This window comes from Caldicellulosiruptor sp. DIB 104C (assembly GCF_028198085.1).
Classification (GTDB): domain Bacteria; phylum Bacillota; class Thermoanaerobacteria; order Caldicellulosiruptorales; family Caldicellulosiruptoraceae; genus Caldicellulosiruptor; species Caldicellulosiruptor saccharolyticus.
This window is the reverse complement of record NZ_CP116337.1, coordinates 702,944-933,629: the sequence shown is the minus strand read 5'-3', so window position 1 is coordinate 933,629 and position 230,686 is coordinate 702,944. Positions and strand designations below refer to the sequence as shown.

Here is a 230,686-nt window from a genome sequence, read left to right as displayed (position 1 = left end):
AGGTTTATAGCAGAAGAAATTTGGCTATACTGTTCCTGTTCAGCTGTTGTTAATTTTAGCTTGTCATACTTTTGTCTTTCCTTTAAGAGTTCATTTAAAAGCTTTTGAGCAGCATCAGACCTATTTTTTAAGTCTGTTAAAACCTTCTTGTTTAGGCTATCCATGTACTTATTTAGCATCTTCTCTGCCTCATCAGAAGAATCGGCAACCGCTTTAACAACAATATAATTTACCCCACTCTTTGATGCCTTTGGCTCAACAAACACACCAAATCTCTCATCATCTCCATATTTGCTCGTTACATAATCTATAAAAGGTGGGTTTAATGCTACCATTTCTAAATATTCTTTATTCAAATCAATAGACGTAATATTGGAATACAGACCTTGTACAATGTTTGAAATAGACGGAGAAGACATATTAAAACTCAGCGGATTTAGAAGGTTATTATCAAGTCTGAGATTTATCTCAGCAGTCCAAAGAGTTCTTGTGAAAAACTGCACAACTACAAGCGACAATATCATGAAAATAAGTACAATTGCCACAATCTCTTTTATTCTCTTTTTAAAAATCTCAGTCATTCATCTTTTTCTCCTTTCTACCTTTCTGTTAAGACTTTTACATTTCCATCTGGTGAGATTATAACTGCAATATTACCATTGTCCATTGTTGTTAAAACCTTTATGCGATAATTTCTCAATCTCTTCAACGTGGAGTCATGAGGATGACCATATGGATTATCTTTCCCAACACTTATTACCGCAAGCTGGGGATTTACTTGCTTAAGAAAAATATTGCTTGTTGCAGCATAGCTTCCATGATGAGAAACTTTTAAAACATCAGCTCTAACATCTTCATTTGCTCTTATCATATCATATTCTACAACTTTTGAAATATCACCAGTGAGCAGGACTCTTCTTTTTGCAAACTCTACCATTGTCACAGCACTTGAGTCGTTCAAATCTTCGTAATCTTTTAACGGAGATAAAAATGTAAACAAAACACCGTTTATTGAGATTTTATCATATGGTCTTACAATATTTATCTTTAGACCTTTTTCTTTCAGAGCTTTTAGCATATCTTCAAATGTTTGAGTATTTGTGGTCTTATCTATGGTATAAAACTTTTTAACATCAAAGTTTGAAATTATTTTGTCCATGTTCCCAATATGATCTTCGTGTGGATGTGTGGCAATCACTATATCGAAGGTCTTTATGTTTAAGATATTAAAAATTTTTAAAATCCTCTCTTCAGCAGTATTTGGTCCTGAATCTACTAAAATAAATCTATTTTCTGGAGATTTTATTAATATGCTGTCGCCTTGCCCAACATCTAAAAAGAATAAGGTACAAACATCCTTAGCCAAAAATTCTTTCAGATTGTTTTGCCAAAAACTTTCTTGTGTATTTATCAAAGAATAATAAGCCGAAAACAATAAAATAAAAATCAATAATAAAACCAAAAGTGCCCTTTTTTTCATCGTATTCCTCCACTATTTCACTTGCTTTAACACTTTTCCAACCTCTCTTTAAACACTCTAATAAAAGACTTCATAGTTTGTGTTGCATCTGCTACAATTCCATAGTTTGCAATTTTAAATATCTCTGCATCTTTGTTTTTATTTACTGCAATCAAGAGCTTTGGCTTTCCAATTCCACAGATGTGGTGAGCAGCACCTGATATACCAAATGCAAAATAAACATCAGGAGAGATAATCTTGCCGCTCTGTCCAATCTGAAGCTCTTTGTCAGCCCATCCCAAATCAACAAGAGGTCGTGTAACACCAACTGCACCACCTAAAAGATCTGCAAGCTCAAAAGCATACTTTAGATTTTCTTTGTCTTTAATTCCTCTCCCGACACCAATAACTATTTTAGCACTTTCAAGTTTGTTATCAATAGTTTCAATCGCAATTTTTTCTATAAAGCTAATCTGACCAGCTTTATTTTCAATTTCTATTTGCTTTCTGGAAATTTCAACATTTTTTGGGCTCTTATATAAGCATTCAATACCACTTTTGGATTTTATGGTAACGAATGTAATAGGAGAGTCCTTTATAGAGATTTTAGCATTTATATTTGAACCATATGCAGGCTTTAAAAAGATAAACTTTTCAAATGATTCGTCAAACTGTATGTCAAAGCAATCAACTGCAAAGCCTGCTGAAAACCTTGCTGCAACCCTTGCCAAAACTGACTTCATAAACTCATCTGAAAGTGCTACCACCATCTGAGGTTTGAACTCTTCTATACTTTTTGTAACTGCCTCAATGTATGGACCTTCATAAAAACTAAAGTTACTATTTGGATATATAAAAACCTGACAGTCATCAAAAAGTTTAAGCTGATTTAACAAAACCTCATCCAAAAATGTATTTGTATATATCCCTACTATTATTTTCTTCTGTTTACTAACCTTGCTCTCAATAAGAGATAAAAGTGAATTGACCTTTTGAAGTTTATCCTCTTTGAAAATAACAGGTACAAATATTGTATATTCCATTTACTTCTTATAACCCCCTTGACGTATTGAATTTTACAAACATTAGATATATTTCAATACTGCATCAACTATACACTCAATCTCTTTGAAGCTACCCTGTTCAAAAATCTCACAACTAAAGTTTTCTATCTTTTCTTCTTCAAATTCATCCACAGCTGTTTTTGAACCGTCAAGTCCTATTCTTTTAACATCTACATTTTTTAAACTATCTAAGCTTAGAATCTTAGGCTCATATGAAAGTGCTCTTATCATGAAACTCAGTTTTGGAAATCTTACAGAATTACTATCTTTTTTAACCGAGAGCAATACAGGAAGTTTTACCTCAAACCTTGCCAAGGCATTTTCAATTTTCTTTACAACTTCAAGTGTATTTTGATCCTTAGGTTTTATATCAACTATAGATGTTAGATGACAGATTCCCAAATACTCAGCAAGTTGGGGTGGAACAATAGATGTCTCACCGTCAAGCGAATGCTCACCACAAAGTATCAAATCAAACCTTCCTAAACTCTCAATAGCACAAGAGAGTGCATAAGATGTAGCTGACGCGTCAGAACCTGCAAGCCTTTTGTCGCTCAAAAGAATTGCTTCATCAACGCCAAGCTCAACAAGTTCTTTAATTCTTTCCTTGCATTCTAAAGCACCCATGCTAAGTGTATACACTCGAGAATCAGGAAATGTATCTTTTATCCTCAAGGCAAACTCAAGTGCATTCAAATCAGCTGGATTGTTCATCAAATGCTGAGGATTTCTCTTTACTGTTTTCGTGGCGGGACTATATTCTATTTTATCCGGGTCTATTATCTGCTTAACACAAACAAGAATCTTCATACCTTTTTCCACCTCTTTTTATAATTCTTTTACAATCTCAGATGCAATAATATTTCTTTGAATCTGATTAGCACCTTCAAATATCTGAGTCACCTTTGCATCTCTCATCATCTTCTCAACAGGATAATCCTTTACGTACCCGTTTCCACCCATAATCTGCACAGCATCAATTGTGACCTTCATAGCTACATCTGATGCAAACACCTTACAGGCAGAAGACTCTTTTGTATAGTCTTTTGCACCACTGTCAATCATCCTACATGTAGAGTACAAAAGTGCTCTTGCCGCTTCAATGTTTATGTACATATCAGCAAGCATGTGCTGAACTGCCTGGAATGACGAAAGAGGCTGACCAAATTGTACCCTCTCTTTTGCATACTTTAATGCATGTTCATATGCCCCCTGTGCAATTCCAACAGCCATCGCAGCAACACCTGGCCTTGTTCTGTCAAATGTTTTCATTGCAATAATAAATCCCGTGCCTTCTCTTCCCAATAGGTTTTCTTTTGGTACTTTGCAATTTTCAAACACAAGTTCAGTAGTAGAAGATGCCCTAATTCCCATCTTGTCTTCTTTCTTGCCAAAATAAAAGCCCTCATATCCTTTTTCTACAATAAACGCTGAAATACCTCGTGGTCCTTTTGATTTATCTGTTACTGCAAACACAACATAGATATCAGCTTCACCACCGTTTGTTATCCAGTGTTTGTTTCCGTTTAAGATATAAAAATCCCCATTTTTTTCGGCCACTGTCTTAATATTGCTGACATCACTTCCTGCATCAGCCTCTGTCAAAGCAAATGCAGCAATTGCCTCACCTCTGGCAATCTTTGTGAGATACTTTTCCTTCTGCTCCTGTGTTCCATAAAGCATTATTGGATATGCACCCAAAGCAGAAGCTGCATATGACACAGCTATCCCTGCACAGTTTCTTGAAAGTTCTTCAACAACAAGACACATCTCCATCACACCGCCACCAAAGCCACCGTACTCTTTTGGAATGTAAACACCTGTTAGCTCAGTGTATGCTAATAAATCTAATACATCTCTTGGAAATATTCCTTCTTTATCGTATTTGCCTGCTACCTTTGATATGACCTCATCAGAAATCTTCTTTGCCAACCTTTTTATAACCTTCTGCTCTTCACTTAAGAAGTAATCCACTTAAACTTTCGCCCCCTATTTTTAAATAGCTTTTTTTGATAGTTTATCAGATGAAAATCTTTATTGTCAAACTCAAACCATTTTCTATATTTAAAATTATACTCTTAAAATCTTTCTTGTTTGTAAAAAATTTTTCTGATATTATCTTTTTAAGACTTTACCTCAAAGGAAAAGGAGTGTTTTTGCATAAATTGAAGGTTGCTGGAATAGTTGTGGAATACAATCCTTTTCATAACGGACATTTGTACCATTTACAAAAAACAAAAGAAATAACAAGGGCAGATGTTGTTGTTGCCGTGATGAGTGGAAACTTTATACAAAGAGGAGAACCTGCAATTGTCAATAAATGGGCACGAACTAAAATGGCACTTTTAAATGGTGTAGACGTGGTTTTTGAACTTCCATTCGCTTATGCATGTAATAGTGCTGAAGTCTTTGCGTACGGAGCAATCTCTATCTTAAACAGCTTAGGCGTAAACTGGGTAGTATTTGGCTCAGAAGCGGGAGATATAAGTCTTTTAAAAAAGATAGCAATGCATTTGGCTTTTGAAGAAGATGAATTTAAAAAGTATTTGAAAATTTATTTAAAAGAAGGACATTCATTCCCAAAAGCACGTGAACTTGCATTAAAAAGGGTAAGCAAAGAAGATATTGAATTTTTACCAAATAATATACTTGGTGTTGAGTATATTAAATGGATTTTGAGAACAAATTCAAAGATAGAACCACTGACAATAAAAAGAGTTGGGAGCCTTTATAATGACCCAAACTTAGGAAGTAGCAGTTTTTGCTCAGCAACAGCAATTAGGCAAAATATAAATAATTTAGAGCTCATCAAGGATAAAATGCCTCCATTTTCCTATCAAGTTTTGATGGAAGAGATCGAAAGTGGAAGAGGTCCTGTTAGCCTCAATGATTTTTTTGAGTTTTTTCTCTATCGAGCAATAGTTTATAAGGATTTTCTAAAAGAGCAGTTTGATGTAAAAGAAGGTCTTGAAAATAGGTTTTATAAACACATTTTTAGTTCAAGCAGTCTCGAAGACCTTCTTTCAAAAGTAAAGACAAAAAGATACACACTTACTCGACTTCAGAGAATATTCATTCACTGTCTTGTAGATAGCAAAGTAAATCAGAAAACGCTTCTTTCTACAAAGCCTTATATACGAGTTTTAGGATTCAACAGTAGAGGTAAAAGGTATTTAAATAGTATCAAGGAAAAAGTAAAGTACATTACAAAGCTTGACAGTTACATCATGAAAAATCCTGAGTGCAATAGCCTTCTTGAATTAGAGATAAGGGCCTCTCAAATTCACGCGTTAAAATACAAAGAGTTTCATAAATACCTCCAGTTGGAATTTAAGCAGCACCCAATATATATTCCCTCAAGAGAGTAGTTTTTTTATGTGATCAACTGCCTCTTTTGCTCTTTCCTTTCCTCTTTTGTATGCTTTATCTATGTCAACAAGTGTATAAGGATTAATATCGTCAAGATCAATCTTTATAAGATAGTCAATATAATTTTGTTTTAGCCTAAAAATTTCCTCACCCATGATGTCTATTGTTGTCATTATCATTTCAAAAATATTTTTTGGCTCTTTTTTGGTACTTTTGCCAGAAACGTCAACACCAATTATAAACCCATGTCCGTTTTCTTTCAAGACCTTTGCTGGCACCTTGTCCACGACCGCACCGTCTACTAAAACTATATCATTTAATTTAACAGGTGGAAGAATCCCTGGAATTGATATACTTGCCCTAACTGCGTCATACAGACTTCCTTCTTTGAAAACAACCTCTTCCCCTCGCAATAGGTCTGTTGCCACAACATAAAATGGATATTTCAAATCGCTAAACTTTTTATCCCTCAAAAAAATCTTCAATATCTCCTCTATATTTTTGCCAGAGATAAGAGCGTTTTTTTTGATTTTAAAGTCTATCAATATATCATTTCTCATCTCTCTTGCAATTTTATAAATCAACGTCAAATCATATCCTAAACAATAAAAAGCACCTATTACAGCGCCGATACTACAACCTGAGAATGCTTCAAACTCAAACTCCCTTTCCAAAACCTCTATTACTCCAATATGAGCAAATCCTCTCATTGCTCCAGATCCAAGGGCAACTGATACTTTTTTCATCTTTACCTCCAAAAAATAATAGAATTTTTAATAGACATTTATGAACTTCTGAGGTCGTTTGTTTTTGAAAACCATATATAACTTTACCATAATTATTTTATGTCTACTTTACTTTGTATGTATATTCTTAAATCCTCATGCAATCATTGAAACAACCAAAACATCCATACTCTTGTGGGCACAAAAGATTGTGACATCACTTTTCCCTTATTTTCTCATCATCAATGTGTTTGTAAATTCAAGAATAATAAGCTATGTTTCGTACATATTCTTACCTGTAGCAAAGAACATCTTTAAAATCTCTTCCCAAGGTTTCTTTGCTTTCATAATTGGGCTTCTGTCTGGATATCCAGTAGGCATTAAAACGGTATGCAGTTTATATAAAGAAAACCTCATAACTAAAAAAGAGGCAACTAAGCTTTTACACTATGTCAATAATTCAGGTCCACTTTTTATAATTGGTACTGTGGGAATTAACTTTTTAAATTCAAAAACCCAAGGATATATCCTTTTTTTTGCCCATACCTTGGCAAGCATAATCATTGCTCTATTTGTTTCTGTTTTTTCTAAAATAGAATGGGTTTCATATAAAAACTACAACGTCAATATAAACTTCGACCTTGGAAATCTTCTGTCACGGTCAGTAAAAGACTCCATTGAAGCAATATTGCTGATTGGTGGGTTTATAACACTGTTTTTCAATCTAAATTTTGTCTTTGAATATTTTAAGATATACCCGCTTTTTTGTAATACCTTACACAAACTTCTTGGAATAGATAAGAATTTCATACAAGGACTTTTATATGGATTTTTTGAGATTACAAGCGGCACAATTTTAATTAGCAAATCTCAAACCCTTTCAGCCTTTTATAAACTTTTAGCATGCGTACTTATTATTTCTTGGGGCGGAATGAGCGTCCATTTTCAAGCTATTTCGTTTTTGAAAGAAGCTGAGTTGCCTATTAAAACATATCTTATTGGAAAATGCATCCATGCAATACTGTCAGTTGTAATCCTTTTGATAATATTTGTAGTCATATAGTCTATGTATTTTTCTGTTTTATCTGGTCAATATTATCATTCAGTTCTTTTACTATGTTTTCAATAGTCTTCTTGGTTTGTTCTAAAAGCTCTATTGTATACGTCTGTGCCATAATCCTGTACTCTTTTGCATGTTCTTTAGCCTTTTGGATAATTTCCTCAGCTCTTTTTTCTGCCATCTTTACAATCTCAGTTTCATCAACTAATCCCTTAACTTTGTTCTCAGCATCGCTTATAATAGCCTCTGCCTCTTTTTGTGCCCTTTCTAAAATCTTCTTTCTCTCTTCCTTTGCCCACTTGACCTGCGACAGCTCCTGTGGAAGAAGAAGTCTTATCTCTTTGATAATCTCAAGGAGTTCATCTTTTTCTACCATCACCTTTGATGTAAATGGTATAGACTTACTACTTTCTAATATCTCTTCCATTCTTTCTAAAAGTTCTAAAATGCTGAGTTCACTCATTACTTATTTTCCTCCATTTCAGCATATTTCTTATTCAATTTTTTCATAACCTTTTTAGCAATCTTTTCAGGTACTAAGTCTTCAATACACCCGCCAAACCTTGCAACCTCTTTGACCATACTTGAGCTCAAATATGAATACTTGCTATTGGTCATCATGAAGATTGTCTCAATTGACGGCTCTAATTTTTTGTTCAAAAGTGCCATTTGAAATTCATACTCAAAGTCTGACACTGCTCTCAAGCCTTTGACTATAACCTTTGCATTCTCCTGTTTCATAAAATCAATCAGAAGACCTTTGAACGCTTTTACTTCAACATTTGGCAGATGTTCTGTTGTCTCTTTCAAAAGTTCTACTCTTTCATCTATATCAAAAACAGGCGTTTTGTTAGGATTCACCAACACTGCAACAATCAATTTGTCAAAAATCTTAGAAGCTCTTTCAATGATATCAAGATGACCATTTGTAACCGGGTCAAAACTCCCTGGATATACTCCTATCTTCAAAATTGTCTACCCCCAAAGCTAAATATTGTGATTTTTGTATCCCCATATTCTCTTTGTCTCAAGATGGTAAGCTTTGCACTTTCAAAATTAAAATCTAAATTTGATTCAACAACTATGAGTCCATTTTGAGAGATTTTATTATTTTTAAGTATCTCCTCTATACATTCTGCAGCATAGGTAGATTTATAAGGAGGGTCCAAAAATATAATGTCAAAAATGGGACAATGTTTTGATCTCAAAAATCTCAATACATCAGTTTTAAATACTTTTGCTCTTTCCGACAAACCTAAATCTTTGAGATTTTCCTTTATAAGATGCACACACCTTTCATCCTTTTCAACAAATACAACTTCTTTTACACCACGAGACAAAAACTCTATACCAACATTTCCTGTCCCAGCAAAAAAGTCAGCAACAACAACTTCTTCATTTAAAAAAGGAGATAGCATATTAAAAAGAGCTTCTTTTACCCTGTCAGAGGTTGGTCGCAAACCTTGAATATTCGCACTTTTTAGCCTTCTTCCTTTGTTTTGCCCACTAATTACTCTCATTTTAGATATTGCCTACAATTTGTTTATATATTGATTATATAAAAATCCCTCTAAAAAAACAACAACGAAGAGACCTCAAAAGTCCCTTCGTTGTTGTGTATCTTTAAAACCCCTGTCAGTTCTATTACTTGCCAGCAGCCCTGTTTTCATAGTCCTGAATCATTCTCTTTACCATATATCCACCAATTGAACCTGCTTGCTTTGCTGTCAAATCACCATTGTAACCAGGCTTGAGTTGAACACCAATTGAGCTTGCAACCTCTGTTTTTAACTGGTCCAATGCCTTTGTTGCTTCTGGAACTAATTTTCTGTTTCTTGCCATGACCTTTAAACCCCCCTTTTTTATCCGCTTTATTTTCTGTTTTCACTATTTAATATGTGCAGTTTTCAAACTATTATAACAAGAAATTTTTGAAAGGGTTTAAAGACCAATATTTTCAATATTACTGTAAAATTGTTTATTAATTCTTTCCATTAAAGTCTTATCAACAAGGTTTAATTTAATGGTCTCTTCAGCCGCCTTCCGTGCTTCTTTTAAAATTTCCATGTCACTTACTATATCTGCAATTTTAAAGTTCATAAGACCGTGTTGTTTGGTTCCAAACAAATCACCAGGTCCTCTCAGTTTCAAATCCATCTCGGCAATCTCAAATCCATTTTGACTTTTTGTTATTGCAATCATTCTTTTTTTGGATATCTCAGAATCACTTTGATTAAACAGTATACAGTATGACTGATGCTCTCCTCTGCCAACTCTACCACGAAGCTGGTGAAGTTGTGCAAGGCCGAATCTCTCTGCGTTTTCAATCACCATCACAGTCGCATTTGGAACGTTTATACCAACCTCAACCACTGTTGTTGACACTAATATATGAATCAAGCCTTCTTTAAACTCTTGCAATACCTTGTCTCTTTCTTTTGAAGAGAGTTTTCCATGCAGACAACCTATATTGTAATCTTTAAAAAACCCTTCTTTTAACGATTTTGCAAACTCCACAGCAGACTTTGCATTTAAAGTCTCAGATTCCTCAATCAAAGGACAAATCCAGTAAACTTGTCTTCCTTCGTCAAGCTGTTTTTTAATGAAGTTGTAAACGCGCTGGCGAAAACTCTCATCAACTGCATATGTCAAAATCTTCTTTCTCCCTGGTGGCATCTCATCTATTATAGATATATCAAGGTCGCCATATAATACAAGACTCAATGTTCTTGGAATAGGAGTTGCCGTCATAACAAGTATGTTTGGGGAATTTCCTTTTTTTGTAAGTTCTACTCTTTGTATTACACCAAATCTGTGCTGTTCATCAGTAATCGCAAGGCCCAAATTTTTGAATTTGACATCTTCTTGAATTAAGGCGTGAGTGCCTATCACCATAGGACAAAGCCCATATTCAATCTCTTTTAGAATTACCTCTTTTTCTTTTTTAGGTGTTGAGCCAATGAGAAGCCGTACATTTATTCCATTTTTAAAATACTTCTTACTCTCATTGTAGTGCTGGATAGCCAAAACCTCAGTTGGCGCCATTAGTGCAACCTGATAGCCACCTTTGATTGTTGCGTATGCAGCAGCTAAAGCAACAACCGTCTTTCCACAGCCAACATCACCTTGTATGAGCCTGTTCATCTGTTTTGAGCTTTCTAAATCATCTGCTATTTCATCCAAAACACGTTTTTGGGCATTTGTTAGCTCAAACGGCAAAAGCCTTTTAAACTCTTCTATATTTTCTTTTGCATTTTGTACCTTTACTCCCTCATTCTTTTCAATGTTCTCTTTAAGTAGTAAAAGAGAAAGCTGCAAAAGATAAAACTCTTCAAACACAAGCCTTCTTCGCGCAAGGCTAAGACTTAGCATGTTATCTGGAAAATGAATATTTCTCATCGCAAAGTTTATTTCACTCAAATGATATTTTTGTCTTATGTACGGCGGAATGACATCTTCAAGCTGTCCTTCAACCTGTTCTAATAGATTGTTTACAATGTTTCTCATCACCTTTTGAGATAGCCCTTCTGTTGAGTTATAAACAGGGACAATCCTTCCCGTGTGAAGAAGGTTTTGGTCATATTTTTCAAATTCAGGATTTTTCACTTCAATATAAAAACCTCTTCTCTCTATTTTGCCCGAAAAACAAAATACCTCTCCTTCTTTTAAAACACTCTTTATATAATCCTGGTTAAACCAAACGGTTGTAACAACACCTGTACCATCTTCAACAGGTATTTTTATTATCTTAACACTTTTTGTCTCTATCTCAGTTGGCTTTCCGCAAACAGTTCCCACAAATGACTCTATCTCGCCATCTGAAAGCTCTTTTATCTTCTTTAGTTTACTATAATCGAGGTATTTTCTTGGAATGTGCCAGAGCAAATCTTCAACTTTTTTAATACCAAGCTTTCTAAAAAGCTTTTCTCTACTTTCTCCGACTCCTTTTAGGTACCTTATCTCCTTTTCAAGTAACTTCATTTTTCCCTCACATCTCAGCAACAATTATAAAGTGATAAATGTCATTCCCACTTTCATAGCTTTCTATGTCAATTTGAGGATATTCAGCTTTGAGTTCATCTACCAATTTTTGAACATCATCAGAATTAACATTTTTACCATAGTAGATGCTCAAAATTTGAGTGCTGTCATCAACAATCTTCTTTACACAAGATATTGCAACCTCTATAAGGTCTTTGCCAGATTGTATTATCTCTTTTTTAGATATTCCTATGAAATCACCTTCTTTTATCTCAAAACCATTAATCTTTGTATCTCTTACAGCCTGAGTAACCTCAGCAACTTTTATAGAATTTATCGCTTCTTGCATGCGCTTGATATTTGTTTCAACATCTGAGTTTATGTCAAACCGTATGAGTGCTGCAATGCATTCTGGAATGTTATTAGTTTTTACTACTTTTATGTTCTTTTTTGTATTGATTAGCTGAAGAGACAGTTCAGCTGACATTATAACGTTTTTGTTGTTTGGAAACACAAATATATTTTTAGCCGGGACATTTTTTATGGCACTTATAAAATCATCTGCGCTGGGGTTCATTGTCTGTCCGCCTTCTATAATATAGTCAACACCCAAACCTTTTAAGATCTCGTTAAAGCCTTCACCCTGAGATACAGCAACAAACCCATATTCCTTGGTAATTATTTCATCCTCAATATTCTCATTATTTCTTTGTTCTGTCTCAGCCTTCACAAACTCTTGGTGCTGATATTTCATATTATCAATCTTTATATTTATAAGCTCCCCATATTTTAAAGCCCTTTCTATTACCTTGCCAGGTGAGTTTGTGTGAACATGGGTTTTTAAAATCTCACCATCTTGGATTACTATAATTGAATCACCTACAGTCTGAAGATATTCTTTAAACTCATCCTCTATATCTTTTTTCAGTCCTGTTATAAAAAACTCTGTACAATAAGTAAATTTTATATCATCAGTTTTAACAGAAGCTATTTCATAAGCATCTTCCTCTTGCACATCCTCAAAACTAATCCCTTCTTTCAAAAATTTATACATCCCTTCAAAAATTACAACAAGCCCCATACCACCACTGTCAACAACATTTGCTTCTTTTAAGATAGGTAACATCTCAGGAGTTTTGTTGAGCCATTTTCTTCCACTTAATACGCATACCTCAAGAAGGTCTTCTATTTCACTTATTGAATTTGACAAAGCTTCCTTTTCAACATCCTCGGCTATTCCTCTGGCAACGGTAAGCATTGTACCTTCTGTGGGTTTCATTACTGCTCTATAAGCACTTGCAGATGCTGATTTAAGACAGGCAACAAACGTTGGAATATCAAGTACTTCTTTTCCTTTTAGTTCCTTTGCGAAGCCTCTTAAAAGCTGTGAAAGTATAACCCCAGAGTTTCCTCTAGCACCTTTTAGGCTGCCAAAAGCAACAGTATTCATAAGCTCATCAACAGTTTCAAATACTTTGCCATTAATCTCTTTAATGCTACTATCAAGTGTTGCAGACATGTTTGTGCCTGTATCTCCATCTGGTACAGGAAAGACATTCAGAGCATTAATTTTTTTTATGTTCAATTTTAAATAGTTATTAGCTGCCTTTAGCATATCTTTTAATACATCTGCTGTTAAAAATTTCATACTACATCCTCCTCAGCTTCTTACAAGCGAATACCATCCACATAAATATTGATGTTACCTGGTTTTAAACCAGTGTACTTTTCAATTGCATACGAAACCCTTTCCTTTATATTTTCAGCAACTACAGGAATTCTTGTTCCATATTCAACAACTATATGGATATCAGCATTGACAACACCATTCTCTGCTGTAACCTTTATTCCCTTTTGTAGATTTTCTCTCCCAAGCAGGTTTACAATTCCATCTGTTATGCTTTTTGATGCCATCCCAACAACGCCATAGCTTTCCATACTGCTCAGCCCTATAATTGTTGCAATACAATCATTTGTTATCTCTATCTTACCAAACTCATTTTCAAAATACACACCCATATCTTTCCATCCCCTATCTTTTTACAATCTTTGAAAGTCGTTTATAAAGAGCAAACGTAATAATGGAAATTATAGTACCTTTTATAAGATTAAACGGAATAATTGAGAACAATATCAAGGTAAATTTGTCAGTAATAAGACTATTGAACTTTGCAGCAAGTTTTACTATTTCTGTTATAGGAAATTTCAACGCCTTTTCATACAAAGGAAGAAAAACAAAATAGTTTAAAATTCCCGCCCAGATTGAAAAAACTAAGGTAGATAGTGCTAAAGCTAATATAGCTCCCTTTTTTGTTCTATTCTTATTGTATATGTATCCAGCAACAAATACGAAACAACCACCTATCATAAAGTTTGCAAGCTCACCTATTCCAGCTGTTTTTGTAACAAAAAGATGAAGTACATTTTTCAAGAATTCAACTGCAACTCCTGACAAAGGCCCTAATGCAAATGACAAAATAAGTGCTATTGAGTCACTGAAATCAAGTTTCAAAAAATCTGGAAATATCCCCAGGGGAAACTCAATAAGCATTACAACAAAAGCAAGTGCACCAAATATAGAAATCTTAATAAGGTTTTTTGTTCCTGTCTGGCTCATTCTTTTTGATCTCCTCCTTTTACCAAACGCTTGTTACTCAAACACTAAAAAAGCATCAAGCTCATCTAACACCTTATAGTCGCCAGGGTTCAAATTTTCATCTAACTTTAACTTACCTATTCTGATACGTTTTAAATACACAACCTTATTCCCAATCGATTCAAACATTCTCTTTATTTGATGGTATTTTCCTTCATAAATTCTAAGGCTAACTGTGAAATCGTCTAATATAGTATATTTTGCTGGCAAGGTTTTATAACCATCATCTAAAACAACACCATCTTCAAATATCTTTATTTTTTCTCTATTAAGCTCCTTTTCAAGCTTAACAATGTATTCCTTTTCTATGTGTTTTTTTGGTGATATAACTTTGTGCGTATACTCTCCATTGTTTGTAATTATCAAAAGACCCTCAGCGTCTTTATCAAGTCTACCAACCGTGTGCAAATTTCTATATTTTAGGTTTTCCGGAATAAGCGAGAAAATAGTAGGTGAAAATGGGTCATCATTTGAACAAACATACCCTTGAGGTTTGTTCATCATAATGTAAACCCACTTTTGAAGCTCTACTATTTCCTCTCCCACCTGTACAACATCTTTTTCTTCATCAACTTTCAAATCTGGGCTGTTAACTTTTCTGCCATTTACTTTTACAAGGCCCTTCTTTATCAACCTTTTTACCTCGCTCCTTGTTCCAAAACCACTGTGTGCTAAAAATTTGTCAAGTCTCATATTACTCTAATCTCCACCCTCTTGGAAAATAGTTTTTTATTATATGCCCTTCTGCCTTACCCCAGCCAAGTGTAAAACCATCTACACACACAGCAACAAATCCTTTTAAATTTTCAACATTCTCAATAGTCTCACCCTTGAGATACCTAATTAGCCTTTCATCATTTACAGAAAAGTTGATTGCTTTTTTTAAATTCTCGAATTTAAGACTTGAGATAAGGTGCGCTGAAGGATAAAACCTCCCTTTGTAAACCTCTCCAAGCAAAAGCCCATTTCTTATAGGAGTAATTTTGTCAAACGGCCCTTCATATCCTAAATAAAGCTTGTCAGCCTTTTTATAAAATACCCTGTTTTCAAACATTTTAAAATCTATATCAAAGTGCTTTTGGCAAAATTTTTCAAAAATCTCTAAATCACTTTTGTCAACTTGATATCTTTTCGGTTCAAAAACCCATTCATTGCCACTTTCTTTTACCTTCTTCAGCTTACATACAAAATGCCCTTCACCTTTAACTTTGTGGGGATAGATTCTAACAGTTTTTTTAAGCTCTAGATTTCCATTTATTTCAAGCCCATCAGAAAATCCTGGGTATTTTTTTATCTCAACTACCTCGTAGTTTTTATGTTTTTTCAAAAACCAATCAATTATCCCTTCATTTTCTTCAGGCTCAAATGTACAAGTAGAGTAGACTATCTCACCACCTACTTTTAAAAGCTCATCTACTTCTGTCATAATACTTCTTTGCAAATTAACATATTTTTGTGGATGATTTGAAGTCCACTTTTTGGCAGAAGTCGGGTCTTTGCGAAACATCCCTTCACCTGAACAAGGTGCATCAACCAAAATTTTGTCAAAGTATGCACCATAGCTTTCAGCTATTTCTTTTGGCTTGTTATTCAAAATTACAACATTTGTAAGTCCAAGATTTTCTACATTCTTAACAAGTGCCTTTATCCTTGTTGGTTTGACATCATTTGAAACAAGCATACCATTTGGTCCAATCTTGGCTGCAATCTGGATTGTCTTGCCGCCTGGTGCTGCACACAAATCTAAAACCTTTTCACCTTCTTTTACATCCAAAGCCTCAACAGGAAACATTGCCGATGGCTCTTGGATGTAGATAAGTCCAGCAAAATAGTAAGGGTGTTTACTCAGTCTAATTTCATCGTTGATATAAAACCCATCTTCACACCATGGAACTTTTTCAAACTCTATACCAATCCGCTTCATGAATTCTTCAACCGAAACCTTTGCTGTATTCACCCTAAATCCTTTGTAACTATCAAAATCATACACCTTTACAAAATCCTCAAATTCCCCTTTCAAAATCCCTTTCATCTTTGACAAAAATTCTTCTGGCAAGTTCAACTTCTGAATTTACCTCCTCTTCAAGCTCTATAAAACTTGGAATATAAAGCACTTTAGGTATAGTGATTCTTCATAATTTATAAGATACGGATGGTCTTTTGCCTGTGTTCTATACTCAATCATTCTCAAGGTCTTTTTGGCATCTTTCGCTGCATCTTTTATTACCTCAAAGAACAAATCTGGCTTCATATAGTGTGAACATGAACATGTGACTAAAATACCACCTTTTTTGAGTATTTTCATAGCTCTTAAGTTTATCTCTTTATATCCTCTTTTTGCATTCTCAATTGTATGAATGCTTTTAGCAAAAGCAGGCGGGTCTAAAATCACAACATCGTACTTTTCCTTTTTGTCATCAAGCTCATTCAAATAGTCAAAGACATTCGCAACCACAAACTCACATTTGCTTTCAACACCGTTCAGTTTCGCATTTTTCATTGCCTGCTCAATTGCTGTATCTGAAATGTCAACTCCAATGACTTTAGATGCCCCAAACTTTGCAGCATTTATTGTAAAACCGCCTGTATGACAAAAACAATCAAGAACAATCTTGTCACTTACAAAACTTCTGATTGCAACCCTGTTTTCTTTTTGGTCCAAAAAATACCCTGTCTTTTGTCCATTCTCTATGTCAACAATCATCTTTATACCATTTTCTTCTATTTCAACCTCTGTAGAAGATTTTCCATATAAAAATCCTTTCTTAAGCTCAAGCCCTTCAATTTCTCTTACCTTTGCATCATTTCTCTCATATATTGCTTTTGGATTTACCACATCAACTAATATATCTACCAGCTTATCCTTGTATCTGTCAACACCTCTTGAAAGTGTTTGCATAACCAGAACATCGCCGAATTTGTCAACAATAAGTCCCGGCAAGAAATCAGCTTCTGCAAAAATAAGTCTGCAATTATTAACATATCCTATACTCTTTCTATACTCCCACGCATCTTGAATTCTTTTTCTGAAAAAATCTATGTTAATCTCTTCGTTCTTCCTTGTAAGAATTCTTACTAAGATTTGTGATTTTGAGTTTATAAAACCTTTACCAACAAACTTATTTTTGAAATTATAAACTTCCACAATATCGCCATCTTCAAACTCCCCATCTATTCTTTCAACCTCATGTCTGAATACCCAAGGATGTCCATTTTCAACTCTCAAGCCTTTTCCTTTTGCCAGGAACACCTTTGCCATCTGAACAAAAACACCTCTTTATTTTATTCTCTTTTGTGTCAGGTACTCATATACAAGATAAGTAGAATGGTAGCGCAATCTTGCCCAGTCTTTCCAAAAACCGCTCTGCTGCTCAATAATATCGCAATAGTCTTTTATCCTTGGCACTTCAACAGGCAAAACTTCAGAAATCTCTCCATCAGTTTCTGCAAAGCTGTCTTTTTTGTAATCATCTATTAAGAAGACGAAAGAGAAAAACTTATATGATTTGTGTTTATAACAAAGATTGTACTCGATAACACCTATCAAAGAAAACTTTTGAACATCAATCCCGAGCTCCTCTTTTACTTCTCTTTTCAAGGCATCAACCACTTTTTCACCAATTCCAATCCCACCTGATGGTACTCTGTACAAACCTTGAGGGTACTCATCCTGCCTTACAAGCAAAATAAAATCACCATTTTTGACAGCAAATACAACCTCACCAATTCTGTCAACGTTTATCTTAGAGTTTACATATTCAAAAAATTCTTGAGTTTCAATCTCTATATCAATTTTTTTCTCTATCAAATCCCTTGATACATCTATCTCACTCAAATCAAACATGCTCGGCAAACGCACTTTTAAATTGCTCATTTGCCTCCTCCAAATCTTGTATAGTGTTTATATTCTTAAAGCTCATTAACATGCTATCAAATTGTAGTATTTCATTTAGCTCTATCTTTTTTATATTTGAATTTCTTAGTGCAAAGTTAAGCGATAATATCCCTTTGCTGACACACTCAAGTGCACTTTTTAAAAATGTTTTGCTATACACACAGCATAAAGGTTCAAAATAGCCATTGTAAAATGGCACAACTGCGTCATACCCTTCAAACTGTAGCATATATTTTACTAAATCTCTGTTGATAAATGGCATGTCACATGCACAAATAAAATTTTTATCGCTTTGAGAATATATCAAACTTGTAATAACTCCTGCCACAGGTGCATCAATTTTAAGTGCATCTTTTATCACTTTAAAATTTTTTAACTTTAAGACTTTTTCTTCTTTTACAACAATAAACTTTTGATCAAATAAATCTCCTATGTTTTGGTCTATTATCTCAACAACGTTCTTCCCACAAATAGTTATGTTTAGCTTGTCAAAGCCAAGTCGGCTTGATTTTCCACCTGCAAGTATAAATAGATTTTTCATGTTGCCACCTTTTTGACAAACACAAAATTAGAATTAAAAGCAGCCTGAGAGTCTTTTTCAGCTGTAAAACCAAAAAGACAAGAGTTTATTGTCTCAATCTTTTCATTTTGAAATCCCTCTTCAACAATTATAAATCCTCTGCCAACATTTTCGCTTATACAAGCCTCCAAAATAAAACCTCCACATCCATTGTATATTAAAATTCTATCCCTGTCTGAGATGTTTAACCTCTTTGCATCAAGAGGATTGATATAAGCAAGCTTTTTTCTTTCAAAAAACTCTTGAGAGTGCAGCGTCTTGTCAGAGTGAATCGTCACAAGCCTCAACTGATTTTTTAAAAGCTTTTGGCTGTCATCTGTACACGGAACAGCAACTCCTAAGATGTCATTTTTAAACTCAAATTTCTTACTCTTTGTCAAAAATACTCTGTCTTCCCATGGCACATCGATTGCACAGCCTCTTGTAAAATGGCCTTCAAGTTTTATATTCAGGTTTTTCTCAAGGTGCTGTTTTACAACATCTACCCACTCTTTTTCGGATTTTATAGGAAAATCAAGATTTAGCCTTTTTGCAAGCTCATTTATTATCTCAACCTCTGACTTGGCTTCACCTATCTTCTCAATAGCCTTTTCTGAAATACCTATATAGTCATGCCACATATTCGGGATGAATATATCTTCCTTTTCCAGAAAACTTGCTGCAGGCAAAACTAAGGTAGAGGCATAAGAAGTTGCTGTTAAGAACATATCTACATTGACAACAAACCTTTTTTGAAGTTCCCTGAACACCAAGTCAGAATCAGGACATTGCGAAACAGGATTTCCTGCTGAGATATAAACAAATTCAATTGGCGGATCTGATAAACTCTTGAGATACTCTCCAAGTTTTGCTCTATTATAAAAACGCTTTTTCACAGCCCTTTTGTCATCTTTGAAAACTGGCTCAAGGTTTTCCGTAAACCTGTGAGCAAAATTCGCACCGCCACCTTTTATGCCTACATTCCCAGAAATTGCAACAAGATAGTCAATTGTCCTGACTGTATTAACACCATTTGTATATCTCTGTGGTCCATAGCCAATAAAGGTTGAAACAGGCTTTTGCAAAAAAACCTGTGCAACTTGTTCAATTACTGCTTTCGATATCCCACACTTTTCTTCAACCTCTTTATATGAAAGACTTTCGGCAATTTTCTTTACTTCTTCAAACCCAATAGAATGATTATCAATAAAATTCCTATCCTCTTTGCCATTTTCAATTATACACTTAATTGCTCCATAAGCAAGATAAGAGTCAGAAGATGGTTTTATCACAATTCCTATATCAGCTATCTTAAAAGTAGGAGATTTGTATATATCAATCACCATTACCTTTTTGCCTTGTTTTTTAGCCTTTAAAACAAGATAATAAAGGTGTAGGTTTGTCCATAATGCATTCCTTCCCCACAGCACAATCCAGTTGGAATTGAACAAATCAAAAGGTGAATGACAAAGTGAATTTCCAAAGTCTGCCTTTTGTGCAAGCAAGCCAGCACCCCAACAAAGGCTACCTTCAGAATATGTAGCTCCACCCAAGTAATCAAAAAATAGCCTCTCTATATTTTTTAAATATCCTTCGTATCCATCGCCACTGTAGTACAAGATAGCACTTGAATTGTATCTTTTCAAAATTTCTTCTATTCTCTCTGCTATCAGATCAAGTGCAGTATTCCAGTCAACCTCGTGAAAATCGTTTTTCACTCTCAAGAGGGGTTTTTTTATTCTCTCCTCAGAGTAAACTTTGTCAAGTAGTCTATAGCCTTTTTTGCACAAAAAACCCTGAGTAATGGGATGGTCTTTGCTACCTGAAAGTTTTAAAGCTCTACCATCTTGTACTTCTGCCAAAATTGCACAGCTGTCAAAACAATCAAGCGGGCAGAAAACTTTTTTAATCATTATATAGCCCCCAAAAATTTTTTTCACATTTCTACAAAGTCAAGACTAATATCAAGACTTTTTACAGAATGAGTAATACTACCGACTGATATAATGTCAACCCCTGTTTTTGCAATCTCCTCGATATTCTCCAATGTTATATTGCCAGATGCCTCAATCAAAGCCTTCCCTGATGCTGCTTCTACAGCTTTTTTCATATCATCAAGCCCAAAGTGGTCAAGCATGATAATATCAGCACCTGCTTCAAGTGCTTCTTCAAATTCATTCATTGTCCTCACTTCAACCTCTATCTTCATTGTGTGAGGTATGTTTTCTCTTGCTCTTTTTATTGCCTCTTTTATACTTCCTACAGCTTTGATATGGTTGTCTTTTATCAAAACTGCATCAGACAAGGAATACCTATGGTTTTTCCCACCACCAACAAAAACTCCGTACTTGTCAAGCATCCGCAAAAGAGGAACAGTCTTTCTTGTGTCTGTCACAATTGCCCTGTAACCTTTTATCTTTTGAGAAAGTCTATTTGTAACAGTTGCAACCCCGCTCATCCTCTGAAGCAGATTCAGGGCTAACCTTTCACCTTTTAAAATTGCTCGAGTATTTCCTTTAATCTTTGCTAATATATCTCCCTTTTTAATAGGTTCTCCATCTGATTTTATCTTTTCAAATTCTATATTTTCATCCAGTATCTCAAATACCCTTTTCGCAACATCTATACCACATAAAATTCCATCTTCTTTCGCAATTAAAATGGCCGAAGATATACTGTCTTGAGGTATCAACAGGTCTGTTGTTATATCTCCATATGGCATATCTTCTATCAATGCTTCCTTGATAAGCTTATCGACTATTAAAAAATTCAACATCTATTCTAATACCTCCCATCCATTCAGAGAGAACACGAGATGCTTTTTCCAATTAACATCGTCCTGGTAAGGAAAATCCTCTCTGTAATGAGAACCTCTACTTTCTTTTCTCATCAAAGCAGCAGATGCAATTGTATACCCAATCATAAGCATATTATAGTACTCAATCTGCTTTATAGTTTGGAGTTTAACTTTTGTAAGGCTATATAACTTATCTAAAATATAGCTAATCAAACATTCAAGTCCTTCTTTGTTTCGAACAATTCCAGCAAACTCATTCATCTTTGACCTTAAAATCTCAATATCCACCATTACATCTCCTTCAAACTCCTTAACTTCTTTGCAGTTATAAAGTACATTCACCTCTTTTACCTCTCCAATGTTACTGCCATTGATATACTCTGCTATCCTTTTTCCAAAAACAAGCCCTTCTAAAAGCGAGTTAGATGCAAGCCTGTTTGCACCGTGTACGCGCGTCCCTGCCGCCTCACCACAGACAAATAAGTTCTCGACTGTAGTTTTTCCAAACTCATCAGCCAACACCCCACCCATGCTATAATGCTGGGCAGGCGCAACAGGAATCCTTTCCTTTGTTATATCCAAGCCAAGTTCTAAGCATGTTTTGTATATATTTGGAAACCTTTTTTTAATAAACTGGCTATTAAGATGAGTTATGTCAAGAAAAACATTGTGTGAGTTTGTTCTTTTCATCTCAAAATATATGGACCTTGAAACAATATCGCGCGGTGCAAGCTCTGCTTGAGGATGATACATTGGCATAAACCTTTCATTGTTTATATTATAAAGGATTCCACCTTCGCCTCTTACAGCCTCTGATATCAAAAAGCTCTTGTTCTTTTCATGATATAATACTGTTGGATGAAACTGCACAAGCTCCATATCAACTAACTTTGTACCACACCTCAGGGCTGCTGCGCAACCATCTCCAGTTGTTACTTCAGGGTTGGTAGTGTACTTGTATAAATACCCATAACCACCAGATGCAAGCACGATATATCTTGCAAATATTATCAGATTTTTATCTTTTCTTTTAAGTACAACTCCAATTGCTTTATCATCATCAGTCAATATATCAACAAGAAAGGTATTTTCAAATACCGTCACATTATTATATGATTTCAATTTCAGCCCAAGATGTTCTGAAATTATCCTTCCTGTTGCATCACCACTTGCATGGACAATTCTACGCCTGCTATGCGCACCTTCTTGACCTAATACAATCTCTCCTTCGTCGTCCAAATCAAACGGTATGTTCATCTTGAGCAAAATGTTTATATTCTCTATTGCTTCATCAACTAAGATTCTTACCATATGAGTATCACAAAGCCCTGCACCAGCTTTAATTGTATCCATGTAGTGAATGTCAGGACTGTCATCTTGGCTAAGTGGCGCGGCAATTCCACCTTGAGCCAAGGTTGTGTTGCTAATCTGAATACTCTCTTTTGTTATAAGAGCAATTTTTAATGACCTATCAAGATTAATTGTTGTATAAAGCCCTGCAACACCTGTTCCCACGATAACAACATCAAACTTTAACACATCATCACTTTTCGTATCAAAATCAACACAATATCTTTTAAACTCAACCAAATTAACCATCCCCAATTTCTATTTAGCTGAGCTCAAGCATTTTCAAAAGTGCCTTTCTTGCTCCTTCTACAACATTTTCTTCAATATTAATTTCATATCTATCATACAAAAGAGCATTTCTCACAGACTCTAAAGTATTTTTCTTCATATTAGGACATATCATTCCAGGATGGAGAATATAAAACTTTTTATCAGGATTTCGTTTTTTCAAACTGTATAATATTCCCATCTCAGTTCCGATTATGAACTCCTTTGCTTTTGATGAAGTTGCAAAGTCAATAATCTGTTTTGTGCTGCCAACAAAATCAGCAAGCTCAACAACTTCAGGTCTGCATTCAGGATGAACCAAAAGCAATGCCTCTGGATGAGCTTCTTTGGCCTTTAGCACATCCTCTTTTTTTATCTTGTAATGAGTAATACAAAAACCTTCCCACAAGATTATGTCTTTTTCAGGTACCTGTTTCTTTACAAAGCTGCCTAAATTTTTGTCTGGCAAAAAAATAATTTTATCATTCGGAAAATTTCTTACAATTTTTACCGCATTTGATGAGGTGCAAATGACATCAGACTTTGCTTTTACAGCTGCAGGTGAATTTATATAACATACAATCGAATAATCTGGATACTTTTCTTTCAAGCTATCAACATCTTCCTCAGTTATCATATCAGCAAGCGGACAGCCAGCATCTATCTCTGGCAAGAGTACTTTCTTTTGCGGAGACAAAATTTTGGCACTTTCTGCCATGAAATGAACACCACAAAACACTATTACATTTTCTGTGCGCTCTGCGCACACCTTGCTCAGATAAAATGAGTCACCCACAAAATCTGCTATCTCCTGAATCTCATCAATCTGATAGTTGTGAGCAACAATTATTGCATTTTTTTGCCTTTTTAACTCCTCTATTTCTCTTTTAATCTTTTCAATATCCAAGAAAATCACTCGCTTTTCTACTTAGGTTTTATTACTAATATAGCATTTAAAACTTAGAAAATCAACATTTCAAAGGTATTTTAAGAATTTATAAAGTCAAGATACCCTTGCAAGATATACACAGCCGAGAGCTTGTCAACCACCTTTTTCTTCTTTTTCCATGACATATTTTCTTCTGATAATACCCTCTCAACAGCTTTTGTAGAAAACCTCTCATCCCATTTGACAACTTCCACTTTATACCTTCTTTCAAGATCATTACAAATCTCGTCAATCCTTTTAAGATTCTCTGTTTTCTCATCTGGATGAAATTTACTTAAGGGATATCCTACTACTATTTTTGTTATTTGATATTTTTCAAATATTCCATCAAGTGTTAAATATAAATCTTCATTTTTTAGGTCAACTATACAAAGAGGCTGAGCGGTTATCTTAAGTGGGTCAGAGATAGCTACTCCAACCCTTCTACTTCCTATGTCAAGACATAAAATCCTCAAGTTCAAATCACCTGCACAAACTTTTTTAAATTATCTTGAGCGCAAATACACTACAGTATCTACTGCAATATCCACAGCATAAGCACTTTGTATAATCCACAATCACCTTTCCATCTTTTATTCTAAGCGCCTTTTGATGACAATGTTCAACACATCTTCCACATCCTTCACACCAGCTTTCCACGTGAAGCCTTTTTGTTTTTATATTCTCAAACAGCCTATCATCTAAATATACCTTCTTTTCTTCAAAACACCTTATATTGTAATCAATTTCAAACCTACTTTGCATTCCGATTGCAACTGAATGAAGATATGGAAAGCCAAATACAAACTCAAGAGCTTTTTTGAAATCTGAAAGAAGATTTCCCCCACCAAATATCTTCATTGCAAAGATTCCTTTGCCCCTTTGGTATGCTTCTTTTACTGCCTCAATCATCTGGTCAATTGTGCCATCAACAATTCCAACACCTTTGAAATTGAATATGGGATGTATTACCTCAATCTCAGGATACTTTAGAGAATCTTTCACTGCTTTTACATAGTGGGTTGATATTCCAAAATGCTTTATATATCCTTTCTCCTTTGCCTTTAAAAAATACTCTATCGCCTCGAAGTGTCCTTTGAATGTGTGCTCACCTTCTTGCTCATGTAGCATAAACAAATCTATATAATCTACATTTAGCTCTAACACGGCCTTTCTCAAAGAGGCCTCAGCAGTCTTTTTATCATAAGCATATGATTTTGTTGATATCACTGGTCTTTTCCCACTTATCTCAATAGACCTTTTGATGTATTTATATGTATCATACAGTTCTGCAGTATCGACAAAGTTAATTCCTCGCTGATAGCCATATGCTAAAAGCTCTGCCCCCTCTTCAATTGGAAGATTTTTCTGAAGAGGTCCAATTGTAAGTGTCCCAAAACAGAGCTTGCTCACAACAAGGGATGTATTGCCTAACTTAACGTATTCCATATTCATTCACCATCTTTGCATAGTATATTCCAAGGCCAAGAAAACCCATGAGTAATGCTATAATTATTGTGCCAGAGTCGTTGAGCAAATACGCAAATAGTCCAATCATAAAAAATACCACAAATTTGTCCTTATGACCTTCTACTGAAGGCAGTATATTAAATCTTTTTTGAACAATGCTCAAGAACAATATCACAAAAGCCAAAAGCACCAATATTGTTGCAGGGTACTGAAAAAGATAGGAAAGATTCATAAGCATTTTTCTTCTTGCAATAGAAACAAAAGTATCAAAACTTGCAAATGCTTTATATACATAGCTATTTTTCAAAATTAAAATCAAAGCAAGTGGCATAAAAACAAGTAGCATTGCTAATACTTTGATTTTATATCTTGTTTTGAAAAGCAAAAATATTATAATGCCAACTACAATAGATAAAAATCCTCCGAAATTCACACCATAATATGGAATTATCAAAACAAAGGTAGTCAAGAATAAAATTATAAATAGATTCCTGAGAGACATATTGCTAACAATTGATAATATAAATATGAAACCCATTAAATACGAAAAAAACTCATTTCCAATCCCATAGAATCTATTTGCAAACGAAGGATGATATCCTGCTGTTGATAAAAGCTGTAGAATATTGTCGAATAAAAACGCCTGACCCAAGATTGAAAATATTCCAAAAAGAGAACATATAAGCTGTGAAGTTTTTAAACTAAGAGAAGAAGTGATAAGTGTTATTAAAAAGAATACTGCTAAAAATAAAAAAATGTTGTTTATCTTCAAAATAAGCAAGGGGGAATAGATAACAAATATATACCCTACCATTACAGTTGTTGGTATAAATTTCAAAAAGAATTTATTGTATTTTTCATTTGGTTTTGAGAGAAAAATTATTGCACCCAGCACCGAAAAGATGATTATAATAGCAAATAAGGATATCAAAAAATTATTTAAATGTTGCAGCTGATAATTCAAAATCCAAAAATGTCGCCACAATTTTATAACAAAGCTTTTTGAAACAGGAACGTTGCCACTTTTTTTGTAGTCATCTTTTATTAGTTCTAAAAACTCTCTTTCTAATACAAGCCCTTTTCTCTTTGTATCAGCTGACTTTTCTGTCCAAAAGCCGTTTTTTAAATTGCTGTCAAAAACAAATGCAAGCCTGTCATCACCACTGTATAAAAAAAATAAACCTTTGTTTTGAGTGTAAATCGCCTCTTTATTGTTTTCCAAATTTATTCCGTTTTTCTCAAGATAATCTCTGACATTCAAAGAATCTTTTTGGTCTTTTAACACAACGATTACTGCAAATCCGCCTTTTTTGTTCTCCAGAGCTTTTTTTATATCCTCATAAAAATTTGTATCGCCAAAGACTCTGCTTTCAAACTTGAAAAAATTCATCGAAAAACAAGTACTATAAAAAGCGCTACTCAATATTATGGTCAATATAAAACTTAACAATCTCCTCCAATATCTCATCTCTTTCAATTCTCCTTATGATTGAACGAGCGTTCTTGTGGTTAGTAATATAGGTAGGGTCACCAGATATCAAATAACCAACAAGCTGAGCAATCGGATTGTAACCTTTTTCTTTCAAAGCACTGTAGACCTCACTTAAAATCTCTTTTACCTTTTTTTCCATAGCATCGTCAAACGAAAAATGTTGAGTTTTGTCATTCATCTTCAAACTACCACCTTTAATTAATTTTTAAGCCCTCATCCATCTTTAAAAATCTTGGATGAAGGCTTCAAAAGTTCTATTTCTTTCTAAGTTCATAAAGCACAATTGCAGCTGCCACTGCGCTATTGAGTGACTCTGCCTTCCCAGGCATAGAGATTTTAACCTTCTTTGTCGCATTTTCTAAAAAAGCTACATCAACACCTTTTGATTCGTTGCCAATTACTATTGCAAACCTATCATCAACAGAGAGTTTTGATATATCAACATCTCCATATGGAGTTGTCACATACAAAGCAAAGCCTCTTTTATTTAAAGCTTCCAGCACCTCTTCCTTCTTTCTTTCTCTAACAACGTCCACATGAAACATAGAACCCATTGCTGAGCGAACTACCTTTGGATTGTACACGTCTACTGTGCCATTCACAGTAATAACACATTCAAACCCAAACGCATCAGCACACCTTATAATTGTTCCCAAATTGCCAGGGTCTTGGACAGAATCAATAACAACAACTCTATTATGTTTTTTTAAAACATCTAACTCTTTGTCAAAGAAAGAGCACTCTGCCAATACCCCTTGCGGTGTTGTAGTTGTGCTGATATGTTCAAAAATCTTTTCTGGCACTTGTACAATCCTCTTTAGCTTACCAGAGTTCAAAAGGCTTATGCACCTGCTGAAAAACTCCTCATACTTTTTGGATGCTTCTTGTGAAAATATTAAAAGGTTTATGTCTTCTATTGCATAATCTAAGGCTTCTTTGACTGCTTTAACGCCTTCTACTAAAAAAACTTTGAACTCTTCTCTGTGTTTTTTATCATGAAGTTTTTTTAACCTCTTTACACATTCATTTTCTTTACTTTTGATAAGCTCAATTTTCCTATTCGTAGACATTTTTTCAACTTTTACACCTTTACTTTAAAGGTTATCTTAACCATTTATCTGCTTTTTAGCTATTTCAACAAGTTCAGCAAAAGCTTTCTGATCATTTACAGCCATGTCAGCCAATACCTTTCTGTTAAGGCTAATTCCCGCTTTTTTAAGACCATTTATAAATTTGCTGTATGAAAGCCCATTTTGTCTTGCAGCAGCATTGATTCTTGTTATCCATAGTCTTCTAAAGTCTCTCTTTTTGAGCCTCCTACCAATATATGCATATCTCAATGATCTCATCACAGCAATATGAGCTTGTTTAAATACCCTGCTCTTTGCACCCCAATAACCTTTTGCAAGTTTTAACCATTTTTTGTGTCTCTTTCTTGCCCAAACACCATTCTTTATTCTCATTTGCCGATTACCTCCCATTCACTTTGTGTAGTTTTTATAGATATGGCAAAAGCTTCTTTACAGCTTTTACGTTTGTTGAATCAACAATAACTGTCTTTTTCAAATTTCTCTTTCTCTTTCTTGACTTGCCACTCAAAAGATGGCTTTTACCTGCTTTTTTTCTAAGGTATTTCCCACTTCCGCTAATTTTTATTCTCTTAGCAAGACCTCTATGTGTTTTTAGTTTCGGCATTCTGTTTACTCCTCCCTACTTGAAAATTTTTATTGTTGTTTGGGCGCTATAACCGCTGTAAGGTTTTTACCATCAAGCTTTGGTTTTTTCTCAACAATTCCATAGTCTTTTACCATTTCAATGAACTTATTTATTATCTCTTCCCCAATCTCAGGATGCAAAACCTCTCTTCCCCTGAAACGAATAGAAACCTTTACCTTATCGCCATCCTGCAAAAACCTGATAGCATTTTTTACTTTAACGTTAAAGTCATGGTCTTCAATCGTGGTTGTAAGCCTTACCTCTTTTACATTGATAACCTTTTGATTCTTCTTTGCCTCTTTTTCTTTTTTGGCAAGTTCAAACTTGTACTTGCCATAATCCATTATCTTGCACACAGGCGGGTTTGCATGAGGAGCAATCTTAACTAAGTCAAGCTTTTTCTCCTCAGCAATCCTCAGTGCCTCTTTGACACTCATAATTCCGAGCTGGACCCCATTTTCATCAATAACCCTTACCTCTTTGTCTCTTATCTGCTCATTGATGAGCAAATCTTTATTATTTATATCAAAACACCTCCTGGGAAAATAAATAATACATTCTGATTTAAACAAAAAGTGGATAGAAGCATAGTCTATCCACTCCATAGGCATACTTTGAGCCTTCTTTTTTGGCTCAAACTCCCTATTGACCTTCCGACTCTTCTTTGTCGGATAGGTGAGAAGCGATAGACTTCTACTTCTTTTTTACCTTTATAAGAATATCATAAGTGGTAGGATGATGTCAATATGCCCTCACTTTTATAAAGCGCTCATTGCCTTAAGTATATGAGATATGTATACAAAACTGCTGGCACTTCTCGCAGAAAGCCATGGACTTCTTCATAAAGGTATTGACCAACATAAACTCCAGAAAAACTTGCTTCTATTCCAACTCTTTTTGCAATTATACTTGCTCTTTTTAAGTGAAATCTATTTGATACAATCACTGCACTTTTTAAAGAGTACTTATTCATAAGTTTTTTGGAAAATAACAAATTTTCATAAGTAGAGAAAGATTTATTTTCAATGAGAATAAACTCAGATGGCACTCCCCTTGCCACAAGGTATTCTTTGCCTGCCTCTGCCTCCGAAATATTCTCTCCCGGTCCTTTTCCACCAGAGACTATTATGTATCTGCCATATCCTTTATTGTAAAGTCTTAGAGCTTCATCTAGCCTTGCTCTAAAAAAAGGACTTGGGAAGCTTCCATACACAGCACAGCCTAACACAATAATAGCATCAGATTTTTTAGGTTTGCTATTTACACCAAAAGAGATAATTATTAACTCTAATATAATAAATGCGATAATTACACTTCCAATCAAAATCCCTAAGAGCTTAAAAATTCGTTTCATTCTCAACCTCTCCATCTGTATTGTTTGTCAAACGATAGAAACCTTGTTTTAAGAATTCTATTGATTATACAGCTAAAATTAAGCATTTCAGCTATATTATTCTATTTGCAAATTTTAAAAATCTATGCTATAATACATACTGCAAAAATTAAATAATGACTGGTGGGGATATAGCTCAGTTGGTTAGAGCGCTTGCTTGACATGCAAGAGGTCATAGGTTCGAGTCCTATTATCCCCACCATTTTATTTTTCGCTTTGTTTAAAAAAATGTTCAGTAAACAACATCCACAAGATAGAGTCCCCAAGGCGGAAGAGTTTTGCCAGCTTTGGTTCTGTCTTTGCTCTCTATTATAAGAGGAATGTCTGTTGGTTTGATTCTGCCAACCCCCACATCTAAGATTGTTCCTGCTATTATTCTTGCCATATTGTAAAGAAATCCATTCGCAGTGATGTATATTGCAATACAGCCATTTTCAAATGTTAAATAGCAGTCAAAAATACGACGTACCTTTGAATTTGTTTCACTGCCACTTGAACAAAAGCTGCTAAAGTCATACTCTCCAATGAAATACTCACAAGATTTTTGCATCGAAGCTATATCAAGCTTATATGGAAAGTGATAAACATAATTTCGTAAAATAGCAGGTCTTGTTTTGTGGTTGTAAATCAGATATTTGTACGTCTTTTGCTTGGCACTGTATCGTGCTGAAAAATCAAGTGAAACCTCAGCGGCATCTTTTATTGAGATATCATTTGGAAGGACTGAATTAAGAGCAAGTGGAAACTTTTCTGTTGGAATTTTGCTTTCTGTTTTGAAATTTGCCTTTTGACCCAAAGCATGTACTCCTGCATCTGTACGACCTGATCCAACAAGATTTACATCTTCCCCTGTAATTTTCTTTATTGCCTCTTCCATAACACCCTGAATTGTTTTTTTGTTTGGCTGCTTTTGCCAGCCAAAATAGTTTGTCCCGTCATACTCAATTGTGAGAAGAATGTTTCTCAAAAGAACTCACCTCACCATTATAGCCAAAGCTATTAAAATTGCTGCTATTAAAAAGGAAATATAGTCGTTTATTGAATATTGAAGTTTTTTTAGTTTTGTTCTGCCTTCTGATCCTCGATAGCATCGAGCTTCCATGGCAATTGCAAGTTCATCTGCTCTTTTAAATGCTGACATAAAAAGTGGAATCAAAAGTGGCAAAAGTGACCTTGCCTTTTTCATAAGTCCTCCACTTTCGAAATCAGCACCCCTTGACATTTGAGCTTTCATAATCTTGTCTGTCTCTTCATAGATTGTTGGGATAAATCTCAAAGCAATTGACATCATCATCGAAATCTCATGTACAGGAAATTTGAGTTTTTTCAAAGGTTTTAATAGCTCTTCTAAAGCATCTGTTATCTCAATTGGGGAGGTTGAAAGAGTAAGCAAGCTGGTAGAAAATATAAGTAGTAGAAGTCTTATTACTAAAAATAATGAGAGAATTATCCCTTTGTCTGTAATTGTCAAACCTAAAAACCTTGCCACTGGCCTTCCTTGGGTCAAAAAAAAGGTTAAAAATGACAGTTATTAGAATTAAAATAAACACAGGTTTTGTGCCACGTAAAAGTAATATTGGGTTTGTCTTTGAAAAGATTGTCCACAGAAATATCAAGGCAAATAGAAATATATACCCATAAAAATTATTCACTACGAATATAGAAATACAGAAAAATACCAAGACTATTATCTTTGTTCGAGGGTCAAGTCTGTGCACAAATGAATCTCTTTTGATGTACTGACCAATTACAAAGTCCACCATTATTCTTTCTCACCCTTTTTTGGAATATTTCCTGCTATATTTTGCACAATCATGTCAGCAACATCTTCCACCCTGTACTCAAACCTCTCAATTTGAAACCCCTTCATTTTGAGCCTGTGCTGAAGATACAATATATCTGGTGCAATCAAACCACTTTTTTCTAAAAGGTGAATATTTTCAAATATCTCATGTTTTGGTCCATCAAAGTAAATTTTTCCTTTATTCAGAACAATTACTCTTTCACACATTGATGCAACATCTTCTAAATTGTGTGAAATAAGAATTATAGTCTTTTTCACTTCACGATGAAGTCTTTCTATGATATTGAATATTCTTTTTCTTCCCCTCATATCAAGCCCAGCAGTAGGTTCATCTAAAATCAAACACTCAGGGTCCATTGCCAAAATTCCGGCAATTGCAACCCTTCGCTTTTGTCCGCCCGACAGCTCAAATGGTGACTTTTCTAGAATAGCATTAGGTATCTCTAAAAGTTCACATACCTCTTTTACTCTCTTGTCAATCTCCTCATCAGAAAACCCTAAATTCCTTGGACCAAATGCAATGTCTTTATACACTGTCTCTTCAAAAAGCTGATATTCAGGATATTGAAAAACAAGCCCAACTTTTCTTCGAATCTCTTTTACTTTCTTTTTCTCCTTGGTATTTATTCCATCAACAATGACGTCTCCCCGCTGAGGTACAAGGAGTCCGTTCATAAGCTGAACAAGGGTTGATTTCCCAGAACCTGTTTTGCCTATTATTCCAATAAACTCACCTTTCGAGATTGTTAGGTTCACCTCAGATAATGCCTTTTTTTCAAATGGTGTTTTATAGCCATATATAAACTCAGCATCTCTCATCTCAATGAACATAAAAATCTCTCCATTTCATCAACTGTCCAGATTTCCTCATCAATATTAATGCCTCTTTTTCTAAGTTCATAAGAAAGCTTTAAAATTTGAGGCATGTCAAATCCCATCTCATAAAACCAATCAAGCTTTAAAAGCTCTTTCGGAGTCCCTATATATTTTATCTTTCCATTTTCTAAAACCACCACTTTATTACTGTATATCATCTCGTCAATATTGTGAGTAACCAAAACTATTGTCTTTTTTTCTTCCCTGTTGAGTCTTAAGATGGTCGATATGACCTCTTTCCTCCCTTTTGGATCAAGCATAGAAGTTGGCTCATCTAAAATGATACATTCCGGCCTCATTGCCAAAATTCCGGCAATCGCAACCCTCTGTTTTTGCCCACCAGAAAGCTTGTATGTTGCGTGATTTCTATATTCAATCATCTCAACAGTTTCAAGTGCCTCATTTACAGCTCTTATTATCTCCTCACGTTCAAACCCTAAATTCTCTGGCCCAAAAGCAACATCTTCTTCAACGACCGAGGCAACCAATTGATTATCAGGATTTTGAAATATATATCCACACTTTCTTCTTATCTCCCAAATTTGACTTACATCTTTTGTGTTCATACCGTCAACCAGTACATCACCTTTTTCAGGTATTAAAAGCCCATTTATTAGCTTTGCTAAAGTGGACTTACCTGAACCGTTGAGCCCTAAGATTGACACGAATTCTCCTTTTTCTATTTCTAAGTTTATGTCAATCAACGCAGGAGTTTTTTTCCCGTCTGAACTTGTATACGAAAAGTTGACATTTATAAATTTTATAAAAGCACTCATCCTTCTTTTTTCTCCTTAAAAAGTGTTTTTATGTTCAATAAGCGGAATTACTCTTGCAATAAACTACCTTTTATTATAGCAAAGATTTTAAAGTTTAAATATACATGTATTTTTGAAGTATTCGTGGATACATTGAACATATTTATAATACACCGGGTATAATATATATTAGAAGGGGGGATTTAACATGTTTACTCCCAAGTGTGACATATACTTTGACACAAACTTAGTTAACTTAAAGGAGTTCAACATACCAATTGAAACAGAAAACCTGCTGTTAGAAGAGTTTTCAAAGATTGAAGAGATTTCAAAACTAAAAAGCCATATCACAGATGAACTAAAAGAACTTGATGAAAAGATAAAGGAAATTCAATGAAGTAGGATGGTAGGAAGGGAATATAAAAAGGGGGATGCCAAAAATCATCCCCCTAAAATAATTTAGGTGTGTTTTTCATCTGTAGACTTTTTTCGATATGTGTCCTTTATCATTTCATAATTCCCAAATGATGCCATGCAGATTAGTATAGAATTTATCATCAGTAGCGTAATATCTTTTAACGTGTTTTGGTGTGGAATAAAAACAAAGGATAGAACAAATGCTACAAAAAAGGTGTAGATTCTAATTACATAATCTTTGCACCATTTTTTGAATATGCCTTTTGTAAACTGAACAATAACATTTGTAGCAACTGTAATTCCTGCAAATGTACCAAGCTCCTGAGCTGAAAAATAGCTATCCAAAGTATTCTCACCCTACAAAATTTTATGTCTACTTCTATGTTATTCATGAAAACTTGAGTTTGTGAGAAAAATTTATTTGAGATTTTCTGGATTTAAATCTTCAAGCTCAGGTATGACAAATCTTCCATCTTTTCTAATAAGTCTTCCATCAAAGTAAATTTCTCCGCCGCCATATTCAGGGGTCTGAATCAACACTATATCCCAGTGCACAGCTGATCTGTTGCCATTGTCAGCATCCTCATAAGCACTGCCCGGTGTAAAGTGTATGCTTCCGGCTATCTTCTCATCAAATAGCGTGTCTTCCATAGGCTTTGTAATGTATGGATTTAGTCCAATTGAAAATTCACCTATATACCTTGCACCCTCGTCTGTGTCCAAAATCTTATTTAACTTTTCTGTGTTGTTTGCAGTAGCTTTTACAATCTTTCCATCTTTAAATTCAAACCTAATATTTTCAAACTTAAAACCTGCATAGTTTGAAGGGGTGTTATAGGTTATATACCCATTGACAGAGTCTTTAACAGGTGCAGTGTATACTTCACCATCAGGTATATTCATATGTCCATCACATTTTACAGCCTTCATACCTTTTATTGAAAATGTGAGGTCTGTGCCCTCACCTACTATTCTCACTTCATCTGTTTTTTCCATAAGTTCCACCAGCTTATCCATTGCCCTTGACATCTTTCTGTAGTCAAGGTTGCAAACATTGAAATAAAAATCTTCAAATGTCTCTTTGCTCATCCTTGCCTGCTGAGCCATTGAGTAATTGGGGTATCTTAAAATACACCATTTTGTCTTTGGCACTCTTACCTCACCGTGTACTTTGTGAAACCAGATTTTCTGATACAGCGCCATCTTATCATCTGGCACATCACTCAGTTCAAATGGATTTTGGCTTGATCTGATACCAATGTAAGCATCCATCTTTTCCATAAGTTGTCTTTCATTTTCAGCAATTATTTTTATTTGATCTTCAGTGGCATTTAAAAGAAGATCTCTTAATAGACTTTGATTCTTAATCCACAAAAACGGCATTGCGCCTTTTTGATATGAAAGCTTTATAAGCTCCTTTGCCAAATCAATTTCTTCCCCAATCAGTTCTATCAAAATCTTTTCACCATTTTTTAGATCAACAGAGTATTCTATAAGATTTTTTGCAAGTACTTTTACTCTTTCATCTGCCAATGTAACCGTCTCCTTTCTAAAACTCTTATTTTTCAAACACCTTGTTCACCATATTCTCATCTAAAAAAACAAACTCTCCTTCTTTTAGCTTGCCAAGTTTTAGCTTGCCTATTGCAACTCTTTTAAGTTTTAATACCCTGTGTCCAATTGCATCGCACATTTTTCTTACTTGTCTGTTCCTTCCTTCGTGTATTTTTATCTCAACAAGAGACTTTCCTTTAAAAACCTTTAAAATCCTAAACTTCGCAGGTGAAGTCAGTTTTCCGTCAATCAAAAGGCCTTTTTCAAACTGCTCAATCTCTCCTTTTGTTGGCACACCTTCAATGAGTGCAATATATGTTTTTTCAATATCATGTTTGGGATGTGTAACTTTATATGCAAACTCTCCATCATTTGTAAGAAGTATAAGCCCTATTGTGTCAAAGTCAAGTCTTCCTACAGGAAAAACTCTAACATCCACTTTGTCTTTTACAAGGTCTACAACAGTTTTTCTACCCTTCTCATCCCTTGCAGAAGATATCACACCAAATGGCTTGTTGAGCATTATATAAACTTTCTTTTGGACTGGTACAAGCTTTTTGCCATCAACCAAGACCTCATCCTTTTGAGGGTCAACTTTAAAGCCAAGCTCTGTAATGGTTCTACCATTTACCTTTACTCTTCCTTGGAGAATAATTTCTTCGCACTTTCGGCGTGACGCAACCCCACAGTCAGCCATAAACTTTTGAAGGCGAACTAAATCACCTATCTTCTATCACCATCCACTCAGTATTTGAAATGGCACTCTCTATCAATGATGATACATCCAATTTTTCCTCTTCTTTAATAACTTCTTCAAGTTTTGGCTTGGTCTTTGGATGTTTTGGAACAAATACTGTACAGCAATCTTCATATGGTAAGATTGAGATGTCATACGTGCCAATATTTTTTGCAATTCTTATTATCTCTTCTTTGTCCATGCCAATAAGAGGTCTTAGGACTGGCATTGATACAGCAGCGTTTGTACAAATGATACTTTCCATTGTTTGACTTGCAACCTGCCCAATACTCTCACCAGTCACAAGAGCTAAACCGCCGTTTTCTTTAGCAATCCTTTCTGCAATCTTCATCATAAATCTTCTCATAATAATTGTAAGATACCTCTTATTGCACTTTTCATAGATAGTAGTCTGAATTTCAGTAAAAGGTACAATGTAAAGTTTTAGTCTATCTGTAAACTGAGCTAAAACCCTGCAAAGGTCAATGACCTTCTCTTTTGCCTTCTCACCTGTATATGGAAAGCTGTAAAAATGGACCGCTTCTATTTCAACACCTCTTTTTGCTATCATAAACCCTGCAACAGGGCTGTCTATCCCGCCAGAGAGCAAAAGGTGTGCCTTGCCCCCTGTGCCAAGTGGCATACCACCAATACCTTTCTCTTCTGACGAATACACATATGCTTTGTCCCTTATCTCAATATTTACCTCAAAGTCTGGATTGTGCACGTCAACCTTAAGACCATATTTGTCAGCAAGATTTTTAAGAATATGTGCGCCAATAAGTCTTGAAAGCTCTGGCGACCTTAATTCAAATGTCTTATCAGCCCTCTTTGTTTCAACTTTAAAGGTTTTCTTACCTTTTTGAATCTCATTAAGGGCAATGTTCAAAGCTGCAGACTTGATAGCCTCTACTTGTTTTTCTGCAACTTCGCAAATAGTAAACCCAACAAGGCCAAAGACTTTTTTTAGTTTCTCAATTGCAAAATAAAAATCATTTTGAGAAAGGTTTTCAATAAATATTCTCCCTTGTTCTTTTGTAATTGAAATATTTTCTACATTTTTAAGATCTTTAAGTTTCCTTCTTATGTTCCTCACAAGCTTTTCTTCAAAAAAAGGACGGTTCAATCCTTTTAAGGCAAGTTCACCATACCTTATTAATATAGCCTTCATTCCATTCATCCTTTACCTTTTTATTTTCTGCAAAAACTTGAGCGATTTTTCCAATACTTCAAGTGTGTAATCAACTTCTTCAAGGTTATTCAAATAAGAAAAACTAAAACGTATATTACTTTGTGCAATTTCCATTGATTTTCCCATGCTATAAAGAACCTTGTTATATGTTCTGCCCCTTGATGAACAAGCAGAACCAGACGATGCGAATACATTATAGCTTTCAAGAGTATGGAGCAGAACCTCGGATTTAATCCCTAAAAATGACACATTTAAAATTGCGTCAGATGTATTGTCAAGTGGTGAATTTATCACAACATCATCAAAACTTCTTAGCCCCTCAATAAATCTTTGTTTTATCATTCTTAGCTTATTTGGCTGCTCATTTTGCAGCCTTTCATACACCTCAATTGCCTTATAAATCGAAAAAATACCTGGCATATTCTCTGTCCCAGGTCTTACTTCATTTTGCTGCTCCCCACCAAAAATTATTGGTTGAATGTTGATCCCCTTTTTGATATACAAGGCTCCAATCCCTTTTAATGCGTGAATCTTATGCCCACTTATTGACATCAAATCAACGTTTAGTTCTTTGGCATTGGTCTTTTCCTTCATAAACGCCTGAACCGCATCTGTGTGAACAATCACATTTGGATTTTTCCTCTTTGCCACTTCAGCTATCTTTTTTACATCAAAAATATGCCCTGTTTCGTTGTTTACAAGCATGACGCTTACTAAAATTGTCTCATCGTCCACTTCATTTTCGAGCTCTTCAAAGTCAATATTTCCGTTTTGATCAACCTTTAAAAAGCGCACTTCAAATCCACATCTTTTCAGGTGCTCAAGTGTATTTAATACTGATGGGTGCTCAACAGGGCTTGAGATTATTTTATTTCCTCTTTTCTGATTAGCAAAGGCAATTCCAATCAGTGCTAAATTGTTTGCCTCTGTACCCCCAGATGTAAAGTATATTTCTTCAGGATTTACATTTATCTTTTGAGCTATTTTCCATCTTGCCTCTTTTAACACCTTTTCAGCGCTGACTCCAAGCCTATGCAAGGATGATGGGTTACCATAATTTTGGGCCAAAAAATCTTTCAAACCTTCTATAACCTCATCGAATGGACGTGTTGTTGCTGCATTGTCAAAATATACAACCATCTTCTACCCTTCCTTTCACATCTCACCAAGAAGGTGCATGACAATAGAAATTACCGAAATAGCTGCAGTTTCACTCCTTAGAATGCGCTTTCCAAGTGAGACTATTCTGACTTTTTGCAAGTCTTTAAAAATCTCTATTTCCTCTTCTTCAAAACCACCCTCCGGTCCAATTAATATACCTACTCTATTTATGTTGGAATGAATATCCAAATAGGTTTTTTTGTTTTCCTTTTCGTATGGAATTATAAGAAGATCAAGTTCATCTAAAAAGTCTTTGACTCTACCTATTTCAATAGGTCTTTGGATCTGTGGCGAATATGGTCTTAGGCATTGCTTTTGGGACTCTTTAGCAATTTTCTGCCAACGCTGTATCTTTTTTTCTTCCTTTTCGCTGATATCAATAACAACTCTTTTTGAAATAACAGGAACTAAGGTTTTTACCCCAAGCTCTGTTGCCTTTTGAATTATGATATCCATCTTCTGATTTTTTATAATACACTGAAATAAAAAAACATCTTTTTGTGGCTCCCGCTGGTTGAGAACCTTTTCTTCTATCGCTACTTTTATTTTATCCTTTGAAATCTCCAAAATCTTAGCTTTGTAATCATATATTCCATCACAAAGATTTAAAACCTCTCCTTCTCTCTTGCGCAAAACTTTTACTACGTGGTTTAAATCATCTTTGTCTGTTATATATGCAATGTCATTGACAATGTTCTTGCTCTCAATAAAAAAAATAGGCAATGTCTATCACCCTATACTACTTTTACTTTCTTGCTACCACTAAGCACCAGTTATTAAGTTTTTTGATTTCAACTACTTCTAAAGAATTTTCTTTGAAGCTTTTTAATACATCATCAAGTCTTTCCTCAATAATTCCAGATGAGATAAAAAGTCCATCTTCTTTAAGAACGTTTTTAATATCATTTGCCAATTTTATTATTATATCAGCTATGATATTTGCAATTGCTATGTCAAACTTTTCTTCAATTCCAAAAACCAAGTCATTTTGCCTAATTTCAATTTCTACATTGTTCAAAGCAGCATTTTCTCTTGCAACCTTTACAGCAACATCATCTATATCAACTGCTAAAACTCTATTGGCTCCAAGCTTTTTTGCTGCAATTGCTAAAATTCCTGAACCTGTACCAATATCAATTACATCAAACCCTGCTTTTACATATCTTTGAATTGCCTCTAAACAAAGCATTGTTGACTCATGTGTACCTGTACCAAATGCCATACCAGGGTCAAGTTTTATAACTGTCTTGTCTTTTGTATTTGGGTAGTTTTCCCACGATGGTACAATGACAATATTCCCTATCTCAACAGGCTTGTAATACTTTTTCCACTCGTTTGCCCAGTCTTTCTCATCAACCTCAGAGATGTCAATCTCGCCCTCGCCAATATTAAGGTACTGTGAAGCATCTTTTAACCTCTCTTCAATGTTGAAAATAAGTTCTGAGATATTCACACTTTCAGGAAAATACGCACGAACAACTGCGAAATTTCGTTTAGGAAATTGATTTTCATCTATATAATCCCATGAATTTGGATATTTTAAAATTTCATTGTCTTCTATTACAACACCATTTGCCCCAAGATCATATAAGATATTTGAAATAGCATCCTCTGCTTCTTCTACAGTTTTAATCGCAACCTCAAACCATTTCATACCAATTCATTTCTCCTTTTTTCTTTAAAGAGTTTACGAAAAGGCTTCTCTTATCCTGTCCCAAAAATGTTTTCTCTTTTCATACCCTTCTTCAGACGAAAGCTCTTCAAACTTTCTCAAAAGCTCTTTTTGCTTTTCAGAAAGCTTCTTTGGTACTTCAATAACAAATTTCACAACCAAATCGCCTCTACCCCTACCTCTCAAATAAGGAACACCTTTGCCTTTAATTCTCACCTCATCTCCATTTTGTGTACCTGGTTCAACTCTTACCTTGGTCTTTCCATCCAATGTAGGTATTTCTATTTCTCCACCAAGTGCTGCATTGACAAATGTGATTGGTACCTCAACATAAAGGTCTTGCCCAACTCGTTTGAAAACAGGATGAGGTGCTATTTTGATTCTAATGTGCAAATCACCATTTGGCCCACCTTTTATGCCACTCTCACCCTCACCTCTTAAAGTTATTACCTGGCCATCGTCAATTCCAGCTGGAATGTTTATCTTCACCTTCCTCTGACGTCTAACAGTTCCAGTACCACCACATTCTCTGCAAGGGTCCGTGATGATAGTTCCAACTCCACCACATGCATCGCATGTTTTTATTGTAGTAAACTCACCAAAGAATGTTGCCTGTCTTGACCTAATTTGTCCTGTACCACCACATTTTTGACATCTGACAGGTGTGGCACCCGGTCTTACACCACTTCCGCCACAGACAGAACATTTCTCTGTTCTGTAAATAGGAATCTCTTTTTCACAGCCAAAGACCGACTCTTTTAAAGTCAGTTCTAAATCAACCTGTATATCAGCACCTTTTCTTGGTGCTTCTTTTCTTCTTCTTGATGAGCCAAAGATATCAAACCCTTCAAACAAGTCTTCAAATATGTCCCCAAAACTTCCAAAGTCAAAATCTGCAAAACCACCTGTAAAGCCACCAGAAAATCCTCCGCCCTGAGCACCATATGTTGGGTCAAATGCTGCATGGCCAAACTGGTCGTACTTTCTTCTCTTTTCAGGGTCACTTAAAACTTCATATGCTTCATTTATCTCTTTAAATTTTTCTTCTGCTTCTTTGTTTCCTGGGTTGGCATCAGGGTGATACTGCTTTGCAAGTCTTCTATATGCTCTTTTTATCTCTTCTTGTGTTGCGTTTCGTGGAACACCTAAAATTTCATAGTAATCTTTTTTTTGTGCCATTTTTTATCACCCACTTAGCTTACTGAATATTATTATATACCAACGCAAAACTTTTAACAAATCATTAAAAAGGACCAAAGCCATTTTTAAAGTGTTATGACTTTGGTCCCTTTTTCTAAAGAATCTAAATTTGTTAATATACCTTATAATCAGTGTTGACATTACCATCAGTTCCGCCTTGACCACCAGGGTTTGTGCCTCCCTGTGGTCCAGTTTGAGTATAACCTTGCTGATACAGCCTTGTTGAAACATCGTAGAATGATTTTGTCAGCTCATCAATTGCTCTTTCAATTCTCTCTTTATCCTCACCATTCATAACATCTTTGAGGGCTTTGAGTTTTGCTTCGATTTGTTCTTTTTCAGTTGCTGTCATCTTGTCACCAAGGTCACGCAAGAGCTTCTCTGTCTGGTAGATGATAGAGTCTGCTTTGTTCCTTGTCTCAATGAGCTCTTTTCTCTTCCTGTCCTGCTCTGCATACATCTCTGCCTCTTTTATTGCTCTTTGAATCTCCTCTTCGCTAAGGTGTGTCTGGGATGTTATGGTTATCTTCTGTTCTCTACCTGTGCCAAGGTCTTTTGCAGAAACGTGTACTATTCCGTTTGCGTCTATGTCAAATGTAACCTCAATCTGTGGAACACCACGTGGAGCAGGTGGAATTCCGTCCAAGATGAACCTACCAAGTGTCTTGTTGTCCTTTGCAAGTGGTCTTTCACCTTGCAAAACGTGAATCTCTACCTGAGTCTGACCATCTGCAGCAGTGGTAAATATCTGGCTCTTTCTTGTTGGAATTGTTGTATTTCTCTCAATTATTTTTGTGAACACGCCACCTAAGGTCTCAATACCAAGGGAAAGTGGTGTTACGTCTAACAGCAAGATGTCTTTTACCTGTCCTCCCAATACACCTGCCTGGATTGCTGCACCAATTGCAACACATTCGTCAGGATTTATACCTTTGAATGGTTCTTTTCCTGTGAGTTTTTTGACAAACTCCTGAACATAAGGTATTCTTGTTGAACCGCCAACCAAAATGACCTTATCAATCTGCTCTGGTGTGAGCTTTGCATCTGAAAGTGCTGTCTCAACAGGCTCTCTTGTCTTTTCTACAAGGTCTTTTATAAGCTCCTCGAATTTAGCTCTTGTCAATACCATGTCAATGTGCTTTGGACCGTTTGCATCTGCTGTTATAAATGGCAAGTTAATTGTTGTCTGAAGTGCAGACGAGAGCTCAATCTTTGCTCTTTCTGCTGCATCTTTTAATCTCTGGAGTGCAACCTTGTCCTTTCTCAGGTCAATCCCATGTTCTTTCATAAACTCATCTGCTATATAGTCAATAATTCTCTGGTCAAAGTCATCACCACCAAGTCTGTTGTTACCAGATGTTGCTAAAACCTCAATAACACCCTCGCCAATCTCCAAAATTGAAACGTCGAATGTTCCACCACCAAGGTCATATACCATTATCTTCTGATGTCCTTCCTTGTCAAGGCCATAAGCCAAAGCTGCAGCAGTTGGCTCGTTGATAATTCTCAAAACCTCAAGTCCCGCAATTCTACCTGCGTTTTTTGTTGCTTGTCTTTGTGAGTCTGTAAAGTATGCAGGAACTGTGATAACAGCTTGTGTAATCTTTTCACCAAGATATGCCTCAGCATCAGCTTTTAGTTTCATCAAAATCATTGCAGATATCTCTTCTGGTGAATATTCCTTGTCATCTATCTTTATTCTTCTGTTTGTACCCATATCTCTCTTTATTGATATAATAGTCCTTTCTGGGTTTGTGATAGCCTGTCTTTTTGCAGCATGACCAACAAGCCTCTCACCTGTCTTGGTAAATGCAACAACTGATGGAGTTGTTCTAAAGCCTTCTGCATTTGGAATGACAACAGGCTGCCCACCTTCAATTACTGCCATACAAGAGTTTGTTGTACCTAAGTCTATACCTAAAATATGAGCCATTGTTATCAACCTCCTTTTTTATTTTCGATTTGATTATTAATTAATTTGCATTAGCAACCTTAACAAGGCTGTATCTTATAACTCTGTCTTTTATCTTATAACCTTTTTGGAACTCTTCAATCACAATGTTCTTACCATACCTTTCATCCTCCACATGCATAATAGCATTGTGGAGGTATGGGTCAAACTCCTTATTTAAAGCTTCAATAGGCTCAACACCAAGTTTTGAGAAGATATCATCAATTTGCTTTTTTATCATCTCAAGTCCTTTTAAAAACTCTTCATTTGTATTTTCCGACTCTTTAGCAGAGCTGATTGCTCTTTCAAAATTATCAACAATAGGAAGAAGCTTTCCTATAACATCTGCAACAACTTCATAGTACATATTTTCCTTGTCCTTTGCGATTCGCTTTCTGTAGTTATCAAAGTCAGCGGCAATTTGCTGGCACAAGCTTTTGTACTCCTCAACTTCCCTTTCTTTCTCTTCAAGCTGTTTTTTTAACGCCTCAATTGGGTCTTCTTGCTCTTGACTCTGGGTATCCTGCTGAACATTTTCAGCTTGATTATTTTCATTTTGTGCCTCGATTTTTTGCTCTGAAGAAACCTCTTTTTCTACCGCCTCTTCAGTAGCTGGAGGACTTTCAGAAATGTTTGTCTCTTCACTCTTTAACTCTTTGTTTTCCATCTCGCACATCTTCAAAGATCACCTCTTTATTTATTCTGTGAAAAGTCTTGTCAAAATATCAGACAACGTATCGCAAATATAATCGATCAAAGAAACTGTCTGTGAATACTTGAGCCTCTTTGGCCCGATTATACCAATTGAACCGGCAATACTGTCGCCTATTCGGTAAGTGGAAAGAATAATGCTACACTCCTTTAAATCTTCAATTGGGTTTTCTGTACCTATGCGTATGGTTATATGGTCGTGCATTGAAGAGTTTATAATCTTTCGTAGCATGTCTTTTTGCTCAAATATATGCAAGAATATCTTTGCTTTTAGAACATCATTGAATTCCGGAAAGTCAAACATGTTTTTGATACCACTTAGGACCACTTCTGTACTGTCCGCTGCACTGATTGTTCTTAACACATTGTCAATGATTGGTGAAAGGATTGTCCTGTTCTTGCCCAAGCTATTTTCAATGTCCAAAACTGTATTTTCATCAATGTCTTCTAATTTAAGTCCACTTAGCTTTTGGTTAAGTACGTTAGTGATATATATAAAATCTTTGCTATCAATATTTTCCGGCTTATCTAAAAGAATATCTTTTACAAGTCCTGTATTTGTAACCAAAATTAATATATATTTTTTGCTATCAACCGGCAAAAGCTGTAGATGCTTGATATAGCTTTTCTTTACATTTGGAGTTGAGAGCACAGCAGTATAGTTTGTAAGATTCGAGATAATCTTTGCTATGTTCTCCATGTACTCATTTATTTCGCTGAACTTCACATCAAGCTGTGACCTTATAAACTCAACCTCTTGCGGTGAAAGCCTTGTAACCTTCATTAATTCATCAACATAGTATCTGTACCCTTTATCAGACGGAACTCTTCCTGCTGAAGTATGTGGCTGTTCTAAATACCCCATCTCTTCTAAATCAGACATCTCATTACGAATAGTTGCAGAAGAAATACCAAAGATGTACTTTTTTGCAATAGTGCGTGAACCAACTGGCTCCCCTGTATTTATATAATCGTCTATGACTGCTTGAAGTATCCTTTTTTTTCTTTCATCCAGCATTTTCCTCACCTTACTGTTAGCACTCTCATTTGATGAGTGCTAATTCTAAGATATAAGATATCACTTCAGTAGATAATTGTCAAGTAGATTTTTTGACTTTCTTTGACCTTTTTAAATAAACTCTTGCCACACTATATTTGCAAGGTCCATTCCTTTTTTTGTAAGTCTAAAATGCGAATTTATCTCTACAAGTCCATACTTTTTTAGTTTTTCTATCTGGGTTTTGTACTTCTTCATAAAGTCTATATTAAATCTTCTCTCAAGCTTCAAAAGATCAATGCCCTCAATTTTTCTAAGTCCTAAGATAATGTACTCTTTTTCCATTTCTTCATCATCTATATACTCCTTTGTATCAACTGCAAGATACCCATTCTTTATACTATTGATATATTCCTTAATGTCACTTACATTAGAATATCTATATCCTTCAAAAAAAGAATGGCTACTTGAGCCAATTCCAATATATTCTTCACAGTCCCAGTATTTAAGATTGTGCTTACATTCAGAATTCTTTTTTGCAAAGTTTGATATCTCATATTGATATATACCAAAATCGTAAAGTCTTTCTACTGCAAGCCAGTACATACCTCTCTCTTCTTCCTCAGAAGGAAAATAACTTTTTAAAGATTCATATGCATCATAAAAATATGTGCCCTCTTCAATCTTCAAAGAATATACAGAGACATGAGGAGGTCCGAAACTAATTACTGTTTCCAAAGTCCTAGAAAAGCTTTCTATATTTTGGTATGGAAGTCCAATCATTAAATCAACATTGAAGTTTTCGAAGTATCTTGCTGCAAGCTCTAATATTTCCAGAGCTCTTTTCGATGTATGAATCCTTCCAAGCACTTTTAATTCAGTGTCATTCAAAGATTGAACCCCAATGCTCAGCCTATTTATATTTAAGAGCTTATAAATCTTTAGCTTCTCTTCATTTAAACTCTCTGGATTTGCTTCAATTGTTGTCTCACAGTTCTCTTTTACTTTGAAATTTGAATATATAAATTCAATCAATCTTTCTATGTGCTTAGGATCTACTGCCGACGGTGTACCTCCCCCAATATAAATTGTTTCTATCTCAATGTCATAGTTTTCTTTGTAAAAAATAAGTTCTCTCTGAAGAGAATTAAAATATTCAGATACAAGACTATTTTCAACATTCTCATATGATACAAAATCGCAGTAAAGACACTTTTTCTTACAAAATGGAATGTGGATATAAAGCCCAATCTTCTTTCCCAACCTTTTTGCACTTCCTTTTACTCTTCTAACTTCAAAACAGCCATAAATGCCTCCTGCGGTATTTCAACCTCTCCTATCTGTTTCATTCTCTTTTTACCTTCTTTTTGCTTCTCCAAAAGTTTCTTCTTCCTTGTCACATCCCCGCCATAACATTTGGCAAGCACATCTTTTCTCAGTGCCTTTACAGTTTCTCTTGCAATCACCTTGCTACCAATACATGCCTGAATAGGTATCTCAAATAGATGTCTTGGAATTTCTTCTTTCAATTTCTCTACAATTTTTCTTGCTCTCTGATAAGCCTTGTCCCTGTGCACAATGAACGAAAGTGCATCAACCACCTCGCCTTTAATCATTATATCAAGCTTTACTAAATTGGACTCTGCATATCCTATGAATTCATAGTCAAATGAAGCATAACCTTTAGAGCGTGACTTTAGCGCATCAAAAAAGTCATAGACAATCTCCATCAGCGGCATTTCATAGGTAAGTATAACACGAGTTGTTTCTATATAAGACATATCTTTAAATATTCCTCTTCTCTCCTGACAAAGCTCCATTATTGCTCCAACATATTCATTTGGTACCATTATAGTTGCCTTTACCATTGGTTCTTCCATCTTGTCTATTTCATTGGGTGGTGGAAGTTTTGTGGGATTGTCTATATACAAAACCTCTCCATTTGTCTTTGTAACCCTGTAAACAACTGATGGTGCTGTTGTAATAATGTTCAAATCATACTCCCTCTCCAGCCTCTCCTGAACAATTTCCATGTGCAAAAGGCCTAAAAAGCCACATCTAAAACCAAAACCAAGCGCAGCAGAGCTCTCTGGCTCAAAAAACAGTGCTGCGTCATTGAGTTGCAACTTTTCAAGTGCTTCCTTGAGCTCTTCATATTTTGTATCACCAGTTGGGTAGATTCCACAGAACACCATCGGGTTTAACTTTCTAAAACCAGGCAGAGGCTCATCAGCTGGATTGTTTGCATCAGTGATAGTATCACCAACTCTTGTGTCTCTGACAGTTTTTATCGATGCTGCAATGTATCCAACATCACCTGCCCTTAGCTCTTCACAAGGAATTAACATGCCGGGTTTGAAGTAGCCAACCTCCGTGACTGTAAACTGTGCACCAGTTGACATCATCTTTATTGTCATATTGGGTTTTACTACTCCATCAAATACCCTAACATATGCCAAAACACCTTTGTAGTTGTCATAAAGAGAGTCAAATATTAAAGCCTTCAAAGGCTTTGTATCATCACCTTTGGGGGGTGGAATATCTCTTGCAATCCTTTCCAAAACCTCTTCAATGTTAATTCCCTGTTTTGCTGAAATAAGAGGGGCATCTGATGCGTCAAGTCCAATAACATCCTCTATCTCTTTTTTAACCTCATCTGGTCTTGCACTTGGAAGGTCGATTTTGTTTATAACTGGTATTATTTCTAAGTTATGTTCAAGCGCAAGATAAACATTCGCAAGAGTTTGAGCTTCAATACCTTGAGTTGCATCCACAACCAAGATTGCGCCTTCACAAGCAGCAAGGCTTCTTGAAACTTCATAGGTAAAGTCTACATGTCCTGGTGTGTCAATGAGGTGAAATATATACTCTTTACCGTCTTTTGCTTTATAATTTAGCCTCACTGCCTGCGCTTTTATAGTAATACCCCTTTCTCTCTCTATCTCCATTGTGTCAAGAACCTGGTCTTGCATCTCCCGTTCGCTCAAAGCACCTGTCAGCTCAATTATTCTATCAGCAAGAGTTGATTTTCCATGGTCAATATGAGCAATTATGCAAAAGTTCCTAATTCTGTCCTGTCTTCTCTCCACCTCAAGTAATCCCCCTACAAAATCAAATTATTGTAGATTTTGAAGTTGACTTTGCACCTCATCTAAAAGCTTTTTGGCATACCGAATATAAGATTGTCTTACATCACTCCTGTTTAGAATATCCTTTGCTTTCAGAAGCATAAAATCATAGTAATTGCCATTTATTCTTGTCTTTCTGAAAATATATATAGGCTCTACTAAAATCTTTTTTGTAAGTTTATTATCCTTTTTGGTAAGCTCAATTCTTACAGTCAACCCAAACCTATTGTATGGGAAAATAACTGTCTGGTCACAAAGGAAATTTCCTAAGGAATAAAACACTATACCCTCTCTTTTGCCAGAAGTTCCATCTTCAACTTGTATCTTTTCAAATGGCTGAATGGTATGCGTATGTGTTCCAATTACAATGTCAGCTCCGTATTTTATGAGCTCTTTTGCAAACTCCTTTTGCTCTGAGGTTGGGTTTATTGAATTTTCATATCCCCAGTTTGCATATGCTATTATAATGTCACAATTGAGTCCTTTCAAGTACTCAAGCCGGTTTCGAATTGTATCTTTGTCCAAAATATCAACATAATCTTTATATGAAGAGTTGCTCCCAAGATACACATTTGGAAGTTCTTTTGTAAATGCAGCAACACCCACTCTAATATTGTTTATGTCAAACACCTTTGAGGTATGTTCATCTGGAGAGAGCCTTACCCCAACAGAGCTAATTCCTGCCTCTTTTAGATTTTTAATTGTATCTTCTAAACCTTGCCTTTTGCCATCAAAAATATGTAAAGAAGATAATACTGCAACATTAAAACCAGCAGACTTCAGCAACCCTAAAGTTTCTTTTGGAGCATTGTATTTGCCATATGTTGAAACTGGTAAATTAGAGGTTAAAGTACTATCAAACTTGAAAATACTTAAGTCTGCGTAGGTTATGTCTTTAACATTTTCCATTATATTTCCAAATGAATATGATTGAGTTTGTCTGTTATAATACGATTTTAAAAGATACCCATTGAAGAACACATCGCCAACAAGCGAGATTGTTGCTTTGTATTCTTTTGGCTGGTTTTTTAGCTGAACAGAAGAAGATTTAGTAGTATCTGCCGCAGTTTTTTCCCTTGCAGGTGTGGATGTATTTTGTTTCTTTGTAGTATCATAAACCTCCTGGGAAACCGGGATATAATTTTTTACATACATGTTCTCATAATAAAATATTGCATTTATTCCAATAAGAAGGACTATAATAAATGAACCCAGAACATACAAAATCTTTTTCATAACTCAAGCCCTCTTTCTTTATAAACATTTATTTTACTTAAATTTTCAATGTGAATAGGAAATTCAACAATATCCTTGACAATCTTCTTGCCATCTAAGTATCTTAAAATTCCTTTTCTACCTATGTCAAATTTAAGGTAATAAGCACAAAGACACTGAATACTTGCATTATACTTCTTATTTAGCGCCCAGTCACCATATTTACTATCACCCAAAATGCAAAGCCCAACATGTGCAAGCTGGGACCTAATTTGATGTGTTTTCCCTGTTTCTATTTCAACATCAACAAGCAGCAAGTCGTCTTTGCCTCGTATTATTTTATACCTAGTGACAATCTCTGAATAACCCTCAGCCGGTAAATCTGAAATGTAAACCTTGCTTTTTTTAGAGTCCTTTTTTAGATAGTGCACGAGTACTCCACTTTTTGGCAAATCCACCCTTTTTGTTATGCATAAATACTTCTTTTTAATAGCCCTTCTACTCATATATTTTAACATCTCGTTTAAAACTTGTCTATTTTTTGCAATAATCATAAGACCTGAAGTGTTCCTGTCAAGCCTGTGACAAAGTGCAGGCAACTGATTGCCAGAATAATTATCTTCAATCCAATTTACAACAGAATACTCGTTATTTGTATCGGGGTGCGAAGGAATACCATATGGTTTGTCAATGACAATTATATTGTCATCTTCATATACTTTTGAAATTTCAACTTTTTTCTGATCTAAGTACTTCTCTTCTATGTCAAAGCTAATTAAATCTCCAAATTGTAATATCTGACCCTTCTGAGCAACCTCAAAGTTAACTCTTATTCTGCCCTTTCTCAGAAGTTTAAATATTACACTCATTGGGATTGTCGGATATTTCTTTTTTATAGCCTTTTCAAGTTTCATACCTGCAAAATTTTTCTCAATCAACATTTCTATTGTCATTTACATATACCTCACTTTTTAACACGTTGAATAATATTATCATATAATAAAATTGACCAAATTGAAAATGAAAAAAACATGAAAATTGGCATTGATGGTAGAGCAGCTAAATGGTATAGAGGTTCTGGTATTGGAACTTACACTTATCAACTTTTAAATTATATCAAAAAACTTGACAAACAAAACGAATACCTTATCATATGGCCCGACAAATCTGAAATAGAGTTTGTTTCAGCAGAAAATATTAACATAAATCTTTTGCCTCAACAACTAGACAAATTCTGGGAAGAGATAATGATAAAGGAGATAATAATCCAAAATGATATTGAGATTTACCACGTTCCTCAAAACGGAATAGGCATTCCTTTTTCTAAAAAGTGTAGTTATATTATAACCCTTCACGATATAATCCCATTTAGGTTGCCTGAGACAGTGGGACCGGGCTATTTAAAAATCTTTAGAGAAAATGTTCCGAAGATTTTGAAGATTGTAGATAGCGTGATAACTGTTTCTGAATTCTCTAAAAAAGATATATGTGAGTACTTTGACTATGATCCATCAAAGGTGTTTGTAACACACTTAGCACCAGAAGATATCTACAAGCCCCTTTCAAAACAAGAGGTTGAAAACATGCTTAAGCAAAGATTCAATATAGACTTTCCGTATATCCTGTATGTAGGTGGTTTTTCACCTCGGAAAAATCTCATAAGGTTGATTAAAGCTTACAATATGATAAGAGATCAAATTGATGGTATTCATCTTGTAATTCCTGGAAAATTTAGTAGGAGTTTTGAAGAGGTGAAAGGTCTTGTTGCAGAACTTGGGCTTTGTGAGCGTGTACATTTTGTTTCATACGTTGAGGTAGAACTAATGCCTTATTTATATAATGGTGCCATTTTATTTGTCTATCCATCCTTATATGAAGGATTTGGCCTTCCGCCACTTGAAGCAATGGCTTGTAAAATTCCTACAATTGCCAGCAACACGACTTCTCTGCCAGAAGTGTTAAAAGACGCAGCTATCTTTGTCAATCCTTATTTTGAGGAAGACATCGCAGAAAAGATTTTGCTTGTACTCGAAAGTGAAAAGCTTCGAAAAGAGCTTTCTGAAAAAGGTTATAGCTTAGCTAAGAAGTATAGCTGGGAGAAAACTATAAGCTCTACTATAGCTATCTATCAACAAATTTTTGCCTTGAAATCTTAGAGAAGTTAGAATATAATGTATTTGTAGAACAAAAATAATAAAGGTCGGGGCGTAGCTCAGTTTGGTTAGAGCGCTAGCTTGGGGTGCTAGAGGTTCGCTGGTTCAAGTCCAGTCGCCCCGACCATTTATTTTTGGGCTCTTTACATCTCTAATCTTAAAAGCATCTTAAAGATGTCAAATATATTCCTCTTTTCAACATCTTCACTTGCAACAAGGTTATAAATTGCAAGAGTCTTACCGTCCTTTATAAGTTCTATTCTACCCACTACTTGACCAAGCTTCACAGGTGCTGGTATTTCTTTTGGTAAGATAGTTTTGGTTTCAATAGAGTTTTCATCTCCTTTTTTAACAAGGAGTTTTACATCCCTTTCTAAAACTGCACTTACCTCTTTTTTTAGCCCATTTCTAACCCTAACCTTGCCAAAACTAAAATCTTTTGCATATGGGGCATACATCGCAAAATTTGCAAATCCCCAGTCAAGAAGTCGTACAGCCTCGTTAAATCTTGTTTTACTATCTGGTGCAGCCATTATAACTGCAATAAGATGAAGAGCATTTCTCTGGGCTGATGCTGAGATACAAAACTTTGCTTTGTCAGTTGAACCTGTCTTTACACCTGTACAACCTCTATAAAATCTCACAAGTTTGTTTGTGTTTGTAAGCCCAAACTTACCGTCTCTTACAGTGTCAACCCATGTTGTAAGATAGTTTCTTACGAGTTTGTGTTTTAATAGTTCTCTTGACATAACAGCAACATCATATGCAGAGGTATAATGTCCTTCTGCATCAAGTCCATATGGATTTACAAAGTTTGTATCGAGCATACCAAGCTCTTTTGCCTTTTGGTTCATCATATAAACAAACCCTTGAACACTTCCAGCCAAATGCTCGGCCAAGGCAACACAGGCATCATTTGCAGATGCAATTGCAATGGATTTTAAAAGTTCTTCTACTGTCATCTCTTCATTTTCTTTTAGGTATACCTGGGAGCCACCAAGACTTGCAGCGTTCTGACTTGCAATTACCTTGTCAGAGAGCTTAAGTTTACCTTTTTCAATTGCCTCACATATCAAAATCATTGTCATTATCTTTGTAATTGAAGCTGGGGGAAGTTTTTCATGAGAGTTTTTCTCAAAAAGTACTCTGCCTGTGTCAAAGTCAACAAGTATTGCAGACATTGCAGAAAGTTCAGGACTATTTGTGAGTTCATTATTTTGCGTTTGACAAAAAGCTCTTATAAAATTTAAACTCGAAAGAAAGAAAGATAAAATTAAAAGTGTTAAAATTCTTTTCACAACCTTTCACCCCAATTCCTTTTATTTTCCTATAATTAAATTATCTACACAACCTCGGCTTGTTATTCACAATACATATTCTCAAAAATCAAGAGACATACTATTTTTAAAAAGCTATTTAAATTTTTGAAGTTACATGAGGTGAAAGGAATGAGGTATATAAAGGTCTTATTGGCATGTGCTCTTTTGATTGCTACTCTTTATACACTTTCTCATTATGAACAGATAAAATTCAGATATGTAGTGAACCCCATTGTTTTATCTTACTATGGTTCAACTGGAAGTGAGGTTATAGAAATTCAAAGAAGACTTAAACAATGGGGATATTATGATGGACCAATCGATGGAATATACGGGTACAAAACATATATGGCTGTGAGATATTTTCAAGCCAAAAACGGTCTAAAAGTTGATGGAATTGCGGGAAGTGAGACCTTAAGAGCACTTGGAATTGTAACCACAACTTCACGCTCATCTTACAATTCTAATCTGAACCTTCTTGCCCACTTAATCAGTGCAGAGGCACGGGGTGAGCCCTATGTTGGACAGGTTGCAGTTGGAGCTGTTGTGCTAAATAGAGTAAGGCATCCAAGCTTTCCAAACTCCATTGCAGGTGTCATATACCAACCCGGGGCATTTGAGTCTGTTTCAAACGGGCAGATTAATCTACCGCCAACAGCCTCTGCGATAAATGCAGCACGAGATGCTCTAAACGGCTGGGACCCAACAGGGGGAGCTCTCTACTTTTTCAACCCGGCAAAGACAACAAATAAATGGATTTGGAGCAGGCCAATTGTTGCTGTTATAGGCAATCATGTGTTTGCAAAGTGAGGTGAAAAAATTTTAAAATGGACCTGCCATTTAAGCTATACCCTCAAGAACCTATCTCTGGTGATAAGCTGATGATAATTTATAACAGAGGCATCTTACTTGATGGACTAAAGAAGGATATTTACCTTCAATTTGGGTTTGGAAGAGATGATTTGATAGAAAAAATTTATGAGTGCAAAATGATCAGAAAAAACTCAGAATATCTAATGGTAATCCCAACTTTGATAAATGGATTTTTATACTTAGCATTTAAAGATAGCTTTGGAAACAAAGATGACAACAACGGCAGTTTCTATAAGGTTCTTATAAAATCAAAGGAATGAGAGGCTTTTCTCTCATTCCTTTTTACACTCTTTGCAGATGCCATAGAATTTTACCATATGATTTATCACCTTAAATCCCTTTTTCTTTTCAATCTGCTCTTCTAAAGCCTCTAAAAGGTCGTCTTCTGCTTCTTCTACCCTACCACATTTGATACAAATCAAATGGTGATGGTTATGCGAATCTTCACTATTTGAAAGTTCAAACCGTGAACATCCATCGTCAAGGTCAATTTTATTGAGCACTTTTAAATCACTTAAAAGCATTATTGTTCTATACACTGTTGCCAGTCCTATTTCTGGCATCTTTTCTTTAACTATCCTATAAATTTCTTCTATACTCAGATGCTTATCTTGATTGTCCAAGATAGAATCAAGAATTATCCTCCTCTGTGTTGTTAGCTTATATCCCTTTTGTTTAAGTTGTTCTTTTATCTCCTCTAATTGATTTTTGCTCATTGATTTTCTCCAACTCCATTTAGTTAAAATTATAACTTCTCTATTTTATGATATACATTTTATTCTCAACCAAACTGACATGTCAATATCTTATAGAGCACTTTTGCTTACAACCTTTACAATTACCTCTGCATTTTAAAGAATCCAAAAGCGAAGAGTTGCATCTTGGACATTTTTTGTTTGTAATGTCAGCTTCATAACCACATACAGGACACTTTGTCTTCATTTTGAAGTTGCACCTCTTTTTCGAGAATTTTTAAACAATCATAATATGTGCTAAAAGTCCTCCCACCAAAATGGCTATTACAGCCGAAGAAACCCAAATAAAAAGTGAATACTTTAGCCCGTTTTCTTTTGTCATCATGGCAAAGGATGTTATACAAGGAACAAACAGAGTAGTTGTTACAAGTGCCACAAACATCTGTCTTTTTGTGGTAGGAATTGTGACAAGCCCTGCTGCACCATAGTCTCGTCTTATAATGCTCAGAATAAACACCTCTGTCATTCTCTTTGGAAGTTTCAAAAAACCTGTAACAATGGGCTGTGCTATATTTTCAATAATTTTAAGAAAACCTGTTGCGTCCAAAAATCCAAGTATAAGTGTTGCCAAAACAAATATAGGCAGTGCTTCAATCAGGAAGTTTTTAGACTTGTAATATGTCTTTTTAATAACGTTTAATATAAGCGGAATTCTTAAAGTAGGAAGGTCTATAAATAGCGACGTTGAGCTGCCTTGTATAACCTTGTTCAATATCCTTCCTACAATCCCAAATACTAAACCAATAATGAGTATATATATAACAAGATACCAATAACCAAGTCTTGCTATCAGTCCACTTATAATTCCAAGCTGAGCAGAACACGGAATTGCAAGCCCAAGTAAAAACATAGTGATAACCCTCTCTCTTTTTGAGCCCAAAATCCTTGTTGTCATTGTAGCCATTGTGACACATCCAAACCCCAATATAATCGGGATTATAGCTCTGCCATTAAGACCAATCTTGTTAAATACTTTGTCAACAAGTGCTGCAATTCTTGGAAGATACCCACTGTCTTCTAATATACTCATAAAAAGGTGAAAGGCAACCACAAGAGGAAATAGAAGACCTAAAAAAACTACTGGAAACATAGAAAGCAGGCCGTAGTTACCAATTAAAATTTTTTGTATATAGATATTTTTTACAAATGGAGTGAGTAAGCCTTTCACAAATCCAAGATAATACTCACCCATTACCTTATTCATTGTAAAATCAACAACTCTCTGAGCAACAAGCACACCCATAAAGTAGTACATTATATAAAGAGTTGCTGCTAAAATGGGAATACCAGTTATAGGATTTACAAGTATTTCACTTATTCTATTTTTAATTTCAAGCTTTTTTGTGTCAAATCTTACTGCTTTTTCAAATATCTTATCAACATGAGATCTTCTTAAACTGTAAATCTTCTCTTGCAACTCTGAAATCGAAGGGTTGAAGATATTTTCAGCTGTAGCAAGGCCATCTTTAGAAAATTCCATACCTGCCTCCTGTAAAAGTTTTTGAAGCTGTGGTGTAGGATTGCCTTTTCTAAAAAGGTTTTTATCAATCGCCTCTTGGAGCTTTTCTATGCCTTCTGCTTTGGTTGCTGAAGTGACAATTACCTCAACACCTAAGGTCTTTTTTAAGGCATCTATGTCAATCTTCATGTCATTTTTTTTAACCTCATCAAACATGTTTAAAACAACAATTATGTCCTTTTGATAGTCTATGAGCTGTTGGGTTAAAAATAAATCTCTGTCAAGGTGAAGAGCATCAACAACGTTTATCACTTTGTCAACGCTCAGAACAATATCTCTTGTAACTATCTCCTCGTCATTAAAAGAAGAGATGCCATAAACACCGGGGGTGTCAATTACTACATAGTTTTTGTAAAATCCATAGTTTATATCAACTGTTGTTCCAGGAAAATTTGAAACTTCAACATATTTACCAGTGAGTTTGCTAAAAACTACTGACTTTCCAACATTAGGATTACCGACAAGAGCTATGACTTCTTTGTCTTGAGGAAGTTTGAGTAGTTCAAATGACTGGCAGTGACAATGCATTTTCTTTTCAAACCCCTTTCATATCATTGTTCAATCTCTATCTGTTTTGCAAGTTCTCTCCCTATCGCAACCTCTTGATGGTTTTTGCGTAAAATAACAGGCCCATTGTTTATTTTAGCAATGCACTTGACTCTACTTCCTTCATTTATCCCAAATCTCAGTGCATATATCCTTGCATTTTTGCTCTTTATACTCTTTATCACAACTTCCTGCCCTTTTGATACCATGTCCAATGTCATAAATCCTCACCTCTTTTTTTACAATCTTCAATGCTCAAGTTTGTCTTTGAAAACGTGTTGTAATTGATAGTTTATTTTAATTGAGAATTATTCTCAATTAAATGATATCAAATTTTTTCTAACAAGTCAAGCAAAATCTCAGAAGGTTTTCAGAATAAAGCTAAAAATCAAAGCTGTGAAAGAAAAGAGTAATTTTTCTCAATTTTTTAGCCATTTGACGCAAAATTTCGCAAATTTTGACCTTTTTTGACCTTGACAAAGTCTATATTTGTAATTATTTTTATAATTGGAAGAGTATATAATCCTCCTTTAATCAAAAAAAGGGGGGTGAAAAAAAGTGAACAAAACAAGCAGTGAAGTACAAGCCACAGTAGATGCTGTAAAGCTCAAAGACCTGTCAAAGTCTGCACCAGAGCTGTTTGGAGTAAAAACTGGAGTGGATGGCATAGATAAGCTTTTTTACAAGGCTGAATTTTCAAAAGAAACTGGCAAGCCTGTTGTAAAACCACTTGGTGGAATTCCCGCGTATTCTGTTATAAACCTAAGTGGTGTTGCTGACACTGGGAAAAGTCTATTTGCTGAGCAGTTTGCTGTTACTCAAGCAAATGAAGGAAATAGCGTTCTTTATATCACAGTTGAAACACCTGCGGAGTTTCTGTACTCTTCACTTCTTTCACGTGCTGCTGCCATGAATATTGACAAGTCAAAAGTTGAAGAAAATGTGTACATGCTTGACATTACCAAAGACTTTAATATCCGCGGTAACATAAATAACTTCATTAAGACAATAGAAAATGCAGCCACAAGATTTAATATAAAAAACGTGGTAATTGACTCTGTTACAGGATTATTTGAATCAAAAGAGATTTACGCAAGAGAAATTGTGAGAACTATCTATAATTTTCTAAAATCAAAGAGACTCACAACCTTGATGATTTCACAAAAGCGAAGTGGACAGGAACATCTCTCTGCTGAGGCTGCAGGCGGATATGCAGTAAGTCATATTGTTGATGGCACAATTGTATTTTCAAAACAAGTTATTATGAACAGGTTTGACAGCAGTACATTCAAAAGACCAATTGGTGATGTTATTCGTCTTTTGAGAGTTGATGGATGTAGAATGTGTGGCCATGATTCAAAAACATATGTATTTGAGATTGAGCAAAACGGACTCATAAAGGTTCTGTACCCGCTCGGATATATAGCAGGCCAGCAAAAAGAAGACAAAGAATAAATAAAGTAAATAAAATATACAAAAAAGGGGTGCAGGCCATGAAAAGGATTGATTTGGTGCAGCAAAATATCGATGAGGTTATAAAACAAATTTTCTCAATTGCTATTGACATCTTGGGTGGACCAAGAAAGCTTGTTGAGTACAAAAGACTTACATGGCTTGCATCACTGATGGAAGCTATTTTTGTCATTTACCTTCACAGTGAAGAAAACCAATCAGCAGATGAGATTGCTGAATTTTTGGGAATTAGCACTCAAACAACAAAAGCAATTTTGCAGAGCAAGCCTGAGTATGCAAAGAGCAAGCTCGAAAGTGGTGATAGTGTCGAAAAAACTCATATTGCAGGTGGTATTGCAAAACTTGCATACAAGACATGGAAGGAAAGCCAAAGTGGAAAATAAAAAACGGCTCTATGCAGAGACTGCGTAGAGCCGGAATTTTTTACACATTCACATTGAACAAATCTGTTGATAAATACCTCTCACCTGTGTCAGGAAGAAGAACAACAATCATCTTCTTCTTATTCTCACTCTTTTTTGCAACCTCAACGGCGCCATAAAGTGCTGCACCTGATGAGATTCCAACCAAAATCCCTTCTTCTCTTGCTAAGTACCTTGACATCTCAAACGCATCATCAGATTTTACTTTTATTATCTGGTCATAAATCTTTGTGTTCAAAACCTTTGGTACAAACCCAGCACCGATTCCTTGTATCTTGTGAGGCCGTGGCATCTCACCTGACAACACTGCAGACTCAAAAGGTTCAACCGCAACAATTTTCACACTTGGTTTTTTCTCTTTTAACACTTCTCCAACACCTGTAATTGTACCACCTGTGCCAACACCTGCAACAAATATGTCAACCTGACCGTTTGTATCATTCCAAATCTCAAGCGCAGTTGTTCTTCTGTGAATTTCTGGGTTTGCTAAATTTTCAAACTGCTGAGGCATAAAAGCGTTAGGAGTTGAGTTGTAAATCTCAAAAGCTTTTTCAATTGCACCTTTCATTCCCTTCTCACCAGGTGTCAAAACAATCTCTGCACCATATGCCCGAAGCAGCTTTCTTCTTTCAATGCTCATTGTCTCTGGCATGGTCAAAATGAGCTTGTAGCCTTTTACAGCACATACCATTGCAAGAGCAATACCTGTATTGCCACTTGTTGGCTCAATGATCACTGTGTCTTTGTTAATTAGTCCCCTTTTCTCAGCATCCTCAATCATTGCAAGACCTATCCTGTCTTTAACACTTCCGCCAGGATTGAAATACTCTATCTTTGCAATGATTTCTGCATCAAGTTCTTTTGAAAGCTTATTTAGCCTCACAAGCGGTGTCTTTCCAATTAACTCAGTTATATTGTTGTAAATCATTTATATACCCCCAAATCCAATCGAAATAGTCGGTTTTTATTTTATTATATAACTTTCTCATCAATATGTCAAAAAAAATTAAAAAAAGTAGTTTTATTTATTGATTTTGAGACTTTGAAATTTCCTCTCTTACAATCTCTCTTATTCTTTCTTCTGTCAAAACCTCAGACTTTGTTGCAAGATTCATCTTCTTCAATATACTTTCAACCTGTTTTGATATATACTCGTTTAGCTCTTTTTTCTGTTCTTCACCTTTTTCCATTATCTTTTGAATTACCTCTTGTACTTCATTCTTGCTAATCTCACCTTTCTCAGCAAGTTCGTTCACAACCCTTTCTACCTTTTCTTTAGATAGCGCAAATACACCAAGCCCAATGTTGATAACCTTTTCTAAAAGGTCTTTCATTTTTTTACACCTCCATAATTTTATTTTTCTTTTCTTATAATCATCAAAAGCATGACAATAATAAGGCTAATCAATATTAATATACCCAATCTTAAAGCCCATAAATACCAAGTAGATAAAATTGTTTTATATAATGCAGGGGACAAAAGCCCCCCAACTGTCATCCCTGCAATTATTATACTCACAGACAGAAGTATAATCGAAAGTGAAAATTTATTTGCAAGCCTCTCAATTCTCTGCAGTACCTTGTCTAAATTCTTTAGCTCAATGTTTAAGATAAACTCATCATCTTCAAGCTTGTCAAGGATTGTTTCAACTTTTTTGGGCAGAAATTCAAATAGATTAAAATATGAAAATAGCACATTTAGGATATTTGTCAGTCTCAGCTTTGACAATCTACTCTTCAAAATTAGCCTGTTTACATAAGGCAAAATTGCTTCTAAGATGTTCAAATCAACCTTCAAAATTGCTATGCTATTTTCAAGAAGGCTCAGAGTCCTCCCAAGTAAAACAAGCTGCTCAGGAATTTTTAGCTTATACTTAAATGTGAGTTTGAACACGTCATTGAATATCTCCGCAATTTTAATTGAAGCAATAGGCTGGTTGATATAATGATTAACTATATTCTCAACTTCCTTGTAAAACTTGTTGGCATCAACACCCCTGCTAATAATCCCAAGCTCTTTAAACGCCTTTATTGCCATTTTCTTGTCATTTAGAACTATTCCAAGTAACAAAGTTGAAAGGCTTTCTTTGTCTTGGCTACTGAGTCTTCCTATCATACCAAAATCTACAAACGCAATGCCATGGTCATTTGTAATTAGAATATTACCAGGGTGAGGGTCTGCGTGGAATATTCCAAGTTCAAATATTTGTGATAGGTAAAGATTTATAAGCTTTTTCCCAAGTTTTACTCTCTCATTTTGAGGAAGAGAGTCAACATCAATAGCATTTAATGTTTTTGCTTCAATAAAGCTTGTAACCAAAACTTTATCTGATGAAAGTTCATCATAGACATCTGGAATGATAACTTCTTTGTTTGATAGAGCTTTTTTGAGTTTTTTCATATTGCTCTGTTCAAACCTAAAATCAATCTCATGCAAAAGGACATTTGCAAGCTCATTTACAATCTCAGAAAAGCTTATAATACTTTTAACTGGTGAGTACCTGTCTAAAATAGATGCAAGCTTTCTCAATATCTCTATATCAGTTTTTACTTCATTGTCAATATTTGGTCTTCTTACTTTAATGGCCACTTTTTGACCATTTACATATCCGATGTGAACCTGCCCAATTGACGCTGTTGCAATTGGCTCTTTTTCAATGTATTCGAACTTTTCAAGCAAATTTTCCTCTTTTAATACATTTTTTACTTCTTCAAAAGAAAAGGGCTTTACATTTTCTTGTAATTTTTTTAGCTCAACAATAATGTCTTCAGGAACTAAATCCGGTCTGTTTGCAAGTAGCTGACCCATCTTGATAAATGTTGTGCCAAGCTCCTCTAAAGCTTTTTTTAGCCTTACACCTCTGTTTATCCTATTTTCGGAAAATCTTCTAAATCGCACAAGTGGGGTGCTGCTAAACACATACCCAAATCCATGTTTTATAAACACATTGGTGATATACCTCAGCCTATTGATTCTTCTTTTTCTTGCGTTTGCCAACAAACTCACTCCATTAAAATCTTTTCAACCTCTTCGCGTGACTTTGCAGAAATTAGCTTTTCAAAATCTTGCTCATACAAAATCTTTACATTTAGCTCTTGGGCTTTTGTAAGTTTGCTGCCAGGGTCCTCACCAACAATCACAGCAGTAGTCTTTTTAGAGACACTTTCGCTCACTCTTGCCCCCAAAGTCTCTAAAATCTCTTTTGCTTGGCTTCTTGAGTACTTTGAAAGAGCACCTGTCAGCACAAATGTATATCCTTTTAAGAGGTCTGACTTTGCTTTTTTCTCAGAGACTGTATTAACCCCTGCTTTTTTTAGCCTTTCAATCAGGTGCTTTGTTTGCTCCTGACGGAAAAAGGTTACAACACTTTTTGCCATTTTCTCACCAAAGTCAGGAAGCTTTAAAAGTTCCTCCTCGGTAATGGTAAAAAGGTCGTCAATTGAGGATATATGCTCTGCCAATGTCTTTGCAGCTTTTTGTCCAATGTGTCTTATACCCAAGGCAAATATTAGTCTGTCAAGAGGTCGTTTTTTAGACGCTTCTATAGCCTTTAATAAGTTGTTTGTAGATTTGACGCCAAACCTCTCAAGGTTTACTAAATCATCAAACTTCAGATCATAAATATCAGCAGGTGTCTTGATTAAACCCCTTTCAAATAGATTTTTTACTATCATCTCGCCCATGCCTGCAATATCCATTGCATCACGCGACACAAAGTGCAAAATTAGCCTGTAGCTTTTTGCAGGACATTCAACACCTGTGCATCTGTATGCAACCTCATCCTCAAACTTTATAACATCTGCTCCGCACACAGGACATTTTTTTGGCATCTCAAAAATCCTCTCATTTCCTGTGCGCTTTGAAAACACAACCTCAACAACCTCTGGTATTATCTCCGCTGCTTTTTGAACTACTACTGTGTCACCAATTCTGATATCCTTTTGCCTTATATAGTCCATATTGTGAAGAGTTGCACGTGACACAACCGAACCTGAGATTCTTACAGGTTCAAGCACTGCAGTTGGAGTAAGAATACCTGTTCTGCCAACATTTACTTCAATATCTATGAGCTTTGTCTCTTTTTTCTCTGGCGGGAATTTATAAGCAACTGCCCATCTTGGCGACTTTGCAGTTGAACCTGCCACATCACGCAGGGCTAATTGATTTAGTTTCACAACAGCACCGTCTATTTCAAAAGGAAGCATGCCCCTTTTTTCTTCTATCTTTTTAATAGCTTCATATGCCTCTTTTATATTGCTGCAAACAACATAGTCAGGTGAAACTTTAAATCCTAAATGTTTTAGGTACCTTAGCGCCTCATCGTGAGTTTTGAGTTCTTTTTCACACCACTGAACATTGAAAACAAATATATCAAGCTTTCTCTGTGCTGTTATTCTGGGGTCAAGCTGGCGAAGCGACCCTGCTGCTGCGTTTCTTGGATTTGCAAAAAGCGGCTCTTCATTTTCTTCTCTTTCTTGGTTTAGCTTTATGAATTCATCTTTTGGCATGAACACCTCGCCACGGACAACTATGTTTATATCTTCTTTGAGCTTCAGCGGAATTGACCTGATTGTCTTTAAATTTTCAGTAACGTCTTCACCCACATTACCATCTCCGCGTGTTGCACCTCTTACAAAAAGACCATTTTCATATTCAAGCGCAACAGAAAGCCCGTCAATTTTATACTCCACAACATAATTAAAATCGTCAGTGCCAAGAAGTTCTTTCAGTCTTCTGTCAAAATCATAAAGCTCCCCTTCACTGAACACATTCGAAAGTGATAAAAGCGGTACCCTGTGAACAACCTCTTTAAACCCTTCTTTTACCTTGCCACCAACCCTTTGTGTGGGTGAGTCAGGGAAGATGTATTCTGGATACTGTTTTTCAAGTTCAACAAGCTCTCTGTAGAGCATATCATACTCGTAGTCGCTTATTTCTGGATTGTCTTCAACATAGTACTTATAATCATGATAATTGATAAGGTCAACAAGCTCTCGAATCCTCTTTCTAATAAACTCACTCATACATTTCCCACCCTTTTTTTGGTTTAATTCTACTTTAGTAAACCTTAGTATAACTTGTATCCACCTGTGATTTGTATATTTTAAGCCTGTCTTTTTTATCAAATTTGTCAAAGAGATCAAAAACTACATCTACAAAAACTTTTTCACTTTCATAGTGTCCAAGTTCAATTATACTAACTCCAAGCGATCTTGCTAAAAGTATTCCATGATGCCCTATCTCACCAGAAATGAGACAGTCAGCACCTTTAAAATAAGCATCTTTTATAAAGTCCTTGCCAGAACCACTTACAATTGCAATCTTCTTAAACTGGTTTTTTACAAGACTTGCTTTTACAAATGAGAGATTAAGTTTTTCTTTCAGTTCTTTTATAAGATTTTCAGCTTCAATATTCTTCCCACCAATGACACCTATATACTCATATGAAATCTCATTTTCAAGTCTGTATATATCGTATGCAACCTCTTCATACGGATGGGCTTTTAGCATGGCTTTTATCACATTTTTGAGTCTGTCCTCTGGAACAATGCTCTCAAGCCTTACCTCGTTTACACTCTCAAGCTCGCCAATTTTCCCTATAAAAGGATTTGCACCTTCCTGTGGCTTAAAACAGCCTTGCCCTTCAACTGCAAAAAAGCAGTGACTATATTTTCCAATAAACCCGGCACCCTCTTGCGCCATGGCTTCTAACACTTTTTCTTTGTAATCTGAGGGAACATATACAACAATCTTAAAATACCCATTTTTTTGTTTTACACTCAAACCTTCAACATTTTCAAGATTTAAAAGTTTTGCAAGATAAAAATTTATACCATGCTTTGAGACATCTGCATTTGTGTGAAAAGATAAAATAGCTATATCATTTTTTATAGTATCTATTATTAATCTTCCCTCAGGTGTGTCATCTTTAATTGATTTTAACCCCTGAAAGATTAAAGGATGATGTGAGATAATGAGCTTCACACCAAGTTTTTTTGCCTCATTTAAAACATCTTCTGTGACATCAACACAAATCAATATTGAGTCTACCTTTGCTGAAAAACTACCTACCTGAAGCCCTACATTGTCCCAATCATATGAGAGTTTCTTGGAAAAGTAATTTTCCAAAAACGTTGCAATCTCTTGGATGCTTACCATTCATTTAAAACCTCCTCAATCATCTCTAAGACCTTTTTTTCTTCCGAAAAATCTTTTTTATTTTCTTTCTTCATCTCTGCTATTTTTCTCAGTTTCTCTTTTTTTCTCAAAAGGTATTCTAATGATTCCTTGCTCTTATTGCGAACGTGTCTTCCTACATATACGTCAATCTCCGAATATTCAATATTAAATGACTTTTCTGTTTTCATTATTACGTAGAATCTTTCTTTATCATTTACAACAAATTCCTCTTTTATATCAAATCCATTTTCAAAAAGCCATCTTCTTAAAAGTTCTATATCCTTCATGGGCTGCAAAATGAGCTTTGTGTTTTTAACCTTGTCTTTAGCAGAAGACAAAATATTTGAGATTGTCTCTCCACCCATTCCAGCAATAACAGCTTGGTCAACTGGCTCTCTAATCGGTTCAAATCCGTTTCCCACGAAAAACTCTATTTTATTAAAAACTCCTTCTTTTTTTGAAAGTTCTATTGCTTTTTGAAGAGGTTTTTGATTTATATCAACTGCAAATACCCTCAATGCAAGCCCTCTTTTTATTGCCTCAACAGCAACATAGCCATGGTCACAGCCAATGTCAGCAAGCGTGGTGCACTTTTCTAAAATTTTCAAAATTGCTTCTATTCGCTTTGAATACACCTGTGCTCTTTCCTTCTTTTCATGTTTTAAAAATTTTTCTAATAACAATTATAGTTTTTGTAAATAATAATATCAAACTTTTGTTAGAAAAGAAGATGACTAAAAAATGAAAAAACTTAAGGATTTTGAAAGCGAAAGAGAAACATTCCAGAATTTTCTTCATGTAAACAAAGGAAGTTTGCAAGATGAACTTACAACCACCATTGAAAAACAAAACCAGCCAATTTTTAAAAAATCAGAAGAAAAAAAGAGGTTGTGAAGTTTTACACAACCTCTTTGTTCTTCTCTTCACTTTTTATCAAATCTTCAATATAAAGTCTTGCTAAAAGGTAACAAATTGTTGACTCTGCACCTTGGTTTTGATTTATTCCATCTTCTTCAATTCCATCTCTACACCCGCCAGTTTTTTCATCGTACAAAGGCTGTTTGTGAACATTTTCGCCCAAAAACCATCTAAACGCTTTTAGAGCTTTTTCTTTGTACTCTTTATCTTCAGTAATCTTATACGCCTCTGTATACGCAAGTACACAGTCACATGCATCTATTGGCTGCTCATCAAAGTATGAACGCTCTTTCCCCTTTTCATACCAGCCTCTGTTACCAATCACACGCAAAATTCCATTTTCAAATAAAATGGTTGTAAGAAAATCAAGTGACTCTTTTGCAACCTTTAGATACTTTTCTTTTTCGGTTACCGCAAATGCCCTGAAAAGTGCATAAGGAATGATCGCGTTTGCATATGTGAGTTTGTCAGAAAACCATTTCCAATTTTCATCGGAATGTTTTCTGTAAAGGTTAAGAAGTTTTTCAGAGAGGACTTCTAAGTACATCTTTGCCTCATTTGAAAATTCTTTAATGTCATGCAGCATAGACAAAGCTATGATTGCATATGCCATACTGATAGGATGCTTTAATTCAAGGACATTTCTGAGCGAGCGCTTTAACATTACATATGAGAGCTCTTTTATGCTGCTGTCAAGTACATCAGAGGAATAGACATAAGAGAGGGCTATGAGTGACCTTGCAAAACAGTCCTCTGTTCCCTTTTCGTCAATAAACACCCTTGAGTAGTTCATAAAGTTTCTGAAATATCCATCGTCAGTATAGCTATTATACAAAAATGCCATGTATCTGTAAACCAAATCCAAGTAAGCTTTGTCACCTGTCTTTTCAAAAAGCCTGAGTGCAACAATTAAAGCTCGTGCGTTGTCATCTGTTGTATATCCTTCTTTGTAGTTTGGAACAGAGAATTTTGCATGCTGCAAAATACCAGTTGAATCTGTCATTCTAAACAGGTGCTTTGTGTTTAACGAAGGTAGGACAAGGCGTTTCATACCTTTCTTCATGCTATCACCCCAACCTTCTTATTAAGCTGTACTACATCGTAGAATATATCAATCATCCTTTTTGCAACATTGTGCCAGTACATCTCTTTTCCAATCTCCAACGTCTTTTTCTCAATCTCTTTCCTGAGGTTTTCATCCCTCAAGAGGGTTATGATAGCATCTGCAATAGAGTGAGCATCTTCAAATTCAACCAGCATTCCTCTTCCGTCAGAGAGCATCTCTTGTGCGTAAGTGTATGGTGTTGATACTATTGCCTTGCCGCTGCCAATTGCATATGCCAGTGTCCCTGATACCGCCTGCTCCCTCCCTATGTAAGGAGTGAGGTAGATATCGGATAGGCGCAGGTATTCCATTATCTCTCTTTTTGTAAGATACTTGTCAACAAATATCACATTGTTTTCTAATTTTAATTCTCTTACCAAATTTACAAGCTTGTCTCTGTACTCTTCACCTTTGAGCCTCTTTATATTTGGATGTGTCTGACCCAAAATCAAATACACTGTATCCGGAAATTCCCTTCTTACTTTGTCCATAGCTTGTATAGCATACTCCAAACCCTTGCCGGGACTAATTAATCCAAATGTGCTTATAACCCTTTTCCCACCAAGATTGTATTTTCTTTTTAAGGTTTCTTTATCTTCTAAGTCCATATATGGTACTCCATGGTGAACTATCTCTATCTTCTCCTCTTCAATGTCGTATACATCCGTCAATATCTCTTTTGTTGTCTTTGCCATAGTTATTACCTTGTAGCTTGCATCAGCAAGTTTTTTGAGTATCTCAAATTGTTTTGCTGTTGGATTTTTCAAAACTGTGTGGAATGTTGTAATGATTGGCTTTTTGATAAGCTTTACAAATGGAACTATATAGTCCCCATCCTCCCCACCAAATATACCATACTCATGCTCAATTATAACAACATCAATATCTGACACATTAATTAAATTAGCAGCTTTTACATAATTAGAAAATTTATCTTGATTTATATCATACAAAACTCTATTGTCATAAAGATGTTTGTCCTTGCTAAGTGCAATTACATAACAATGTCTTACATCATTATATTTTTCAATTGCATTTACCAAATCTTGTGTAAATGTGGCAATACCACATTCTCTTGGGGGATAAGTGCTTACAAAAACTGGTTTGATAGACACTTTAATCCCTCCCTTTTCAATAATTTTAATTACTAAAAGGACATAATTATTTTTCCCTATTTATCTTGCACTATACCTTTTTATTCTGCCTTCTGGAAAACCGCGAACGACATGGAGTTTAGACTTTATACCCTGACTTGTTTTACTTTGACCTTCCTTGATTTTCATTATAAATATCTGCGAATTTTTGTCAAGTTGATATTAACTCGATTTTTTGCAATTTTTAGCTTTTAGCAATTATTTAATAAGATTTTCAGCCGTAATACTAATTATAGCTTTAATTTTCTTCAAAATTCTTATTTATGTATTTTTGTATCAATAATACCATTTATTTTCTTATAAATTTCTGTTGACAAAATAATGAAAGTGGGTATAATAAATAAGTGATAGGGGTATATGGTATACGGAGGGTTGAAAAATGGATGAGCTTTATAAAGAAAAAGAAAATCTGCTTTTGAGACTTCGCAAAATTGAAGGACAAATAAAGGGTATCCAGAAGATGATTGAAAATGACAAGTCGTGTAATGAGGTTTTAACTCAAATAGCAGCTGTCAAGGCTGCTCTTAATAAGGTGGGTGCAATTATTCTTGAAAAGTATTCAAAGTCATGTATTGCTGAGTACAAAAATACCGAGAATGAAAAAAGTATTGATGAGCTGATAGAAACCTTACTAAGGTTTATCAAATAAATAAAAATGGGTATATATAAAAATTGAAAGGAGCTGTGATAAAGATGGCAAACAACATTGTAACTTTAACAAGCGAAAACTTTGAAAGGGAAGTATTACAATCGGATATCCCTGTAGTTGTTGATTTTTGGGCTGCATGGTGTGGACCATGCAGAATGGTTGCGCCTGTTATTGAAGAGCTCGCTCAAGAGTATGCTGGCAAAGTCAAGTTCGCAAAATTAAATGTTGATGACTATGGCGATATTGCATATGCATTTAGAATTATGAGTATACCAACTATCATGCTCTTTAAAAATGGTCAAGCTGTTGACAAGATAATTGGTGCAAGACCAAAGAGTGATTTTGTAAACTTCATAAACAGAAACTTATAAAGACTTCAAAAATGGCAGCACTATTAAAGTGCTGCCATTTGTTTTTTGTTTTTGTTTTGAAAAAATTTTAGTAAGTAAGCGTAACTTCTGCTTTTATTTCTATTGTTCCTGCTTGTACTTGTGAAGATGACGCTGAAAGTGCCATCTCCTGAGTCTTGTATACAATTAGTGGTGCGTTTACATAGATATTTTCATTCACAATCCTTGGTTTTCCTAAGCTAATCCCAAGCCCTTTTGCCAGAACATTTGCTTTTTCTTTTGCATTTTCAAGTGCTTTTGCAAGGGCTTGATTATAGTATGGTGCTACGTTTGAAATGTCAAATCGCAGATCAGAAAAAGTATTTGCGCCGTTTTTAAATGCAATGTCAACAACTTTCCCTACCTGGGATATATTTCTCACTGTGACTGTCAGGTCTGTTGATGCATAAAAACCAATTATCTTTGATGCGTTGTCGTCCTTGTTATATGAGTATTTTGGGTAAACGCTAATTCTAAGTGTTTTGATATCCTTTGAATCAATGCCAAGTTTTCTTATTGCATCTATTATTTTGTTTATCTTTGAAGATGTTTTGGAATAAGCAGCATCTGCACTAATATCTTCACTCAAAACACCAAACGTCACAACTGCAATGTCAGGCTCTGCAAAAACTGAAGCTATTCCTTTAACATTTATCTCTGTCTTTGATTGAGATGCTGGAGCTGACGAGGCTTCAGCTCTCCATAGAGAAAATATAAAGGCGTTTACAAACAATAGACCAATTACTATTAGCATTACCTTTAATCTTTTTGTTTTCACTAAAATCCCTCCTAAATAAAAATAATAAAATTCTTTTCACACTGTTTTCTAAACATTATAACGCCTCCACTTTGGTAAATGTTGCGTTTACTTTTTAAAATCTATCCAAAAAGCCTTTTAAACTGCAAAGGGGTAATACCCTCTAATTTCTTGAACATATAGCAAAAATAGCTTGGATTTTTAAAACCAACTTCATAGCAAACCTCTTTTATTTGAATTGAGCTTTGCCTCATCAAAAGTTCTTTTGCCTTTTGAATTCTAACCCTTATTAAGTACTCATAAGGAGTTGTTTGAAATGTTTTTTTAAATACTGTGCACAGATGCTGTGGCGAAAGATTTACTATGCTTGATATCTCATCAAGGGAAATAGTTTTTTTATAGTTTTCTTCAATGTACTGAAGTACTGGTAAAAGCTTTAAATAGTTATTTTCAAAGTTTTTTTCAATCTTATTTTGAAGGTTTAAAAACATGTGAAGAATAAAGCTGTAGATAAGCTGAGAGCATTCAATTGACACAATGTAATTATAGACACTTGCTTTGTTCGATATTGCTTCTAACATTCCTTCCAAGTACTTTTTGTTTGTGAGCTTGAATATTTCAAAAGGTCTTATTCCCATTGTTTTGAGAATTGTTTCTGATGCAGGTCCATTAAAAGTAAGCCAAATGGTCGACCACTTAGATGTTGCTGCAAAATACTCATGGGCAATGCCTGGATACAAGAAAAAGGCTGTATTCTCATCAACTAAGTACTTTTGCCCATCAACAATCAAATATCCATTTCCTTCTAATGTATGCAAATAATGATAATCAGGATGCCCATTTTTTCTTATAACATGTTCTTGGTATTCATTAGAACCAACGCTTTTGAGATAGATTGGAAGCCCTTTTTCAAGTGATGTATTGACAATAAAACAGGTTTTCATAGCAAAAGTCTATCACCTTTCTTGTCAAATAAAATCTCTATATCATATTATATCAGCCAAGAGCAACAAAAATAGACCCGATAGCGATAAGCAAAACTCCTAAGCCTGTATAAAACGAAATCTTCTCACCAAGAAAAATTGCAGCAAGCACTATTGCAAACACAACAGAAAGCCTGTCAATTGGTGCAACCTGCTGAACCTTTCCATTCTTGAGAGCCAAAAAGTAAAATAGCCATGACAGTGCCCCCGCAACACCACTTAAAACGATAAACAAAATAGCCTTTTTGCTCGCCAATATTTCTCCTATTTTGTTTAGCCTACCTTGAAATATGATTACTAAAACCAGAAATAAGGCCATAATGACCGCTCTTATTGCTGTTGCCACGTTTGTGTCAAGATTTTTAAGACCAATCTTGCCAAAGATTGCAACAAGAGAGGCAAACAGAGCTGATAAAAGTCCAAATATGAGCCACAAATAGTTCATAATCTTTTCCCTCCAATATCAAAGATGTATAACTAATTACATTTTAGACAATAATCAAAATGATATCAATTACAACTTAAAGAAAGGGTTGATAAAAATTGAAACAGACAGTTGATGTTTTATCTCAAATAGCTCAACTGAAAGAAGTTGATTACAAAAATACTCTGATGATAACATCACTAATAGAAGTGCTTGTCGACAAGGGTATTATCGCCAGGAAAGAGGTGTTTGAAAAGTCAATATTCTTAGATAGGCTTGTTGAAAGTGAAGCCAAGAGAAGAAATGAAAAGGGCACTTAAAAATGTGCTCTTTTTTTTATTTCAAGTTTTAATTTTTTATTATACATTGATGACAAAACACAATATTTTTGTGGTATTATTAAAATATATCGCACATCTTTAGAAAGGGGAAATGGAGCATTGAAAGGTACAGTAGTTCTAACATGGCTTGAAACAATTGGAAATATATGGGGAGACGATGTAAAAAGATATGCTGAGAAGGGAATAGGTTTAGATGATTCAACCATAATTTCTCCGACAGATGACATTGATGATAGTTTAGTTCACAAGATGATCGAAAATGCATGTGAAAAGGCAAACATTTCGCCTCAGCAGATGTGGAGAGAGATTGGAAAAAACAATATAAAAACGTTTAGCAAATGGTTTCCGTCATATTTCCAGAGACTCTCTTTAAAAGGCTTTTTAGAGTATATGGACGATGTACACTCTCAGCTCACTCGCATGATAAAAGGAGCAAATCCCCCACGCATTTTGTTTGAAGAAATCTCACCAAATGAAGCATACATAACATATGTCTCAAAGCGTGGTTTTTATGACTACTTTTTGGGACTTTTAGAAGGAAGTGCTGAGTTTTTTAATGAAAAATTGGATTTTGAAGAAATTGAGCGTTTCAAGGACGAAGAAGGTTTTTATCATTTAAAAATAAGAATCAGATTTGAAAAGACAAACCGAAAGGTTAAAAAAGCACTATTTAATATAATTGCAGGGTTAGGATTTATAAGGTCATTAGAGTTTAAGATTTCCATCTTTTCTACAATAGCTGTAATTATCTTAAGTTTTCTCTTTGATCCCAACAAAGAAGAATACGCAAATCATCTTCTTATGGCTGGACTTACCTTCATTACAACATTCATTGCCGCATTCTTCATCCTACGACCTCTAAAGCCTATAAAAGATGAGCTCAGCTCTCTTAAAAACCTTGATTTTAGTGGCTCACTTTTCATAAAGACAAATGACAAGCTTGAAGACTTTTCAAAGATTGTCGTAATAACAAAGTCTTCTATTAAAAAGGATTTGCTTTTGCTAAAAGGTGGAAGTGATGAGATTTATAACTTTTCAAAAAACATCAAAGAGATTGCTGATAAGATGAAAAATCTTTCAGACTCTGTTTCTGGAATTGTAAATGACGTGGCCCAAGGTGCTGTTCATCAGGCAGAGGAAATTGAAAAGGCTGTTACCATTTTAAATGAAAATATAGAAAATTTAAAGTCAATTGTATCTCAACAAACTCAAACAAAAGATGTCCTTGCTGATGTAAACCAGACGCTTAACAACTCAGGCAAAGATATTTTAAGTGCTGCAAAAGATATCAATCTTCTTTCTACAGAGTTTTCTGAGATAGTTCAAAAAGGTTCAAAGCTATCTGAAGAAGCTAATGAGGTTATGAAGATTACATCAACTGTTGCTGAGATTTCAAATCAGATAAATATGCTTGCGCTAAATGCATCAATTGAGGCAGCAAGGGCAGGAAATGTTGGTGTTGGGTTTGCGGTTGTGGCAGACGAAATCAGAAAACTTGCAGACAGTACAATGTCTTTTGCTAAGACAATCAACAAGAGTTTAAAGACATTTGTAGAAGAGGTTGAAATGCTTTCTACTACTTTAACACAGCAGTTTGAAAAGCTTGTTAAAAGCGAATCCACTTTGAATGAGGTTGTGAATAAGAACAGCCAAAATATCGAAAGAATATCTAACGTGGTTGAGACTTTAATTTCTCAGATAGAAACCTTGTCTTCTGAGGCAGAAAGGATTTCTTCTGTCTTTGAAACAATTACCTCACTTTCTGCAATCTCACAAGAAAACTCGGCATCAGCTCAGGAGATGGCAGCTTCAATCTCTATGTACGCAGAGAGCATCAAAGACCTTTTGACAAAAGTAGCCGACCTTGAGAATCTTTCAAATGTATTTAAAGAAGAGCTTTCAAAATACCGATTATAAATTTAAAGGGAGGGATTTTAAAAATGTGCCAAACTTACATTGTCGCAATTTTGGTTGACAACAGACTTCATGATGCTCCAAAACTGCAAGAAATTTTGACAAAACATGGGTGTTTAATAAAAACAAGACTTGGTATACATGAAGCTGGCAGCGACAGCTGTTCAAATCAAGGACTTATCATCCTTCACATGCAGGCAAAAGAAGAGGAGATAAAAGCTTTTGAAAGTGACATTAAAACTTTAGAACATGTAAAACTTCAGATGATGAAATTAGAATGTTAAAAGAAATTTTGGATATAGGTGAAAGAGAAAGATGAATATTCCAAACGTAAATGAGATAATAGCCCAAAAGTTTGAAGAGATTGCTGTGAGGATTGCAAACAATAATAATCTGCCACAGAGTTTTAAAACCATTTTCCAAAATAGTTTTACAGCTTCTATAAATAAAGATGTAGCAATTACCACCTACCAGCAGCTATCAAACGTTGAAAGTACAAAGGCCTTGCAAAACCAAAGCTTTGCAAATAAAATCTATGAACTTGAAAAGTCAAGTTATACACCTTATAATCTATCTACAAATCTTAGCAAAAGTGAAATCATAAATATTGCAACAAAAAAGGCAAAAGAGTATGGACTTGCGCCGAGCTTAGTTTTGAGTGTAATCGAAGCAGAGTCTGGTTTTAGACAAGATGCAATATCAAAAGCTGGGGCAATTGGACTTATGCAGCTCATGCCAGAAACTGCAAAAGCGCTTGGTGTCAACCCCTATGACCCAATTGAAAATTTAGATGGTGGAATAAGATATCTAAAAGAAAAGCTTGAACAATTCGGAGGTAATATTGAACTTGCACTTGCAGCATATAATGCAGGACCTGCAAATGTCATAAAGTATGGCGGTATCCCGCCTTTTGATGAAACTGTAGAGTATGTTCAAAAAGTGCTTTTGTTATCCCAGAAATATAGAGTGTATGATGTATAAAACCCCTCTTGTTTTGAGCATATTAATTGTAAGAGGGGTGTGATGAGTAATATGAGAACAAGAAAGCTTTATAATAGGCATAAAGAGATGTATAACATGCTAAAGCGCAAGAAAAATATGCTAAAAATGCTTGGAATGTATCTAACTGGACTTTGCAAAGGTATGATGTTAGGAATACTCATTGGAAAGAAGTTAAAAAGGGACTAAAAAAAGTGGGAATTAGGTAGGCTGTTTTGCTTTGGTTATTTGAGCAAAGCAGCCTTTTTATTTTACCAAGAATTTATTTTTTACATAGATTGATTTTCCTTTTGATTTGTTCTATACTCTTTACTTGTAAATAAATTCTTTTACACAAAAGTTTTTATAGGAGGCAAAAAACTAAGATGCGACTTGGAATTGTTGGACTTCCGAATGTGGGCAAAAGCACCCTTTTTAATGCAATTACAAAAGCTGGTGCAGAGGCAGCAAACTATCCATTCTGTACAATTGAGCCAAATGTTGGAGTTGTGGCTGTACCTGATGAGAGACTTGAAGTTTTGGCAAAGATATATAATCCCGAAAAGGTAACACCTGCATTTATTGAGTTTGTCGACATTGCAGGGCTTGTAAAAGGCGCAAGCAAGGGCGAAGGTCTTGGCAACAAGTTTTTGTCTCATATAAGAGAGGTTGATGCAATAGTTCATGTGGTAAGATGTTTTGATGACTCTGAGATAGTACATGTTGAAGGAAGTGTTGATCCAAAAAGAGATATCGAGACAATTAATTTAGAGCTAATCTTTGCCGACTTGGAGGTCTTAGAAAGACGCCTTGAAAAAACTCGGAAACTTGCAAAAAACAGCAAAGAAGCAGCCCATGAGCTTGAAATCTTAGAGAAGATATATTCTACTTTGGAAAGCGGCAGAATGGCACGTACTTTGAAGTTTGATGATGAGGAAGATTTAAAGTTTGTAAACTCTTTAAACCTCCTTACATTCAAGCCCACAATATATGCTGCGAATATATCTGAAAAAGACATTGGAAAGGAAAATGAATATGTAAAAGTTGTAAAAGAAATTGCCGCACAAGAAGGCTCAGAGGTAATTGTTATCTGTGCAAAGTTAGAAGAAGAGATTGCAGCTCTGCCAGATGAAGAAAAGAAGGAATTCTTAAAAGAGCTGGGAATTGAAAAATCAGGACTTGACAATTTAATCCAGGCAGGGTATAGACTTTTAGGGCTCATTTCTTTCCTAACAGCTGGTGAAAAGGAAGTAAGGGCTTGGACAATCAAAAAAGGCACAAAAGCACCACAGGCAGCAGGAAAGATCCATAGCGATTTTGAAAGAGGGTTTATCAGGGCTGAGGTTGTTCCGTTTGACGTATTAGTTGAATGCGGCGGATTTGCTCAGGCAAAGGAAAAGGGACTTGTACGCTCAGAGGGCAAGGATTATGTTATGCAGGACGGCGATGTTGTAATTTTCAGATTCAATGTGTAAATGAAAGAAAACATATTTAAAGGGGCTGGCGATTATTTACCCAAGTTGTCGGCAATCGCCAGCCCTTTTTTGAAACTTTATTCTGTCAATTTTTTGATGTCTTCAAACTCTAATTTTAGCCTTTTTATGTCTTTATACGAGCTAATTTTTAACCTAAGTGGCACTTCTTTCATATTTTCTTGTTTTCTTTCCATCTCTATGCGCTTTAGCTCAACATATCGAACACCTATCGTGGAAGTCCATCTGAATACTGCATCTACTACATCTTCAAAACTTTCACTTTTCACAATTACCCCAAGCTTATATGCAGGTCTTCCCTTTTTCATATAAATAGGAGTAAAATACACATCTAATGCACCGGCTTGCATTATCTTCTCAAGAGCAAGCGACAGCTCCTCACCCGTCATATCATCAACGTTAGCAAATATCTCAAAGTATTTGCTACTCAAGTTTAGTTTTTTTTTCCTATGATTGCTCTTACTACATTAGGAATGGGAAGATCTTTTGTTCCACTGCCATACCCAATTTTCTCTATCTGCATTCTCGGCATGTTCACAAAACCGTTTGAAATTGCTGCTGCAATCCCTATACCAGTCGGAGTTATCAGCTCAGTACCAATATCTATAGTTGCAATTGGAATACCATTTTGTCTTGCTATCTCCAAAACAGCAGGTGCCGGCACAGGGATTATTCCATGCATTGATTTTGTAAACCCTCTTCCATCAGATAGTGGTGAGAACAAAACCTCTTGAGGCTTTAAATACTCAATACAAAGTGAAAATGCAACAATATCCACAATTGAATCGTCAGCGCCTACCTCATGAAATGCAATCTCTTCAATGTCCATACCGTGAACAGTTGCTTCGGCCTTTGCAATCTTTTCAAAAATTCTGATTGACAAATCTTTTACAGCTTCTGGCAGCTTGCTTTCTTGTAAAAGCTTTTTGATATCTTTAAAGGTTCTATGATGATGGTGAGCATAATCATCGTGATGATGCTGCAAAACATTTACAACAAAATTTTTGGCTTTAATACCGTTCACCATTTTTTCTTTAAGGTCTATTTCAACATCAAGCCCAAGCAAAGCTATATTTGACTTTATATACTCAAAATCAACTCCCGCATCAATCAAAGAGCCAACCAGCATATCACCAGCAATTCCAGATGGTGCATCAAAATAGATAACCATAGTTTTCTCAAATCCCCTCTTTCAAAATTTTACAAATTTCCGTTTGCCAAAGAGTTTATCATATGCGCAACAACTGCCGCACCAAACCCGTTGTCAATGTTGACAACCGCAACACCATTCGCACACGAGTTTAGCATGGTAAGAAGTGCTGACAGTCCTTTAAAGTTAGCGCCATATCCAACAGATGTTGGCACAGCAATCACAGGCCTTGACACAAGCCCAGCAACAACAGATGCAAGCGCACCTTCCATTCCAGCAACTGCAATAATCACGTTTGCCGACTGAATCTCATTAAGATGAGAAAATAGCCTGTGAATTCCTGCAACACCAACATCATATACTCTTTTTACATTATTCCCCAAAATCTCTAAAATAATCGCCGCCTCTTCAGCCACTTTAAGGTCGGCAGTCCCAGCAGATACTACTGCTACATGGCCTTTGGGGTTCTTCTTTACCTCAACCCTTTTTGCACAGACAATCCTTGCAACTTCATAATAGACTATATCCTCTTTTAGGTTTTCTTTTAGATATTCATAAAGTTCCTTGCTCGCACGCGTACCGATAATATTTACCTCTCCCTTTTCAATCATCCTTTCAAAAATCTTCAAAACTTGCTGCTCAGTTTTCCCTTCACAAAAAACCACTTCAGACATCCCTTGGCGAATCTTTCTGTGATGGTCTATCTTTGCAAAGTCTATATCTTCAAATGGAAGTCTGGAAAGTATCTTGAGAGCTTCGTCAATAGATAGTTTATCTTCTTTTACATCTTCTAATATCTTTCTTATATCCATAGCCTTCTCTCCATTTTAATCTTTTTATTTCTGGTTCATACTTCCCATCCTATAACCAGACAGGTCAAGTGTGACAAACTTAAATCCAAGATCTTTGATTTTGTTTGAAATATCTTTTATCAGCTCTAAATCAAAAAATCTTGGAAGCTCCTCAAAATCAACTTCAATTCTGGCAATATCGCCATGGTGCCTAACTCTTACTTGTTTGAAGCCTTTTTCAAGCAAAACTTCTTCTGCCTTTTCAATCATCTCAAGTTTTTGCAAGGTCACTTGGCTACCATAGGGTATACGGGTAACTAAACACGCCATTGATGGCTTATCAAAAGTAGGAAGACCAAATTCTTTTGACAAAAACCTTATCTCATCCTTGGTAAATCCAACCTCCAATAAAGGACTTTTTATGTTCTCTTCTTCTAAGGCTTTTCTTCCGGGCCGAAAATCTTTTAAGTCATCTATGTTTGAGCCTTCAACTATTTGGTTTATCTTCAGATCTTCTTTTAACTCTTTCAGTTTTTTTATCAAGTCCTTTTTACAATAATAGCACCTGAACATGTCATTTTTTAAAAAATCCTCATTATCAAATATATCCCTCTCAAGTACAATTAGTTTTGCTCCTATAGAACCAGCAAGTTTTTCTGCTTCTTGTTTTTCTCTTTTGGGACTTAAGGCAGAGCTTGAAAAAACAGCAACGCAATTTTCACCCAAAACATCACGGCATACTTTTAACAAAAATGTAGAATCAACTCCCCCTGAAAACGCAACAAGTACGCTCTTGTATGATTGCAAAAGGTCTTTTAGTTTCTCAAGTTTCTCATAAGTAAGCTTTGAATCAACCATTATTTAAACCTTCCTTTTTATTCTTTATTCAATACAATTGCAAATGCTGCTTTAAAAATATCATTTGGTTTTAAGTAATAGTACTTGTTTTGAAGATATCCTTCGTGCTCTCCCATCCATGGTTCTATGCAAACAAAGTCGTAGTCTCTTAAAGACCACACTACAATGTTTTTAAAGCTTTTGTCTTTTACAAGCAAAAGCCTTTTGTCCTTGTCAAGAGTAAACTCAATGCTTTCGCTTCCAACATCAAAAAAATCAAGGTTGATCTCAGGTTTTGAAAAGTCAAGTTCTTTGAAATTTTCAAGGTCAACAAATTTCTTCTCAACATCATCAAAACATTTCTCGCAGTCAAGCTTAAGGGTAAACTCATCCTTGTTACACAGAAAATATGGATGAAACCCTGCATAAAATGGCAACTCTTCTCTGTCGTTGTTCTTTACAATCATCTCAACTCCAAAAATTTCATCGTTTATTGTGTACTTGATGAAAAGTTCAAAGTCATATGGATAAAATGTTTTTGTGAAGCCACTACTTGAAAGCTTTAATACTACCCCATTTAGAGAAAGCTCATCTATATAACCTACAACTTCCCAAGCAGTATCTCGTGCAAACCCGTGATTCTTCATTGGATATTCTTGACCTTTGAATGTAATTTTGCCGTCCACAACCCTTCCACATATAGGAAATAGAATAGGAATTCCGCCTCGGATATTCTTTGTTTTGTCAAACAGTGTCTCTTTGTTAAGATAAAGTATGTCCTTGCCACTTAAATTTAGTAAAACAACAATTGCACCCCGTTCGGGTGCAACTGTAAAATATGATTTTTTTGTCTTTGAGTATACCTTAATAAATTCCATACTGTTTTCTGCATAGCTTTCTACAAAATCCAAGCTTTCTTCCTCCCTTTTTCTACTCAACATGCAGTGAATAATTTGGTGCCTCTTTTGTAATATAAATATCGTGCGGATGGCTTTCTCTCACACCTGCTTGTGTAATTTTCACAAACTTTGCCTTCTCCTGAAGTTCTTTGATAGTCCTCGCACCACAGTAACCCATTCCTGCCTTAAGACCACCAACAAGCTGGAACACTGTATCCTCTAACGGCCCTTTATATGGCACTCTTCCTTCAACACCTTCTGGTACAAGCTTTGAAGCATCTTCTTGGAAGTATCTATCTTTGCTTCCTGCTTTCATTGCAGAAAGTGAGCCCATGCCACGGTAAACCTTAAACCTTCGGCCTTGATAAATCTCACACTCGCCAGGGCTTTCTTCACAGCCAGCAAATAGGCTTCCTATCATTACAACATCTGCACCAGCCGCCAAAGCCTTGGTAATATCACCTGAATATCTTATACCGCCATCTGCAATAACAGGAATCCCATATTCTTTTGCAACATCTGCACAGTCCATGATAGCTGTTATTTGCGGAACACCAATTCCAGCTACCACTCTTGTTGTACAGATTGACCCGGGACCAATTCCAACTTTTATGCAGTCAGCCCCTGCTTTGATAAGGTCATGCGCAGCCTCTGCTGTTGCAATATTACCAGCCACAACCTGAAGATTTGGATATTTTGCTTTAATCTTCTTGACTGTCTCGATAACACCTTTTGAATGTCCATGAGCTGTGTCAACAACTATTACGTCAACCTGAGCTTTTACAAGTGCTTCAACTCTTTGTTCTGTGTCCTTTGACACACCAACTGCTGCAGCACACAAAAGCCTTCCTCTGCTGTCTTTTGCTGCATTTGGATATTTTACAGCTTTTTCAATATCTTTTATTGTAATTAATCCTTTCAAGTTACCCTCATCATCGACGATTGGAAGCTTTTCAATCTTGTGTTTTTTCATAATCTCTTTTGCTTCTTCTAAGGTAATTCCTTCTTTTGCTGTGATGAGATTGCTTGATGTCATAACCTCTTTTATAGGCTTTGAATAGTCAGTTTCAAACCGGATATCTCTGTTTGTTATAATTCCAACAAGCTTTCCATTAACTGTAATTGGAACGCCTGAGATGCGGTATTTTGCCATCAGTTCCATAGCTTCATAGATCTTATTTTCTGGTGACAGGTAAAACGGATCAACTATAACCCCGTGCTCGGACCTTTTGACCTTGTCAACCTCGCTTGCCTGCTCTTCAATTGTCATGTTCTTGTGTATAACACCAATACCGCCCTCTCTGGCAATTGCAATTGCCATACGCGATTCTGTAACAGTGTCCATTCCGGCAGACATAAGAGGAATATTAAGTTTTATTGTTCTTGTTAGATAAGTAGAAACGTCAACATCTTTTGGCAGCACTTCACTGTACTGTGGCACAAGCAACACATCATCAAAAGTCAGTGCCTCTTTTATCACTTTGTCTTTAAAACCCATTTTTCTCAGTCTCCTTTTAGAAAAGTTTTGTTACCTGTAAACCTGGTAAGGCTTTTTCTGCAAAAATCTCTTAATTGCCTCGACAATCTCTTCATTTGGTTCAAACAAGATGCGCGTCTTTTTGCCATCGACGTTTGTAATTATAGCATAGACATTTTCTTCGCCTCTGTTAGATGTGCAATCAAACGACTGTACAATGCTTTTGTCATTCTTTTGAGCGTTGTACATACTGGTATCTTTTGAGGATATGAAATAGTCAATCTTTCGAATATCTAAGGATACAACTCTGCTTCGTTTCCTCTGGGCAATAATCTTGTCTATGTCAAGATAGTAGTTTGTTACAGCATATTCAAACTCAATATTGTAGTTTTTTGAAAGATAAACTGCTCCCCAGATTGCCAAGACCAAAAGAACTGGGCCTAAGGTGTTTAGAATTGGAATGAAAAAGGTAGCAAGTCCTAAAAGTATCCCACCTATGATTATCAAAACCTGTTTTGCCTTTTCGCTTGAGGTCTTTCTTCTGACTATCAGCTGTTCGTGAAACACATCATTCATATTTAAATATCAACCCTCCGCCTCAAATTTTACTTTTAGTTCTATTTTACAATCCCTATTCTGGAAAGAGGCCATATTCTAAATTCAACCTTGCCAATAATATCATCACGGGGAACATACTTGTGTTCCCAGAATCGGCTGTCGTGTGAGTCGTTCCTGTTATCACCCATCATGAAATAATGCCCAGGTGGCACTTTATACGGTCCAAAGCTCCCTACCATTGGCTCTTTTAGATAGTTTTCCTTGTACACTTTTCCGTTGATGTACAAAACACCATCTTTTATCTCTATTGTATCGCCCGGAAGTCCAATTACCCTTTTGACATACAGTGTTTTTCTGTCGTCAGGATACTTGAACACAACAATATCGCCTCGTTTTACATCTTGGATATGCAGAGCGTATCCAAGCTTGTACACAAACAACCTGTCATTGAGTTGAATTGTGTTTAGCATCGACCCTGTGGGAACAATTACAAGCGAAAAGACATATGTTCTTAAAATAAGGGCAACTAAAACTGCTCCGCCTATCCACAAAATCCATTCAATAACTTCTTTGAGTACCTTGTTTTGTAGTTTTAATGTTTGCTCTTCCATTTTCATGACCGTCTCCTTCTTTGCAAAAAATAGAATTAAAGGCTTAAATATAAGTTTAAATGAATTTATTTATCAAGTCAATAATTAGAAGTTAGTCTCTCAGCTCAACAATGGTAACCCCTTGCTCACCCTCACCGTATGTTCCGTCTCTGAAAGACTTTACAAGCGGATGGCGTTTTAAAAAGTTCCTGATTGCCTGGCGCAAAACCCCTGTCCCTTTTCCATGAATTATTGTCACCTGTCTCAGGCCGCTTGTATATGCATCATCTAAATACTTATCTACATCCAAAATTGCATCGTCACTGGTCTTTCCCCTGACATCAATAGATAAATCAACGCTTTTTTCTCTGAGCTTGACATTTTTTGAGGTCGTTTGATAAACTTTTTTTTCTCCCTCTTCCACTTCTTCAATATCAGAGATATTGACATTTAGCTTCATAATTCCTATCTGAACAGTCAAATTTCCTTTTGAGTCGGGCAGGCTCTCGACAAACCCCACAGCATCAAAGCTTCTGACATACACCTTTTGACCTAAGCGAATATTTTGCAGTGTTTTTTTGGTTTTGGACTCAGCTTCTTGTTTTTCCTGCTGCGATATGCTTTGAATCAACCTTTCATATTCTCTCTTTTTCTCTTCTAACTTCTTTAAAACTTCTTTTTCTTTTAAGTTTTCAGCAAGTTTTCGAAGGTCTTTAAAAAGATTTTCTATTTCATACTGTGCTCTTTCTACAATCTCTTTTGCCTCATTTATGGCCTTTTTGCGAATTCTCTCTCTTTCAGTCTCAAACCTTTTCTTTTCCTCTTCATACGCTGCCTTTAAAGCTTGTGCTTCAAGCTTCAATTTCTGAGCAAGTTCAAGGTTTTCCTCAGCTTCTTTTCTCTTTTGTTCCATTTCGTTTATTATTCTGTCAAGATCAATTGTCTTTTGAGACAAATACCCTCTTGCCATCTCAACAATACCTTTGTCAAGCCCAAGATTGGATGAAATTACAAGCGCATTGCTCCTTCCTGGAATTCCTATCAAAAGCCTGTATGTGGGCTTTAGGGTTTTTGCATCAAACTCACAAGAAGCGTTTTCAAACCGATCTTCTTGCTGAGCAAATATTTTTAGCTCACCATAGTGTGTTGTAGCTATCACCTTGCTGCCCTTCTCAGAAAGATATTTCAAGATTGCCTTCGCCAAAGCCGCACCTTCTTCGGGGTCTGTACCTGCTCCAATCTCATCTAATAGCACAAGAGTTTTATCATCTGCATTTTTTGTTATTTCAATGATGTTTTTCATATGTGCTGAAAATGTGGAAAGACTCTGGACTATACTTTGATCATCTCCAATATCAGCAAAAATCTTTTGAAATATGCAAAGCTGGGAGCCTTCATCTGCCGGGATGAATATTCCACTTTGGCAAAGAAGACAAAAAAGCCCAACCGTCTTTAGTGTTACAGTCTTTCCACCTGTGTTTGGGCCTGTTATTATAAGAACGTCGAAGTCTTTGCCTAAATGAATATCAATAGGAACAACCTTGTCTTTTTGTATTAATGGATGCCGAGCTTTTTTGAGATTTATAATGCCATCTGTAGTTATTATTGGTTTGCTTGCGTTCATTTCTTTTGCCCAAATAGCTTTCGTAAATACTATGTCAAGCTCAACAAGTGCATAAAAAGATGTTTCAATTTCATCACTGCAGCTTGCTATCAAAGAGGATATCTCTTGCAAAATTCTCTCTATTTCCTCTTTTTCTTGGCTTTTCAAGATTCTGATTTGATTTGATATCTCAACGCAAACAAAAGGCTCAACAAATAAAGTTGCACCTGTTGCTGACTGGTCATGGACAATTCCTTTCACTTCATTTCTAAACTCTGCTTTAACAGGAAGTAAGAGCTTTTCGCCTCTGATTGTTATAATTGGCTCTTGTAAAAACCTTTGGATCTTTGGGTCGCGAATCATGCTATTTAGTTCATCTCTTATTCTACTCTCAAGTTTTCTAATCCTATCTCTTATTTCCTTTAATCTTGGTGATGCAGTATCTAAGATTTCATCTGCTGTTAAAAATGTCTGGTCAATTCTTGAGATTACTTCTTTTAAATTTACAAGTCTTTTTTTCATACTTTCAAGAAAACTAAAGTCTTGTGTGTAAGAAAGATAAGTTCGCATCTCATAAGAAAGTTTCAACACTTTTCCAATTTGCAAAATCTCTTGTGGATTTAAAGTTGCCCCAAGCTTTGATTTCTTAAGGCTTGGCAGTATATTTTCAAACTCCAAAGTTGGTGGATTTCCATACTTTAGAACGTACCTGTAGCCTTCATCAACCTTATTAAGTTCATTTTCTATATCTGCAACATTGGTTGATGGAATAAGGTTTTCAAAATATTCCTTTGCTGGAGTTGACTTTGCCATGTTTTTTAAAATCTCAACTATCTTGTCATACTCCAAAGCTTTGAGTGTCTTTTGGTTCAACTTTCAAAACCCCTTCTTATATGAAATTTAAGTTCTCAAGTTTTAATTATACCACAAAACAAAAGCGGGCTGTCTTCATATTTCATGAAAACAGCCCCTTATTGAATATACTCATCCATACAATACAATCCCTTCGTTCTCTATATTTTTATAGTAAGGTAAGATTTCTTTATATTGCATATATCTCTGATAACTGATGTCTACTATAGAAATTAATTTAAAGCTTCTATATCCAATTTCACTTATTATTTCATCCAACTTATTTTCATAGTCTTTTAACGCTTGCTCGTCCTCATCAACTAATACCGCTATATCAATATCAGATTCTTCATTTTGAGTTCCTTTAGCATATGAACCATAGAGGACTATTTTTTTTAGTTTATCACCATATAATTCTTTTAACTCTTCAACCACTTTATTAATAATATCTTCGTAATTTTCCAGTTTGATATCACTCATAACAAATCAACTCCAATTTCTTCTATTCTCTTACCTGCCCGCTTCCATAGATAATGTATTTTATAGTTGTGAGCTCTTTTAGTCCCATAGGACCTCTTGCGTGAAGCTTTTGAGTAGAGATTCCAATCTCTGCGCCAAAGCCAAATTCAAATCCGTCTGTGAATCTTGTTGAGGCGTTTACATAGCAAGCTGCTGCATCAACATAGTCCAAAAACTTTTGGGCATTGAAATAATCTCTTGTAACAATTGCCTCTGAGTGTTTCGAACCGTACTTATTTATGTGTTCTATTGCCGCATCAATGCTATCAACAACCTTTACACCTATTATCAAATCCAAATACTCTGTGTACCAGTCATCTTCAGTTGCCTCTTTTACTTCTATACCGTTTTGCTTGCAGATTTCAACTGTCTTACTGCAACCTCTTATTTCAACACCTTTTGCCATCAGTTCTTTTACAATCATTGGCAAAAAGCTCTCTGCTATATTTTTGTGAACTAAAAGCTTTTCAGCTGCATTGCAAACACCGGGCCGCTGTGTTTTTGCGTTAACTACAATTCTTTTTGCCATCTCAAAATCAGCGCTTTCATCGACAAACACATGGCAGTTGCCAACACCTGTTTCAATTACAGGCACAGTTGCATTTTGAACAACTGTCTTTATCAAATTTGCTCCTCCGCGCGGAATCAAAAGGTCTAAATACTCATTTAGCTTCATCATTGCAACTGCTGTCTCTCTTGATGTATCTTCTACAATCTCTATGCTACCTTCATCAATCCCTGCTTCAATCAATCCCTCTTTCATTGTCTTGACAAGTGCGATATTAGAATTTATAGCTTCTGAGCCGCCTCGCAAAAGCACGCTATTTCCTGCTTTTAAACACAGCACAGCTGCATCAACTGTCACATTTGGACGTGCCTCATAGATTATACCAATTGCCCCAATTGGTACTCTTTTTTGTCCAATAATAAGCCCGTTTGGGCGCTTCCACATAGAAATAACCTCGCCAACTGGGTCTGGAAGCTTTATAACATCTTCTATCCCTTTGCAAATCTGTCTTATTCTATCTTCTGTTAGTTTTAGCCTGTCTAAAAGCGCACCCTTTATACCTTTGTTTTGTGCATTTTCCATATCTTTTTGGTTTTCAACAAGAATGTATTCCATGTTATCTAAAATCTTTTTGGATATGCAGCTCAAAGCAAGGTTTTTCTGGCTTTCAGAAAGATTCATAAGTTTTTTTGAAGCCTCTTTCACCTTTTGTGCCTTCTGAATTAAATCACTCATCCTCTTCTTCACTCCCTCTTTGATAATACTTCTTTGCAAATAAACAGTGTACCAACATCTTTCCCTGCTAAGATATCTCTCAAAACTGATGGATTTTCTCCATTTGCAATTACCATAGGAATTTTATTTTGCATTGCAATCTTTGCTGCCTCAATTTTGGTTTGCATACCACCAGTTGAGTTCAAAGACCCAGCTCCTCCTGCGATGCTCTCTATGTATGAGTCAATCTCAAAAACCTCTCTTATAAGTTCTGCATCCTTGTTCAGTCTAGGGTCACATGAGTAAAGTCCGTCTATGTCAGAAAGAATTATCAGAAGGTCTGCACCAATTATCGTTGCAACATAGGCAGAGAGCGTGTCATTGTCGCCAAATTCAAGCTCTTCGATGGCAACAACGTCGTTCTCATTTACAATTGGAATTGCACCAAACTTGAAAAGCTGCTCAAAAGTGTTTTTAACATTCAGCATCTTTTTTTCTTCATCAACAACATCTTTTGTCAAGAGTACCTGGGCAACAACAACTCCATACTCACCAAAAAGCTTTTCGTAAATCTGCATTAAAATTCCCTGACCAATAGCTGCAAGCGCCTGTTTTTCCTGGGTTGTTTTGTGATTTTTTGTAAGCCCAAGCCGCCCCAAACCTGAGGCAACAGCGCCAGATGTGACAAGCACAACGTCTCTTCCTTCATTTTTTATGTCAGAAAGAACTCTTGCAAGTTTCTCCAGTCGCGAAAGATTTAGTTTGCCGGTTGGATATGTAACAGTGCTTGTTCCAACCTTAACTACAATCTTCTTGACATCAGCAAAATTCCTCATTAGCCTGCCCCCAGTACCTATTCTTTTTCTATTTTAAAATCTTCAAGGGATTTGTTAAAATATACATGATACTTATTATCTTCTTCGACGATGTAAAAATCTGTCTGTGTAACTAAATCGATATTGATTCTTCTTAGAAGTTCTTCTTGGATAATTGTGGCAATGTTTGGTATATACTTTTTTATGTCATTTTCATCAAGGCTTTTTACATAGATTGGAAGCTTTCCTTTTTGCGGTTTGTATATCTCTACATTGATAATTCCTGGCGATACAGGTTTGTCTGTGGGATATAGAAGCTTTGTGTTATAAAGTGCTTCCATTGCCTCTTTCCCCCTGCTAAAATTTAAAAATAGACCTTCCTCCTTTTTAATTCTACCAAATTGTATGCGCGCATTCAAAGGTTTTTGAAAAAATGATGTAAAGAAAGGAGAAAAACCAAAATGAGAACCTTCATTGGAATTGATTTCCCAAGAAAGCTAAAAGAGCAAATAGTCGAAGCACAGAGCTATTTAAAATCAATCAGTAAAAAGGGAAGGTGGAAGTACATCGATAACTTTCATCTTACTTTAAAATTCTTAGGTGAGATAGAATATGACCATGTTGAGAAGATTAAAGAGGTGTTAACAAAGAATTTAGAAGGTTTTTCTTCTTTTTCACTTAAGATTTTCTCTTGTGGATATTTCAAAGGAAGCAAAAACGCTTTGCGTGTTGTATATTTAAAGCCAGATGGTGATTTAGATAAGTTAAATAATCTTTATCAAATAGTGGAAGACTCTCTTTATTCAATCGGTTTTGAAAAAGAAAAAAGAGACTATACTCCCCATATAACAATTGCTCAGGATGTTATTTTGGATGAGTCTTTTGACAAGTTCAAGCAGTACGTTGAAAATTACAAATTTGACCTAATTCCTGTTGAGAGTGTTATTTTATTTTTAAGCGAAGAGATTGACAGAAAAAGAGTCTACACACCACTTTTTGAGATAAAGCTAAAGTAAGTAAATTTAATAAAAAATTTTTAGAAAGGACTGAGGATTTTAATATGCAAAAGACACAGGGTAGCGTTAGATTTGCATTCTCAGCTATTTCACTTTTTATTTTGGCAAATGCATTTATGGGAATTGGTGGTGGGATTAATGACACCATATTCAATAACTATATTGCAGCAACTTTTAAAATCTCACCTGTGGCACGAGGTGTGCTTGAGTTTCCTCGCGAAACACCAGGGTTTTTGATAATCTTTTTAATAGGCTTTTTATACTTCCTTGGGGATTTGAGAGTAAGCATTATAGCGACATTTCTTTGCTCTGTATCTCTGGTTGGACTTGGCTATTTTGCGCCAAGCTTTGCTCTTTTGATTTTATGGACAGCTTTTTACAACACAGGCACACACCTTAACATGGTTTTGACATCAAGCATTGGAATGGAACTTTCAAAAGAAAACTCTTACGGCAAAACCTTAGGGCTCATTGGCTCTGTTTCAACCGCCGCTACAGTTATTGGTTATTTTATTGTCATGGTAGGGTTTAAATTTCTCAATTTTTCATTCAAAATAGCCTATCTTGTCGCTGCAATGATGTACGTTTTCGCTGCAATATTTTTGATGCCAATCAAAATGCCAAATGTAAGAAATCACAAAGGTCTAAAGTTTGTAATCAAAAAAGATTACTGGCTCTACTACGTTCTTTCTATCTTCTTTGGTGCAAGAAAGCAGATTTTTATCACATTTGCTCCTTGGGTGTTGATTAAAATATTTAGACAGCCTGTTTCAAATTTTGCTCTGGTTGGAATAATCTGCTCCATTTTAGGAATTGGATTTAGAAACATTATAGGCAGGCTTATTGACAAGCTTGGTGAAAAGAAGGTTTTGACATTTGATGCGATTGTTATTTTCTTAATCTGCATAGGATATGCTATGACCGAGAACATAAAGATAAAAAGCTTGGCTTTGGGCTTGGCATATGCGTGCTATATAATTGATAATCTAATGTTTGCAACATCAATGGCAAGGTCAACGTACATAAAGAAAATTATAAAACATCCTGATGATCTTACTCCAACTCTTTCAACAGGTACAAGCATGGACCATGCAGTTTCTATGAGCCTTCCTATGCTATCTGGCTTTTTGTGGAATAAGTTTGGGTATGAATATGTGTTCTTACTTGCAGCTCTCTTTGCGCTGGGGAATTTGTATTTTGTGAGGAAGATAGAAATTTGAAAGGAGGGGATTTTAAACATGATGGAATATTATCCTGAGGTTGTTCAGGTTATACCGACAGAAGACTATAAAGTTTATATTTACTTTGATGATGGCAGCATAAAACTCTTTGATGCTTCAAGTCTTCTTGAAAAGGGTGAATTTCAAAGACTTAAAGACAAAAAGTTTTTTATGGAAAGGTGCACAGTTTTAAATGGTACGCTTGCATGGGATGTGAGCGGCAACTATGATGAAACAACCTGTCTTGATTTAGACCCACTTGTTTTGTATCAGACCTGTCCTGATGTTGACGAACCAGAATGGTTGTTTAAACAAAGTGAGGACAAAAATACTAAATAGCAAAGAAAAAGGGTCCCTCTTCTTTGGTGGTTCTGATTTGTTAAAGTAAAGGGACCCTTTTATTCCTTTTTGTCAAATCCAGAGTGATAGTCTATTTGTTTATAAGATGTATAATCTTTTATAGCCTCTTTTTTGTATCTAAATGTTTTTATAGTCCTTTTTACCTCATCAAACTTTGCGCGAACAAGGATATTATTTTTTTCGTCAATGTCCTTTATCACTTTTAGCTTTTCCATAATAGATGAAGTCAAACTTTTGAGTAAAATCCCTGTCTCTTTGTCTATGTCAGTTATCTCATCAAAGCTTTTGATATTTTTTGCCTTTTTTATCCCCTCAAACTCCTTTATAAACTCATCGTCGAGGGTATTTATCCTTTCAATTAACTTCGCCTTCATATCAACAATTTTAGACAACTCATCAAAATTGTCATTTAAAATATAATCTTGTTGAAGATTTGTAAGCTCTAAAAACTTATCAACAAGCTTTTCCTTTTCTTCAAGAAGACTAATCAGTTTTTCATACATAAACCCCAACCCTTTTATTTATTTTTTTGCTGTCTTGCAATCTTAATTGCCTCTGCCCAAGTGTTTCGCATCTCTTCAACAATTTCAAGAGCTTCCTGTAGATATTTTTTGTCCTTCTTTAAATTTGCCTGAATAAGCCATCTGTAAATAAAATCATATAAACTCATAAGATTTTTTGATATCTCATATTGCATATCAAGGGTTGACATAAGCTCTGTGATGATATTTTCGGCTTTTATAATGTTCTCATTTGCCTTGTCAAGCTTTTTTTCATCAATTGCTTGCATTGCAGCTTTAATAAACCTGATACAACCATCATATAGCATTAAAGTTAGTTCTTCAGGTGGTTTTGTCATTATAACCTCTTCTTGATATCTTGCTGCAGCATCCATAAAATCTCTTCCCCCTCATATTTTTTAAACTTGAAGTTTTTGTTTCTCCTCTATGTTTCATTTAACACTTCTATTGTCCGAACTCTTGTCATCTTCATTACTTACCACTGAATTGTTGAGAAAGCCATGAGCTTTGTGTATTCATTTGAGCAATCAGTCGTTCAAGCTGAGTAAATTGTCTGTAGTATCTATCCTCTATTTGTTTTAATCTTTCTTGCTCAGCATTCATTTGATCTGCAATGCTTCTTAATTGTTTACCAATATAGCTGTTGGGATCATAATAATTTGTAAAGTAAGGCTTGCCTGCTGTGTCATAAATTTTCTTCAAAGTATCATTTGCCAGCTTGTAAAATCTTTGTAAAATTCCTTGATTTTCTATTGGTGTATCGGGATCTGAGTCGGTGTAAGTGAAAAGTTTTACAAATGCATCTAAATTATTAGATATTGCTTCTCTAAGTTTGCCTTCGTCTCTTATATAAAGCTTCCCTTCTTTGCTCTCAAAGTAACTAAATGTTTCAATCCCTGCTTCTGTAATAACATCCAAACTTGAAGGAAGACCAGGTACTGCTTTATAGAGGTAATACCTTATATTGTTCAGAAAACTGCTTAATATAGGGTCATTATTCAATAGTCCCTTTTTTGCTGCCTCTTCCCATTTTTTAATGTCCTCTTCTTTCATCTGAGCCTTTTGGTCTTCTGTGAGAGGTGGATAGTCTCTATTTCTTTTTTCTGTAATTTTGCTGTAAATCTTGCTAACTAGGTCATTATACTTATTTATAAAATCCTTTACATTATTTACAATCGCATCAATGTCTTTAGAGACAGTAAATCCCACTGTTGCCCCAGTCGTATCTTTATTCAACGTTATAACCATTCCTAAAAAATTAAATGAATTTCGGGAATATTTTAAATTTAAATAAGCAACATTTCTTGCCAAATCGTTGATAGACACTTCTGCATTAGTTCCTTGTGTCCTACTATCTACCGTCAGATCTGATAAGTTTGGGTCTCCACCAGTATCTAACTTAAGTTCTATTAAACCAGTTTGTTTTGTGGTAACAAGAAGCTTTCCCAATGTCGAATCATAATAAGCACTCACTGTGCCCGTAGAATTTAGTTTGGATACTAACTCTGCTGCAAAACTATTTGCATCAGAAAATTTTGTCACATCTATAGTAAGATAATCAGAGGTGGATGGTTGAGTAGTTGAAAGTTTTACTGTTACATAATCGAAGGTGTTTATATCGGCGTCTGTTTGAGTGCTAATATTGACATATAGTGTGCTGATATTATTAGATTTTAGCCTATCAAAAGTTGCAGAAATATTTGAAAGCACCATCGTAGAAGGTTTTGCGATACTATTTATTGTTATTTCATAATTACCCTCTAAAGCATTGGCCGTTCCAGTAACATTTATATAGCCGCCATCAATTGCCGGACCTGTTGCTTTGAACTTAACAAAGTTACTTGAAAGCTTAAGATTAAATATATAATCTCTAAAACTTGAGATTTCTTTTGCAATATTCATATAATCTTCTCTCTGCCACTGAAGAAGCTGCTGCTGTTGATACAGTTTGTTATACCTTGCTTTTTGAATGCTCATCAAGCCCTGAATTATAGAATCTGTATCAAGCCCGCTTGCAAGTCCACCAATTCTTGTGTAATATTTGTATACATCATAAGGATTTGTGTAACTTGTGGAGGTCGTTGAGTTTATATTCATTCCTTCATCACCACCTATCTTCTCTCATCAACAAATATTCCTGCAAGTTCCCAAAGCTTTGCAATTATATCTAATATCTTCTCTGGAGGTATTTCTCTTATAAGTTCATTTGTTTCTTTGTCATATACCTTTACAACTATTTCATGTGTTTCTTTGTGTATTGAAAATTCAAGCCTTGTGTATTTTGCTTCAAATGCTTTGTTTGCCTGATTTATCATTTTAATAAGTGTATCTTCATCAAGCTCTTTTCTGCTGTTCTTGTCTGCAAGCTTATCATTAACTTCTTCTTTGTTTATACCCTTTTCTTCCTGCAAGCTAACTTCGATATTTTCAAGTTTTGCTCTGCTGTCTTGAACTCTTGAGACTGTATTCGATATATCAACGGCTTTGACTCCAATGCCATCAACAACCATTTTCGCTTCCCTCTCTTTTTAGTCTTTTCTTATTATATTATCGGTTTTGAAAGGCTAAAAGTTTATTATTGGCTTATTTCTTTATAAAATAATTGAGAAAAATGTTGTTACTTTTGCCCAGTTTCTACGTCTTATATAATAGAAACAGAAATAAAGGAGGTACGTGTATTTGGATGAAAAATTCCTCAATTTTTTTAACAGATATTTTGACAACGCTTATAGATATGTGTTCTTCAAAGTGGGAAACAAATGGGATACAGATGACATAGTAAGTGAAGCATTTAAAAGAGTATATGAGAATTTTAGCAATATAAAAAGTTCGCCAAAAGTATATTTGTTCGTTACACTTCAACATGTTATAACTGATTACTACAGAAGAAAGAAAAATTTTTGCTTGGAAGATAGCTATAAAGACTTTTATTCATATGATCTTGAAGAGATTTTCGTTGAAAAAGAAGAATTAAATACTCTAAAAAAAGCACTTAAAACTCTTAATAAGGAAGAATTAGAATTAATTAACCTAAGATTTTTTTCGCAACTTAGTTTTAAAGAAATTAGCACTGTGCTAAATAAGAGTGAGGGAGCATTGAAAATGCAATGTAAAAGAATTATTGAAAAGCTGAGGGTACATATCAAAAAATATTCGGAAGGTGGTAAAATATGATAAATTATTATGTGAGTAAACAATTGAAAAACCTCAGAAATCAAATTCCAGTTAATACTGAATTGAAAGAAAATCTCAAAAATAACTTTCAAATTAATCAAAACAAAAAAAGTAACAGAATTTTAAGATTTGTCACAGTAAGCTTATTTCCCATTGTGATAGCCATCTCTTTTGCCTTGGTATTCTTTTATTTACCCCAGGTAAGTTTCCAGAAAACCCGCGCAGAAAATTTATACGTAACTGACCAAGTGTCTTTTATTGATATAGCAGAAGGAAACTTCTTAGACATTTGTGAATACAATGGTTCTATTTACTTTTCTATTGAGAGTAAGGGAATATTTAGATACAACAGTAATGGTACAAAAATGATTTCCAGCGAAAACGCCCAAACAATTAGCATTTCACCTGATGGCAAGTTTTTGGTAATTTCATATAACGGTAATATAAAGCTTTTAGACCTTTCTACAGGTAAAGTATTGGAAATCTTTACAAACAAGACTCCTTATGTATATTATAGTGATGCAAAATTTTTATCAAATGACAGCATTGTATTTGTTAAAGAAGTTATAAAACCCCGAAAAACACATGGATTTGATATAGTCGAGGCAGGAATATACAAGATTAATTTAAAAACAAAAAGAATGAGTTCAAAATTAGCAGATGGCTTTTCACCTTCCGGAGTTGATGATTACATTGTATTTGAGAGAAATGGGAAGATATTTTTGAAAGATATTAAGAAAAATAAAGAAACTTATGTTGACGAAGGTAAATTTCCCTCTATTTCACCTGATAAAAAATATATAGTGTATGTCAAACCCTCAACAGTTGACTACAAATTAGAAAATGAAATAACAGTCAAGGCAGTGTTAAGTAACATATGGATTGCTGATTTTGACTTAAAAACAAAAAAATGCATGACTAATAATTTACCTAAAAAATATATTAAAAACTCGACCGATACCACTTTTTCAGAGGAAGGAATGTATAGCTATTACAATCCGATTTTCAGTAAAAACTCTAAACAAATATATGCTATAAAAACATATAATACTGAAGGAATACCTTCTAGAATAATTAAAATCAGTGCTGATTATAATAGCTTATCCCCAAAAGAAACAGTTGAAATTTTTATCCAAGCATTAGTTCGCCGAGACGATGATTTTGCTAAAACTTTAATGGAAAATCCTCCTCAATTTCTTACATGGAGCAATCCACATGTTGTAGGGTATGACATTTTAAATGAAGGACAAAAAGACAAGTTTAAAACGGTGGATGCAGATATATTTTACTCTGATACAGCTAATGCATATTGGAGTATAAATAGAACAAGATTTTATTTAGAACCAAAAGATGGCAAATACAAAATTATTAAAATGGAACTTTTAGAAGAGATAGAGGTATTTTCGTCCTATTCGATTAATAACGGGAAAAGTTTAGTTTTAAGAAAAGACATGGGTAAAACTAAAACTTTACTTACCCTTGATGAGATTCCAAAATCATTTTTGCCACAAAACAATTTTAGGCTTTCATCGCTTGCATATTCACAAAAACATGACCTACTTATCTTTACAATTCAGGAAATGAATAAGGGATATGTATTATTATTTGCTTACAGACCTCAAACTAAAGAACTAAAATTCGTAGATAAAATTGACCACATCGACAATAAGTACGATATAACAATTGTCAATCTCTTCATTGATAATTTTGGCGACCATATTGCTTTGGATTTATCAGCAAATGCAAAAAACGAATTTTATAATTTCGTCGCTGTTTATGACCTAAAAACTAATAAAAAGGTGTATGTCAATGATTTATTTAAAAACAAGGATGTCACTAATTGTAGAACTCTTTATTGGAAAAATCATGCTTTAGTAATTGAAACAAATTTTGAAAAAACAAATTTACTTTATATTTATAATGCTGAAAAAAGCGTTATGCAAAATTATTGATTCTTTTATATTATGCAGGTAGGCAGAACTGCCTACCTGTAAACTGCTTTTTTTAATTGCTATTTATCAATTCGGACTTAAGAAGATTACCGTTCATCTTTTTAGCCGGATTTTCCCGATGAAAATCCTTTTGTATCATTCGCGTTAATTTTTGATTATTACTCTCCCCACTTTCATATACGTTTTTTACAAGTTAAGTATTTTCATCAAGCATCACTTACTTTTTTTTGAAAACTTTAATATAAATAAAAACCTGCGTCTATTTCGCAGGTTTCAAATACATTTTCATTTATATTATCCAACTTTTCTTGAAAAGTAAATTCAAACTTTGTAACCTCATTCAAATCTAAGTCTTTACCCATATTAATTCTTTCCAATAGCCAATTTTTCACACTCTTAAAAATTTCATATAACCAATCAATTATTTCATATGAATCGTTATTTTCCATCGCATCTTCTAAATAGAACATGTAATAATCAATAACAGCATCAAAATTTTCTACATGCTTTCCATACTTCTGAACAACTTCAATTAAATCATTTAAATATTGTTTCCCTTTTTCTTTAAACCACTCATCAAAAATCTCTTTTTCTTTAATGTCAATTTCCGGATTTTCAAAAATGAATAAAAGTGACTTGAGATATAAAGTTAAAAAAGAAACCAATTTTAAATATTTTCTATCTGTTTTTTCAAACAAAATTTCCATTTTATTTTTTATATATTCAACGCTAACATAATTTTTCATTATAATCACCTGCTTTGCTTCCACTTCAAGTATGGAAACTTATTGCTATTTAATTACATGCATAACGAAAAGCGTTAGTCAATAGTTACCTACTAAATATTCTCGAATAGGTGTAAAGATATTTACCACAGCGAAAAAATGTGCGAAAATACTAAGAAGAAGGTTATAAAAAGAATTGAGGCTGCCTCCATCCTGTTTGATATAATTAAAAAGTGTAATCTCCCATTCAAAAGAAACATTCAAAAACTACCAGGATGGGAGGGCAGCCTACTATGAATATTATATCATATCACGAAATAAGAAAAATATCTCCCGAAAAAGCAAGAGAATTAATTCGAAAAGTATTTGAAGCGAATAACAAAAACGTATCAAAAACTGCTAAAATATTAAGTGTATCAAGAGCTACTATAAGAAGAGCAATTTACGGTCCTCTTGAGGATAAATCAAGAAAACCTAAAACTTGCCCTAAAAAACTTTCTTCTGAACTTGAAAATCTCATTATCCAAGAGGCTAAAAGAACAGGATTTAGATACAGACGTCTTTCGCTTTACTTGTTCAGAAAATACGGGGTTAAAATAAGCGAAAACACGATAAAGTCAATTCTTAAAAGAAATGCTGTACTGAGAAAAACAAGAAAGACAAAAAAAGGAGAAAGAAGTTTGTATGACTACGAGACTCTTATTCCTTTTTCTGAATTTCAGCTTGATACAAAGCATCTTTTAGATAAAGACAGCCTTCCAAAAGAAGTATATGAACACATTAAAAAATACAACTTACCGTGTTATGAGTGGAACATGATAGATGTTGCAACAAGAACAAGATTTACGGCTTACTACTATGAACTGTCATCTGCTTTTGGCTTTATGTTTATATCCTTGGTTGCTTTGTGGCTAAGAACACATAATGTGAGAACCCCAATAAAAATCCGATTGGACAATGGAGAAGAATTTTGCGGAGGAAGTGAAAGAAAGTTGAAGGAGTGGAATGAGATGCTGTCACTTTTGGGAGTAGAATTAAAGCCTATTCCACCAAAAGCAAAACACCTGATGGGTATAATCGAAAATTCACATAGAGCAGATGATGAATATTTTTTGATGATTCATGCTGAAAGATGTAAAACAAAAGATGATTTTCTTCAGAGAGCCCAGAGATGGCAGGATACATGGAATTTCTTCAGACCTCATAGTGGTAAAGGAATGAATGGGAGGACACCATTTGAAAAGTTCATAGATTCGAAATCTCTGGTCTCTTCCCACGTTTTTCAGTTTCCTACGTTACTTCTTGAGGACATTCTGAAAAAGGTAGGTACTTTCTATTCTCTTTTCTGTAATAAATTCGGTGGTAAATATGTCTCCACCAAGTGCCTACCTACTAAATATTATCGAAAAGTGCATAATTAAATATTTTCCAGCCTTAATAATAATTTTTAAAACCTATGCTTAGTACAATATAAAAATTCTATCCATATGTATTATACCCCAGAAAATAACGTCTATACTATTCCTTACATCTATCCTATTCTATTCTTTTATATTCAAGTAATTTGATATTTTTTATGGCTGTAACTTCAATAAAATTATATAATTAATCGCCAAATTAAAACACTTCAGAAAATACAATAAGCAGAAAATATATTTTCTTCAAAACAGCCTCTATTTAGTCTTAACCTTAAATATTCTTTTCATCTGCAGCTCATAAGCTTGGTTGATAAGTTCTTCATTGCTAAAAAATGAACGTTGATTAGCCATTTTAGAAAAATGTGCAAAAATAAGACTCTCTTCTAATGCACGCTGATCTACTTTTACCCATTTCCCCATCAAATGATTGATAGCTATGTTGTGAAAGCTCAATAAGTATCGTCCGATTATAAGGGCTCTGTGACATTGTGCAGGATCAAATTCACTGCACATTAAAGCTATTGTTCCTTTTTCTGCAAGGTTAAGTAAAGTCTCTATGCCTTCTTTAAACTCCATTGACTGGATTATTACATTGTAATTCCAGTAACCCTCGGGAGTATAGAAAGAAGGATTTTCCAACTTTCCGCCAAGGAGATTCCCAAGAAAAATGTAGCCAATATTTGCCTGTTTTAAAGCTTTTTTTAAATTCTCTTTTCTATACTCTGGAACGAATCTTGAAAAAGGATTTGTTCTTATATCTACAAGTATTGAAATTCTGAAACTTTTAAGTACCTCTAAAAAATCGTCAAATTTTATAGATGAATATCGAATGGAATATATTGGCTTCACAAAATTACCCCCTATAATTTTCTAAAAATTGTAACTTGTGCATCAATTCTTATATAACCAATAAGTCATAATTAGATTTTTCCAACTTATCAAAATAAAATAAAAAACACATTTCAGCTTTCAACCATAACTGTACATATATTTCAACCTTAGATTTAACCACTGGCAATAGATACTTGGCACAACAAAAAATTTTTCTTTTGTATGTTTAATAAGATTAGTCAATGTCATCCTCCTTGTTGTGTGCTTCTGCGTTCTTACTATAATTTCACTTCAAAAAGGGTGGCTTTTTATCTGTTTTTACTTATTGCTTTTTGTTTGTTTATTTTATTCAACAAGTTTATTATTTATAAAGAAGAGTTACATATATTTAATAAATTCTCACGTCCAACACACTTTAAAAACTTTGAGCCTTCTATCCAGTTAAATTTTTCCATTTGCCTTTCTAACCTCTCCACACTTGCCATTGTAACACAAGCCACAATAGATTTTAGATTCACTTTCTGTAATTCAACTGCCAATAAACCCAAATACTTTATAACTTTTTCGTCAAACAAGTCAGGACCTACTTTAGTTTCGTAAAACTCACCAAACATACCATTCCAAGCTGCTATATCAACAGTCTTTCTCTCTTCAGTTGCAATTAGTCTCCCATTTATCTTAACACCACAACCTTGTAAAACTATGTAACCTGGCGCATTATATCTTTTATAAACAAAATGAAAAATGAGAAGTTCTAAAACTCTACCTCTCAAACGTGACAACTTTTTATGATCATCTTTACCTTCTTCATAAAGTCTCCTTAATTTCAAAATAAAATCATCAACAAACTCAGTCTTAAATATACTTTTCAATCTTTCTTGCCATTTTTCAAATGATGTAATATCCCCTTCTTTCCTACTATATTTTTCATAATTGTTGAAATGAAGGATACATTCACATAAGTAAGGAAGAAGGTGAGTGTTATTAACTACAGAAGTAACTATAGGCTCTACAATCCTATCAAACGAAGTATCAATTATATCATATCTTTCAAATTCAATAAAATTACTTATCTGACCTTTCATCCCTTTCTATCTCTCCACTATTTATATTTTTCTTTAAAGTGTTTAAAATATCAATTGTAGGTAAAGGTTGAGGTATCAAACCCATTTTGCTCATCACGTCGGAAACTACTTCCCTTAAGTATGGCCATAAAAATCTTACACTTTGAATTTCCAAAAATTTTTGAAAATCTTCTTTCGATATTGACGCATCATTATTAATACAGCTGCCTTTGTAGACCGCTTCAATTTCAAATATCTTTTCGTTTTCCTCTGTTACTCCTAATCGTAAAGCAACATACATATTACCATTTGCATTATCAATAGCTTCACTCCAACTTTTTACCTCAAGTAAAAATGGAATATTTCTGAATTTAAATGGTTCTATTTCCTTTTGCTTTTCTGTTCTTAATTTTATCAGTTCAGTCTTAACAAGCTGAATTGGATGAAAAATAATATTTTCCCAATTGAACATTTATTTCACTCCCATAAATTGTAATTACAATATAAATAAAAACCTGCGTCTGTACCGCAGGTTTTTACAATCTTATGGTCACTAATTTCTGCAAATCCCTCATAAGAGATGAAGTTTATTTCAGACTTTAAATTGAAATCAAATCTTTCTAAAAGCCTATCATTTAGACTCTTTAATATTCCATATAGCCAGTCAATTATTTCTACAATATCATTGTTCTCATATGCATCTTTTAAATAAAATATATAATAATCAACTACTGCTTCAAAATTAGGCAGAAATGCTCCATATGTTTCAACTAAATCTACTAAACTCAATAAGTAGTCCTTACCTTTTTCTTCAAACCATTCTCTAAACAGTTTCTTTTCTTCTTCTGATACCATAGGAGTTTTCTGAACAAAATAAATCATTTCAAAATAAATCTTCAAAAACTCAATTAACTTGGAAAATTTTTTATTATTACTTTTTTTAAGCTGCTCCAAACGATAAATTATATCATTAGAAAAATTAAAATTTGCTTCCATTACTTATCACCTTCTTAAATTGGTAAATAATCGCGTATATTAAACAAATACTATTCAATTATATGCATAAAGATAGCAAAACGTCAACTAAAATTTATTTTGGTTTGTTGAGAGGCATTTAGATATTATCCCTTTCCGTATTTTATTATACCCAAAAACTTCTTTTCTAATCATTCAATTAGAACTTATTTGTTCTTAAGCTTTAATATTTTCTTCATCTGCAGCTCATACACTTCATTGATATGATCGTCATTGTTAAAAAAATGAATGATGTTTGGTTGCTTTGAGGAAAATACTCAAATTTTGTAGCTATAACTATATCTTACATCTCATCTTTACTCTTAACTGTTGGTACTAGATTGATAAATCTTGCCAAGCACAATAATGTCATAAATAAGCCTGTAATATTTTCAAAAAATATTAGATTAGCTATATTTGAATTTGTTTTATTTACTATTTTCTCTATTTCATTGCTATTAAATGTTGCCACATTTAAAATATTTGATCTTATATAATCCCAAACAGTACTTTGTTGAGAGAAGTTTCCTTCAAGCTTTAAAATACAAATCATCATAGACGAATACCAAAACATTATTTCAGCAAAATTGTGAAGTAGTAATATAACCATTCTGGTTGCTGATTTTATAGAATAATCTTGATTTTTCTTCTGCGCCCTTATTCTATCAAAAAATAATACATTGAGCTGGTATATTATTATTTCGAAAACTCTCAAAATACCATAAGTTAAAATTATCCAAAATAAAAATTTAAAGCGGATATTTATGTAGTAGGTTAGTATAACAGCCAAAAATGATAGAAATAAATTTCCTAATACCCATGCATCAACAAAAAAATAACTTGTATTTTTTGTTACTTTTCTGAGCCAGTAGAATATTGAAACTCTGCTTAGATAAGAAAATATCTTTTCCCAGAGGTCTGCTACAAACGTTTCTATAGCATTTTTGCTCATATAAACCACCTCGCCAAAGTCAATTTTTAATTTTTGATATTTTCCTAATCAATTTTCCTGTCTATTACTTTTTTCAAACGGCTTTTGCCTTTTTGCTATATATTGACAAAGTTTAGAAAAAATTTTACGTATGTTCTAAGATGAGAAATAGAAAATTTTAAACTCTGAGTATTACATTTGATTCGCCTTGTGGTAAAATATTTTTAAACATACAATACGTATTAATCTCTAAAAACTAAATTTTCACAAACAAACCAAGGCTATGGTCCAATGACTATAAAGGAGGAAACTTTTCTATGGATACTTCACAAATGATATTCGATATAATCTTGAGTTTGTTTTTTTCTATTTCTACTGATACATGGTGCTTTTTTATAATTGTTGTAGCTATTGGGTTGTTTGTTGTTTCAAACTTTATTTTTACATACAAAGTGGAATCACACAAATGGATAAAAGTAAATTTCGTTTGTAAAAAACTAAAGGAAATTACTAACAAGATAACAGTTAATGCAAACAACGCAGAACTATCGTTAGATGACGTTGACAAAATAATAGATTCATGTAACGAGGACATAATAATTTCTCTCTGGAAAAAATATAGAGAAAATTCTAAATTCAATCCAGAAGAAAAGATTGATAAGCACTTTAACAAAGCAAATTTAATCGATGCTCTTACAAACAGAAGGTTAGCCGAAGCAACACCTGGATTGCTAACAGGTCTTGGTATCTTAGGAACATTTGTTGGACTTGGAAAAGGATTAAGTGATATTAACATTGCAACCGGTGAGGCTATGAAAAGCAGTATAGAAAATCTAATGATTGGTTTGAAACTAGCTTTTTATACATCAATTGTAGGCATATTTTTCTCTCTAGTCTGGACGTTAACAGATAGAATACTTTTAACCTCACGAGTCAGGATCATACACCAATTTCAGCAGGTAATCAAAGATATAGCGGGAGAAGAAAATAAGAATTACATAAAAGAAATACATGATTTGTTGGAAACTCAAACATCATTATTGAAAACGATAGCAACTGATATATCAACAGAACTTTCGAAGGTATTAACAGATAAGATAAACAATGAAATTCTACCTCAGCTTTTTTCTTACAATGATGAACTCTATAAATCAACCATTGAGCCTGCGATTAACAATATTGCAAGCGTGATTGAAAACTTCTCAAACGTGGCGTCTCAAACTCAAGTTGAGGGAATTTCCAAAATTGTTGATAAATTTGTAAATGAGATGTCTGGTGCTTTGAGTTATAAATTTCAAGAACTTGCCGCCACAATTGATAATATTTGCACCTGGCAGCTTACTCTAAAACAGTCTTTAGATGACTTCATAAAGTCTGTCATTGAAACAACACAAAATCAAGTAAAAATCAGCACAGTTTTTACAGATATTCTGAATAGTTTAACTTCGAATCTTAAGGTAATTGAAGAGGTAAACAACAAAGCCTCAGAAAATCTCGATTTTATAGTAAAAGTCCAAGATACTTTTGAAAAGCAACTAGAAATGCTCAGTATAGAATTAGAGAAGATCAAAGAAGAGTATTACAAACTTGTTGAAAAGATTGAAAATACAGATGAAGAAATCAGTATGAAAATATCAAACTTCCTGGACTCTGTAAACAAAGTAGAAAATACAATAAAAGACATAAGCGCCTCATTGACATATATAAGCGACGCAATAACCGCATCATCTCAAGATTTTATGCAAAGAGTAAATGACGGATTAAAAACGGGACTAAATTATATCGATTCGGAATTAGAAAATATTACAAATTATCTGTTTCGCCTATTAAGTTCTATGCATGATATGGTCGAGGATTTAGATAGGTCACTGAAAAACTTCTACGATAGTTTCAACAAGACGTTAGTAGCTATAGAAACACTTTCAAAAAAGAATTAACAAGAAAATCGGAGGGATAACAAATGCAGGATTTTGAAGACCATGAAAAACCTCATGATTATTGGATGTCATACTCAGATATGATGGCTGCCTTGATTTTGATGTTCATCCTGTTACTCATGCTCTTGATATTTTCCTATTCAGAAATACTGCAAGCCAAAATAAAAGAAAGGGAAAAATTAACTGAAAATCTCAAAAAAACAGAACAAAAATTAGAATCAATTGTGGGAATAAGAAAAAAAATTGTAGAGGATTTAATTAAGGAATTCAAAAATTCTAAACTCTCGCTAAAAATAGACCCTCAAACAGGCGCAATTACATTTTCCGAAAGTGTGCTATTTGAATATAACAGCTACAACCTTACACAAAATGGAAAGAAATTCTTGCAGCAGTTCATTCCCAAATATATTGGAATTTTATTATCACCACAAAATAAAGACAATATATCGCAAATTATAATTGAAGGTCACACAGATAACAGAGGTGATTACCTATATAACCTTGAATTATCGCAAAAAAGAGCTTTTGAAGTAGTGAAATACATTCTAAGTAACCAGTTTCCTGATTTTCCCCAGAAACAGTTGCTCAAAAAATACATAACATCAAATGGTCGTTCATTCAGTCAATTGATATATAAAAACGGCAAGGTCGATCAAGATGCTTCAAGACGTGTTGAGTTCAAATTCAGACTCAAAGAGGAAGAAATGGTCAGACAAATGGAACAAATCCTAAAGGGTGCATCAAAATGAAAAAAATAAATATACCAACACTTGACTTCTACCCTTTTAAATTAAGCATTGCAAGAAGAAATATGGAAGCAACCATAGAAAAAGTTTTGGGTGAAATAGAAAATCCAGCGATATTTGAATTTGATAAAAATTTTTCGTCAGAGGTGAATAATCTCATTGAAGCACTGAGTAAAATTACATCGGACTATGATCTGTTAGAATTTTCATATAAAATTAAACTCAGGCATGTTCGCCTTCTCTTATCTTACTTATCTTCGAATTATGACAAAATTGAACATACTGCAAGAATCAACATAATAAAGCTGACATGGCTTAACCCTAAGATATCGCTTTTTAAACAATTGTGGTCCACTTTCCAGACATTGTATAGTGAACCTGCTATAATTTATGCTTTAAAATTCTACTTTAAAAAATTTGACCACCTAAATAAGCTAATAGGGATAAGTGAACGTGAATTCTTTTTTATAAAACAGTGGATTGACAGCGGAGCCGAAATAAACAAATTTGTTGAATTTATAATAAAAGAAAATATTTCACTTGTTAGCATAAAAGAAAGATTTTATATCAAAGATGACAAGCCTTTATTTACAGACTTATGTTGGAATATTGCCATAACTGCAAAATCCACACACTTTTTTAGTGATACAAACAACATAAAATACATCTGTGACATGCTTGAGAAAACAAATTCGATAGAAAAATTAGCACAGTTTTACAATCATTACCTTACTGTCTTGGATATAGAACACTGCGACAGACAGATACTTGAAATCTTAGTTGATAGGTTTGGCGAACCTAACAAGCCCAAGGTGAACTTGTTTTGGAATTTGTTAGATGAAAATGTAAAGCAAAAACTGTTAATGTGGTTAAATGAACAAAAACTTTTGCTTTTCTTCAGTGATGACAACGAGAGATTTAGTTTTTGGAAACGATTTATTAAGTATATGGAATATGTATATCCTGATAGACAAAATTACAGAGTTTTTATGTACTTCAAAAACATCGTGGTAATAGAATTCGGTAACGTGGGAAATGCAATCTATGCATATTCTAAAGATTATTTCAAAAGCGCATATGAAGTATATATGAATTTAAATAGGTCTAACGATTTTTTTAAAGATAAAAACAACTGCTTATTCAGAATTATTCACCGAACAAATTGGAAATATAATACATTTTTGTGCTTACGACAATATGAAAACATCGGATAAAGGTGATGAAAATTATGTTTTTCTCAAGTTTTTTCAAAAAATCAATATCAGTAGGATTAGAATATTGTAAAGACGGAATTCTTGTAAATATCTTTTTAAACCTAACAAACAAAAAAAGTGTAAATATATCATTGCCTTTCGAGAAAAACTTTATTTTAAAAAAATATCTGAAAAGATTAACAAGTGATTCTCATCAGAAATTGATAGTTCTGCAACAATTATGGAATGACGAAATAATTCAGCCATATAAAGAAAATACATATATCATTTCATATGACAGTTTATATAAAATAGACAATCAGGATAGAATACAAATCAATCTTCCTAAAGACATCAATGATTTAAAAATAAAGATATGGTCTGAAGGCATTTTCACTTCTGCTGATTTTAGGCTTAAATATGATTTATATCTTCGTAGTGGCAAAAAAATCAACAAATATCATATTATAGAAAATGTTTTGTTTTTCGATAACAAGGCATATCTAATAGAAAAATATATATTTGATTTGATTCCTATTGTAAATAAAATCAATCAAGAAAAATCAAAGGAAAAGTTGGCAGAATATATAAGTCTACTGCAGTCCAAAGCAAAGTCTGAAAATGTTATTCTCGAAGATTACTTAAAAAACGAGGAATACTTGTATGTAGATGAAGTTGATTATGTAATCAAAACACCGAACAAAGACGAAATTGCAATTGAACCTGTTATTATTCACCAAAGTGAAAAAACACAAGAAATTAATCAAATTTTCCATAGCAAAGATGAATATCTTGAAAAAGTCAAAACAATTCCAATTGGGTATCGAAGAATTAGAATCTTTTCCAGTAATAATGCTGTGGAAAAGTTCAATACCATAAAAAGGCTTCCCAAATTCAAAGGACCCGAAATTCCAAAACTGATTGAAACCCCCAATTTGTTTTTGCCCGACTGGATAGATATAGACGAATTCAGTAAAAGGGTTAAAGAAATTGGTATAAAAGTTTATCATATAAAGCCAATTATAAAGCTAAATAAAGACACAAAAACAGGTTTATTTGACTTAGTAGGAGAAATTAAGTTTGAATCATCCGACAACCAATATTCCGAAGATGCCCAAATTGATGAAATCTTACCTATTTTAGAGTCATCAAATGATGAATACGTAAAAATAGGCGATAAATGGGTCAGAAATAATTACAATGATATTAAAAATTTCAAAACAAAGATTGAGGAAATAAAAAGCGCATATGAAGAAACAGGTTTTAAAATACCAGAAAGTGAAATTAAATTCGTATTAGAGATATTTGATAACATAACTCAGCTTGAGTACAGTGAAACAGCTATTAATTTTAAACTCCAATTCACAAAAGAAGAATTAGAATTCACCAGACCAAAATTCATCAGTGAAAATATTGAGATTAAAGAATTTCAAAAGGAAGGTATCAATTGGCTTAAAACACTGTACAAAAACTCAATTGGCGGGATACTTGCTGACGAAATGGGCTTAGGAAAAACATTTCAAGTCATTGCTTTTTTGGCATATTTAAAGGAAATTGAAGAATTGAAACCATCGCTAATCATTGTGCCCAATACATTAATAAAAAACTGGTCTGACGAAATAGAGAAATTTGCTCCGTTGCTGAAAAACAATCTTTACATTCACCACAATAATAATAGACTTAGAAAACCAGAAGAAATTGCAAAAAACGACATTGTTATAACAACATACGACACGCTTGTGAGAGACCAGATCATTCTTGGTAAGATAGATTGGAAAATTGTTGTGTGCGATGAAGCTCAATACATAAAAAATCCTGATGCTTACAGAACAAAAGCCGCAAAAGCACTCAAAGCAAAAACAAGAGTAGCTTTGACAGGCACACCACTTGAAAATGGACTAAGCGAGTTTTGGTGCATTATGGATTTCGTTCAACCAGGTTTATTGGACTGTTATCATAATTTCAAAGAAAGATTTGAAGATCCAATTGTTAATTCAGATAGTAATGATTCTGAAAAGTTAATAGAGGAACTTTTGTCAATAATTAAACCTTATTATCTCAGGCGAACAAAGGATAAAAATCTTCATGGACTTCCGAAAAAATTCGTAATTTCTCACCGTATCGAAATGACAGACTATCAAAAGCTGCTATACAGTAAAATTATAGCTGATTTCAAAAAATCCGAAAATAAAAAGCAGATTCTTCTTGATACTCTTTATAAGCTAATATACGTATGTGATTTTCCAGAAATATCAATCGACGATATACACAAGAAGAATATCAACAAAGTGGTCAAAGAGTGCGCAAAGGTGAAAAAACTAATTGAAATACTTGATGAAATAAAGCAAAAAGATGAAAAAGTTTTGATTTTCACAAAGTTCAAACCTGTCCAAGCAATGCTTTCATCTATAATCCAACAAAGATATGGTTTGTTTGTCAACATCTTGAACGGTGAGATACGGGACAGTTCTCGCCGCAAACAAATGATTGACAATTTTAACCAATCAGCAGGATTTAATGTTTTAATCCTCAACACACAGGTTGGCGGCATAGGGCTCAATATTACCTCTGCAAACCATGTGATACACTATACTCGAGAATGGAATCCTGCAAAGGAAGACCAAGCAACAGACAGAGTTTATAGAATTGGTCAGCAAAAAGATGTCTACGTTTACTACTTAATTACAACTGCTCCTGACTTGGTCAAAAAGACAATCGACGAGCACATACATGACCTACTTCAAGCTAAAAAAGAATTATTCAAAGAAGTAATTGTTCCAAACAAATTTGAAATATCACTTGAAGAATTAGAAGAGGTATTAGATTTGGATAGTTTCGTTGAGGCTAAGTGTTAACGTTAGGCATTGAGTTCGATTAGTTGTTCTGTTTTAATTATATAAATTCTTTTGGTTTACACCATTCAAAGAAAAGCTTTCGCAATTGAGCGTGAAATTTGTTGAACTACAAGAGTATGGCTTAATTTTGTTCTCTGTAATGGTCACCATTTGCTGACACAGAAACTTTTGTCTTACTTCCAATCTTTGGAAGGCTCTGGAATGAATTATTCTATCCTTAATTTATTAGTAGTATCTCTAACATTAAGCCATACAAGTTTACTCCATCCCACACATAAATAATTCTTCCTAAATTTTATTCCCAATAATTTTATCCATTAAATTCTCAACATTTATATTTACATAACCCTTATACTTAAAAGGAGTATGGAAATATTTAAACTCTGGTAAATTTTTGTCCTTTTCTGAAAGTATAGGATTATCAACTGGCCAAGGAATTCCTACACTATCCCATCTTATTCCAGTATCATGTTCTTTTGAATATACATTTGTAACATTATAAACTACTATTGCCTTTTCACTCAAAACACAGTAACCATGTGCTAATCCCTCGGGGATATATAAAATATTAGATTTTTCTGCGCTTAGATAAAAAATATCATACTTACCATAGGTTGGAGAACCCTCTCTTAAGTCTACAACAACATCCATTATCTCTCCCTCAACACAACATACAATTTTAGCTACTTCATAAGGTGGTAATTGAAAATGTAAACCCCTTATTACATTTTTGTGAGAAATAGTAAAGTAGCTTTCTTTTATACTTGTGTTAAGCAATATGCTACTATAAAAATCAGTATTATAAATTTTTACAAACATACCACGTTGGTCTTCTTTTATATCAGGGATAAATTCAAAACAACCAGGAATTATCGACTTATTTACTTCTTTGAACATCCAACATACCCTCCAGATAATATAATAAGTATTAAAGTTTTTGAAGCTCTTTACTAAAAAGAATTTTCAGCCCATCTCTTAACTTTACTCTTGGTTGCCAACCAGGCAAAATTTTGTAATTCATCCAAGGAGAAAAAAACTCCCTTTCTCTATATGGTAAAGCCCCCCATCTAACTTTTAATCTATCTCCTGTAATTTCATTTATTATTCCAACCACTTCTTGTAAAGTATAGTTTTCATTGGATACAACACCAAAGCACTCGTTTTTTAAATTTTGTTTATAAATAATTTCTGCAGCATGTAAATACGCCAATACAACATCATCAATATATACGAAGTTCATTACCTGTTTCCCTGGTGACATGTCCAAAACTTTACCACTTAAATATGCTTCTCTTAACAAATTTATAATTTTCTTCCTCCTGTCTCCTGGACCGTATGTATCCGTCAATTCCAATGTAATTACATTTAAATTATGGGTTTCTGTATAAAACTTCAAAATATCCTGAAAAGCCTTTTTAGTTGCTGCATACAAATTTACAGGATTATATTCTTCATTATTGTAATGCAGCCATGAAGTTCCTGTGTTAATTAAATACTTTACTTTATTTTTTACCATTGACTCTAAAATATACACTCCAAACTTTATATTACTATTAATCAAATCATCTATATCATCTGGGGTATGGTTGTGAAGAAATCGTGCTGCTAAATGAAAAATTATATCTGGTTTTTCAGTTGATAGAATTTCGTCAATTTCTTTAAACGAATCTCCAATTTGGTATAATTTAATCTTGTCTTCTATATCTCTAACATAATCCATATTACTTGTCTTCCTTTTTATTCCTATAACTCGGCATGCCATATTATTGATTATATACCTTGCTATATTAGAACCTATATATCCCGTTATTCCTGTAATAAGAACTTTTTTGTACCACACACAATATCACTCCAAATATTTTTTAGCATATTCTTCATATCTTTTTATTTGGGTCAGAGAATATTCAAACATATCTTCAGTTTCTTTGAAATAAAAAGCTTTGTACCATTCAATAGTTTCTTTAATGGATGTATATATATCATAAACAGGATACCAGTTCAGTTTTTCAATTGACTTACTGATATCTAATTTCAAAACATTTGCCTCTTGAAAACTATTTTCTTTTTCAATCTTCACTTCTAAATTATTCCAATATTTTTTTACTTCCTCCACAATATCTATAACTTTGAGTAACATAAAACTTAAAGGGCCAAAATTCCACGCTTCACTATACTTTTCTGGTTCTTTTTGCAACAGATGCGCCAATTTTAAATATCCAAGTAATGGCTCTAACACAAATTGCCAAGGTCTCGTTGCATTAGGGTTCCTTATCTGAAGAGGCTTATTATGCATTATCGCCCTAATGATGTCGGGCATAAGCCTGTCTTCAGCCCAGTCTCCTCCTCCTATAACATTGCCTGCTCTTACTGAAGCGACACCTACTTTATTTTTCCTAAAATAACTTGCTCGGTATGCTGAAACTATCAACTCTGCACATGCCTTGCTTGAACTATATGGATCTACTCCCCCCAATGAGTCAGTCTCTCTGTAAGCATAAACCCACTCTTTATTTTCGTAACATTTATCAGATGTTACTACAACTATAACTTTTACACTTTCTGTAAATCTTGAAGCTTCTAATATATTTACTGTCCCCATGATATTGGTCTCATAAGTATAAATAGGCTCCACATATGACCTTTTTACAAGTGGTTGGGCTGCTAAATGGAACACTATCTCTGGTTTATACTGCTTAAAAACATTATAAAGAGTTTCATAATCTCTTATATCACCCTCAATATTAATAATCTTGTCCCTTAATTGGCAAATTTCAAATAAACTTGGTGTCGTAGAAGGCTTCAACGAATAACCAACTATCTCTGCACCATATTTCAGTAACCACATAGTAAGCCAAGAACCTTTAAACCCAGTATGACCAGTAATTAATACTCTTTTTTTAGAGAAACTATTTAAAAAGTTCATTTTAAGTTCCCCCAACGAAAATACTTAATCCCACAACTTCCATGGAGCAATTCCGCTATTCCATAAATTTTCTAACTCAATTTTGTCTCTTAATGTATCCATTGCTTTCCAAAACCCATAATGTTTATACGCATTTAACTGATTTTCTTTGGCCAATCTTTCTAATGGTTCCCTTTCGAAAATTGTAGTGTCATCTTTAATATAATTAAAAATCTCTGGTTCTAAAACAAAAAATCCTCCATTAATCCACGCTCTATCCCCTGCCGGTTTTTCAATAAACTCAATCACATTGTTTTCATCGTCAATTATTAACGTTCCAAATCTCCCTGGAGGTCGAACTGCTGTAACTGTAGCTATTTTATTTGATTTTATGTGTGATTTATAAAGCTCATTGATATTTATATCTGCCACTGCATCTCCATAGGTCAACATGAAAGTTTCATTGTTTACATATTTTTGAATTCTCTTAATTCTTCCTCCAGTCATAGTATTTAGTCCTGTATCTACTAATGTAACTTTCCAATCTTGATTGAAATTATTGTGGTAGTAAATTTCCCCACTTTTTATATCAACTGTAATATCACAATTATGTAAATGATAGTTTACAAAGTATTCTTTTATCATATAACCTTTATAACCCAAACATATAATAAATTCATTGATTCCCCAATAAGAGTATATATTAAGTATATGCCATAAAATAGGCTTATCACCTATTTCAACCATGGGTTTAGGTTTACTAATGGTTTCTTCACTAAGCCTTGTTCCAAATCCCCCTGCCAAAATCACTGCTTTCATTTTCTCTTTTCACCCTTTCATGCTATTCAAATAACTTTTTCAACTGTTCTGCATAATCATCAAGTACATCTTCCTCATAAATTCCATACTTATATGTTTTACATTTTGAGCATACACTGCTTGCATTTTTAACTCCATTCAACATACTTCTTCTAAATGCTCTAAATTTTGAACTATTCCAAATATCTACGATCGATTCTTCTGTTGCATTACCCACAATAGTCGGATACGAGAAAGAACAGCAGGGAACCACATTACCATCTGGGTTAATTTGCATCATGTAAAAAGGTTGTGGACAAATGTTAGCTTCTAAAATAGGAGTCCCATTTTGGGTCATATCTAAAGATTTTTTACCTGCTAACTTAGCATAATCTATTCCTTCTACAGCAGGAGTTAAATGTTCAATAGCAATGAAATCACATATATCACCAAAAATTTCAAAAAACTTTCTTTCTTCTTCTCTACTTTCTAACGCACAATCAATAATCTTAATATAAACTTTTGTATTGCCCCTGTTTTTATAAAAAAACTTTAGATTTTTTATAAACAGATCAAAATCAATATCTATCCCTGATAGGCTTTTATATTTTTCTTTAGAAAGCCCTTGAACAGAAACTCTCAGTCTGTCAAGCCCTGCATCTATTAAAGACAAAGACAACTCCTGATTAAGCAGCAATCCATTTGTAACTATATCAACACTCTCAGCAATATTTTTCATCTTAGCATATCTAACCATTTCAACAATATCTTTGTGAAGCAATGGTTCTCCTATACCAGCGAATCTAAGCATTTTTAATTTATTAGGAAAATCTGCTATTTCATCTATGCATTTCTTATAAATATCCATATCCATGGCTATTTTACTTGAAATATAACCATGCTGACTCTTCGGAATGGAATAAATACAATAACTGCATCTAAGATTACAAGCATAAATCGAAAATATCTGAACTAAAAAAGGGGTATCAAGTGGCAATGATTTTGCTAAGACTGTCCTCTTTCCTCCCGGCGTAGTTCCTTCGAGTATCTTAGCCTTCAATAAAAGTCACCTTCTTTTATTTTTACATTCAAATATTTTTTGCATTTTATCATGTTTCTGTTTAAAACGGCTAATTTATTTATGTGTTTGACAATATTATTAGATTTATGATATTTTGGCATTTGTTGATCTATTCATACAACTTTTTTAATTGTTCTGCATAATCGTCAAGTACATCTTCTTTAAAAATTCTATATTTATAACTCTTACATTTCGAACATATATAGCTTGCATGCTGAACCCCTTCTAACATTCTTCTTCTGAACGTTGTAAATTTTGGGCCATTCCAAATATCAACAACTGACTCTTCTAATACGTTGCCTACACTAATTGGATATGGCACTGAACAACAAGGAAAAACATTACCATCTGGATTAATTTCCATCATGTAAAAAGGTTGAGGACATATTTTTACATCTAAAACAGATGTTCCATTCGCTGTCAGATTAAAAGGTTTTCCTTTTGATAGCTTGTTATAATCTATTTGTTCTACTATAGGGACTAAATGTTCAATGGCAATAAAATCGCATATATCACCAAATATTTCAAAAAAATTATTTTCTTCATTCTCATTTTCCAATGCACAATCAATTACCTTAATATAGACTTTGGTATTACCTCTGTTTTCATAGAAAAATCTCAAATTATCTAACAATAATTCAAAATCAATATCAACGCCTGCTATATTTTTGTATTTCTCTGCAGAAATTCCCTGAATAGAAACTCTTAGTTTGTCAAGCCCAGCCTCTATTAAAGAAATAGATAATTTCTTGTTAAGGAGCAAGCCATTCGTTATTATTTCAACATTTTCAGCAATATTTCTTTCTTTAGCATACCTTACCATTTCAGCAATGTTTCTATGTAACAATGGTTCTCCAAGACCTACAAATCTAAGCACTTTCAATCTATTATTAAAATGAGTTATATCATCTATAATTTTTTTATAAACATCCATATTCATAAAAACATTTTCAGAAATATACCCACGTTTATCTTTTGGAATTGCATGCATACAATAACTGCATTTAAAGTTACATGCATACACTGGAAAAATCTGAACCACAAAAGGCGTATTAAGCGGCAAAGATTTAGCTAAAATCTTTCGCTCCCCTCCTGGAGCAACCCCTTCAAGCAATTTAGCTTTCATTTAAAAATCACCTCCTACAATCAGAATCTGTTAATCTCTTCAATATATTCTCTGCTTCTGAATCCAACTCATCTTCAGGATGTGCAACATCATCTGGTGCACAACACTTAGCACATTTTTCGTTTCTATATCTCATTTTTTTCAATTGCATTAACCAGAATTCTTTCAATTTATTGCTGTTCCATATATCAAATAAAGTATCACTATGAACATTTCCCAATACAATAGGCTTATAGATAGAATCACATGGCACAACATCGCCATTGGGGAAAATCGCTAACATATAAAATGGTAACGGACACACATCTCTTCTTATGTGAGCTCTACCATAACGGTCGGTAGAACTATAAGCTTCTTCCGGGTATTCAACACCGTCATAAACTGGTTTACATTTTTCTATATACATCCTATCGCTTATTTTTGAAAATATATTATAAAACTTTTCACTTTCTCCTTCTTCTAATGCTATATCCATTATCTTTACAAAAACATTGCATTGTTTTTTGTTTTCGAAAAAATACCTTATATTATTAATAAACTCATCAAAGTTTAGTTGATAATTACATATATTTTTATACTTCTCAGCGGAAAGTCCTTGAATAGAAATCCTTATAGTATCTAAGCCAGCTTCTATTAAACTTTTAGCTACCTCTTTATTTAGTAATGAGCCGTTTGTTATTATTTCAATTCTCTCAGCAATATCATTTTTCTTTGCAATTTCGACCATCTTCGAAATGTTCCTGTTAATCAAAGGTTCTCCTTGCCCAGTGAGTGATAAAAGTTTCAATTTTTGCGGGAATTTTTTTACTTGTTCTACAATCAGATTAAATGTTTCTATGTCCATACTCTGAGCCTCAAAATTATACCTCTTTTTCATTTCTTCTAACCCTAAAGAATGTGCACAGTAAATGCATTTAAAATTACAAAAAGTTGTCGGAAAAACATACAAACTAAATGGAGTTTCCAATGGTATAACCGCAGATAGTTTAACTCTATCAAGACCACATATCGGCTTTATTTGTGCCCCCATGTAATTACATCTCCTTGGTAAAATTATTAAAGCGTTTTAAAAGTTCCCCAGCGATATCATCTAAATATTCGGTCCTATCTGATACAGTTGAAATACAAGATATACATTCAGAACAACCAGGAATTTTGTTTCTATTAAATTTTAGATGTTCCCTTATCAAATTGATACGTTTTTCTCCATTCCATATCCTATTTAAACTTTCTACATGTATATTTCCAATTATCAGTTCTTGTGGAAGACCACTCACAGGACATGGATACACATTTCCATCAACATCAATTTGTAACATGTAAAATATAACAGCACATACATGTCGATAACTTACCTCTTCATTATGCAGGTTGCGTGAATTGTCTGCTAACCCCTTATGGTCTCCCATAGGTGGTTGAAGAGTTATCAAATGTTCAATATATATTTGGTCGCATATATCTCCAAATAAATTATAAAATCTATTCTTGTCTTCTTCACTATCTAAAAGTGCATCTATTATTTTTATGAAAATTGTACAGTCACCTTTATGTTCATATAAATACTTTAAATTATCGTAGAACTTGCTAAAATCCAAATCTACCTTAGCTACTTCTTTATATTTTAAAGCATCAAGTCCTTGCAATGAAATCTGTATCCTTGTAACTCCAGCTTCAATAAGAGCATCAGCAATTTCTGGTGTAAGCAAAGAAGCGTTTGTTAAAATATCTAATCTGTCTGCAATGTTCAATTCTTTTGCTTTTGCAATCATCCTCGGAAGTTGAGGATTCATTAACGGTTCTCCTAACCCAGAAAATACTATCCTCTTAGGTCTTTTAGGAAATTCTTTAATATCATATAGTATTTTTTCATACATTTCAAACTGCATATGTTTTATCCTATACCCTAACTTCCTCCATGCCCCATTTTTATCATCTTTTGTACTATGAAGACAATAAAAACACTTAAAATTGCAATACCGAGTGGGTTCAATGAAAATAGTAAATGGTGCCGATAATGGAATAATATCAGCAAGTTTCTTGCGATTAGTATCGTAACTTGGTTTAATTTTAGCTTTCATAATTAACATCTTCCTCTCTCTTTATTAATGCAACTTATGAAATCTAAAAGAAAAAACTAACAAGTCGCATATAAGACTGTTTCCATTCCGTATAATCCATGAGTTCGCAAATAAAGTTTATAATCAGGATTAATCTTTTTTATTAAATAAGGAATTTCCCATATATGCTCAATTTTGTGATAAACACTTATAGCCAAATCAGGAGAATATTCTTTAATTATGTTTTCTGCACCTATGAGAGCTTCATATTCAGTTCCTTCAATATCCATCTTTATAAAGGTTGGCGCAAAATCTATTAATATATCATCTAATGCTACGCATTGGATGTAAACATTGCCATCTTCTGAAATTGCACTAATACTTTGCCTTCCCGCAGAAAATCTCACCAAAGCAGTTTCTCTCCAAACACCACAAGGAAATAGAAAATGTTCTTTGGCTATTGGATATTTTTTTATCTTATCTGACAATTTTTTAAAATTATCTATATCCGGTTCAAATAAAGCTATCTTGTCAAATTGCCCCACAACCTTATTTAACATATAAGCAGTATCACCATCATAAGCTCCGCAATCGACAAATCTTGAATAACCTTTTTTAAACATGATATTATTAACAAAATACTGAAGATCAGTATCCGGTTTAGAAAATTTCTTCCAATTTGAGCATAAAACTGCTTCAATAAAATTGTAAAATAATTCCTGACTTCTTTTATCACTCAAATAAGAAGCTACTTCAAATATTTTTTCTTGGTATAATTTTAAAACATCATTGATACCATTTAACTTATTTTCAGATAATTCCTTCGTAATAACATAATTGTAAATCTCATGATAGTAACAAATTTTCTTATAACCTAAATTGTTAAGCCATAAAATAACACTTTTTAATTCATCATAACTGCATCTAAAAGCAACAATAATAAAAGCTCTTTCCTTATTTATGCTCTCATCATCAACATTATAGACAGGTTTATTCATACATTTCTCTATAACAGATGCTTTCCTATCCATAAACCCCACTATGTCCAAATTTAATTTTTGCAATAATTCATATGTCATTCTCCCAGCATTTCCCGCTCCATAAATAAAAATATCAGAAGAAATAATTTCATTGAAAAATCTATTTCTGTATTCACTATTGTTATATGACATAATTAAATCTTTTATTTTACTTTGAAAGCTATTATTTTCAACAACTTTCATCGTTTTCTTCCCCCAATATTTTTGTCCACAAGGCAAGATAATCATCGTTTGGAAATTCTCTTTTATAATGGAATACTGAAGATTTATTTTTTTGTTTTAGCAGGGGACTCGTTGATTTAATTAATCTTTTTATTTCTTCAGTCTGATTATTTATTCCCGCTTCATAGCTAATTTTAAACGCTTCATAATCCTTTCCCAAGCAAGACATAAACCATTCAGCAGGAGTCTTCCCCAAATGCTTTCTGAAATTAACAAATTTCTTTGGCTCATTCATAGCTAATTCACAATTGTTAAAAAATGACTCTACAAAACCTCTGAATGTATATTTTTTTAAAACATATTCTCGAGCCCTTTCGCCCATTTCTTTTCTTTTATCTGGATTATCAAATAAATACCTTATTGCTTGTCCATATTCCTCTATACTATTAACTAAAATTCCTGTTTCACCATCTTTAACTATATACCTTTCTGTCAACTGATTAAGAAGAACAGGTGGAATTCCTGCCGCCATAGCTTCTATAATAGAATTTTCTGTAGTGCATGTATGGTATGGCATTAAAGGGCACCCTAAAACATCAATTTCTGAAAGCATCGGCTTTACATCATCTACATATCCAGTAAACACAAACTTATCTTTCAATCCTTTTTCTTCTGCCCTCTTTTCAATATACTCTTTCGCCGGTGCATCACCAACTAAAATAAACTTAGCCTTATCCAATTTAATAGCTGAACAAAACTCCACAAAATCAGGATGCAACTTAGAAAAATCAATCAAACCTATATAACCCACATTAAAACCCTCATGGCCTTTTCTTTTAACATTAACAAAATCCTCTAAACCCGGACATCCATATACAACACCTGTCTTTCTTTTTAAAATATCTGTAGGAATTCCTTCAAAAATTTTTGCTTCATAAGATGCTTCTGTAGAGAAAATAACCCTTGTTGCTTCTAATAGAAAGTTCGGATTTAAGGCTGGAACAGTCAAATTATTTATATGTGTCCATATAATTATGCGTAATGGAATTTCAGGTAAATTGTATAAAAATTTTGATGTTTTGGGATGATGCCACCAGTGAATAACAACTATATCACTTTCAGAAAGTAAATTTCCTATTTCCGAACTATCAGGGAATATTGATATTTTAGCCCCTGCTTCAATGGCTGAATTAATAAAATTCCATTTCTGAGGTTGTTCTAATACAATTATTTTATGTTGTATTTTGTAATCAGTCAAATTCACCAGCCCTGAAATAACTCTGCCAACTCCTCCGCCCATATGAGGAGTAACATGACATATTTTAAGCACTTTTATATCATCTCTCTTTAGATAACTATCAGAATTTATTCTTTAATAACCGACTATATTTCTGTAAAGCTTAGCGGCTTCATATACATTTGTTACACCAAACTTGCTTGCATCAATAATTAGCCCTCCGTTTTCCATAAACATTGGAACTAACGGCCTGTTAAAATAATTTTCATATCCGACAAAATATTTATTGTTCAAATAATTATCTTCATACCATTTAATCAAAGACTCGTCCCCATATCTTAAAATACACTCATATAAAATTGTTTTCTTTCCCTCCAGATTTTCATCATTGAAAAGATATTTTGTGCAGGCTTTAAAAAAGTTATTAACGTTTACTTCAAAATTATTATCACCTGCAAAAAATAACTCCTTTGCTTTTAGGGCAGCTATTAGAACTGATCCTTCCTCTCCAGCAAAGTATGGTATATTAAATTTCTCATAATTGAATCCGAATTCATATAACTTTTTGTTTTCAAATTCAACGTCATCATTTTTATCCACATTTTCAACTCCAAAGTTATTAGCTATAACTAATGAATTTACCCCACAACTTTTATGTGAGGAACCCCCAATTGTCATAGGCATATGCACATATATGTATTTCCTCTGCAGATAAGCAAATACAATTCCTGTATACACATCAGGAGGTGGACAATAAAATATTTTACCCACTTTCTTTTTTATTCTTTCAGCTAAGTCTCTTTTAATGACAGAATTATAGTAAAACATGGGTAATACACTGTATCTCATCTCAAAATTTAAAACAGCTTTCAAAACTGACTCATCATATATACTGTATTTTATGTTACTTTTTTGAGTTGGATATGGAATAAAAAGTCCATTTCTAATGCTGTTTATGGCAACATTAGGCCATCCATATGCCACAACGTCCCAACTAATTGATAGAGGATAATCAAATTGTTTGATTAAATTCGGCAAAATTTCCAAACAATGTAATAAAAGTCCGTCATCAGAACCTAAAATTATCATGTATTCTCCGTTTGCTTTTTCGTATGCAAATTCATAGTTTTCTATCATCGCCAAATTCCCGTTAGTTCTGTAATACTTTATTTTTTCACAGTTAAGCTCTTCAACAATTCTTCTTGTATCTTCATCTTCTGGTGAACTATTATCACTTACTATTATTTCATAATTGTCATAATTTTGTTCTATACATGTTTTTAAGGTGTATTCAACAATATCTGCTGAATTTCTTGTAGGTATTATTATACTTATAAATGGTTGATTGTAAAAATTGAAATAAATATTTTTTATTTCTTCTCTCCTGATTTGCCTTTTTAAAAATTTATAAATATAAGAATCATGATTAAACGAAAACAATAGGCTCCGTTCACTTTGAGTTACTGGTTCTTCTAATAAAGTTTTTAGGTAGATATGATAAATAACTTTGAGATTATCATCATCTAACTCTCCAATTAACTTTAGTGCTGTTTTTATATCATTTATACATATAGACCCTATCACAAATATTCCTTTGAGGTTATTAGTTTTTTGCAGATATAATATTTCTTCTTTCAACTCCTCTCTCACAAACGAAGAATTAAGTATAACATTCATTAAGTCTGCAATATTGTGATTTTGAATCAAAGCTTTCAAATACTGTCTTTCAGTATAGTTAGTCTTTTTTAAATTATAAACTTCTTTTGATGCTTCCTCAAATCTTTTCCCATCCTCTAAATTTAAATAAGCTGCTTTCATAGCTTGGAATATTGGCCACTTGTATTTTTGAACAACATTATCAAGCATTTCTTTTATGTGTTTTTCTAAGCTTTCCCTTTCTTCTTCCACTATAGCTTTATCAGCTATCCTGCAAAGTAATGCTGCTCTTGCATTCCACGAATTTTCAACGAGAAAATCCTCTATAACTTCTTCTTCACATTTTAAATAAAGACATTCTTTTATTGCCTTATTGAATTCCTCGGCTGTAGTAGCAAGAAAAGTATACGGCTTATCTATTGCCGTTTCGGGCATATACGTAGTAATTACAGGCAGCCCACAAGCTAAATATTCATACTGCTTTATTGGATCACAGCCAATAACTATACTTTCATCCTCCTTAAAAGGAATGATTCCTATTTGCATATATCTCAAATAATTTCTAAGCTCACTATGTTTTTTAGCACCTAAAAAGTAAAGATTATTAAATTTTTTATCTAAAATTTTCTCATCACCAAAACCTATAATTACAAAGGATTTGTCAGGATTAGCTTCAATGATGTTATAAAAAAGCTCTTTATCAAACCACTTATAAATCGCTCCCATATAAACAATTCTAGGTTCAGGAATATTTCTTAGGTCTTCTGGAATATCTTGGATGTTATCAATAAGAAAATCCTCTTCATTGACTGCATTTCGAGAAAGAAAAACATTTTTCCTTTTTTCTATTGCAACTCTTTCAAGATATAATGCAAGAGAAGTAGTAGTAATTCCATCTGCTAAATCCATTAATTCCTGTTCCCAAATGCTATCCTTTTTAGTCCCCCAGAATGCATTTTCTAAATCAGTATGGTCATCCACGCATTCATAAATATGAATGAAATGACCCTTTAAAGACTTTATGACATTGACTTGATAAGGCATATAGGTAATAACAACAGGCTCTGATTCAGTTCTTGACGAATCTATTAGTTTTTGGACTATCTCAACATAATTGTTGATCATTTCTTTCCCATTGTATTCAACCGATATAGGAACAAAAATATTTACTCCGTCAACAACAATTTTGTTATCAAACGTATATTTAACTAAATCATCCACAGTAAGATTTTTAGCAGAAACACGTGCTTTTATAGTTGGAGTAACATACATCACTTCCTGACCAAATTTTGCTAAAGAACGAGCTATGTGATGAGGACGTTGATAAATACCGCTCCAACCGCATGAAGACAGAATTATGTATCTTCTTCTTTTAGCTTGTTTAGCTACATCAAAGATATTTCTTAGAGTTTTATTGTTACTGTATAAATTTTCTAACTTATTTTTTAAATCTTCATCTTTAGCATATCTGCACGATAGTCCATAGTATATAGCTGCATCACTTTTAATGCCTTTTTTTTTTAAATATGTCGCATAATCGTAATACAAATATTGCAAGTCCCTATATACCTGCTCTCTTTCTTTATCATTTTTTGCATTATTTAAAGCCTTTTTATAATAATCCTCGGACAATTTATATTCGCATTTAATTTTATATAATAGCGCCATATAATAATTTAAACTAAAATCATTTTCATCTTTTCGAAGTCCTTCCTCTAAAATTCTTTCTGCTTCATCAAGATTTCCTCTTTTAATTGCAATTAATCCTTTTATGATATATTCATCTTTATCTTCAAGTGTATTTTTACTTTCTTCTGCCATTTTTTCAGCTTCCGTTATTTTACCTTCCTCAATTAATTTCATTACATCATTTTTAATTTTTTGGATAGAAGATTTAATCTCATTAATCAAATTCAATATTTGTTCATCTCTTTCTCCCACACTTTCTAAATATCTAAGTGCTAACCTCTTTTCACCTAATAAGCTTAAGAAATATCCTAAATTGTATAAAGTGTCAAGATGTTGACTATTGATGTCATATGAAGCTTTCAAAAAAGGAATAATATAATCATACAATCCCTCGTTAAAACAATAAACGGCTAAATCATTCAGTACTTTATCCTTGGCATTTATTTTTTCTGTTAGAACTATTTTAATTATCTCTTCCGCCCTTATAGAGAATTTCTTTATTAATTCAACTATATCTTTCAAAGAATTTACCACATTTATCTCTCTATCAATATTGAATAATAATTTCTTGACCTCTTTTATAATATCCATATATATTCCTCCATTTAAGCGATACTCAAAAAATACAGTTTAATAGCTGCCGTTGAACGACATTTCTTTCGTTAAACCAGATAAAATATAAACCTCAAATTATTCTTGTCATTTATATGTATTTGGAACTGTTTTCTATAAGCCAATTAAAATCTATTCCCGTATAGGTTTCACAAAATTTATCTATTATAAAATCTACTTTTTGAGTTAGAGAAAGAGCTGAATAAAGCTCATATAACAATATGTAAGTAGGAACATATGAAGAATTAATCGCTAATGCTGCTTCAGCCAAATTAATTGCTTCATGATATTCATGTGCTCTTTTAAGATGGTCTGCTAAAATATATAAGATTCTATAATCTAAATAACCTTCTCTTACAATGTGTATCATTAGTTCTATTGCCTTCAATTTGTCATAAGTTTCATATAAGTATAGAGCTGTTTCAGCTGTTACTTTTAAATCTTTGTAATATTTCAGATTATTAATGATGCTCTCTATTAAATCCCTTTGATTACATTTTTTTAATGCTGTAATTACATTTTTTATGGAATTACTCTCTAATCGATTGATAAACTTTTTGTTTATTAATGTATCTATCACAGAAATTGATTTATTATTTTTAAACATTTCACTAATACTTGAAATATTACCGAGTTTTAAAAAAGCAATATAATAGAAAAACTCAAATTCCTCATTTTCTGTGTTGCTATCATCTTTAATTCTACTTGCAGCAAGTTCTATTGCTTCATTCCATTTCTCTTTTCTCAGAAACAATATACATTTAAAATACTCCTTCAACTGATTATTGGATAAACTTTCAATAAGTTCTTCTATCTCATTATCTGTCCTATTTTCTAAATAGGTATGTATCAAAACAGCTTTATCAATGTCACTCAAATATTCCCTATCCAATAACCTTGAAATTTCATCATATTTATACAAGTTAACCAAAACTTGTGCTAAATTAGAAAACAAAAAATGAATATCAGATTGCTCTTTTGCAACCTCATAAAACAAATTAAGCACTTCTTTATATTTTTTTAGTCTTTCATAGCATTCAGCTTTTAAAATTTTAAATTCTTTTTCTCCTAAACCAATTACAGAATTAATGTTAAATATATGAATATCTTTGTCATTCTCCCCTCCTTTTTTAATTAATTGAATCAGTTCATCAATCTTTTTTATACAAATCAAAAACAAGTTCTGATAGTAATACCACAAAATTTCTAAAAAATAATAGTCAAAATTGCCTACATTTGCAAAAAACCTCTTTGCAGTTATAATGATATCATACGCTTCCTTATATTTACCTAACTGCAGATAAGTTAGTATTAAAAACTTTAAATATCTACTTGCACTTAAATTAAAAACCGAAAATTGTTCTTTAATACGTAGTAAATGGAACAATGCCTTTTCATAGTCTCCTAATCTGTAATACTCCACTGCAATATTTAAATTTTGAAAGAAGTTGTTTGGATCTTTTTCTAAATATCTTTCCAAAATTGTAATATTCCTTTTTGACTTTTGTCTCTTATTAGTAATAAAGTTTATATATCCTAAATGAATTATCCTTATATCACTTATAACTGAAACAGGCGGACGATTTTCTTCTATATTAAATAAATTTTCATGAATTGGATATACAAATCTTAAAGACTTTTTGTTTTTAAAAATTCTATAATTAGAATGAATCTCTCCTGTCACTGAGCAATATACATCTTGATAATTCAATATTTTTGTTAAAATAGCTTCTGTATTATCAGCACACTTTGAAATTGTTTCCAGCATTTTATTTTTATCCTCTGGATGAAGTCTCTCATCTGCATCTAAGAAAATAATCCAGTCTGTATTTACATAGTCTAATGCTAAATTTTTTACTTTTGAAAAATCATCCTCCCATACAGTTTCTATCACTTTGGCACCATATCTAAACGCAATTTCTTTTGTAGAATCGGTCGAACCTGTATCAACCAAAATAATTTCATCCACAACGTCAATAACACTTTCTATACATCCACCAATAAAATTTTCTTCATTTTTTGTAATCACACAAAGAGCAAGAGAAAAATCTTTATCTTTTTTAATCATTTCAAATTTCATTCTCCTTCTTTAAATTGAAAGAGGAAGAGAAAAATATTCTCTTCCTCCTCTTTCACGCCAAAACATACAATTTCTTTTTTGATTTATCGCAATAATTGTAATACTGCTTGAGGCAACTGATTAGCTTGTGCAAGCATTGCAGTTGCTGCCTGCATTAAAATATTATTCTTTGTAAATGCCATCATTTCTTTTGCCATATCAACGTCTCTGATTCTGCTTTCTGCTGCTGTCAAATTTTCAGAAGATACCCCTAAATTGTTGATTGTATGTTCTAACCTGTTTTGATAAGCACCAAGTTTTGCTCTTACCCCTGAAATATATTGGATAGCACTATCAATTGTAGAAATAGCTGCATTCGCTGATGCTTGTGTAGAAATACTAATTCCACTTAACCCCAATGCACTTGCTTGAGTATCAGATATTGTTAATGTTATATTTTGATTAATATTAGCACCTATATGGAATACCAGACCTGATGATGCAACTGTTCCATCCAATAATGCTTTCGTGTTAAATTGAGTTGTAGTTGCTATACGATTAATTTCTGCTACCAACTGATCAACTTCAGATTGGAGTGCTTGCCTATCTGCATCAGTATTTGTATCATTCGCTGCTTGAACTGCAAGCTCTCTCATTCTCTGTAAAATTGAATGTGTCTCATTTAAAGCACCCTCTGCTGTCTGAATCAAAGAAATACCATCCTGTGCATTTCGAATAGCTTGATTTAAACCCCTAATTTGTCCTCTCATCTTTTCTGAAATTGCCAAACCTGCTGCATCATCGCCAGCTCTGTTGATTCTCATACCAGATGAGAGTTTCTCAAGTGACTTTGCCAACGCATCATTATTAATAGTCAACCTATTATAAGTGTTTAAAGCTTGGACATTATTATTAATGCGCATCTTAAAACACCCTCCCTGAACTTAATTTTTTAGCTTCACGTCCCTGTGAAGCTTTATTTTGTTTTCAATAAGATTATCGGTAGGATGGTTTTATGAGTTTAGGGGGAAAAGAAAAATTTTTTTACTTTCTCCCAAACAAATACATAAACACAAACGCAGGAATCTTTATTATTGGAACCTTCGCAGTAAGCTCAAGCCTGCCATAATCTTCTGCTCTCTTTGTGATAAGCACTGCTGAGATTATATCTTTTTCTTTTTGGCAGATCTGCACAATTGCATCATTTTCGGCAGGTGTGCTATCCTCTCTAAATTTTACCTCAATCAGGCTCTTACCATTTGGAAACTGTGCAACTATATCAATTTCTTTTTGGTTATCAGTCGGTTTTCTAAAATAGCCTATCTTTACATTTTCTTCACTATAAAAGCTGTATATATGTTTAAAAACTGCTGTTTCAACTGTAATTCCAAGTTCTTTGCTATCGGTGAAGAGATTATCTATCATTAAAACTGCATTTCTAATAGCTGGGTCAGATATATATATTTTCGGTTTTGCTTTTAAAATCTTTTTGCCACCTAATTCGATTGGAAGACTCCTATAAATCAAGTTTGCATTTTCAAACAAGTGAATATAATTTTCTATTGTAGTTACTGATACATTCTCAATTTGTTTACTGATGGTTGAAATATTAATTACACTTGAAGAGTTAAAACACAAGTACAAGAAGACTTTTTCTAATACTGTCAGGTTTCTGACATTAAATAGCGAAGGAATATCTCTTTTGATGACCTTATCTACTACATCCTCTCTTAAAATTCTCTGAATTGAAAACCAATCTTCTGAAAATACAAATTCAGGGAATCCCCCAACCATCAAGTATCTGTTGAAATATTTCTGCAAAGGCATAAGCAAAAAAACAAGTTCAGAAATTTGATGGGCACTTAAATTTGAAAGCTCTTTCACGTACTTTTAATTTTATCCCAAAAATATAAAGTATACTTTAGATTTTTAAGCTAATTTTTTAAAGTATACTTTGTATTTTTGAGACTATATTTATTAGATTGTCATGCCAAAAATAAAAAGGCAGGTCTTCTGCCTGCCTTAAAACATTTAATTAAATCCCACAGTATTCTATAAACTTACTCACGATTAACTCTATATCAGCTAACTTGTTCTTGAATATATCATATACAATATGCAAATCTATTTTAGCATATTCATGAGCAATTATATTTCTAAACTGAATCATAGACCTAAAAATTTGCATCTCATTTTCATTTAATATCTTTGCACGTTTTAAAATAATAGGGATATCGCTATAAGATGAAGGTTCTCCTAAACTGTTATCTGAAATAACGTGATTTCCTATGTCAATAAGATTTTGGACAATCAAAAACAGATTGAAAACTACAACATCTTGAGCTATTCCATCTTCTAAAAATTGTTCTAATGTAAAATCTGAAAACAATCTAATTTTTTTTAAACTTGCTTTTATATTCTCAACCTTTTGAGTTACAATCTCCCTTTTTACCATCCATAAAATACTCCCTTTGATAAAGTGCACAAATTTCAAGATACTTTTTTTTGTCCATATATTCATAAAAGTTTTTTACTCTAACATCAACATATAAATCATGATCTTTGTCAATTATCAATATACCATCACTAAAAACCTCATGTTTCAAAAGAGGATCAGCATCATTCAAAATAACAAAATCTACTTCATTATCTAAAATATTCTCAAGATTTTTCTTTGTATCAAGTTGATATAACAGATCTTCAGTTGCATCTTTGCCTTTTTTGATGTATGCAGCAATATCGATATCACTTGATTTGTTAGCATTTCCTCTTGCGTATGAACCAAAAAGATATGCAAATATAACCTTATCATCTTTCTCAAAATATTCTCTTAAAACCTTTACAATCTCATCTTTCACCATCTTTGAAAAACCCTTTCAAATCCTTGATTCTAATAAGCCTCTCTTTACCCTGCAACGCTTCAACATTTTCGTTTTTGACCTCTTGAAGCAGCTCATATCGCAAAACCTTTACATTTTTGGGAGCATCTATCCCAAGTTTTACACAATCTTTTTCTATACTTATAACTTTTATTATTATATCATCTCCAATTAAAATCTGGTCACCTTCTTTTCGTGAAAGAACAAGCATCTTTTATATACCTCATTTCTGCACGTTTGAATTTGAATTTTCAAAAAGGTAATATCTTAGAGGATATCTTTCATCATCTAAAAGATACTGCATTCCCTTTCTTTTGTTCACATTTATGATAACTGGAGCTTTTAAGTTTACCCTTGTCTGCCTTACATCTTCTGGAATTACAACAATGCAAAAAACTGCAACGTCTCTTTCTGATTCTATCTCAAGCTTTTTCAAAACTTCCTCGCCTATGTCAAATTCATAGTCAGGTTTTATGTCAAATGGATTGATGATAACAAATGCGATATCTTTATCTTCAATTGACTGTAACCACAAAAAGGGACTGTCTTCTTCTTTGACAATTACAAATTTTTTTAAATTCTCAAATGCAGGAATACCTTCTTCAAAGGTTATTATATTCTCTTCATTTACTTCAAGCTGTCCAAATACTCTTGATTGGACTACTGACTTTTGAACTACCATTTTTTATTCTCCCTTTTCATATTTTAAATAATCCACAATTTCCTTTAGAACTTTCTTAATCTCATTTAAATCATTCTTCAAGATGTCATATACAACATTTAAATCTAATTGGGCATATTCATAAACAATTGCATTTCTCAAATCAATCATTTTCTTCATAAAGATGGAAGAATCATCCGAAATAACCTTCTCGTTAGCTAAAATTTCGGGAATATCTTCAAAATTCTCAGGTACTTCAAATTGTTTCTCAGCAATTATGCGATTACAGAGACTTATTAGATTTTGAACAATCAAAAGCAAATTGTAAGCAACTACATCTTGAATATTACTATTATCTATAAAATCTTCAAAAGTAATACTTTTAAATCTCTCTATTCTTTTCATTCTAAACATTATTTTGCTTATCTTATCTATTATAACCTCTCTTCCGTTCATACCCTCACATCAACCTTACCCATTTCAAAATCTATATAAACCTTGCCACCTTCAAAGTAAATCTCTGGGCGGCTTTTTGGCATTACATCAACACTGTAGTCATAGGTTGGGAAAGCTTCTTCAACACAGATGTCAATTATAGGATTTCCACCATCTTCAATTCTTGCAAGCCTGTTGCCGTCTTCTGCTGTCTTTTGTATATATCTTAAAACCTGTTCATATCCTTCTTTTGCAGCTTTTCTCACAAGGTAGTCTGTTGAGCCAAGGTTTACCTCTTCCCAGCACTTGTCTTGGTTTATTTTGACTTTTACATGTTCCTGGGAAAGTTTTACCTTTACAAACTCCTGGTGAATTTGAATCCTTGCAATTTGCATCTTTAGCACTTCCTCAAGCTTTTCTGTTAAAGACTATTTAAAACCTCAAGAAATCCAAAAGTGTTGGTGGCAAAATCTGTGCCCCTGTCTGAAGTGCTGCTCTGTACACATTTTCTGCAGTTTTGAGCTGCATTATAATCTCTGCCATGTCAACATCCTCGTTGTTTGATAGCAATGTAGTAAAGTTTACATTGTCATCATTTAATCTGTTTTTAATAAGTTCAAGCCTGTTTTGAAGTGCACCAACATCGCCACGCTGAGCAACAACATTGTCTATATGCCTGTCTATGTCGCTCAAAAGAGAGTTAACAGTATCGATATCACCATTGTTCAATGCATTAATTAAATTGTCTAATACTTTGAACATATTACCTTTATTCACATCTGTCTCTCCTTGAATGTAAAAGACCTGATTTGCTGTTTTGTTTATCTCAATAAAGTTTGCTTTCATAACCTCATACTTGATTATATTCTTGCCAGTTTTAAGGTCAACTGGATAACCACCAGCTTGTGAGAAATCACCTGTGTCTGAAAAAGACCCATCAGAGTTTAGCGGCGCTGTGTCTGTTTTAAATCCTGAAAAGATATACCTTCCTGCATAGCTCGTATTTCCAACCTGAATTATATGCTCTTTTATCTGAGCAACCTCTTTTGCAATCTGAGCCATATCTTCTTGTGTGTTTGTGCCATTTGCGCCACGAACAGCAAGCTCTCTAACTCTTTGCAGTGACTCTGTGATATCCGCAAGAGCACTTTCAGTCATGTCAACCCAAGAAGATGCATCATCAACATTTTTCTGAAGCTGCTCTATCTCAGAGATATCAGTTCGAAGTCTCAATGACCTTGCAGTTATCACTGGGTCATCAGATGGGTATCTAATTTTTTTGCCTGTTGCCATCTTATATTGCAATTCGTCAAGTCTTGCAAGGTTTTTATTAAGATTTATAAGGAAATTGTTTACCATCATATTACTTGTTATTCTCATTTTGCTCTCACCTCAAAGCTTCAAATTATCTTCCTACAAGTCCAAGCCTGTTTATAAGGACATCCAGCATTTCATCAAATGCATTTATCATTCTTGCTGATGCCTGAAACCCGTGCTGGTACTTTATGAGGTTTGTCATCTCTTCATCTATTGAAACTCCAGAAAGAGCCTGACGACGATTGTCAAGCTGGGTGACCATAACTTTCTGGTTTTCTGCAAAGTTCTTTGCACCTTGTGAATCAACACCAAGGTTTGAAATAAGCGATTTTAAAAAGTCTTCAAACTTGCCTTCTCTAAAGATTGATGTGTCATTTCTAAGCTGTAGCATCTTTACAACAAGGTCATTGCCACCCGGAAGATTATCAGGGTCAGTTGTTGTTGCTATGTTGTTCAGATCATTCATTATATCGTCTGATACTTTGATATACCTTGCAAAGAAGAAATTACCAGAATCAACCGGCGGTTCAAAAAAGTTAATACCTGTGTTCTGCCCGTTTAATGAATATCCTTGTGTATGAAGCTCATTAAACTTTTCAATTAGCTTTTTTGCAAACTCATTTAGCCTGTTTAGGTAATATGGTATCCCTGTAAAGTTATTTTTATTTGGTACATCAATATCCTGTCCATTTACAGTCAAATCTTCATCAATCCCACCAATACCATCTCTCATATCCAAAAGCCCCTTTAGCTCGCCAGACTTAACATTTAAAACCTGCCCTGTATCTTTCCACATTACAACAAAGAGTCCCGGAACATCATAGAGGTTTTGCTGCGAAAGTGCATTATCAGGGTCAAAGTTTGTTGGCTGGTCGTTTGAATCAAAACCACTTAACCTTTTTATCTTTGCCTTGTCAGTCTCAAGCTCATACACTGTAAAGTGGTTAACTAAGGTCTCCCCACTAATTTGGACTATGAATCTGCCCTCCGAATCTTCATAAGCTTGTGTGTCAACAATTTTTGAAAGCTTATCTACCAAAAGATTTCTCTGGTCGCGAAGATCGTTTGCCTTCTCGCCTCGAAGCTCTAATATGAAAATCTGTTTGTTCAGGTCTGCTATCTGATGGGCAATACTGTTTATATCAAGGATTCTATCGTAAATCTGGTCGTTTAGCTCACTTTGCAAGTCCTCAAGCTGTTTATACATCTTATGTATTGTATCTGTTAACGCAGATGCTCTCTGGCGCACAAGCGCACGAACTGTTAAGCTTTCTGGATTTTTTGAAAGCTCCTGCAAACTTGAGAAAAACTGGTCGATTACACTGGAAAGTCCTGTGTCGCTTGGCTCGTTAAAGATTGACTCTATGAAATTGAGGTTGTCTGCTTTTATTTCATACTCGCCCTGGCGGGAGTATTCATTTCTGTACTGCATATCTAAAAACATATCTCTAATCTGAACAAGGCTCTGAACATCTGCACCCATCCCCACCTGAAACTTCGGGTCATAAATCCCAACCCGATTTGAAGGTGGAATCGATTTTACATTTAAAACCTGCCTTGTATACCCTGGCGTTGAGGCATTTGCAACGTTGTGAGATGTAACCTCAAGTCCTTTTCTATTTACATAGATTCCTGTTCTTGCAATCTCAAGACCATAAAAAGACATTTCTTTCAGCTCCTTCGTTTCTTTAAAGCTTCACATCAAACAAATTCTTTTTTGTTATTTTATTCTGACCATCTTTTTGGTAAGTAGTGTCGTCGGTGAAATAGGAAGAGATTAAATTTGTCATAAAATCTATATACTCAAGTGAGCTCTGAATAAGCCTCAAATTTAGATCATTTACACGCTTTATTTCGCTGATAACCTTACTGATAGAATTTCTTATGTCAATTAGCTTTTGTTTCTGCTCACCTTCACAAAATTCTACCAAGTTATCAAGTGATGAGATTTCTGTACTCTTTTCCTTTGATATCTTAGCAATCAGGCACTGCCTTAAATCTTCTAACTTGTTTATCTCCTCTGCTTTTTGTCTTTCAATTGTTGACTGCTCTATGAGGGCTGATATGTTATTTTCAACTATGAATTTTGTCTTAGAGCTGTAGATTTCAAGTATTTCTTTTAAAATGTTGTGTTCTTTTTCTAAAATTTCAATTACACTATTTACATCTTGATTCATGAAAATCAACTCTTTCCTAACTAAATTTTATACAATAAATATAAAGGCTGCTAAAAATTCAAAAGCAGCCACCGACAAATTTTTTACCATGCGTTTTTCGCTTGCTTATATTCCCTTATTAGTTTTTCCACAACGTCCTTGGCACTTACATTATAAGTGCCTGACTCAATTTTACTTTTTATTTCATTTACCTTTTCCTCTCGAATGTCAGGTGTTGACTTTATAGCATTCAGGATTGCCTGAAAATCCCTTGCTTCACTTGAGATTTCAAGTTTATCTGCACTTTTTACATCTTGCTTCTTCTCCACTTTGTTTACTCTTATGCTGCTACTGTATATCTGTAATATCCTCATCCTATCTTCTATCCTCATAGCAAATCCCATCCCTTGCACTCAACATCCTCACTTAATATATCGTTAGAATTTGCAAAAAAGTTTAACAAAATTTTATTTTTCCTCGTTCTCTTTAAAATCTTTTGAAAGATATCTATAACCTCCTTCTTTTCTCTTAGCATACTCCTCGTTCTTCTTCATACTCTCTCGAAGCTTTTTATCGTCAAGATAACTCAAAAACCTTGTTCCAACCTCTCTTTTGCACTCATCACAAAGCCTACCTGTTTTTATAGCTTTTCCGCATCTTTCACACTCTAAGATGATATTGCTCTCACCCACAATTTCAAGTCTTTCCTCTTTTAAAAATCTTAAAATCTTCTCAGGTGACACACCTGTTGCATTAGACACCTCTGGCAATGTGGCACCTGGATGCTCATATAAATACTCTTTTACCTTTTTGAAATCCTCTTCTTCTTCTTTTCTACACTGAGGACAGATAGGAATTCCATCATATAGGTAAAGCTTCCCACACCTTCTACAATTTCTTACATCCATTAATCACAACCCCCTATTTTTATCCTCTTGATAGTTTTGTTATTGCTAAAACAGATACATACACCTTGTTCGCACCACTTTTTAACAACACCTTTGAGCATTCATCTGCTGTTGCTCCAGTTGTGAAAATATCATCAACAAGTAGAACTGTCTTTCCCTTCACAATATTTTCATACCCCTTTTTGAAGGCAATTCTATTTTTTATTTCCCTTCTTCTTTCCTCTCTTGAAAGGTTGTAAAAGGGCTTTGTAGTCTGCGTTCTTCTTAGAGCATCAACCAGAGGTACTTTCAACGTTTTTGATATATTCTTTGCTAAAAGGAAGGAGTGATTATATCCCCTTTTTAAGTACCTCTCATAACTTATTGGCACAGGTATTACAATATCTATGTGCACATTAGAGCTTATTATTTTGTTTGCCATCAGATTTGAAAATGTTAAAGCATTCTGGTAAAAACCCCTATACTTGAAAAGATGAACACCTTTTCTAACAACACTTTCATAATAAAAAACGGGAAAGACCTTTTCAAAGGAAAAACTTTCTTTTTGACAGTTTGGACAAAGACTGTAGACAAAGTCACCAATTGGAATTCCGCATTTTCCGCATGTTTTGCCTTGGATAAACCGTATAAACTTTTTGCACTCATCACATGGGTCATCTCCCACCTTACCACAAAATGAACAGCGGCGAGGAAAGAAAAATTGGATTAGTCTTTCCATTTCTCAAAGTTTAAAACTTAATTTATTTTATCTATATTAAATCACAAACAATTAAAAAATTCCAGATATAAAAAAATAAAAGACACGCATTTTTCCGACTGCGTGTCAAACTGAAATTTTATTATTTTCATAGAAACTCTCTCTTTATCCTTTCCAAGGCTTTTTTTTCAATCCTCGAAACATGCACTTGTGATATATTGAGTTCTTTTGCAATCTCAGACTGTGTTTTGTTTTTAAAGTAGCGCATAAATATTATGTAGCGTTCACGTCCTTTTAATTTTCTTAACCCTTCCTTCAAAGCCATTATGTCTAAAAGTCTGCTTGAGTAGTCCTCATCAGCTGCGATGTCCATAAGTGTGATAGGTTTTCCTTCTTCTTGGTTTATAACCTCATTTAAAGATGTGACATCAAGTGATGCATCTATGCAAAGCAAAATATCATCTTGGCTCAAACCTGTTGTCTCTGAAATCTCGCTAATTGTTGGCTCTCTGCCGTTTTGAAATAAAAACTCATCGCGAAATCTCTTGAGCTTGTTCTGGTTTTCCTTTATCTTTCGTGAAATCTTTATTTTACCATCATCTCGTAAATACCTTTTTATTTCTCCAATTATCATTGGCACAGCGTATGTTGAAAATCTGACATTGAAGCTTAGGTCAAACCTATCAACAGCTTTGATAAGTCCAATACACCCTATCTGGAACAAATCATCAGCTTCAATTCCTTTGACTACAAACTTTTTGACAATGCTCCACACAAGCGCAAGATTGTTTTCAATGAGTTCTTGCCGCGCCTTTTTATCACCGTTTTTTGCCTTACTTATCAATTCCTCCTGGGAAACTTTGCTCAATTTCCACTCCCTCGCTCTTTCGTTTTTTAATGGCTTTGAACATCCGCACACATGTACCCCTGCCAACCTCTGATGTAACCTCAACCTTATCCATAAACGTCTCCATCACAGTAAAACCCATACCAGACCGCTCTTCATCAGGCTTGGTCGTGAAAAGCGGCTGGCGTGCAAGCTCAACATCTTCAATTCCCTTGCCAAAGTCAATTACCTCAATCTCAACAACAAAATTTTCATAAATCTTTCCTTTTATTATTATTTCCCCAATTTTATCCTCATATGCATGAATTATTGAATTTGTTACAGCTTCAGATACAGCAGTCTTGATTTCTGTAACCTCATCCAATGTTGGGTCAAGCTGGGCAACAAATGCAGCAACAGCCACCCTTGCAAACGCTTCATTTTGCGATTTAGAAGGAATTTTAAGTTCCATATAGTTTAAAATTCTCATTGTATTTCCTTCACATCCTTTCATTTTACAAAAATTTAGCTCAAAGCCTCATCAATAGTTGTATATTTCTTTATCAGCTTTTCTATTCCACAAGTTGAAAGAAGTCTGTTGATATAGCTTGAGCTGCAAACCAAGACAAGTTCTTTTGCAAAAGTCCTTGCAGTTTTGAACCTTCCGACCAGAAAGCCAACACCTGATGAGTCCATAAAGGTAAGTTCTGAAATGTCAATTACCACTTTTTGTACCTCAGGACTTACTATTTTCATGTCAAATCTTAACCGAAATCTATCTGCATTATATTGATCAAGTTCACCTCTTATCTTTAAAATCAGCGTCCCTTCCATCATAATTGCTTCAAAATCCATTTTTTTGCACCTCGATTTGAAAGTTATATTACTTCTAATTCTATATTACCCCAAAAAATCCTTCAGTATTTTATGTAATATTTTGTCGAAATAGAATATTTTGCTTTATAAATGCAAAACAAAAAACCCTCAATGGTTCTTTAGCCATTGAGGGGTATGCTTTCTTTATCTGGAGCGGGTGATGGGAATCGAACCCACGCTACCAGCTTGGAAGGCTGGTGTTCTACCATTGAACTACACCCGCTCTTATTTGCTTGCCCTTTGCACAACAAATATTATAATATCTAAAACAATTGTTGTCAATAGCTATTCTCAAGTAAATTATTTGAGAGAGTAGTTCAAACCCCACGTAACACCAAATTTATCAGTCACCACTGCATGAAGAGCTCCCCAGAAAGTTTTTTGTAATTCAAACTTGACACTTCCTTGTTCTGCAAGGTTATTGTAAATTCTTTTTATCTCTTCTTCAGATTCACATTCAAGAACAAGGTGGATATTGCTAATATCAGGTTTATCATCAAATTTATCTGCTAAATAGACCACCAATTCTGGGGATAAAAAGAGCTCTGCATGAAGCACTTTCCCTTTGTATTGTTGAAATGCTGGAACGTTGTCAGTCATCTGGACATTCTTTACCTCTGCACTAAATACATTTTTGTAAAATTCCAAAGCTTGAGTGCAGTTTTTGAGATGGATTTCAGGAATAAGTTTTTTCATTTTTACACCTCACTTAAATTCTTTTCACTAACATTTTTTATACTCAGATTCATGCTTCCTGTTCTATAACCTTCTAAATCTAATGTTACATAAACAAATCCTATCTCTTTTAGTTTGTTCTTAACATTCTCAATTATTCTTTCATCTAAAAACCTGCCAAATTCCTCTTTGCCTATTTCAATCCGGGCAAGTTGATTGCCATGAAACCTGACTCTTACCTGTCTAAATCCAAGTTCAATTAAATAGTCTTCAGCCTTTTCTATCATTTCAAGCTTCTCTTTTGTAATTTCCTCACCATACGGAATTCTTGATGAAAGACAAGCATATGCCGGTTTTTGCCAAGTAGGAAGTCCTAAATATTTCGAAAGCTTTCTAATATCTTCTTTGGTTAGCTTTGCAACCTTAAGTGGACTTACCACATTCAGCTCACACGCCGCTTTCATGCCAGGCCTAAAATCATTCAAATCATCAAAGTTTGAACCATCCGCAACATGCTCAATTCCATGTGCCTTTGCTACTTTCCATATCTTTTCAAAAAGCTCTTTTTTGCAGTAATAGCATCTATCAATAGGATTTTTATTAAATCCCTCAATTTCAAGCTCTTCTGATTCTATAATAATATGTTTTGCTCCTATCTCTTTTATAAACTTTTTGGCATCCTCAAACTCTCTTTTGGGATAAGTAGATGATGTAGCTGTGACGGCTAAAGCCTTTTCACCTAAAACATCATAAGCAACTTTGACTAAAAATGTACTGTCAACACCACCTGAATAAGCAATAGCAACACTTCCTAAGCTTTTCAAAAAACTTTTGAGATTTTCATATTTTTCTTTTAATGCTTCATCTATTATTGTATCCATAATATGACCCTCCTGCATATTATTCAAATAAAAATTATTTCGATAGATTTTGTATGAATTTATTTTACACATAAACTTATTTTATATCAATATCATTTCGCAAAGCTGATAAAAAGCTACATCAAAGTTTCTTTACAAACTTTGCAAAACTTTCAGCAACCTCAGCAAACCTTTCTACATCACTTTCAGTATGTGCACTTGACAAAAACATTGCTTCAAACTGAGAAGATGGAATATAAATGCCATTTGTTATCATATATTCCGCAAACTTTTTAAACATACTTAAATTGCTCATTTTCGCCATCTCGAAATTTTCAACCTTCTCAACTCCAAAGAAGACTGTCAGCATTGAGCCAACTCTGTTGATGCAAAAAGTCAAATTGGAATTAGAAAAGACTTTTGCCAAGTTGCTTTCAAGTTTTTGTGCCAGTGATTCTAAATAGGTATAAATATCAGGATTTTCTTTAAGCTTCTTGATGGTAGCATAACCTGCACTCATCACAATTGGATTGCCCGACATAGTACCTGCCTGAAAGACATTTCCTTGTGGTGCTAAGCACTGCATTATCTCTTTTTTGCCACCAACTGCGCCGCAAGGAAGCCCTCCACCAATTATCTTTCCAAAAGTTATAAGGTCCGGCTCAACATTATATATAGCTCTTGCACCTTTCAGTGAAAGTCTAAAACCAGTTATTACTTCATCGAAAATCAGAAGACTGCCATGGAGGTTGCAAATTTCTCTTAGGGCTTGCAAAAACTCTTTTTTTGCAGGTACAACACCCATATTCCCTGCCACAGGCTCGATTATAACAGCTGCTATCTCATCTTTGTTTTCTTTAAAAGCTTTTTCTACTGAATCTAAATTGTTGTATTCAACCACAATTGTATTTTGTACAATGTCTTCATCAATTCCCTTTAATCTTAGCTCTGCTACTGCTGACCCTGCTTCTTTTAGAAAGATGTCATGATGACCATGATAACAGCCTGCAAATTTCACTATTTTTTTCTTCCCAGTATAGCCTTTTGCAAGCCTTACAGCAGTCATTGTAGCTTCTGTCCCTGAATTAACAAATCGAACCATATCAATTTGGGCTGTCTCACACACAAGCTTTGCCATCTTGTACTCTATTTCTGTTGGAGCACCAAATGCCATTTGATCTTCCACCACTTCTTTTATCCTATTTACAACATCAGGGTCACAATGTCCTAATATCATCGCACCCCAGGACAGAACAAAATCAATATATTCATTGCCATCAATATCAAATATACGGCAGCCTTTTCCTTTTGATATGACAGGCGGTGTAATACTCAAATTTTTAAATGCACGAACTGGACTGTTAACCCCGCCTGGTATATATCTTTTGGTGTTGTCAAATACTTCTTTACTTTTGTCAAGTTTCATTTTTAAAGCTCCTTTCCATTCAATATCTTTGCAGCCTCTAAAGCATGGTATGTTATAATTGCATCAGCACCTGCTCTCTTTATCGCAGTCAATATCTCAATCATAACCTCTTTTTCATTCAAAAAACCAAGCTTGCCAGCACTTTTTACCATAGCATACTCGCCACTAACATTATAAGCTATAATAGGAATATTAAATTTCTCCTTTGCAGCAGAAATTACATCAAGTGATGTCAAAGCAGGTTTTATAATTACTGCATCTGCACCTTCTGAAATGTCAGCTTCTATCTCTCGCAGAGCTTCTCTTTTGTTTTGGTATGGCATTTGATAACTTTTTCTGTCGCCAAAAGCAGGCCGTGAGTTTGCTATATCTCTAAATGGTGCATAAAGTGAGGATGCAAACTTTGCACTGTATGGTATGATGGGAGTATAAATAAATCCATGACTGTCAAGTTTTTTGCGGATAGCGGCAACTCTTCCGTCCATCATATCAGATGGACAAATTATATCTGCCCCTGCTTTTGCATAGGACAGTGCTATTTCACTTAAAACTTCTATTGTCTTATCATTGTCTATTTTATCGCCTTGCAAAATACCGCAATGTCCATGAGATGTGTACTCACAAAGGCACACATCTGCAAACACCAATATATCTTCGGAATATTCTTTTATTTTCCTTATTGCCTGCTGGACTGCCCCATCATCCTTGGTAGCATAACTGCCCATCTCATCTTTCTGTGAAGTCACACCAAATAAAATTACACCGCCAATGTCAGCTTTCTTGATTTCATCCAAAATTTCATGTAGCCTGTCAACAGATACCTTCACAATGCCATCTAATTGTGGCATTCTTTCAAACACGTTTTTACCATCATCGATAAACAGGGGAAAAATAAACTCTTTGCTGTAGAGTCTTGTCTCACAAAAAAGTTCTCTTAAAGCCTTTGTCTGTCTTAATCTTCTTAATCTTTTAAACTCCATTTTTGACAACCTCCAAAATCTTATTTACTATTCCCTCATCAGTTGCCTCATCACAAGTAATACTTTGAACACCAAAACTTTCTAATGTCTTTTTTGTGTGTTCACCGATTGAAATGACTATTTTATTAAAAAGTATCTCTTTCCCATAGCATTCTATAAAGTGTCTAAACATTCCTGAGCTTGTAAATACATATATATCCGAATCGTAAACTGCATCATTTGGGTTTTTAAAAAACTCCATTGAATATGCAAAGATGGTGTCAACCTCAAATCCCAAGCTTGTGAGGGCATTTTTAAGATAATCTCCTGCTATTTTAGACTGAACGGTTAGTATCTTTTTGCTTCTATCAACTTCATTTGCAAAAATCTTGATTAAACCATCTGATGAATGCTCATCTGGAATATATTTTACTCTAAATCCTCTCTTTTGGAGTGAAAGGGCAGTTTTTTTTCCTATTGCAGCAAAATCACCTCTTATGTTTCTCACATCTATATTTTTTTCAATCAAGTAGTCAAAAAAACTATCAACACCATTTACACTTGTAAACACTAATATATCATACTCTGGCAAAGAGTTTAAAATTTTATCAATCTCCTCCCTATGGAGAACCAGTTTTGAACAGCAACCATCAACAACGTCCGCACCAAGACTGAATAGCAAACTTTTTATATTCCTTGAGACACTTTTTGGACGTGTGATACAAATTCTCTTGCCAAATAAAGGCAAATTCTCATAAAAAGAAAGCTTATTTCTAAATTTTATAACCTCACCTATTACAAATACCATTGGTGATGCAATTTGATTTTTAAACTTTCCAGTTGCAAAGTCTTCTAAATACCCGCTAATCACTTTTTGCCGACCAGTTGTTGCATTAATTACTGCTGCAGCAAGGGTTTTAGGCTGTTTGCCATGTAAAATCAGTTTTTGTGAAACGCTTTCAATATTTTCGGCAGACATGAGAAATATTAAAGTTCCATCAAGTTTAGAAATTATGTTCCAATTCAGTTCTTCATCATCGCACGTGTGCCCAGTAAACACGTGAAATTCACGTGCAAGCTTTCTATACGTGATAGGAATACCCGCAAAGGTTAAAGCAGAGTAAAATGAACTAACACCAGGAATAATTTCAAAAGGTATGTCATTTTCAAATAGTTTTTCTGCCTCTTCTGCTCCCCTTCCAAATATATATGGGTCTCCACCTTTTAACCGAACAACATTAAAACCTTTTTTTGCATACTCTATCATTAAGTTTATAATTCTGTCTTGAGAAAGTACATGTTTTTTTGGCTCTTTCCCGCAGTAGATATAAATTGCATCATCTTTTGCAAGCTTCAACAAATTTTTGTTTATTAACCTATCGTAAATTATTACATCAGCAGTTTTTATAGCATTCAGACCCTTTACTGTTATCAAGTCCTCCATGTATGGACCAGCACCAACAATATATACTTTCCCAACTTTCAATATACACAACTCCTTCTTTGGAAATCTAATTTCACTAGGTATAAAAAGCTAACTTTTGAGCATATTACTTAGCTTATTTGCAAGAGACAAAAAGTCATCTTTGTTACCCTCAATACTTGCTTGTATTAATTTATCGCCTCTTAAAATGGAAGCAAATGCATAAATTTTGTCCTGGTCTGTTTTACAAAAAACACCAATCGATGAATGACATCCTCCTCCCAAAAACTTCAAAACAAGCCTTTCAAACTGGGTTTGGATATATGCATCAGTATCGTTTATTTTACTTAAGATGCTTTTATAGGGACTATCTTTAAGGCACTCAATGCATATTGCCCCTTGACCGGGGCAAGGTGTAATCTCATTTATATCGAAAATATAACTCACATGAGAATCTAAGTTTAATCGTTTTAATGCAGCATAAGCAAGCACAACTCCATCAAGCCCTTCTGACTCAATCTTTGAAAGTCGCGTTTCTATATTGCCTCTTATGTTAACAACCTGTATATCTTCTCTTAAATTTTTTAAATGTACCTCCCTTCTTAAACTGCTTGTTCCAATTTTTGCGTTTGGTTTTAGCTGGTAGAATCCCACACCATCTTTTGACACAAGCACATCTCTGGGGTCCTCCCTTTCAACAACTGCAACAATCTCAAAATTACTATCCATTTCACAAGGCAGGTCCTTTAAGCTGTGGACAGCTAAATCTATTTCTCTTGATAAAAGTGCAAGTTCAATCTCCTTTACAAATACACCAGGGCTTTTAAAATCTTTTAGGCTTTTTGTTTTATCAATATCTCCTTTTGTCTTTATAGGAACAAATTCACATTCAATACCTAAGGTTTGCTTGATTTTTCTTGCTACAATATCAACTTGAATTCTGCTAAGCTTGCTGTCCCTTGCACCAATCCTTAATTTTTTCACTTTTTTCACCTCAAAATTTTAAACATCTTCATAAAATAACTTTATAACTTTATTTGCATATCCTTTTTTGAAAAAATAATAAAAGTCATCTGAACAGACAAATTCCAATATTTGGTCTTTTTGCGGGTGATGCTTTAATTTTTCTCTCAAATCAGTTGCCCATTTGCAGAACATGGCAAAAGTCTGAAGAAAATTGAGAACTTTCGGTGTAAGATATTTTGAAAGTTTCGGATTTCCCCTATTTATTGACAAGCTAAAAACAAATTCATCAGTTCTTTCTTGAGCACCAAGCCTCAAGTTTCCAAGCTTATAATCTGAACACACCAGATATAGTTTATTCAGTCTTTTGCAGTGCCAAATAATTCTTTTTTCAAGTTTTTTGTTTGACACTCCAATCACAATTATGTGTTTATCATTTAAAAAACTTTTGTGAAACTTTCCCTTCTTAAGCTTAAGACATTCACATCTCAACCTTCTAAAGCCTATATCAAACCTTGGCGACAAAACTTCAACCTCGCAGCCAGCTTTTAGAAATGTTTTGGTTTTTATCAAAGAAGCTTTTCCTGCACCTATAACCCCCACCTTAATGTTATTTGCTACAAGTCCAATATGCATGAGATTTTCAAAGCCTGAATCTATTTCAAGAATATCCTCTCTATCAGGTTTGAGCAAATTTCACCACTTCCCTCTTTGTGTGCCTCTCTTAAAACCTCAATTGCCCTGTCAATATATAAATTTGCCATCCTTATCAAAAGCCTTTCAACCTCTTCTCTTTCTCTGCTATTAACATTCTTTATATACTTCACCTGTGCTTTGCACAGCTGCTCTGCGTGTCTTTTCATCTCCATAATCAAGTTTCTGTACTGTCTAAATTCAAGCCATTCAATGAATTCATCAATATATTTCTCAATTATATTATAATTTTCTTGCATTTTGGAAATTCTAATTTCTCTGGAGATAGCATCCATTTTATGGACTTGGTCTATATCAATCACTTTAACGTTCGGAAGTTTATACACCTCAACATCCACATCTCTTGGCACAGCAAGGTCAAATATGAGCAGATTTTTTCTCTCTGGTATATCATCTTTATGAACAACTGCATGTGGCGCAGATGTTGAGCATATCAGGCATTGTACTTCTGAGATTGTATCTTTTTTGTCGCTATACACAAATTTTTCAGGATATAGCCTGACAAATTGGTCAATTCTCTCGTTTTTGCGCCCAATTAAAAATACTTTGTCCACATCTGAGTTTTTAAAGTAGTTGCAAAATAAAAATCCAATATTTCCAAGTCCAATTATAGCAATTTTTCTGATATTTGATTCTTTCAAAACCTTTCCAACAACTGATGCGATGGTGATGGGATGCTCGTTTAACCTTGACTTTGTCCGAAATTCCTTTGAACATTTTAAGGCTACCTCAAAAAGCCTTTCAACGACTGGATTTTTACCGCCCACCTGCTTTGCAATTTCTTTTGCTTCTTTTACCTGAGCAACAATTTGTTCTTCACCAATTAAAAGCGAATCAAAGCCGCATACAACCTCAAATAGGTGTTTTATACAATCTTTGTCTTTGTATATATAAAATAAATGCATATATCTCTTATCCCAGTCAAGTTCAGTGAATATTTTTTCTATGTCCACATACTCTTCTGAAAAGAAGTAGATTTCTGTTCTATTGCAGGTACTGAGAATTATAACTTCATCTGCTATTTTTTTAAAGCTAATTAACTTTTCTTGTAGCTTGGTCTTTGTCAGAGAAAATTTTTGTCTGATATCAACTTCTACTTTGTGATTGATCCCAATGACCCAAAGCACAAAACATCATCTCCAAAGATTTTTGGAGTATACAAATGCTTATATTAAAAAAAAAGCCCTATACATGTTATTTGAATGTTAAATTGCCCTCAAGAGAAATTTTATCACGTTGCACATCTTAGTGCAATTCTCTTGAGGGACCAGCAATTGACTTTTGAGTTTTTTCAACTCTGCTGAGTTTCGAACTTTATGGGGAAAATCATCATAAGGTTCATTTCACCTCTTCGGATACTCGATGCCCAAATTAATATCAATTTTCTTCTTAGCCTCTCTTAAAAAAAGCTCACCTTCCCTTGTAAGCTCATAATATGTGTGATTTCGATGCTTAACACTTTTTCGTCGACGATGATAATATTTAACTATTCTCCTTTCCACTCGCTTGATGAATCCTCGCTCCTCAAGACTTTGAAGTCGTCTCCTGCTTTCTTCCAAGGACAAACCCAGACGTATCGCCAAAAGTTTTGCGTATTCTGGTCCAAGCTTTTTGAGGTAAGCAAGGATTGTTAGATCAAGGAGTTCATCTTGGTCATGCCTGACCGGCATATTTTCATCTCCTCATATATGGAGTTACTTCTTGCATAGGATTTAAATTCCAAAAACTTCTTCAGCATTGTATCTTGCGATTCGCTCAATAATTTCTGGGCAAGCTCGATTCAATTCTAAGCATCTTACTGTCTTGGGCACACTCAGTGGGTCATTGGGTCTGAGATTACTGTAGTCGCTATTAAGTACTCCTCGTTGGAAACGTTCCAGATGATTTAGCAACATTTGAGGAGTAAGACCATCTTGGCGAATTGTAAGACCGGGCACAGCACCAAATCCTCCAATCAGGTCAATAATATCTAAATTAGCATGGTCTATTATCACTTTTCGAGGTTCAATTCCTACCTTTGCAGCAATCTCAATTGTTTTATTGGTAATTTCAATCCTGTTTTCTGGCGGAGTATGAAGAATTACTGCAGCCCCATATTCCTTGGCAATTTTCAATTGCTCATAGAGGACTTCCTGCTCCCGCTGGTTTCCCTCATGAAGCCCAATCTCACCAAGCCCAACAATACCACTCATTTTAAGATAGTCTGGAAGAGCGTCGATCACTCTGGTCCAATCGTCCGGTATTCCCATTGGGTGAATTCCAATGGTAACGTAAAGTTTAATACCATTTTTAGCAGCAATACTCATAGAAAGAGTTAACATCTGATGGAAGTGATCAAAGAGCGTTTCGGCATGTTTTGCCCCAAAAAATAGCGAGCAGCCAATAACTTTCCTTACTCCTGCCAGGGACATATTTTCCCATCCTTCAAATGGAAGCAATGAAACATGTACATGAGAATCTACTATTTCTTTCATCACTCTTATTCACCTGCCTTATTTTTAGATTTAAGACAATGTAAATCAAGGCTTGATATAGGCATACCCTTCTGCCTGTTTCCTGACAATTTCTGTTATGCCAACTGGCACAACTGTCACAAAATCAGGAAGGCTATTTTCATCGATAGATTGGCCTTTCAGAGCATTTCGACATGCTACAAATTTTACACCTATTTTGGATAATTCCTCCATCTGCTCTAAAAGCGATAAATTAGATGATATACTGCACAAATTACCACTTTCTACTTGCTTACATTTATCTTTAAAAATAGAAACTGCCTCACCATTAATCACTACTTCAATGTGAGCATTGTCTTGCCCAACATCATTCAAAAGATTGGTGATATTTCCAAGCACTATCTGCCACCTGCTTAATTCGTTAATATGGAAGAGAACCTTCAAGCCATTCATCCAAACACCCACTTTCTGCAAAGTTTTAGCTATCTGACAAAATGTAAAAAATATTTTTTGCCCCGCTTTTATTTTACTTTATTTTAAAATATCATTTTCTCTAAAATACTCCGGTAACTGGTCCCCATTGATAACTACCATATCGCCGTTTTTATTATATACCCATACTCTATCTTTCAAAACAACAACATTGTAATCTGCTTCCTTATCCATAGCACATGCATTACCACAACCACTGATAGTTATATTTCCTTGTAAATTGCCTGAAGATACTATATGCTCGGCTATAGCATGGACATCACCAACACCATTTTTGCAATAGCGCGCACCCATGCATGTCTTTATTCCTTCACTATTCCATGCCAATGCTATTTTGAGGAATGGCAAAAGCCCCATGTGGTTAATAACTTCGGCCAATCGTTCGTTTTGCGCAACCTTAATATAGCTATTAACAATCCTTTTAACAGTGTCGATTAGATATTCTTCTTTTATAACCACATCTAACCGAGTACCTAACTGTGGCTGACGGCCTCCTTTGCCTCCAACGTAAATCCAATAGCCATCTTTGACTGCAATAATTCCTAAATCATTTAGTTGCGCCTCAACGCACGAATTAGGACAACCATTTACAGCAATCTTAAATTTTTTGGGCGTCGCAAGCCCTGCAAGGCACTGATTGATTTGCGCTGCCAGAGGTGTAACATCGCGAATTACACGTTTGCAATGTTCACAAGAACATACTTTAACATTTCGTACAACTGGCCCAATATCAGCCAAAGGCAAGCGAACTTTCTCTAACTCTTCAGCTATTTTGTCAAAATCCTCTGGCTTTATGCCAAAAATCATTATAGCCTGAGTAACTGTAAGCTTCGCACCTCCATATTGTTTGCTCAGTCTCCAGATAGTCTCCAGCTGTTCTGGGTCAAGATATCCATTTACAGGATGAATTATAACAGCGTAACTACCATCTAACTGTTGTATAAACCCTTTATTGATGTACTTTTTAACCATCAGTTACTCTCCTCCCTTAACACAAATATCAACATCTGGTTTACAGGTTTTAAATTAAAGTTAGATCTATATTCGGTTTCTGTCCACAAAACTCTTTGAGCTACCATAGCTTCTGGGTTTAGCTGAACATCTTTTCAATTCTTCAAATTTCTTATTCTCATTACTTTGTCAAATAATTAACTTTAACATTAAGTATAACACCTGTAAAAATACCAGTCCAATAAGAAATAGTTATAACATTAATAACAGTTTCTTATATATCTACAAATACCAGTTTTTACATGTCAATATAAAAAGCATGAGGTATAACTTACTTTTGTAAGAAAACAATAAAAACGTTTATTTTGCCTTTGTTATTAGTAAAATAATATGATACTATTATTCTTGATAACATTGAGGTTATATGAGGTGACAGATATGACCTTAAGAGATATAGAGATTTTTGTCACTGTTTGCGAGCTAAAAAGTATGTCTGCTGCCGCAAAAAAACTTTATATGTCACAACCTGCTGTAAGCCAGGCTATATCACAAATAGAAGAAGAATTTCAGATCAAACTCTTTGACAGAATAGGCAAAAGGCTTAGCCTCACATACCCAGGTGAGATACTTTATAGCTACGGAAGGCGTATACTCAATCTTGTCAAAGAAGCAGAAAATATCCTTTATGATGTGAGAAACATGAGGATGGGAAGACTGAATGTAGGAGCAAGTACCACAGTAGGAATTTATCTGCTTCCGAAAATAATTGGTGATTTCAGAGAAAAATATAGCGTAGATGTTTATTTTACAATTGACAACACAGCAGGAATAGAAAAGCTAATACTTGACAATGCTATAGACCTTGGTATTGTGGAAGGACCAGTGCATTCAAGGGACATTGTTGTAATACCTTATATAGACGATGAATTGTATCTTGTATCCTCAAAAAACCACAGGTGGGCAGAGAAAAGAAGTATCGCCCCTGAAGAGATTGAAAATGAGGATATAATCATGCGGGAAAAGGGAAGCGGAACAAGGGAAGTCTTTGAACAAACAATGGCAAGAAATAATGTAAGGTACAAAATAAAATATGTTCTTAACAGTACCGAGGCAATAAAAAAGGCTGTTGAAGCTAATATCGGTGTTTCGGTAATCTCAAGACTGGCTGTGGAAAAGGAAATAAAAAATGGTAGACTTGTGAAGATCAATATTGAAAACATGAGATTTGAAAGAAAGTTTAGTATTATTTATCATAAGGACAAGTTCAGGTCGAACTTATTTGAAGAATTTATAAAACATCTTTACAATTACATTGCAAAGTAGTTATGAAATTGTAAGAATATAATCTATCACCCCCTTTTCTCTTTAAAATGGATAAAATATGTTTAGACTGTAAATTTGAAACTTCTATTTGCAGATATATCATACCACTTGTTAGCAAACATGGCTAAATGAAAGTTATCGTTTTTTTGTAATTGAACTAATTCATTCTTAAAATCCTTAAATTCATCAATTGAGTTCACTTTCAAGTAAAATCCATCTGCTGTTATAATTGGAAGTTCACTGTAAATATACTGATCAATATCTACTAAGTCGCTTAATTGGCCTTTTCTAATTTTTGCAACAAGTTTACCATTTATGTCAATGACATCAAAACTTTCAGGGTAAGAATAAGTTTCCCCCTCAATAGGAACAGCATCTCCTACTTTAAACGTTCTTTTGTACTTAGGATGTTTTCTAATAAGACCTTCAGACAATGAATAATAATATTCATCAAAGCAATGAACTATCATCTCTTTGTCATCTTTTACAAATTTAGTTGCCTCTTCTTTTAGGTTAGCTAAGCCTGATATGATGCCACCGCCAGAGACATCATACTCGTCTACTAAAACAAACCTACCTGTTGTAGGATTTACTTTAAACTCGTCAAAGCAAATCTTTTCCCTAGTTTTTATAGTCACTTCTGCAACATCGTTTGTTCGAACCTCAAGAGCATTTTCTACTGTCTCAAGAGTTGTCGCATCTATAACTTTGTCTATAGAAACAATTTCACATTCTGTCTCTTGTGTAACAAGCTTTAGTTTATATGTTTTATTCTTCACAAGATTTCTTTTTCCAAGCCAAAACAGATTTGCCCTGAACGTATCTGAAACATATAAAGTATTATCGTTTTTGTGAACAATAACTTCTCCTCTTTTATTAAAGAACTCATCTTCAATAGTAATTCCAATAGACATTCCTGCCACTACTTCATCTTTTTTATTATTTTCTGGCCAAAACTCAATTGATTTTACTTTGCTAACCTTTCCTTCTGGCAGGATTTTAATTTCATCTCCCACTTTTAGCCTTCCAGACTCAAGTCTGCCAGCAATTATCCTCCTGTGGTCAAATTTATACACATCCTGTATAGGAAATCTTAAGGGTCTATCTTCCAATTCTTTGTCTTTCTCAAAAAGGTCCAAAGCCTGAAGCAGAGTCTCACCCTTGTACCATGGCATTTTATCAGACTTTCTTACTATATTCTCTCCCAAAAAACCTGATACTGGAATGTACTTTTGAGGATATACGTTGAGCTTGCTCAAAAAGGATGAAATTTCGTATTTGATTTCTTTGAACTTTTTTTCTGAAAATTCTATCATGTCCATTTTATTGACTATAACATATACCTTTTGGATACCCAAAAGTGATAAAATATATGCATGTCTTTTTGACTGTTCCTGTACACCTTCAGCAGCGTCAATAACAAGAAGTGCTGCCTCTGCATTTGCAGCACCTGAAACCATGTTTTTTAGAAATTCTTTGTGCCCCGGAGCATCTATAATTAAATAGTCTCTTTTTGGTGTTGAAAATTTTATCTGAGTGGTATCAATTGTAATTCCTTGTTTTTGTTCTTCTTCTAATGCATCTAAAAGATAAGCATATTCAAAAGGTCTGCCCTTTTCTTTACTTATTCTTTTTACTCTTTCTATTGCAGCTTCCGGAACAGATTTGGTATCATAAAGAAGTCTTCCTATGATTGTAGATTTACCATGATCAACATGACCTACTACTACAATCTTGAGCAATTCTCTTGCTGTCATAACTTCAAATACCTCCTTGTACATAGCATTACATGTATCCTTCTTTTCTCAATTTTTGCATTGCATAGGCATCTTCTTGGTCTTGAGCTCGTCCTGCTCTTTCGTTTACCTTGGTGTTTTTTAGCTCTTCAATTATCTCGTCAATTGTTGTTGCATTTGACTCAACAGGGAATGTGCACGGTGCACAACCAAGGCTTCTGTATCGTTTTCCATTTTTAGCAAAGTACAGGTCAATAACTGGGATGTTTTCACGTTTGATGTACATCCAAATATCAATTTCTGTCCAGCTAAGCAAAGGATGAACTCTCACATGGCTTCCTTTAGGAAAATCTGTATTAAACTGGTTCCAAAACTCAGGTGGCTGATTTGTATAGTCCCATTCTAAATCTTCGTTTCTTAAGCTAAAGAACCTCTCTTTTGACCTTGAACCTTCTTCGTCTCTTCTTATGCCAAGTATCAAAGCTTCAAATTTGTATTTATTAATCACCTGCTGAAGTGCGTCAGTCTTTAGTGCTTTGCAGCAAACAAGTCTTCCCTTCTCAGGCCCCATCCCTTGTTTTATGGCTTCTTCATTTATGTGGACAATTAAATCAAGGTTGTATTCCTTTGCCAATTTATCCCTGTACTTTATCATTTCTGGAATTTTGTAGGTTGTATCTATATGAATTAGCGGGAATGGGCAATGTCCGAAGAACGCTTTTTTAGCAAGCCACAAAAGCACTGTTGAGTCTTTTCCTATTGACCATAGCATTGCTATCTTGCTAAATTTGCTATAAGCCTCTCTCAAAATGTATATGCTTTCTGCTTCCAATCTATCTAAGTGATCCATTTTACTCTTCCCTCCCTAATACGTGGTGTTATCATTAGGATTTTGTACAATTACTTCTTTTTCGCCATTTGGCTTTTCAAAAAACCAATAAAGTAAATTATTTTCTTTTTTAACATACATAATAGTTCCTCTGCCACCAATATCTGCCCCTAAGAAGTATTGTATTGCTTGAAATGTACACTCTTTTACACACGCAGCACAGCCCCAGCAATCACGCGGGTCTCTGACAAATGCTTTCTTATCTTCATCTATCACAATTAAATTGCCTGGACAAATTTCAGCACATTTTCCACAGCCAATACATCTTTGTCTGTCAATCCTTATGCTCATATACCTCATCCTTTTTTACTAAGCTTCTAAAGATTATCTTGACTTGGCCATCTTCAAATCGGGAATTCACATACTTCAAAAAGTTCTCATCGTCCTTATAAGGATAATCAACAAATTCTTGGAATGCTCTCCATCTTGTTTCTTTCCTTGCTTCTAAATGATGTAGCAAAACTTTGCAAACATAGAGTCTGTCAATAAGCTCATAAATTTTCATAAGCTGGTAAGTATCTTCTGCTCTCAATCTCTGAGCAAGTGTGAAAAGTTCTTCTATTCTTTCTTTAGCAATTTGTAGCCCTTTTAGATTGTACGCATAACCTGTCGAAATCCCACCAGCATAAACATCCATTACTTTTTGCATAGCTTCTTCTAATTCTTCTGTGGTGTACAAAGGAGAAGTATTGGTGAAAAATCTCTGCACCTCATTGAGTTTTTGTTCTATTGAGGATATATCTAAGGTTTCAAACTCTTTGTCTTTTATATACTTTAGCGCAGAATTTGCAGCTATTTCAGCCTCTGCAAAACAGCCTGTTACATACTTGTGAGGACATCCTCCAACAACATCGCCTGCTGCAAACAAACCTTTCAAAGTTGTTTGTCTTTTTGTATCTACCCAATAACCACTTGCTGAATGACCACCAACGATGTATGGTTCTGAGCCTTCAATTTCGACATTCTCAACCGCCGGTCCTCTGCCACTGTCGATCCACTTAAGTGTCTGCGATGGTGCCATGTGAAGATATGCTTTTATTAGCCTCTGCTCGTCCTCTTTAGAAATCCCAACTGTTTTTAAATAACACGGACCTCGGCCTGCTTTCAATTCCTCAACCGTTGAAAATACTCTGTTGTATGTGGTAGGTCTTCCATATCTTTTTTCATAGTACTCACCTTTTGAATTGATAAACTCAGCTTTTACCTCTTGAGCTATTGTTCCCGTCGGCGCTAAAGTATCCTTGCAGCGAAGAGCTATAAATCTAACTTCGTAACTTGTCATCTCGCAACCTGCTCTGATTCCCATTGCATATCCTGAACCTACATTAAAAGGTGGATACCACATCTTGTGTCTTGAAAATTCAGGGTTGTTAGGCCTGTAGAGTCCTGCAGCACCACCTGTTGCACAAATCACTGCTTTGGCGATGATAATGTAGAAAACATTGCTAATTATAGAGAATCCATATGCCCCTATTACTTTACTGTCTTTGACGATGTAATCAATGATATTCACATGATTTAGCACTTTAACATTTTTTTTACTCTCAACTGCTTTTGCTAAAATTGGTTTTATATTTTCGCCGTTTATTTTTATGTTTCTTTTACCTCTTGCTAAATATTTTCCATTTGAATCTTTTAAGATGACAAGACCCATATCTTCAATCTTCTTTGTAACCTCATTTAATCTTAAGGCCATAGTGTATACCAAATCTTCTCTTACGATATTTTCGTAATCCTCCTTGACATACTGCAGGTACGTCTCGGGAGTTTCTCCTTCTGTGATATAGGCATTAAGAGCATTGACACCTGCAGCAAGGCATCCGCTTCGCTTAATGTTTGCCTTTTCTACAATTAAAACACTAACGTTTGGCGCTTTTTCAGCAATTGCTATGGCAGCAAAACACCCAGCTGTTCCACCACCAATTATGAGTATGTCGGTTTTGAGCATCTTCACTTCAAAGTTCATCTTACTTTATCACCCTTCTTTAGTTTTGGGAGGCATGCCATTTTAAATCTTTTCAAGTGCCTGGTAAAAATCTTCTATTATGTCTTCTACATCCTCAAGGCCAACACATATTCTTATCATATCTTCATAAACACCCATAGCTTCTTTTTCTTCAGCAGAAAAACCTACATATATAGTTGATGCGGGATGTACAACAAGTGTCCTTACATCTCCTATATTGGTTGAGTTTACGGCATACCTTAGTGAATCTATCACTTTAAACGCATTTTCCTTGGTTCCAACCCGTATTGTTAAAATTGCTCCATATTTGCCTCCAAACTGTTCTGTTGCAAGCTGATAATATATACTTTCCTCAAGCCCAGGATAATTTACTGAAACTACCTTTTTATTTTCCTTTAGGGCCCTGGCAAGACTAAGAGCATTTTCGCAAATCTTTTGCATACGAACACCAAGAGTTTCAAGCCCAATTGTATTTAAAAATGCATTAAAAGGCGATATACAGGCACCAAAATCTTTAAGCAAGTTATTTCGAAGTCGTGCAATGTACGCAAATTCACCATACTTTTTGTATTCCTTAATAAGCGGATACCTATCATAATCAATTTTCATGTTGCTGCTTGCAACTATTACTCCGCCAATACAGCTGCCGCTTCCATTTATAAACTTTGATGTAGAATGAACCACTACATCAGCACCAAGTTTTATGGGTTTTACAAGATACGGCGTTGTGACAGTGCTATCAACAACAAGTGCAATACCATGCTCATGTGCAAGATCAGCTATTTGCCTGATATTTGGAACATCAAGTTTTGGATTTCCTATCGTTTCTATAAAAATTACCTTAGTTTTATCTGTTATATACTTTTCAAAGCTTTCAACGCTACTGTCCTCTGCAAATCTTGTTTTGATACCAAAATTCTCAAATGATTTGAACAATGAATATGTGCCACCAAAAATGCCGCTTGCTGAGACCATTTCATCTCCACTTTTCACCAAATTCAATATTGCTAAGGCAATTGCTGCCATGCCAGACGATGTAGCAACAGCAGCAATGCCTTCCTCTAAAAATGCTATTCTCCTTTCAAATGCCTCAACTGTAGGATTATTAATCCTTGTATATACAAAACCTGGCTTTTTCCCAGAAAAAACCTCTTCCAGTTCGTGTGCAGTTTCGTATTGGAAAGAATTACACAGGTATATTGGAATATTTGTTGAACCCCTTTCTTCCTTTGGACCAATATTTCCGTGAATCAAAGAAGTATTAAATCTCATTCTTGTCCACCCTTTTTTACAAATACTGTATATGTTCCATCGTTGTTATTTATCACTTTTAAAATCTCATGACCTTCTTCTTTTAAACTTCTCGGGACATTTTGAATAGGCTCACCTTCGTTCATTCTTATCTCTATGATTTGTCCTACCTCCATGTCCTCCATTGTGGCTTTTGCCTTTACAAACGTCATTGGACACACAAGATTTGTAATATCCAAAAAAACATCAGCTTTGATGTCACTCATTAAAATCACTCCTTTTATTTTCTATTGCTTTTTCTAACTCTTTTTTGAATACATCCCATCCAACTCTCTCTATGGTATTTCTAAACCTTTCGCCTTGTTTGCCATATTTTTTGTAAAACTCAAGTGTAGCTTGAATGACCTTGTGAACATCCTCTTTTGAAAATAGGATCGGCAAAATCTGTTTTCCAAGCGCTATATTGTTTCCAAACATACCACCAAAATAGAGAAGATAGCCAGGCTTGCCTTTCCACGAATTAGTCGGGCACGACTTTACACACCTTCCACAATAGGTGCACTTGTCTCTATCTATGGTAATCTCTTTATTCTTCTCATCTATTTGTATTGCCTTTGTTGGACATACAGCCTGGCAAAGTCCGCAAAACGTGCAGCTGCTCTTTTCCCACTCAGGTTTTACTGCTCCTTTTATACCTAAATCATTTTCTTCAGCTTTAAGGCAATTATTACCACAACCTGTTATTCCGATTTTAAATTTGTGTGGAAGTTCCTGGGCATAATATCTCTTGTCGCACTCGTTTGCAAGCTCTGTTGTGTCTATAATTCCATTTGGGCAAATGTTACTGCCTTGGCAAGCAGTAATTGTCCTTACTCTTGGTCCGCATGCACCAGGCTCAATGCCCGCTTCTGATAGCTCTTTTTTAACTGCCTCTATATCCTCCAGTTTGATAAATGGTATTTCTACTCCCTGTCGTGCAGTCAGATGTACATATCCTCTACCATATTTGTTTGCAACCTCGTATATTTTTTTTAATTGTTCGGCACTTAGTCTCCCGCCAACTACTCTTAGCCTCATAGAAAAATAACCTTTTTGGACCTGTCGCATAAACCCCCCTTTTTTTAGCTCACTGTAATTTATCTCTTTCACCTCAGATTACCCCCTAATCTTTTTAAATGATGTGGATTTCTTCCTCTTCCACATAACTTTCATATATCCTAAATGATTTTAAAACAGGATTTTTTTCGTCCATGAGTGATAATATGAGATAGCTCAAACTCTTATCGAAAGCAAGTCTTTTGTCCTCTTCAGACGGCCTTGCGGGTGTGGTTGGATGGCTATGAAAATTACCAAGTAATACCCAGCCATTTTTTCTCATGTCTTTTACAGCTGCAAACTGTTCAAGTGGGTCCATTGAAAAATGCTCTGGACTTTGGTCTACATTGGTAAGCAAGTAAACTTTCTTGACAATTCTCTTTTCATCCTCAATAACTCCACCCAGAAGTCCACACGCCTCCATAGGTAAGGAGTTTAAACAATGATTTAACATCTCCTCATATAATGTTTTTGGCAATATTATCAATTCTAATTTATCCCTCCTGTTTTTTGGCATTCACTTTTGGAACTCTTATCCTTAGCCTTTTAAATCACACTGAGGCTGTTCATAGTCGATTAATTCTTTTATTGTTGGATTTTTACCGCATACCTCACAGCTTTCTCTCTTGTTTATCTTTACTTTTCTAAATTCCATCTTCAAAGCGTTGTAAATTAAGATATATCCTGTTAACAGGTCACCAATTCCAAGCAAATATTTAATTGCTTCTGTTGCCTGGATTGTGCCAATTATTCCACCCATCACACCTAAAACTCCTGCCTGTCTGCAAGTTGGAACTGCATCAGGTGGTGGTGGGTTTTGAAAAATACATCTAAAGCACGGCCCTTTCTCTGGCACATAAGTCATGGTTTGCCCATCAAATCTTATGATACCTGCATGTGAAAATGGTTTTTTTAGCATTACACAGGCATCGTTTATTAAAAATTTTGTTGGAAAGTTGTCTGTGCCGTCGATTATAAAATCATAATCTCTATCCTTGATGATGTCTATTATGTTCTTTGAGTTTACCATTTCACGATAAGTTACTACCTCCACATCAGGATTCATTTGGTTTATCTTTTCCTTTGCAGAAAACACCTTTGGCTTGCCTACATCAGGTGTAAAGTGTATTATTTGTCTTTGAAGATTGGAAAGCTCAACTGCGTCAAAATCAACAAGCCCGATTGTTCCAACACCGGCAGCTGCCAAAAACATTGCAGCAGGGGAACCAAGTCCCCCAGTACCAATGATCAAAACCTTAGATTCCAAAAGTTTTTGCTGTCCTTTTGCGCCAACCTCGTTCAGGATGATATGTCTTGAGTATCTTTCAAGTTGTGTATCTGTTAACTTCATAATAGTCCCCCTCCCATGAAATATAGAAACTCAACCTCATCACCATCTTTTACTGTAACCTTATCATATTCACTTCTGGGGATAATTTGACCGTTGAGCTGCACTGTTACGTATTCTTTCATTGAGACATTTAAAACATCTAACATCTCAAAGATTGTCATCTCTCTTTCAATTTGTACTTCATTACCATTTGCCTTAATTTTCATTCTTTTCTACCTCCCTCATAAATTTTTCATGTATTTTTAAGGCCCCATCTAAGTCTTATCTGATTTTCTAAAGGGCCAAATATTGCCTTTTCTACAACAAGTCCGAAAATAATTGTTACTATCATCACGCTAATGACCTGGCTCATATCTGCAAGGTCTCTCCCAACCATGAGTACTTGCCCTAAACCTTTTGTAGCAAAGAGCATCTCACCTGCCATCAGCGCCCTGAATGTAAATGACCAACCTTGTTTCATGCCTGAAATAATATACGGAAGGCTTGCGGGGATTATTACATTTAAGTAAAGTGTTATACCTTTTGCACCCATCGTTTTTGCTGCTTTTATATAAAGTGGATTTACATTTTTAATGCCTGACTCAACTGCAAGTGTTATAGAAAATAGAGAACCAATTGCAGTTACAAATATAATGGCTTTTTCTGAAAGACCATACCATAATATGGCAAATGGTAACCAGCAGACGCTTGGCAATGTCTGAAAACCAAGAATAAGTGGTCTTAAATTTCTATCTAAAAACCCGAACTTTACTATTGAAAGTCCAAGAATAATTCCCGCAATAAGGGAAATCAAATAACCTATAACCATTCTTTTAGTTGTCGCCCAGATTGCTATGAACAAAACATTGTTATCCAGAAGTCTTATAAAAGTTTCTGCTACTGATACAGGAGATGGAAACACATAAGGTTTCCATATCTTAAAAAGCTCAACAAAAATTCTATAGACCAATTCCCAAACTGCTATCAGAGCTATATAAAACAGTGTCCTTTTCAAAACTCCAATCGCTATCGTATTCTGCTTTTGCAATCTTTTCCACCTCATCTTTTAACTCTTTCATAATAGCAGATATCATATAGACTATGTCAGGATTATCAAGAAGTCGCGGCCTTGCAAGTCTTATTTCAAAAACCTTTTTGATTTTTCCCGGGTTTGAAGACATAACCACAACTTTGTCTGCTAAAAGAACCGCTTCTTCTATATTGTGTGTCACAAATATAATTGTCTTTTTAGTCTCCCACCAGATTCGCTGAAGTTCAAGCAGCAGGATATTTTTTGTCTGGCTGTCAAGTGCTGCAAAAGGTTCATCCATAAGAAGAACTTCAGAGTCAAGCGTCAATGCCCTTGCTAATGCAACTCTTTGTTTCATTCCACCTGATAATTGGTGAACATAAACGTCTTTAAACTTAGTTAAGTGAACCATCTTTAAGTATTTAAGCGCCCTTTCATTTCTCTCTTTTTTGGGCACACCTCGTATTTTCATACCAAATTCAACATTGTCAATTACTTTTAGCCATGGAAATAAAGCTGACTCTTGAAACATTACAACTCTATCTGGACCAGGTGACAAGACTTCTCTGCCGTTTAAAAAAACCTTTCCCTCAGTGGGTTTTTCAAGCCCAGCTATTATATTCAAAAGTGTAGATTTGCCACAGCCAGATGGACCGAGAATGCATATAAACTCTCCATTTTGTACTTCTAAATTTATTTTTTCTAACACATTTATTTCTTTGTTTTTTGATTGAAATCTCTTACTTACATTTTCAATCATCAATGCCAATTTTTAGTACACCTCTTTGTTTTTGATTCTATCTAAAATTTCTCTATTCACTAATTCTTCAATATTTGGTTTTCCTCTTAAGTATCCCAAGTCAAAATATGACTCAATGGCTTTCTCCAAAGGCTCTCTTTGTATTTCACTTGTAAGTTTGATATTTTTGAATGACTCATTTAAAACATCTTCGGGCAATTGCTTAGAAGTTATCTCAGAAATCTGTTTATTTATTATCTCGCATGATTTTTCAGGATTTTTTTCAATATAACTTGTTAGCTCTAAATGTGCCATGAGAAATTTTTCTACAATATCAGAATGCTCTTTTAAAAACTTTGAAGTTGTTATAATTACTGTTGTAGGAATATCTATGTATTGTGCTATTTGGCTACTGTCAAGCACAACATTGGCATTTACTTCTTTTTTCAACCTTGTCCCCCAAGGTTCAGGAACAAGTGCTACATCTATCTCATTTCTGTCAAGCAGAGTTTTAATATCTGGATTTTCAGCTTGAATAATCTCAACATTTCCACCTTTGGTAGTATCTTTAAGTCCAGCTTTGTTTAATAAAAACCTTAATACAATATCCTGGGTATTCCCAAATTGAGGAACTGCAATTTTCTTACCTTTTAAGTCACCTAATTTTTTTATATTCAAGCCCTGCCTTGAGACCAGCATCATTCCTCCATTTGCAGCTCCTGCAATAATCTTTATTTCCCCGTCTGTCTTTGCAAATCCGTTTATTGCAGGTATAGACCCAATATAACCTATGTCAACCTCATCAGCTAAAAACGCTTCTATCTCGGCCGGACCTGCATTGAAAACCTTATATTCAACCTTTACATCTTTGCCTATCCTTTTTTGGAAAATGCCAAGTTCTTTCCCTACCAACGCTTGGGCATGAGTTATATTCGGGAAAAATGCAATTCTTATCTTTAGATCTTTGTCTTCTTTTCTTGCATAACATCCTGAAAGGAGAAATAACAAAGTAATTGGCAGTATAATTAAGGCAGCCACTTTATAATATCTTTTTATTGCCATTTATGTGCCCCCCTAATATCAACTATTTTTATCGAAATACTCTGAATTAAAGTTATTTTTTTACCTCTGCCCACACCTGCTTTTGAGCAGAGGCAAATTGTTATTTTTTGTATTCTTAAATTTCTATCTAAATACTTGGTTATTAAAATTATAATATAGCATTATTTCCATGTCAATACCCATTCAAAAATTTATAATCCAAAGTTGCAACAACGATACTAAAGATTGTTAAGTACAGCTGTTATATAGGATTAAAAACATAGCTACCAAATAGCTCACGTATCAAACCAGAGACTAAATTCTACAAAATAGCCCCATCTTTATCGCTACTAAAAAGAAAACTATTTGCTATAATGAAGCATTCAAAAAACATGGCAGTAACACCCAGTTGGATTGAAAGCCAAACATGCTGCCTTACCCATCCTGCCTTCTCTTAAGATACTCTTTGTACCCTGCTTCCTCTAACTCTTTTGCCTTTTCTTCAACTTCATTTTTCATCCTCTCTTTGTACTCGGCTATTTTTTTTCTTATTTCAGGATACTTCACCCCTAAAATCTCAGCAGCCAAAATCCCGGCATTCTTAGCATTGTTGATTGCAACTGTTGCAACAGGAATACCTGCCGGCATCTGAACAATGGATAAAAGAGAATCAAGTCCATTTAAAGAAGATGTTTTTACAGGAACACCAATAACTGGCAAAGAAGAAATTGAAGCAACCATTCCTGGAAGATGGGCAGCTCCGCCAGCACCAGCAATAATTACCTCAATTCCCCTTTCCTCTGCCTCTTTTGCATATTTGACCATCCTCTCAGGTGTCCTGTGTGCAGACACAATTGTCATCTCATACTCAACTCCAAAATCTTCTAAGACTTTTGCTGCCTCTTTCATAACAGGCAAATCTGAGTCGCTTCCCATAATTATTCCAACAAGTGGTTTCTTCATTACATTTTACACCTCCGATTTTATTTTTAACACTTCCTTTACTTTCTTTGCCTTTTCTATAGCTCTTTCTAAATTATCGTCGAGTATTGTTATATGTCCCATTTTTCTAAAAGGTGCAGTTACTTTTTTGCCATAGAAGTGAAAAGAAACACCTTCTATTGAAAGTGCATCAATCAACCCCTCTATGACAGGCGTCCCTTTGTACCCATCTTCACCTAATAGATTTATCATCACAGCAGGAGACAAAAGCTTGGTAGAACCCAGTGGCAAATCACAAATGGCCCGAAGGTGCTGTTCAAACTGACTTGTAATGCAGGCTTCTATAGTATAGTGGCCTGAGTTGTGTGGTCTTGGAGCAATCTCGTTTATTAAAATTTTTCTGTCTTTTGTCAAAAAGAGCTCAACTCCAAAAACACCAACACCTTGGAGTGCTTCAACTGCCTTGATTGCTATCTTCTTTGCTTCATCCTCTATATCCTTTTCAACTCTTGCTGGTACAATGAGCATATCGAGAATGTTTGCAGTCTCATCGAAAACCATTTCTACAACAGGATATGAAACAACATCTCCTTTTTTATTTCTTGCAACAATAACAGCAAGTTCTTTCTCCACGTCTACAAATTCTTCTATATAAGATTCAGTTTTGAGAACTTTATTTATATCGTCTTTACTTTTTATAACCACAACTCCTCTACCATCATATCCGCCTTTTGTTGCTTTCTGAACAAGCGGAAAACCAAAGTTTTCAAAAAAAGATATATCAAAGCTCTCTACCCTTTCAAACCTCGGTACAGGAAGCCCTGCACTTTGTAACACCTGTTTTTGCTTCAGTTTGTCTTGAATTATCTCTAAGCAATATGGAGATGGCAGAATATTGTATCCCTTATCATAAAGTTCTTTTAGAACGCTTGTGTTGATATGCTCTATTTCATAGGTTGTAATGTCACTTTTTTCAACAAGTTCTTTTAATTTTTCTGGACTGTAAAAATCACTTACAATCAGCTCGTCTGAAACTGAAGCTGCAGGACACGCAGCACTTGGGTCTAAAGAGATAACATAAAACCCCATCTGCTTTGCCTTTTGAGAGAGCATCTTCCCAAGCTGTCCACCGCCAATTATGCCTATTTTCATAAGAGGATAGCCAAAAACTCTTTTGTCCATTCTTTTCCCCCATCTCTCCTTTTAAAAGTGTAGCTGTTTTTAAAACTTTCAAAAAATGACCTCCTCATAGAATTAAGAATATTTTATCTTCAATTCCATGAGGAGGTCAACAGCTTGAAAGTGTATTCTATTTATTTTTAGATATATTCTACTTTATCAACGAAACATAATCCTCTAAACTCCCGTCATCTAAGCAACATTCTATAATCTGTCTTCCAAGAGGATGCAAATCCAATGTTTTGAACTTGACAATCTCTTTCTTGAAGAAATCTATCAAAATCTTTGCACCTTCCATATATCCTTCTTCACCAACTTCTGGCTGAAGGTCAACTTGAAGTAAAAACTTCGGAATATATGTCCCTTCAACCTTCATGTACTCAAGAGCATACCCTAAAAGTGGAAGCTTTGCTGGCTTTAGCTGATCGGACCTTAGTCTCACATTTCCTCTTTTTGCTAAGTACTCTCTTGTAATCCATTGGGGCATAAAGCCTACTTTATATGCACCAATGTATTGATTTGGAATGAGAATATACTGAGTTCTTGTAAATTGTAATATTTGCTCTAAAAGAAGGTTTGCCTGTTTCACCATAAGGCCTGTTGCAAATGGCCAGTAAGAACCAACACCTTCAGAGCTCAAAGCCTCAGCCTGCGTTATGCTTGGGTTAGCATGGCCACGGGGGCTAACAAGCCTCCATAGCCATGCCAATGCAGGTGGTAGAAGGTGAAATATGCCTACTATTCCATATGTGGGTTTTGACTTTGTGCAAGGTGGTGTTCTTACCCCAAAACTTCGTATATCAACCTCAACAGGCTCATCTACAATATTAGGGATGAACCTGCGAGGTAAAATCACTCTCGGATTTGGACAGGGCTTGCCTGGTTCATCCATTGTATGGTCCCAAATAAGACAAGTTGAACCAGGCACACCTTCTAAGTTTAAGAAAATAAGAGGCTCTGGAGGATGAATGCAAAGCCTTTCTAATTGCGGGTCTGTGCCATAATGAGTGATATTGTCAAGCCTTACAAACCAGCCTTGTTCTGCATCCTTTACAATCATTTTAGAACCTGTTTGAAGGCTGGGATGAACAAGAGCGATATCATCTGTAACAGGATGGATTTCGCAAGACTCTTTTATCTCAAGGTATATTTTCTCTTTTGTAATAATGTTTTCGCCCAAAAGAACCCTGTTGTCTTTTTCTCTATGCATCTGCTGGCACATCTCGCTTTTGCCGCCACCGCTTGCACCTTCGTGCATAATTGTTATGACATTGTCATATGGTGTGACAATTCTGACAGTTGAGGCGTGCGCAGCTACCCAACCTTCCATCTCACCAATGTTTAAAAGTACACCATATACGCCTTTTTTAGCACTCGGTCCTGGATACAGATTATACGAAAATATCTCATGAACACCGTTTACCCTATTGTGTACAACCACTTGTTTGCCGTTAAAATGTGTGTGTCTGAATGGTGGAGCAACGTAAATTACCGCTTTCGGCTCAAAAAGCTCAATCTTTTCGAATTCACTTCTTGGAATAAACCCCTGAATATCAGCAAGTGCAAAACCAAAAAACGCAGCATTAAGCGGTGCTATCACAAGCGCAGGATAGCCGTGTTCTTCCCCACCGGCATAAAAACCATATACAATCAGTTCCTGTGTTTTTAACCATTCAAATGTTTCTTTTCTGACCTCTTCAAAATTATCTCCGTATACATCTTTATACCTTGGCTTATCTGTCTCACCTTCATCACCGATAATCAAACTATCAGGGTCTCTTCGTCTCATGTATACATCTGGATAATTGACAACAATGCCATTTTTGCACCTTGTGACAATTGCCTCAACTACTTCATCCTTGCCTTCAACCTCATATTTGACCTCAAAAATCATATTGTCTTTTCCACCAAGTGATAGGTCAATAAAGTCAGATCTTTTTTCAGGCATAGTTATTCCCTTGCAGCTATTTAAAATATCAAAAACTTCATCTTTTATTTTCAAGTTCAGTAATTTATTCATTGTAATAAATACCTCCTGTTCAAAATTTTAGTTACCCTCAATAAACTCTATTTTCTCACGCACAAGCCTCAAGATGTATCTGTAATCGTCTACAGTTTCCTTTGTTTTCTTGATATCGTCAGAATTATCCTTCAAAAATTCTACAACATAACCTTCTAAACACTGCACAACAATCTTTAAATCTTTGAGAAAGTTTTTGTCTCTGTTTGTGTAGAAGGTAAGTGTCTTTGTATTGAGGTGAAATACATCCAACAAGACAAGTGGCAATGCCCATATATCAACATAGCTCCCGTCCCAAAAGTATTTGTAAAAGAAGCTTGCTAAAAAAGGATTTGTTTCACAATAATCTTTAAAAAATTTCTCTATAAGTATAAAAAAACTCTTTCTTGTCAAAAGTTTTGAAGCCAAATCTTTTGTTCTGTGGAGGTTCACCTCATAAATCTCAGCAAACAATACAAATACCTCCTTAAGTTACATTTATAACCTTAACACAACAACAAAAAAGGCCAATATTTGCAAAGCTTTTTGCCTTGCAAATATTGGCCTACCTTGCAACTGGCCATTTTTCTGGCCCTTTGCCCGGTCTGCCAATTTTTTACTTTAGACGTTTTTCTAAATTTTCGTTTAGAGTTACTACTATCACCTTTTCTCCATTGATAGTATTGACATCAGAGTATATTCCTGCAATGTCAACATCTATAACCTCTTTTATGAGTTTTTCTAACACATCTTTTGCATTTTCAAATAAAGTCGCTCTTACCTTTTTGATAAGCTCAACTCCCTCTTTTGTCTGGGCAAGCTTTTTTTCTGTAGGGCTTAGAAACCCAATTAATCTTACAACTATTACATCTTCTGTGATTATTGTCTTTATTTGTTTTGGACCCCTGCCCATATACTCCATCTCAAACTTGCTGACTGCTTCACTGATTTTTGCTTCTATCTGTCCTTTTGTCATCCCTTTTTGTTTTTCGCTACAACATTAGTCTGGTTATTAGTATAGCAAAATGAAATTTGAATGTCAAGATTATTCAAAAATTTTTTGTAGTAAACTTTTAACAGATTGATATTAAAGCTATTTTGGACAATCAATCTGTAAATTCTGCAAGTTTACATTTTTATTTTTTCATCGTCAAACAAAAAAAATAGTGCCACCCAAGCTGTTGTCGGGCAGCACCACTTTAGATTTTCGTAAATCTCAAAAGAATATTATTTTTTATCTAAAATCTCATTTAAGTCATTTTCAGGATTTGATATTGGCTTTATGTTGAATTTTTCAACAAGAACTTGAAGAATATTTGGTGATACAAAAGCTGGCAATGATGGACCTAAATAGATGTTCTTTAAGCCTAAGGATAGCAGTGTCAATAAAATTGCAACAGCTTTTTGTTCAAACCATGAGAGAACTAAGGTAAGTGGTAAGTCATTTACATCACAATTGAATGCCTTTCCAAGCTCGATTGCAATGACAAGAGCTGAGTATGCATCATTGCACTGACCAATATCCAAAAGTCTTGGAAACTCGCCAATAGTACCAAAATCCTTTTTGTTAAATCTGTACTTGCCACATGCTAAGGTTAAAATCAACGTATCTTTTGGCGTCTTTTCTGCAAACTCTGTATAGTAGTTTCTGCCTGGTTTTGCACCATCACATCCACCAATTAAGAAGAAGTGTTTAATTTGGCCACTTTTAACTGCATCAATTATCTTGTTTGCAAGGCCAAGCACAGTGTGATGTCCAAAGCCAACAAGTATCTTTTTTTCCTCTTCATCCTCTTGCCAGCCACCAAGTTCAAGCGCTTTCTGGATTATTGGTGTAAAGTCCTTTTTGTCATCCACTTCCTCAATATGTGCAACTCCATCAAAGCCGACAACACCTGTTGTGAAAATTCTATCTTTGTAACTATCTTTTGGCTTTTGCAGACAGTTTGTTGTCATTAAGATACAACCTGGAATTCCGTCAAATTCTTTTTGCTGGTCTTGCCATGCTCCACCATAGTTTCCTACTAAATGTTTATATTTTTTGAGCTCTGGATAGCCATGTGCAGGTAACATCTCGCCATGGGTGTAGATATTAATACCTTTACCTTCTGTCTGCTCTAATAGATCTTTTAGGTCTTTTAAATCGTGTCCAGAGACAATTATAAATGGCCCCTTCTTCTTTGAAATCAAAACCTCTGTTGGCTGTGGATGACCAAAGGTTTGTGTGTGTGCTTCATCAAGTATCTGCATACACCTGAAGTTCATCTTACCAAGTTCCATGCATAGGTTAAACAGTTCATCTGCTGAGATGTTGTTGTCTAAGGTTCTTGCAAGCGCTGTAAAGAAGAAGTTGTTTACATTTTCATCTTGCTTTCCAAGCCTTGCTGCATGATGAGCGTATGCTGCCATCCCTTTTATTCCATATATTAGCAGTTCTCTGAGTGACCTTATATCCTCGTCAATCTCGTCCGCTAAAATCCCAACCTTTTTCCCATCTTCAATCATCTTTTCTACATCTTCTGGTGCTCTGTAATCTACTGCAGCAGGTACGTTTTGTAAGTTACCCACCTGATTTTTGAGATTTTCTTTTACTGTTTGTGCTTCAAGGATATACTTTACAAATCTTTTCTCATCAAAGTTTACGTTTGTAAGTGTTGAAAACAGGGCATCCATCATGAACCTTGTTGTGTACTGTTCAATTTTTCTTCCCTGTTTCAAAAGTTGGTCACCTAAGTAAGCAATACCTTTTAATTGGTACAAAAGTAGGTCTTGCAAGTTAGCAACTCTACTGTCTTTTCCACAAACACCAACCTTTGTGCAGCCTTTTCCACCTGCTGTCTGTTCACATTGAAAACAAAACATTTCTGTTTGAATCATTTCAAACAACACCTCCTAAAAGTTTTCAATAGTCTTTTACCCAAAATTTATTCTTTTATACCACCTTCGGTGGTAATCGTAACCTCAGAATACGGTACAATCTTTTGTGCCTGAAGCATAGCTTTTTTAACTATATTTGCAATACCAGTACAGCACGGCACTTCCATCTTGACAACTGTTATACTCTTGATTTCATGATTTTGGATTATCTCTAAAATCTTTTCATAGTAATATTCAATATCGTCAAGTTTGGGACACCCTATTATTGTAACCTTTCCTTTCATAAAGTCCTTGTGAAAAGACGCATAAGCATACGCAACACAGTCAGCTGCAATCAAAAGGTGGCTACCTTCAAAAAACTTAGCATATGGATTGACAAGAGCAAGTTGCACAGGCCAGTTAATAAGCTCAGACGAATCTTGCACCTCTTGCACTGAAGGTTTAGCTTCCGAAGGTGCAGCAGCTTCTTTTTTCTCAATAATCCTTTCTTGTGAACCTGGACACATACATGAAAATTCTCTCTTAGATTTAGTTTTTTCAATTCTCTCTTTTACAGCCTTTTCATTAAAAGGCTTCACATCTGCCTCAATTATCTCAATTGCCCCAGTTGGACAAACAGGAAGACAGTTCCCAAGTCCATCACAGTACTCTTCGCTCACAAGCTTTGCCTTGCCATCTACCAGCTCAATTGCACCCTCAACGCAGGCATTTACACAAAGACCACAACCATTGCATTTTTCTTCATCAATTTTGATTATTTTTCTCATCATATCCAATCATCCCTCTCTGTTTAGTTGCAATTATATTTTATATGGTTTAGAATATATTTGCGGTAACATATGTTACAGTTTTAAATTTTGAGAGGAGAAAATTTTTATGAACTATTCTAAGCTATCCAAAACAAAATTATTTAGAGGTATAGAAGAAAATAGTATTGAAAGGCTTTTGTGTGGCTGCAATATAGTTCAGAAGAGTTTTGAAAAAGATGAGATAATTGTGTTCGAAGGCGATGAATGCACTTCTATAGGAATAATACTTGAAGGAATGGTGGATATTAAAAAGGTCTCCACCTCTGGCAAGGAATATACAATAACAACTTTGCTCCCTGGAGATACATTTGGAGAAGCTGTAATATTTTCCTCATCTAATTCTTTCCCAGCAATGGTTGTTGCAAAGTCTAATACAACTATCTTGTTTATCCCAAAAGGCACTATTATAAATCTCAGTAAGAAAAGTGAAAAGTTTTTGCACAACTTTTTAAATATATTGTCAGATAGGATTCTACTTCTGAATTCAAAATTAAAAGAATCTACATTAACAACCTTGCGTCAAAAGATATGCAATTTTTTGCTTGAAGAGTACAAAAACCAAAAAAGTCTCAAGATAAAGCTTTCTTCTTCGAAGCAGGAACTTGCAGAAAAGTTCAATGTGCAAAGACCTTCTTTGTCAAGAGAGCTGATAAAGATGAGAGAAGAGGGACTTATAGATTTTTGGGGAAAGGAAATTTGGATTAAAAATCTGGAAAGAATTGAAGATTGTTTGTATGAAATGCACTAACTTAAAGGAATCAAACTAAAAAAGAGGCTGCCATTTTAGTAAATTTGTGACAGCCTCTTTTTTTATTCAAAAAGCGCATCAATAAATTCTTTTGGATTGAACTCTTGGAGGTCGTCTATCTTTTCACCAACTCCAATGAATTTCACAGGAATTTTTAGTTCATCACAGATAGAAACAACAATTCCACCTTTTGCTGTACCATCAAGCTTGGTAAGAACAATTCCTGAAATGTTTACTGCTTGGTTAAATTCTTTTGCTTGAATGAGCCCATTTTGACCAGTTGTTGCATCAATCACAAGCAATGTTTCTTTTTCAGCCTCTGGCATTTGCTGATTTATCACACGGTCAATCTTTTTAAGCTCTTCAATCAAGTTTTTCTTTGTATGAAGTCTTCCTGCTGTGTCTACAATTAAAACATCAGCCTTTCTCGCCCTCATTGCTTGAATGCCGTCAAACACAACTGCTGCAGGGTCAGCCCCCTCAACGTTTTTTATAATATCACATCCAACCCTCTTTGCCCAAATTTCAAGCTGGTCAATTGCAGCTGCCCTGAAAGTATCTGCTGCTGCAATGATAACCTTTTTCCCATTTGATTTTAAAAGGTTTGCAATTTTGCCAATTGAGGTTGTCTTTCCAACTCCATTGACACCAACCATGAGAATTATCAAAGGATACTTCTCTTTTAATTTGTTGGGTAGGTTTATGATATTAAACATCTCTTCTTTTAAAAGATCTTTAACAGCTTGGCTATCTGAAATCTTGTTCATTTTAACTTTTTCTTTGAGGTTTTCTATAATCTTTTTAGATGTTTTTACACCAACATCAGACAGTACTAAAACCTCTTCAAGCTCATCAAATAACTCATCATCCACCTGTTTGAATGCTTTTAACAAATTTTCAACCCTTTCAGTAAAGTTCTTTTTTGTTTTTGAAAGTCCTTCTTTTAATTTGTCAAAAAAACCCATTTCTCATCATCCTTTCTGTATTTTTTCTAATTTGAGTGACAGCACCTTTGACACACCTTGCTCTTCCATTGTAACACCATAGAGTACATCTGCAATCTCCATGGTAGGCTTTCTATGAGTGACAATTATAATCTGGCTTTGATTATTGAGATTTTTGAGAAACTGCGCAAATCTCTGAACATTTGCCTCATCTAAGCTTGAGTCAATCTCATCTAATATACACAAAAGAGAACCTTTGAACATTAAAAATGCGAACAGAAGAGCTATTGCAGTTAAAGCTTTTTCCCCTCCAGATAGAAGGTTTATATTCTGAAGCTTTTTGCCAGGTGGTTTTACATCAATGTCAACACCAAACTCCTCCCCATCTTGGATTAGTTTTAAGTCGCAGCTACCACCATTGAATAGTTCTTTAAAAATCTCTGAAAACAAGAGCTTTATTTTCTCAAAATTTTCTAAGAATATATTTTTCATATTTTTATCAAGCTCATTTATAAGGTTTTTTAGCTCCTTGCTTGTCTTTTCTAAATCTTCAATTTGCCTTTGCAAAAACTCTACTCTTTCATTCAGTCTCTTTTCTTGCTCTATTGAATAAAGGTTGACTGGTCCAAGCTGTCCAATAGCTGAAGAGATACTTTCAATCTCCTCTTCTTTTTTTTCTGACCACACAATTTCTCCATCTGGCAAATATATCTCTTCGTTAAAAAGATCAAAATATTTTTCTTTTATGGTCCCAATTTGATTTTCCAAGTTGTTTTTTTCAATTATGAGGGTATTTAGTTTTCGCTCTGCATTTTGAATATCCTCTGATATTTTATTTACAATTTCGACCTCTTTAGTAGACATAAAAGCCAAGTTTGAGTGTTCTTTTTCCATTTTCTCAATCTCATCTTTTAGTTTGTCAAGATGATCCTTTTGGACCTCAACCACATGTGAAACTTCACTAATTTGCCCCTCAAGCTCTTTTATCTCTTGATCACACTTTAACTTCTGTTCTTGTTTTTTTGCCTTTTGATCTTCTAAATTTTTTAAGGTTTGCTCTGCACTTTCAAGTTTATGCTTTAAAATAGAAATCTCTGCTTCAATCTGATTTTTTTCTTCTAAAAGTCTCCTGTACTCATTGTCAAACAAGTTGTGATCTTCTTTTAATTTTCTAAGCCTTGACTTTAAATTCGAGGTCACTCTTTCAATCTCTGCTTTTGAATCTTCTAAGATTTGTATGTTTTTTCTGGTAATCTCAATGTCGCTTTGTAGGTTAATTGTCTGATCATTTATAAGTTTTTTTTCATTTTCTAAAGACTGCCTTTTTTGAATAAGCTGCTCTTTTTTGTATTCACACATCTCAATCTCTTTTTGTATACCATCAATCTTAGCAACCAAATCCTTAATTTTACTATCTACTGATTCTTTTTCTTGATTCAAACTATATACTTCTTGATTCTTTTCTAAAATCTGCTTTTCCAGGCTATCGAGTTCAGATGCCAAATTTAAAACTTGGTTTTCCAACTCATCTTTTTCAACTTTTCTTTCAAGCAAAGAAAAGTCAGCTTTTTTTTCACCGCCAACGAAAATTCCACCAGGGTTTATAAGCTCACCAGAAAGAGTTACACATCGTGATCTATATGAAGTTTTTCTTTGATACTCTATAGCATTGTCAATAGTATCAAACACAAGCGTTCGTCCAACCAATAGCTCTATAACCTTCCTAAATTCCTCTTTTGCTTCTACAAATTCATCTGCAAACCCAAGGAAGCCTTCTGCTTTCACATCTTCTTTAGAAGACGAAATTACTACTGTCTCAATTGGAACAATTGTCACTTTCCCAAGCTTTTCATTTTTAGCAAGCTCAATAATACTCTTAGCGTCACTTTCATTTTTAACAACAAGATGCTGTATTGCATTGCCAAGAGCTGATTCAACAGCTTTTACATATTGCCTTTTTACAATGATTAAGCTTCCAACAGTTCCATATAAGTCTATTGGCAAGTTTTTTACCCTTTTGAATATTTCTTTTATGGTTTTACTATATCCTTCTAAATTCTCCTCCATTGCCTTTAATACATTTAGTTTCTCTTTTTTCTTTATCATCTCGCTTGAAAGTTCATGTACTTTGTTTTGTATATCTAAAAGTTGTTTTTCTCTTTCCTTTATATCTTGTTTTATGTTATCAAGCTCTTTTGCTAGTCTTTCTTTCTCAGCTTCCAACTTATTTTTTTGTAACTCTTTCTCTGTCTTTATCATATCCAGTCTTTGAAGTTCATTTAAAATCTCTTTTTCTTCCTCATCTATTCTGTTTTCTCTTTCAAGCAAAGCGTTCTTGAGATGCAAAAGGCCGTTTAACTTTTGATTATCCTTTTCAATCTGAGATATCTTCTCTATTAGCTCTGTTTCCTTGTTTTGAATCTCATTTTCAATCTGAAAAATTCCATCTTTTACATCTTCCAATTCTTCCAAAAGTTTGCTTTGTTTTTCGACAATCTGATTGTAAATATGATCTTTTTTAGAAAGCTTTTCTTTATAATCTGACAAAACTCTTACAATTTCCTGACCTTCTTCATCAATCTTTTTGAGGTCATTTGTTATATCCCCAAGGAGCTGAAATTTGCCTTCAAGCTGTTTTTTTAAAAATTTCAGTTTTGAAGTATTCTCAGCAAGTTCATCTTTCAGTCTACTGTAATTTTCTTTAGCACTTTCATGTTGCTGAGTCAATAAATCAAGTTGAAGCTTCTTTTCGCTCAATCTTTTCTCAATTTCCAGTTTGTTATTTGTAAGCTTTTCAAGATCTTCTTTTAAACTTTCAATTTGTGCTATTGTAGATTTGTAGTTCTCGTTTGCCAGTTTATAGCTAAAAAGATACTTTTCTCTTTTTAAATCTGACAGTTTTCTGTTCAGCTCTATGTATACCTTTGCTTTTTCAACTTCAGGGGCTATTTCTTCAAGCTGAGATTTTAACTCAAATATTACGTCCTGAAGTCTTAAGATGTTTTCGTGAGTATTTTTTAACTTCCTCTCAGCCTCTTCTTTTCTGTATTTGTACTTTGTAATACCACACGCCTCTTCAAATATCTTATATCTTTCAAATGGCCTTGCATTTATTATCTCATCAACTCTACCCTGTGAGATAATTGAATAACCATCTTTGCCAAGACCCGAATCAAGAAAAAGCTCGTAGATGTCTTTTAACCTGCAGGCTGTCTTGTTGATAAAAAATTCGCTCTCACCGCTTCTAAAAAGCCTTCTTGTAATTACAACCTCTTCAAAATCAATAGGTAGCTTTCCATCAGAGTTGTCAAAGTATATAGAAACCTCCGCAAACCCCTGTGACCTTCTCTTTTCTGTCCCGGCAAAAATTAAATCTTCAAGTTTACTTGCACGCAAAAGTTTAAGGCTCTGCTCGCCCAAAGCCCACCTTATTGCATCTGTAATATTGCTCTTTCCACATCCATTAGGTCCAACAATAGCTGTAATTCCTTTTTGAAATTCAATCCTTGTCTTTTCACAAAAAGATTTAAAACCATAGATTTCAAGCCATTTTATGTACATCTTTAGCTCTTCCCCCATAAAGATTAAAACAACAATTATTTTAGCAAAAATACAGGGACAATTCTATATTACTATTGCAACTGGCTCAGAATGATTATTTAAGAATACAAATTAAAAAGAGGCTGTCCATTTGTTTATTGAACAGCCCCTCATAATTTTTGGATTAAATATTACATTCTTGCAACTTTTATGGCTCATACCCGGGAAGATAATTAAAGTCTTCCGAAATTATTTTCCACTCTCCGTTTTCTTTTTCTAAACTATATTGGTAGCGCATACCATATTTTATTTTGTACTCACGTATTTTCTTAGGTAGTTTTTCAGTTTTCTCGACAAATCTTTTCTGTTCTTCAGGTGACATTTTATAACCTTTTGCATTGGTTATTTCATTCAATTCAGAAGCTGGTATTTTATCAGTATCCAAGGCAAGACCAATTGATTTGCTTTCACCAAATACATCCACAGTAGCTGTTGCTTTGTCTCCATCAATTTTTATTTCTAAAAATTTTATATCAGTCATTTTATCTTCAACAAATCTAAGATCGCTATACGCTGAACCAACAACAGCATTCTTGTAAACTTCCAGTCTATTATTAAGCCAACCAGATTTGTTACTAAAATACTTTTTACATGCTTGTTCAACCTCATTCAGTTTCTTATTTATAACTTCTTGAGGAATTTTAATGTCCGGTGCTTTTGCATATTCAGCAGGAAAGATACTTGCCTGGTCGTATATCTTTAAAGCACCTATTATTGTCTCTTTTATTTGTTTTTCATTATTTAATTGTTGATTACTTTTTACACTAATACCAATTATTATTGTACTGCTTACAACTAAAATTAAAGAAATAATTAAAACTATACTTTTCTTCTTTCTTTTCATTTTTTAACACCTCTCTATTTTTATTTTGGGCGAATTGCAACTATTGTTGTTGTAGTACGTTTTTGGTTATACGGACTTAAATGCCAAATTGCATGAAATCTATCATAAGTGTGTTGATCTTGAACATTGCCAGTTCTCCCATAAGTAGAATCGTACCCTAAACCTACAGAAACACCAGCATGATCAAATCTTCCATCTGAATTCCAATCATAAAATAGAATATCACCAGGTTGAAGTACATCATTATAATCGTTAAAGCCTATTTGCCCCTCATATTTCCATCTACCTAAAATCGTTCCCCTGGCTGAGTTTGATAGATATCTGTACAAATCATCAGCTACACTCCAAGCTGTTCCCCAATTCCACCACCAAAGAACTTTCTCGCAATACCAACCATTTTGTTTATCAAATGGCAAAGTTCCTCCCTCATGCATTGCTTGAGATGCAAAATTTGTGCAATCTGCGTCAAAACTAGGGTAGTTTGAATTTCTGCTTAGTGCCCAAATATCTGCATATGAAGCAGCCCCAAAGCTATTGTAAGCTGCTTCAACTTTTACGCAATTGAAACAGTTTATCAGAACAAAACAGATAAGCATTAAAGATATCGCAATGTTTCTTTTCATAGTCTATCCCCTCCATCCACACAAAATACCATGTTTGATTTTAGGCTCTTAAGTATTGCATTTTCAATTTGCTAATGTTGTACTCTTATGTTTCTTAATAATTTCAGCAGAAATATAAATAGTTATACAAAACGGAAATATATTATTTTAGTATACTAAAGTTTTAATGGAATAATATCACCTCTTTGGTAATTTATTTGTCTTTATAATAAAAAAAAAGAAAAAAATCAATGTGTACTTTTCACAAAATTCAGAGTTATATTTTATTATCTTTTACCATTTCCGCAACTGGCTTCAGTGATATGAAGACATTCTGAATTTAACAACAGAACAAAGATGTTAAAGAGAAGAGCATACCGAGTTTAGGAATTTGAAAAGTTCAAAAAGAGGATACTGGTAAGTCTTACAAATTAAGAAGGTAGCAAATGTAAATATTTAAAAATTCCCTTTTTAGTATGGAATGGAATTGGTCGATAAGCTTTCGCAATCAAATATTTATAATAGTCATAGCTATAATATTGTATTATTGTTGTAATTAAACACATGCTTAATTAAACTGAAAGGTGGGCATTCAGAACACCCACCCCAACTCTTGACAAAGAGTCAATGATTACACCCAGGTTTAAATTTTCCTGGTGGTCCATATAATTTAAATTAATTTCTGTATTCATAACTCTTTAGAAAGCAGGTACAACAGCACCTTTATACTTATTATTAATGAATTTCTTTACTTCTGGAGAATTCAACGCTTTGGCCAACTCTTTTAGTTCAGGTCTGGATTCATCACCTTTGCGAACTGCTAATACATTAACATATGGAGAATTAGCATTTTCAATAAACAACGCGTCTTTTGTTGGAACAAGTTTTGCCTCTAAAGCATAATTAGTGTTTATAACTGCTGCATCAACATCCGATAACACTCTTGGTAAAGTTGCAGCTTCAAGTTCAATGATTTTTATCTTTTTAGGATTTTTAATAATATCACTTACTTTGGCTTTAATACCGGCATTCGGTTTTAGTTTTATTAATCCCGCTGATTGTAAAAGCAGCAAAGCTCTACCACCATTTGTAGCATCATTTGGTATAGCAATTGTAGCCCCCTGTTTTAATTGGCTAAGTTTTTTTACTTTTCGAGAATATATTCCCATCGGCTCAATATGCACCTTAGCAATATATGTTAGATTAAGTCTATGTTGTTTTGAAAAATCCTCAAGATAAGGTATATGTTGGAAGAAATTAGCGTCTAACTCTTTGTCAGCCAGCTTGAGATTTGGCTGAACATAATCTGTGAACTCCACAATCACTAATCTGATTCCCTTTTTCTCAAGAATAGGTTTTACGACATTTAAAATTTCTGCATGAGGCACAGGTGTTGCACCAACTTTTATGGTTATTTTTTTCTTTACAGTAGTTTGTGTCTGTTTAGCAAAGGTATTTGCCTGCTTTGCGCCATACCCAACAAGTGAAACTATTAAAAGTCCAAATATTAAAAATGTAATCAAAATTCTTTTCTTAATAAGTCTTTTCATTATTAAACCCCTCCTTCTACAATAAATTTTAATGCTACCTATTTCTTGATAGCCGTCGAACAAAAAAATCTCCTATAAGCTGCGTCAACTGCACCATAGCAATCAAAATTGCTACAGTCCAAAGCATTATATCAATCATAAACCGCTGATATCCATACCTGACAGCCAAATCTCCTAATCCACCACCACCTATAACACCTGCCATAGCCGAATACCCTATCAGATTTATAGCTGTAATAGTAATTCCTGAAACTATCGAAGGCAAGGCTTCAGGAATTAACACTTTTATTACAATTTGAAATGGGGAAGCCCCCATAGCCTGTGCCGCTTCAATAACACCACGGTCTACCTCTCTTAAAGCTGTTTCTGTAAGCCTGCCCATAAAAGGAATAGCTGCAACTGACAAAGGTACAATAGCTGCGGTAGTTCCAATTGATGTTCCAACTATTAGTCGGGTAAAAGGCATAAGAACTATCAAAAGAATCACAAATGGTATTGAACGAAAGATATTTACAATGGTACTTAATATTCTATTTAAAGTACTATTTTGAAGTATTTGCCCTTTGTCAGTCACCATAAGGAGCACACCAAGTGGTATTCCCAGCACTGTTGCTATAAAGGTTGAAATAACCACCATGTATATAGTTTGCCATGTAGAAACTAATAACAGCTGCAAAGTTTCAGACATTATCTATCACCTCCACCTCAAGCCCCAACTCCCTCAGATATCTTAAAACACCTTCAATTTCGTTGTTACCTCTCAGTTCAACTATAAGAGTACCATAAGGTATACCTTGAATTTGATCAATATTCCCATAGAGCACATTGATATCCATGTCAAACTTTTTAATGATACTGCTCAAGATAGGCTCAGCAGTAACCTCACCAAAAAAGTCAATCTTGATAATTTTCCATTCCAAATGGCTACGGTGGAGGTTTCTAATTTTATCTTTTAATTCCTCTGGAAGTTCAGAAAAAGTCAAAGATCTTAAGAAATTTCGAGCAATTCTTGTCTTTGGATTTGCAAATATTTCTGTAAGCAATCCTTGTTCAACAATTTGACCTTTTTCCATCACTGCCACTTTGTTGCAAATTTGTTTAACAACATTCATCTCGTGCGTTACCACTACAATGGTAATTCCAAACTCTCTGTTAATTTCTTTAAGAAGATTCAAAATAGACAAAGTGGTCTCCGGATCTAACGCTGAGGTTGCCTCATCACACAAGAGTACTTTTGGATTGTTAGCTAGTGCTCTGGCTATGCCTACGCGCTGTTTTTGTCCACCTGACAGCTGCGAAGGATAGCTATCTGCTTTATTAGTAAGCCCAACCAATTCTAAAAGCTCTTTTACTCTGTTGTCTATTGTTTTTTTGTCCAGCCCTGCAATTTCTAAAGGAAACGCTACATTCCCTTTAACAGTTCGGGATGACAAAAGGTTAAAATGTTGAAATATTATGCCTACCTTTTTTCGCATTTCTTTCAACTCAGCAGGGGAAAGCTTTGTCATTTCAACACCATCTATTTCTATTGATCCATGGGTGGGTTTTTCTAACATATTTATACATCGTATAAGTGTACTTTTACCAGCACCACTTGGACCTATTACTCCAAAAATGTCACCTTTTTCTATGTCCAGATTAATATTATCTAATGCTTTGATGGCTATTCCATTTGAATAGTAGATTTTTGTAAGATTTCTAATTCGAATCAACAAAACTCCTCCCCTGAGAATGCTTACCACAACTTTTTTTTAATTTTATAAAACACTTTCTTACTATGAGCTCCCGTTAAGACCTATTTCTTCTGCAACACTTTGCATCCCTATAATTGTTTGCTCAATTATATAATCTAAGTCCATTTGAAGCATCTTGGCACCATCTTCTATCACTTGACGGTTAATCCCGCTTGCAAAAGACTTCTGTTTCCATTTCTTTTTTACAGAGCTTACTTTGAGATCAACCAAACTTCGACTTGGTCTTAATATAGCAACTGCTGTAATAAGTCCAGTTAATTCATCTATTGTATAAAGTACTTTTTCCATCTGGTGAATAGGCTTTACATCATTAACAATATTGTATCCATGGCTCTCAATAGCCCTTATATACTCTTCAGGATATCCATGATTTGTCAATATCTCTCGAACTTTTTTACAGTGTTGTTCGGGATACATCTCATAATCAAGGTCATGTAATAATCCAATTATACCCCATTTTGTTACTTCATCCTCAGCAAGACCAAACAATCTTGCAAAATGTTTCATAACTGCTTCCACTGCCAAAGCATGTTTAATAAGGCTCTCACTTTTTGTGTATCTTTTTAAAAGCTCAAATGCTGCCTCTCTGGTTATTTGAGTTTCACTCACTGTGCTGCACCCCGCTTTTTTGTCTATCCTTTAGGTGTTGAGATAAAGTTGCTGTGATGATTGTGTTAACAAACTATTATATTGACGCGTATTTAGTTGTCTTCATTTTAATATCTTGAAAAATGTTTGTCAATAGATTTTAAAATAAAAATCTTGATAATTTAAATCGAAATACTATGAATTTATTTTAAAACATTTTATCTTCCAAACTGAAAACAGCTCACAAAGAAACGTTACTTTGCTCAAAAGATTATTTACTAAAAACAAACAAAAAAAGCAGGTAGTTTTTTTCTACCTGCCTACTTTAAAAAGTCCCCTTTGTTATCTTGCTTGGACTATGAATTTTATTGCCGTTCTCTCTTCCCCATCGATATTAATTTCTGAAAACGCAGGAATTACAATCAAATCAATGCCATTTGGTGCCACTTTACCTCTTGCAATTGCAATGGCTTTAACAGCCTGATTTACAGCACCTGCTCCAACTGCCTGAAGTTCTGCGCACCTTTTTTCTTTAATCACAGCAGTCAGAGCCCCTGCCACCTTCTGTGGTTTTGATGTAGCAGCAACTTTTAGAACTTCCATCCTTTCCATACCTCCTGAATATGGTGTTATGACAGCTTGTTCAACTATTCAGTTATATAATTCTACATGATTTAAAAAATTCCTTCTTGGCAAGTAGAAAATTTTTTAAATATCAATGCCCCAAAATTTTATTGTATCTTCTTATTATCATGTTTGCACAGGTATTAATAATAAGGACAATGATAATCAACAGCGTTGCCGTAGCATAAGAGTTCACTTTTGAAAGACCTTCAGAAGAAAGGATATACAAGTGCACAGCCATTGTCCTTGCCGGGCTAAATATGCTTGTTGGAAGGTTCAAAGAACTTCCTGCTGTCAAAAGCACCGCAGCTGTCTCACCTATCGCCCTTCCAACACCTAAAATTACACCTGTCAAAATACCTGGCATTGCAGGAGGTATGACCACTTTTGCAATTGTCTGCCATTTTGTGGCACCAAGGGCAAGACTGCCTTCTCTAAAGGACATAGGAACTGTCTTTATTGCTTCTTCGGATGTCCTCACAATTGTTGGCAAAATCATTATTGACAAAGTAAGCGCACCAGACAAGATAGACCATCTAAAACCAAGAGCAATGACAAAAAAGGCAAAACCAAAAAGCCCATAGATAATTGAAGGGATTCCAGCTAATGTTTCAGTGCCAAATCTAATAAGCGACAATATCTTTCCTTTTTTTGCGTATTCTGTAAGATAGATTGCAGCCAAAACACCAATTGGCGCAGCAATAACCACTGCCAAAACTGTAATGTAAATGGTACCAACTATTACAGGGAAGATTCCCCCGCTTTTTCCCATTTCTTCAGGATAGTCAATAATAAATGACAATTTCAATCCTTGTATTCCATTTATTACAATGTGAAATAAGATCGCTAAAAGAATAGCTATTGTTATCAATGTAAATATTCCAATAATGGCAAACACGATACCCTGTATTATTTTATTTTTCTTTATCATCTTTCTTCACCAACTCTTCTTGCAATTACATTTGCAATTGTATTTAAAATCATAATAATTACAAAAAGTACAATACCAGTTGCAAAAAGTGCCTGGGCATGTTTTCCTGATGCATACCCCATCTCAATTGCAATATTTCCTGTGAGAGTTCTTACCTGGTCAAATATCCCTTTTGGAATCTTGGGACTGTTACCTGCAACCATAATTACTGCCATTGTCTCACCAATTGCTCTTCCCATCCCCAATATCACTGAGGCAATTATACCTGACCTTGCAGCTGGTAAAATTACTCCTTTTATTGTCTGCCAGTGGGTTGCACCAAGTGCCAATGAACCTTCCTTATACTCCTTTGGCACAGACCTAATCGAAACTTCTGATATGTTTATAATAGTTGGTAGAATCATAATTCCCAAGATTATTGATGAAGCTAAAACTGAAAAACCTGAACCGCCAAACATTTTTCTTATAAGTGGGACAATTACAACAAGCCCGTAAAAACCATACACAACAGAAGGAATACCAGCAAGAAGTTCAACAAAAGGTCGAACTGCCCTCGCAACTTTTTCGCTCACAAGTTCGCCCAAAAATATTGCAGTTGCAATACCAATAGGAACTCCTATTATAATTGCTCCCAATGTTACATACACAGAGCCAATTATCATTGGCAAAATACCAAACTTGCCACTCAAGGGTGCCCATTTTGTACCAAGAATAAAATTGAAAAGCCCGTATTCTTTGATTATTGAAAAGCCTTCTTTGAATATAAATATTGTTATCAACAAGACAGAGATGACAGAAACCACCGCAGCAAGGAGCAAAATTAACTCGATTAGGCGATTCTTTTTTGGCATCCCTTTCTTCTCCTCATTTTCAAAATTTTTGCAAAAATCTATCTTGAATTTAATATCCAAATCTTACTTAACTTTTATATAATGGTGCTTTTCTACTATAGCCTGACCCTCACTGCTGAGCGCAAAGTCAATAAAGTCTTTTACAAGTCCTGTTGGCTTGTCCTTTGTCAAGAATAGAAACGGCCTTTGTAGTTTGTACTTGCCGTTTTTGACATTTTCTTCTGTTGCCTCAACACCCTCAATACTTACAGCCTTGACAGTTGAGTCAACAACTCCCATCGAAATAAATCCAATTGCATTTGGATCTTGTGAAATTGACTGCTTTACAGCACCAGTTGATGGCTGTACAACTGCAGAGTCTGTTATGCTTTCACCTTTCATAACAAGCTCTTCGAATGCACCACGTGTACCTGAACCTTCTTCACGTGTTACAACAACAATTTGAGCATCTTTCCCGCCAACTTCCTTCCAATTTTTGATTTTGCCTGTATAAATATTTCTTATCTGCTGCAAGGTAAGATTTTTGATTGGGTTTGAAGGATGGACAACAACTGCTATTCCATCGACTGCAATCTTAAATTCATTCAAACCTTTTTCTTCAGGTTTTAGTTCACGAGAAGACATTCCGATGTCAGCAACACCGTCTCTTGCAGATTTTATTCCAACCGCAGACCCACCACCCTGAACTTCAATCTTTGTCTCAGGATGCTCTTGCATAAACGCTTTTGCCAAATCGTCTGCCAAAGGTTGAACAGAAGTAGAACCCGCAACTGTAATTGACTTTTTAGTAGATGGACCCTGAACATTTGCGCTTTTACAACCAAACAAGATAACACTTAACATACTTACTATCAAAAACAGAACAGCAATTTTTTTGTTCATCTTTTCACTCCTCAATAAAAATTTTGTTTACAAAATATTTTTACCCTTTGTATCGATTCTTATATTTTTAATTTTATAGTACCAATGTTAAATCAATTTAAAATGAACGTTAAATCTATGTTAAAAACACCTCACAGCCCTTTAATATCAATAATCACCTCTTTTTCATCAGCCAAAATTCTTATTGTATCTGGGTCTTCATATTCGTTTATGATCTTTATTGCATCTAAATTGTACATTTCTTTCAGACGCTCAATATTTCTTTTCTTCTGCCCTACGAGTCTTGAAAAGTTTTTTGGATGCACAAAAATCTCAAAATATTCTAAGTTTTTTTGTAACAACGCATTTTTTATTCTTCTAAATATTATTTCTGAATCAACAAGTTCACCAAATGAAGGATGAAATGGACCTGCAATCACCTTAGCGTTATAATTTATCTCTTCTGTTGGCTGAAGGCCTACTCTTATGACCTTCACACTATTGTCTATAAAAATTTCTTTTATTTGACTACTAATTAAAACTGCATCCTCCAAAGACAAAGGTTGATACTCACCTTTTCTATACATCTCAGCAAGATATGTGTCTTCTATAACCAAGGTAGGGTAGATTCTTGCAATGTTGGGTTGATAACTGCATAAAATTTCTGCACTTTTTATATCTTTCTTAGGGGTTGAGTTTGGAAGCCCTACCATAAGCTGCACACCTAACAAAAAATCAAATGATTTTATAAGTTCTATTGCCTTAACTGAATCTTTTGCAGTGTGCCCCCTCTTTGAGGCTTCTAAAACATCATCAAACATGCTCTGTATACCAAGCTCTATTGTTTTTACATTGTAATCTTTCAAAAATCCCAAAATTTCTTTATCTATACAATCTGGTCTTGTGGAAATTCGAATACTTTTTATATTTTCAAAGCTTTTTGCAAGCTCAAGAAGTTTTTGCTGCATTTTGATATCAATAGCCGTAAAATTCCCTCCATAATATGCAAGTTCTACATCTTCACCTTTATTTTTACTAAGTCCTTCTTCAATCTGACGTTTTATTCTCTGCACAGTCACATCCTCTTTTTCACCTGAGATTATCTTCTGGTTGCAGAATATACACTTAAAAGGGCAGCCGTATTGAGGAATAAAAATAGGAAGAATCCTGCTCTTCAATCTTCTATCACTCCCAGCTTTTTAAGTGCATTTAAAGCTGCCTCCTGCTGCGCTTCCTTCTTGCTATTTCCATACCCTTCTGAAATTTTATTTTTTCCAATGTAGAGCTCTGACTTAAACCTTGATAAATTATTTTCAAGGTTTTCATAATCTATATACTTAATCTCAATGTTTTTCTCTCTCTGAATAAATTCTTGAAGCTTTGTTTTGTAATCATAAAAGAGTTTTCCCTCAGCAGCCTTTTTAATAAACGGTTCTAAAAGATTTATGACTATTTTTTCAGCCATCTTGTATCCTGATTCCAGAAAAATACCACCAAATATTGCCTCAAGCACATCTGACCAAATTGATTTGTTATTCTCAAAACCTTCTTCTTTTTCATTCTTTCCAAATACAATATATCTTTTTAGATTCAGCGTTTCAGCAACCTTTGAGAGTGTCTCACTGCATACAATTGTTGCGCGAAGATTTGTAAGCTCACCTTCTGAAAGTTGCGGAAAATGCTCAAAAAGATATTTGCTCACAACAAGCTCTAATACAGCATCTCCTAAAAATTCAAGTCTTTCATAGCAATTTTTGTCATCATGGGTTGCTGATTTGTGAGTAAGTGCAAGCTTTAATAAATTCGGATTTTTAAATCTATAACCAAGTTTTTTCTCTATGTGTGTCATTTCTGTACTTCTCATTGTCGTATTTCTCCTACCTCATACAAAATATTCAAAATACTCAATAAATATAAAATGCCCCAACCACTAACACACTCAATTGGGGCATTTTAAATATCAACCTTCATATCTTTTTAAAACAAGAACTGCGTTGTGCCCACCAAATCCAAATGAATTTGTCATTGCATACTTGATACTTCTCTCTTTCCCTTGGTTTACTGTATAATCTAAATCACATTCCTCATCTTTTGTAGCATAGTTTATAGTTGGCGGAACAAACTGGTCATATACTGCTAAAGCTGTAATCAAAGTCTCAACAGCTCCTGCTGCACCAAGCCAGTGCCCTGTCATTGACTTTGTTGAGCTAATTGAAAGTTTATATGCATGATCTCCAAACACCTTTTTGATCGCTAGTGTTTCGAATTTGTCGTTGTATGGTGTGGATGTACCATGTGCGTTTATATAATCAATCTCCTGAGGTTCAATTCCCGCATCCCTTATTGCTTTTTGCATTGCAAGCATAGGCCCTTCGCCCTCTGGATCAGGTGCTGTTATATGATATGCATCATCTGATGCACCATATCCAACAACCTCAGCATAAATCTTAGCACCGCGCTTTTTGGCATGCTCAAGCTCTTCCAAAATCAGTATCGCTGAACCTTCGCCCATTACAAACCCATCTCTATCCTTGTCAAAAGGCCTGCAGGCAGTCTGCGGGTCAGGGTTTGTTGACATTGCCTTCATAGCACAAAATCCTGCAAACGAAAGCGGAGTTATTGCTGCTTCAGCTCCCCCTGTGATGATAATATCAGCATCTTCGCGCTGAATCATCTTAAACGCCTCACCAATTGCATGAGCAGATGATGCACATGCTGTGACAATTGTTTCATTAATTCCTTTTAAACCATAAGTTATGGCAATGTGCCCTGCTGCAATGTTTGCTATCATCATTGGAACAAAAAATGGACTTACCCTTGATGGTCCTTTTTCTCTCAATATGTTGGCCTGCTCTTCTAATGTTTCAATTCCACCAATTCCACTTCCAATCACAACCCCAACTTTTGTCTTGTCGATATCTTCCAAGTTCAATTTGCTATCCTCAATAGCAAGCTTTGTTGCTGCCAAAGCAAAGTGTGTGAATCTGTCCATTCTCCTTGCTTCTTTTTTATCTATGTAATTTGTTGGGTCAAAGTCAACAATCTCTGCTGCAACCTTTGTTGGGTAGTTTGAAACGTCAAACTTTTCCACAACTTTGATACCATTTTTCCCAGACTTTATCGCACTCCAGAAGGTATCTATATCAAACCCTAAGGAGGATATAACACCAAGGCCAGTTATAACAATTCTTCTTTTCAATGTAAGCAACCTCCTAAGTTTTAAAGTTGAATACTTTACCCCTGCTTTTTTAGGTATCTAAAGCAGGGGTAAGTACTTTCTTATTGATGCTCTTCAATATATTTCACTGCATCGGCAACTGTTCTAATCTTTTCTGCATCTTCATCTGGAATTTCAATGTTGAATTCCTCTTCAAGCTCCATGATAAGTTCAACAATGTCCAATGAGTCTGCTCCAAGGTCGTCTAAAAATGATGATTCAGGTGTGATTTTGTCCTCTTCAATGTCAAGTTTGTCAGCTATAATCTTCTTTACCTTTTCAAAGATTTCACTGTTCACAAAAAACACCTCCAAAAATTTTGGATTTTAAAATAATGCTCACTATAAGAATATTATTACATAACCATCCCACCGTCAACAACAATAACCTGCCCGGTAATATATGACGACAAACTTGATGCCAAAAACAGGGCTACATTTGCAACCTCCTCAGCCTCACCAAACCGACCAAGTGGGATGGAAGAAAGCATCATTTCTTTTACCTTGTCACTTAAAACCTCCGTCATGTCAGTTTTTATAAACCCTGGTGCAATAGCATTCACTCTGATATTTCGAGAAGCAAGCTCTTTTGCAAGCGACTTTGTAAGACCTATTATACCAGCTTTTGACGCAGCATAATTTGTTTGCCCTACATTTCCTATAATCCCAACAACAGATGAAATATTTATAATATTACCTTCTCTTTGCTTTACCATTATCTTTGATGCTGCTTTTGCGCACAAAAAGGCACCTTTTAGATTAATAGCAATCACCTTGTCAAAATCTTCCTTATTCATTCTAAGAATTAATCCATCCTTAGTAATCCCAGCATTGTTCACAAGAATGTCAAGTCTTCCGAACTCTTTTTCTATTTGTGAAAACATAGCATTTACTTCCTCTGAGTTTGAAACATCACACTTAATTGTAAGTGCTTTTACTCCCAATTTTTCTATTTCCTCTTTTAGAGTTTGGGCCTGAAACTCACTGGAAGAGTAGTTGATAACTACATTTGCACCATTTTGACCAAACTTTAAAGCTATTGCTCTTCCAATACCCCTTGAAGCGCCTGTTATCAGTGCTACTTTGTCTTTTAAAAGCTGCATATTCTAATTTCCTCCTATTTTAAAATCTACTTATCGCTATTACAGATTTTTAATATCTTCCACCTTATTTATATTGACAATCTTCAAATCTTTCTTTATTTTCTTAACAAGTCCGCTCAAAACATTTCCTGGACCTATTTCAACAAATGTGTCAAATCCCTCTTCAATCAGCTTATTTACACATCCTAAGAAATTAACTGTTGTATAAACCTGTTTTTCAAGAAGGTCTACAATAGTGTCTTTTGATAGATACTCTGCTGTAACATTTGACAGCACAGGAATTTGAGGCTCTTTAATATAAATCTCCAAAAGATGCTTTTTCAATTTTTCTCCTGCTCCTTTAATTAAGCTGCAATGAAACGGAGCTGAGACATTGAGCTCGACACACCTTTTTGCTCCCTTTTGTTTTGCTATCTCCATTGCAAAATGTACAGCTTCTTTGTGCCCAGAGATGACAGTCTGGTCAGGTGAGTTTATATTTGAAATCTCAACAGTGCCTTTGCTACTTGCTTCTTGGCAAACCTCTTTTACAGCATCTATTGAGAGCCCAATCACTGCCGCCATTGTGCCAATGCCCTCTGGTACTTCATTTTGCATGTACTCACCTCTTTTTGAAACAAGCAATACTGCACTTTTAAACTCAATGCTTCCTGCAGCAACCAATGCTGAATATTCGCCCAAGCTCTGACCAAAAGCAGCATCTGGTTTTATTTTGTCTTTCACAGCTTCATATATTGCAATTGAAGTTGTCAAAATTGCTGGCTGCGTTAACTTTGTAAGTTTTAGTTCTTCCTCTGGTCCATTAAATATGATGTGCTTCAAATCAAAGCCAAGCGCTTCATTTGCCAAATCAAAAATCCTCTTTGACTCGTCAAAGTTCTGGTAAAAGTCAAGGCCCATTCCAACAAACTGCGCACCTTGCCCAGGAAACATTACCGCAACCTTTCCCATTTGCCTTTTACACCTTTCCTTTCTATACCCATTTAATAACAGTGGATGCCCATGTCAAACCACCGCCAAATCCAACCAAAACAACCTTGTCTCCTTTTTTAATCTTTCCTTCTTCGACTGCTTCGTCAAGAGCAATAGGAATCGACGCAGCAGAAGTATTGCCATACTTGTGAAGGTTTACAAAAACCTTCTCCATAGGTATTTTTAATCTCTTTGCAGCACTTTCTATTATTCTTATATTTGCCTGATGAGGAATAAAAACATCTATATCAGATGAAGAAAGTCCCACCTTTTCTAAAACCTTTTCCACTGCATATGGCATAATCTTGACTGCAAATTTATAAACCTCATTACCCTCCATATAGATTTTTCTGAAGTTTGGATTTTCTTTTACCTGTGAATAAGTTACATCACTCAGTCCAAATGCATGACAGTAAAGCAAAAGCCCGTTTTCTCCATCCGAACCCAGCTCAAATCCCAAAATACCTTGCTCATCACCGCTACTCAAAATTGCTGCACCAGCTCCATCGCCAAACAAAACACATGTTGACCTGTCAGACCAGTTTGTTATTCTGGAGAGCGCCTCTGCTCCTATTACAAGTGCGTTTTTACAAAACCCGTTTTGAATAAAGTGGGTTGCAATTGCCATCGCATAGATAAAACCAGAACACGCAGCTGAAATGTCAAAAGCAAATGCATTTTTTAGTTTTAGCTCTTTTTGAACAAGGCAAGCTGTTGAAGGAAAAAACATCTCCGGTGTAACCGTTGCAACAATCACAAGGTCAATGTCATCTGGTAAAATACCTGCTTTGTCCATTGCATTTTTGGCAGCTCTCACTGCCAAATCAGTTGTGGAAGTTGTGCCATCAACAATCCTTCGCTCTTTTATACCTGTTCTTTGAGTTATCCATTCATCTGAAGTGTCAACCATCTTCTCTAAATCATAATTCGTAAGGACTCTGTCTGGAACATATCTTCCAGTTGAAAGAATCTTGACATTTTGAGCCATTTTTAGACCTCGCTTTCGGCTGTGATTTCTTCCTTAAGTAACTCTAATACATTATTTTCATAAAAAGTTTTAGCTTGATTTATGCCATTGAAAATGGCTTGGCCGTCAGAAGAACCATGGCATTTAATTATAATTCCATCTATACCTAAAAGAGGAGCTCCTCCTACTTCCTTGTAATCATACTTGCCTTTTAAGTTTTTTAAGTATGGTTTTAACAAAAGTGCACCTATTTTAGCTTTAACGCTCTGTTTTGCTATATCCTTTAATATATCAAAAAAGAGAAGTCCAAAACCTTCTGTGAGTTTCAAAACAATGTTTCCTACAAATCCATCACAAACAACTATATCAGGTGGTGAAAATGGCAAATCTCGTGCCTCCACATTCCCAACAAAGTTTATATTCTTTGCATTTTTCAGAATTTCATAAGACTGTTTAGAAAGGTCATTTCCTTTCGTTTCTTCTGTGCCTATATTCAAAAGTCCTACTGTAGGGTTGTTTTTACCAAGGACTTTGCTGGCATACACAGTTGCCATCTGGGCAAATTGCAGAATGTTAATAGGTCTGCAATCTGTGTTAGAACCCACATCAATTAAAAGATACTGGCCACTTTTGTAAGGAAGTTTTGTGGTAAGTGCAGGCCTGTCAATCCCCTTAATTCTTCCAACTATTAAAAGTCCGCCTGCCATTAGCGCGCCTGTGCTGCCAGCTGACACAAATGCGTCTATTTGCCTTTCTTTTAAGTATTTCAGACCAACAACAATTGATGAGTCTTTTTTTTGCCTTATAGCTTTTACTGGTTCATCGTCAAATTCTATCTTTTCTTTACAGTCAACTATCTCAACTCTTGAAAGGTCTTTTATCCTATCTACACACTCTTTCTCAATCACACTTTTATTCCCGAAAAGAACAACGTTGTCTTGAGTATTTTGAGTAAGATATATCGCAACTCCTTCAATAACCGAAGATGGTGCATTATCTCCACCCATTGCATCAATACCGATCTTCATAAGTCTTACACTCCTGTCTGGCCTGTTTCTTTGTTTTCATCATCTATTGCAACAAGAATAAACTTGCCTCTAAAGACCTCTTCATTGTTTCTTTTGATAAACACCCACACTATATACTTGTTATTTCTCTTTTTCTTAAGCTCAGCCCTGGCAACAAGCCTGTCATTTGCAAAGACAGGCGTTTTGTATTTGATATTCGCAATACCGATGAGTGCTGCTTTCGCGTCAATCACAGACATTGCAATGGACTCTGCAAACGCATAGATATGCTGCCCTTTTACCATCTGAGAATTTGAAAAGGTCATCCAAAGCTCTGGTTCAAAGGTAGCAATAGCATAGTTGCCAAGCTCTATGTCAATTATCTCACCAACAACATCCCGCGGTGAGATAGTTTTGAGTTTTCCAAGACTTTCTTTTGCCATCTCTTTTATTCTTTCTCTTACCTCTTTGATGTCCAATATAGCCCTGTCAAGCCTAATTGTCTGGACAGAACAACCAAACTCCTCTGCAAGTTCCTCATCTGTTATAAACGGATTTTCTTTTATTTTCTGCAGTAGCAACCTGTGTCTTTCCTTTCTGGATAACTTTGCCATATTTTTATCACCATGATTTAATATTTGATATTAATATCAGGTATTAAATTTTTATGCCAATATTATATAAAAATATGACTTAATTTTCAATAACAAAAAAGCCACTTTTTGAAAGTGGCCAGGAAAAAGGTCTTAAATCTTTTCTAATTGACTTAATTTTTCTTTATAATCTTTAGCATTTACAATTGTGACAAGATAGTTATAAAAATCTTTTCCGATATCTTCTCTTGAAAGTGCAATTTCAACTGTTGCCTGCAAGAACCCAAGTTTGTTTCCAACATCATATCTTTTTCCTTCAAACTCATAAGCGTACATAGCCTCTTTCTTTGAAAGCTCTCTTAAGGCATCAGTTAGTTGAATCTCTCCTCCAATTCCTTCTTTTGTGTGTTCCAATATGTTTAAAATCTCTGGTGTGATTATGTACCTTCCCAAAACAGCAATATTTGAAGGTGATTCTTCCTTCTTTGGCTTCTCAACAAGGTCTTTTACCTTGTAAATTCTATCTTCAATCTGCTTTCCTGCAACAATTCCGTATTTGCTAACATCTTCTTCTGGTACCTTTTGAACACCCAAAATTGTTGTCCTGTACTCTTCGTACACCTCAATTAGCTGTTTTAAACAAGGCTTGTCCGATATAATTATGTCATCACCTAAAAGTACAGCAAAAGGTTCATTGTCAATAAAAAGCCTTGCACAGTAAACAGCATCACCCAAACCCCTTGGCTCTTTTTGACGGATATAATGCACATTGTAGTCAGCAATCTTTCTTATCATCTGAAGGTTATCAAAGTCCTTTTTGTTCTCAAGAGCAACCTCAAGCTCAAACGACTTGTCAAAATGGTCTTCTATAGCTCTTTTGCCGCGTCCTGTGACTATTAAAATGCTCTCTATTCCCGATTCTAACGCCTCTTCAACTATATACTGTATTGTAGGCTTGTCAACAATAGGAAGCATCTCTTTGGGCTGGGCCTTTGTTGCAGGCAAAAATCTTGTCCCAAGTCCTGCTGCAGGAATGATTGCCTTTTTTATAAGCCTTTTCATTCTACTTGCCACCCTCTTCAAATTTTTTGTCAAGAATAAAATTTAACTTTATAGTTATTATTATACCATATTTTACAACAAAAAAATAAAGCACGACCATAAAAATTGGTCGTGCTTTATTTTCTCAATTATTCTTCGTCTTCTTCATCATACATGTCAAAGTCTTCATCATCAAAGCGGGACTGGAAAATTTCAAATACGTTTTCAAGCTCCTCCTCATCTTCTACACCAACATAGACCTCTTCTCCGTCTCTATCTTCAATTCGCAGTATGATGACCTCTGCCTCTTCGTCTTCCTTTTCAATCTCTTCTAAAGGAAGAAGGACTATATAGTCATTACCATTGTAATTGACCTTATCAAGCATTTCAAATGATATCTCTCTTCCTTCCTCGTCTACTAATGTTACAACATTGTCTGCAAACATATCCATATAATTTCACCTCTTTTCTAAATATAGATTATTGTAATACAAAAAATGGCACATGTCAACATGAAATTCATTTACAATATATTATCCCCACCAAATTTCATCATAACCATCATCCTCATCCTTTGGCCCTTCGTAAAAGTCTACAAAGCAGGTCTTACCAGTAGCCGTGTCAATCAATTTTAACCTGAACATAAAATCTGGATGTTCTATCTTATTAACTGCATCGTAATCATAGCTATTTTCTTTGGCAACCTCAAATCCGTACATTTTTAGGTCAGATATAACCTCTTCAATCTCCCTCTCAAAGTCAATGTCAACCTCAGGAATATTGCCTTCTTTCAAAAGCTTTGCAATCTCTTCAATCTCACCTGTTTGATATCTAAAGCCTCTTTTTATCATCTCAAAACTACCCCTTTTCTAAAGATGGTTTTGTTTTTATAACAATATAATGATACCCATATTCATCCTTTGCTAAACAGTTCTATTTTTAAAATATTCAATGGTTTTTGTAAGCCCTTCTTTTAACGAATATTTTGGACTCCACGAAAGCAGACTTTTTAGTAAACTGTTGTCAAGCGTGCTGTGTTGAATATCCCCTGGTCTTTTTTGCGTATATACAGCACTTTTTTGATATCCTGTCAAGCCTGAAATTATTTCAAATAGCTCATTTATAGAAACTCTTGTATTTGTACTCAAATTAAATGTACCTTTTATCGGATTTTGAAGTGCAAGATAATTTGCTTCAGCAACATCTTCTACAAATATAAAATCTCGAGTTTGATTGCCATCACCAAAAATCATAACATCTTTGCCATTTTGCATTCTCTCACAAAATATTGAAACAACTCCACCTTCTCCAAATGGATCTTGTCTTGGTCCATAGACATTTGAATATCTGAAGATAACGTACTCAAAGCCATAACTTTGTGCAAATCTCTCTATATACTTTTCTGCCGTGAGCTTAGATATCCCGTAAAATGACATCGGATTTTTTGGGTGACTTTCATCTATAGGAAGATACTGAGGCTCTCCATAGACTGCAGCTGATGAAGCATAGATAAACTTTTTTATCTCGTACTTTGCGCAAAAACTCAATAAATTCAGCGTACCAAAAATATTTACGCTACAGTCCAAAATTGGGTCTTCCATTGACTTTGTCACACTTACCTGTGCTGCCTGATGAATACAATATTCAATTTTGTTCTCCTTAAATATATCTTCTAAGTTATCTCGAATGTCAAGTTTATAAAATTTGGCTTTTGGATTTATATTTTTGAGATTCCCTGAACTCAGGTTATCGACAACACACACATCATAGTTCTTCTCAATCAGCCTGTCTACAATATGTGAGCCAATAAAGCCTGCACCACCTGTCACAAGTACAGCCAAAAACTTACACTCCTTTTTAAAAAAATCATAAAAAAAGTATATCTCTAATTTAACTTAATTGCAAACTCTGATATAATATTAGAGATGAGAAATTTCAAAGGAGGCTTTGTTAATAAATAAAATGAATACAAAAAAGGTCATTCTCTACGGTTTACATATTCTTAAAAACCATTTTTTAACAACAATCATCTTTATCGCATTTATGTACTTATATTTCTCGCTTTTTAGAGGAACTATTTCCCAATTAATTAGCGGAATTGTTATTTCTATATTGTATCTGTATGGAAACTTTTCAAGCGGAAGATATCATGCAAAGAAAAGAGATGCTCTGCCTTTAAGTGCTGCTACACTGTCAATTATCATCTCTACTATTCCAAGTATAGTTTTTGCTTACCTTGCCTCTAAAAATGTGTCTTTAAATGACAAAGGTCTTCTTAAAACACACTGGCTGAATGTAGTATACAGGCTCTGGAACTCACCATTTATTGGAATTTTCTCATATGCAGATGAGGTTGCCAAAAATATGCATTCAATATTTCCAATTGTGATTTCATACTGGATAGTAGCGGCTTTTTTGCCGGTAGCCTCATTCTTAGGCTATGTCATTGGAATCCTCGAGACAAAGGGAATAGTTAAACTTCCTGAATACTCTCTATTTCCCAAAAAGAAAGGCCAGAATAAAAAGCAAGGCAAAACCGGGAAATCCTATTAATGTACCAACTGCAAGGTTTACAATGTTAAACCCAATGTGAAGTCCGTATGGTTCAAATAAGAAATTAAAAAGCACAATAAAACAGCAAGTGAACAAAAATCTAATTAGAAAATCCAATATTTTCATCTTGCAATTTAATATCTTCCTTAAGAAATAGTTTCTTTAATCTATTTTATGTAAAACCAAAAATAAAAAGAACCCTCTTTTTTACTGAGGGTTCTTTTTTAGTAGTTTATACAAGTAGTTTAGCCACTTTTCAGCAAGTATCTGTTGATAGATGGCAATCTCAATCAAATCTTGGTCTGAAGAGTAGTTAAAAAGAGTATTTGCGCCTTCTAAAAGTCCTTTTACGTATCTGAGTAAGTACTCATAATCCTTTTCTTTTTGGTTTTTAATCTGCAAAAGCAACTCTACATCAGATACTTGGTTTGAGATAATGCTTAAAACTTCCATATTCATCTTTATAAACTGCCTAAAAAATATTTCTTTTATATATTATGCACCAATATTTGCTTTGATATAACACTAAATCTCTTTTCTTCCTTCAATTGCTTTGAGAATTGTTACCTCATCTGCGTATTCAATATCACCGCCAACCGGAATACCACGGGCAATTCTTGTCACTTTAATACCCATTGGCTTTATAAGTCTTGCCAAGTATGACGCTGTTGCCTCACCATCCACATCCGGGTTTGTAGCAATTATTACTTCTTTTACATTAGTATCAGCAAGTCTTTTTAGAAGAACATCAATTGTCAGCTGTTCAGGATATTTACCTTTGAGCGGTGATATTGCACCATGCAGTACATGGTAAAGTCCCTTGTATTCTTTTACCTTTTCAAGGGCTACAACATCCTGAGGCTCCTCAACAACACAAATTATGCTTCTGTCTCTTTTATCGTCACTGCATATATGACAAATATCACCTTCTGTAAAGTTGCAACATATTTTGCACAATTTTGTGCTATTTTTGGCACTTAAGATTGCCTCTGCCAATGCTTTTACATCTTCATTTTTCATATTAATTATATAAAAAGCAAGCCTCTGTGCAGTTTTTTGGCCTATGCCAGGCAGTTTTTCAAGCTGCTGGATAAGTTTTGAGATAGCATTTTCTTTTGCTTGCATATTATATCAACCTCATCTCAAAAAAGACCTGTAAACCCAAAACCTGCTACCTTTTGCATTTCTTCTTCTATCATTTTTTCAACCTTTCTAATTGCCTCATTTACACATGCAACTATCAGATCCTGAAGTGTTTCAATGTCATCTGGATCAACAACCTCTGGGGAAATCTCAATACTTTTAATCTCCTTTTTACCATTTATAACAACCTTTACAGCACCGCCACCTGCAGTAGCTTCAATTTCTCTTTGGTTTAACTCTTCTTGTAGCTTTTCTATCTCCTCTTGTATTTTTTTTGCCTGTTTTTGAAGCTGATTTATGTTAAAACCGCCACCAAGTCCTGGAAACCTGTTTTTTGCCATATTCTTGTTTACCTCCTCATTTTTAGCTTCAATATTTAAAAAATACTCATATATTATACAACAAAAATTTTAGACCCTTCTATATCTTTTTTTACAATTATCTTCTGGTCAAACGCATCCATCAAATCCTCAATATGGGTTATTACAAGTATTGTATCAAATTGGTCCTTGATTTGATTTAAACACTCTATTATGTGGTCTTTCCCTTCTTCATCCTGTGACCCAAAACCCTCGTCCAAGATTAACATTCTAATCGAAGCACCTGCTCTCTTTAAAAGTACCTTTGCAAGAGCTATCCGAATAGCAAAATTAATCCTGAAAAGTTCGCCCCCTGAAAAAAGTTCGTAGTTTCTTGTACCATTTTTATCTGAAATCTCTATTTGGAGTGTTTCTATTGTCTTACCAGAAGCCATTTCCTTTTGTGTTTTAAAATCAATTGAAAAAGCTCCATTTGTCAAAAGTTTTAAAAGCCGGTTTGCCTCATCCCTGACAAGTGGCAGGGTGTTTGCAATTATTTCATTTTTAATACCATCAGGACCAGTTATGTCAATGATGATATCATAAATTTCTATCTCTTTTTTTATTTCTTCTATCTCTTTTTCAAGTACAAGCAGTTTCTTTTTAGCTTCTTTGATTTGGCTGAGTTTCTGCTCAAAAATCCCTATTTCTTTTAAGATAGAGTTTAAATCTTCTTGAAGACGACTGATTTTTATCTCATAACTATTTATATCTGATTTAATCTTCGAAAGTTTTTCGGCTGATGATTGAGAAAGCATATCAGACAACTCTCTGTCTATCTCTTGAATCTTTTTTGAAAGTTCATCCTCTTCCTTTTGGTACTCAAGAATATGATTTCTCAGGTTCTCTGCCTTTACCTTGTTTATTTCTATTGTTTTCAGTAAGTTTTGATATACCTCAAGCTCTTTTACCTTTTGTAGAAGAATATTGTAATTTTCCTCATCAAAGTTTAACTTATTAAAATCATCCTTTAAATCTTTTAATCTCAGCTCAAGCTTTATTACTTCCTGCTCACAGGCCTTTATATTTTGTTCGTCGTTAAAAATTGAGTCTTGTAAGTTTTTAATATTTTGCTTTTTTTGCTCAACCTTTGCCTTTAAATTTTCGTATGCACCATGAAGCTTCTTCTCTTTGGTGCGCAAAACCTCTTCTTGTTTTACCTTTTCTTCAAGTTCTTGATATTGTTTTTTAAGGCTTGATAGCTTTAAATTTAACTTTTCCTTTTTTTCCTTGTACTCCCTCCCTTGAGATGCTATCTCTCTTTTAATATGCTCCTTTTCCTCATCGCCATCTATTCTCCGCAAACATACAGGACATTTCCCTTTATTTGACTCAATTAACTTATAGTTTGTTGCAAGTTCTTTAAGCTTACTATCAACTACTTCTAAAAACTTCTCAATTTTTGTAATCTCATCCCTTTTTTCTTCCAACTCTTGCTTCAGTCCCTTAATTTTCTCAAGCTCTTTCTCAACGTTGGAAATCTCAATTTCTGACTTTTTTAGCTCTTCTTCATACTTAGAAAGCTCTGAGTTTTCTCTGCTAAGCTTTTCAGTAGTCTCTTTCATAGATTTTTCAAATATTTTTTTCTGTTCTATCTTCCCACTTATCTCTTTTTCAATAAGTGCTATGTCATTTTTAAGCTTCACAAAAGTATTATAGTCTTTTTCAAGAGCTTCTAAATTGTTTTTAAGAATCTCATATTCCCTTGCTTTTAAAGTTATTTCAGACTCACTTTTTAGCTCATCTTCTATCTTTGTAAGCTCTTTTTTGCTATCTTCAATCTTCTGTTTTATACTTTCATGTTTTCTTCTAATTTCCTCCTTTTCTCTTTTTTTCTCTTCAATGGTTTTAAGATTCTGCTCTATTTCATACTTTTGAAATACAAGATTATTTAGCTCATTCTTAAGTGTATCTAATTCGCCTGTAATCTTTTTGGATTTCTCTTCAAGCTCTAAAATAGATGTTTTAATACTCTCTTCTTCTGAAGTAAGTTTTAACTTCTCTTCACTTTCCTTGATTTTGAGATCAAGCATCATCTTTTTTTCTTTTTTCTTTTCCTTTGCAAGCTCATTTATTCTGTCATATACGCCGAGGTTTAAAATCTTAGCTAAAATCTCACGCCTTTCCTCTGGTGATGATAACAAAAAGTCTTCTGTTCGTTTCTGAGAAAGGTATGCCGAGTGTAAAAACACATTAAAGTCTATCCCTAAAATCCTTTCCAGCCTGTTTTGTGTCTGGGTATAGTTTGCTTCACTAATTGGAATCAGCACATCATTTTTTTTGATAAAAAGAGAAAGATATTTTTTCCCTCTTCTATCAAGCCTTCTCACAACCCTGTACACAAACTTATCTATCTCAAACTCAAACTCAACCTGCATGTAATCTTTATGTGAGTTTATATATTCTGTTTCAGAGATTTTGCCACGCCTGCCAGTCTGAAGTCTCTCAAATTCACCAAAAAGTGCCCATGTAATTGCCTCTGCAATAGAAGATTTCCCATTTCCATTCTTACCTACAATACACGCAACCTTGATATTTTTAAAGTCAATCTCATTGAAATTTTCATCATAAGATTTAAAGTTTTCAATCTTTAAGTAAAGTGGTCTCAAAAATTGACCCCCCAACTTTTTTTAGTCACTTTGTACTTCTTCAAACAAGGATTTAAATGTCGCAACTACCTCATTTTTGTTTTTTATATCTTTATATTTTGGGCTTGCAGACAAAAACCTTTCAAATGCAAAAATAGGATCTGACTTTTCATCAACCTCGATAATCCTAAAATCTTTCTTGGCATCTGTGACCTCTATCTCAATCGGGGCTAAAATGAAACACATGTCTTTTAAATACTCTTCTACCTTGGTTAAATTAAGCCTTTCCTTTAGCAAACTTTGTGTCCTTATTATAAGCTTTATAACTGATGCTTTCACGTTTGCAGATGAGTTTTCTTCTAAGTTCTTTATTTTTCTGTCTATCTCTGAAATAAGTATTTTCTCTACATCACTATCTGCTTCATACAAATCAATTTCAAGTTGATAGAAAGGCCTGACAACAACAGGTTTAAACTCAAACCAAAAATTTTCTCTCTCTATTTCAAATACTACAAAACCTTTTTGGTCTTGTGCTTCTGAAAAGTCTATTCTGTCAGGCGAGCCACAGTACACAATTGCCGGGTCTTTGGAATTTAAAATCTGTGGTTTGTGGATATGGCCAAGGGCAACAAACCTAAGTTTTGGATGTAAAAGTACAGAAATTGGTACCTTTACATCTTTTCCTATCATAATCATTCTTTCACTGCCAACTTCAGCTTCATTGACTGTAAAGTGGCCTGCTAAGATGGTCGGTATATCATCTTCACATGAGTCTAAAATTTCTGCCAATCTTTCTTCAAAAAAATTTGCAATGTTTTGCTCAATCTGCTCAATCTTCTCAGGAATTGTTTTATCTATAAACCTTTCAAGGTAAAGATATGGTACAGCTATAACTCTGAGTCTTTCACCTTTTATATCAAACACTTTCGTTTCAAAAAGCTTATCCATTACAACAATATTTTCTTGTTCAAATATTTCAAAAACCTTGACTGAATGATGTTTTGCTTCAAATGGGTGCATGTCATGATTCCCAGGAACTATTACAACTAATACGCCTTCTTTTGCAATCTCAACAACCCTTTTGTAGAACATATTTCGCAAGGTAGAGTTTGGCTCTCTGTCTTTAAATATATCACCAGTGACGAGCAAAAGGTCTATATGGTTTTGTCTTATATACTCTAATATTCTATCAAATGTCCTGAAAAAATCATGAACACGCGATCCCAGTCCATCTGGAGTTTCTTTGCTGTATGTTGTCACACCAAAATGAAGATCTGCTGTGTGAACACCTCGTATTGACATTTATGTTCCACCCTTTATTAAAAAGAATTTCTAATACTCCATATCTTTCAGAAACTCTTCTGAGGCTTCAAGTACCTTCCGGTAATTGTCTTCAACATCAGTCTTTGGACTGAAAATCGAAACAAAATCGTAAAAGCTCTGGTCATACCCTCTTGTTTTTATTGCAATTGGCATTGGAACAGCATGGCCAATAACAAGCGCTTGCTGCTTTGAATCAAGAGACTCAATAATAGCTCTCAGTTGTTTACTATTTTTCATGCCAGCAAGTGCACTTGCAATGTCCGCTTCATCAGAAAGTGCTAAAATCACCCTTGTGCCTATTTGTGAAGCAATCTCACTGTCTATTTGTGAAGGACGCTGGTCTATGCACATAAGGCTTACCTTTGCTTTTCTCATCTCTCTTGCTATTGTGCCAAATATTGTCTGTTTTGCAACATCCGGTGATAAAAATCTGTGGGCTTCCTCTATTGCAATCACGAGCGGTCTTGGTGCTGGGTATTTTTTTCTGTTTGATATGTGTTTTTCATACATCTCCATGTATTTATTGTAAATTCGTCTTGATAACACGTTTGTGACAAATAAGTAGTGTAGGAGTTTGTCTCCTTTGCCAAAGGTTATGTCAACACTAATCCCTCTTTGAAGATAATCCAAGATTATATCAATAGAATTTGTTCCAGGACTTCTGTCGTACTTAAGATAAGGAAGCTCTTTTAACACAGAAAGTTTTCTTATAAGCGCTAAAAGTGAACTTCTGTTGACAATAGCCTCACTGTCTTTAAACTCCTCAGCAAGTTCCTCACCATTTACCAAGACTTCATGAAGCCAATGTCTTCCTTGTGCCTCTAACTTGTTTTTGAGAGCAATCATCACTTGTTCAGCTGTTTCATTTAAGTTTAGCTCTTCAGAGATTGACAAGATGTCCTCAACCTCAACATCTCTCACATCAATCTCAATTGGAAGCACTCCTGCTCTGTTTACTGAACTGCTTTCAATTGTCATTATCTGAACTTTGTTTCCAAAAAGACTTTTTAAACCTTTTACATGATAGTTTTCCTCATCAATGCTATCTGGACCGTGGTCTGAATGCGCATCAAATATCAGCAAAGAAGCTTTGTCAGAAAGAATAATCCCTGCCATTATAAGTCTTGCAATAAATGACTTCCCTGTACCTGTTCGACCGTAAATACCACTGCTTCTTTCAATGAACCTGTCTATGTCAATGCACACCTGGGTACTTTCATCCATGTCAAGAACGCTTCCGATTGGGAAAAAACGTTTGGGGTCTTTTTCAAAGCTTCCAAATACATCTTGGATATCATCATATGTTGCCCTTCTGACACTTGAAGCATGAAGAGGAATGTTTCTTATTGGCTGGTTTTTCCCCTCTTGCAGATCAAATGCAAGAACAGGCTGGGCCTTAAATATTGTGTAAATTGAAGTTCCTCTTGTAATTCTATTTAAAAGAGAAAACTCAGTGCCTCTTGGAAGCTCAGTTAAAGATTGCTTGTTCATGCCTTCTATGACCATATCAGTGAGCATGCAATAGTATTTTTTCTTCTCTGTTTGGCTAACTAAGATGCTACCTATTCTTGTATCTTCAATGATAGAATCATCTTCAACCTTTATTGCAAGCCCTTCTAAAAATGAGCCGCCTATGACCTTGCCAATCCTTTGACCAGTATAAAACTTTTCCGGCATCTTTTACTCACCCTTTTTTTTATAAGTGAGAAATCAAATTTTCCAGTCTTTCAATAATAGGTGTAAGAAGATTTAAGTCATATTTAAGATATGCGTTTAGCTCTTTCCCCATATGCTCTATGTACTCATAATCCTTTTTTCTTGCAACATAGGCAAAGTAGAGCATCCACGGAATTACCTCAACAACGTCAACATCCTTTGCTTTTATAACAGAGTTTAGAAACAAACTGCTTTGTGTTGCCAAAAGGATATCGTTTTTGTCTGCCAACTCAACCATTGTGTGAAGCCTTATACTTCTGTCCGGAAGGCAGTTTATGAACTTGCCATTTGATATAAAGCCAAGGATTATACACTTAAAATAACCTTTTAAAATCTGCTCAAGCTGTGGATAAAACCTTTTTAGCTCCTCTGGGGTTTTCCACAGGGCCCGCGGATATCCTTCTTGTGATATACTTCCTACGTCATACCTTGTAACACACCCCAAGACTTTGTAGTTATCAAGCTCAAATCTTATAAACTGACCGGCTGTAGGGATATTGTCAAGATCTTTTGCTTCACATGTAATTTGAGTAAAAGAAATATCAATTATCTCACCAACTGCCATCACCAGCACAACTCCTTTTTTATACTATCCTTTTGACCTTATTATTCTTCTTTGCAGAATATGGCAAAATCTCATCTCCAACCCCCAAAAGGATATTTTCTATGGCTGCTTTGTCCTGATGTGAGATAGTAGAAAACTCGTGAGCATGTGTGAGCGATATAGGATAACCAAATCCAACCTGGCACTGGTGATATATTGCACCGATACATTTTTTGAGCCACTTTTCATCTTTTGCAACATAAACAGGAATTTCTATTCGTGCAATCTCGTAGCCAGTTGCAAGATAAACAAAGGTAATATCTGTGTCTTCAAACTCGTCAAATGCTCTTCCTAAGGTGTAAAATACATTAGAGTGCTGTCCACTTTTTAGGTCCGAAAACAAAAATACATCTTTTATTCTCTCTATCTTTTCACAATTTCTCTTTTCTTCTCTGCTGCATTCTTTACAGTCAATCCGCATCTTTTCACAGTTATATATCCTATAAAGATTAGAGATAATAGAGTTCTTTGGCATTGAAATAAAACCACAAACTGCTACGTTTTTTTGTTTTGCCACATTAAAAATCTTTTCAAGCTCAAGATTTGCTCTTCTGCCAAAGCGTAAACCCTGCCTGTCTTGTGTCCAATCAATGAGATTTCCATCATAAAGAACAAGTCTCAGATCACTTTTTGGTAAACAGTTTTCAACATACTCTAAAATAGCCATGTACTCTTTTGTTTGTCTTTCTCTTGATATTTCAGATGAGCTTTTGATTGCCTGAGCTTCTTTTTTTGAATAAAGCTCTTCGTCAAGGTAAATGTAAGGATATGTTTGGTAATTAAAATTGCTGTTTTCATTGTTATAAGTAATTTCTACACAGGCAATGTTCAAAAGGTAGTAAGGCTGTGAGATATGCCTGTCAATCTCAGTATTGCTACCATCAACTGCAAATACTTCATAACTTGTCTGAACCTCACAGGGAAAACCCGTCATAAATTTATTAAAGTTACTATAATATGGAAGACAAAATAAGATTTCGTTTTTCTCATCTTTTCTTGGAATTTTAGAAAGCACCTTTTCTACCTTTTGCTCATCTAAAAAGCTTAAAAAATTAAAAACCTCTTGAATATTTTCTTCTATCTCTTTTTCTTTTTGCAATATCATATTTCTCTTTTCACTTATTTGCTGAGCTAAATTGTGTAAATCTAACATTCTCTCACATCCACTATATTTAATGTAATCGATCACTATCAATCACTTAAGATTATACCATTATAAATAAAATTTATCAAACATTTATTCGTGTAATAGAACAATAGCGTAAGCTGAAACTCCTTCTTCTCTTCCTTCAAATCCCAAACCTTCTGTCGTTTTCCCTTTTATGTTTACCTGAGTTTTTTCAATATCTAAAGCCTTTGCAATGTTTGTCTTCATCTCATCTGTATATGGAGAAATCTTTGGTTTTTGTGCAACTATTGTTGTATCTATGTTAATTATACTCATACCTTTATTTTTCAAAAGTTTCGAAACTTCCCTTAAAAGGACTATACTTGAGATATCCTTGTATTTCATATCAGTGTCAGGGAAGAGCTTTCCAATATCATTTTCGCCCATAGCACCAAGGATGGCATCAATTATTGCATGAATTAAAACATCTGCGTCAGAATGACCTAAAAGCCCTTTTTCAAATGGAATCTCAACACCACCTAAGATTAGTTTTCTTTTTTCGACAAATCTGTGAGCATCATATCCAATTCCCACTTTAAACATTTGCTTTAAACTCCCCTTTCAAATATTACAATTCCTTCTTTTAAGATTTTATTTTTGAATGTTTCGTTTTCTAATTTCTCAAGTTCAACTAAGTCAACCTTATAAAGCCCTGCAGCTTCATCCAAATCTAATTTAAAACCAGCTGTTGTTTCACCATCTACCACTATTGCAATGTCAATATCCGAATTTATTTTATAATCACCTCTTGCTCTTGAACCAAATAATATAGCCTTTTTTATTGTCCTTTCACTTCTGATGAGCTCCATAATTTTCTCAAATATGACATCTTCAATCCCAAATTTCATTTAATCAACTCCTCGATTTTTTTCTCAAGTTCCTCAAACAAAGGTAAGTAATCACTTTTTATTCTCTCAAATATTATTTTGGCAACACATTCATCATAGGTGTGGACAGTCAAGTTCCTATCTTCAATCATCCTTAGCCATTTTTCCTGATTTTCAATCAAACCCACTGAAAATGCTTCTTTGAAAACTGCTCTGGGTGAAGAAATACTTACTATGCCTTGATATTCCAAATACGCCTTCAATAATTTCCAGGCAAGCTCATATGTAAATTCAAATCTTTGAATAGCACCATCATACAAAAGAGGATTATCGCTCCTTTCTTCTATAGCTTCTTTCAATCTCAAAAGTGCTTTCTGAAAATTAGCAAACCTTTCTTTAATTTTTTCCAAATTATCCATCCTCCATTTTTAATTTTGTTTTTTTACGCGTTGGTATTTAAATTATATCACATGAAAATAAATTTTAGCTTTTCAAAAAGATTTGACATACAAAGAATTTTAATGGTATTATTAAATAAACACCACAAGTGAATAGCTCATAATATATTAATAGATAGAGGTCGCGTCTTTTAAGAGTAGGCAGGTGGATGTGAAAGAAGACACAGATGAAGCCTGCTGAAAGGAAAAGACGCCGAAGGGAGTTTCTTTCTTCTTGGAAACTTCCCTGGGTGCATGGAGAATATCCATGCAACTGTCACCAATTGAAAAATTGGTGGAGCGCTATCTGTTAATATATTGTATAATCCTTGTTATACAATATATTAACAGAAGCTGGCTGAAGACCAGCTTTTTTTAGTTTTATTTGATTTTGTATGCAGAAATAAAGTAAAATATTTTTAGAGGAGGCTAATTCAAAAATGGCAAGGAAAATCAAAATGGCAATAGTTGGCGCAACTGGTATGGTTGGTAGAACATTTTTGAAAGTGTTAGAAGAGAGAAATCTTCCTGTTGAAGAATATTACCTATTTGCATCAAGCAGATCAGCTGGTACAAAGGTTGAGTTTATGGGAAAGGAATACATTGTAGAAGAGCTAAAAGAAGATTCATTTGACAGAGGGATAGACATTGCACTTTTCTCAGCTGGTGCATCTACCTCTCTCCACTTTGCACCAATCGCAGCCTCCAAAGGTTGCATTGTAATTGACAACTCAAGCGCATGGCGTATGGAAAAAGACGTTCCTTTAGTTGTACCAGAGGTAAATCCAGAGGATATCAAGTGGCATAAGGGAATTATCGCAAATCCAAACTGCTCAACAATTCAGGCAGTTGTTGTTCTAAAGCCTTTGCATGATAAATACAAAATAAAGAGAATTGTGTACTCGACATATCAGGCTGTCTCAGGTGCTGGGTATCAAGGATATTTAGATTTGGAAGAAGGTTTAAAAGGTGCACCACCAAAGAAATTTCCATATCCAATTGCAGGAAATGTAATTCCTCATATTGACGTTTTCTTAGAAAATGGATATACAAAAGAAGAGATGAAGATGATAAATGAAACAAGGAAGATTTTGCATGATGACTCTATCAAAATTACAGCAACAACCGTAAGGGTACCTGTTTTCAATGGTCATAGTGAGTCCATTAACGTTGAATTTGAAAAACAATTTGATTTAGAAGAATTAAAAGAAACTTTAAGACAGGCACCAGGTGTTGTTGTTCAAGACGACCCAGAAAATCTTTTGTACCCAATGCCAATCTATGTATCTGGTAAGGATGAAGTGTATGTTGGAAGAATCAGAAGAGATGAATCTGTTGAAAGTGGTGTAAATCTTTGGGTTGTTGCTGACAATATCAGAAAAGGTGCTGCTACAAATGCTGTTCAGATAGCTGAGAAGGTAATTGAGTATTTCTTTAGTTAATATTTTCAGTTTGACCATAATTTAATGTTTTGAATAAATGGGAGGTTTTATTGCTATGCCAATTTTTAAAGGCTCAGGTGTTGCCTTGATAACACCTTTTAAGGACGAGGAAAGTGTGGACTTTGAAGTTCTTGGGAGGCTTGTTGATTTTCATCTTGAACACAAAACAGATGCTATCATCGTATGCGGTACAACCGGCGAGCCTTCGACAATGCCAGACGATGAACATTTAGAGGTAATTAGATTTGTCATTGATAGGGTAGCTGGCAGAAAACCTGTCATTGCGGGTGTTGGCAGCAACCATACAAAACATGCAGTATATCTTTCCAAAAAAGCCCAGGAGCTTGGTGCAGATGGTCTTTTGCATGTAACACCTTACTACAACAAGACAACCCAAAAAGGTCTGATTGAACACTTTAAAGAAATAAACGATGCTGTGTCAATCCCTATAATTGTCTACAATGTTCCATCAAGAACAGGGCTAAATATACTGCCCGAGACAATGAAGGAGCTCTCAAAACTTCCTAACATAAGAGCTATCAAAGAAGCAAGCGGAAATATCACACAGGTTGCAGAAATTGCTATGCTCTGCCCTGACATTGACATCTACTCTGGAAATGACGACCAGATTGTACCAGTACTCTCTGTTGGTGGAATTGGTGTGATCTCAGTTCTTGCTAACATTTTGCCTGATGAGACACATGATATTGTTGAGTACTTCTTAAACGGCCAAGTTGAAAAGGCAAAAGAGCTGCAGCTAAAGCTACTTCCAATTATCAAAGCATTATTTATTGAGGTAAATCCAATACCTGTAAAAGAAGCTATGAATATGATGGGATTCAATGTCGGAAGGCCAAGACTGCCGCTTACTACAATGACTGAGAAAAATAGAGAGATACTAAAAAAGGCTCTTATTGACTATGGAATAAACATAAAAGAGTAAAAAATACGTTTTTAAACATCTCTAAAAAACTAAGCATAGATGGATGTGATGCACAAATGCTAAAAGTTTTACTTAACGGTTGCAATGGCAAGATGGGTCAGGTTGTTAGCAAGGTTGCAAAAACATATGAAGATGTTACAATTGTTGCAGGTGTTGATTTGAACACTACAAGAAATTTTGACTATCCTGTTTACAGTAATCCTTCTCAAATTCAAGAAGAGTTTGATGTAATAATTGATTTTTCTCTGCCAGAGGCTACACTTGCAATTTTAGAATTTGCAAAGGCAAAGAAAAAACCAGTTGTAATTGCCACAACAGGCTTTACAAGTGAACAGAAAGAAAAGATTGTTGAGTCTTCAAAAGAGATACCAATTTTTTGGTCTGCCAACATGTCACTTGGTGTTAACCTTGTTGCAGATCTTGTACAAAAAGCATACAAGACGCTGGGAAGTAAGTTTGATATTGAAATTGTTGAAAAACATCACAACCAGAAGATTGACGCACCTTCTGGCACAGCTCTTATGCTTGCAGATGCTATCAACGAGGTTGCAAACAATGCGTATGAGTACATCTATGACAGGCACACAAGAAGAAAGAAAAGGGCTCAAAATGAGATAGGAATTTTTTCAGTGCGCGGAGGTACAATTGTTGGAGAGCACAGTGTTATCTTTGCTGGTCCAGATGAGATTATAGAGATAAAACACACAGCCCTTTCAAAAGAGGTTTTTGCAAACGGTAGTATCAGGGCTGCAATGTTTATAAAAGACAAAAAGCCGGGTATATATAACATGAGTGATCTGATTAATTCAATGTGAGGTGTTTTGAATTTGAAGCCTGTGACAAATTTAAATGTCACTCAAAACGTTGCCATGATAACATTGGATAATGTCCCAAACAAAATAGACCTGATTGCCTCAATCTTCAATGAAGTAGCAAGTCACGGAATAAACATTGACATGATTAGCCAGACAGCCCCGTACAAAGGAAATATAAATCTATCATTTAGTCTTGATGAAGAAAATGTACCAAAGGCAATTTCAGCGCTGAGCAAGTTCAAAAAAGAGATTCCACATTTAAGAATTGACATAATTTCTAACCTGACAAAGCTGAGTATCTACGGTGAAGCTATGAGAGATTTGCCGGGCGTTGCAGCATCCCTTTTCACCACTTTGGCAGAAGCAGGTGTTGAGCTTAAGATGGTGACAACAAGCGAGGTTGACATCTCATACTTGATTGATCAGAAAGATGAGGAAAAGGCCGTTGAGATTATAAAACAGAGATTTGAATTAGAGTAAACTTTGAAAAGCTGCCCCGATAGGAAAATTTTAAAGCGGGCAGCTTTTTTTAATATTGAATTTTTCCAAAACCCTTAGTATATTTGAAAATTAGAAAAACTAAAAGCCCTCAAAAAAGAATAAGGGGGAATTTTGCTTGGCAACAGGAGCAAAATATTATCATTCATGCATAAACTGTGGTGGTATTAACTCAGATACAAGAAATCAAAAAGGACTTCCATGTGAAAAGTGTCTACCATTTGAAAATAATATGAATATCCTTGAAAGCTTGAAAGAACATAATAGCCTAAAAGATTATGCCTACTTTTGGAATTTCAAAAATGAATATAAAGAGTTTGAAAAGTTTTTTGTATCAAAAGTTGGAAAACCGATGACAGGATATCAACGGCTCTGGGCAAGGCGACTTTTACTCTCAAAAAGTTTCACTTTAATTGCTCCCACAGGCCTTGGTAAGACAACATTTGGACTTGTTGCAACACTGTGGATGGCAAAAAATGGCAAGAAGGTAGCTTTAATCTTTCCTACTGTATCGCTGGTTGAACAAGCGCATCAGAGACTTCTTGAGTTTGCCAATAAAGAGCCAAAAGAAAGTGTTAAAATTCTATCTTATAAGTCATCAATGAAAAGAACCGAAAAGGACGAGTTTGAGAAAAACTTTGAAAACGGTGAATTTGACATCTTGATTGTTTCATCGCAATTTATATCAAAGCGAAAAGATGACCTAGCAAAAAAGGTATTCTCATTAGTGTTTATAGATGATGTTGATGCAATTTTGAAATCTTCAAAAAACATTGACACTCTTTTGCAGATGATTGGAATTGACCAAAAGACAATTGACCAGACATTTGAAAACCTCAAAAAAGGTATTAAGTATCCTGAACAAAAACAAAACGGCACATCTTCTACTTTATCTAAAGGCATTCTCATTGTATCTTCTGCTACTGCAAAGCCACAAGGACTAAAACCTCTTTTGTTTAGAGAGCTACTTGGTTTCGAAATAGGTAGATTCACATTCAGCATAAGAAATATTACAAATATTAGAATTGCTAAAAAATCGAAAGAAAAGCTGCTTGAGACAATCAAAATCCTCAATGATGGCATCCTCTTATTTGTTGAAAATGAAGAAGAAGGCAAAGATGTGATAAACTTTTTAGAAAACGAAGGAATATCTGTCGGTAAAACATGGGAAGATTTTGAAAAAAGTTTTGAGGAATTCAAAGATGGAAAGCTCAAAATTCTATGTGGCATATACTCATACTATGGAAAGCTTGTGAGAGGCATAGACCTACCCTTGAGAATAAAGTATTCAATATTTTGGGGCACGCCCTCGTTTAGGTTTTCAACAGATATTGAAAAGGCGCCCCGGTTTGTCTTAGAAAGGGTGTTTTCTGACTATCTTGAAGAACATCCCAAGCTAAAAAGCTTTTTTAAAGGCATAGATAGATATCGGGTCGAAAGGTTAAGAGAGATAGTAAAAAAGTATATTCCTCAAGATAAGTGGACTGTTTTTGTTAAAAAGTCCTTTTCAAACTTGAAAATCTCAGATGAGAGTCAGATATTCTTCCCTGATGTTTTCACATATATCCAAGGTTCTGGTAGGACATCACGAATGTTGGGTAGCTCTTTGACAAAAGGAGTTTCAATCTTATTTGAAGATGATGACCTACTTTTCGAAAGTCTCAGGTCAAGACTCATGTTTTTGCTTGATGAAGAATGGAAAACCGAAGATGAGGTATGTTTTGAGGATTTAATCAAAGAGGTTGAAATGAGCAGAAATGAGGCTTCAATAACCGAGAGGTCTTCAGATTTGAAGTCAAGGTTTATGATTGTAGAATCGCCCACAAAAGCAGAGACAATTTCAAGATTTTTAGAAAAAGCATCAACAAGAAGGTATGGAAGGCTCTCTGTATACGAATCAGTAACTCCAGATGGAATTTTGCTCATAACTGCCTCAAAAGGACATGTGTATGACCTTGATACAAAAACAGGAGTGCATGGGGTAGAAATATCAAACGGCAATTTTATCCCGTACTATAACTCTATCAAACGCTGTACAAGCTGTGGTACACAGTTTACTGATGAGTATCCTTCATGTCCTAAATGTGGCTCTGATAAGATTGATGACAAAAAGGAGATATTAAAGGTGCTTCGTGAGATAGCAGCTGAAGTAGACGAAGTTTTAGTTGCAACAGACCCTGATGTTGAGGGCGAGAAGATTTCATGGGATATATCCCAGTATCTAAAACCTGTCAATCCGAACTTAAGACGAATTGAAATGCACGAAATAACAAAATTTGGTTTTGAAAGTGCCATAAAAAACCAGCGCGATTTTAATGCAAACCTTGTAAAATCTCAGATTGTACGTAGAATTGAAGACAGGTGGGTTGGTTTTGAACTGAGCTCAAAGCTCCAGAAAAATTTTCAAAGCTATAATTTATCTGCAGGAAGAGTGCAATCTACTGTCCTTGGCTGGATTATAGAAAGAGAAAAGGAATATGCAAAGAGTCAAAAAGAATTTACATTTGTGAGATTTGAAAATGGGTTTGGATTTGAGGCAGAAGGCAAAATAGATGGCGACAAGGTATTAGTAGAGGTAGTAGAAGAAAATGAAAAAGAGCTTGAGACTATTTTGCCATTTAATACACCCACACTTTTGTCTTATGCATCACAAAAATTAAACCTCAGCGTACAGGAAATTATGGAAATTTTACAGTTTTTGTTTGAACATGGTTTTATAACATATCACAGAACTGACTCAAACAGAATATCACTTACAGGTCAAAATGTGGCAAGATTATACTTAGAAAAGATAGGCAAAAGGGACTTGTTTGTAGGCCGAAGTTTCGGGTCGGAGGGTGCGCACGAGGCAATAAGACCTGTTAAGCCAATTTCGCCTTTGGAGTTAAAAGAGTTGTCAAGTGAAAGACTTGCTCAGGGTTTGACAGCTAATCATATTAAGGTGTACGAACTTATATTCAATAGATTTTTCACAAGCCAGATGAAAAACCCTCTTGTAAAATATCAAAAATTAATTTTCAGGTTTGATAAACAAGAAATAGAAAAAGAAATGCCTATTGGGGTGATAGAAGAAGGCTGGCTTTTGTTCAGTCCAATTCAGATTTTTTCAAAATTTGAAAGTGGAGAATACCAAATAACAGAAAAGAAAAGTTACAAGAAGCACACAACCCCTCTTTTCACCCAAGCAATGCTTATTGATGAGATGAAACAAAAGAATATAGGAAGACCATCCACATATGCTAAAATGGTTGAGACCCTTTTCAAAAGAGGATATGTATTCGAGGACCAATATAGAAGGATTCGTTCAACTGCACTTGGAAGAAAAGTGTATTCTTACCTTGCACAACATTACCAAGATTATATAAATGAAGAGACAACAAGGGATCTTGAAAGACTTATGGAAATCGTTGAAATGGGTGAAAAGGATTATCAAAGTGTGTTAAATAGCTTATATGAAGAGCTTACAAAAATTATGCAAAGGTGAAACAGAACTTTTTTGATTTAAACGACTTTTGTAATACAAAAAAGAAATTAATAGAAAAGGGACTGGAAAATAAACAGTCCCTTTCTATTTTTTTTCTATAAATTCACCTCTGATTTGAAATCAAGGTCATCTTTGTACTTTTCCAATATAGGTTTTACATATTCCTCATAGTATTCTTTTACCTGAGACGGTGCTCTTCCTACAAACTTTTTAGGGTCTAAAATAGCTTCAATTTCTTCTTTTGAAAGTCTAAAGCTTGGGTCGTTCGATATGAGTTCAATCAGGTTATTTTCCTTCCCAAATTCTTTGACATTTTGAGCAGCTTGCATGGAATACCTTCTAATTTTTTCATGTAAATCCTGCCTATCACCGCCACGCTTTACCGCTTCCATCAGTATATTCTCGGTTGCCATAAACGGAAGCTCTTGTTCAATGTGTCTTTTTATCATGTTCTCATACACAACAAGCCCACTTGCAACATTGTGATAAAGGTTTAAAATACTATCTGTTGCTAAAAACGCCTCAGGGATCGCAATTCGCCTGTTTGCAGAATCGTCCAAAGTACGCTCCAGCCATTGGACGGATGCTGTAAACAGTGGATTTTGAATGTTGACCATTATATACCTTGCCAAGGCACAGATTCTCTCACATCTCATAGGGTTTCTTTTATATGCCATTGCTGATGAACCAACCTGCGTTTTTTCAAACGGTTCTTCTATCTCTTTTAAGTGCTGCAAAAGCCTTATATCGTTTGCAAATTTATAAGCGCTTTGCGCAATTGATGCAAGCACTGATAAAACTAAATAATCAAATTTTCTCGGATACGTCTGGGATGTAAGTGGGAAGCTCTTTTCAAAACCCATCTTTTGACAAACAAGCTGGTCAAGCTTTTTTACCTTTTCTTCATTACCATCAAAAAGAGCCATGAAACTTGCTTGTGTACCAGTTGTTCCCTTCACGCCTCTTAGGTAAGTGTGGTCCATTACATACTCTAAAAATTGTAGGTCCATCACCAGGTCCTGAACCCACAGCATTGCTCTTTTGCCGACTGTTGTTAGCTGAGCAGGCTGAAAGTGTGTAAAACCCAATGTCGGCATGTCTTTGTACTTTAAAGCAAATTCAGACAACACCTTTATGCAGCTGACAAGCTTTTTTCTAATAAGCTTCATTGCCTCATACATTATGATGATATCTGCATTGTCTGTCACAAAGCAGCTTGTTGCGCCAAGGTGGATAATTGGTCTTGCCTTTTTTGCCTGCTCACCAAACGCATGAATGTGAGCCATTACATCATGACGAAGCTCTTTTTCTTTTTGCTTTGCTACATCATAGTTTATGTCATCTGAATACTTTTTCATCTCTTCTATCTGTTCATCAGAGATGTCAAGCCCCAGTTCTTTTTGTGCTTCTGCCAAAGCAATCCAAAGCTTCCGCCAAAGCTTAAACTTTGTGTCATCAGAAAAAAGTCTTTTCATCTCATCGCTTGCATAACGTGAGTTAAGTGGTGTCTCATAAATGTGGTGCAACTTTCTTCACTTCCCCTATTTTTTCTGTATTTTCTATAATTTTAATTATACCTTATTTGAGCTTTTCAACAAACCTCTTTATTCTGGCCAAGCCCTCTTTGATATTCTGCACAGATGTAGCATATGAAAGCCTCATATGATTTTCCATACCAAAGCCTTCGCTTGGAACAACTGCAACTTTTTCATTTTCTAAAAGAAGCTTTGCAAAGGTATTTGCACTGTCTATAACTTTCCCGTTAAAACTTTTCCCAATAACACCTGATAAGTCGACCCAAATATAAAATGCGCCTTGGGGTTTTACGCTACTTAAACCCTCAATCTCATTTACAAGCTCATATATCAAATCTCTTCTTTTTGCAAACTCTTCTACCATCTTCTTAAGACTTTCTTGAGGACCGCTCAGAGCCTCATATGCAGCATACTGGGCAATTGAATTGGGGTTTGATGTTGTATGGCTTTGAAGGTTTGTCATAATCTTGGCAAGTTCTCTATTTGAAAGAGTATACCCTATTCTCCAACCGGTCATTGCATAAGATTTCGAAACACCATTTACTATTATGGTAAGTTCTTTTGCTTTCTCACCAAAAGAGGCTGGTGATATGTGCTTTTGTCCATCATATATAAGTTTGTCATAAATCTCATCTGAAATAATGAATATTTCATTCTGTATACAAAGTTCAACAATCTCTTTCAGCTCTTCATATGTATAGACCATACCAGTTGGATTTGACGGAGAATTTAAAACAAGGGTTTTTGTCTTAGATGTGATATACTTTTGTAAATCTCTGCCACTTACCTTGTAATTCGACTCTTTTTGTGTCGGTACAACTACAACCTTGCCACCTGCAAGTTTTATAAGCTCTGGATATGTAACCCAATATGGAGATGGAAGAAGTACCTCATCACCTTCATTCAAGAGAGCAAAAAAAACATTCATCAGAGAATGCTTTGCACCATTTGAAATGACTATTTCATCTGCAGAATAAGAAATTCCATAATTTTCATTATAATACTTTGCAACCGCCTCTTTTAAACAGGCAATCCCCGCAACCGGTGTGTACTTTGTGTATCCTTTAACAATGGCAGCAATTGCTGCATATTTTATGTTTTCAGGTGTGTCAAAATCAGGCTCACCCGCACCAAAACCAATTACATTTTCACCAGATTCTTTTAATTTTTTTGCTAAAGCGTCTATTGCTAAGGTTGGTGACGCTGAAATACTTAGCGCTCTTTGTGAATACTTCATCCTTTCTCCCTTCGCCCTTTCAACTTGTTTTTGCAATACTATATCATATTTATATGCATTTTTCAATATCAATGTTACGAAAAAATAGGATTTAAGATTGTAAAAACGCAAGTTTTAAATAAAAAAATTTCATTTTAGAAACCTGCAGGTAAAGTTCAAAAGATTGTTGTAGCAAATGTCAAAAATCTCATCTCTGCTAAATCCAAAACTTTCTAACACGCGCTTTATCTTTGGAAAATCCTCAACACCATTTATACCTTGGGCAAAATTGTCTGCTCCGTCAAAGTCAGAACCTAAACACACATGCTTATGGCCAATTAACTGTGAGACATGTGCTATATGTTTTGCAATGTCTTCGAGCTTTGCAGACCTTTCACTTAAAAAAGGCGAATAAAAGCTTATCCCAATCAAACCATTAAAACTTCCTACAATCTTTATCTGATCATCCGTGAGATTTCGTGGGTGTTTGCACAACGCATAACAGTTTGAATGGCTTACAATAAACGGACTATTAATAATCTTTACAACATCATAAAATGTTCTCTGCGGTGCATGGGCAAGGTCAACAATAAAGTTCATCTCCAAAAGTCTTTTTAAAATTTCTTTTCCAAAACTGCTTAGAGCTTCATCTTCATAAGCTCCGCCACAAATCTTGTTTTTGTGATTCCACGAAAGCGTAGCACCTTTTACACCTTTTTCTTTCAATATTTCAACATCAAAAATATCATTGATAAATGAAATGTCTTCAACAATTACCAAAATATTTAGTTTATTCTCATCAATAATTTTTGAGATACCAACATTGTTTACATCATATTTATTTAGCAAATCCAGAATTGTAAAGATGTCCTCCATAAAATCGATATCTTTGCGCCTTGTATCCTGCCATATTGCCATGTACTGAAGTTTTAAATCAACTTGTTTTGCTCTTTTAAAGTCAAACTGTAATGAATTTTCAAAAAGTCCTTCATTTTTGAAAAATGCTGCTGTCAATGTGTCATTGTGAGCATCAGCAAACACTGCTACAGCTCCTATTATCTTCTTGGGGTTCTATTAAAATTCTATTACCTTTTCTTTTGTTGCAAGAACTACATTATCAAAAATCTCTTTTGCAGAGGCTAAATGCTTTTGCTCATCACACTCTGGCTTTAGGTGTGTCAAGACTAAAAGCTTGACTCCAGCTTCTTTTGCCACCTTTGCTGCCTGTTTTGGACTCATATGGTACCTTTTTGGCTCCTCAATCTTTCCAACCTCTTCATCAGTATATGCAGCATTCAGCAAGAGCAAATCTGCACCGCTGCAAAACGCTGCAAAATCCTCTTTGTATCCTGTATCACCAGAGAACACAAAGGCTTTCCCTCCCTCTTCAATCCTAACAGCAAAACTCCTGTATGGGTGTTGACCTTCAAAAAAGGAAAGTTTAACACTACCTATTTGGGTTTGCAAGTTTTCTTCAATATTTCTAACATTGTAAACGCCCTTTTTAATTAGGTTATATTCCTCTTGTGGCTCAGATGGAATAAAAAGGTCTATCTCTTTGCCACGGGACGCAAAGTAGTACCTCAAAACCCCTAAATCACTTGTGTGGTCAGCGTGAAGATGCGAGCATATTATAAAAGAAATATCGTCAAAAGCAATATAGTTCAAAAGCTTTGACAAAACACCACTTCCACAGTCAATCAGAATGTTCGCACTTTTCGTTTTTAGCAGATAACCGGACGTTGCCTCATCTTTGGCAGGGTATGGGCCTCTTGCACCCAAGATTGTCAAAATCATTTTATCATCTCCTTGTTATATAGTAATTCTAAAAACTCAGTAATTATATCCCTGTACTTTTCTTCTTCAACCAAAAAAGAGTCATGCCCATAATCCGATTCAATCTCTTTGTAAATCAAATCAACACCGGCTTCTTTTAGTTTATCTCTCATATATCTCATTTGGCTTATTGGGAAAAGGATATCAGAGGTTATGGCTACGAGCAAAAATTTTGCCTTAATCCTTCTTAGTGCCTCATCCTCACTTCCATATGTTCTTCCAAGGTCGTATAGGTCCATTGCACGTGTAAGATATAAATATGTGTTTGCATCAAATCTCTGAACAAGTTTCATTCCTTGATAGTGTAGATAACTTTCCACCTCAAATTCTGTGTTAAAAGACTCAAAAAAGCTCTCAACAGGGTCTTTCATCCTTCGGTTAAACTTCCTATCCATTAGTTTGTCTGACTGGTAAGTTATCATTCCGAGCATCCTTGCAATAGAAAGACCTTGAGCAGGACCTGTCTTGTCATAATAATCACCATTGTTCCAGTTAGGGTCTGCCATAATAGCCCTTCTCATAACCTCATTGAAGGCAATTGACTGCGCATTGAGCTTAAGTGGCGATGCAATGTTTATAACACCGTCCATAAAATCCGGGTAGCTCACAGCCCACTCTAAAGCTTGCATACCACCCATGGAACCGCCAACAACGCATAAAATATGCTCTATTTTCAGTACTTCCAAAAGTTTTCTTTGAACATTGACCATGTCTTTGATAGTTATAATAGGAAACCTTGCACCATAAGGCTTTCCTGTTTCAGGGTCAATAGAAGAAGGGCCTGTTGTCCCCTGACAGCCACCGAGAACATTTGAACAGATAATAAAATACTTGTTTGTGTCAAACATCTTTCCGGGGCCGACAAACTTGTCCCACCAGCCGGGTTTTGGATCATCTTCTGAGTGTTTCGCAACGTGTGAATCGCCTGTCAGGGCATGAGTTATCAAAATAATGTTGTTCTTTTCTTTATTAATCTCTCCATAAGTCTCATAAGCAACTGTAATGGGTCCGAATTTCTTGCCACTTTCTAATACAAAGTCCTTGTTGTGTGCAAATTTTACAAACTTTTTGAAACCCTCTTCCCAGAACTCAAATTTTTCCAACTTTTCTTTACCCCCACCAAAAAAGATTAATTAAAATGAAAGATTGCCCCATCTTTTTAATGAAAACCTCAGTTTTTTGGAGCAATCTTTCATTGCTACTTCAATCAACAACTTAGAAACTATTTTACACTTTATTCAGTGCACTCTCAATATCATATATCAAATCTTCAATATCTTCAATGCCAACAGAGAGTCTTATCATCTCTGGCAAAACTCCAGCTTGCCTTTGCTCTTCTTCTGTTAACTGCTGATGGGTTGTTGATGCAGGATGAATAATGAGCGATTTTGCATCGCCAACATTTGCTAAGTGCGAGAACAGCTTAACACTATTAATTATCTTCTTTGCTGCCTCGTATCCACCCCTTGGTCCAAATGTAAAGATAGCACCAGGTCCTTTGGACATGTATTTTTTGTATAGGTCATAGTATTTGTTACCTTCTAAAGCTGGGTAATTGACCCATTCCACTTTTGGATGTTCATTTAAATATTTTGCCAATTTCATTGCGTTGTCGACATGCTTTTGCATTCTGAGCGAAAGTGTTTCAACGCCAAGTAAAATCAGGAACGAATTAAACGGTGATATACAAGCACCTATGTCTCTAAGAAGCGTAAGTCTTAGCTTTGCTATATATGCAGCATTTCCAAACTCTTTTGTATAAACAAGACCGTGATAACTTGGGTCAGGCTGAATTAAATCTGGGAATTTTTCATTCCACTCGAATCTCCCAGAGTCAACTACAATCCCTGCAATTGATGTCCCATGTCCGCCCAAAAACTTTGTCATTGAATACACAACAATGTCCGCCCCGTGTTCAATTGGCCTGAACAAATAAGGTGTTGCAAATGTGTTGTCCACAATAAAAGGAATTCCATGCTTGTGAGCAATCTCTGCTATAGCTCCAAAATCAGGAATGTTTATATTAGGGTTGCCAAGCGTCTCGACAAATATAGCCTTTGTCTTATCTGTAATTGCTGCTTCAAATTCTTCTGGATAGTCAGGATTGACAAATTTTACGGCGATACCAAGTTTTCTTAATGTGTGAGCAAATAGTGTATATGTTCCGCCGTACAAGGTTGAAGCAGCGACAACTTCGTCTCCGCTTCTTGCGATATTTAAAATCGCATAAGTGATAGCAGCTTGCCCTGAGGATGTTGCAACAGCTCCAACCCCACCATCCAGTGCTGCAATTCTTTTTTCTAAAACATCTGTTGTCGGATTTCCTATTCTTGTATAGATATTTCCTGCTTTTTTGAGTGCAAAAAGGTCTGCAGCCTCTTCGGGTGTGTCAAAGATGTATGAAGTTGTCTGGTAAATTGGAACAGCTCTTGACTTTGTCTCTTTGTCAACAAACTGTCCTGCATGAATCTGTAATGTGTCAAATCCAAACTTTCTTTCCATCTTTTATTTTCTCCTTTCATTAAATTTTTGTTGTGCTTTTTAAAAGATAAAAAAATAGCCTTCCTGCAGATAAGCTACAAGAAGACTTCTTCCTAAATCTTCTTACTTCTTATCTGCCAGGTATTTTAAAAATACCTGCTGGAATTGGCACCAAGAAAAAGGGCACCCATACCTTTTTCCGGTTGCCGGGCTTCATTGGGCCAGTCCCTCCACCACTCTTGATAAGAAGTAATTTTCTAATATTCAATTTTGTTGCTTTGATTATACCATTTAAAAATACATTGGTCAATACTCTACTTTTTAAATCTGAATTCTTGGATTTTCTTCAGACATTCTGTAAATTACAATCTTCCTTCCTATCACCTGCACAGGCTCTGCGTTTAGTTTTTCGCATATATAAGCTATCGCTTCTTTCGGCTCTATCTCACAGTTCTTCTCAAGGGCAATTTTTATAAGCTCTCTTGCAGTGAGTGCTTCATCTATTTGTTTGAGCACTCTTTCTGTAATCCCTTCCTTTCCAATTCGAATAATTGCATCCATTGTGTTTGCCATGCCCCTGAGTTTTGCTCTTTGTTTGGATGTTAGCAAGATATTTTTCACCTCTTTTTGAATTTAATTTTTGATAAAATACTTCTTTTTCGCTATTTATAAACTAAAACGGCAGAAAGGATTTTGCCTTTCTGCCGGCATTTTTTTATTTTTAGACCTCTACTTCTTTTCGAGACCTGCGCCGCTGCTTCTCGTATTCTGGATCCCCCTTTTTCCAACCGCTTCTTACCTTCTCAACCACCTTTTGTTTTGATACATCCACCACAAACCCGTTTTCCTTAAAACAAAAATATGTGGTATTACCTACCTTGCAGTTCCCACAATTGATGCACTCCATATCAGAAAAGATAACCTCCAAACCTTTTAAGAATTTCTTTTTGCTTGTCAATTATTTTAACCCATTTTTACTGTTTTGTCTATATCCATTTTTATGATAAATCTAAAACTTATTCATAATATTCAAACTCAACATCAAGTATCCTCACAATGTCACCATCCTGGATTCCCATCTCTCTTAGCTTGTCAAAGACCCCAAGCTTGTTTAAGAAATTTTGAAAATACCTGAATGAGTCATGGTCATTTAAAACTATGTTTCTTGCTACCTTCTCTACAACTGTTCCTTCTACAACATATACACCGTTTTCTTTTCTGACAGTAAGCGGTTTTACATCCTTTTTCTTGTAGTATACAAACGTCCGTGGCTTTGCATCCTCTTCGACATTTTCAGCTGCCTTTTGCTTTTTCAAAAGTTCATAAGCTCTTTTTAAAACCTCTCTTATCCCCATGCCAGTTGCAGCAGAGATGGGATACACTTCATACCCCATCTTTTCAATCTCTTCTTTGAAAAGTTCAAAATACGCCTGAGCATCAGGAAGGTCCATCTTGTTTGCTGCGACAATTTGAGGCTTTTGGGCAAGTTCAGGGCTGTATTTTTTTAGCTCCTCATTGATTTTTATAAAATCCTCAACAGGCTCTCTTCCTTCACTTCCCGACACATCAACAATATGAATCAAAACCTTTGTCCTTTCAACATGTCGCAAAAATTGATGCCCAAGACCTGCACCTTCACTTGCACCTTCAATAAGCCCTGGTATGTCTGCTAAGACAAAGCTTTCACCCTCGCTAATATATACAATCCCAAGGTTGGGATACTTTGTTGTAAATGGATAGTTTGCTATCTCAGGTCTTGCGTTTGTTGCAACAGACAAGAATGTTGACTTACCAACGTTTGGATAGCCAATCAGTCCAACATCTGCTAAGACTTTTAGCTCCAAAATTACCCAAAGCTCGTCCCCTTTCTCCCCAACCTCAGCAAACCTTGGAACTTGCCTTGTGGCTGTTGCAAAATGGGCATTTCCTCTGCCACCTCTACCACCGTGGGCAACAATTGCTCTGTCGCCTTCTCTCGACAGGTCAGCAATTATCTCACCAGTTTCAGCATCTTTTATTACAGTTCCAACAGGAACCTTTATTATCAAATCTTCGCCGTCTTTGCCATGCATATTGTTAGGTCCGCCACGCTCACCATTTTGTGCCTTGTAATGTCTTTTGTATTTAAAATCAAGCAGGGTGTTCAGCTCCCTATCAGCAACAAATATCACATCTCCGCCTTTTCCACCATCTCCTCCTGCAGGACCTCCTGCTGGAACGTACTTCTCCCGCCTGAACGCAACTATACCATCTCCGCCATCCCCTGCTTTGACATAAATCTTTGCAATGTCCACAAACATGAATATCTCACCTCTTTTAAGAACAACTAAAAGATACAAAAAAAGAGACAAACCTCTTTTGTCAGTTTGCCTCTTTTTGAAAAGCGTTAAACCATAATAGATTTTTATTGAGCAGCAACCATCTCTTCAGCTGGAATAACAGACACAACTTTTCTTCCTCTCTTGTTTTCAAACTTTACATACCCTGTAACTAAAGCAAAAAGTGTGTCATCTCCACCACGACCGACATTCTTGCCTGGGTGGAATTTAGTTCCCCTCTGTCTTACCAAGATGTTTCCTGCCAAAACAAACTGACCGTCTGACCTTTTAACACCAAGTCTTTTTGACTCGCTGTCTCTTCCGTTTCTTGTTGAACCACCAGCTTTCTTGTGTGCAAACAGCTGAATGTCAAATATTAACTTCATCCTCTTTCACCTCCACTTTAACATATTTTGGATACTGAGATTCTAACTCTTTTAACGCTAAATATGCTGTTTGAAGAAGAAGCGAACAGCCCTTTGTTACTTCTTCATTGTTATTTAGCACTTCAAATTCTAAATAGCCTTCTTTTTGTTCTAACGAATGCTCAGCTTTCAATATCTCAATACAGCCATTTACATTTGCAAGTACTATTGAAGAGACTGCACTGCAAACAATATCTTTACCTTTCGGAGCAAAATGGCTGTGCCCTTTGACAACTATTTTATAATACCCTTTCTTTTGTGATTTTAAAAAAGTAGCTTCAATCATGGTTGACAATTTAACCTACTTACTTTGCTATTTTTGTTATCTGAATCTTTGTATACCACTGGCGATGTCCAAGTTTTCTGTGGTAACCTGTTTTTGATTTGTAAGTAAATACTATGATTTTCTTATCCTTTGCATGTTCTAAAACCTTTGCTTCAACATATGCGCCATCTACATATGGCTTTCCAACAACAAACCCATCGTCAGACGAAATTGCCAACACCTTATCAATCTTTACCACAGAGTCAACATCAGCTTTTAATTTTTCAACCTTTAAAACGTCGCCTTCCTGCACCTTATATTGCTTTCCACCTGTTTCAATTATTGCATACATCCTCTTTTCCATACCTCCTGCTTTTAAGAAATTTTTCAAATTCTGCCTGCACGCCGCTACGGGAGCATTTTACCCTTTGCGAGCGCAATAACATTCAATATTATAGCATTTGGGCTTCTCAATTACAATAGAAAAATTTTTCTTTGACCATTTTCATTTAGCATTTTGCTACTTTGCTACTCTTTATTAGTTATTTTTTGATTCTTTGTAAAACCTCTCTTTTTCGCTATAGATACAACCGCAATATTTCTGAAGATATAGTCCAAGTTCTCTTGCTTTTTGTCTTCCTTCTCTAAAGCCTTCTCTGAAGTCTCTGTAATAAAACTCTATTCCATAACGTCCTGCAATATCCTCACCAAGTTTTTTTATCAAATCGTGCTTTTGGTATGGACTTACTAAAAGTGAGGTTGTAAAAGCGTCAAATCCGCTTCTTTTTGCAACTGAAGCAGTCTTTTCAAGTCTTGTACTGTAGCAGTAAATACATCTTGAATTTTCTCTAAATGCGCAGTTTCGCAAAAATTCCTCAAGTGGATAATCTTCCAATACAATAAGCTTATTACCTCTTATCTCATAAAACTTTTTTGCAGCATCTAATCTATTCTTGAACTCTGTGTATGGGTGAATATTAGGATTGTAAAAAAGCCCATAGACTTCATGTCCTTCCTCTGTAAGCTTGTCAAGAGGATAGATACTGCAAGGCCCACAGCATGTATGCATTAAAATCTTCATCTCTTATCACCGCCAAACTTTGACTTTGCAATATGAGTTATTGCTTTTTGGGTTGCAACTCTGCCACGTGCAGTCTTTACCAAAAATCCTTCTTGAATTAGATATGGCTCGTAAATATCTTCAATTGTGCCTTCATCTTCTCCAATTGCGGCCGCAATTGTTGAAAGTCCAACAGGTCCCCCGCCAAATTTGTATATTATAGCTTCTAAGATGTTCCTGTCAACAATGTCAAGCCCAAGTTCATCAACTTCAAACATCTCAAGCCCTTCAACTGCAACTTCACACGTAATAATCCCATCGTACTTTACCATTGCAAAATCTCTAATCCTTTTGAGTAGCCTGTTTGCAACTCTTGGTGTTCCTCTTGAACGCTTTGCTATCTCAACGCAAGCTCTATCATCTATATCACATTTTAAAATAGAAGCAGATCGTTTTATTATTTGACTTAGCTCCTCTATTGTATAATAATCAAGCCTTTCAATTATACCAAACCTGTTTCTCAAAGGTGATGATAAAAGCCCTGCTCTTGTTGTTGCACCAATCAAGGTAAACGGCGGGATTGAAAGCCTAATTGTTTTAGCAGAGGGTCCTTTGCCAATTACTATATCCACTTTCAGGTCTTCCATTGCAGGATATAAGACCTCTTCAATGGTTCTGTTTAGCCTGTGAATCTCGTCTATAAAGAGAATATTGTTCTCACCAATATTGGTAAGTATGGCAACCAAATCACCTGCTTTTTCAATTGCAGGTCCGGAGGTTACTTTAATATCAACTCCCATCTCATGTGCTATAACATTTGCTAAAGTTGTCTTGCCAAGCCCCGGTGGTCCATACAAAAGCACATGGTCAAGCGGCTCTTTCCTTTTTTTTGCAGCTTCAATGAAAATTCTTATTTTTTCTTTTACCTTTTGCTGCCCAATATATTCATCCAATGTCCTTGGTCTTAGTGACTCTTCATTTAAATCTTCTATGTTAAGTTTTGCATCCAATAATCTTTCCATGTTATTTCATTCCTTTAAACAAAAAATTTATATTTAAAGTCTTGAGAGGCGTCTTAATGCCTCTTTTATCCCATCTTCAATAGAAAGACTTGAAAAATCCTCTGATGATAAAGCCTCATTTATCTCATCCATTTCATATCCTAACGACAAAAGAGCAAGCGAAATCTCTTCAAGCTTTGAATCCTCTTTTTTGATTGCTTGGCTGCTTTCTATTTTAAACTCCTTTTTCAGTGTCTCTTTGAGCTCTAAAATTATCCTACTTGCAGTCTTCTTGCCAATGCCCTTTACCTTTTCGAGCCTTGAACTATTTCCTTTTGCAATCTCTATAATAAGTTCTTCATACGGTATTGTTGAGATTATCTGCAAGGCAAGCTTTGCACCAATGCCACTGACTCTTTGGAGCTTCAAAAAAAGCTCTCTTTCCTCTTTTGTTAAAAATCCATAGCACTCAAGCTCAGACAAATTTTCGTTGAATTTTATATGTATGTAAATTCTCTTTTCTTGGCCAATTAAATCAAGAAACTGGGATGTAATGCAAAAAATCTTTAAAATAACGTTTTTGTAATTTAACAGTATAAAATTGTTCTGAATCTCTTCAATAACTCCAACAATCGAATCTATCATATCCCTTCCTCCTGAGTTACATAAGAACAGCTCCAAAGAGCATGACAAATAGCAACAGCTAACGCATCTGCAACATCGTCAGGTTTTGGAATGTCCGGTAAATTAAGTAACATCTTTATCATTTTTTGAATCTGGGTTTTGTCTGCTTTGCCATATCCTGTTATTGCTTGCTTTACTTGAAGAGGTGTGTATTCATAAACATTCAGACTATTTTTAACGCATGTTAGAATAATTACACCTCTTGCCTCTCCTACCGAAATTGCAGTTTTAGAATTTTTATTAAAAAAAAGCTCTTCAATTGCAACAACATCTGGCTGGTAAAGTGTAATAATTGAAGTAAGCTCATTGTGCAGATGAAAAAGCCGCAGTGACTTTCTCATTTCACTTGATGTTTCAATCTTGCCAAAATCAATTACCCTGAATGATGAATTTCCCTTAAATTCAACTAATCCATATCCAGTTAGTGCAATTCCTGGGTCTATTCCTAAAATTCTCAACTTCCTATCAAGCCCTTTCTATTCCTTATGATTTTTTCTTAAGAACACTGATTCTTTATTCATTTTAGCACATTTTTTTAATTTTATCCACAGATATATACTTGCATTTTTATTCTTTTTAATTTATAATTATGCAAAGAGGGGGCAGTATATAATGGAGTTTGTAGTACGAAGGGCAACTTATGATGATATAAAAGCAATAAAGGAAATAACAAAAGAAGCATTCACAAAGTATTGCGAGCTTGCAGGAATCGACCCTGCTAAAAACGCAGCTGTGAACGAAACTGAAGAGGATATAAAAAGGGATATAGACACAAAAGAGGTCTATGTTGCTTTTATGGATGGAATAATTGTTGGCACAATCAGAGTTGAAATCTTTCCTGACAAAACAGCATATATTAGCCGTTTTGGAGTAAGGCTCAACTATCAAAACAATGGTGTTGGCAAGGCACTTATGAAAGTTGTTGATGAGAGACTCAAAGAGCTTGGAGTCAAAAAGGTTTATCTTCACACTGCATCTAAGGTGAGAGATTTGGTTCGATTCTACTATGCAAGGGGTTTTTATATTGTGTCAACATCAAATGAAAATGGGTACATCAGAGCACTTTTGTGTAAAGAGTATGATGAAGAAAATTAAAGGGCTTTGCACAGTTCATTATAATGTGGAAATTTTTAACTTCTTATGTGCAAAGCCCCTTTGGGCCTTTTAATTTCTATTGTTAATCAAAATTACCTATAAAACTTCTCTGGCAACCATTCTTTTTCTGCTTCAAACATCTCATCTACCATCTTGCGTATTTCATCCAAATCTAAAACAGCACTTGTGAGAGGGTCCACCATAATAGCATGATAAACTGCTTCTCTTTCACCTGTCAAAGCAGCAATCACAGCAAGCTCCTGCACGTTTATATTAGTCCTATTCAAAGCTGCAAGCTGTGGTGGAAGATCTCCCACATGAGTTGGCTGGATACCATTTTTGTCAACCAAACATGGTACTTCAACGCAGCATCCTTCAGGCAGATTTGTAATCAAACCTTTATTTTCAACATTACCATTTATCACACTTGGAGTATTTGTCTCTATAGAATGGATGATAGTTGCACAGTATTCGTTACTTCTTTTCAGATCAATATAGTCTGCCTCTGCCATTTTTCTTAGGTCATCAAGCAAAGTTTTTGCAGCATCTAAGCAGCAGTGTAAATACATACCATTGTAATGTTCTTTGTGCCATGAATGGGTTCTATGGATTTTATTTATCCAATCGTCACTCTTTCTAAAATAGGGAACATATTCAGACATGTGAAAACTTGACTCTGAAACATAATATCCAAAATGTTTTAGTATCTCGAACTTGGTAACATCCTGGGTATAGATTTCTGGGTCATTTGCTTTTTCTCTTATAAGAGGATATGCATCTTTCCCATTCCACTCAAATTTTAAAAACCATGCCATGTGGTTTATACCTGCGCATAAGTATGAAACCTCTTCCATTTTTGCGCCAATAATCTTTGCTAAAAATTCAGCAGTTCCTTGAACACTATGACAAAGTCCTACATTTTTTATATTAGTAGCCTTATTTAACGCCCAGCAATTCATGGCCATTGGATTTACATAGTTAAGTAAAAGTGCGTCAGGACACAGCTCTTCCATGTCCTTTGCAATGTCAAGTAAAACCGGTATTGTTCTAAGAGCCCTGAAAACTCCACCTGGACCTATTGTATCACCAACTGCCTGTTTTACACCATATTTTAGAGGAATGTAAATGTCATACTCGAAAGGTTTTAAACCTCCAACCTGTATTGTGACAATAACATATTTTGCACCTTTTAAAGCCTCTTTTCTATCGGTTGTGGCTTCAAGTTTGGTAGGATACTTTTCCTGGTCAATGAGTTTTTGCAGAGTTTTTCTCATAAATTCAAGCCTTACACTGTCAATGTCCATAAGCGTTATTGTAGAGTCTCTTAGCTCTGGATATGATAAAATGTCTCTTACCAAGTTCCTCGTAAAAACTCCACTTCCTGCCCCTATTATGGCTATTTTGAGCATACCTTCATCTCCTTCCATTAATGAATTTATTCTTTATTCTAACTTTTCGGTTACTGGATTTGAATCTAATAATTTTGAAATTTCTATTAGATTTTATAAAGCAAACAAGACAGCTTCTTAAATTTTATACTTTTTTAGAAGCTGTCTTGCCTCCTTAAGCGAAATAGTTAATTTTCTCTTTTCTTTAATCTAATTACATTCCATGAGAATTTGGGCAATATGGATGTTAAAACATTACCTTCTATCTTTGAATTTCCACCTTTGTGGGGCACGACATTGTCAGGCTTATCTTGAGTGTTTCCTTTGTAAATATCATCACTTTCATATACAATGTGCTCCACAACCTCAAATCCTTCAAAACCATCAAGCTTAAATTCAACTTGCATCTCCTCTTCTAAATCTCTGTTGACGGCAAAGACTGTTATTTCATTCTTTTCCTCATTGTATGTTGCAACTGTTTCAATGTATGGAACATCAGTAAAGTCTTTTGAATCATATTTAGGGGAATTTACCTTAGGAAGTAATGCAACCCCATGACCATAGTTTGCAGCATGCATGAAAGGATAGTATATTACCTGTCTGTAAGCAATTCCACCTTTTACAGTGGTAATTGGGGCAATGACATTTACAAGCTGGGCCATGCACGCTATCTTGACCCTGTCACAATGCTTTAAGAGTGCAATCAGCATACAACCCACTAAAATTGCATCTTCGAACACATAATCTTCTTCAGCAATTGCACGAATTTGTGCCCAGGGCTGTGCTTTTTCGTCTTTCCCCTCAAGATGAGCATGATACCATACATTCCATTCATCAAATGAGATATTGACAACCTTTTTACTTCTCTTTTTAGCCTTTACATAATCAATTGTGGAAATTACTGTCTTTATAAACTCTTCCATTTCAAGTGATTTTGCAACAAAGTTCTTTGTGTCTTTCTCAGGATTTCCATAGTACACATGTAGAGAAACATAATCTACAAGGTCATATGTGTGGTCCAAAACAATTGCTTCCCACTCAGGAAATGTGGGCATTTTTGGCCCTGAGCTTCCAGCTGCAACAAGCTCTATAGTGGGATCTATCCACTTCATAACCTTTGCTGTCTCTCTTGCAATTCTGCCATACTCATGGGCTGTTTTATGACCTATCTGCCAGTCACCATCCATCTCGTTCCCAAGACACCATACTTTTATGTTGTGCGGCTGTTCATAACCATGATGACGTCTCAAATCACTGTAGTATGTGCCGCCTGGGAAGTTGCAATATTCAACTAAGTTTCTTGCAGCGTCAATTCCACGTGTGCCAAGGTTTACTGTCATCATAACAGAGGTGTTTGCTCTTTTTGCCCATTCAACAAATTCGTTTACACCAACCTCATTTGTCTCGATGGCTCTCCACGCAAGCTCAAGTCTTCTTGGTCTTTTTTCTTTTGGACCAATACCGTCTTCCCAGTTATACCCCGACACAAAATTGCCGCCAGGATATCTTACAATAGGAACATTCAGCTGCCGAACAATTTCTAAAACATCCTTTCTAAACCCCATTTCATCAGCCTGCGGATGGTCTGGTTCATAGATTCCTGTGTATATTGCTCTTCCCATGTGTTCCAAAAATGAACCGTAGATTCTCTTGTCTACTTGCCCGATTACGAACTCCTTATCGTAGATGACTTTTGCTTTTTTCATGTATTTCCTCCTTTCTTATTTTCTAATATCATTTGAGTATACTTTCAAAGTATGTATTTAGTTTAATTCCAATTAAAATATTTTAATTAAATTATACAAGCCATATTTGAGATAATCAAGTTTACTGTTAAAACTTTTTATAAAAAACTTGTATATATACAAGTTTCTCAGCTTTGATTTACAAGCCTTGCTTGTTTCTTGCAAATTATTTTAAAACCAGCTAAAATAAAAATGTTTAAATCTATAAAAAAGGGTGAAACAAAACTTATGAAACAAATAGATAATCTTAAAGAAGCGCAAGTTTTGTTTGAAGCCTTAGCGTCTGATGTAAGAATAGAAATTATAAACCTTTTGAGCAAATACCGAGAAATGAATATGAATGAAATTGCGCAAAAACTTGGGCTTACAAATGGTGCTGTCACTCAGCACATGAAAAAGTTAATTGCTGCTGGGATTGTTACAATCAGTGCAGCTTCAGGAAAACATGGCAATCAAAAGATTTGCCGTCTTGTTGAAGACAAGATAATTATTAACATTGTTACAAAGCATCCTCAAAAATTATATGAGTGCGAAATCAAAGTCGGTAATTATTCTATCTTTGAGGTTTATCCAACCTGCGGACTTGCAACAAAAGACAAGATTATTGGGGAATTTGATGACCCAAAATATTTTGCTCATCCTGAACATGTTAATTGTGATATTATTTGGTTTATGAAAGGTTATGTAGAGTATATGATTCCCAATTTTCTAAAACCAAATCAAATAGTTACTGAGATTCAAATTTCATTTGAAATTTCTTCTGAGGCACCTGGAGTAAGAGAAAATTGGCCCTCAGATATCTACTTTTATATCAATGGAGTCGAATTGGGATTCTGGACATGCCCAGGAGATTTTGGTGAAACCAGAAGAGGAATTTTTACACCTTCTTGGTGGCCTACTGGAGTAAATCAATATGGTTTACTTAAAGTCCTTACAATATCTAAAGATGGAACTTATATAGATGGTTCCAAAATTTCAAATATTACATTAAAAGATATCGACATAGAATCTAAAAACGAAATAAGATTTAGAGTCGCTGTTCCTGACCATGCAAAAAATATTGGAGGAGTTACTTTATTTGGAAGACACTTTGGAAACTATGACCAAGATATTAAATTTCGCATATTTTATGAAGAAGTATAAAACAAAAGAGGGGAATGTTCCCCTCTTTTCAGCTCTCGAGATTTCAATTTAATTTTTATGTAAACTATGAAGCTCTTACAACTTTTTTCAAAAACCGAATATCAATCTCATGCTCAACTGTCATGTCACGCAAATACTCAAACCCTTCTTTTAATCTTCCTGTCTGCTGCTCTAAATTGTCAAACCTCTTGTACACTTCATCTCTGAACATAATCATCTCTGTTCTAAATTCTGTCAAGAATGCAACCTGATCATATACAGCATTCATTCTTCTTGTCAGTTCCTTGTTACCTTCTTTCAATATAACAATATCTTGTTTAATAATTTGAACATCTTCCTCAAGCTTCGCAACCCTTTGCTCAACCATGTCGAGTCTTTGCTCAACCATGTCGAGTCTTTGCTCAACCATGTCGAGTCTTTGCTCAACCATGTCGAGTCTTTGCTCAACCATGTCGAGTCTTTGCTCAACCATGTCGAGTCTTTGCTCAACCATATCAAGCCTTTGCTCAATCTTATCTAATCTTTTCTCAATAGTATCAAGTCGCTCATTAATCTTTTCAAGATTTGCAACTATAGCTTGCAAAATATCATTTTCTGGCATTTTTGCCTCCTGGATTTTCAAGTTTTATGGTAATATTATATCATATCTTCTGTCAATTTTCATTATATTTTATTCCATATCTTTCATAATCTGGATTTGGTCCCTTGCAAGTTCAAGAATGTGAGGATTGTTTCGAGCTTCTTTGCTTGATATAAGCCTTGAAAACCACTTTTTCGCCTCTTCAATTTCACCTACTCGTCTCGAAAGTTCACCTATCAAGTACATAACAGTTGCCAAATCTATTTCATCGGTTGATCCTTCCTCATGTTCAAAAGCATCCTTATATGTTTGAAGAGCAAGTTTTTGAAACTCAAGTTCTTTTTCTTTATTTTGACTTAGTCTGTACAGCCATGAAATCCGAAGCAGAATTCCTGCAATCTCATATTTGTTGACTTTCCTTTTAGACGTTGCTGTAATTAAAGCTAACTTGTACAATGTAATGGCATCATCTACTGTTCTTTCAAACGGGATCTCTCTTTTTACCCACTTTTGTTGCACCTTTTCTTTTAACGACTCTATATCCCATTTGGTGAGCTTTCCAAAGTTTTTGTGCAAAGCTGCATAACCACATTCCCCGCAAACAACCACATCATACAAAAGAGGATTTACGCCTTTGTAGTAGACACACAGGTCTGTGTCTCTCTTCTCTACGTAAATTGCTGAACTTTTAACAAATGGCGCTTTAATAGTGCTCTGGCAGACAGGACAAGTCAGTAGTTTTTCGTAAATATCCATAAAAAAGCCCCCTCTTAGTTGTAGACAGAAGAATTTACAGTGGTATTCTCTTTTGTACCTACCAATATTATAGCATTTACCGGCTTGTAATAATCAATGGATAAAAGTTTTTTTTCTTTTAACTTGCCATTTTCATAAATTAGCATATAAGTTTTGACCTTCAGTCCATTTTGAGGCTTATTAGATAACTTTTGTACTCCCTTTGGCAACATAGGGTCGTTTTTGTATACCTTCTTATAAGGCACTTTTTCTAAAACTTCTGATTCAAATTTAACCACTTCGCCTTTATGAGTATTTTCACCGTAGAGGTTAATAGTGACAGTATTTTGAGATGTATAGCTTTCAAGGTAGATTGGTGCGTTGGTTGTATTTTTAAATTTAAAATCAATTGAACCTGAAGCAATTGTAGCATCACGTCCTGGCGGCACATAAGAAATCAAAGCTGAGTGTGGAACTCTTTCAACTACTTTGAGCTGAGCCATTAATACTGCATTGTACATAGTGGTTGCTATCTGGCAAAGCCCCCCACCAACACCATCAACAAATTCATTATTTACAATCACTTTTGCAATCTTAAAACCATTTTCAACTGTAACAGGTCCTATTACTTTTGATAGTGAAAACACTTCGCCTGGCATTATTAAGCTTCCATTTATTTTCCTTGCAGCAATTCTAATATTCTCACTTCTTGCTCTGTTGGATGCGTCAAACTTTGTTGTAAATGAACCAATCACCTCTTTAATCTTAGAAAGCTCATTTTTTGTTATTCTCGGAACGATCTGGACAAACCTTGCTCTGACTTTTCCTTCTTTCTTGTTTTTAATCATATCTTTCAATTTATTTATAAGATCATTATAATCAAGTTTTCTTCCCAGCTTTTCAGGTGTGATAACAAATTGATTTCCTACCTTTCTAATGCTCGCATTTACAGGAGATTCATAATACTTCTCAAAGAGTTCATCCACAAACTCTTTAAGCTTTCCTTCATTGTATTCAAATTTAAGCCTTATCACAACAGGATGATCATAGACTCTCTTGATTTCTCTGAACCGTCTTGAGATATTCCCTTTTCTTCCTATGGAATAAGCTTGTTCAATTGCCTCACCTATGTTCATTCTAATATCAAGAGATGCATAGTCCAGTTTGTACTCATTTCCATCAACTTCAACCTCAATCTTTTTGCTTCTCAAAGGCTCAAGATAAGTACTTTCTAAAAGCTCATACGCCTCTGCCCTTGTCAAGCCTCCAACAGGTGTGTTTTCAATGTAAATACCTTTATAGATTTTATCTGTGTTCAAGACCTGCTTTACATTGCTATAAAGTGTATAACCCAAAATTCCTGCTAAAACCAAAAGCACTACTACAATCCCAATTAAAATATATCTTCTCACTTCATACTTACCCGTCTTGAGATACATTCAAACCCTTCTTCTAAAGCTCTACAATTTAAGTTATAAATTTGCTCAGTTTTTGAAAACTCTTTTAATACTTCTTTTGCTTCGGAGGTAGAAAACATTTCTTTCAACCTCAAGTACGCCCCAAGCATTACAATATTTGCAACCCGGACACTTCCAAGCTTTGATGCAATCTCTGTTGCAGCTATATAGTAAGTTTTTATATCCTCTCTTTTTGCTTTAATGTCAACAAGAGAGCTATTTATGAGCATAAACCCATCTTTTTTGACCGAAGGTTCAAATTTTTCCAGTGATGGTCTGTTCAAAACAAATAATGTATCAGGATTGAACACAACAGGTGAGCCTATCATCTCATTTGATATTATCACACTGCAGTTTGCAGTGCCACCTCTCATTTCAGGTCCATAAGATGGAAGCCATGAGACATTGTACCCTTTTTTCATTCCAATGTGTGCAAAGATTTGTCCTAAAAACAACACTCCTTGCCCACCAAAACCAGCAATCAAAATCTCCTCTGTCATTTTTAAATTCCCCTACCTTTGTCCTTAAAGATTCCCAAATTATAATATTTCAAAACCTCATTTT

At 34.8% G+C, this 230,686-nt stretch carries 244 protein-coding genes, 3 tRNA genes, 2 pseudogenes and 2 riboswitches (1 of these 251 only partly in view); of the genes and pseudogenes, 39 read left to right on the top strand and 210 right to left on the bottom strand.

The window, feature by feature from the left end:
* The 5 genes in view from PGC14_RS04600 to PGC14_RS04580 are tightly spaced (at most 42 nt apart) and all read right to left on the bottom strand, a layout consistent with a single transcriptional unit that may run on beyond the window.
* Window positions 1–581, bottom strand: partial view of a lipopolysaccharide biosynthesis protein gene (locus PGC14_RS04600; RefSeq protein ID WP_271629652.1) — the 5' portion only. 205 nt of this gene lie to the left of the window's left edge; only the first 581 of its 786 coding nucleotides appear in the window; its start codon is at window positions 579–581; the stop codon falls past the left edge of the window.
* Window positions 582–598: 17 nt separating this feature from the next.
* Window positions 599–1,480, bottom strand: coding sequence for a ComEC/Rec2 family competence protein (locus tag PGC14_RS04595; protein ID WP_271629651.1), 882 nt, complete (start codon window positions 1,478–1,480; stop codon window positions 599–601).
* A 26-nt stretch (window positions 1,481–1,506) separates the two neighbouring features.
* Window positions 1,507–2,502, bottom strand: a complete 996-nt coding sequence (locus tag PGC14_RS04590; protein WP_271629650.1) for an electron transfer flavoprotein subunit alpha/FixB family protein — start codon at window positions 2,500–2,502, stop codon at window positions 1,507–1,509.
* 42 nt (window positions 2,503–2,544) lie between these two features.
* On the bottom strand, window positions 2,545–3,333 hold the full coding sequence (locus tag PGC14_RS04585) for an electron transfer flavoprotein subunit beta/FixA family protein (RefSeq protein ID WP_271629649.1): 789 nt from the start codon (window positions 3,331–3,333) through the stop codon (window positions 2,545–2,547).
* 18 nt (window positions 3,334–3,351) lie between these two features.
* Window positions 3,352–4,497, bottom strand: a complete 1,146-nt coding sequence (locus PGC14_RS04580; protein WP_271629648.1) for an acyl-CoA dehydrogenase family protein — start codon at window positions 4,495–4,497, stop codon at window positions 3,352–3,354.
* Window positions 4,498–4,688: 191 nt separating this feature from the next.
* Here PGC14_RS04580 and PGC14_RS04575 point away from each other — a divergent pair, with 191 nt between their 5' ends.
* Window positions 4,689–5,891: a nucleotidyltransferase gene (locus PGC14_RS04575; RefSeq protein WP_271629647.1), complete on the top strand. Its 1,203-nt coding sequence runs from the start codon at window positions 4,689–4,691 to the stop codon at window positions 5,889–5,891.
* On the opposite strand, the gene PGC14_RS04570 is transcribed toward PGC14_RS04575, so the two are convergent.
* A complete protein-coding gene (locus tag PGC14_RS04570) occupies window positions 5,880–6,638 on the bottom strand; it encodes a patatin-like phospholipase family protein (RefSeq protein WP_271629646.1) in 759 nt (252 codons plus the stop codon). The genes PGC14_RS04575 and PGC14_RS04570 overlap by 12 nt on opposite strands.
* Window positions 6,639–6,702: 64 nt before the next feature.
* Here PGC14_RS04570 and PGC14_RS04565 point away from each other — a divergent pair, with 64 nt between their 5' ends.
* Entirely contained in the window at window positions 6,703–7,680 is a 978-nt protein-coding gene (locus PGC14_RS04565) for a nucleoside recognition protein (RefSeq protein WP_271629645.1), read from the top strand.
* 1 nt (window position 7,681) lies between these two features.
* On the opposite strand, the gene PGC14_RS04560 is transcribed toward PGC14_RS04565, so the two are convergent.
* The 26 genes from PGC14_RS04560 to PGC14_RS04435 all read right to left on the bottom strand — a co-directional run bounded on the left by PGC14_RS04560 (window position 7,682) and on the right by PGC14_RS04435 (window position 30,142).
* Window positions 7,682–8,140, bottom strand: coding sequence for an ATPase (locus PGC14_RS04560; protein WP_127351922.1), 459 nt, complete (start codon window positions 8,138–8,140; stop codon window positions 7,682–7,684).
* The gene (coaD, locus tag PGC14_RS04555; protein WP_011917311.1) at window positions 8,140–8,646 is read right to left on the bottom strand and encodes a pantetheine-phosphate adenylyltransferase; all 507 of its coding nucleotides are present in this window, start codon (window positions 8,644–8,646) and stop codon (window positions 8,140–8,142) included. Before coaD ends, PGC14_RS04560 begins: the two co-directional genes overlap by 1 nt.
* Window positions 8,643–9,197, bottom strand: coding sequence for a 16S rRNA (guanine(966)-N(2))-methyltransferase RsmD (gene rsmD / locus PGC14_RS04550; protein WP_271629644.1), 555 nt, complete (start codon window positions 9,195–9,197; stop codon window positions 8,643–8,645). Before rsmD ends, coaD begins: the two co-directional genes overlap by 4 nt.
* 124 nt (window positions 9,198–9,321) lie before the next feature.
* Window positions 9,322–9,519, bottom strand: coding sequence for an alpha/beta-type small acid-soluble spore protein (locus PGC14_RS04545; protein WP_011917309.1), 198 nt, complete (start codon window positions 9,517–9,519; stop codon window positions 9,322–9,324).
* Between the two features lie 99 nt (window positions 9,520–9,618).
* Window positions 9,619–11,658, bottom strand: coding sequence for an ATP-dependent DNA helicase RecG (gene recG / locus PGC14_RS04540; protein WP_271629643.1), 2,040 nt, complete (start codon window positions 11,656–11,658; stop codon window positions 9,619–9,621).
* A 7-nt stretch (window positions 11,659–11,665) separates the two neighbouring features.
* Window positions 11,666–13,306, bottom strand: a complete 1,641-nt coding sequence (locus PGC14_RS04535) for a DAK2 domain-containing protein (RefSeq protein ID WP_271629642.1) — start codon at window positions 13,304–13,306, stop codon at window positions 11,666–11,668.
* A 20-nt stretch (window positions 13,307–13,326) separates the two neighbouring features.
* Complete coding sequence (locus tag PGC14_RS04530; protein WP_039766492.1) at window positions 13,327–13,677, bottom strand: Asp23/Gls24 family envelope stress response protein; 351 nt, start codon at window positions 13,675–13,677, stop codon at window positions 13,327–13,329.
* A gap of 13 nt (window positions 13,678–13,690) precedes the next feature.
* On the bottom strand, window positions 13,691–14,275 hold the full coding sequence (locus tag PGC14_RS04525) for an ECF transporter S component (protein WP_271629641.1): 585 nt from the start codon (window positions 14,273–14,275) through the stop codon (window positions 13,691–13,693).
* A 33-nt stretch (window positions 14,276–14,308) separates the two neighbouring features.
* The gene (locus PGC14_RS04520) at window positions 14,309–15,007 is read right to left on the bottom strand and encodes a pseudouridine synthase (protein ID WP_271629640.1); all 699 of its coding nucleotides are present in this window, start codon (window positions 15,005–15,007) and stop codon (window positions 14,309–14,311) included.
* A gap of 1 nt (window position 15,008) precedes the next feature.
* Window positions 15,009–16,376: an RsmB/NOP family class I SAM-dependent RNA methyltransferase gene (locus tag PGC14_RS04515; RefSeq protein ID WP_271629639.1), complete on the bottom strand. Its 1,368-nt coding sequence runs from the start codon at window positions 16,374–16,376 to the stop codon at window positions 15,009–15,011.
* Between the two features lie 27 nt (window positions 16,377–16,403).
* A complete protein-coding gene (locus PGC14_RS04510) occupies window positions 16,404–17,573 on the bottom strand; it encodes a class I SAM-dependent rRNA methyltransferase (RefSeq protein WP_271629638.1) in 1,170 nt (389 codons plus the stop codon).
* An 18-nt stretch (window positions 17,574–17,591) separates the two neighbouring features.
* Window positions 17,592–18,188 carry an NUDIX hydrolase gene (locus PGC14_RS04505; RefSeq protein ID WP_011917301.1) on the bottom strand — a complete coding sequence of 199 codons (597 nt, stop codon included), beginning with the start codon at window positions 18,186–18,188 and terminating at the stop codon, window positions 17,592–17,594.
* A complete protein-coding gene (locus PGC14_RS04500) occupies window positions 18,151–18,750 on the bottom strand; it encodes a molybdenum cofactor guanylyltransferase (RefSeq protein WP_011917300.1) in 600 nt (199 codons plus the stop codon). The genes PGC14_RS04505 and PGC14_RS04500 overlap by 38 nt, the downstream gene beginning before the upstream one ends.
* Complete coding sequence (locus PGC14_RS04495; RefSeq protein WP_039766482.1) at window positions 18,747–20,681, bottom strand: molybdopterin-dependent oxidoreductase; 1,935 nt, start codon at window positions 20,679–20,681, stop codon at window positions 18,747–18,749. Before PGC14_RS04495 ends, PGC14_RS04500 begins: the two co-directional genes overlap by 4 nt.
* Before the next feature lie 23 nt (window positions 20,682–20,704).
* Window positions 20,705–21,544, bottom strand: a complete 840-nt coding sequence (gene nadC, locus PGC14_RS04490) for a carboxylating nicotinate-nucleotide diphosphorylase (protein ID WP_039766481.1) — start codon at window positions 21,542–21,544, stop codon at window positions 20,705–20,707.
* Entirely contained in the window at window positions 21,545–23,155 is a 1,611-nt protein-coding gene (nadB, locus tag PGC14_RS04485) for an L-aspartate oxidase (RefSeq protein ID WP_307742498.1), read from the bottom strand.
* 22 nt (window positions 23,156–23,177) lie between these two features.
* A complete protein-coding gene (gene nadA / locus PGC14_RS04480; protein WP_271629636.1) occupies window positions 23,178–24,089 on the bottom strand; it encodes a quinolinate synthase NadA in 912 nt (303 codons plus the stop codon).
* 80 nt (window positions 24,090–24,169) lie between these two features.
* The gene (gene ruvX / locus PGC14_RS04475) at window positions 24,170–24,586 is read right to left on the bottom strand and encodes a Holliday junction resolvase RuvX (protein WP_271629635.1); all 417 of its coding nucleotides are present in this window, start codon (window positions 24,584–24,586) and stop codon (window positions 24,170–24,172) included.
* A 25-nt stretch (window positions 24,587–24,611) separates the two neighbouring features.
* Window positions 24,612–25,559, bottom strand: coding sequence for an aldo/keto reductase (locus PGC14_RS04470; RefSeq protein ID WP_271629634.1), 948 nt, complete (start codon window positions 25,557–25,559; stop codon window positions 24,612–24,614).
* The gene (locus tag PGC14_RS04465; RefSeq protein WP_271629633.1) at window positions 25,546–27,048 is read right to left on the bottom strand and encodes a hypothetical protein; all 1,503 of its coding nucleotides are present in this window, start codon (window positions 27,046–27,048) and stop codon (window positions 25,546–25,548) included. The genes PGC14_RS04470 and PGC14_RS04465 overlap by 14 nt, the downstream gene beginning before the upstream one ends.
* Window positions 26,996–27,250, bottom strand: a complete 255-nt coding sequence (locus PGC14_RS04460; protein ID WP_011917292.1) for an IreB family regulatory phosphoprotein — start codon at window positions 27,248–27,250, stop codon at window positions 26,996–26,998. Before PGC14_RS04460 ends, PGC14_RS04465 begins: the two co-directional genes overlap by 53 nt.
* Window positions 27,251–27,326: 76 nt before the next feature.
* Window positions 27,327–28,142, bottom strand: a complete 816-nt coding sequence (locus PGC14_RS04455) for a TrmH family RNA methyltransferase (protein WP_271629632.1) — start codon at window positions 28,140–28,142, stop codon at window positions 27,327–27,329.
* A gap of 36 nt (window positions 28,143–28,178) precedes the next feature.
* Window positions 28,179–28,535: a 50S ribosomal protein L20 gene (gene rplT / locus PGC14_RS04450; RefSeq protein WP_271629631.1), complete on the bottom strand. Its 357-nt coding sequence runs from the start codon at window positions 28,533–28,535 to the stop codon at window positions 28,179–28,181.
* A 34-nt stretch (window positions 28,536–28,569) separates the two neighbouring features.
* Window positions 28,570–28,767 carry a 50S ribosomal protein L35 gene (gene rpmI, locus PGC14_RS04445; protein ID WP_011917289.1) on the bottom strand — a complete coding sequence of 66 codons (198 nt, stop codon included), beginning with the start codon at window positions 28,765–28,767 and terminating at the stop codon, window positions 28,570–28,572.
* Between the two features lie 29 nt (window positions 28,768–28,796).
* A complete protein-coding gene (gene infC, locus PGC14_RS04440) occupies window positions 28,797–29,297 on the bottom strand; it encodes a translation initiation factor IF-3 (RefSeq protein ID WP_039766565.1) in 501 nt (166 codons plus the stop codon).
* A gap of 260 nt (window positions 29,298–29,557) precedes the next feature.
* Entirely contained in the window at window positions 29,558–30,142 is a 585-nt protein-coding gene (locus PGC14_RS04435; protein ID WP_271629630.1) for a YdcF family protein, read from the bottom strand.
* 164 nt (window positions 30,143–30,306) lie between these two features.
* Between PGC14_RS04435 and PGC14_RS04430 the strand changes: the two genes are divergently transcribed.
* Window positions 30,307–30,383 (top strand) — tRNA-Val (locus tag PGC14_RS04430).
* Window positions 30,384–30,413: 30 nt separating this feature from the next.
* Here PGC14_RS04430 and truA read toward each other — a convergent pair.
* From truA to PGC14_RS04410, 4 genes and pseudogenes are all read right to left on the bottom strand, one after another.
* Entirely contained in the window at window positions 30,414–31,148 is a 735-nt protein-coding gene (gene truA, locus PGC14_RS04425; protein WP_271629629.1) for a tRNA pseudouridine(38-40) synthase TruA, read from the bottom strand.
* A gap of 6 nt (window positions 31,149–31,154) precedes the next feature.
* Window positions 31,155–31,944: pseudogene (locus tag PGC14_RS04420) on the bottom strand (energy-coupling factor transporter transmembrane component T family protein).
* The gene (locus PGC14_RS04415; protein WP_271629628.1) at window positions 31,944–32,816 is read right to left on the bottom strand and encodes an energy-coupling factor transporter ATPase; all 873 of its coding nucleotides are present in this window, start codon (window positions 32,814–32,816) and stop codon (window positions 31,944–31,946) included. Before PGC14_RS04415 ends, PGC14_RS04420 begins: the two are co-directional and overlap by 1 nt.
* A complete protein-coding gene (locus PGC14_RS04410) occupies window positions 32,801–33,637 on the bottom strand; it encodes an energy-coupling factor transporter ATPase (protein WP_271629627.1) in 837 nt (278 codons plus the stop codon). The genes PGC14_RS04415 and PGC14_RS04410 overlap by 16 nt, the downstream gene beginning before the upstream one ends.
* Before the next feature lie 187 nt (window positions 33,638–33,824).
* Here PGC14_RS04410 and PGC14_RS04405 point away from each other — a divergent pair, with 187 nt between their 5' ends.
* Complete coding sequence (locus PGC14_RS04405) at window positions 33,825–34,013, top strand: hypothetical protein (protein ID WP_039766458.1); 189 nt, start codon at window positions 33,825–33,827, stop codon at window positions 34,011–34,013.
* Between the two features lie 62 nt (window positions 34,014–34,075).
* On the opposite strand, the gene PGC14_RS04400 is transcribed toward PGC14_RS04405, so the two are convergent.
* The 15 genes from PGC14_RS04400 to PGC14_RS04330 form a co-directional block, all read right to left on the bottom strand.
* Window positions 34,076–34,378, bottom strand: a complete 303-nt coding sequence (locus PGC14_RS04400) for a hypothetical protein (protein WP_011917281.1) — start codon at window positions 34,376–34,378, stop codon at window positions 34,076–34,078.
* A gap of 72 nt (window positions 34,379–34,450) precedes the next feature.
* On the bottom strand, window positions 34,451–35,566 hold the full coding sequence (locus tag PGC14_RS04395; protein WP_276054234.1) for an aminopeptidase: 1,116 nt from the start codon (window positions 35,564–35,566) through the stop codon (window positions 34,451–34,453).
* 25 nt (window positions 35,567–35,591) lie between these two features.
* Window positions 35,592–36,314 carry a pseudouridine synthase gene (locus PGC14_RS04390; RefSeq protein ID WP_271629854.1) on the bottom strand — a complete coding sequence of 241 codons (723 nt, stop codon included), beginning with the start codon at window positions 36,312–36,314 and terminating at the stop codon, window positions 35,592–35,594.
* Complete coding sequence (thiI, locus tag PGC14_RS04385) at window positions 36,307–37,494, bottom strand: tRNA uracil 4-sulfurtransferase ThiI (RefSeq protein ID WP_271629625.1); 1,188 nt, start codon at window positions 37,492–37,494, stop codon at window positions 36,307–36,309. The genes PGC14_RS04390 and thiI overlap by 8 nt, the downstream gene beginning before the upstream one ends.
* A 12-nt stretch (window positions 37,495–37,506) precedes the next feature.
* The gene (locus PGC14_RS04380) at window positions 37,507–38,655 is read right to left on the bottom strand and encodes a cysteine desulfurase family protein (protein WP_039766454.1); all 1,149 of its coding nucleotides are present in this window, start codon (window positions 38,653–38,655) and stop codon (window positions 37,507–37,509) included.
* A gap of 15 nt (window positions 38,656–38,670) precedes the next feature.
* Window positions 38,671–39,399: an RsmE family RNA methyltransferase gene (locus PGC14_RS04375; protein ID WP_271629624.1), complete on the bottom strand. Its 729-nt coding sequence runs from the start codon at window positions 39,397–39,399 to the stop codon at window positions 38,671–38,673.
* A gap of 22 nt (window positions 39,400–39,421) precedes the next feature.
* Window positions 39,422–40,330: a 50S ribosomal protein L11 methyltransferase gene (prmA, locus tag PGC14_RS04370; protein WP_271629623.1), complete on the bottom strand. Its 909-nt coding sequence runs from the start codon at window positions 40,328–40,330 to the stop codon at window positions 39,422–39,424.
* Between the two features lie 33 nt (window positions 40,331–40,363).
* Window positions 40,364–41,527, bottom strand: coding sequence for a molecular chaperone DnaJ (gene dnaJ / locus PGC14_RS04365; RefSeq protein ID WP_039766448.1), 1,164 nt, complete (start codon window positions 41,525–41,527; stop codon window positions 40,364–40,366).
* 133 nt (window positions 41,528–41,660) lie between these two features.
* Complete coding sequence (gene dnaK, locus PGC14_RS04360) at window positions 41,661–43,481, bottom strand: molecular chaperone DnaK (protein WP_271629622.1); 1,821 nt, start codon at window positions 43,479–43,481, stop codon at window positions 41,661–41,663.
* A gap of 40 nt (window positions 43,482–43,521) precedes the next feature.
* Window positions 43,522–44,175, bottom strand: a complete 654-nt coding sequence (gene grpE, locus PGC14_RS04355; protein ID WP_039766446.1) for a nucleotide exchange factor GrpE — start codon at window positions 44,173–44,175, stop codon at window positions 43,522–43,524.
* A 21-nt stretch (window positions 44,176–44,196) separates the two neighbouring features.
* Window positions 44,197–45,228 carry a heat-inducible transcriptional repressor HrcA gene (hrcA, locus tag PGC14_RS04350; RefSeq protein ID WP_039766445.1) on the bottom strand — a complete coding sequence of 344 codons (1,032 nt, stop codon included), beginning with the start codon at window positions 45,226–45,228 and terminating at the stop codon, window positions 44,197–44,199.
* A gap of 111 nt (window positions 45,229–45,339) precedes the next feature.
* Window positions 45,340–46,470, bottom strand: a complete 1,131-nt coding sequence (gene hemW / locus PGC14_RS04345; protein WP_271629621.1) for a radical SAM family heme chaperone HemW — start codon at window positions 46,468–46,470, stop codon at window positions 45,340–45,342.
* A gap of 17 nt (window positions 46,471–46,487) precedes the next feature.
* Window positions 46,488–48,296: a translation elongation factor 4 gene (gene lepA / locus PGC14_RS04340; RefSeq protein ID WP_039766443.1), complete on the bottom strand. Its 1,809-nt coding sequence runs from the start codon at window positions 48,294–48,296 to the stop codon at window positions 46,488–46,490.
* 27 nt (window positions 48,297–48,323) lie between these two features.
* Window positions 48,324–49,571 carry a CapA family protein gene (locus PGC14_RS04335; RefSeq protein WP_011917268.1) on the bottom strand — a complete coding sequence of 416 codons (1,248 nt, stop codon included), beginning with the start codon at window positions 49,569–49,571 and terminating at the stop codon, window positions 48,324–48,326.
* On the bottom strand, window positions 49,568–50,503 hold the full coding sequence (locus tag PGC14_RS04330) for an RluA family pseudouridine synthase (RefSeq protein WP_271629620.1): 936 nt from the start codon (window positions 50,501–50,503) through the stop codon (window positions 49,568–49,570). The genes PGC14_RS04335 and PGC14_RS04330 overlap by 4 nt, the downstream gene beginning before the upstream one ends.
* Before the next feature lie 78 nt (window positions 50,504–50,581).
* Between PGC14_RS04330 and PGC14_RS04325 the strand changes: the two genes are divergently transcribed.
* Window positions 50,582–51,706, top strand: coding sequence for a glycosyltransferase family 4 protein (locus tag PGC14_RS04325; protein ID WP_011917266.1), 1,125 nt, complete (start codon window positions 50,582–50,584; stop codon window positions 51,704–51,706).
* A 45-nt stretch (window positions 51,707–51,751) separates the two neighbouring features.
* Window positions 51,752–51,830: transfer RNA gene (locus tag PGC14_RS04320), tRNA-Pro, on the top strand.
* 16 nt (window positions 51,831–51,846) lie between these two features.
* Here PGC14_RS04320 and PGC14_RS04315 read toward each other — a convergent pair.
* A complete protein-coding gene (locus PGC14_RS04315) occupies window positions 51,847–52,944 on the bottom strand; it encodes a D-alanyl-D-alanine carboxypeptidase family protein (protein ID WP_408605219.1) in 1,098 nt (365 codons plus the stop codon).
* 207 nt (window positions 52,945–53,151) lie between these two features.
* Here PGC14_RS04315 and sleB point away from each other — a divergent pair, with 207 nt between their 5' ends.
* On the top strand, window positions 53,152–53,832 hold the full coding sequence (gene sleB / locus PGC14_RS04310) for a spore cortex-lytic enzyme (RefSeq protein ID WP_011917264.1): 681 nt from the start codon (window positions 53,152–53,154) through the stop codon (window positions 53,830–53,832).
* A gap of 17 nt (window positions 53,833–53,849) precedes the next feature.
* On the top strand, window positions 53,850–54,155 hold the full coding sequence (locus PGC14_RS04305) for a hypothetical protein (RefSeq protein WP_011917263.1): 306 nt from the start codon (window positions 53,850–53,852) through the stop codon (window positions 54,153–54,155).
* A 12-nt stretch (window positions 54,156–54,167) separates the two neighbouring features.
* Here the strand turns inward: PGC14_RS04305 and PGC14_RS04300 are convergent, their stop codons facing one another.
* From PGC14_RS04300 to PGC14_RS04290, 3 genes are all read right to left on the bottom strand, one after another.
* Entirely contained in the window at window positions 54,168–54,611 is a 444-nt protein-coding gene (locus PGC14_RS04300; RefSeq protein WP_011917262.1) for a Fur family transcriptional regulator, read from the bottom strand.
* A 256-nt stretch (window positions 54,612–54,867) separates the two neighbouring features.
* Window positions 54,868–56,697, bottom strand: coding sequence for a ferrous iron transport protein B (gene feoB / locus PGC14_RS04295; RefSeq protein WP_011917261.1), 1,830 nt, complete (start codon window positions 56,695–56,697; stop codon window positions 54,868–54,870).
* A gap of 23 nt (window positions 56,698–56,720) precedes the next feature.
* Window positions 56,721–56,936, bottom strand: coding sequence for a FeoA family protein (locus PGC14_RS04290; RefSeq protein WP_011917260.1), 216 nt, complete (start codon window positions 56,934–56,936; stop codon window positions 56,721–56,723).
* Window positions 56,937–57,273: 337 nt separating this feature from the next.
* Between PGC14_RS04290 and PGC14_RS04285 the strand changes: the two genes are divergently transcribed.
* Both PGC14_RS04285 and PGC14_RS04280 read left to right on the top strand, forming a co-directional pair.
* Window positions 57,274–58,170, top strand: coding sequence for a KaiC domain-containing protein (locus PGC14_RS04285; RefSeq protein WP_011917259.1), 897 nt, complete (start codon window positions 57,274–57,276; stop codon window positions 58,168–58,170).
* A 38-nt stretch (window positions 58,171–58,208) separates the two neighbouring features.
* Entirely contained in the window at window positions 58,209–58,571 is a 363-nt protein-coding gene (locus PGC14_RS04280) for a regulator (protein WP_271629619.1), read from the top strand.
* 40 nt (window positions 58,572–58,611) lie between these two features.
* Here the strand turns inward: PGC14_RS04280 and cysK are convergent, their stop codons facing one another.
* The 6 genes from cysK to PGC14_RS04250 all read right to left on the bottom strand — a co-directional run bounded on the left by cysK (window position 58,612) and on the right by PGC14_RS04250 (window position 65,426).
* Window positions 58,612–59,538, bottom strand: a complete 927-nt coding sequence (gene cysK / locus PGC14_RS04275) for a cysteine synthase A (protein ID WP_011917257.1) — start codon at window positions 59,536–59,538, stop codon at window positions 58,612–58,614.
* Between the two features lie 97 nt (window positions 59,539–59,635).
* A complete protein-coding gene (locus PGC14_RS04270; RefSeq protein ID WP_011917256.1) occupies window positions 59,636–59,944 on the bottom strand; it encodes a phasin family protein in 309 nt (102 codons plus the stop codon).
* 20 nt (window positions 59,945–59,964) lie between these two features.
* Window positions 59,965–61,608 carry an ABC1 kinase family protein gene (locus PGC14_RS04265; RefSeq protein ID WP_307742497.1) on the bottom strand — a complete coding sequence of 548 codons (1,644 nt, stop codon included), beginning with the start codon at window positions 61,606–61,608 and terminating at the stop codon, window positions 59,965–59,967.
* Window positions 61,609–61,613: 5 nt separating this feature from the next.
* Window positions 61,614–63,635, bottom strand: a complete 2,022-nt coding sequence (gene ligA / locus PGC14_RS04260) for an NAD-dependent DNA ligase LigA (RefSeq protein WP_271629617.1) — start codon at window positions 63,633–63,635, stop codon at window positions 61,614–61,616.
* 34 nt (window positions 63,636–63,669) lie between these two features.
* The gene (locus PGC14_RS04255; RefSeq protein ID WP_271629616.1) at window positions 63,670–64,770 is read right to left on the bottom strand and encodes a Nif3-like dinuclear metal center hexameric protein; all 1,101 of its coding nucleotides are present in this window, start codon (window positions 64,768–64,770) and stop codon (window positions 63,670–63,672) included.
* Window positions 64,764–65,426, bottom strand: coding sequence for a tRNA (adenine(22)-N(1))-methyltransferase (locus PGC14_RS04250; protein ID WP_271629615.1), 663 nt, complete (start codon window positions 65,424–65,426; stop codon window positions 64,764–64,766). Before PGC14_RS04250 ends, PGC14_RS04255 begins: the two co-directional genes overlap by 7 nt.
* Before the next feature lie 106 nt (window positions 65,427–65,532).
* On the opposite strand from PGC14_RS04250, the gene PGC14_RS04245 reads away from it, so the two are divergent.
* The gene (locus tag PGC14_RS04245) at window positions 65,533–65,685 is read left to right on the top strand and encodes a hypothetical protein (RefSeq protein ID WP_187147298.1); all 153 of its coding nucleotides are present in this window, start codon (window positions 65,533–65,535) and stop codon (window positions 65,683–65,685) included.
* A 4-nt stretch (window positions 65,686–65,689) separates the two neighbouring features.
* On the opposite strand, the gene PGC14_RS04240 is transcribed toward PGC14_RS04245, so the two are convergent.
* Together PGC14_RS04240 and PGC14_RS04235 are read right to left on the bottom strand one after the other, a co-directional pair.
* Entirely contained in the window at window positions 65,690–66,772 is a 1,083-nt protein-coding gene (locus PGC14_RS04240; protein WP_271629614.1) for a D-glucuronyl C5-epimerase family protein, read from the bottom strand.
* Window positions 66,769–67,929, bottom strand: a complete 1,161-nt coding sequence (locus PGC14_RS04235) for a glycosyltransferase family 4 protein (RefSeq protein WP_039766408.1) — start codon at window positions 67,927–67,929, stop codon at window positions 66,769–66,771. Before PGC14_RS04235 ends, PGC14_RS04240 begins: the two co-directional genes overlap by 4 nt.
* Before the next feature lie 418 nt (window positions 67,930–68,347).
* Here PGC14_RS04235 and PGC14_RS04230 point away from each other — a divergent pair, with 418 nt between their 5' ends.
* Together PGC14_RS04230 and trxA are read left to right on the top strand one after the other, a co-directional pair.
* Window positions 68,348–68,617 carry a metal-sensitive transcriptional regulator gene (locus tag PGC14_RS04230; RefSeq protein ID WP_011917249.1) on the top strand — a complete coding sequence of 90 codons (270 nt, stop codon included), beginning with the start codon at window positions 68,348–68,350 and terminating at the stop codon, window positions 68,615–68,617.
* 44 nt (window positions 68,618–68,661) lie between these two features.
* Entirely contained in the window at window positions 68,662–68,988 is a 327-nt protein-coding gene (gene trxA / locus PGC14_RS04225; protein ID WP_011917248.1) for a thioredoxin, read from the top strand.
* A 67-nt stretch (window positions 68,989–69,055) separates the two neighbouring features.
* On the opposite strand, the gene PGC14_RS04220 is transcribed toward trxA, so the two are convergent.
* The 3 genes from PGC14_RS04220 to PGC14_RS04210 all read right to left on the bottom strand — a co-directional run bounded on the left by PGC14_RS04220 (window position 69,056) and on the right by PGC14_RS04210 (window position 71,191).
* Window positions 69,056–69,784 (bottom strand): SIMPL domain-containing protein, encoded by a 729-nt coding sequence (locus PGC14_RS04220; protein ID WP_271629613.1) that lies wholly within the window; start codon window positions 69,782–69,784, stop codon window positions 69,056–69,058.
* Between the two features lie 101 nt (window positions 69,785–69,885).
* Window positions 69,886–70,707 (bottom strand): AraC family transcriptional regulator, encoded by an 822-nt coding sequence (locus PGC14_RS04215; protein WP_039766406.1) that lies wholly within the window; start codon window positions 70,705–70,707, stop codon window positions 69,886–69,888.
* Between the two features lie 52 nt (window positions 70,708–70,759).
* Window positions 70,760–71,191, bottom strand: a complete 432-nt coding sequence (locus tag PGC14_RS04210; RefSeq protein WP_011917245.1) for an EamA family transporter — start codon at window positions 71,189–71,191, stop codon at window positions 70,760–70,762.
* A gap of 98 nt (window positions 71,192–71,289) precedes the next feature.
* On the opposite strand from PGC14_RS04210, the gene PGC14_RS04205 reads away from it, so the two are divergent.
* From PGC14_RS04205 to ychF, 6 genes are all read left to right on the top strand, one after another.
* Complete coding sequence (locus tag PGC14_RS04205; protein ID WP_011917244.1) at window positions 71,290–71,490, top strand: hypothetical protein; 201 nt, start codon at window positions 71,290–71,292, stop codon at window positions 71,488–71,490.
* 120 nt (window positions 71,491–71,610) lie between these two features.
* A complete protein-coding gene (locus PGC14_RS04200) occupies window positions 71,611–73,428 on the top strand; it encodes a heme NO-binding domain-containing protein (RefSeq protein WP_271629612.1) in 1,818 nt (605 codons plus the stop codon).
* 23 nt (window positions 73,429–73,451) lie between these two features.
* Entirely contained in the window at window positions 73,452–73,709 is a 258-nt protein-coding gene (locus PGC14_RS04195) for a hypothetical protein (protein ID WP_127351968.1), read from the top strand.
* Window positions 73,710–73,740: 31 nt separating this feature from the next.
* Window positions 73,741–74,406 (top strand): lytic transglycosylase domain-containing protein, encoded by a 666-nt coding sequence (locus tag PGC14_RS04190; protein ID WP_271629611.1) that lies wholly within the window; start codon window positions 73,741–73,743, stop codon window positions 74,404–74,406.
* A gap of 51 nt (window positions 74,407–74,457) precedes the next feature.
* Window positions 74,458–74,613, top strand: coding sequence for a hypothetical protein (locus PGC14_RS04185; protein WP_187147297.1), 156 nt, complete (start codon window positions 74,458–74,460; stop codon window positions 74,611–74,613).
* 176 nt (window positions 74,614–74,789) lie between these two features.
* Window positions 74,790–75,878, top strand: coding sequence for a redox-regulated ATPase YchF (ychF, locus tag PGC14_RS04180; RefSeq protein ID WP_271629610.1), 1,089 nt, complete (start codon window positions 74,790–74,792; stop codon window positions 75,876–75,878).
* Between the two features lie 77 nt (window positions 75,879–75,955).
* Here ychF and larC read toward each other — a convergent pair whose 3' ends face one another.
* The 13 genes from larC to PGC14_RS04115 form a co-directional block, all read right to left on the bottom strand.
* Window positions 75,956–76,327 (bottom strand): nickel insertion protein, encoded by a 372-nt coding sequence (gene larC, locus PGC14_RS04175; protein WP_271629609.1) that lies wholly within the window; start codon window positions 76,325–76,327, stop codon window positions 75,956–75,958.
* A 2-nt stretch (window positions 76,328–76,329) separates the two neighbouring features.
* On the bottom strand, window positions 76,330–77,067 hold the full coding sequence (locus PGC14_RS04170) for a LarC family nickel insertion protein (protein ID WP_271629608.1): 738 nt from the start codon (window positions 77,065–77,067) through the stop codon (window positions 76,330–76,332).
* 29 nt (window positions 77,068–77,096) lie between these two features.
* Window positions 77,097–77,858 carry a nickel pincer cofactor biosynthesis protein LarB gene (gene larB / locus PGC14_RS04165; protein WP_271629607.1) on the bottom strand — a complete coding sequence of 254 codons (762 nt, stop codon included), beginning with the start codon at window positions 77,856–77,858 and terminating at the stop codon, window positions 77,097–77,099.
* A gap of 24 nt (window positions 77,859–77,882) precedes the next feature.
* A complete protein-coding gene (gene larE / locus PGC14_RS04160; protein ID WP_271629606.1) occupies window positions 77,883–78,695 on the bottom strand; it encodes an ATP-dependent sacrificial sulfur transferase LarE in 813 nt (270 codons plus the stop codon).
* A gap of 17 nt (window positions 78,696–78,712) precedes the next feature.
* On the bottom strand, window positions 78,713–79,585 hold the full coding sequence (locus PGC14_RS04155; protein ID WP_271629605.1) for an aldose epimerase: 873 nt from the start codon (window positions 79,583–79,585) through the stop codon (window positions 78,713–78,715).
* A gap of 19 nt (window positions 79,586–79,604) precedes the next feature.
* Complete coding sequence (gene guaB / locus PGC14_RS04150; protein ID WP_271629604.1) at window positions 79,605–81,071, bottom strand: IMP dehydrogenase; 1,467 nt, start codon at window positions 81,069–81,071, stop codon at window positions 79,605–79,607.
* A 30-nt stretch (window positions 81,072–81,101) separates the two neighbouring features.
* The gene (locus tag PGC14_RS04145; RefSeq protein ID WP_271629603.1) at window positions 81,102–81,626 is read right to left on the bottom strand and encodes a DUF6106 family protein; all 525 of its coding nucleotides are present in this window, start codon (window positions 81,624–81,626) and stop codon (window positions 81,102–81,104) included.
* A gap of 41 nt (window positions 81,627–81,667) precedes the next feature.
* Complete coding sequence (lepB, locus tag PGC14_RS04140; protein ID WP_011917232.1) at window positions 81,668–82,225, bottom strand: signal peptidase I; 558 nt, start codon at window positions 82,223–82,225, stop codon at window positions 81,668–81,670.
* 85 nt (window positions 82,226–82,310) lie between these two features.
* A complete protein-coding gene (locus tag PGC14_RS04135; RefSeq protein ID WP_271629602.1) occupies window positions 82,311–84,674 on the bottom strand; it encodes an endonuclease MutS2 in 2,364 nt (787 codons plus the stop codon).
* 111 nt (window positions 84,675–84,785) lie between these two features.
* Complete coding sequence (locus PGC14_RS04130; protein ID WP_271629601.1) at window positions 84,786–85,133, bottom strand: nucleotidyltransferase domain-containing protein; 348 nt, start codon at window positions 85,131–85,133, stop codon at window positions 84,786–84,788.
* Between the two features lie 22 nt (window positions 85,134–85,155).
* A complete protein-coding gene (locus PGC14_RS04125) occupies window positions 85,156–86,415 on the bottom strand; it encodes a glutamate-5-semialdehyde dehydrogenase (RefSeq protein WP_271629600.1) in 1,260 nt (419 codons plus the stop codon).
* 8 nt (window positions 86,416–86,423) lie between these two features.
* Window positions 86,424–87,230 (bottom strand): glutamate 5-kinase, encoded by an 807-nt coding sequence (gene proB, locus PGC14_RS04120; protein WP_271629599.1) that lies wholly within the window; start codon window positions 87,228–87,230, stop codon window positions 86,424–86,426.
* 17 nt (window positions 87,231–87,247) lie between these two features.
* The gene (locus tag PGC14_RS04115) at window positions 87,248–87,550 is read right to left on the bottom strand and encodes a hypothetical protein (RefSeq protein ID WP_039766382.1); all 303 of its coding nucleotides are present in this window, start codon (window positions 87,548–87,550) and stop codon (window positions 87,248–87,250) included.
* Between the two features lie 120 nt (window positions 87,551–87,670).
* Between PGC14_RS04115 and thpR the strand changes: the two genes are divergently transcribed.
* Genes thpR through PGC14_RS04100 form a run of 3 tightly spaced genes read left to right on the top strand, consistent with a single transcriptional unit; the run spans window position 87,671 to window position 89,784 of the window.
* Window positions 87,671–88,225, top strand: a complete 555-nt coding sequence (gene thpR, locus PGC14_RS04110; RefSeq protein WP_039766380.1) for an RNA 2',3'-cyclic phosphodiesterase — start codon at window positions 87,671–87,673, stop codon at window positions 88,223–88,225.
* Between the two features lie 44 nt (window positions 88,226–88,269).
* Window positions 88,270–89,445 (top strand): MFS transporter, encoded by a 1,176-nt coding sequence (locus PGC14_RS04105; protein WP_271629598.1) that lies wholly within the window; start codon window positions 88,270–88,272, stop codon window positions 89,443–89,445.
* Window positions 89,446–89,466: 21 nt separating this feature from the next.
* Complete coding sequence (locus PGC14_RS04100; protein ID WP_039766555.1) at window positions 89,467–89,784, top strand: DUF2442 domain-containing protein; 318 nt, start codon at window positions 89,467–89,469, stop codon at window positions 89,782–89,784.
* Window positions 89,785–89,843: 59 nt separating this feature from the next.
* Here the strand turns inward: PGC14_RS04100 and PGC14_RS04095 are convergent, their stop codons facing one another.
* From PGC14_RS04095 to PGC14_RS04080, 4 genes are all read right to left on the bottom strand, one after another.
* A complete protein-coding gene (locus PGC14_RS04095; protein ID WP_039766375.1) occupies window positions 89,844–90,308 on the bottom strand; it encodes a flagellar protein FlgN in 465 nt (154 codons plus the stop codon).
* A 14-nt stretch (window positions 90,309–90,322) separates the two neighbouring features.
* On the bottom strand, window positions 90,323–90,700 hold the full coding sequence (gene fliS / locus PGC14_RS04090) for a flagellar export chaperone FliS (RefSeq protein ID WP_011917220.1): 378 nt from the start codon (window positions 90,698–90,700) through the stop codon (window positions 90,323–90,325).
* Between the two features lie 97 nt (window positions 90,701–90,797).
* The gene (fliD, locus tag PGC14_RS04085) at window positions 90,798–92,423 is read right to left on the bottom strand and encodes a flagellar filament capping protein FliD (protein WP_271629597.1); all 1,626 of its coding nucleotides are present in this window, start codon (window positions 92,421–92,423) and stop codon (window positions 90,798–90,800) included.
* Window positions 92,424–92,437: 14 nt separating this feature from the next.
* Window positions 92,438–92,836 carry a flagellar protein FlaG gene (locus PGC14_RS04080; RefSeq protein ID WP_271629596.1) on the bottom strand — a complete coding sequence of 133 codons (399 nt, stop codon included), beginning with the start codon at window positions 92,834–92,836 and terminating at the stop codon, window positions 92,438–92,440.
* A gap of 169 nt (window positions 92,837–93,005) precedes the next feature.
* On the opposite strand from PGC14_RS04080, the gene PGC14_RS04075 reads away from it, so the two are divergent.
* Together PGC14_RS04075 and PGC14_RS04070 are read left to right on the top strand one after the other, a co-directional pair.
* Window positions 93,006–93,500 (top strand): RNA polymerase sigma factor, encoded by a 495-nt coding sequence (locus PGC14_RS04075; RefSeq protein ID WP_271629595.1) that lies wholly within the window; start codon window positions 93,006–93,008, stop codon window positions 93,498–93,500.
* Window positions 93,497–95,452: a hypothetical protein gene (locus tag PGC14_RS04070; protein WP_271629594.1), complete on the top strand. Its 1,956-nt coding sequence runs from the start codon at window positions 93,497–93,499 to the stop codon at window positions 95,450–95,452. Before PGC14_RS04075 ends, PGC14_RS04070 begins: the two co-directional genes overlap by 4 nt.
* A gap of 236 nt (window positions 95,453–95,688) precedes the next feature.
* Here the strand turns inward: PGC14_RS04070 and PGC14_RS04065 are convergent, their stop codons facing one another.
* Window positions 95,689–96,198 carry a hypothetical protein gene (locus PGC14_RS04065; protein ID WP_271629593.1) on the bottom strand — a complete coding sequence of 170 codons (510 nt, stop codon included), beginning with the start codon at window positions 96,196–96,198 and terminating at the stop codon, window positions 95,689–95,691.
* Between the two features lie 272 nt (window positions 96,199–96,470).
* Between PGC14_RS04065 and PGC14_RS04060 the strand changes: the two genes are divergently transcribed.
* Window positions 96,471–97,598 (top strand): IS481 family transposase, encoded by a 1,128-nt coding sequence (locus tag PGC14_RS04060; RefSeq protein WP_271629592.1) that lies wholly within the window; start codon window positions 96,471–96,473, stop codon window positions 97,596–97,598.
* A 252-nt stretch (window positions 97,599–97,850) separates the two neighbouring features.
* Here the strand turns inward: PGC14_RS04060 and PGC14_RS04055 are convergent, their stop codons facing one another.
* The 5 genes from PGC14_RS04055 to PGC14_RS04035 form a co-directional block, all read right to left on the bottom strand.
* On the bottom strand, window positions 97,851–98,444 hold the full coding sequence (locus PGC14_RS04055; protein ID WP_271629591.1) for a DUF488 family protein: 594 nt from the start codon (window positions 98,442–98,444) through the stop codon (window positions 97,851–97,853).
* Window positions 98,445–98,791: 347 nt separating this feature from the next.
* Window positions 98,792–99,511, bottom strand: a complete 720-nt coding sequence (locus PGC14_RS04050) for a hypothetical protein (protein ID WP_271629590.1) — start codon at window positions 99,509–99,511, stop codon at window positions 98,792–98,794.
* Window positions 99,492–99,962: a protein-export chaperone SecB gene (locus tag PGC14_RS04045; RefSeq protein WP_271629589.1), complete on the bottom strand. Its 471-nt coding sequence runs from the start codon at window positions 99,960–99,962 to the stop codon at window positions 99,492–99,494. The genes PGC14_RS04050 and PGC14_RS04045 overlap by 20 nt, the downstream gene beginning before the upstream one ends.
* Window positions 99,963–99,967: 5 nt before the next feature.
* Complete coding sequence (locus PGC14_RS04040) at window positions 99,968–100,486, bottom strand: hypothetical protein (RefSeq protein WP_271629588.1); 519 nt, start codon at window positions 100,484–100,486, stop codon at window positions 99,968–99,970.
* Between the two features lie 322 nt (window positions 100,487–100,808).
* Window positions 100,809–101,456, bottom strand: a complete 648-nt coding sequence (locus PGC14_RS04035) for a hypothetical protein (protein ID WP_271629587.1) — start codon at window positions 101,454–101,456, stop codon at window positions 100,809–100,811.
* A 296-nt stretch (window positions 101,457–101,752) separates the two neighbouring features.
* On the opposite strand from PGC14_RS04035, the gene PGC14_RS04030 reads away from it, so the two are divergent.
* From PGC14_RS04030 to PGC14_RS04015, 4 genes are read left to right on the top strand one after another with little or no spacing between them, the layout of a single operon-like run.
* Window positions 101,753–103,372: a MotA/TolQ/ExbB proton channel family protein gene (locus tag PGC14_RS04030; RefSeq protein ID WP_271629586.1), complete on the top strand. Its 1,620-nt coding sequence runs from the start codon at window positions 101,753–101,755 to the stop codon at window positions 103,370–103,372.
* Between the two features lie 23 nt (window positions 103,373–103,395).
* The gene (locus PGC14_RS04025; RefSeq protein ID WP_271629585.1) at window positions 103,396–104,121 is read left to right on the top strand and encodes an OmpA family protein; all 726 of its coding nucleotides are present in this window, start codon (window positions 103,396–103,398) and stop codon (window positions 104,119–104,121) included.
* The gene (locus PGC14_RS04020) at window positions 104,118–105,332 is read left to right on the top strand and encodes a hypothetical protein (RefSeq protein ID WP_271629584.1); all 1,215 of its coding nucleotides are present in this window, start codon (window positions 104,118–104,120) and stop codon (window positions 105,330–105,332) included. The genes PGC14_RS04025 and PGC14_RS04020 overlap by 4 nt, the downstream gene beginning before the upstream one ends.
* A 14-nt stretch (window positions 105,333–105,346) precedes the next feature.
* Window positions 105,347–108,166 (top strand): DEAD/DEAH box helicase, encoded by a 2,820-nt coding sequence (locus PGC14_RS04015; protein WP_271629583.1) that lies wholly within the window; start codon window positions 105,347–105,349, stop codon window positions 108,164–108,166.
* A 288-nt stretch (window positions 108,167–108,454) separates the two neighbouring features.
* Here PGC14_RS04015 and rfbC read toward each other — a convergent pair whose 3' ends face one another.
* From rfbC to PGC14_RS03805, 42 genes and pseudogenes are all read right to left on the bottom strand, one after another.
* Window positions 108,455–109,063, bottom strand: coding sequence for a dTDP-4-dehydrorhamnose 3,5-epimerase (rfbC, locus tag PGC14_RS04010; protein WP_271629582.1), 609 nt, complete (start codon window positions 109,061–109,063; stop codon window positions 108,455–108,457).
* 31 nt (window positions 109,064–109,094) lie between these two features.
* Window positions 109,095–110,006, bottom strand: a complete 912-nt coding sequence (locus PGC14_RS04005; protein WP_271629581.1) for an NAD-dependent epimerase/dehydratase family protein — start codon at window positions 110,004–110,006, stop codon at window positions 109,095–109,097.
* 6 nt (window positions 110,007–110,012) lie between these two features.
* Complete coding sequence (gene rfbG, locus PGC14_RS04000) at window positions 110,013–111,089, bottom strand: CDP-glucose 4,6-dehydratase (RefSeq protein ID WP_271629580.1); 1,077 nt, start codon at window positions 111,087–111,089, stop codon at window positions 110,013–110,015.
* 24 nt (window positions 111,090–111,113) lie between these two features.
* Entirely contained in the window at window positions 111,114–111,887 is a 774-nt protein-coding gene (gene rfbF / locus PGC14_RS03995; RefSeq protein ID WP_271629579.1) for a glucose-1-phosphate cytidylyltransferase, read from the bottom strand.
* 22 nt (window positions 111,888–111,909) lie between these two features.
* Window positions 111,910–112,926: a radical SAM/SPASM domain-containing protein gene (locus PGC14_RS03990; RefSeq protein WP_271629578.1), complete on the bottom strand. Its 1,017-nt coding sequence runs from the start codon at window positions 112,924–112,926 to the stop codon at window positions 111,910–111,912.
* 130 nt (window positions 112,927–113,056) lie between these two features.
* Complete coding sequence (locus PGC14_RS03985) at window positions 113,057–114,073, bottom strand: radical SAM/SPASM domain-containing protein (RefSeq protein WP_271629577.1); 1,017 nt, start codon at window positions 114,071–114,073, stop codon at window positions 113,057–113,059.
* 7 nt (window positions 114,074–114,080) lie between these two features.
* Window positions 114,081–115,103, bottom strand: coding sequence for a radical SAM/SPASM domain-containing protein (locus PGC14_RS03980; RefSeq protein ID WP_271629576.1), 1,023 nt, complete (start codon window positions 115,101–115,103; stop codon window positions 114,081–114,083).
* Between the two features lie 4 nt (window positions 115,104–115,107).
* Entirely contained in the window at window positions 115,108–116,151 is a 1,044-nt protein-coding gene (locus tag PGC14_RS03975; RefSeq protein ID WP_271629575.1) for a radical SAM protein, read from the bottom strand.
* A gap of 56 nt (window positions 116,152–116,207) precedes the next feature.
* Window positions 116,208–117,353, bottom strand: coding sequence for an FkbM family methyltransferase (locus PGC14_RS03970; protein WP_271629574.1), 1,146 nt, complete (start codon window positions 117,351–117,353; stop codon window positions 116,208–116,210).
* On the bottom strand, window positions 117,340–118,662 hold the full coding sequence (locus tag PGC14_RS03965; protein WP_271629573.1) for a glycosyltransferase family 4 protein: 1,323 nt from the start codon (window positions 118,660–118,662) through the stop codon (window positions 117,340–117,342). Before PGC14_RS03965 ends, PGC14_RS03970 begins: the two co-directional genes overlap by 14 nt.
* A gap of 42 nt (window positions 118,663–118,704) precedes the next feature.
* Window positions 118,705–122,505 carry a glycosyltransferase gene (locus PGC14_RS03960; protein ID WP_271629572.1) on the bottom strand — a complete coding sequence of 1,267 codons (3,801 nt, stop codon included), beginning with the start codon at window positions 122,503–122,505 and terminating at the stop codon, window positions 118,705–118,707.
* Between the two features lie 112 nt (window positions 122,506–122,617).
* Window positions 122,618–124,594: a glycosyltransferase family 2 protein gene (locus PGC14_RS03955; RefSeq protein ID WP_271629571.1), complete on the bottom strand. Its 1,977-nt coding sequence runs from the start codon at window positions 124,592–124,594 to the stop codon at window positions 122,618–122,620.
* A 95-nt stretch (window positions 124,595–124,689) separates the two neighbouring features.
* Window positions 124,690–125,508, bottom strand: a complete 819-nt coding sequence (locus PGC14_RS03950) for a flagellin (protein ID WP_271629570.1) — start codon at window positions 125,506–125,508, stop codon at window positions 124,690–124,692.
* A 121-nt stretch (window positions 125,509–125,629) separates the two neighbouring features.
* A pseudogene (locus tag PGC14_RS03945) lies at window positions 125,630–126,469 on the bottom strand (ATP-binding protein); the annotation flags it as partial.
* A gap of 151 nt (window positions 126,470–126,620) precedes the next feature.
* Window positions 126,621–127,040, bottom strand: coding sequence for a type VII toxin-antitoxin system HepT family RNase toxin (gene hepT, locus PGC14_RS03940; RefSeq protein ID WP_271629569.1), 420 nt, complete (start codon window positions 127,038–127,040; stop codon window positions 126,621–126,623).
* Window positions 127,006–127,446 carry a type VII toxin-antitoxin system MntA family adenylyltransferase antitoxin gene (mntA, locus tag PGC14_RS03935; RefSeq protein WP_271629568.1) on the bottom strand — a complete coding sequence of 147 codons (441 nt, stop codon included), beginning with the start codon at window positions 127,444–127,446 and terminating at the stop codon, window positions 127,006–127,008. Before mntA ends, hepT (PGC14_RS03940) begins: the two co-directional genes overlap by 35 nt.
* Complete coding sequence (csrA, locus tag PGC14_RS03930; RefSeq protein ID WP_271629567.1) at window positions 127,433–127,675, bottom strand: carbon storage regulator CsrA; 243 nt, start codon at window positions 127,673–127,675, stop codon at window positions 127,433–127,435. The genes mntA and csrA overlap by 14 nt, the downstream gene beginning before the upstream one ends.
* A 12-nt stretch (window positions 127,676–127,687) precedes the next feature.
* A complete protein-coding gene (gene fliW / locus PGC14_RS03925; protein ID WP_271629566.1) occupies window positions 127,688–128,146 on the bottom strand; it encodes a flagellar assembly protein FliW in 459 nt (152 codons plus the stop codon).
* A gap of 3 nt (window positions 128,147–128,149) precedes the next feature.
* Window positions 128,150–128,581 carry a type VII toxin-antitoxin system HepT family RNase toxin gene (gene hepT, locus PGC14_RS03920; RefSeq protein ID WP_271629565.1) on the bottom strand — a complete coding sequence of 144 codons (432 nt, stop codon included), beginning with the start codon at window positions 128,579–128,581 and terminating at the stop codon, window positions 128,150–128,152.
* Window positions 128,578–128,955, bottom strand: a complete 378-nt coding sequence (locus PGC14_RS03915) for a DUF6470 family protein (RefSeq protein ID WP_271629564.1) — start codon at window positions 128,953–128,955, stop codon at window positions 128,578–128,580. The genes hepT (PGC14_RS03920) and PGC14_RS03915 overlap by 4 nt, the downstream gene beginning before the upstream one ends.
* Before the next feature lie 37 nt (window positions 128,956–128,992).
* Window positions 128,993–129,940: a flagellar hook-associated protein FlgL gene (gene flgL, locus PGC14_RS03910; RefSeq protein WP_271629563.1), complete on the bottom strand. Its 948-nt coding sequence runs from the start codon at window positions 129,938–129,940 to the stop codon at window positions 128,993–128,995.
* A gap of 25 nt (window positions 129,941–129,965) precedes the next feature.
* Entirely contained in the window at window positions 129,966–131,543 is a 1,578-nt protein-coding gene (gene flgK / locus PGC14_RS03905; protein WP_271629562.1) for a flagellar hook-associated protein FlgK, read from the bottom strand.
* Between the two features lie 22 nt (window positions 131,544–131,565).
* Window positions 131,566–132,054 (bottom strand): flagellar protein FlgN, encoded by a 489-nt coding sequence (locus PGC14_RS03900; protein ID WP_271629561.1) that lies wholly within the window; start codon window positions 132,052–132,054, stop codon window positions 131,566–131,568.
* Between the two features lie 83 nt (window positions 132,055–132,137).
* A complete protein-coding gene (gene flgM / locus PGC14_RS03895) occupies window positions 132,138–132,425 on the bottom strand; it encodes a flagellar biosynthesis anti-sigma factor FlgM (protein WP_039764893.1) in 288 nt (95 codons plus the stop codon).
* 75 nt (window positions 132,426–132,500) lie between these two features.
* On the bottom strand, window positions 132,501–132,941 hold the full coding sequence (locus tag PGC14_RS03890) for a TIGR03826 family flagellar region protein (RefSeq protein WP_271629560.1): 441 nt from the start codon (window positions 132,939–132,941) through the stop codon (window positions 132,501–132,503).
* A 19-nt stretch (window positions 132,942–132,960) separates the two neighbouring features.
* A complete protein-coding gene (locus PGC14_RS03885; protein WP_271629559.1) occupies window positions 132,961–133,659 on the bottom strand; it encodes a ComF family protein in 699 nt (232 codons plus the stop codon).
* Between the two features lie 127 nt (window positions 133,660–133,786).
* Window positions 133,787–134,506, bottom strand: a complete 720-nt coding sequence (locus PGC14_RS03880) for a SigF/SigG family RNA polymerase sporulation sigma factor (RefSeq protein ID WP_051109302.1) — start codon at window positions 134,504–134,506, stop codon at window positions 133,787–133,789.
* Complete coding sequence (gene spoIIAB / locus PGC14_RS03875; protein ID WP_039764895.1) at window positions 134,472–134,954, bottom strand: anti-sigma F factor; 483 nt, start codon at window positions 134,952–134,954, stop codon at window positions 134,472–134,474. The genes PGC14_RS03880 and spoIIAB overlap by 35 nt, the downstream gene beginning before the upstream one ends.
* 35 nt (window positions 134,955–134,989) lie before the next feature.
* Window positions 134,990–135,319 carry an STAS domain-containing protein gene (locus tag PGC14_RS03870; protein WP_039764877.1) on the bottom strand — a complete coding sequence of 110 codons (330 nt, stop codon included), beginning with the start codon at window positions 135,317–135,319 and terminating at the stop codon, window positions 134,990–134,992.
* Between the two features lie 170 nt (window positions 135,320–135,489).
* A tRNA-Gly gene (locus PGC14_RS03865) sits at window positions 135,490–135,563 on the bottom strand.
* Between the two features lie 77 nt (window positions 135,564–135,640).
* Entirely contained in the window at window positions 135,641–136,036 is a 396-nt protein-coding gene (locus PGC14_RS03860) for a VOC family protein (RefSeq protein ID WP_039764880.1), read from the bottom strand.
* A gap of 2 nt (window positions 136,037–136,038) precedes the next feature.
* The gene (larE, locus tag PGC14_RS03855; protein WP_039764882.1) at window positions 136,039–136,896 is read right to left on the bottom strand and encodes an ATP-dependent sacrificial sulfur transferase LarE; all 858 of its coding nucleotides are present in this window, start codon (window positions 136,894–136,896) and stop codon (window positions 136,039–136,041) included.
* Window positions 136,897–137,017: 121 nt separating this feature from the next.
* Entirely contained in the window at window positions 137,018–138,301 is a 1,284-nt protein-coding gene (hemL, locus tag PGC14_RS03850; protein ID WP_271629558.1) for a glutamate-1-semialdehyde 2,1-aminomutase, read from the bottom strand.
* Between the two features lie 2 nt (window positions 138,302–138,303).
* A complete protein-coding gene (gene hemB / locus PGC14_RS03845; RefSeq protein ID WP_271629557.1) occupies window positions 138,304–139,281 on the bottom strand; it encodes a porphobilinogen synthase in 978 nt (325 codons plus the stop codon).
* Window positions 139,271–140,746, bottom strand: a complete 1,476-nt coding sequence (gene cobA, locus PGC14_RS03840) for a uroporphyrinogen-III C-methyltransferase (RefSeq protein WP_271629556.1) — start codon at window positions 140,744–140,746, stop codon at window positions 139,271–139,273. The genes hemB and cobA overlap by 11 nt, the downstream gene beginning before the upstream one ends.
* Window positions 140,747–140,794: 48 nt before the next feature.
* The gene (gene hemC, locus PGC14_RS03835) at window positions 140,795–141,667 is read right to left on the bottom strand and encodes a hydroxymethylbilane synthase (protein WP_271629555.1); all 873 of its coding nucleotides are present in this window, start codon (window positions 141,665–141,667) and stop codon (window positions 140,795–140,797) included.
* An 18-nt stretch (window positions 141,668–141,685) separates the two neighbouring features.
* Window positions 141,686–142,339: an NAD(P)-dependent oxidoreductase gene (locus tag PGC14_RS03830; protein WP_207178074.1), complete on the bottom strand. Its 654-nt coding sequence runs from the start codon at window positions 142,337–142,339 to the stop codon at window positions 141,686–141,688.
* Window positions 142,303–143,487, bottom strand: a complete 1,185-nt coding sequence (hemA, locus tag PGC14_RS03825; protein WP_271629554.1) for a glutamyl-tRNA reductase — start codon at window positions 143,485–143,487, stop codon at window positions 142,303–142,305. The genes PGC14_RS03830 and hemA overlap by 37 nt, the downstream gene beginning before the upstream one ends.
* A 216-nt stretch (window positions 143,488–143,703) precedes the next feature.
* Window positions 143,704–144,030, bottom strand: coding sequence for a DUF2250 domain-containing protein (locus tag PGC14_RS03820; RefSeq protein ID WP_271629553.1), 327 nt, complete (start codon window positions 144,028–144,030; stop codon window positions 143,704–143,706).
* A gap of 42 nt (window positions 144,031–144,072) precedes the next feature.
* Window positions 144,073–144,834, bottom strand: a complete 762-nt coding sequence (locus PGC14_RS03815; RefSeq protein WP_271629552.1) for a TatD family hydrolase — start codon at window positions 144,832–144,834, stop codon at window positions 144,073–144,075.
* A gap of 45 nt (window positions 144,835–144,879) precedes the next feature.
* A complete protein-coding gene (locus tag PGC14_RS03810; RefSeq protein WP_041722558.1) occupies window positions 144,880–145,266 on the bottom strand; it encodes a DsrE family protein in 387 nt (128 codons plus the stop codon).
* A 78-nt stretch (window positions 145,267–145,344) separates the two neighbouring features.
* On the bottom strand, window positions 145,345–146,277 hold the full coding sequence (locus PGC14_RS03805; protein ID WP_039763508.1) for a nitrite reductase: 933 nt from the start codon (window positions 146,275–146,277) through the stop codon (window positions 145,345–145,347).
* Window positions 146,278–146,694: 417 nt separating this feature from the next.
* Here PGC14_RS03805 and PGC14_RS03800 point away from each other — a divergent pair, with 417 nt between their 5' ends.
* The gene (locus PGC14_RS03800; RefSeq protein WP_271629551.1) at window positions 146,695–147,579 is read left to right on the top strand and encodes a selenium metabolism-associated LysR family transcriptional regulator; all 885 of its coding nucleotides are present in this window, start codon (window positions 146,695–146,697) and stop codon (window positions 147,577–147,579) included.
* A gap of 62 nt (window positions 147,580–147,641) precedes the next feature.
* Here the strand turns inward: PGC14_RS03800 and PGC14_RS03795 are convergent, their stop codons facing one another.
* The 20 genes from PGC14_RS03795 to PGC14_RS03700 form a co-directional block, all read right to left on the bottom strand.
* On the bottom strand, window positions 147,642–149,336 hold the full coding sequence (locus PGC14_RS03795) for a sulfate adenylyltransferase subunit 1 (protein ID WP_271629550.1): 1,695 nt from the start codon (window positions 149,334–149,336) through the stop codon (window positions 147,642–147,644).
* A 28-nt stretch (window positions 149,337–149,364) separates the two neighbouring features.
* A complete protein-coding gene (cysD, locus tag PGC14_RS03790) occupies window positions 149,365–150,165 on the bottom strand; it encodes a sulfate adenylyltransferase subunit CysD (protein WP_011917167.1) in 801 nt (266 codons plus the stop codon).
* A gap of 15 nt (window positions 150,166–150,180) precedes the next feature.
* Entirely contained in the window at window positions 150,181–150,495 is a 315-nt protein-coding gene (locus PGC14_RS03785; RefSeq protein ID WP_039763512.1) for a 4Fe-4S dicluster domain-containing protein, read from the bottom strand.
* A complete protein-coding gene (locus PGC14_RS03780) occupies window positions 150,479–152,170 on the bottom strand; it encodes an adenylyl-sulfate reductase subunit alpha (protein WP_271629549.1) in 1,692 nt (563 codons plus the stop codon). Before PGC14_RS03780 ends, PGC14_RS03785 begins: the two co-directional genes overlap by 17 nt.
* 42 nt (window positions 152,171–152,212) lie before the next feature.
* A complete protein-coding gene (locus tag PGC14_RS03775; RefSeq protein WP_271629548.1) occupies window positions 152,213–153,442 on the bottom strand; it encodes an O-acetylhomoserine aminocarboxypropyltransferase/cysteine synthase family protein in 1,230 nt (409 codons plus the stop codon).
* Entirely contained in the window at window positions 153,439–153,687 is a 249-nt protein-coding gene (locus tag PGC14_RS03770; RefSeq protein WP_011917163.1) for a sulfurtransferase TusA family protein, read from the bottom strand. The genes PGC14_RS03775 and PGC14_RS03770 overlap by 4 nt, the downstream gene beginning before the upstream one ends.
* Window positions 153,680–154,570, bottom strand: coding sequence for a 4Fe-4S binding protein (locus tag PGC14_RS03765; RefSeq protein WP_271629547.1), 891 nt, complete (start codon window positions 154,568–154,570; stop codon window positions 153,680–153,682). The genes PGC14_RS03770 and PGC14_RS03765 overlap by 8 nt, the downstream gene beginning before the upstream one ends.
* Window positions 154,571–154,592: 22 nt before the next feature.
* Window positions 154,593–155,003: a M67 family metallopeptidase gene (locus PGC14_RS03760; RefSeq protein ID WP_271629546.1), complete on the bottom strand. Its 411-nt coding sequence runs from the start codon at window positions 155,001–155,003 to the stop codon at window positions 154,593–154,595.
* Window positions 155,004–155,054: 51 nt separating this feature from the next.
* A complete protein-coding gene (locus PGC14_RS03755) occupies window positions 155,055–155,867 on the bottom strand; it encodes a HesA/MoeB/ThiF family protein (protein ID WP_271629545.1) in 813 nt (270 codons plus the stop codon).
* A complete protein-coding gene (thiS, locus tag PGC14_RS03750; protein ID WP_039763533.1) occupies window positions 155,864–156,073 on the bottom strand; it encodes a sulfur carrier protein ThiS in 210 nt (69 codons plus the stop codon). Before thiS ends, PGC14_RS03755 begins: the two co-directional genes overlap by 4 nt.
* Window positions 156,074–156,099: 26 nt before the next feature.
* On the bottom strand, window positions 156,100–156,816 hold the full coding sequence (locus PGC14_RS03745) for an ABC transporter permease (protein ID WP_271629544.1): 717 nt from the start codon (window positions 156,814–156,816) through the stop codon (window positions 156,100–156,102).
* Entirely contained in the window at window positions 156,806–157,645 is an 840-nt protein-coding gene (locus PGC14_RS03740) for an ABC transporter ATP-binding protein (RefSeq protein WP_039763538.1), read from the bottom strand. The genes PGC14_RS03745 and PGC14_RS03740 overlap by 11 nt, the downstream gene beginning before the upstream one ends.
* A gap of 3 nt (window positions 157,646–157,648) precedes the next feature.
* Window positions 157,649–158,677, bottom strand: a complete 1,029-nt coding sequence (locus PGC14_RS03735; RefSeq protein WP_271629543.1) for an aliphatic sulfonate ABC transporter substrate-binding protein — start codon at window positions 158,675–158,677, stop codon at window positions 157,649–157,651.
* Between the two features lie 414 nt (window positions 158,678–159,091).
* Entirely contained in the window at window positions 159,092–159,619 is a 528-nt protein-coding gene (gene purE / locus PGC14_RS03730) for a 5-(carboxyamino)imidazole ribonucleotide mutase (protein WP_271629542.1), read from the bottom strand.
* 6 nt (window positions 159,620–159,625) lie between these two features.
* Window positions 159,626–160,780: a 5-(carboxyamino)imidazole ribonucleotide synthase gene (locus PGC14_RS03725; protein ID WP_271629541.1), complete on the bottom strand. Its 1,155-nt coding sequence runs from the start codon at window positions 160,778–160,780 to the stop codon at window positions 159,626–159,628.
* Between the two features lie 148 nt (window positions 160,781–160,928).
* Entirely contained in the window at window positions 160,929–162,797 is a 1,869-nt protein-coding gene (locus tag PGC14_RS03720; RefSeq protein WP_039763550.1) for a DUF4914 family protein, read from the bottom strand.
* A gap of 27 nt (window positions 162,798–162,824) precedes the next feature.
* The gene (locus tag PGC14_RS03715) at window positions 162,825–163,250 is read right to left on the bottom strand and encodes a hypothetical protein (RefSeq protein ID WP_039763553.1); all 426 of its coding nucleotides are present in this window, start codon (window positions 163,248–163,250) and stop codon (window positions 162,825–162,827) included.
* A 142-nt stretch (window positions 163,251–163,392) separates the two neighbouring features.
* A complete protein-coding gene (locus PGC14_RS03710; protein ID WP_039763556.1) occupies window positions 163,393–163,752 on the bottom strand; it encodes a DUF2294 domain-containing protein in 360 nt (119 codons plus the stop codon).
* Between the two features lie 251 nt (window positions 163,753–164,003).
* Window positions 164,004–165,653: a hydroxylamine reductase gene (hcp, locus tag PGC14_RS03705; RefSeq protein WP_039763559.1), complete on the bottom strand. Its 1,650-nt coding sequence runs from the start codon at window positions 165,651–165,653 to the stop codon at window positions 164,004–164,006.
* A gap of 47 nt (window positions 165,654–165,700) precedes the next feature.
* Window positions 165,701–166,423, bottom strand: a complete 723-nt coding sequence (locus PGC14_RS03700; protein ID WP_039763561.1) for an ATP-binding protein — start codon at window positions 166,421–166,423, stop codon at window positions 165,701–165,703.
* A gap of 106 nt (window positions 166,424–166,529) precedes the next feature.
* Here PGC14_RS03700 and PGC14_RS03695 point away from each other — a divergent pair, with 106 nt between their 5' ends.
* Window positions 166,530–167,210: a Crp/Fnr family transcriptional regulator gene (locus PGC14_RS03695; RefSeq protein WP_271629540.1), complete on the top strand. Its 681-nt coding sequence runs from the start codon at window positions 166,530–166,532 to the stop codon at window positions 167,208–167,210.
* A 62-nt stretch (window positions 167,211–167,272) separates the two neighbouring features.
* Here PGC14_RS03695 and ftsY read toward each other — a convergent pair whose 3' ends face one another.
* The 25 genes from ftsY to PGC14_RS03570 all read right to left on the bottom strand — a co-directional run bounded on the left by ftsY (window position 167,273) and on the right by PGC14_RS03570 (window position 191,099).
* Complete coding sequence (gene ftsY, locus PGC14_RS03690) at window positions 167,273–168,175, bottom strand: signal recognition particle-docking protein FtsY (protein WP_271629539.1); 903 nt, start codon at window positions 168,173–168,175, stop codon at window positions 167,273–167,275.
* A 6-nt stretch (window positions 168,176–168,181) separates the two neighbouring features.
* Entirely contained in the window at window positions 168,182–171,715 is a 3,534-nt protein-coding gene (gene smc, locus PGC14_RS03685; protein ID WP_271629538.1) for a chromosome segregation protein SMC, read from the bottom strand.
* Between the two features lie 187 nt (window positions 171,716–171,902).
* On the bottom strand, window positions 171,903–172,598 hold the full coding sequence (locus tag PGC14_RS03680; protein ID WP_011917145.1) for a hypothetical protein: 696 nt from the start codon (window positions 172,596–172,598) through the stop codon (window positions 171,903–171,905).
* Window positions 172,599–172,618: 20 nt separating this feature from the next.
* On the bottom strand, window positions 172,619–173,221 hold the full coding sequence (locus PGC14_RS03675; RefSeq protein ID WP_039763570.1) for an amidase domain-containing protein: 603 nt from the start codon (window positions 173,219–173,221) through the stop codon (window positions 172,619–172,621).
* A gap of 677 nt (window positions 173,222–173,898) precedes the next feature.
* On the bottom strand, window positions 173,899–174,750 hold the full coding sequence (locus tag PGC14_RS03670) for a MetQ/NlpA family ABC transporter substrate-binding protein (protein WP_271629537.1): 852 nt from the start codon (window positions 174,748–174,750) through the stop codon (window positions 173,899–173,901).
* Between the two features lie 34 nt (window positions 174,751–174,784).
* Entirely contained in the window at window positions 174,785–175,438 is a 654-nt protein-coding gene (locus tag PGC14_RS03665; protein WP_011917143.1) for a methionine ABC transporter permease, read from the bottom strand.
* Window positions 175,431–176,462, bottom strand: a complete 1,032-nt coding sequence (locus PGC14_RS03660) for a methionine ABC transporter ATP-binding protein (RefSeq protein WP_271629853.1) — start codon at window positions 176,460–176,462, stop codon at window positions 175,431–175,433. The genes PGC14_RS03665 and PGC14_RS03660 overlap by 8 nt, the downstream gene beginning before the upstream one ends.
* A gap of 63 nt (window positions 176,463–176,525) precedes the next feature.
* Window positions 176,526–177,113: an HDIG domain-containing metalloprotein gene (locus PGC14_RS03655; protein WP_271629536.1), complete on the bottom strand. Its 588-nt coding sequence runs from the start codon at window positions 177,111–177,113 to the stop codon at window positions 176,526–176,528.
* A 321-nt stretch (window positions 177,114–177,434) separates the two neighbouring features.
* Window positions 177,435–177,695, bottom strand: coding sequence for a stage V sporulation protein S (locus PGC14_RS03650; protein WP_011917140.1), 261 nt, complete (start codon window positions 177,693–177,695; stop codon window positions 177,435–177,437).
* A 112-nt stretch (window positions 177,696–177,807) separates the two neighbouring features.
* Complete coding sequence (gene pstA, locus PGC14_RS03645; RefSeq protein WP_271629535.1) at window positions 177,808–178,647, bottom strand: phosphate ABC transporter permease PstA; 840 nt, start codon at window positions 178,645–178,647, stop codon at window positions 177,808–177,810.
* Window positions 178,644–179,498: a phosphate ABC transporter permease subunit PstC gene (gene pstC / locus PGC14_RS03640; RefSeq protein ID WP_011917138.1), complete on the bottom strand. Its 855-nt coding sequence runs from the start codon at window positions 179,496–179,498 to the stop codon at window positions 178,644–178,646. Before pstC ends, pstA begins: the two co-directional genes overlap by 4 nt.
* Window positions 179,499–179,561: 63 nt before the next feature.
* Window positions 179,562–180,380 carry a phosphate ABC transporter substrate-binding protein gene (locus PGC14_RS03635; protein ID WP_271629534.1) on the bottom strand — a complete coding sequence of 273 codons (819 nt, stop codon included), beginning with the start codon at window positions 180,378–180,380 and terminating at the stop codon, window positions 179,562–179,564.
* Window positions 180,381–180,511: 131 nt separating this feature from the next.
* Window positions 180,512–181,537 carry an elongator complex protein 3 gene (locus PGC14_RS03630; protein WP_271629533.1) on the bottom strand — a complete coding sequence of 342 codons (1,026 nt, stop codon included), beginning with the start codon at window positions 181,535–181,537 and terminating at the stop codon, window positions 180,512–180,514.
* Window positions 181,534–182,223 carry a ribonuclease III gene (rnc, locus tag PGC14_RS03625; protein ID WP_237738146.1) on the bottom strand — a complete coding sequence of 230 codons (690 nt, stop codon included), beginning with the start codon at window positions 182,221–182,223 and terminating at the stop codon, window positions 181,534–181,536. The genes PGC14_RS03630 and rnc overlap by 4 nt, the downstream gene beginning before the upstream one ends.
* A gap of 96 nt (window positions 182,224–182,319) precedes the next feature.
* The gene (gene fabF, locus PGC14_RS03620; protein WP_039763592.1) at window positions 182,320–183,558 is read right to left on the bottom strand and encodes a beta-ketoacyl-ACP synthase II; all 1,239 of its coding nucleotides are present in this window, start codon (window positions 183,556–183,558) and stop codon (window positions 182,320–182,322) included.
* 80 nt (window positions 183,559–183,638) lie between these two features.
* Entirely contained in the window at window positions 183,639–183,875 is a 237-nt protein-coding gene (locus PGC14_RS03615) for an acyl carrier protein (protein WP_039763594.1), read from the bottom strand.
* A gap of 56 nt (window positions 183,876–183,931) precedes the next feature.
* Window positions 183,932–184,678, bottom strand: coding sequence for a 3-oxoacyl-[acyl-carrier-protein] reductase (gene fabG, locus PGC14_RS03610; RefSeq protein ID WP_271629532.1), 747 nt, complete (start codon window positions 184,676–184,678; stop codon window positions 183,932–183,934).
* Window positions 184,679–184,717: 39 nt separating this feature from the next.
* Window positions 184,718–185,629 carry an ACP S-malonyltransferase gene (fabD, locus tag PGC14_RS03605; RefSeq protein ID WP_271629531.1) on the bottom strand — a complete coding sequence of 304 codons (912 nt, stop codon included), beginning with the start codon at window positions 185,627–185,629 and terminating at the stop codon, window positions 184,718–184,720.
* A gap of 22 nt (window positions 185,630–185,651) precedes the next feature.
* A complete protein-coding gene (locus PGC14_RS03600; RefSeq protein WP_271629530.1) occupies window positions 185,652–186,638 on the bottom strand; it encodes a beta-ketoacyl-ACP synthase III in 987 nt (328 codons plus the stop codon).
* 2 nt (window positions 186,639–186,640) lie between these two features.
* Window positions 186,641–187,645: a phosphate acyltransferase PlsX gene (plsX, locus tag PGC14_RS03595; protein ID WP_271629529.1), complete on the bottom strand. Its 1,005-nt coding sequence runs from the start codon at window positions 187,643–187,645 to the stop codon at window positions 186,641–186,643.
* A gap of 5 nt (window positions 187,646–187,650) precedes the next feature.
* Window positions 187,651–188,238, bottom strand: a complete 588-nt coding sequence (fapR, locus tag PGC14_RS03590) for a transcription factor FapR (protein ID WP_271629528.1) — start codon at window positions 188,236–188,238, stop codon at window positions 187,651–187,653.
* A 132-nt stretch (window positions 188,239–188,370) separates the two neighbouring features.
* Window positions 188,371–189,279: a UTP--glucose-1-phosphate uridylyltransferase GalU gene (galU, locus tag PGC14_RS03585; protein ID WP_039763605.1), complete on the bottom strand. Its 909-nt coding sequence runs from the start codon at window positions 189,277–189,279 to the stop codon at window positions 188,371–188,373.
* Between the two features lie 128 nt (window positions 189,280–189,407).
* Window positions 189,408–189,710 (bottom strand): DUF1292 domain-containing protein, encoded by a 303-nt coding sequence (locus tag PGC14_RS03580; RefSeq protein ID WP_011917127.1) that lies wholly within the window; start codon window positions 189,708–189,710, stop codon window positions 189,408–189,410.
* Between the two features lie 81 nt (window positions 189,711–189,791).
* Complete coding sequence (locus PGC14_RS03575; protein ID WP_039763609.1) at window positions 189,792–190,109, bottom strand: hypothetical protein; 318 nt, start codon at window positions 190,107–190,109, stop codon at window positions 189,792–189,794.
* A gap of 72 nt (window positions 190,110–190,181) precedes the next feature.
* Entirely contained in the window at window positions 190,182–191,099 is a 918-nt protein-coding gene (locus PGC14_RS03570) for an NAD-dependent epimerase/dehydratase family protein (RefSeq protein ID WP_271629527.1), read from the bottom strand.
* Window positions 191,100–191,220: 121 nt separating this feature from the next.
* Between PGC14_RS03570 and PGC14_RS03565 the strand changes: the two genes are divergently transcribed.
* On the top strand, window positions 191,221–191,811 hold the full coding sequence (locus tag PGC14_RS03565) for a hypothetical protein (protein ID WP_307742506.1): 591 nt from the start codon (window positions 191,221–191,223) through the stop codon (window positions 191,809–191,811).
* Here the strand turns inward: PGC14_RS03565 and PGC14_RS03560 are convergent.
* The 12 genes from PGC14_RS03560 to PGC14_RS03505 all read right to left on the bottom strand — a co-directional run bounded on the left by PGC14_RS03560 (window position 191,752) and on the right by PGC14_RS03505 (window position 201,949).
* A complete protein-coding gene (locus tag PGC14_RS03560) occupies window positions 191,752–191,937 on the bottom strand; it encodes a pro-sigmaK processing inhibitor BofA family protein (RefSeq protein WP_271629525.1) in 186 nt (61 codons plus the stop codon). The two genes, PGC14_RS03565 and PGC14_RS03560, sit on opposite strands and share 60 nt — an antisense overlap.
* Before the next feature lie 81 nt (window positions 191,938–192,018).
* A complete protein-coding gene (locus tag PGC14_RS03555) occupies window positions 192,019–192,270 on the bottom strand; it encodes a hypothetical protein (RefSeq protein WP_011917123.1) in 252 nt (83 codons plus the stop codon).
* Window positions 192,271–192,336: 66 nt separating this feature from the next.
* Entirely contained in the window at window positions 192,337–192,936 is a 600-nt protein-coding gene (recR, locus tag PGC14_RS03550; RefSeq protein WP_011917122.1) for a recombination mediator RecR, read from the bottom strand.
* A 17-nt stretch (window positions 192,937–192,953) separates the two neighbouring features.
* Window positions 192,954–193,295 carry a YbaB/EbfC family nucleoid-associated protein gene (locus PGC14_RS03545; RefSeq protein ID WP_011917121.1) on the bottom strand — a complete coding sequence of 114 codons (342 nt, stop codon included), beginning with the start codon at window positions 193,293–193,295 and terminating at the stop codon, window positions 192,954–192,956.
* Between the two features lie 53 nt (window positions 193,296–193,348).
* Window positions 193,349–195,922 carry an AAA family ATPase gene (locus PGC14_RS03540; RefSeq protein WP_271629524.1) on the bottom strand — a complete coding sequence of 858 codons (2,574 nt, stop codon included), beginning with the start codon at window positions 195,920–195,922 and terminating at the stop codon, window positions 193,349–193,351.
* 21 nt (window positions 195,923–195,943) lie between these two features.
* Complete coding sequence (locus PGC14_RS03535; protein ID WP_271629523.1) at window positions 195,944–197,203, bottom strand: metallophosphoesterase family protein; 1,260 nt, start codon at window positions 197,201–197,203, stop codon at window positions 195,944–195,946.
* Window positions 197,204–197,233: 30 nt separating this feature from the next.
* Window positions 197,234–198,901 carry an ATP-binding protein gene (locus PGC14_RS03530; protein ID WP_271629522.1) on the bottom strand — a complete coding sequence of 556 codons (1,668 nt, stop codon included), beginning with the start codon at window positions 198,899–198,901 and terminating at the stop codon, window positions 197,234–197,236.
* Between the two features lie 19 nt (window positions 198,902–198,920).
* Window positions 198,921–199,505, bottom strand: a complete 585-nt coding sequence (locus PGC14_RS03525; RefSeq protein ID WP_039764083.1) for a hypothetical protein — start codon at window positions 199,503–199,505, stop codon at window positions 198,921–198,923.
* A 19-nt stretch (window positions 199,506–199,524) separates the two neighbouring features.
* A complete protein-coding gene (locus tag PGC14_RS03520) occupies window positions 199,525–200,697 on the bottom strand; it encodes a DNA double-strand break repair nuclease NurA (protein WP_039764085.1) in 1,173 nt (390 codons plus the stop codon).
* Window positions 200,698–200,781: 84 nt separating this feature from the next.
* On the bottom strand, window positions 200,782–201,255 hold the full coding sequence (gene ispF, locus PGC14_RS03515) for a 2-C-methyl-D-erythritol 2,4-cyclodiphosphate synthase (protein ID WP_039764087.1): 474 nt from the start codon (window positions 201,253–201,255) through the stop codon (window positions 200,782–200,784).
* 5 nt (window positions 201,256–201,260) lie between these two features.
* Window positions 201,261–201,560 carry a nucleotidyltransferase family protein gene (locus PGC14_RS03510; protein WP_039764089.1) on the bottom strand — a complete coding sequence of 100 codons (300 nt, stop codon included), beginning with the start codon at window positions 201,558–201,560 and terminating at the stop codon, window positions 201,261–201,263.
* Window positions 201,557–201,949, bottom strand: a complete 393-nt coding sequence (locus PGC14_RS03505; RefSeq protein ID WP_271629521.1) for a nucleotidyltransferase substrate binding protein — start codon at window positions 201,947–201,949, stop codon at window positions 201,557–201,559. Before PGC14_RS03505 ends, PGC14_RS03510 begins: the two co-directional genes overlap by 4 nt.
* Window positions 201,950–202,105: 156 nt before the next feature.
* A riboswitch (Lysine riboswitch) is annotated at window positions 202,106–202,290 on the top strand.
* A gap of 126 nt (window positions 202,291–202,416) precedes the next feature.
* On the opposite strand from PGC14_RS03505, the gene PGC14_RS03500 reads away from it, so the two are divergent.
* The 5 genes from PGC14_RS03500 (at window position 202,417) to rgy (ending at window position 209,158) form a co-directional block, all read left to right on the top strand.
* Window positions 202,417–203,418, top strand: coding sequence for an aspartate-semialdehyde dehydrogenase (locus PGC14_RS03500; protein WP_011917112.1), 1,002 nt, complete (start codon window positions 202,417–202,419; stop codon window positions 203,416–203,418).
* Between the two features lie 55 nt (window positions 203,419–203,473).
* Window positions 203,474–204,361: a 4-hydroxy-tetrahydrodipicolinate synthase gene (dapA, locus tag PGC14_RS03495; RefSeq protein ID WP_011917111.1), complete on the top strand. Its 888-nt coding sequence runs from the start codon at window positions 203,474–203,476 to the stop codon at window positions 204,359–204,361.
* A 56-nt stretch (window positions 204,362–204,417) separates the two neighbouring features.
* Window positions 204,418–205,176: a 4-hydroxy-tetrahydrodipicolinate reductase gene (gene dapB, locus PGC14_RS03490; protein ID WP_039764095.1), complete on the top strand. Its 759-nt coding sequence runs from the start codon at window positions 204,418–204,420 to the stop codon at window positions 205,174–205,176.
* Between the two features lie 12 nt (window positions 205,177–205,188).
* Entirely contained in the window at window positions 205,189–205,656 is a 468-nt protein-coding gene (locus PGC14_RS03485; protein WP_011917109.1) for an ACT domain-containing protein, read from the top strand.
* 136 nt (window positions 205,657–205,792) lie between these two features.
* On the top strand, window positions 205,793–209,158 hold the full coding sequence (gene rgy / locus PGC14_RS03480) for a reverse gyrase (RefSeq protein ID WP_271629520.1): 3,366 nt from the start codon (window positions 205,793–205,795) through the stop codon (window positions 209,156–209,158).
* A 95-nt stretch (window positions 209,159–209,253) separates the two neighbouring features.
* Here rgy and purB read toward each other — a convergent pair whose 3' ends face one another.
* The 16 genes from purB to ruvC form a co-directional block, all read right to left on the bottom strand.
* Complete coding sequence (gene purB, locus PGC14_RS03475) at window positions 209,254–210,684, bottom strand: adenylosuccinate lyase (protein ID WP_271629519.1); 1,431 nt, start codon at window positions 210,682–210,684, stop codon at window positions 209,254–209,256.
* 52 nt (window positions 210,685–210,736) lie between these two features.
* Window positions 210,737–211,930, bottom strand: a complete 1,194-nt coding sequence (locus tag PGC14_RS03470) for a pyridoxal phosphate-dependent aminotransferase (RefSeq protein ID WP_271629518.1) — start codon at window positions 211,928–211,930, stop codon at window positions 210,737–210,739.
* A gap of 129 nt (window positions 211,931–212,059) precedes the next feature.
* Window positions 212,060–212,950: a dipeptidase gene (locus PGC14_RS03465; RefSeq protein ID WP_039764103.1), complete on the bottom strand. Its 891-nt coding sequence runs from the start codon at window positions 212,948–212,950 to the stop codon at window positions 212,060–212,062.
* Between the two features lie 33 nt (window positions 212,951–212,983).
* The gene (locus PGC14_RS03460; protein ID WP_039764104.1) at window positions 212,984–213,706 is read right to left on the bottom strand and encodes an MBL fold metallo-hydrolase; all 723 of its coding nucleotides are present in this window, start codon (window positions 213,704–213,706) and stop codon (window positions 212,984–212,986) included.
* On the bottom strand, window positions 213,703–214,848 hold the full coding sequence (gene metX / locus PGC14_RS03455) for a homoserine O-acetyltransferase MetX (RefSeq protein WP_271629517.1): 1,146 nt from the start codon (window positions 214,846–214,848) through the stop codon (window positions 213,703–213,705). The genes PGC14_RS03460 and metX overlap by 4 nt, the downstream gene beginning before the upstream one ends.
* A gap of 124 nt (window positions 214,849–214,972) precedes the next feature.
* Complete coding sequence (locus PGC14_RS03450; RefSeq protein WP_271629516.1) at window positions 214,973–216,247, bottom strand: O-acetylhomoserine aminocarboxypropyltransferase/cysteine synthase family protein; 1,275 nt, start codon at window positions 216,245–216,247, stop codon at window positions 214,973–214,975.
* Window positions 216,248–216,353: 106 nt separating this feature from the next.
* Window positions 216,354–216,475: riboswitch (SAM riboswitch) on the bottom strand.
* A gap of 72 nt (window positions 216,476–216,547) precedes the next feature.
* Window positions 216,548–216,835 carry a ribosome assembly RNA-binding protein YhbY gene (gene yhbY / locus PGC14_RS03445; protein WP_011917101.1) on the bottom strand — a complete coding sequence of 96 codons (288 nt, stop codon included), beginning with the start codon at window positions 216,833–216,835 and terminating at the stop codon, window positions 216,548–216,550.
* A 112-nt stretch (window positions 216,836–216,947) separates the two neighbouring features.
* The gene (locus PGC14_RS03440; RefSeq protein WP_011917100.1) at window positions 216,948–217,133 is read right to left on the bottom strand and encodes a hypothetical protein; all 186 of its coding nucleotides are present in this window, start codon (window positions 217,131–217,133) and stop codon (window positions 216,948–216,950) included.
* 109 nt (window positions 217,134–217,242) lie between these two features.
* Window positions 217,243–218,526: a GTPase ObgE gene (gene obgE / locus PGC14_RS03435; RefSeq protein ID WP_271629852.1), complete on the bottom strand. Its 1,284-nt coding sequence runs from the start codon at window positions 218,524–218,526 to the stop codon at window positions 217,243–217,245.
* Window positions 218,527–218,630: 104 nt separating this feature from the next.
* Window positions 218,631–218,930 (bottom strand): 50S ribosomal protein L27, encoded by a 300-nt coding sequence (gene rpmA, locus PGC14_RS03430; RefSeq protein ID WP_011917097.1) that lies wholly within the window; start codon window positions 218,928–218,930, stop codon window positions 218,631–218,633.
* Window positions 218,914–219,255, bottom strand: coding sequence for a ribosomal-processing cysteine protease Prp (locus PGC14_RS03425; RefSeq protein ID WP_011917096.1), 342 nt, complete (start codon window positions 219,253–219,255; stop codon window positions 218,914–218,916). Before PGC14_RS03425 ends, rpmA begins: the two co-directional genes overlap by 17 nt.
* A 19-nt stretch (window positions 219,256–219,274) precedes the next feature.
* Window positions 219,275–219,586 carry a 50S ribosomal protein L21 gene (gene rplU / locus PGC14_RS03420; protein ID WP_011917095.1) on the bottom strand — a complete coding sequence of 104 codons (312 nt, stop codon included), beginning with the start codon at window positions 219,584–219,586 and terminating at the stop codon, window positions 219,275–219,277.
* A 186-nt stretch (window positions 219,587–219,772) separates the two neighbouring features.
* Window positions 219,773–220,315 (bottom strand): epoxyqueuosine reductase QueH, encoded by a 543-nt coding sequence (locus tag PGC14_RS03415; RefSeq protein WP_271629515.1) that lies wholly within the window; start codon window positions 220,313–220,315, stop codon window positions 219,773–219,775.
* Entirely contained in the window at window positions 220,312–221,316 is a 1,005-nt protein-coding gene (gene ruvB / locus PGC14_RS03410; RefSeq protein ID WP_039765444.1) for a Holliday junction branch migration DNA helicase RuvB, read from the bottom strand. The genes PGC14_RS03415 and ruvB overlap by 4 nt, the downstream gene beginning before the upstream one ends.
* A gap of 33 nt (window positions 221,317–221,349) precedes the next feature.
* Complete coding sequence (ruvA, locus tag PGC14_RS03405; RefSeq protein WP_039765446.1) at window positions 221,350–221,940, bottom strand: Holliday junction branch migration protein RuvA; 591 nt, start codon at window positions 221,938–221,940, stop codon at window positions 221,350–221,352.
* Window positions 221,937–222,437 (bottom strand): crossover junction endodeoxyribonuclease RuvC, encoded by a 501-nt coding sequence (gene ruvC, locus PGC14_RS03400; RefSeq protein WP_271629514.1) that lies wholly within the window; start codon window positions 222,435–222,437, stop codon window positions 221,937–221,939. Before ruvC ends, ruvA begins: the two co-directional genes overlap by 4 nt.
* Window positions 222,438–222,591: 154 nt before the next feature.
* Here ruvC and PGC14_RS03395 point away from each other — a divergent pair, with 154 nt between their 5' ends.
* The gene (locus PGC14_RS03395) at window positions 222,592–223,074 is read left to right on the top strand and encodes a GNAT family N-acetyltransferase (RefSeq protein WP_039765448.1); all 483 of its coding nucleotides are present in this window, start codon (window positions 222,592–222,594) and stop codon (window positions 223,072–223,074) included.
* A gap of 92 nt (window positions 223,075–223,166) precedes the next feature.
* Here PGC14_RS03395 and PGC14_RS03390 read toward each other — a convergent pair whose 3' ends face one another.
* Together PGC14_RS03390 and PGC14_RS03385 are read right to left on the bottom strand one after the other, a co-directional pair.
* A complete protein-coding gene (locus PGC14_RS03390; RefSeq protein ID WP_271629513.1) occupies window positions 223,167–224,483 on the bottom strand; it encodes an alpha-glucosidase/alpha-galactosidase in 1,317 nt (438 codons plus the stop codon).
* A gap of 167 nt (window positions 224,484–224,650) precedes the next feature.
* Window positions 224,651–226,168 carry an alpha-N-arabinofuranosidase gene (locus PGC14_RS03385; protein WP_271629512.1) on the bottom strand — a complete coding sequence of 506 codons (1,518 nt, stop codon included), beginning with the start codon at window positions 226,166–226,168 and terminating at the stop codon, window positions 224,651–224,653.
* Window positions 226,169–226,435: 267 nt separating this feature from the next.
* Here PGC14_RS03385 and PGC14_RS03380 point away from each other — a divergent pair, with 267 nt between their 5' ends.
* A complete protein-coding gene (locus PGC14_RS03380; protein ID WP_271629511.1) occupies window positions 226,436–227,350 on the top strand; it encodes an ArsR/SmtB family transcription factor in 915 nt (304 codons plus the stop codon).
* A gap of 64 nt (window positions 227,351–227,414) precedes the next feature.
* On the opposite strand, the gene PGC14_RS03375 is transcribed toward PGC14_RS03380, so the two are convergent.
* The 4 genes from PGC14_RS03375 to PGC14_RS03360 form a co-directional block, all read right to left on the bottom strand.
* Complete coding sequence (locus tag PGC14_RS03375; protein WP_271629510.1) at window positions 227,415–227,951, bottom strand: hypothetical protein; 537 nt, start codon at window positions 227,949–227,951, stop codon at window positions 227,415–227,417.
* A 69-nt stretch (window positions 227,952–228,020) separates the two neighbouring features.
* Window positions 228,021–228,686 (bottom strand): DUF2225 domain-containing protein, encoded by a 666-nt coding sequence (locus tag PGC14_RS03370; RefSeq protein ID WP_039765459.1) that lies wholly within the window; start codon window positions 228,684–228,686, stop codon window positions 228,021–228,023.
* A 14-nt stretch (window positions 228,687–228,700) separates the two neighbouring features.
* Entirely contained in the window at window positions 228,701–230,077 is a 1,377-nt protein-coding gene (locus PGC14_RS03365) for a VanW family protein (RefSeq protein ID WP_307742505.1), read from the bottom strand.
* Window positions 230,074–230,622, bottom strand: a complete 549-nt coding sequence (locus tag PGC14_RS03360; RefSeq protein WP_271629508.1) for a 2-oxoacid:acceptor oxidoreductase family protein — start codon at window positions 230,620–230,622, stop codon at window positions 230,074–230,076. Before PGC14_RS03360 ends, PGC14_RS03365 begins: the two co-directional genes overlap by 4 nt.
* Between the last annotated feature and the right edge of the window lie 64 nt (window positions 230,623–230,686).

Coding starts and splice junctions, on each gene's coding strand:
- PGC14_RS04030 (WP_271629586.1), top strand. CDS start 101,753: ATGGATACTTCACAAATGATATTCGATATAATCTTGAGTTTGTTTTTT.
- PGC14_RS03360 (WP_271629508.1), bottom strand. CDS start 230,622: ATGACAGAGGAGATTTTGATTGCTGGTTTTGGTGGGCAAGGAGTGTTG.
- dapB (WP_039764095.1), top strand. CDS start 204,418: ATGCTAAAAGTTTTACTTAACGGTTGCAATGGCAAGATGGGTCAGGTT.
- PGC14_RS04410 (WP_271629627.1), bottom strand. CDS start 33,637: ATGAGTGCTTTTATAAAATTTATAAATGTCAACTTTTCGTATACAAGT.
- thpR (WP_039766380.1), top strand. CDS start 87,671: ATGAGAACCTTCATTGGAATTGATTTCCCAAGAAAGCTAAAAGAGCAA.
- hcp (WP_039763559.1), bottom strand. CDS start 165,653: ATGATTCAAACAGAAATGTTTTGTTTTCAATGTGAACAGACAGCAGGT.
- PGC14_RS04145 (WP_271629603.1), bottom strand. CDS start 81,626: ATGAATGATGTGTTTCACGAACAGCTGATAGTCAGAAGAAAGACCTCA.
- PGC14_RS03545 (WP_011917121.1), bottom strand. CDS start 193,295: ATGGCAAAAAACAGGTTTCCAGGACTTGGTGGCGGTTTTAACATAAAT.
- csrA (WP_271629567.1), bottom strand. CDS start 127,675: ATGCTTGTTCTTTCACGAAAAGAAGGTGACCAGATTTTAATTGGAGAT.
- hemL (WP_271629558.1), bottom strand. CDS start 138,301: ATGAAACTTGACAAAAGTAAAGAAGTATTTGACAACACCAAAAGATAT.
- ruvA (WP_039765446.1), bottom strand. CDS start 221,940: ATGATAGATTCGATTGTTGGAGTTATTGAAGAGATTCAGAACAATTTT.
- prmA (WP_271629623.1), bottom strand. CDS start 40,330: ATGAAATGGTTTGAGGTTGCGATTAAAACTGTAGAAGAAGCAGAGGAT.
- PGC14_RS03395 (WP_039765448.1), top strand. CDS start 222,592: ATGGAGTTTGTAGTACGAAGGGCAACTTATGATGATATAAAAGCAATA.
- PGC14_RS03800 (WP_271629551.1), top strand. CDS start 146,695: ATGACCTTAAGAGATATAGAGATTTTTGTCACTGTTTGCGAGCTAAAA.
- rpmA (WP_011917097.1), bottom strand. CDS start 218,930: ATGAAGTTAATATTTGACATTCAGCTGTTTGCACACAAGAAAGCTGGT.
- PGC14_RS03755 (WP_271629545.1), bottom strand. CDS start 155,867: ATGAAGTTAACAGATACACAACTTGAAAGATACTCAAGACATATCATC.
- PGC14_RS04015 (WP_271629583.1), top strand. CDS start 105,347: ATGTTTTTCTCAAGTTTTTTCAAAAAATCAATATCAGTAGGATTAGAA.
- PGC14_RS04125 (WP_271629600.1), bottom strand. CDS start 86,415: ATGAGTGATTTAATTCAGAAGGCACAAAAGGTGAAAGAGGCTTCAAAA.
- cysD (WP_011917167.1), bottom strand. CDS start 150,165: ATGGATCACTTAGATAGATTGGAAGCAGAAAGCATATACATTTTGAGA.
- rplU (WP_011917095.1), bottom strand. CDS start 219,586: ATGTATGCAATAATTGAAACAGGTGGAAAGCAATATAAGGTGCAGGAA.
- fapR (WP_271629528.1), bottom strand. CDS start 188,238: ATGGCAAAGTTATCCAGAAAGGAAAGACACAGGTTGCTACTGCAGAAA.
- PGC14_RS03390 (WP_271629513.1), bottom strand. CDS start 224,483: ATGCTCAAAATAGCCATAATAGGGGCAGGAAGTGGAGTTTTTACGAGG.
- PGC14_RS04060 (WP_271629592.1), top strand. CDS start 96,471: ATGAATATTATATCATATCACGAAATAAGAAAAATATCTCCCGAAAAA.
- PGC14_RS03680 (WP_011917145.1), bottom strand. CDS start 172,598: ATGAAAAGAAAGAAGAAAAGTATAGTTTTAATTATTTCTTTAATTTTA.
- PGC14_RS03810 (WP_041722558.1), bottom strand. CDS start 145,266: ATGAATGGCTTGAAGGTTCTCTTCCATATTAACGAATTAAGCAGGTGG.
- rfbF (WP_271629579.1), bottom strand. CDS start 111,887: ATGAAAGCAGTGATTTTGGCAGGGGGATTTGGAACAAGGCTTAGTGAA.
- PGC14_RS04455 (WP_271629632.1), bottom strand. CDS start 28,142: ATGTCTACGAATAGGAAAATTGAGCTTATCAAAAGTAAAGAAAATGAA.
- PGC14_RS03960 (WP_271629572.1), bottom strand. CDS start 122,505: ATGGATATTATAAAAGAGGTCAAGAAATTATTATTCAATATTGATAGA.
- PGC14_RS03885 (WP_271629559.1), bottom strand. CDS start 133,659: ATGGAAAGACTAATCCAATTTTTCTTTCCTCGCCGCTGTTCATTTTGT.
- PGC14_RS04510 (WP_271629638.1), bottom strand. CDS start 17,573: ATGGCAAAGGTGTTCCTGGCAAAAGGAAAAGGCTTGAGAGTTGAAAAT.
- PGC14_RS03915 (WP_271629564.1), bottom strand. CDS start 128,955: ATGCAAATTGCAAGGATTCAAATTCACCAGGAGTTTGTAAAGGTAAAA.
- PGC14_RS04280 (WP_271629619.1), top strand. CDS start 58,209: ATGAAAAGGATTGATTTGGTGCAGCAAAATATCGATGAGGTTATAAAA.
- PGC14_RS03870 (WP_039764877.1), bottom strand. CDS start 135,319: ATGGATTTTGAAGCAATTATGATGGAAGGGACGCTGATTTTAAAGATA.
- mntA (WP_271629568.1), bottom strand. CDS start 127,446: ATGGTGAAAGATGAGATTGTAAAGGTTTTAAGAGAATATTTTGAGAAA.
- guaB (WP_271629604.1), bottom strand. CDS start 81,071: ATGGGTTTTAAAGACAAAGTGATAAAAGAGGCACTGACTTTTGATGAT.
- PGC14_RS04100 (WP_039766555.1), top strand. CDS start 89,467: ATGGAATATTATCCTGAGGTTGTTCAGGTTATACCGACAGAAGACTAT.
- PGC14_RS04305 (WP_011917263.1), top strand. CDS start 53,850: ATGGACCTGCCATTTAAGCTATACCCTCAAGAACCTATCTCTGGTGAT.
- PGC14_RS03775 (WP_271629548.1), bottom strand. CDS start 153,442: ATGAGATTTAATACTTCTTTGATTCACGGAAATATTGGTCCAAAGGAA.
- PGC14_RS04255 (WP_271629616.1), bottom strand. CDS start 64,770: ATGGTAAGCATCCAAGAGATTGCAACGTTTTTGGAAAATTACTTTTCC.
- PGC14_RS04130 (WP_271629601.1), bottom strand. CDS start 85,133: ATGAGTGATATCAAACTGGAAAATTACGAAGATATTATTAATAAAGTG.
- PGC14_RS03815 (WP_271629552.1), bottom strand. CDS start 144,834: ATGAAAGAAATAGTAGATTCTCATGTACATGTTTCATTGCTTCCATTT.
- PGC14_RS04585 (WP_271629649.1), bottom strand. CDS start 3,333: ATGAAGATTCTTGTTTGTGTTAAGCAGATAATAGACCCGGATAAAATA.
- PGC14_RS03530 (WP_271629522.1), bottom strand. CDS start 198,901: ATGCCGGAAAAGTTTTATACTGGTCAAAGGATTGGCAAGGTCATAGGC.
- PGC14_RS04495 (WP_039766482.1), bottom strand. CDS start 20,681: ATGATTAAAAAAGTTTTCTGCCCGCTTGATTGTTTTGACAGCTGTGCA.
- PGC14_RS03985 (WP_271629577.1), bottom strand. CDS start 114,073: ATGAAAGCTAAATTGCTTGAAGGGGTTGCTCCAGGAGGGGAGCGAAAG.
- PGC14_RS04025 (WP_271629585.1), top strand. CDS start 103,396: ATGCAGGATTTTGAAGACCATGAAAAACCTCATGATTATTGGATGTCA.
- feoB (WP_011917261.1), bottom strand. CDS start 56,697: ATGCATTGTCACTGCCAGTCATTTGAACTACTCAAACTTCCTCAAGAC.
- PGC14_RS03820 (WP_271629553.1), bottom strand. CDS start 144,030: ATGCCGGTCAGGCATGACCAAGATGAACTCCTTGATCTAACAATCCTT.
- PGC14_RS03525 (WP_039764083.1), bottom strand. CDS start 199,505: ATGGCAGTTGGTGAGATAATTGATATTTCTTTTACTCAAATTACATGT.
- pstC (WP_011917138.1), bottom strand. CDS start 179,498: ATGCCAAAAAAGAATCGCCTAATCGAGTTAATTTTGCTCCTTGCTGCG.
- PGC14_RS03635 (WP_271629534.1), bottom strand. CDS start 180,380: ATGAACAAAAAAATTGCTGTTCTGTTTTTGATAGTAAGTATGTTAAGT.
- PGC14_RS04240 (WP_271629614.1), bottom strand. CDS start 66,772: ATGAAGAAAGGTATGAAACGCCTTGTCCTACCTTCGTTAAACACAAAG.
- PGC14_RS04505 (WP_011917301.1), bottom strand. CDS start 18,188: ATGAGCAATTTAAAAGTGCGTTTGCCGAGCATGTTTGATTTGAGTGAG.
- PGC14_RS03520 (WP_039764085.1), bottom strand. CDS start 200,697: ATGTTAGATTTACACAATTTAGCTCAGCAAATAAGTGAAAAGAGAAAT.
- PGC14_RS03450 (WP_271629516.1), bottom strand. CDS start 216,247: ATGGAAAGAAAGTTTGGATTTGACACATTACAGATTCATGCAGGACAG.
- PGC14_RS03555 (WP_011917123.1), bottom strand. CDS start 192,270: ATGAATATGGAAGTTTTAAGCATTATCTCAAACCAAGTATCTGATGTA.
- PGC14_RS04185 (WP_187147297.1), top strand. CDS start 74,458: ATGAGAACAAGAAAGCTTTATAATAGGCATAAAGAGATGTATAACATG.
- PGC14_RS04035 (WP_271629587.1), bottom strand. CDS start 101,456: ATGAGCAAAAATGCTATAGAAACGTTTGTAGCAGACCTCTGGGAAAAG.
- PGC14_RS04215 (WP_039766406.1), bottom strand. CDS start 70,707: ATGAAAACCTGTTTTATTGTCAATACATCACTTGAAAAAGGGCTTCCA.
- PGC14_RS04230 (WP_011917249.1), top strand. CDS start 68,348: ATGGATGAGCTTTATAAAGAAAAAGAAAATCTGCTTTTGAGACTTCGC.
- fliD (WP_271629597.1), bottom strand. CDS start 92,423: ATGAATATAAACTCAACGACCTCCACAAGTTACACAAATCCTTATGAT.
- trxA (WP_011917248.1), top strand. CDS start 68,662: ATGGCAAACAACATTGTAACTTTAACAAGCGAAAACTTTGAAAGGGAA.
- PGC14_RS03720 (WP_039763550.1), bottom strand. CDS start 162,797: ATGAATAAATTACTGAACTTGAAAATAAAAGATGAAGTTTTTGATATT.
- PGC14_RS03710 (WP_039763556.1), bottom strand. CDS start 163,752: ATGACAAAAGGACAGATAGAAGCAAAAATCAGTGAAGCAGTCAGCAAG.
- PGC14_RS04070 (WP_271629594.1), top strand. CDS start 93,497: ATGATAAATTATTATGTGAGTAAACAATTGAAAAACCTCAGAAATCAA.
- PGC14_RS04210 (WP_011917245.1), bottom strand. CDS start 71,191: ATGAACTATTTGTGGCTCATATTTGGACTTTTATCAGCTCTGTTTGCC.
- PGC14_RS04460 (WP_011917292.1), bottom strand. CDS start 27,250: ATGAATGACAAAACTCAACATTTTTCGTTTGACGATGCTATGGAAAAA.
- PGC14_RS04415 (WP_271629628.1), bottom strand. CDS start 32,816: ATGTTCATTGAGATGAGAGATGCTGAGTTTATATATGGCTATAAAACA.
- hepT (WP_271629565.1), bottom strand. CDS start 128,581: ATGAACGGAAGAGAGGTTATAATAGATAAGATAAGCAAAATAATGTTT.
- ispF (WP_039764087.1), bottom strand. CDS start 201,255: ATGTTTAAAGTGGGAATTGGATATGATGCTCACAGATTTGTCGAAAAA.
- ligA (WP_271629617.1), bottom strand. CDS start 63,635: ATGAGTGAGTTTATTAGAAAGAGGATTCGAGAGCTTGTTGACCTTATC.
- PGC14_RS03950 (WP_271629570.1), bottom strand. CDS start 125,508: ATGCGCATTAATAATAATGTCCAAGCTTTAAACACTTATAATAGGTTG.
- PGC14_RS04080 (WP_271629596.1), bottom strand. CDS start 92,836: ATGGTTGTTGATGGCATTGGAGTCAAAGCCGTTGATATATCGAATACA.
- flgM (WP_039764893.1), bottom strand. CDS start 132,425: ATGAGGATAGAAGATAGGATGAGGATATTACAGATATACAGTAGCAGC.
- larE (WP_271629606.1), bottom strand. CDS start 78,695: ATGGTTGATTCAAAGCTTACTTATGAGAAACTTGAGAAACTAAAAGAC.
- thiI (WP_271629625.1), bottom strand. CDS start 37,494: ATGAAGGCTATATTAATAAGGTATGGTGAACTTGCCTTAAAAGGATTG.
- smc (WP_271629538.1), bottom strand. CDS start 171,715: ATGTACATAAAATGGCTTGAAATCTATGGTTTTAAATCTTTTTGTGAA.
- PGC14_RS04545 (WP_011917309.1), bottom strand. CDS start 9,519: ATGGCAAGAAACAGAAAATTAGTTCCAGAAGCAACAAAGGCATTGGAC.
- ychF (WP_271629610.1), top strand. CDS start 74,790: ATGCGACTTGGAATTGTTGGACTTCCGAATGTGGGCAAAAGCACCCTT.
- rnc (WP_237738146.1), bottom strand. CDS start 182,223: ATGAGAAGTACAGAAATGACACACATAGAGAAAAAACTTGGTTATAGA.
- PGC14_RS03770 (WP_011917163.1), bottom strand. CDS start 153,687: ATGAGTGACATCAAAGCTGATGTTTTTTTGGATATTACAAATCTTGTG.
- PGC14_RS04595 (WP_271629651.1), bottom strand. CDS start 1,480: ATGAAAAAAAGGGCACTTTTGGTTTTATTATTGATTTTTATTTTATTG.
- PGC14_RS03580 (WP_011917127.1), bottom strand. CDS start 189,710: ATGGATATGTTTGCAGACAATGTTGTAACATTAGTAGACGAGGAAGGA.
- PGC14_RS04040 (WP_271629588.1), bottom strand. CDS start 100,486: ATGGAAGCAAATTTTAATTTTTCTAATGATATAATTTATCGTTTGGAG.
- PGC14_RS04045 (WP_271629589.1), bottom strand. CDS start 99,962: ATGTTCAATTGGGAAAATATTATTTTTCATCCAATTCAGCTTGTTAAG.
- PGC14_RS04465 (WP_271629633.1), bottom strand. CDS start 27,048: ATGAGATATTGGAGGAGATTGTTAAGTTTTATATTGACCATAATATTG.
- PGC14_RS03380 (WP_271629511.1), top strand. CDS start 226,436: ATGAAACAAATAGATAATCTTAAAGAAGCGCAAGTTTTGTTTGAAGCC.
- PGC14_RS03955 (WP_271629571.1), bottom strand. CDS start 124,594: ATGATTAAAAAAGATAAAGATTTTTCTCTTGCTCTTTGTGTGATTACA.
- PGC14_RS03370 (WP_039765459.1), bottom strand. CDS start 228,686: ATGGATATTTACGAAAAACTACTGACTTGTCCTGTCTGCCAGAGCACT.
- PGC14_RS04535 (WP_271629642.1), bottom strand. CDS start 13,306: ATGAAATTTTTAACAGCAGATGTATTAAAAGATATGCTAAAGGCAGCT.
- ftsY (WP_271629539.1), bottom strand. CDS start 168,175: ATGGGTTTTTTTGACAAATTAAAAGAAGGACTTTCAAAAACAAAAAAG.
- PGC14_RS04380 (WP_039766454.1), bottom strand. CDS start 38,655: ATGGTTGTATATTTTGACAATGCAGCAACAACACGTCCATTCGATGAG.
- PGC14_RS03675 (WP_039763570.1), bottom strand. CDS start 173,221: ATGAAAAGAAACATTGCGATATCTTTAATGCTTATCTGTTTTGTTCTG.
- sleB (WP_011917264.1), top strand. CDS start 53,152: ATGAGGTATATAAAGGTCTTATTGGCATGTGCTCTTTTGATTGCTACT.
- PGC14_RS04290 (WP_011917260.1), bottom strand. CDS start 56,936: ATGACATTGGACATGGTATCAAAAGGGCAGGAAGTTGTGATAAAGAGT.
- recG (WP_271629643.1), bottom strand. CDS start 11,658: ATGAAGTTACTTGAAAAGGAGATAAGGTACCTAAAAGGAGTCGGAGAA.
- PGC14_RS03860 (WP_039764880.1), bottom strand. CDS start 136,036: ATGAAAAAACTTATTCCTGAAATCCATCTCAAAAACTGCACTCAAGCT.
- PGC14_RS04195 (WP_127351968.1), top strand. CDS start 73,452: ATGTGCCAAACTTACATTGTCGCAATTTTGGTTGACAACAGACTTCAT.
- PGC14_RS03440 (WP_011917100.1), bottom strand. CDS start 217,133: ATGGAGTGCATCAATTGTGGGAACTGCAAGGTAGGTAATACCACATAT.
- PGC14_RS03665 (WP_011917143.1), bottom strand. CDS start 175,438: ATGTCTGAAACTTTGCAGCTGTTATTAGTTTCTACATGGCAAACTATA.
- flgL (WP_271629563.1), bottom strand. CDS start 129,940: ATGAGAATAACAAGTAATATGATGGTAAACAATTTCCTTATAAATCTT.
- PGC14_RS03575 (WP_039763609.1), bottom strand. CDS start 190,109: ATGATAAAAAGAGGCTTTAGATATCAAACAGGTGAGATTGAAGAGATT.
- PGC14_RS03980 (WP_271629576.1), bottom strand. CDS start 115,103: ATGGGGGCACAAATAAAGCCGATATGTGGTCTTGATAGAGTTAAACTA.
- PGC14_RS04270 (WP_011917256.1), bottom strand. CDS start 59,944: ATGAAAGACCTTTTAGAAAAGGTTATCAACATTGGGCTTGGTGTATTT.
- dapA (WP_011917111.1), top strand. CDS start 203,474: ATGCCAATTTTTAAAGGCTCAGGTGTTGCCTTGATAACACCTTTTAAG.
- PGC14_RS04095 (WP_039766375.1), bottom strand. CDS start 90,308: ATGTATGAAAAACTGATTAGTCTTCTTGAAGAAAAGGAAAAGCTTGTT.
- larE (WP_039764882.1), bottom strand. CDS start 136,896: ATGGATACAATAATAGATGAAGCATTAAAAGAAAAATATGAAAATCTC.
- PGC14_RS04530 (WP_039766492.1), bottom strand. CDS start 13,677: ATGGGTGTGTATTTTGAAAATGAGTTTGGTAAGATAGAGATAACAAAT.
- grpE (WP_039766446.1), bottom strand. CDS start 44,175: ATGTGCGAGATGGAAAACAAAGAGTTAAAGAGTGAAGAGACAAACATT.
- PGC14_RS04590 (WP_271629650.1), bottom strand. CDS start 2,502: ATGGAATATACAATATTTGTACCTGTTATTTTCAAAGAGGATAAACTT.
- PGC14_RS03565 (WP_307742506.1), top strand. CDS start 191,221: ATGAATACAAAAAAGGTCATTCTCTACGGTTTACATATTCTTAAAAAC.
- PGC14_RS03415 (WP_271629515.1), bottom strand. CDS start 220,315: ATGAAGATTTTAATGCATACATGCTGTGGGCCTTGCAGTATCTATCCT.
- PGC14_RS03460 (WP_039764104.1), bottom strand. CDS start 213,706: ATGATTTTGACAATCTTGGGTGCAAGAGGCCCATACCCTGCCAAAGAT.
- PGC14_RS04570 (WP_271629646.1), bottom strand. CDS start 6,638: ATGAAAAAAGTATCAGTTGCCCTTGGATCTGGAGCAATGAGAGGATTT.
- recR (WP_011917122.1), bottom strand. CDS start 192,936: ATGCAAGCAAAAGAAAATGCTATCTCAAAACTTATCCAGCAGCTTGAA.
- flgK (WP_271629562.1), bottom strand. CDS start 131,543: ATGTCTTTTTATGGTCTTGAGATTGCAAGAACAGGAATCTATGTAAAT.
- thiS (WP_039763533.1), bottom strand. CDS start 156,073: ATGAAAATTAAGGCAAATGGTAATGAAGTACAAATTGAAAGAGAGATG.
- PGC14_RS04065 (WP_271629593.1), bottom strand. CDS start 96,198: ATGAAAAATTATGTTAGCGTTGAATATATAAAAAATAAAATGGAAATT.
- PGC14_RS04105 (WP_271629598.1), top strand. CDS start 88,270: ATGCAAAAGACACAGGGTAGCGTTAGATTTGCATTCTCAGCTATTTCA.
- galU (WP_039763605.1), bottom strand. CDS start 189,279: ATGAAAAGGCTTATAAAAAAGGCAATCATTCCTGCAGCAGGACTTGGG.
- PGC14_RS04325 (WP_011917266.1), top strand. CDS start 50,582: ATGAAAATTGGCATTGATGGTAGAGCAGCTAAATGGTATAGAGGTTCT.
- rpmI (WP_011917289.1), bottom strand. CDS start 28,767: ATGCCGAAACTAAAAACACATAGAGGTCTTGCTAAGAGAATAAAAATT.
- dnaK (WP_271629622.1), bottom strand. CDS start 43,481: ATGGCTCATATTTTAGGTATAGACTTAGGTACAACAAACTCTTGTATG.
- rplT (WP_271629631.1), bottom strand. CDS start 28,535: ATGAGAATAAAGAATGGTGTTTGGGCAAGAAAGAGACACAAAAAATGG.
- fabD (WP_271629531.1), bottom strand. CDS start 185,629: ATGGGAAAGGTTGCGGTAATGTTTCCTGGGCAAGGTGCGCAGTTTGTT.
- PGC14_RS04330 (WP_271629620.1), bottom strand. CDS start 50,503: ATGACAATAGAAATGTTGATTGAGAAAAATTTTGCAGGTATGAAACTT.
- PGC14_RS03510 (WP_039764089.1), bottom strand. CDS start 201,560: ATGAAATTTGGGATTGAAGATGTCATATTTGAGAAAATTATGGAGCTC.
- PGC14_RS04560 (WP_127351922.1), bottom strand. CDS start 8,140: ATGAGTGAACTCAGCATTTTAGAACTTTTAGAAAGAATGGAAGAGATA.
- larB (WP_271629607.1), bottom strand. CDS start 77,858: ATGGATATAAGAAAGATATTAGAAGATGTAAAAGAAGATAAACTATCT.
- rfbG (WP_271629580.1), bottom strand. CDS start 111,089: ATGAACTTTTTAAATAGTTTCTCTAAAAAAAGAGTATTAATTACTGGT.
- cysK (WP_011917257.1), bottom strand. CDS start 59,538: ATGATTTACAACAATATAACTGAGTTAATTGGAAAGACACCGCTTGTG.
- PGC14_RS03890 (WP_271629560.1), bottom strand. CDS start 132,941: ATGGATGTAAGAAATTGTAGAAGGTGTGGGAAGCTTTACCTATATGAT.
- fabG (WP_271629532.1), bottom strand. CDS start 184,678: ATGCAGCTTTTAAAAGACAAAGTAGCACTGATAACAGGCGCTTCAAGG.
- ruvB (WP_039765444.1), bottom strand. CDS start 221,316: ATGGAAAGATTATTGGATGCAAAACTTAACATAGAAGATTTAAATGAA.
- PGC14_RS04170 (WP_271629608.1), bottom strand. CDS start 77,067: ATGGTTATCTATTTTGATGCACCATCTGGAATTGCTGGTGATATGCTG.
- PGC14_RS03600 (WP_271629530.1), bottom strand. CDS start 186,638: ATGGCTCAAAATGTCAAGATTCTTTCAACTGGAAGATATGTTCCAGAC.
- PGC14_RS03650 (WP_011917140.1), bottom strand. CDS start 177,695: ATGGAAGTTCTAAAAGTTGCTGCTACATCAAAACCACAGAAGGTGGCA.
- PGC14_RS03795 (WP_271629550.1), bottom strand. CDS start 149,336: ATGACAGCAAGAGAATTGCTCAAGATTGTAGTAGTAGGTCATGTTGAT.
- pstA (WP_271629535.1), bottom strand. CDS start 178,647: ATGATAAAGAAAAATAAAATAATACAGGGTATCGTGTTTGCCATTATT.
- hemB (WP_271629557.1), bottom strand. CDS start 139,281: ATGGAGTTTAAAAGATTAAGAAGATTAAGACAGACAAAGGCTTTAAGA.
- PGC14_RS03975 (WP_271629575.1), bottom strand. CDS start 116,151: ATGAAAGCTAAAATTAAACCAAGTTACGATACTAATCGCAAGAAACTT.
- PGC14_RS04335 (WP_011917268.1), bottom strand. CDS start 49,571: ATGAAAAAGATTTTGTATGTTCTGGGTTCATTTATTATAGTCCTTCTT.
- PGC14_RS03670 (WP_271629537.1), bottom strand. CDS start 174,750: ATGAAAAGACTTATTAAGAAAAGAATTTTGATTACATTTTTAATATTT.
- PGC14_RS04500 (WP_011917300.1), bottom strand. CDS start 18,750: ATGAAAAATCTATTTATACTTGCAGGTGGAAAATCAAGCCGACTTGGC.
- PGC14_RS03375 (WP_271629510.1), bottom strand. CDS start 227,951: ATGCCAGAAAATGATATTTTGCAAGCTATAGTTGCAAATCTTGAAAAG.
- hrcA (WP_039766445.1), bottom strand. CDS start 45,228: ATGCTGGATGAAAGAAAAAAAAGGATACTTCAAGCAGTCATAGACGAT.
- PGC14_RS04405 (WP_039766458.1), top strand. CDS start 33,825: ATGTTTACTCCCAAGTGTGACATATACTTTGACACAAACTTAGTTAAC.
- PGC14_RS04050 (WP_271629590.1), bottom strand. CDS start 99,511: ATGAAAGGTCAGATAAGTAATTTTATTGAATTTGAAAGATATGATATA.
- PGC14_RS03470 (WP_271629518.1), bottom strand. CDS start 211,930: ATGAAGTATTCACAAAGAGCGCTAAGTATTTCAGCGTCACCAACCTTA.
- obgE (WP_271629852.1), bottom strand. CDS start 218,526: ATGTTTGTGGACATTGCAAAGATTTATGTCAAAGCAGGGGATGGCGGA.
- PGC14_RS03700 (WP_039763561.1), bottom strand. CDS start 166,423: ATGATGAGAAAAATAATCAAAATTGATGAAGAAAAATGCAATGGTTGT.
- lepB (WP_011917232.1), bottom strand. CDS start 82,225: ATGAAAATGGAAGAGCAAACATTAAAACTACAAAACAAGGTACTCAAA.
- fliS (WP_011917220.1), bottom strand. CDS start 90,700: ATGGATGCTGCAGCAAGATATCAAGAAGAGGTTATAATGACAAAACCA.
- PGC14_RS04470 (WP_271629634.1), bottom strand. CDS start 25,559: ATGGAATACGTTAAGTTAGGCAATACATCCCTTGTTGTGAGCAAGCTC.
- nadC (WP_039766481.1), bottom strand. CDS start 21,544: ATGTTGAATTTTTTAATAGTCGATAAGCTTATCAAGGAAGCATTGATA.
- PGC14_RS04300 (WP_011917262.1), bottom strand. CDS start 54,611: ATGAGCAAAAATCAATTAGAGGAGATAAAAGAACAACTTAAACAAAAG.
- PGC14_RS03780 (WP_271629549.1), bottom strand. CDS start 152,170: ATGAACTTTGAAGTGAAGATGCTCAAAACCGACATACTCATAATTGGT.
- PGC14_RS03560 (WP_271629525.1), bottom strand. CDS start 191,937: ATGAAAATATTGGATTTTCTAATTAGATTTTTGTTCACTTGCTGTTTT.
- PGC14_RS03805 (WP_039763508.1), bottom strand. CDS start 146,277: ATGGTTAAAAAGTACATCAATAAAGGGTTTATACAACAGTTAGATGGT.
- plsX (WP_271629529.1), bottom strand. CDS start 187,645: ATGAAGATCGGTATTGATGCAATGGGTGGAGATAATGCACCATCTTCG.
- PGC14_RS03500 (WP_011917112.1), top strand. CDS start 202,417: ATGGCAAGGAAAATCAAAATGGCAATAGTTGGCGCAACTGGTATGGTT.
- dnaJ (WP_039766448.1), bottom strand. CDS start 41,527: ATGGCACAAAAAAAAGATTACTATGAAATTTTAGGTGTTCCACGAAAC.
- PGC14_RS03900 (WP_271629561.1), bottom strand. CDS start 132,054: ATGAATCAAGATGTAAATAGTGTAATTGAAATTTTAGAAAAAGAACAC.
- PGC14_RS03735 (WP_271629543.1), bottom strand. CDS start 158,677: ATGGCAATAAAAAGATATTATAAAGTGGCTGCCTTAATTATACTGCCA.
- PGC14_RS03695 (WP_271629540.1), top strand. CDS start 166,530: ATGAACTATTCTAAGCTATCCAAAACAAAATTATTTAGAGGTATAGAA.
- PGC14_RS04020 (WP_271629584.1), top strand. CDS start 104,118: ATGAAAAAAATAAATATACCAACACTTGACTTCTACCCTTTTAAATTA.
- rsmD (WP_271629644.1), bottom strand. CDS start 9,197: ATGAGAGTAATTAGTGGGCAAAACAAAGGAAGAAGGCTAAAAAGTGCG.
- PGC14_RS03425 (WP_011917096.1), bottom strand. CDS start 219,255: ATGATTGAAGCTACTTTTTTAAAATCACAAAAGAAAGGGTATTATAAA.
- PGC14_RS03785 (WP_039763512.1), bottom strand. CDS start 150,495: ATGAGCATAAGGATTGACAGACAAAGATGTATTGGCTGTGGAAAATGT.
- PGC14_RS04525 (WP_271629641.1), bottom strand. CDS start 14,275: ATGAGCCAGACAGGAACAAAAAACCTTATTAAGATTTCTATATTTGGT.
- fliW (WP_271629566.1), bottom strand. CDS start 128,146: ATGGTAGTTCAAAAGTCAGTAGTCCAATCAAGAGTATTTGGACAGCTT.
- hepT (WP_271629569.1), bottom strand. CDS start 127,040: ATGGTAAAAAGGGAGATTGTAACTCAAAAGGTTGAGAATATAAAAGCA.
- spoIIAB (WP_039764895.1), bottom strand. CDS start 134,954: ATGAGAATTTTAAACTATATGGAACTTAAAATTCCTTCTAAATCGCAA.
- PGC14_RS04435 (WP_271629630.1), bottom strand. CDS start 30,142: ATGAAACGAATTTTTAAGCTCTTAGGGATTTTGATTGGAAGTGTAATT.
- purE (WP_271629542.1), bottom strand. CDS start 159,619: ATGAAGAAACCACTTGTTGGAATAATTATGGGAAGCGACTCAGATTTG.
- PGC14_RS04520 (WP_271629640.1), bottom strand. CDS start 15,007: ATGAGACTTGACAAATTTTTAGCACACAGTGGTTTTGGAACAAGGAGC.
- PGC14_RS04115 (WP_039766382.1), bottom strand. CDS start 87,550: ATGGAAGCACTTTATAACACAAAGCTTCTATATCCCACAGACAAACCT.
- rfbC (WP_271629582.1), bottom strand. CDS start 109,063: ATGTTCAAAGAAGTAAATAAGTCGATAATTCCTGGTTGTTTTGAATTT.
- PGC14_RS04190 (WP_271629611.1), top strand. CDS start 73,741: ATGAATATTCCAAACGTAAATGAGATAATAGCCCAAAAGTTTGAAGAG.
- PGC14_RS03385 (WP_271629512.1), bottom strand. CDS start 226,168: ATGAAAAAAGCAAAAGTCATCTACGATAAGGAGTTCGTAATCGGGCAA.
- proB (WP_271629599.1), bottom strand. CDS start 87,230: ATGAGGAATTTTGCTGATGTCAAGAAGATTGTAGTTAAGGTTGGAACA.
- PGC14_RS04245 (WP_187147298.1), top strand. CDS start 65,533: ATGAAAAAACTTAAGGATTTTGAAAGCGAAAGAGAAACATTCCAGAAT.
- PGC14_RS03725 (WP_271629541.1), bottom strand. CDS start 160,780: ATGGACAAAAGAGTTTTTGGCTATCCTCTTATGAAAATAGGCATAATT.
- PGC14_RS03535 (WP_271629523.1), bottom strand. CDS start 197,203: ATGTCAATACGAGGTGTTCACACAGCAGATCTTCATTTTGGTGTGACA.
- PGC14_RS03970 (WP_271629574.1), bottom strand. CDS start 117,353: ATGAAAGTTGTTGAAAATAATAGCTTTCAAAGTAAAATAAAAGATTTA.